Source organism: Streptomyces sp. NPDC033270 (assembly GCF_055576575.1).
The window spans coordinates 377,696-599,162 of sequence record NZ_JBVIRA010000002.1 but is presented as its reverse complement, the minus strand read 5'-3'; the positions used below and the strand labels follow the sequence as shown (position 1 = coordinate 599,162).

Genomic DNA, 221,467 nt, shown 5'->3' with positions numbered 1-221,467 from the left:
CCCCCCCCCCCCCCCCCCCCCCCCCCCCCCCCCCCCCCCCCCCCCCCCCCCCCCCCCCCCCCCCCCCCCCCCCCCCCCCCCCCCCCCCCCCCACGCCCGTTTGCCCGCCCCAAGGGGTCGATCGGCACGCCGTCGAGGCGGACGCGCGTAGCTGGAGGTACGGAGTGAAGAAGATGTGCGGGGCCAATGGCGGCCGGGTGATGCGGCTGTCCGGTGCGCTCCCTGTGCCGTACGGTTTCTGCAGATGAGAGAAACACCCCGCTCGCAGGGGACTGCGGGCGACGCCCGGTCGGCGCTTCCCCGGCTCCGATCAGGCCGTGCCCTCGCGCACGACACCGGAACCCCTGGAATGGGGGGCTCTGGGAATCCTCACCGATCGGATGTCCGCTCGCCCCATACCCCCCGGGGCGCGCGGGACACCGGTCAGCGCGGCCGCCTCGGAACCACCCCCCTGTTCCGGGGCGGCCGATCCTCTCTCCCGGCTCGCCGGACCGCTCGGTCCGCGGCCCACACCACTTCTCGCCGCTGCTGGTCGCGCTCCTCAGCGCGGCTCTCTTCGCCGCGCTCACCTGGCAGGTGGCCGGCCACGGCCCGCTGCGCGCCCTCGACGAGCGTCTGGGCCGCGCCGTCGCCGCCGGTGCGATTCCCCCCTCCGCCGCCGAACTCTTCGCCGACCTCGGCAATGCGACCGTCGCGCTGCCCGTGCTGCTGACGGTGGTGGTGTGGGCCGCGTGGCGGGGGTGGCGAAGGACGAGCCGCGCCGCGCCGCACGAGGGCCCCGCCGCCCGCTGGTGGCTGCCGCCGCTCGCCGCCGCGCTCGCGTTGGCCGCGGTGCCGGCACTCGTCGCCCCGCTCAAGCTCTGGCTCGCCCGGCCGGGCCCGCCCGCGATGGCCGGCGCCGCGCACGACGGCTTCTACCCCTCGGGCCACGGCGCCACGGCGGCGGTCGCCTACGGCGTGGCCGCGCTGCTGCTGGCCCGGGGTCAGCGGTGGTGGGCGGGAAGCCGGGCCACCCGCGCCCGCACCCTGGCACTCGCCGCCGGGGCGGCCCTGCTGAATCTCGGCGTCGGCGTCGGGCTGGTGCGCCGCGGCTACCACTGGCCCCTGGACGTACTCGGCAGCTGGTGCCTGGCCGGCGTGCTGCTCGCGGCGTGGTGCGCGGTGTGCGGCCGGTGGGGCCGGGCGGCGGACGACGGACGGTGAAGGCGCGCAGCTCCGGCTGCGCGCCCCCGGCGAGCGTCAACGCACCGCGTCCGCCCGCCCCCTGCGTCAGCTGTCGAAGCCCAGCCCCAGCTTGTCCATGGCCTTCAGCCACAGGTTGCGGCGACCGCCGTGGGTGTCGGCGCGGGTCATCGACCACTGGGTGATGCCGATGCCCGCCCAACGCAGCGGCTCGGGCGGGAAGGGCAGCGGCTTGCTGCGGACCATCTCCAGCTCGGTGCGCTCGGTGCGCTCCCCGGCGAGCAGATCGAGCATCACCTCGGCGCCGAAGCGGGTGGCGCCCACACCGAGCCCGGTATATCCGGCCGCGTAGGCGACCCGGCCGGCGTGCGCGGTGCCGAAGAAGGCGGAGAAGCGGGCGCAGGTGTCGATGGCGCCGCCCCAGGCGTGGCTGAAGCGCAGGCCCTCCAGCTGGGGGAAGCAGCGGAAGAAGTGCCGGGCGAGCTTCTCGTAGGTGGCCGGGTGGTGGTCGTACTCGGCCCGTACGCCGCCGCCGTAGCGGTAGACGATGTCGTAGCCGCCCCACAGGATGCGGTGGTCGGCGGTGATGCGGAAGTAGTGGAAGTGGTTGTTGCTGTCGGAGAGGCCCTGGCGGTTCTTCCAGCCGATGGCGGCGAGCTGCTCGTCGGAGAGCGGCTCGGTCATCAGGGCGTGGTCGTAGACCGGGACGATGTACGGGCGGACCCGCTTGACCAGGGACGGGAAGGCGTTGGTGCCGAGCGCGACATGACGGGCGAAGACCCGGCCGTAGGGGGTACGGACGGCCATGCCCAGGCCTTCGGAGGCCAGGGTGGTGGCGCGGGTGCGCTCGTAGATGCGCACGCCCAGGCCGAGGCAGGCCTGCTTCAGGCCCCAGGCGAGGCGGGCGGGGTTGAGCATGGCGACGCCGTCGCGGTCCCACAGCCCGGCGCGGAAGGTCGGTGAGTCGACCTCGGCGCGCAGTTCGTCCTGGTCGAGGAAGGTGTGCCGGTCGAGCCCGAGGTCGGCGGCGTCCTTGGCGGCCTCCTTGAGTTCGGCGATCTGATGGGGCTCGGTGGCGATGTCGATCTCGCCGGTGCGCTCGAAGGCGCAGTCGATGCCGTAGCGGGCGACCGCGTCCTCGATGGCGTCGAGGTTGTGGATGCCGAGCGCTTCGAGCGTGGCGAGCTCGCCGGGCCAGCGGGCCAGTCCGTTGCCGAGGCCGTGGGTGAGGGAGGCGGCGCAGAAGCCTCCGTTGCGCCCGGAGGCGGCCCAGCCGATCTCGGCGCCCTCGATGAGCACGACATCGCGCTGCGGGTCGCGCTCCTTGGCGATCAGCGCGGTCCACAGTCCCGAGTAGCCGCCGCCGACCACCAGCAGGTCGCAGGTCTCGTCGCCGACGAGGGCACCGAGCGCGTCGGGGCGGGCGGGATCGTCCAGCCAGAAGGGGGTGGGGGCGGCGTCCGCGAGTGCGTGGACGGCAGACGGTCCGGACGGATGCGGCATGGCAGCTCGTGCCATGGTTCTCAGCTCCTCTTGCGCCTGTTGCGGCGGTTCCCGGCCAGTTGGCCGACGACTACGCACAGCACGGCGACCAGGAACATCGCCGTACCGATGACATTGATCTGAACGGGCGTGCCCCGCTGCGCCGATCCCCAGACGAACATGGGGAAGGTCACGGTGGAGCCGGCATTGAAGTTGGTGATGATGAAGTCGTCGAAGGACAGGGCGAAGGACAGCAGGGCGCCGGAGGCGATGCCGGGCGCGGCGATCGGCAGCGTCACCCGCAGGAAGGTCTGCACCGGGGAGGCGTAGAGGTCCTGGGCGGCCTGCTCCAGCCGCGGGTCCATGCTCATCACGCGTGCCTTGACGGCGGTGACGACGAAGCTCAGGCAGAACATGATGTGCGCGATGAGGATCGTCCAGAAGCCGAACGGGATGCCCATGTTGAGGAAGAGGGTCGCCAGCGAGGCGGCCATGACGACCTCGGGCATGGCCATCGGCAGGAAGATCAGGGTGTTGACGGATGAGCGCGCGCGGAAGCGGTAGCGGGCCAGCGCGAAGGCGATCATGGTGCCCAGGGCGGTCGCGCCGAGGGTGGCCCACAGGGCGATCTGCAGGCTCAGCCCCAGCGAGCCGCACAGGTCGGCGACCCCGCACGGATCGGCCCAGGCGTCCGTGGAGAACCGCTGCCACTGGTAGTTGAAGCGGCCGTTGGGCTTGTTGAAGGAGAAGACCAGCACGACGACGTTGGGCAGGATCAGATAGCCCAGCGTGCACAGGCCCGCTATCACCACGATGTTGCGGCGCAGCCAGCGCAGGGCCCTGCCGGGCGGGCGGGCGGCCGTGGCCGCGGTCGGTTGGGTTGCCGTCGTTTCGGTGGCCGCCATCAGACCAGATCCTCCGTCCCGGACTTGCGGATGTAGATCGTGACCATGGCGAGGATGGCCGCCATGAGGATGAAGGAGAGGGCGGCGGCGGTCGGGTAGTCCAGGACCCGCAGGAACTGCGACTGGATGACGTTGCCGATCATCTTCTGGTCGGTGGAGCCCAGCAGTTCGGCGTTGATGTAGTCACCGGCCGCCGGGATGAAGGTGAGCAGGGTGCCGGCGACGACACCGGGCATGGACAGCGGGAAGGTGACCCGGCGGAAGGTGGTGGCCGGCCGGGCGTAGAGGTCGCCGGCGGCCTCGTGCAGGCGCGGGTCGATGCGCTCCAACGAGGTGTACAGCGGCAGGATCATGAACGGCAGGAAGTTGTAGGTCAGTCCGCAGACCACCGCGAGCGGGGTGGCCAGCACCCGGTGGCCTTCGGTGACGCCCAGCCAGCTCGTCACGTCCAGCACATGCAGGGAGTCAAGGACGCCGACGACCGGTCCGGCGTCGGCCAGGATCGTCTTCCAGGCCAGCGTGCGGATCAGGAAGCTGGTGAAGAACGGGGCGATGACCAGGATCATCACCAGGTTGCGCCAGCGGCCCGCCTTGAAGGCGATCAGGTAGGCCAGGGGGTAGCCCAGGAGCAGGCAGAGCGCGGTGGCGACCGCGGCGTAGCCCACGGAGCGGACGAACTGCGGCCAGTACTCGCCGAGCGCGTCCCAGTACGTGGCGAAGTGCCAGGTGACCTTGAAGCCCTCTTCGAGGGAGCCGGTCTGGATCGACGTCGACGCCTGGTAGACGAGCGGGGCGGCGAAGAAGACGAGCAGCCACAGGATGCCGGGCAGCAGCAGCCAGTAGGGCACCAGCCGCTTGCGGGCGGACGGCCGGTGCGCCTTGGGGGGCGCGGCCCCGGTCTGCCGGTCCGGTGGCACGGGGGTCTCGGTGAGGGTCACGCGGCCTCCTCGTCGAGGTCCGCGCCGGCCTGGATGTCCTGGGCGGCGTCCAGTCCGAAGGTGTGCGCCGGGTTCCAGTGCACGACGACCTGCGCGCCGGGCACGAGGCGGCCGTCGCGTTCGATGTTCTGCTCGTAGACGGCGAGTTCGCCCAGGCCCGGCACCTCGACGACGTACTGCGTGCACACGCCGATGAAGCTGGCGTCCTTGATGCGGCCGGGCAGCCGGTTGTGGCCTTCGGGGCAGGCCCCGGCGTCGTCGGTGTGCTTCAGCGCGACCTTCTCCGGCCGTACGCCGGCCAGCACCTTGCCGCCCGTGGGGGCGGCGGCGCTACATCGGGCGGCGGGCAGCCGGAGTTTGGCGCCGGCGGCCGTCAGGAGCAGTTCCTCGCCGCCGGTCTCGACGACCTCGGCCTCGATGAGGTTGGAGGTGCCCAGGAAGTTGGCGACGAAGGTGGTGGCGGGGTTCTCGTAGAGGTCGGCGGGGGCGCCGAGCTGTTCGACCCGGCCGCCGTTCATCACGGCCACGGTGTCGGCCATCGTCATGGCCTCCTCCTGGTCGTGGGTGACGTGCACGAAGGTGATCCCGACCTCGGTCTGGATGCGCTTGAGCTCCAGCTGCATCTGGCGGCGCAGCTTGAGGTCGAGGGCGCCGAGCGGCTCGTCGAGCAGCAGCACCTGGGGGTGGTTGATCAGCGCCCGCGCGACCGCGACGCGCTGCTGCTGGCCGCCGGAGAGCTGCTGCGGCTTGCGGCGCGCCATCGGGCCGAGCTGGACGAGGTCGAGCATCTCCTCGACCTGCTTCTTGACGGACTTGATGCCGCGGCGGCGCAGCCCGAAGGCGACGTTCTCGTAGATGTCCAGGTGCGGGAAGAGCGCGTAGTTCTGGAAGACGGTGTTGACCTGGCGCTTGTAGGGCGGCAGGGCCGTGACGTCCTGGCCCGACAGCTCGACGGTCCCGGTGGTGGGCTCCTCCAGTCCGGCGATCATCCGCAGGGTGGTGGTCTTGCCGCAGCCCGAGGCGCCCAGCAGCGCGAAGAAGGAGCCCGCGGGGACGGTCAGGTCGAGCGGATGGACGGCGGTGAAGGAGCCGTAGGTCTTGCTTATCCCGTGGAGGCGGACGTCGCCGCCGCTGCTCTGGGGGGTCGCGGTGTGGGTCATGTCGGTCGTCCCGTGGGTCGGAGGGCGAAACGGCTCGGGCGGGCCTGGTGGGATCGTGGGGGCCGGGCCCAGGGGCGGCTCAGGCGCCGGTGAGGTCGGAGAACTTCTGGGCGAACGCCTTGCTCTCCTTGGCGTTCAGCGCGCGGAAGGAGTGGGAGCGGGCGGCCATCTCCTTGTCCGGCAGGATCAGCGGGTTGTCCGCCGCCGCCTTGTCGATCTTGGCGAGCTCGTCGCGCACGCCGTCGACGGGGCAGACGTAGTTGATGTACGCCGCGAGCCGGGCCGCCACCTTCGGCTCGTAGAAGTAGTCGATGAGCCGTTCGGCGTTCTGCTTGTGGCGGGCCTTGTTCGGCACCATGAGGTTGTCGGTGGACGTCATGTAGCCGGACTTGGGGATGACGTACTCGATGTCCGGGTTGTCGCTCTGGAGCTGGACGATGTCGCCGGCCCAGGCGACACAGGCGGCGAGGTCGCCCTTGTCCAGGTCGGTGGTGTAGTCGTTGCCGGTGAAGCGGCGGATCTGCTTGGCATCGACGCCCTTTTGGAGCCGGGCTATCGCCGCGTCGAAGTCGTCCGCAGTGACGTCCTCGGGGCGCTTGCCCATGTCCAGCAGGGTCAGCCCGACGCTGTCGCGCATCTCGGAGAGGAAGCCGACCCGGCCCTTGAGCCGCGGGTCCTCCAGCAGCTGGCTCACCGAGTCGACCTTCCTGCCGCCGGTGGCCTTCTTGTTGTACGCGATGATCGCGGGGATGCCCTGCCAGACGTAGGAGTGCGCGCGGCCCGGGTCCCAGGCCGGGTCGCGGAACTCCGCCGCCAGGTTGGCGTAGGCGTGCGGCAGGTTGGCCGTGTCCAGCTTCTGGATCCAGCCGAGGGAGATCATCCGTGCGCACATCCAGTCGGTGAGCACGACCAGATCGCGGCCGGTGTCCTGGCCTGCCGCCAGCTGCGCCTGGACCTTTCCGAAGAACTCGTCGTTGTCGTTGATGTCCTCGGTGTACTTGACGGCGATGCCGGTGCGCCGGGTGAACGCATCCAGCGTCGGGTGGCGCTTGCCGTCGTCGCTGACGTCCATGTACTCGGTCCAGTTGGAGAAGTTCAGGCGCTTCTCCGCCCGGGAGTGGTCCGCGCTGTGGGCGGCGTCCGTACGGCCCGCGGGCGGGATGCCGCAGGCGCCGAGCGCACCCAGGCCGCCGGCCGCGACGGCCATGGCGCTGCTCGCCCGCAGCAGCGTGCGGCGGGTCATCGCCAGCCGGCCGTTGGCCGCGCTGCGGCGGACGGCGGCGATCTCGGCCGGGGACAGGGGTTCGGGCTGCTCGTGGTGCTCCATGCGCGGTGCCCTTTCGGGGGTGAGCCCGGCGCTCGGCCGGTGGTGACGGTGCGCGCGGCGCTGGCCGCAGGGGTGGGGCCCAGGTGGGGGCGGGGCCTGTGGGGGCTCGGTGGGGCCGGGGTCCCTCAGGGACGGTCCCCGAAGATCGTCCGGTGCCAGTCCTTCCTGGCGACCGCGGTGTTGTCGTACATCACGTGCTTGACCTGCGTGTACTCCTCGAAGGAGTAGGCCGACATGTCCTTGCCGAAGCCGGACGCCTTGGCGCCGCCGTGCGGCATCTCGCTGATGATCGGGATGTGGTCGTTGACCCAGACGCAGCCCGCGTTGATCTCGCGGGTGGCGCGGCCGGTGCGGTAGACGTCCCGGCTCCAGGCGGAGGCGGCCAGCCCGTAGGGGGTGTCGTTGGCCAGCGCGATGCCCTCGTCGTCGCTGTCGAAGGGCAGCACGACCAGCACCGGGCCGAAGATCTCGGCCTGCACGATCTCGCTGTCCTGCGCGGCCCCGGCGATCAGTGTGGGCCGGTAGTAGGCGCCCTTGGCCAGCCTGCTGTCGTCGCCGAACGCGGGTACCTCGCCGCCGGTGACGACGGTGGCGTAGCCGCGCGCCCGGTCGACGAAACCGGCCACCCGGTCGCGCTGGGCGTGCGAGATCAGCGGGCCCAGGTCGGTGGACGGGTCGAAGGGGTCGCCGAGCCGTACGGTGGCCATCAGGTCGGCGACGCCTTGGACGAACGCGTCGTAGAGCGGGCGCTGGACGTAGGCGCGGGTGGCGGCGGTGCAGTCCTGGCCGGTGTTGATCAGCGCGCCGGCGACCGCGCCGTGGACGGCGGCCTCCAGGTCGGCGTCGTCGAACACGACGAAGGGGGCCTTGCCGCCGAGCTCCAGATGCAGGCGCTTGACGGTGCCGGTGGCGATCTCCGCGACCCGCTTGCCGACGGCGGTGGAGCCGGTGAAGGAGGTCATCGCGACGGAGCGGTGGCCCACCAGGCGCTCGCCGGCGTCCCGGCCCGCCCCGGAGACGATGTTGAGCACGCCGTCCGGCAGCCCCGCGCGCTGCGCGGCCTGCGCGAACAGCAGCGAGGTCAGCGGGGTGATCTCGGCGGGCTTGAGGACGATGGTGTTGCCCGCGGCGATAGCCGGCAGCACCTTCCAGGCGGCCATCTGCAGCGGGTAGTTCCACGGCGCGATGGAGCCGACGACACCGATGGGCTCGCGGCGGATGACGGAGGTGTGGTCGGCGCTGTATTCGCCGGCCGCCTTGCCCTCCAGGTGGCGGGCGGCGCCGGCGAAGAACGCCGCGTTGTCGATCGAGCCCGGCACATCGAACTCGTTGCTGAGCTTGATCGGCTTTCCGCAGTTCAGCGATTCGGCGAAGGCGAGGTCGGCGGCGTCCTCGGCGAGCGCCGCGGCGAAGCGGTGCAGGGTGTCGGAGCGCTCACCGGGGGTGGCCCCGCCCCACTCGGCGAAGGCCCGCTCCGCGGCCGCCACGGCGGCGTCCACATCCGCGGTACCTGCGAGTTCGTAGGAGTACACCGTCTCGCCGGTCGCCGGGTCCACGACGTCCTGGATACGGCCGGAGCTGCCGGCGCGGAGGCTGCCCGCGATGAATTGCGCGCCCTCGGCGAACCGCTCGGTGACGTCGAATCGGTGGTCCATGGTGCTCTCCTCCGCCGGGCGCCGGGGCCGCTCAGCGGCACTGCCTGGCGTAGCTGCTTCCGGAATTGATGGCCGATCTTGACAGAGGAAAGCACCCTCAACAAGTGATTCCGTTGTTGCCTTTTGGTTACGCGACGGATTCTGCGATTTTCGCCGTACCCGCCCCGACACGTTGTCAGTGCCCGCTGACAGAATCCCGGCATGATGCACGACAACACGGGGGCCGGCGAGGGGATCATGGCCGGGCGAGCCGCGGACGGGCCGCGCTCGGTCGAGGAGCTGCGCCGGGAGACCGCCGCCGGGAAGCGCAGGAAATACGTCCATTTCTGGGGCCACAGCCCGCGGCGCGACGGCAGCCTCGGGGCGAGCTGCTTCAGCCAGTGGTGGCCCTCCCCCTTCACGGTCGACGGTGTCCGCTATGCCACCGCCGAACACTGGATGATGGCCGGAAAGGCCCGGCTGTTCGGCGACGCGGACGCGGAGCGCGGCGCGACAGCGGCGGGCCACCCCAAGCAGGCCAAGTCCTACGGGCGCAAGGTCCGCGGCTTCGACGAGGAGACCTGGCAGCGGCACCGCTACGACCTGGTCGTCGAGGGCAGCCTGCACAAGTTCGGGCAGGACGCCGACCTGCGGGAGTTCCTGCTGGGCACGAACTCCCGGGTGCTGGTCGAGGCCAGCCCGCTGGACCGGATATGGGGCATCGGCCTGGCCGCCGACGACGAGCGGGCCATGGACCCGGCGCGCTGGCGGGGGCTGAATCTGCTGGGCTTCGCGCTGATGGAGGCCCGCCAGCGGCTGCGGGAGGCGGACGGCCGGCAGCGGTAGGACGCTCGGCCGACGGGGGCGCGGGGGCCGGCGACCCCCGGCATGTGGGCAGAGGGCCGCACGCCGGCCGATTCCCGCCCCACGGCCCCCGGCCGACCTGGACGCGCATAGCATGACAGGCCGTTCCGCACACCCCTGAACACCCACCGACCAGGAGGAACCGTTGTCCGATCTCGATGCCTTCATCGCGGGCCTGCCCAAGGCGGAGCTGCACGTCCACCACGTCGGATCGGCCTCACCGCGCATCGTCTCCACCCTGGCCGCCCGGCACCCCGACTCCGCCGTCCCCACCGACCCCGAGGCGCTGGCCGACTACTTCACCTTCCGCGACTTCGCGCACTTCGTCGAGGTCTACCTCTCCGTCGTGGACCTGATCCGCGACGCCGAGGACGTCCGCCTGCTGACGTACGAGGTCGCCCGGGACATGGCGCGGCAGCAGATCCGCTACGCCGAGCTGACCGTCACGCCCTTCAGCTCCACCCGCCGCGGCATCCCCGACGCCGCGTTCGTCGAGGCCATCGAGGACGCCCGCAAGGCAGCGGAGTCCGAGCTGGGCGTGGTGCTGCGCTGGTGCTTCGACATCCCCGGCGAGGCGGGCCTGGAGGCCGCCGAGGAGACCGCCCGCATCGCCTGCGACCTGCGGCCCGAGGGTCTGGTGTCCTTCGGGCTCGGCGGCCCCGAGATCGGCGTTCCCCGCCCGCAGTTCAAGCCGTACTTCGACCGCGCGATCGCCGCCGGGCTGCACTCCGTACCGCACGCCGGTGAGACCACGGGCCCCGGCACGATCTGGGACGCGCTGCGCGACCTGCGCGCCGAGCGCATCGGCCACGGCACCAGCGCCACCCAGGACCCCGAGCTGCTGGCCCACCTCGCCGAGCACCGCATCCCGCTGGAGGTCTGCCCCACCTCCAACATCGCCACCCGCGCGGTGCGCACCCTGGAGGAGCACCCCCTCAAGGAGATGGTCGACGCCGGCGTCCTGGTCACGATCAACAGCGACGACCCCCCGATGTTCGGCACCGACCTCAACACCGAATACGGCGTCGCCGCCCGCCTCCTGGGGCTGGACACCACCGGCCTGGCCGCCCTGGCCAAGAACGCCGTCGAGGCCTCCTTCATGGACGCCCCCGCCAAGGCCCGACTGTCGTCCGAGATCGACGCGTACACGACCTCCTGGCACTGAACCTCCTGGCACCGACCATCACGCAACACCAGGGAACTGATCACTCTCCGTAATCGTTGCCGGAATACAAGGGAAGGAGGCGCCCCGGCAGCGGCCACCGCACGACGTAGACCACTGCACGGCACGACAGCGGCCACCACACGGCGCAGGCCACCAGACGGCAGAGGGCACCGCAGCGCAGGCCGAGGGCACAGCACGGCAGTTGGCCAGGGCGGCCAGACCGGTACCGCCCGGCCGGCACGCTCACAGCCCCACGATCCCGTTCCACTCCTTGGCGAACTCCGTCCGCTCCTTGGAGGTGATGTCACGGGCGATGGCCAGTCGCTTGCGCATCGCGTCGTCGGGGAAGATCAGCGAGTCCTCGGCCAGCTCGGCGCGGTCCTTGTCCTTGGAGGAGGCCAGCACGTCGCGCGCGGCCGGGACGGGGCAGACGTAGTTGACCCAGGCGGCGAGGTCGGCGGCGACCTCCGGCCGGTAGTAGTGGTCGATCAGCCGCTCGGCGTTGCGCTTGTGGTCCGCGAGGTTGGGGATCATCAGGCTCTCCGCCCAGAGCTCGGCCCCCTCCTCCGGCACCACGAACTCGATGTCGGGGTTGTCCGCCTGAAGCTGGATCACATCGCCGGAGTAGGCCTGTGCGGCGAGCACGTCCCCGGAGTCCAGGTCCTTGATGTAGTCATTGCCGGTGAAGCGCCTGATGTGGCCCTTGCGGACGAGGCCGCGGAGCTGGTCGGCCATGCGGTGGAAGTCGTCGCCGGTCCAGCGGGTGATGTCGACGCCGTTGCCCTGCATCAGCAGGGCGAACGCCTCGTCGAGTCCGGAGAGCAGGGTGACGCGGCCGCGCAGGTCGCCCTTCCACAGGTCGGCGGTGTGCCGGATCTCGCGGCCGAGCTTCCTGCGGTTGTAGGCGATGCCGGTGATCCCGGACTGCCAGGGCACGGAGTGCGTACGGCCCGGGTCGAAGTGCGGGGTGCGCAGCAGCGGATCGAGGTATCGGGCGACGTTCGGCTGGGCGGTGCGGTCCATCTCCTGGACCCAGCCCAGGCGGACGAAGCGGGCGCACATCCAGTCGCTGATGACGATCAGGTCGCGGCCGGTGCGCTGGTGGTTCATCAGCGCCGGGCTGATCTTGCCGAAGAACTCGTCGTTGTCGTTGATCTCCTCGCTGTACGCGACGGAGATCCCGGTGCGCCGCTCGAACGCGTCGAGGGTGGGCCGGCGCTGTTCGTCGTGGTCGTCGACGTCGATGTACAGCGGCCAGTTGGCGAAGACGATCCGGCGGTCGCCCGGCGAGCGGTCCGGGCCCGCGCGGTCGGCCGCCTCGACGTAGGCGGGCGGCACCCCGCATCCGGTCATGGCGGCCAGCGCCCCCGTCACACCCATTGCGCCCATGCCCCGGAGCAGCCCCCGCCGCGAAAGATCAGCCATGGCGAGCACTCTCACGTGCCGCGGGCGGAGGCGGCAAGAGACAGAGCGTCAACTGCCGGGCCTCCGCCCGCGACGGTGTGTCGAGCGTTCCGTGTCGCTCGACGGTGGGGATCCCCCGGGTCGGCCGGTCGGCCACGCGGGCCGGCCGGTCAACCGGTCGGTGCTGCGGCTCAGCCGTCCAGCGAGGTCATCACGTGCTTGATGCGGGTGTAGTCGTCGAAGCCGTAGGCCGAGAGGTCCTTGCCGTAGCCGGACTTCTTGAATCCGCCGTGCGGCATCTCGGCGACCAGCGGGATGTGGGTGTTGATCCACACGCAGCCGAAGTCGAGGCTCTTGGACATCCGCATGGCGCGGGCGTGGTCCTTGGTCCACACCGAGGACGCGAGCGCGTACTCGACGCCGTTGGCCCACTCCACCGCCTGCTTCTCGTCGCTGAAGGACTGGACGGTGATGACCGGGCCGAACACCTCGTGCTGGACGATCTCGTCGTCCTGCTTGAGGCCCGAGACGACGGTCGGGGCGAAGAAGTAGCCCTTCTCGCCGACCTGCTCGCCGCCCGCCTCGATCTTGGCGTGCGCGGGCAGCCGCTCGATGAAGCCCTTGACCTGCTTGAGCTGGTTGGCGTTGTTCAGCGGGCCGTACAGCACGTCCTCGTCGTCGACCGCGCCGGTCTTGGTCTCCGACGCGGCCTTGGCCAGCGCCGCGACGAACTCGTCGTGGATGGACTCCTGGACGAGCACGCGGGTCGCGGCCGTACAGTCCTGGCCGGCGTTGAAGTAGCCGGCCACCGAGATGTCCTCGACGGCCTTGGCGATGTCGGTGTCCTCGAAGACGACGACCGGCGCCTTGCCGCCCAGCTCCAGGTGGACCCGCTTGAGGTCCTTGGAGGCGGACTCGGCGACCTGCATACCGGCGCGCACGGAGCCGGTGATGGAGGCCATCGCCGGGACGGCGTGCTCGACCATCAGGCGGCCGGTCTCGCGGTCACCGCAGATGACGTTAAACACGCCCCGCGGGTGGCCCAGCTCGTCCAGCACGCTGCCGATGATGTCGGCGATCAGGACCGTCGAGGCGGGGGTGGTGTCGGACGGCTTGATGACGACGGTGTTGCCCGCGGCAAGCGCCGGGGCGAACTTCCAGACGGCCATCATCATCGGGTAGTTCCACGGCGCGACCTGGGCGCAGACGCCGACCGGCTCGCGGCGGATGATGGAGGTGAAGCCGTCCATGTACTCGCCGGCCGAGCGGCCCTCCAGCATCCGGGCGGCACCCGCGAAGAAGCGGATCTGGTCCACCATCGGGGGGATCTCCTCGGAGCGTACGAGGGCGATCGGCTTGCCGCAGTTCTCGGACTCGGCAGCGATCAGCTCCTCCGCCCGCTCCTCGAAGCGGTCGGCGACCTTGAGCAGGACCTTCTGGCGCTCGGCCGGGATCAGGTCGCGCCAGGCGGGGAAGGCGGCCTCGGCGGCGGCCATGGCCGCGTCCACGTCGGCGGCGGCCGAGAGCGGGGCGGTGGCGTACGCCTCACCCGTGGCGGGATTGACCACCTCCGTGGTCCGCCCGTCGGCGGCGTCCCGGAACTCCCCGTCGATGTAGTTGCGCAGACGACGCAGTGCGGTGGTCACTGTGCGCCCCCTTCAGTTCAGATGTCCGGTGGTTTGGGTCCACCCTAGCCATGAAACCCACGCTTTCAACACACCCGCCACCCCGGAACAACGGAATCAGTGAAATTTCGATCGCGACACGACTAATTTCATCGCTTTGGGGTTGCAAGACCGACGAGGCTCGTGCACAGTGAAGGACGTGGCCACTCGTGACAGAAACGGCACCCCGTCGATCGACTCCGTCTCCCTGGCGATCATCGAGCAGCTCCAGGAGGACGGGCGCCGTCCGTATGCCGCAATCGGCAAGGCCGTCGGCCTGTCCGAGGCGGCTGTGCGCCAGCGCGTACAGAAACTGCTCGACCAAGGCGTGATGCAGATCGTCGCGGTCACCGACCCCCTCACGGTCGGTTTCCGTCGGCAGGCAATGGTCGGCATCAACGTCGAGGGTGACCTCGACCCCGTGGCCGACGCCCTGACGACCATGGAAGAAGTCGAGTACGTCGTCATGACGGCAGGCTCCTTCGATCTCATCATCGAGATCGTCTGCGAGGACGACGACCACCTGCTGGAAATGATCAACAAGCGGATCCGCACGCTTCCCGGCGTCCGATCCACCGAGAGCTTCGTTTACCTCAAGCTCCGGAAGCAGACCTACACCTGGGGAACGAGATAGCAATGAGCGGCGACCTCTCCAAGACGGCCTACGACCACCTGTGGATGCACTTCACCCGCATGTCGTCGTACGAGAATGCCCCCGTGCCCACCATCGTCCGCGGTGAGGGCACCAACATCTACGACGACAAGGGCAAGCGCTACATCGACGGCCTCGCCGGCCTCTTTGTGGTCAACGCCGGCCACGGCCGGGTCGAGCTCGCCGAGACCGCCTACAAGCAGGCGCAGGAGCTGGCCTTCTTCCCCGTGTGGTCCTACGCCCACCCCAAGGCCGTGGAGCTCGCCGAGCGCCTGGCCAACGAGGCCCCCGGCGACCTCAACAAGGTCTTCTTCACCACCGGTGGTGGTGAGGCCGTGGAGACCGCCTGGAAGCTGGCCAAGCAGTACTTCAAGCTCGTCGGCAAGCCGATGAAGCACAAGGTGATATCCCGCGCGGTGGCCTACCACGGCACCCCGCAGGGCGCCCTGTCCATCACCGGCCTGCCCGGCCTGAAGGCCCCCTTCGAGCCGCTGGTCCCCGGCGCGCACAAGGTGCCGAACACCAACATCTACCGCGCCCCGATCCACGGCGACGACCCCGAGGCCTTCGGCCGGTGGGCCGCCGACCAGATCGAGCAGCAGATCCTCTTCGAGGGCCCCGAGACCGTCGCCGCGGTCTTCCTGGAGCCGGTGCAGAACGCCGGTGGCTGCTTCCCGCCGCCGCCCGGCTACTTCCAGCGGGTCCGCGAGATCTGTGACCAGTACGACGTGCTGCTCGTCTCCGACGAGGTCATCTGCGCCTTCGGCCGCCTGGGCACGACGTTCGCCTGCGACAAGTTCGGCTACATCCCGGACATGATCACCTGCGCCAAGGGCATGACCTCGGGCTACTCCCCGATCGGCGCCTGCATCATCTCCGACCGCCTGGCCGAGCCGTTCTACAAGGGCGACAACACCTTCCTGCACGGCTACACCTTCGGCGGCCACCCGGTCTCCGCGGCCGTCGGTGTCGCCAACCTCGACATCTTCGAGCGTGAGGGCCTCAACCAGCACGTCCTCGACAACGAGGGCAACTTCCTGAGCACGCTGCAGAAGCTGCACGACCTGCCGATCGTCGGCGACGTCCGCGGCAACGGCTTCTTCTACGGCATCGAGCTCGTCAAGGACAAGGCCACCAAGGAGTCCTTCAACGACGAGGAGACCGAGCGCGTCCTGTACGGCTTCCTGTCCAAGGCGCTGTACGACAACGGCCTCTACTGCCGCGCCGACGACCGTGGCGACCCGGTCATCCAGCTCGCCCCGCCGCTGATCGCCGACCAGCCGGTCTTCGACGAGATCGAGCAGATTCTGCGCACGGTCCTCACCGAGGCCTGGGCCAAGCTCTGACCGGCGCGCCTCCTCCAGATGCGCTGATACACAACTGAACACCCAGCGGTCCAGATTCACTCACTTCAAGCCATACGAGTGAATCTGGGCCGTTGTGCTGTCAAGCGACGAATACCGGGGGGCACCAGTCCTTACCGTGCTAGTGACCGATACCCTCCATGGTCGTTCACCCAGTTGGGGGAACGAGTCGACGCGAACAAGCAAGAGGTGCGCAGATGGTGGCCCCGCCTGACAACGACGTTCTCTGGGCACGCGGCCTGCACCACACGTACGGCGGCACCACCGCCCTCGCAGGGGTCTCCCTCGGCGTCCGCGAGGGCGAGATCCTCGCCGTCACCGGCCCGCGCGGCAGCGGCAAGACCACCCTGTTGAAATGCCTCTCCGGTCAACTCGTCCCGTCCGAGGGCGAGGTGTGGTTCAACAGCGCCCCTGTGCACACCCTCTCCTCTCCCAGCCGCGAACGGCTGCGCCTGGACCGGTTCGGCTGGATCGACACCGAACCGCACCTCGTCCCCGAACTCACCGCCTGGGAGAACGCCGCCCTCCCCCTGCTGCTGCGGGGCAGCGGCAGCCGCTCGGCCAAGCACACCGCCCTCGAATGGCTGGACCGTCTCGACGTCGGCATGTGCGCCCGCCGCCGCCCCGCGCAGCTCGACCAGTCCCAGCGCCAGCGCGTCGCGATCGCCCGCGCGCTGGCCACCACCCCCCAGGTGCTCTTCGCCGACGAGCCCACCGCGCCGTTGCACCACGCCGACGGCACTCAGGTGCTGCGCACCCTGACCACCGCGGCCCGCTCACACCAGATCACCGTGGTCCTGGCGACCCACGACTCCGGTGTCGCCACGCTCGCCGACCGCTCCCTCGCGCTCCTCGACGGCCACCACTCGGCAGAGGCACCCGCCACCACCGGCTCCTCCGATGAGGAAAGCAGGGCAGCGTGCTCGCTCTCCGTCTGACCCGCGGCTCGCACCCCCTCGTTCTGCTGCGTCGCCTCTTCGTCGCTGCCGCGGCGGCCGGCACCGGCTTTCTGCTGCTGTCCACCGTCGGCTACGCCGCCGGCCACCCGTCCACCGCCGACGAATCGCTGGTACGCCTGCTGTGGTGCGGGGCCCCGCTCGCCGCCACCGCCCAGTTCGCGGTCTCCACCGCCCGCACCGACCCCGCCGCCCGACTCCAGGGCGGGATGACCGCCGCCGGGATGGGCCCCCTGCGTCTGACGCTCCTCGCCACCGCCTCCACCGCACTGACCTGCTTCCTCGGCGTCCTCCTCGCGCTGTTCGCCTTCCTCCGCCTGCGTGGCGACCTCGGCGGCCCGGGCGCCGCCTCGGCCTTGGGCATCGACTCCGACCTGCTCGGCTCGGGCCACCGGCTGCCGCTCGCCGGCGCCCTGATGCTGCTGGCTCTCGTACCGCTGACCGCCGCCGTCGCGACCGCCGTCGTCCTGCGCCCCCGTGACGAGACCGGCGCCCCCGACTTCGAGGCCCGCCACCGGACCGCCCCGCCGTCCGGGCTCCCGTGGGGCATCGCCCTGGCCGCGGCGGGCCTGGCCATCGAGGCCTACACCAGCCCCGGCTCCCAAGGCCACGGCGGGCTGCTGCCCCTGCCCGGCCGGCTGGTCGGCAGTCCTCCGGGCGCTCTGGCCGGCTGGGCCCTGTCCGCCTTCGGTCTCGTCCTGGCCGGCCCCGGTCTGGTGCATCTGTGCGGCCGTCTGCTGTGCGCCGGCCGCCCCGGCGCGCTGCGCCTGCTGTCCGGACGCGTGCTCCAGGAGGAGTCGCACCGCCTGGGCCGTCCGCTCGGCGTGCTGTGCGCGGTGGCCTCCGCCGTCTATGCCGCCATCAGGGTCTACGAGTCCGCTCCCTCCCGTCCTTTCGGCCCGCTCACCGCCATCGGGGCGGCGGTCGTGCTGGCCTGTGTCACCGCCAGCGCCCTCACCGCCGCCTTCGAGTCCCGCTCCGCCCGTGCCCGTACCACCGCCGCCCTCCGTCGCCTGGGGGCCTCCGCCTCCGTCCTCTACCGCGCCGCGGCCCTGCGCCTGCTGGCCCTGGTGATCGTTCTTGCCCCGCTGACCTGGACCGTGGCGGAGATGGTGACGCTGCCGTTGGTGCGGTGAGGATCCAGGGCGTGCCCGGGGAGGTGCGCGGCTGCGGCCCGTCGCCTGGTGGTGGCGACACCAGGTTCAGCACACTCTCCCGTGCCGTTGTGCCCAACTGCCAGGCTGCTTCCCATGAATCAGCGCACTACCTTGATCACGGGGGCCACCCAGGGCCTGGGTCGCGGCCTGGCACTCGCCCTCGCCCCCCAGGGCGGCACCCTTCTGCTGCATGGCCGGGACCGCGCGCGGCTGGACACCGTGGCGGCCGAGGTACGGGCCGCCGCCCCCGGCACCACCGTCCGCACCTACCTCGCCGATCTGGCCGACCTTGACCAGGTCCATGCGATGGCCGCCCGGATCCGCGCGGCGGAACCCCGGCTTGACGGGCTGATCAACAACGCCGTCGCGGGTGGCGGCGCCGATCCGCTCCGGCGTGAGCTGAGCCGGCAGGGCCACGAGCTGCGCTTCGCCGTGAATCACCTCGCGCCCTACGCCCTGACCCGCGATCTGCTGCCCCTGCTCGTCTCCTCCGCCCCGTCCCGCGTGGTCAATGTCGCCTCGATAGGGCAGGAGGCCGTCGACTTCGACAACGTGATGCTGGAACGGGACTACGAGGGCCTGCGGGCCTACTGCCGGAGCAAGCTGGCGCTGATCATGGCGACGTTCCATCTGGCAGCCGAGCTGGAGGGCACCGGCGTCACGGTCAACACCCTGCATCCGGCCCATCTGATGGACACCGACGGGGTGCGCGAGTACGGCCTCACTCCGGTGACCACCGTCGACGAGGGGGTGCGGCCGACCCTCCGGCTGCTCACCGATCCCGCTCTGGCATCCACCACAGGCCGTTACTTCGACCAGTTCACCGACACCCGGGCACACGACCAGGCCTACGACGTCGAGGCCCGGGAACGCCTGATGCGGCTGACCGACGCCCTCATCGGGCGAGCAGCGTGAGCCGGCGCCGGACGACGGGTGAGCGGGTGCCGGGGACCCGGGCCGCCGGACCCCGCCCCGCTCAGCGGGCGAGCGCCGTGACCTCCACCTCTATCCGCCAGTCCGGCTGGGCCAGTGACGACACCTCCAGCAGGGTGTCCGCGGGGTAGGGCTCGGAGAGGAACTCCCCTCGCAGCGTGATGACATGGTCGAGGTCGGCGGCCATGTCCGTCACGAAGATGCCCACCTTCACCACGTCGGCCAGCGAGGCGCCGGCCGCGGCCAGGACCCGCTCGACGTTCGCGAACGCCTGCCGTCCTTGGGTCAGGAAGTCGTCCGAGACGGTCCGTCCCCGTTCGTCGATTCCCGCCTGCCCCGAGACATGGATCAGTCCGCCCGCCTTGACGGCCTGGGAGATCCTGTAGGGCTCGTACCAGTCCGGTGTGGTCGCGATCCGCTCGATCTCTCGCGCCGCCTCGGCCGCTTCGTCAACGCCCTCGGAATCCTGCGCCACCGTCACCACCGTCATCCCTCCCCCTCGATTTTCCTGCACCTGTTCCAGGTCCATGCACATACATTCCTTGCATGCACATACATAAGTTTCAGGCGCATGTACGCTGCTGTCAAGACCCATCGGAAAACAGCGGCGGGAAGCGGCGGAAGCGAGCGCATGGCGATGGACGCGGAGCACTGGGACCGGCTCGGAGCACTGCACACGCGCGTCGAGCAGGAGCTGGCACGAGCCCTGCAGCAGCACCACCGCATCGGACTCTCCGAGTACCGCGCGCTGACGCGGCTGGCCGAGGCCGACGACGGCGAGCTGCGCATGCAGGAACTCGCCGACCTCATCGGCCTCAATCAGAGCTCCGTGAGCCGGCTGGCCTCCCGTCTGGAGTCCTCCGGCCTGACCCGCCGCGACCTGTGCCCCGACGACCGGCGCGGCGTCTACAGCGTGATCACCGACGAGGGCCGGAACGTCCAGCGCAAGGCGCGCCCCACCTACGACGGCGCGCTGCGCGAAGCGCTGGACGCGGCGGCCTCGGACGGGCACCTCGGGCCCCTCGTGGAGTCCCTGCGGTCCTAACATGGCGTGCGTGCAGCCGAATCCACCGCTCCCAGCGCCCCGCCGTCACGACGACCACGACCGGGAAATCGAGTCCCTCGAGGAGTTCGACCGGGTCGCCGCCTCGGGCAGCCTCGCCGGATACCGCATCCAGTCCGTCGACCTGACGGACCGTACGTTCGCGCTGCTCGCCGCGGACACCACGGAGTCGGTGTTCCTCGGCTGCGTCATGGAACCGGACGCCGCCACGAAGGTGCGTGCCGGGGGCGCACTGGTCTTCCCGCCCATACCCGGCCTGCCGTTCGATCCGTACCGCGGCGCCCTCTACGGGCCGGACGAGCTCTTCGTCGGGCTGGTCGACGCCGGCTACGACTCCACCCCGGACGCCCGCACGTACCACTGGTACCAGGAGACCAGGTCGGACGGCGACATCTTCGCCTCGATGCTGCGCAGCATCCACGACGACGCCGTCTCCGACGCCCTGGACGAGCACCTCGCCGGCGCCCGGGTGGTGGGTGTCATGGGCGGGCACGCCCTGGAGCGCGGCTCCGCCGCCTATGCGGGCGCGGCCCGGCTCGGGCGCCGGCTCGCCCGCGACGGCCTGACCGTGGCCACGGGCGGCGGCCCCGGTGCGATGGAGGCGGCGAACCTCGGGGCGTACGCCGCGCCGTGGGAGGACGACATGCTCGACGCGGCGCTGGAACTCCTCACCAAGGCGCCGCACTTCGCCCCCTCGGTCACCGACTGGGCCCGGGCCGCCTTCGACGTGCGCCGGGGCCATCCCGGCGGCGGCGCCTCGGTCGGCATACCCACCTGGTTCTACGGGCACGAGCCGCCCAACGCCTTCGCCACCCATGTCGCCAAGTACTTCGTCAACGCGGTCCGCGAGGACGGCCTGCTGGCGCGCTGCAACGCGGGCGTCGTCTTCCTGCCGGGCGCGGCCGGGACCGTACAGGAGATCTTCGACAACGCGACCCCGAACTACTACCAGTCGCGGGGTGAGCCGACCCCGATGGTGCTGGTCGACCGTGCGCACTGGACCGAGCGGCTGCCCACCTGGCCGCTGCTCCAGGCGCTGGCGGCCGATCGCCCGATGGCGGCCCGCATCGCCCTGGTGGACTCGGTCGACGAGGTTCCCCGGGCGCTCGCCCGCCTCGGGGCGGGGGCGGCTTCCTGACCCGGCCGGGCCCCGCTCCCGGCGCCGTCGCCGCTCGGTCCCCGCTCGCCGCCGGCCGGCCGCGCGATTCTGTTTGCCCGGCTGAGGCAACTCCCGTCCCGAAATGAGCGTCTGCCAGGCCAGGTAATGAACAGGTAATGCCAAGTGCGTGTGAACGGAGCTCCTGGTGATCATCGGCCTTCTGACGGCCGTAGCGGCGTCGGCCTGCTACGGCACGGGTTCCGTCCTACAGGCGGTGGGGTCGCGCAAGTCCGCCCGTCGGGAGGCGGCCGAGTCCTCCGCCACCGGCGTCACCCAGCACGGCGGCCCCAGTCTCTCCTCCACCGCGAAAGCTGCCGTGACCTGGGAGTTCATGGTGGGCACGGTGCTGGACTTCATCGGCTTCGGGCTCGGCGCGCTGGCGGCCCGGCTGCTGCCGCTGTTCCTGTCCCAGACCGTGATCAGCGCCAACCTGGTGATCACCGCCGTACTGAGCATCAAGCTCCTCGGCATCCGGCTCAGTCGGGCCGAGTGGGGCTCGATCGCGGTGGTCTGTTCGGCGCTGGTGCTGCTCGCCACGGCCGCGGGCCCGGAGGGCAGCGGCCATACGCCGATCGCGACCCACTGGTGGCTGCTGGTGGCGTCCCTCGTACTGATCGGCGGCGGCACCCTGATCGTGCGCCTGCTGGGCGCGCGGGCCGCGATCCTCGCCGGTCTGCTCTCCGGCCTGGGCTTCGGCGCGCTCGGCGTCGGCGTACGGGTGCTGAACGGCGTGGACCCGTTCCATCTGCCCTCGCTGCTCGGCGACCCGGCCCTGTACGCGATTCTCGTCGCGGGCATCGGCGGGATGTACTTGCACACCATCGCCCTGCAGATCGGTTCGGTGAACGGCGCCACGGCCGCGCTGGTGGTGGGCGAGACCGTGGTCCCCGGCATCCTGGGGGTGCTGTGGCTCGGCGACTCCTCGCGTCCGGGCTTCGCCTGGGTCGCCGTCCTGGGCTTCGTGGTCGCCGTGGCGGGCGCCGTGGCGGTCGCCTGGTTCGGCGAGCCGGAGGGGGAAGACCTACCACCGGCGGCAGCCGCCCCTACAGGCGCGGAGGCGCCGGCCCAGGCCGCAGGCGGCGCGGCGCCGGCGGGTGGGAGCGCGCACGAGGAACGGGCCGCGCGCCCTGTGACGTCCGCGCCCGAGCGCTGACGCCGGCTACGCGCCGGGTCAGGCGGGACTTTGCGGGCACCCCTAGGGGGTGTCCAGCACCACGACGTCCTGTGCGGCGAAGGCGATGCCCACCCGCTCGCCCACGGCGGGTGCGTCCCGCAGCGCACAGGCCGCCTCCAGCTGTGGTCCGCCGGACGGCTGGAGCAGCAGGGTGACATGGGTGCCGCGGAACGTCCGGGCCGCGACGGTGGCGGGCAGGCCCTCGGCGGCGGGGGTCAGCCGCACCCCGGCGGGGCGTACGAGCAGCCGGCACGGCCCGTTCCGGGTGCCCTCCGGGACCGGTACCTTGCCCCAGGGCGTGCCGGCGGACTCGCCCTGCACCGTCGCCTCGACCACGTTGTCGAAGCCGAGGAAGCGGGCGACGAACTCCGTGGCCGGCCGCCGCCAGACCTCCAGCGGCGTCCCGGTCTGCGCGATCCGGCCGTCCTGCATCACCACGACCCGGTCGGCGAGCGCGAAGGCCTCCTGCTGGTCGTGGGTGACGGCCAGCACCGTGGTGCCCAGGTCGCGGAAGAGGCGGCGGAGTTCGACGACGAGCCGTTCCCGCAGTCCGCGGTCGAGTTGGCCGAGCGGCTCGTCCAGCATCAGCAGCCGGGGGCGCGGGGCGAGCGCACGGGCCAGGGCCACCCGCTGCTGTTCGCCGCCGGACAGGGAGGCCACGGCGCGCCGTTGGGCGCCCGGCAGCCCGACGAGGTCCAGCAGTTCGGCGACCGTGCGGTTCTGGTCGGCGCGCGAGGCGCGCCGCATCCGCAGCCCGAAGGAGACGTTGCCGGCGACATCGCGCTGCGGGAAGAGCTGGTGGTCCTGGAACATCAGCCCGACCCCGCGCCGGTGTGTGGGCACTCCCGACTGGCCTCCCCCCTCCAGCAACACCTTTCCCGCATCGGCCTGTTGGAGGCCGGCGACCACCCGCAGCAGGGTGGACTTGCCGCTGCCGCTCGGCCCCAGTACGCAGACGATCTCGTGCGCGGCGACCTCCAGGTCCACCGCGTCCAGTGCGGCGTGCCCGGATGTGCCGAAGCGGACGGTCACGCCGTCCAGCCGCAGCAGCTCGCGTGCCGTGCTCTCGTTGCGTGCCGTCATCTAGAACTCCCCGGAGTGGTCGGTTCGCGCGCGCTCCAGGACCAGCAGGGCGCCGGCGCACACCACCATCAAGATGGTCGACAGGGCCATCGCCTGCCCGTAGTTGAGCTCTCCCGCGCGCCCCAGCAGCCGTGCCACGGCCACCGGGAGCGTCGGCTGGTCGGGCCGTGCGATGAAGACCGTCGCGCCGAACTCACCGAGGGACACGGCGAAGGCGAAGCCCGCGGCGATCAGCAGTGCCCGCCGCACCATCGGCAGATCGACCTCGCGCCACACCCGCCACGGCGAGGCTCCGAGCACGGCCGCCGCCTCCCGCAGCCGCCCGTCGACGGCCCGCAGGACGGGCAGCATGGTGCGGACCACGAACGGCACCCCCACCAGTGCCTGGGCGAGCGGGACCAGCCACCACGAGGCGCGCAGGTCCAGTGGTGGTGTGTCGAGGGTGATCAGGAATCCGAAGCCGACGGTGACCGCGGAGACGCCGAGGGGCAGCATCAGCAGGGCGTCGAATCCGCGGACGAGCCTGCCGGCCATGGGGATCCGCCCGGACGGGCCCCGGTTCAATCCGGGGAGGGTCAGAGCGGCGGCCGCCAGCCCGCCCACCACCAGGGCGATGACGGTGGCGGCCGCCCCGTAGGCGAGGGAGTTCCACAGGGCCTCCAGGGGGGCGACGACGAAGGTGCCGTCACCGTCCCCGGCGGAGCGCAGCGACTCGTAGAAGACCGCTCCGTGGCCGTCCGGCCCGGCGAAGGACCGCTCCACGAGGACGACCAGCGGGGTGATCAGCAGGACGGCGATGATCAGGAGCGTCGCCCACAGCAGCGCCCACTGGCCGCGGCCGCGCGGCCGGTGCGCGGTCTGCGAGGCGGCGACGAGCCGGAGGGCGGACTCCCTGCGGCGCACGGTCCAGGCGTGCAGCGCCAGCACGCCGAGCACCGCCGCGAACTGGATCATGGTGAGGACGGCGGCCGTCGGCAGGTCCAGGAAGTCCGCGGTCTGCCGGTAGATCTCCACTTCCAGGGTCGAGAAGGTGGGGCCGCCGAGAATCTGCACCACCCCGAAGGAGGTGAAGGTGAAGAGGAAGACCATCAGGGCGGCGGCCGCGACGGCCGGCCCCAGCGCGGGCAACGTCACCCGCCGCCAGGCCGCGAACCGTCCGGCTCCCAGCACCCGCGCCGCCTCTTCCTGGCGCGGGTCGAGCTGCCCCCACAGGCCGCCGACGGTCCGTACGACCACGGCGTAGTTGAAGAAGACATGCGCCAGCAGAATCGCCCAGACCGAGGTGTCCAGGCGCAGCCCCCACAGGTCGTCCAGCAGCCCGCCGCGTCCGACCAGCGCCAGGAAGGCCGAGCCGACGACAACGGTCGGCAGCACGAACGGCACCGCCACCACCGCCCGCAGCAGCTGTTTGCCGGGGAAGTCGAAGCGCGCGAAGACATAGGCGCCGGGCAGCGCGATCAGCAGCGTCAGCCCGGTCGAGGCGGCCGCCTGCCAGAGGGTGAACCACAGCACGTGCACGACATCCGGGTCGCTCAGCACGGCGCCGAACCGGCTCAGTTGCCACTGCCCGCCGTCTTTGAGTCCGCGTCCGACGATCGCCGCGACCGGGTAGGCGAAGAACAGCGCGAAGAAGGCGAGCGGCACGGCCATCAGGCCGAGCCGCACCGCCGTTCCCCGGGCGGGCCGTCGGCTGCGGGCGCCGGCTACTTCAGAACGAGCGAGGACCACTGCTTGATCCACTGTTCGCGGTTCTCGGCGATGTCCTTCGGGGCCAGCGTCGCCGGCTTGTCGATCTTCGCGCCGTACGTGGTGAACAGCTCCGGCAGCTTGGCGTCCTTGCGCGCCGGGTTGACGAACATCTGCAGCGGCACGTCCTGCTGGAACTTCTTGCTCAGCAGGAAGTCCAGCAGCGCCTTGCCGCCCTTCTCGTTCTTCGCGCCCTTGAGGAGGCCGCCGAACTCGATCTGGCGGAAGCAGGTGCCGGTGGCGACGCCCGTCGGTGCCTGCTTGGGCGCCGGCTTCTTGCCGAGCACCTCGACGGGCGGGCTGGAGGCGTAGGAGACCACCAGCGGCTTGTCGCCCTTGCCCTTGCCCGCCCCGGAGCCCGAGAAGCGCTCGTTGTAGGCCTGCTCCCAGCCGTCGACGACCTCGACGCCGTTGGCCTTGAGCTTCTTCCAGTAGTCCTGCCAGCCTCCCCCATCGCCGTAGGTGGCGACGGTGGCGAGCTGGAAGGCGAGCCCCGGGGAGGAGGTCGCGGCGTTCTCCGTGACGAGCAGCCCCTTGTACCGGGGCTTGATCAGATCGTCGAAGGTCTTCGGCGGCGCGATCTTGTGCCGGTCGAAGTAGGCCCGGTCGTAGTTGACGCAGATGTCGCCGTAGTCGAGCGGGGTGACGCGGTGCTTGCCCTTGTCGAGCTGCAGCGCGGCCGGGACGCTGTCCAGCCCCTTGGCCTGGTACGGGCTGAAGAGGTCCTCGTTCAGGCCGCGGGAGAGCAGGGTGTTGTCGATGCCGAAGAACACATCGCCCTGGGGGTTGCCCTTGGAGAGGATCGCCTGGTTGACGGCCTTGCCGGCGTCCCCGCTCTTGAGGAGCGTGACCTTGTAGCCGCTCTCCTTCTCGAAGGCCTTGAGCAGCGGCTTGGGGAACGAGTCGTGACTGACGAGCGTGACGGTCTTGGCGTCCGCGTCGCCGCCCGAGGTGCCGCACGCGGCGAGCGCGGTCATGCCGAGCGCGGCGGCGAGCGCTGTCGCGGTGATCCTGCTGGTGGTTCTCACTGATTTCCTCCTGGCTGGCCAGGAAGAGACGCGGCCCCGCCCGGTGTCCGCGGCTCGCGGCGTCCGAAGACGTGCGCGAGAAGACATCCGGGCAGGGCGCAACAGCATGAGTGACGACCGAACTTCCTACCCGGAATGACCCGGGCGAGGTTCAAGGGTCTGCGGGCGCCGTAGGACTACGACGCTTCCGCACTCTCAGCGCTGTGGCGCTCCCCTGTCGGAATGTGCATTTGTTCGACGACACCGTACCAGCGGGTGCTCAGCGTTCCGAGGCGGCGAGCTGCCCGCAGGCCCCGTCGATCTCCTGACCGCGGGTGTCGCGGACGGTCACCGGCACGCCGTGCGCCGCGATGGCCTGGACGAACGCCCGCTCGTCCTCGGGGCGCGAGGCGGTCCACTTCGAGCCGGGTGTCGGGTTCAGCGGAATCAGGTTCACATGGACCCGCTTGCCCTTGAGCAGCCGTCCCAGCAGGTCACCGCGCCATGCCTGGTCGTTGATGTCCCGGATCAGGGCGTACTCGATCGAGATGCGCCGTCCGGACTTCTCCGCGTACTCCCAGGCCGCGTCCAGCACCTCACGCACCTTCCAGCGCGTGTTGACGGGGACGAGCGTGTCGCGCAGCTCGTCGTCCGGCGCGTGCAGCGACACCGCGAGCCGGCACTTGAAGCCCTCGTCGGCGAACCGCAGCATCGCCGGGACCAGGCCGACCGTGGAGACCGTGATCCCGCGCTGGGACAGGCCCAGGCCGTCCGGCTCGGGGTCGGTCAGCCGCCGGATGGCGCCGACCACCCGGTTGTAGTTGGCGAGCGGTTCGCCCATCCCCATGAAGACGATGTTGGACAGCCGCGCCGGCCCGCCCGGCACCTCGCCGTCGCGCAGCGCGCGCATCCCGTCCACGATCTGGTGCACGATCTCGGCGGTGGACAGGTTGCGGTCCAGCCCCGCCTGGCCCGTGGCGCAGAACGGGCAGTTCATTCCGCAGCCGGCCTGCGAGGAGATGCACATGGTGACCCGGTCCGGGTAGCGCATCAGCACCGACTCGACGAGCGTGCCGTCGTGCAGCTTCCACAGGGTCTTGCGGGTGGTGTCGTTGTCGCACGAGATGTGCCGTACGACGTTCATCAGGTCCGGCAGCAGCTCGCTCGCCAGCTTCTCGCGCGCCGCCGCCGGGATGTCGGTCCACTGCGCCGGGTCGTGCGCGTAACGGGCGAAGTAGTGCTGCGACAGCTGCTTGGCGCGGAACGGCTTCTCGCCGATCGCGGCCACCGCTTCACGGCGCTCGACGGGGCTGAGATCGGCAAGGTGCCGAGGGGGCTTCTTGGCCCCGCGCGGCGCGACGAAAGTGAGTTCTCCGGGTGCAGGCATGGTGCGTCCAGTGTCGCAGATCGTCCAGGTCGGCCAGGAACTAGCCGGTGCGGGAGAGTTCCTCCAGGTGAGCGGCCAGTACCTGGCGGCATCGCTGCCCGTCGAGGATGCCGGGGTGGTGTACGGCGCTGAGGGAGAGGCCGTCCAGGAGGGATGCCAGGCGCTCGGTCTCGATGTCGAGGTCGCATCCGGGGCGCAGGGTGCCGGACTCGTCGAGCCGGGCAAGGACGCGGTGCGTCAGCTTTCTGGTGCCGGCGGCGGCCTGGTGCGCGAGGTCCTGGAAGGCCGGGTGGGTGCGGGCCGCGGCGTTGAAGTCGAGGAAGACGGTGACCTCCGCGCGGCGGCGTTCGTCGAGCGGCAGCAGCTCGGCCAGGAGGTCGGTCACCAGGTGGAGCCGTTCGGCGCGTGGGTACCGGCTCAGCTCTCCGATGCGCTCGACGTGCTGGAGCAGCCGTTCGGAGAGGGCGTCGAGCATCGACTGCATCGCGAAGTCCATCAGCTCCTGCTGGCTGGCGAAGTAGTGGCGCAGCGAGCCGATGTTGAGTGCGGCCTCGTCGGCGACGGCGCGCAGCGAGGTGCGCTGCAGGCCGTCCCGTACGACGACGCGGTACAGGGCGGCGACGACCTCGCGGCGGCGGGCGTCCGGATCCACGACCTTCGGCATGGAGCCTTTGTATCACGGCCGTGATACATTGTTTTTTATCACACGCGTGATACAAAAACGGGAGGACTCGTGGAGCGGTATCTCGACCTCATACTCATCAGGTTCGGCGTCATCGCGGGCGGCCTGGTGGTGCTGGCCCTGGTGCTCTTCGCCGTGGCCGTGGCGCTGAAGCGCAAGGGCAGGCTCGATCAGGCCCGCCGGTACGCGGACCCCGCCCTGCGCGCGGCGCTGCGGGCCACCGTCCGCCGCCTGGAGGGCGGCCCCGCCCGTACCCGGCGGCGGGACGGCCGACGGTGAACGGCCTCGCCCTCGACGCGTCCGATCTCGCCCACCATCTGCTGCTGGACTACGCAGCCAAGGCCCTCATCGTCATCGTGGCGCTGGTCGTCCTGGCGGTCGGGATGACGGTGATCTGGCGGCGGGCGGGTCGTGGCGCGGACGACGCGGGACGGCGGGACACCGGCCACGGGGGACGGGTGACCGGGCGGGAGGAATCAAGCCAGGGTGGTGCGGGGCGCCGGGAGCCGTAGGTGAGGGACTGGCCGGCGGGGAGCCATGGAGGGACGGACTGGCCGGGCCGGGAGCCACGGAGGGACGGACTGGCCGCACCGGGAGCCACGGGCAACGGGGACGGCTGAACGGGCCAGGGGCCATGAGCGACGGACCGACGGGACCGACGGGACCGACGGGACCGAGGGCCATGCTGTGCGGCCTGACCGGGCCCGTCGCCCGAGGCGGCCGCCCACCGTCGCCCGGCGATCCCCGATCCGTACACCACCCCGCAGCCAAAAGCCCCCCACCAGCGGAAATCCGCTGGCAGGGGGCTTTGGCGTCACCTGTGGGGCCGGATTGCCCGGGGTGTCGGGCTCAGCCCGATCCCACGAAGACCACGTACAGCAGCCAGACGACCGGGGCGGTCGGCAGCAGCGAGTCGAGACGGTCCATGATGCCGCCGTGGCCGGGGAGCAGGGTGCCCATGTCCTTGATGCCCAGGTCCCGCTTGATCATGGATTCGCCGAGGTCGCCGAGGGTGGCGCTGGCCGCGACCGCGAGGCCGAGCAGCAGGCCCTGCCACCAGGCGCCGTGCTGGATGAGGAACTCCATGCACAGCGCGCCGGCCCCCATCGCGAAGAGCACCGCGCCGACGAGCCCCTCGCGGGTCTTGCCGGGGCTGATCCGGGGTGCGAGCTTGCGCTTGCCGAACCGCCAGCCGACCGCGTAGGCGCCGGTGTCGCTGACGACCGTCAGCAGCAGGAACGTCAGCACCCGCTGCGGTCCGTCGGCCTCGGCGGCGAGCATCAGCGCCACGAACGTCGCGAGGAAGGGCACATAGAACGCCGCGAACACGCCGGCGGTGACGTCCCGCAGGTAGTTCTCCGGCGCCTCGGTCATGCGCCACACCAGGACGGCCAGCGCGGTGAGCGCCATCGCCACCCACGCGCCCTCGGCACCGCGCACGTATCCGGCGACCACCATGGCGGTGCCGCCGACCGCGAGCGGCACCAGCGGCACCTTGATGTCCTTGCGCTCCGCCAGCCGCGAGGTCAGCTCCCACAGCCCCACGACGACGGCGATCGCGATCACACCGATGAAGACGGGCTTGTAGACGAAGAGCGAAGCGAGGATCACCGCGCCGAGACCGACGCCGACCCCTATCGCGGCACGCAGATTGCGCCCCGCGCTCTTCTTCTTCGGCCGCTCCGAGTCCGGCGAGCGGTCGGACCCGGAGGAGGAATCGGGGAAAGCAGTGGGCATGGGCTCCTGCGGCTTTTCGTCGCGGAACGGGGGGCCGCCCAGTCGAGCAGCCCCCCGGTCGTCCGGGTGGTCCCGGTTCTCCCGGATATCCCGTTGTTCCCGGTCGTCGTCCTGGTGGCCGCCTGGCTCGGGCACGATGGGCATGGGCCGAGTCTGCGCCGCGTCGCCCCAGTCGTGCACGGGACCCGCCGAGACGGGGGGCGCCACCCCGCGAAGCGAGGAGGCCGGTCCGTTGTCGGGCGGTCCCCATCGACCGGCACCGGGCGGGGCCCCCCAGGATGACTCGTTCATCAGACCTCGAGGAGCTCGGATTCCTTGTGCTTGAGCAGCTCGTCCACCTGCGCGACGTACTTCGCGGTGGTGTCGTCGAGCTCCTTTTCGGCGCGGCGTACCTCGTCCTCGCCGCTCTCCTTGTCCTTGACGAGCTTGTCGAGGGCTTCCTTGGACTTGCGGCGGACGCTGCGGATCGAGATCTTCGCGTCCTCGCCCTTGTTCTTGGCGACCTTGATGAACTCCTTGCGGCGCTCCTCGGTCAGCTCCGGGAAGGTCACCCGGATGATGCTGCCGTCGTTGCTCGGGTTGACACCGAGGTCGGAGTCGCGGATGGCCTGCTCGATGTTGCGCAGCGCGCTCTTGTCGAACGGGGTGACCACGGCCATCCGCGGTTCGGGAACCGAGAACGACGCCAGCTGGTTGATCGGCGTCATCGCACCGTAGTAGTCGGCCACGATCTTGTTGAACATCGCCGGGTGCGCACGCCCGGTGCGAATCGCGGCGAAGTCCTCCTTGGCGACCACGACGGCCTTCTCCATCTTCTCCTCGGCCTCGAGGAGGATCTCTTCGATCACCACTTGCTCCTGGTCTTTTCGGTAAGAAGCAGAGCCTCGCCCCTGCCGCGCGTCTTCTCCTGCACGGTGTCCGACCGGCAGGCGGTTGTCCATCCCCGTACCGAGGGTTGTGCCCCGGCCGGGAGTTGCCGCCCGTACAGGCCGATGCCCGTACGGAATCGCGGCAGTTGGGGCCGTCAGGCCCGGGTGTCCTGATCGCTGACGAGCGTGCCGATCTTCTCACCCTTCACCGCGCGCGCGATGTTGCCCTCGGCGAGCAGCTCGAACACGAGGATCGGGAGTTTGTTGTCCCGGCACAGCGTGATGGCCGTGGCATCGGCGACCTTCAGGTCGCGGGTGATGACCTCACCGTATTCGAGGGCGTCGAACTTGACCGCGTCCGGGTTCTTCTTGGGGTCGGAGTCGTAGACCCCGTCGACCCCGTTCTTGCCCATCAGCATGGCCTCGGCGTCGATCTCCAGGGCGCGCTGGGCGGCGGTGGTGTCGGTGGAGAAGTACGGCATGCCCATACCGGCGCCGAAGATGACGACCCGGCCCTTCTCCAGGTGGCGCACCGCGCGCAGCGGAATGTACGGCTCCGCAACCTGGCCCATGGTGATGGCCGTCTGGACGCGGGAGTCGATGCCCTCCTTCTCCAGGAAGTCCTGGAGGGCCAGGCAGTTCATGACCGTGCCGAGCATGCCCATGTAGTCGGAGCGGGCCCGGTCCATGCCGCGCTGCTGGAGTTCGGCGCCGCGGAAGAAGTTGCCGCCGCCGATCACGATGGCGATCTCGTAGCCGTCGCGTACCACGGCGGCGATCTCGCGGGCCATCGCGTGCACGATATCGGGGTCGACGCCCAGTCCGCCGCCGCCGGCGAACGCCTCGCCCGACAGCTTCAGCAGGAAGCGTCGCCTGCCACCGTTACCGGCATGGTCTGTGTGCGCGCCGTCGGCACCGTGATTCATTGAGCTCTCCTCGTGCACATACGAAGAAGGCCATTGCCGTGGGTCTGGTCCAGATCCCTCTGCGGCAATGGCCTCCTCGTCACATCTGCGGTCGGCCGTTGAGCGGCCGACTGCGTACGACCCTAGCGGGGTCGTAGGTCATTCGCTGCCTTCGCGGCAGGCTCAGATGCCGACCTTGATGCGCGAGAAGCGCTTCAGGGTGACACCGGCCTCCTGGAGGACCTTCTCGACGGACTTCTTGTTGTCGAGCGCGTACGGCTGGCCGAGCAGCGTCGCGTCCTTGAAGAAGCCGTTGATGCGGCCTTCGACGATCTTCGGCAGGGCAGCCTCGGGCTTGCCCTCCGCGCGGGTGGTCTCCTCGGCGACGCGGCGCTCGGCCTCGACGACCTCGGCCGGGACGTCGTCCTTGGCGAGGTACTTCGGGGCGAACGCGGCGATGTGCTGCGCAATACCCTTGGCGACCTCGGCGTTCTCCTTGTCGAGCTCGACGAGGACACCGATCTGCGGCGGCAGGTCGGGCATGGTGCGGTGCATGTACGCCGTCACGTAGCCGTCGGTGAACTGCGCGAAGCGGTCCAGGACGATCTTCTCGCCCAGGTTGGCGTTGGCCTCGTCGACGAACGCCTGGACGGTCTTGCCGGCCTCGATCTCGGAGGCGAGCAGGGCCTCGACGTCGGCCGGAGCGGTCTTGGCGACGTGCTCGGCGATCTGGTTGGCGACGGCCTGGAACTTCTCGCCCTTGGCGACGAAGTCCGTCTCGCACTTCAGCTCGACGATGACGCCGGAGGTGTTGTCGCCGGCGATCACGGAGACCACGGCGCCGTTCTCGGCGGAGCGGCCCTCGCGCTTGGCGACGCCCTTCTGGCCCTTGATGCGCAGCGCCTCGACGGCCTTGTCGACGTTGCCCTCGGCCTCGTCCAGGGCCTTCTTGCAGTCCATCATGCCTGCGCCGGTGAGCTCACGGAGCTTCTTGACGTCGGCGGCGGTGTAGTTCGCCATGGTCTGTGAATCTCTTCTCGAAGTCTCGAATCGAAAGATCTACGGGTGAACGGCGGGGGCGGCGCTTGTGGCGCCTTCCCCCGCCGTCATCATCCGGTCCGGAGTCAGGCCTGCTCGGCGTCCGCGGCCGGCTTCTCGGCCTCGGCCTCGGCGGCGGCCGGGGCCTCAGCGGCAGGCTCGGCGGCGGCCGGGGCCTCGGCGGCGGGCTCGGCGTCGGCCTTCTTCTCGCCCTCGAGCAGGTCGCGCTCCCACTCGGCCAGCGGCTCGGCGGCAGCGGCCTTCTCGCCGGGCTTCTGGTCGCCGGTGGCGGCACCGGAGCGGGCGATGAGGCCCTCGGCGACGGCGTCGGCGATCACGCGGGTGAGCAGGGTGACGGAGCGGATCGCGTCGTCGTTGCCCGGGATCTTGTAGTCGACCTCGTCCGGGTCGCAGTTGGTGTCGAGGATCGCGACGACCGGGATGTTGAGCTTGCGCGCCTCACCGACGGCAATGTGCTCCTTCTTGGTGTCCACGATCCAGACGGCGCTGGGCACCTTCTGCATCTCGCGGATACCGCCCAGGGTCTTCTCCAGCTTGGCCTTCTCGCGGGAGAGAACCAGGAGCTCCTTCTTGGTGAGGCCGGAGGCGGCCACATCCTCGAAGTCGATCTGCTCGAGCTCCTTCAGGCGCTGCAGGCGCTTGTAGACGGTCGAGAAGTTGGTCAGCATGCCGCCGAGCCAGCGCTGGTTCACGTAGGGCATGCCCACGCGGGTGGCCTGCTCGGCAATGGCCTCCTGGGCCTGCTTCTTCGTGCCGACGAACATGACGGAGCCGCCGTGGGCGACGGTCTCCTTGACGAACTCGTAGGCGCGGTCGATGTACGACAGCGACTGGAGCAGGTCGATGATGTAGATGCCGTTGCGCTCGGTGAAGATGAAGCGCTTCATCTTCGGGTTCCAACGACGGGTCTGGTGCCCGAAGTGGACGCCGCTCTCCAGCAGCTCCCGCATCGTGACGACGGCCATGGCCGTACTCCTTGTTGCTCTCGGTTCCACTGCGACCGGTCGGCCGCGGTGCCTGACGCCCCGACGCGCCTGCCGGGGAAGACACCTTGCGGAGCCGTCCGAGGACCGAGGAGCGCGGCCGTCGTGCTGCCCGAAAGGGACTGGTGCACTGACGGCGGGGCGTGCGAAGTCGACCCGGTGACCCGGATCGCCACCAGAAGTGTACGGGACTGCCGATGCACCGGGCGACACGCACCATTTCGAAGCCCGAGCGAGTGAGGCCAGCCCCCCGGACGAGTGACACCGTTGTCCACAACCGGCCCCTCATCCACAGATCCGAACCAAGATCCCCACGCCGCGACGGACTGCGTCACGGTCGACACATGCGACATGACAAGCGGCAAGACACGCGGCACGGCATCCGACAAGACACTCATCACGACATGCGGCGGAATGCAGGGGCGAGCGGCGGGTTCGGCAGGTTCGGCGACACCGGCGGGTTCGGCACCGCGACCGGGGCGGAAGGACGGCGACGGTGCGGGATCCGCAGCCGGCTACGAGGCCGACCCATCCCCCCTCACCCACCTCGGCCCGGCCTCCTGCCACCGGCGCCCTTGCCACCGACACCACCCGACAAGCGGTACGGATACGGGCCGAGCTGCTTCTTTCCCGCCCGCGCACTGGGCGTACTCCTGGCCCCGCCCACGGCCGCACTGCTCGCCTTCCCGTCGCTGCTCCTGGGCATCCCGCTCACGCATACCGCAGTTCCGGCCATGGCCGCGGCGGCGAAGCGCGGCGTGGAGCTGGTGGGCATAGGGCAAGGGACGGTGCAGGGGCATCAGCGGACGACGGACGGACATCGGACGGCGGGTGGGCTTCGGACGGCCGGGGCTGCTTGGACGAGGCCCTCGGCTCGGATCGCGGAACCGGCCGCTGGGCCCGAGAACCCGGGGCGCGCCAAGGCCGCTGTGCGGACCGAGAGCGCGGTGCAGGACGAGGGCGCGGGGCGCGACAACGGGACGGCGCACGCCGAGGGGAGGAGCGGCACCCAAAGGACAGAAAGCACCAAGGCTGCGGCACATGACGAGGCCAGCAAGCGGGATGAGGCCGGGGGCCCTGCGGAGCGGCCAGGCGCGGAACGGGCCTGGCCGGTGGAGGGACCGGCGGGCATACGGCCCACGGTGGTACGTGGATGGGAACCACCACCTTCACCATGGGTGGCTGGGCACCGTGGCGTGGACCTCGCCTCCCCCGCCGGCGCGACGGTACGGTCCGCCGCGCCCGGCAAGGTGGCGTACGCGGGAGCCGTCGCCGGCCGTGGCGTGCTGACCATCGAGGTGTCCCGCTCGGGCCGACCTCCCTTACGCACCACGTACGAGCCGGTACGCGCCACGGTCCGGAGGGGCCAGCGCGTCACAGCGGGCCAACCGGTCGCCGTCCTGCAGCGCGGCCCGTTCCACTGCCGCGCACCGTGCCTCCACTGGGGCCTGCGCCGCGGCAAGACCTACCTGGACCCGCTGTCGCTCCTCCCCACGAGCATGCGCAGCAGCGGCCCGTCGCGCCTGCTCCCGGTCTTCGGAGTTCCACTGCCACCGGGCGGCCGTACCGTGCCCCGCGGACAAGAGGCGCCGAAGCCAACAGCCCAGGAAGGGAGGCAGAACCCGCCGGTAGCCGGCCTCATGGGAGCGGCCATCCTCGCCGTCACAGCGCTCTGGGCGCTGGGCCGACTCGCACCTCGGCGTTCGACGGGGAGGGGGCGTACGAGGAGCGGAGCCGAGAGCGGGCTGCCACAGGCAATGCCCTCGTTGGCGAGTAATCGCGCCTGCCGGTGACGACGGGAGGTGAGCGCACCAGGCGGCAGGGTCCAGGGGTCCCCCGGAGCCAGAGCCGGAGGGCCACGCCCAGAGGCCGGGACCAGAAGGCCCACGCCCAGGAGCCAGGGCCAGAGGGCCGGGCACGAGCGCCTGGGCTTGCGAGACCAGGCACGAGGGGGCCTGGGAGCCGTGGGCAGGGGACGGGCGAGAGGGGGCGGGGAGGGGGACGGGGGGCGGGGAGGGCGGGGGGCGGGGACCCGAGGGGGAGCCCCAGACCGTGCCCGTCACATCAGGACGCCCCCCAGGCGCAAGATCAACTACCGAGGCCGCTCCTCGGCAGGAGCGGCCTCCGTGTTCGGTACGAAACGGCTCAACCGATAGGTGGTCGGGCGGGCCAGGCGTCCGCAGAGGGTGTCGATCCGGGTCATGGACCAGTCGATCTGCCCGTGCTCCGCCCGTAGGCGACGAACCTGGGCGCGCCACTGTGCCGGGTCCTGGGTCTCGACGACCACTTCCCAGCGTCCCGCTCAGCGCTGAAGCGGGCGGAATCCCGCTGTCCGGCTTCCAGCTGCCGCCGTTTTCTCTTCCTCTGTCCCGGCATGGGCTCAGCCTCGCGGCCCGCCGTCACCGCGGCAAGATCTTTCCTCGGGCCCCCCGCCGACACTGCACGGCAGTGAGGGTGAGGCCTGGGCCAGGACAGCCCCCGCCCCCCGGATCAGGTGTGGGCGACGCCGTGGAGGGCCATGGAGACCGCTGCCTCCGTGATCTCCTTCGGGTCTTCCGCGGCGCCCAGCTCGATGCGGCGGACCGCGGCGTCCACGACGCCCTGCAGGAGCATCGCCGCGAGTCGCGGTTGTTCGTGGCCGAGGTTGGCGAGCGCTTCGACGATCATGGCGATGAGTCCGCCGTGTGCGGCGCGGATCTTCTCGCGTGCGCCCGCGTCCAGCTCGCCCGCCGAGATGGCGACGACGGCTCGGTGGCGCCGGTCGCCGACCAGCGCCAGCTGCCGACGCACATACGCCTCGATCTTCTCCTCCGGCGTGTCGACCCGCTGCATCGCAGCTTCGACCTCGGCCGCCCACACGGGAAAGTCGACCGCACACAGCTCTTCGACGACGGCCGCGCGCGAGCGAAAGTACTCGTACACGGAGGAGCGCGCGAGTCCCGTGCGCTCGGCGAGGGCGGGGAAGGTCAGCGCTTCCGTTCCGCCTTCGGACAGCAGGGAGCGGGCGGCGTCCAAGAGGGCGCCGCGCTGCATGGTCCGGTGCTCGGCCACAGAGGCCGCTCGAATCCTGGGCACGTCACCACTCTACGGATGGCACGCCCGCCGCGGCACTCCGCCCGGCGACACGGCTCGGGAAGACGGCTCGGAACGGTGGCTCGGGAAGGTGTGGCCCCGCGAGCTGACTCAGCGTCCGACGTCGGCGAGCTTCGCCCTGAGCTGCAGCACGGACTTGGTGTGGATCTGGCTGACCCGGCTCTCCGTGACGCCGAGGACGTTGCCGATCTCGGCAAGCGTGAGTCCCTCGTAGTAGTAGAGCGTGACCACGGTCTTCTCACGTTCGGGGAGGGTGTTGATGGCCCGAGCGAGCAGCCGGCGCAGTTCGCGGTCCTCGGCGATCTCGACCGGGTTCTCGGCGGCCGTGTCCTCGAGGGTGTCCATCAGGCTGAGCCGTTCGCCGCCCTCGCCGCCGACGTGCAGCAGCTCTTCCAGCGCGACCACGTTCGCCAGGGACAGCTGGCTGAACACGCTGTGGAGTTCTTCCAGCGCGATGCCCATCTCGTCGGCGACCTCCGCCTCGGACGGGGTGCGGCGCAGCTGTGCTTCGAGGGTGGCGTATGCGCGTTCGACGGCGCGGGCCTTCTGGCGTACGGAGCGTGGGATCCAGTCCAGCGCGCGCAGCTCGTCGATCATCGCGCCGCGGATGCGGGTGATGGCGTAGGTCTCGAACTTGATGGAGCGTTCGGGGTCGAATTTCTCGATGGCGTCGATCAGTCCGAAGACTCCGGAGGAGACGAAGTCGGCCTGCTCGACGTTGGGTGGCAGTCCGACGCTGACGCGGCCGGCGACGTACTTGACCAGCGGGGAGTAGTGCAGGATCAGCTGCTCCCGCAGTCGCCCGTCGCCAGATGCCTTGTAGGAGCGCCACAGCTCGTCGAGCGAGCTGGGTGGGGCGGGGCGCACGCTGCCGCGTGCGGCGGGTGGTACTGCCGCACGATCAGACCCGGAGGTGTGCTGGGGCATTCGTCGCCTTGAGCCGTTCTGCCGAGACGGGGTGGATGGATGCATGAGGGTTGAATTTGCCTGTGAGCGTAGCGTGACCGGAGTGTCGCGGTACGCGAGGAAGCCAGGTTCGGGGGTGCGCAGATACGTTCCGCTGCCCGCACCTCAGGGTTACCTCGTACGGCGTGTCGACACCCGGATACGGTGCCGGGTGCACGCGTTCGGGGGGTCGTGCGGGCGGGCGCGGTGACGCGGCGCGCGGGAGCCCGGGGCCGCGTGGGGCCACATGGGGGTCACCCCACGGGTCGGACTCATACGCCGAAGCATGGCAAACCTGGATTCTGCGGTCATTCCCCTCACCCTTTCACCCGTTCGCCCCAGGTCAAGTACCGCCTCGCCGGGAACCGTCGGTCCTCTCGGCGCGTCGCGTCAACTCCCAGCGGTCGCCGCACCTTTGCACGAATCCCAGGGCCTGCAGCTCGAGGAGTTTGCCGTGGGCGACGTCGCGGGGAATGCCCGCTTCCCGGGCGAGGTGGGGGGCGTCCGCGCTGCCGCGAGCCGGCAGCGCTTCCCACAGGCGGGCCGCGACCGGGTCCAGGAGGTCGCGGACGAGTGTCGGCCCGCGCCTCTCGGGGGCGAGGTCGCCGATGGCGCCGACGAGTTCGATGACCTCGTCCGCGTCGGTGACCACCGTGGCCTCGCCGCGCAGGAGTTGGTGGACGCCGGCGGACAGGCCGCTGGTGACGGGCCCCGGCATGCCCATCGTGAACCGTCCGAGGCTGGTCGCCCGCCGGGCGGTGACCAGTGAGCCGCTGCGGAGTTCGGCCTCCACGACGACGGTGCCTCTGGTCAGCGCGGCGATCACCCTGTTGCGTTGGATGAAGCGGCTGCGGGTGGGGTGTTCGCCGGGCGGTAACTCGGCGACCACCAGGCCCTGTTCGATGATCCGTCCGATCAACTCGGTGTGGCCGCGCGGGTAGATGTAGTCGACGCCGGAGGCGAGTACGGCGACGGTGGCGCCGTCCGCGGCCAACGCACCACGGTGGGCTGCACCGTCGACGCCGTAGGCAGCCCCGGAGACCACGGTCCAGCCGCGGTCGGCGAGTCCGGCGCTGAGGGCGGTGGCCAGGTGGGCACCGTATTCGGTACAGGCTCGTGCGCCGACGACGGCCACGGAGCGCAGCGCCCACATCCGGAGGTTGGTTCTCCCGCGCACCCACAGGCCGATGGGGCGGGCGTCTCCGAGGTCGTCCAGCTGGCCGGGCCACTCCTCGTCGTTGGGGCAGATGAAGCGGCCGCCGAGTGCGGTGACCGCGGCGAGGTCCTCTTCGGGGCGTGCCCGGGAGGCCCGCAGCCTCAGGCCCGCGATCTTCGTCGGGCTTGCGCCTGGGGGCGGATGGGCGTCGTCGTCGGACAGCGCCTGCCACAGGGCTACGGGGCCCATCTGCCGCAGCCAGCGGCCGGCGGTCTCATCGCCTGGTTCGAGGATCCGGGTGAGGGCGGCGCGGGCCGTGCGCTGTGGATCGTGGTCCGCGGGGGGAGCGGGTGGCCGGGCGGGCGCCGGGCGCGGTGCGGAGCGTGGCGCGGCGGCCGCCGGCAGCGGGTGGTCCGGGGCGGTCGTCGGATCGGGCACGCGGCTCGTGTCGTCCGCCGCGCCTTGCGGTCCGTGGGTGGCGAAGCCCCATGCGTCGATTTTGTGGTTGCCGGGTCCGTTCATGGCTCACCCCTGCCCGTCCGGCGGCCGGACGGCCGCGGTCTCCGGTTCGCCGGCACCTGCGGCTCCGCCTGTGCCACTGCCACCGCCCACCGCCATCGGGGCCCCGCGGCGGACGCCGGTCCGCAGTTCCAGGGCCCAGTCGACGTCTTCCCGAGTCGGGCGGTCGCGGCCGGCGAGGTCGGCGGCGGTCCAGGCGACGCGGAGGACGCGGTCGAGTCCGCGGGCGGTGAGCAGGCCGCATTCGAGATCGCGTTCCGCCTGGGCCAGGGCGCCGGGGTGGACCTGCCAGCGGGTTCGGAGCTCATGTCCGGGGATCTCGCTGTTGGTCCGCCAGGGAGTGCCGATGAGGCGGGCCTCGGCGCGTTCGCGAGCCGCCCGTACGCGTTCGGCCACGGTGGCGGTGGATTCGGCGCGGCGGCCGAGCGCGATCAGTTCGGAGCGGGCGACCGGTTCCACGCAGATCCGCAGGTCCACCCGGTCCATCAGCGGCCCGGAGAGGCGGGCGCGGTAGCGGCGGACGGAGGACGGGCGGCATTCGCAGCCGCCGCCGACGGTGCCGTGCCGCCCGCAGGGGCAGGGGTTGGCTGCGAGGGCGAGGAGGAACCGGGCCGGCATGCGCATCATCCCGGCGGCCCGGGCGACGACGACGTGCCCGGATTCCAGGGGCTGGCGCAAGGCGTCCAGGACGCGGGGGCTGCACTCGGCGGCCTCGTCCACGAAGAGCACGCCGTGGTGGGCGAGGGATACGGCTCCGGGGCGGGGCAGGCCGCTGCCGCCACCCACGAGGGAGGCCATCGTCGCGGAGTGGTGCGGGGCGCAGTAGGGCGGCCGGTGGACCAGCGGCTGTCCCGGCGGGAGGGTGCCCGCTACCGAGTGGACGGCGGTGACCTCCAGGGATTCCTTGGGGCCCAGCGGTGGCAGCAGTCCTGGGAGGCGTTCGGCGAGCATGGTCTTGCCGGCGCCGGGTGGGCCTTTGAAGAAGATGTGGTGGCGTCCGGCGGCGGCCACCTCCAGTGCTCTGCGGGCACCGTGCTGGCCTGCGACATCCGCGAGGTCGGGGGTGTGGTCGCCGCGTGGCAGGCCCGCGCCGGCGCTGGTGCCTGGCACGGCCAGTCCGGCCAGTAGCGGGTCGGGCCGGCCTTCTTCCGGCCGGTCCTCCTCCTCGGGCACCGGCTCGTCGGCGAGGACGGCGATCAGCTGGCGCAGGCTGCGGACGCCGAGGACGGAGATGCCGGGCACGAGTGAGGCCTCGGCGACGGTCCGTTCCGGGACGACGACCTGGCGGTACCCGGCGTCGGCAGCAGCGAGGACGGCGGGCAGCACGCCGCGTACGGGGCGGACGCGGCCGTCCAGGCCCAGTTCGCCGATCATCATCAGGTCGGTGAGTTCGCGGGGGTCAAGGCGCTCGGCGGCGCCAAGGACTGCGCAGGCCACGGCCAGGTCGAATCCGCTGCCGCTCTTGGGTACCGATGCCGGGCTGAGGCCGACGGTGAGCTTCTTCTGCGGCCATTCGGCGCCGGAGTTCACGACGGCGGCGCGCACTCGGTCCCTGGACTCGACCAGGCTCTTGTCGGGGAGCCCTACGAGGGTGAAGGCCGCGACGCCGGGTTCCAGGTCGGCTTGGACCTCGACGACGACGCCTTCGACCCCGACCAAGGCGACGGAGCAGGTGCGGGCGAATCCCATTTACGCCACCCCCCGTGCGTGCTGGACGACGGGGGCGCCGCGCGGCGGCAGGAGGACACCGATGACGTCGATCCGGACGCCGCCGGGTGGTGGGCCGCCGTGCCGCTCCAGCCAGCGCTCGGCCAGCAGGCGCAGGCGGGCGGTCTTCTCGGGGCGTACGGCTGCCATGGGGTGTTCGTAGCGGCCGGCGCGACGGGTTTTGACCTCGCAGACCACCAGGGCGTCGCCGTCCGAGGCGACGATGTCGATCTCGCCTTCCCGGCAGCGCCAGTTGCGGTGCAGGATCCGCATCCCGGCCTCGACGAGCTGCCGGGCGGCCAGGTCCTCGCCGTAGCGGCCGAGTGCCCGTCTGCGGATGTCGGCGGGCTTGGCCGCCGGTGGCGTGGCGGCCGGTGGCCTGCCCGCCGCGGGCCGGCGGGCCGCACGAGACCTGGCGCGCCGCCTGCCCCGCGCCCCGTCCCGCGGGCCCCTGGCCGGCGCGTCGCACCTGGCCCGCGTGTCGCGCCTGGTCTGTGTGGCGTCCCTGGTCTGTAGGCCGTCCCCGGTCCGTACCCTTTGCCCGGCCCGTACGTGATCCCCGGTCTGTAGGTCGCCCCCAGCCCGTACGTCGTCCCCGGTCCGTACCTCATCCCCGGCCGTGCGGCCGGCCTGCATGGCGTTCATGCGGTACCACCTCCGGCACCGACTGTGACGCCCTCGCCACGATCTTTTGGATCTTGGTGGACAGTGAGCCGATTGTGGATAACTCGCTCACCCACACGTGTCACCCAGGGCGCACGGTCGACCGAGTCGACCGACGGAGGGCGCGCCAGATGCCCGGCTGCCCCCCCCCCCCGCAGGCCGCGGTCGGCTCAGCTCCCCGGCAGGTCCAGATCGCTCTTGTTGAGCTCCTCGATGTTCACGTCCTTGAACGTCAGGACGCGCACCTGCTTGACGAAGCGAGCCGGGCGATACATATCCCAGACCCAGGCGTCAGCCATCGAGACCTCGAAGAAGACCTCGCCCTGTACGGAGTGCACCTGCATCTCGTAGTCGTTGGTGAGGTAGAAGCGCCGCTCGGTCTCGATCACATATTTGAACAGACCGACGACGTCGCGGTACTCCCGGTAGAGCTTCAGCTCCATCTCGGTCTCGTACTTTTCGAGGTCCTCGGCGCTCATGGCAGATCCCCTTCAGCCGTGCGTCCCCCTATTGTGCGTCAGACCCTCTCGGTCTCCAGCTGCACTGGCGCACTGGGGGGCCCTTCGTCGAGCAGCGTGCGCAGCAGCTCGGCGAGTCTGGTCGGATACACCGTCTCATGGGACGCGGACAGTTCCTCCGAAGTCCACCACCTGAGCCCCGAGACGCTGCGCCGTTCCAGGTCCGTGTGCCCGCCGGTGTCGGTGGCGGTCCGGGCGGTCCTGCCCAGGTAATACCACTCGTCCTGCTCCCAGCGCCGCCCGTCGAAGGGAAAGGCGCAATGCCGCTTCCACAGGACCGGACCGAGGACGACGTCGGTGATCCCGGTCTCCTCGGCGAGTTCGCGCCGGGCGGCCTCCTCACGGCTCTCGTCGCCCTCCAGACCACCGCCCGGGGTGAACCACCAGGTCTCGGTGGGGCGGTCCGGTTCGAAGCCGTGGAGCAGCAGGATCCGGTCATCGGGGTCGAGCAGCACGACGCGGGAGACCTGCCGTACGCCGGCCGGGTCCGGCTTCTCGGGGACCGGGGGCCCGCTGCCCTCGGTCGGCCTCCCGTCGCCCCGCTCACCCACGTCGACGCGCCCTGCGCCGGGCGATCGGCCCGTAGGCCGCACCGCCGAGGATGAGGACCGCGCCGGCGACCACGGCGAGGGTGATGGGCTGCAGAGGTCCGGGTTGGGAGGTGCCACCGGGGAGGGCGGAGAAGCCGGCCGGGCGCTGCATCATCCCGATACTGCCCAGGGGCCAGGCGCGGGCGTCGACCCGGGCCTGGACGGCGCTGCGCGGCACCGAGCCGTGGTCGCCGTCGGTGAGGTGGACACGGGAGTCGAGGGAGTCGCTGCGGTGGTCGCCGAGGAGGAAGAGCTGGCCGGCGGGCACCGTGGCCTTGAAGCCGATAGGCGAGGCGGGGCCGCTGCCCTGCAGATACGGTTCTTCGACGGGGATCCCGTTGACGGTGAGCCGGCCCTGCTTGGTGCAGCAGGAGACCTTGTCACCGCCGGTGCCGACGACGCGCTTGACCATCGGCAGATCGCCCCACGCGGAGTCCTGGAAGACGACGATGTCGCCGCGGCGTATCTCGGAGCCGTCCACCCGCTCGGCCATGACCCTGGCCCCGGCCGCGATCGTCGGGGACATCGAATCGGTCGGCACCGTGTAGGGGCGGTAGGTCAGCGCGCCCCATACGAAGCCGCCCAGGAACAGCAGACAGCCGAGGGCCACGGCCAGACCGGACAGCACACTGCCCGTGGTCCGGCCGCGGCCGTCGGTCCTGCGTTCCGTACTGCTGCTCATCCCAGCTCCCACCCCGCGGACCGGTCCGCGTCGAAGATCCGGGACGGCACCTTACCTGGGGGTACGCTCTCCGGTCAGCCTCCGGCGGCGCCACATGACCAGCGGCACCGCGCCGGCGAGGCCCAGAGCGGCCGGGGCCGCCGCCATCGCCTTGTCGATCCCGGGCTGGTCGAAGGTGTCCGGCACCGGCAGGGTCGCCCAGCGGTTGATGGGCCAGGCGATGGTGAACGCCCGGCCGACGACCTCGTCCTCCGACACCGTGCCGTTGCCCTTGAGGTTCTGGTGGTAGCGGGAGTCGAGGGAGTCGTCACGGTGGTCGCCCATCACCCAGATCCGCCCCTCGGGGACGTGGATCGGGCCGAAGGCGCGGTCACCGCAGGGCGTGGCGCCGGGGAAGATGTAGGAGTCTTCCTTGAGTGCCTTGCCGTTGACCTTGACCGGGCCGCTGCCGTGGCACTCGACCGTGTCGCCGCCGACCGCGATGACCCGCTTGATCAGGTCCTTCTCCTCGGCCGAGGGCATCAGGCCGATGAAGCTCAGGACCTTCTGGACGGGGTTGGGCTCGGGCGTCGGGGTTTCGTTCAGCCAGCCGCCCGGGTCGTGGAAGACGACGACCTCGCCGCGCTGCGGCTTGGAGCCGAACCACGGCGTCAACTTGTCGACCAGGACCCGGTCCCCGCGCTGCAGGGTGTCCTGCATCGAGTCGGACGGGATGGAGAACGCCTGCACCAGGAACGTCTTGATCAGCAGCGCCAGGAGCAGGGCGATACCGATGAGGATCGGCAGCTCTTTCCAGAAGGCGCGCGGCTTCTTGGCCTTCTTCACGCTGCCGCCCGCCTCCTCGTCCGCTGCCTGGTCCGACGTATCGGGCCTCTCCGAAGTGTCCGGCTTGCTCAACGGCACCCCGCGCTGCGGCTCCGACTGTGACTGTGATCGTGACTGATGCACGGAACTCGCCGCCGGCTGCGGGGTCTCACCGCGTCTTGCCGGCTCTTCGGGCTCTTCGGTTCCGGACCGCGCGCCGACCGCCAAGTCCCCCACATCTGCTCCTTACTCCACGCACTCGCCCGCCCGTCAGCCGGTGCAGGCCCACCACTCCCATAACGAGCGGGAGTTCCGCAGGGGTCGGGAGTACGGTCAAACTCTCGGGTGACACCCTATGCGGCACATCCGCCGCGGACGCCCTGGCGCCCGGCGCGTCGCGCACGGTTGCGAAGGTGTCCGGCTCTTCGAGGCGCCGCCAGTGGCTGAACGGCCAGGCGATCACCACGGCCCGGCCCACGACATTGTCCTCCGAGACCGTGCCACGGTACGGCTCGCTCAGGTGGAAGCGCGAATCCGCGGAGTCCGAACGGTGGTCGCCCATCACGAAGATGCGTCCGGTGGGGACGTTCACGGTGAACTTGATCTGGGAGGGCGGGTTCCCCGGATGGACGTACGGCTCGGTCAGCGGGGTGCCGTTGACGGTGACCCGGCCCTGCTTGTCGCAGCATTTGACGGTGTCGCCGCCGACCGCCACCACCCGCTTGATCAGGTCCTGCTCATCGGCCGACGGCAGCAGTCCGATGAAGGTCATGGCGTCCTTGACCGGCTGGAAGGCGCCCCCGTCGTCGGCGGGCTTGACCTGCTCCCCCTTGAGCCAGTTGCCGGGGTCCTTGAAGACGACGACATCGCCGCGCTCCGGCTTGGAGCCGAACCAGGGGGTGAGCTTGTCGACCAGAACCCGGTCGCCGATCTTGATCGTCTGCTCCATGGAGCCCGACGGGATGACGAACGCCTGGACGAGGAAGGTCTTCAGGACGAGGGCGATGGCCAGCGCCACGCCGATGAGGATGGGGATTTCCTTGAGGTAGGAGCGCTGCCTGCGGCGCTTGATGCGCTTGGCCTGGCGCCGCCGCTCGGCCCGTCCGCCGGTGGCGGGCCGGCGTGGCTGCCGGCCGTCCTCGCCGGCTCCCTGGGGTTCGCCGGGCGCCGCGGAGTCGCCGTATCCGCCCGCGGAGTCGCCGTACCCGCCCACGGAGCCGCTGCTGGGGCCGTCGGCGCCGCGTCCGGGCCTGCCGGCGCTCTGCCGCCCGTGGCGGGGGCGTCCGCGGCTACCCATGGGGGCCTGCCGCGGCGGGTATCCGGTCGAAGGACCCTGGCGCGTCGATGGTGCGCCAGCGGCCGACCGGCCAGGTGATCAGCTCCGCGCGGCCGATGACCTTGTCGACGGGGACCGTGCCGCCGCCCGGTTGGCCGAGGTGGTCGCGGGAGTCGCTCGACTTGGCACGGTGGTCCCCCATGACCCACAGCTTGCCCTCGGGCACCACGATGTCGAACTCCACCGAGGACGGCGCGTCCCCCGGGTGGAGGTAGCCCTCGCTCACGGGCTCACCGTTCACTTCGATCCGCCCCCGTCTGTCGCAGCAGGTCACATGGTCACCGCCGATGCCGATCACGCGCTTGACGTAGTCGGTCTCGGCGGGCCGGGCCAGGCCCAGCGCCGCGCCGGCTCCGCGCAGCAGCCCCGTGACGGGATTCTCCCCCTGCTCCCTGTGAACGAAAGACCCGGTGCCGTCGAACACCACCACATCGCCCCGCGCGGGCTCGCTGCCGAAACGGTACGCCAGCTTGTTGACCAGCACCCGGTCCCCGATCTGCAGGGTGTTCTCCATGGAGGAGCTGGGGATCAGAAAGGGCTGTGCGACCACCGCGCTGAGCAGCAGGGCGAACGCCAGGCACAGCGCGAACAGGGTGACCGGCCGCTGGCGCAGGCGGGCGGCACGGGTGAGGAAACGCGCGAAGCGCGACCCCTGCTCCGACCCCTTGTCGGGGGTGGGAGAGGAGTCGCGCTCCGTCAGCTGTGCGTCGGTGTCCATCGGGGCCCGAGCCTATCCGGCCACGTCCGGACATCGGACGCGAGAGGCGCTTTGCGTTGCCCTGGCGCAAAAAATCGCGCTCCGGGCGGCGCGGCTCAGCTCTCGCGCTTCTCCTTGATCTTGGCAGCCTTGCCGCGCAGCTCACGCAGGTAGTACAGCTTGGCGCGACGGACGTCACCGCGGGTCACGACCTCGATCTTCTCGACGATCGGGGTGTGCACCGGGAAGGTGCGCTCGACGCCGACGGAGAAGCTGACCTTGCGGACCGTGAAGGTCTCGCGCACGCCGGAGCCCTGGCGGCGGATGACTACGCCCTTGAACTGCTGCACACGCGAGCGGTTGCCCTCGATGACGCGGACGTGGACGTTGACGGTGTCACCCGGGCGGAAGGCCGGGATGTCGCTGCGCAGCGACGAGGCGTCGACGGAGTCGAGAAGGTGCATGACCTACTGCTTTCTTCGTTGATGCCACAGGTCATCAACGGGATATCGGAGAGGATGTTTCGGTTGCCGTTCCGTCGGGCGGGCGTCGTTCCCCCTGTGGCAGGGGCGCGCGCCGGACGCACACAGCAGCGGCCTATTCTTCCACGGCCTCGCTCGTACGCCCAAATCGGCCGTCCTCGCCCGCCGACCAGCCCAGAGCGGCGAGGATCGCGCGGTCGTGTTTGTCGAACGCGGCGGGGTCGGCGCGCTCGATCAGATCGGGGCGGTTGCGGTCGGTGCGGCGGAAGGCCTCGTCGCGGCGCCAGCGGGCGATCTTGCCGTGGTGGCCGCTGAGCAGCACCTCGGGGATGGTGCGGCCGCGCCACTCGGGAGGCTTGGTGTAGACGGGGCCCTCCAGGAGGTCGGCCATCGCGCCGGGGGCGAAGGAGTCGTCCTGGTGGGAGGCGGCGTTGCCGAGGACGCCGGGCAGCAGCCGGGCGATGGCCTCGACCATGACCAGCACCGGGGCCTCGCCGCCGGCGAGTACGTAGTCGCCGATGGAGACCTCGCGCACGTCGAGGCGCTCGCCGTACTCCTCGATGACGCGGCGGTCGATGCCCTCGTAGCGGGCCGGGGTGAACACCAGCCAGGGCTTGGCAGACAGTTCGACGGCGAGCCGCTGGGTGAAGGGCTCACCGCTGGGGGTGGGGACGACGATGACCGGCGCGCCGTCGCCGGAGGCCAGGATCGTGTCGAGCGCCTCGCCCCACGGCTCGGGCTTCATGACCATGCCGGGGCCGCCCCCGTAGGGGGTGTCATCGACGGTGTTGTGCTTGTCGTGCGTCCATGCGCGCAGGTCGTGGACGCGCACATCGAGCTGTCCGCGGGCCCGGGCCTTGCCGACGAGGGAGACGTTCAGCGGCTCGAGGTACTCGGGGAAGATCGTGACGACGTCGAGCCGCATCAGCTGTCCTCGCGGCTGGAGGCGATCTCCGCCTGGCTGTCGTCGAGCAGGCCGGGCGGCGGATCGATCACCGCGCGCTGCGCCTCCAGGTCGATCTCGGGGACGATCTCGGAGACGAAGGGGACCATGACCTCGCTGCCGTCGGGACGCCCGACGATCAGCAGGTCCTGGTAGGGCAGGTGGGAGATCTCGGAGATCCGGCCGACGACGGTGCCGTCGCGGGTGACGACGTCGAGGTCGATCAGCTGGTGGTCGTAGAACTCCTCGGGGTCCTCAGGGACCTCCTCGGGGTCGATCTCCGCGATCAGCAGGGTGTTGCGCAGCGCCTCGGCGGCGGTGCGGTCCGCGACGCCCTCGAAGCGCAGCAGCAGCCGGCCGCTGTGCACCCGGCCGGTCGCGATGGTCAGCGGACCGACGGAGGACGGGTCGGTGGCCAGGACGGCGCCCGGGCCGAGCCGCAGTTCGGGCTCGTCGGTGCGTACCTCGACGGTGACCTCGCCCTTGATGCCGTGGGCGCGGCCGATCCGTGCCACTACCAACTGCACGCTTGTCTCTCCCTTACGTGTGCCTACGGCAGGGGCCCGTAGACGACTGCGGGCCGGGGAGGCCCGAAGCCCTCCCCGGCCCGAGCCGGTGTTCAACTTGTCAGCGGACCTGGTCCACGTCGACGAGGTCGACGCGGATGCCCCGGCCGCCGATGGCGCCCACGACGGTCCGCAGTGCACGGGCGGTACGGCCGTTGCGGCCGATCACCTTGCCGAGGTCGTCGGGGTGGACCCGGACCTCGAGCACGCGCCCGCGACGCAGGGTGCGCGAGGCTACCTGCACGTCGTCGGGGTTGTCGACGATGCCCTTGACGAGGTGCTCGAGGGCTTCCTCGAGCATGCTCAGGCCTCGGTCGACTCAGAGGTGGACTCGGCCGCAGCCTCGTCCGCCTTCTTGTCAGCCTTCTTCGCCTTCGGGGTGATGGCCTCACCCTTCGGCTCGTCACCGGAAGCCTTGGCGGCGGCCTCGAAGAGGGCGCGCTTGTCGGCCTTCGGCTCGGCGACCTTCATCGGCGCCGGGGCGGGCAGGCCCTTGAACTTCTGCCAGTCGCCGGTGACCTTGAGGATGGCCAGAACGGGCTCGGTCGGCTGCGCGCCGACGCTCAGCCAGTACTGGGCACGCTCGGAGTCGACCTCGATGCGGGAGGGGTTCTGCACCGGGTGGTACAGACCGATCTCCTCGATGGCCCGGCCGTCACGGCGGGTGCGGGAGTCGGCGACGACGATGCGGTAGTGAGGCGCACGGATCTTGCCCAGACGCTTCAGCTTGATCTTGACTGCCACGGAAGTGGTGTCTCCTGGTCTTGACGTGGTGGGGCACAACGAGATGCCACGTGGGGTTGCGGTACTCGGGTGCCCGATGGACGCGTCAGCCGGAGGAGAGAGGGGTCCTGTGCGACTGTCGAGTACAGCTAGCCATTGTGCCACACGCCTTCGGGTCAGCCGACCGCGGCCACCTCGGGGATCCGGAAGGGCTTGCCGCAGCCGCCGCAGACGATCGGTGCCTGGGCCAGCACGGACGGCACGACACGGACGTTGCGCCCGCAGTCGCAGACGGCCTTGACGCGTACGCCGCCTCCGGAGGAGCCGTGCCGGGCGGCCGGGCCGCGGAAGCTGCGGGCGGTGTCCGTCGCGGTCGCGGCCGTGTGCGCCTTGAGGGCTCTGGTGAGCCGTTCGATGGTGGGGCGGTAGCGCCTCCTGGCTTCGGGGTTGAGGGTGACCAGCGAGAAGCCACTGCTGGGGTGCGGCTCGTCGGCATGGTCCAGGCCCAGCTCCTCGGCGATCGCCAGGAATCGGCGGTTGTGGTAGCGGCCAGCCCGGGAGGTGTCGCGGACGCCGCGGGCGGCGGCGATGCCGTGGACGGCCTCATGGAGCAGCCGTTCGAAGGAGAGCTCGGCGCCACAGGCGGACGAGGACTCTCCGATCAGGGACTCGGGCGCGGCCAGGTCCGGCAGCTCGGGGTGGTGCCGTTGAATATCGGCCCAGGCGAGCGCCAGCTCGGCGGCGAGAACAGGCGGTGTCGTGCTCACGTCGTGACAACGAGCCGGGGTCGCCGAGTGTTCCGATTCCGGGCCATCCCAAATAATTTGCACGTACCAGTCAGTTTCCGGTCATGGGTCGTGGGGAGGGCCGGGTGCGTCGATCTGCGCAGAAGGCGCCCAGCAGCCCGCAAGCCGGTACGTACCACCATGTACGCCGCATGGCGTAGCCGGTCGTCTGCCACCTCGACGATCACCGCGGCGATGGTACGGGGCGAACCTGTGCCCGTCGGCACCGGGCCGTATCCCACCGTAGGGCCGTCGGGGGGTGCCCGGGCGGGGAAGTCGGGGGGCGCGCGGAGCATCCAGGTGGCGGGCGTTGCCGTGGCGGATCCGCCGGGGTCGGGGCACGCTGGAACGGCGCTCGGGGGTGCGGGCCCGGCGCATACAGGGGCGCGCGGGAGACAATCCCGGCGCACACCCTGGACGCCCGGACGGATGCGCAGTTGTCTGGATTGCGGGGGCGCACAACGCGCGAACACGGGGGCGATCGGTACGGAACAGCTTCGGTTCTCGGCGAATAGGGGCGCTATCGATGTCACCCACGCTCGTACGGCACCAGCTTCCGAACTCCGGGTCCGTGCACGGCGACGACCCGCCCTCGCCGGCCGGGGCGCGGGCGCGCACCCGTGACTGGGCCGAGATCCAGGAGCGGATGCTCGTGCCGCTCTACGAAGCCGCGTACGACCGTCTGGGGGTCGGCCCCGGCACCCGTCTGCTGGGGCTCGGCTGTGGCTCCGGGCTTGCGCTGCTGCTCGCGGCGGGGCGGGGGGCGCAGGTCAGCGGCGTGGATGCGGACGAGTCCCGGTTGGAGCTGGCGCGCGAGCGGCTCACGGCGGACGGCACACCGGAGCACACGCGGGTGGTCAGCGGTGGGCTGGAGGCGGCGGCGTCCGGGAGCGCCGCCTTCAATGTGGTCACCGCCTTCCATCCGGTGGGCTGCGTGAGCTCCGTCGAGGGGCTGACGGCGTCGCTGACCGCGGCGGCCGGGCTGGCGGAGCGCGGCAGCGCGGTGGTGCTGGGCGGCTGGGGCCCGGTGGAGCGCTGTGCGACGGCGGGGGTGCTGCGGGTGGCGCAGCGGCTGGCCGATCCGCTGCGTACGGCGGGTGGCTGGCGCCCGAGCGGCCGGGACGACCTGGAGGAGCTGGCGGAGCGGGCCGGGCTGCGGCCCGACGGTTCGGGGCGGGTGGCCTGCCCGTTCGGGTATGCGGACCTGTCCAGCGCGGTGCGCGGGCTGCTGTCCACGGGGCTGTTCGACGCGGCGCTGGAGGTGACCGAGCAGCGCCAGGTGGAGAAGGAGCTGGCGGAGGCGCTGCATCCGTATCAGCGGGAGGACGGGGCGGTCTGGATGCCGAACGTGTTCCGGTATCTGATCGCGCGGACCCGGTAGCGCGCGGAGCCGCGGAACGCGCGAGCCCCCGGCCGCACCGTGGTGGCCAGGGGCTCGTGAGCCGTAGTGAGGGGCCGGCTCAGCCCATGAACTTCTTGAACTCCTCGGGCAGTTCGAAGTTCTGCGGGTCCTGGCCGCCCTGCGGCAGGCCCAGGGGGTTGCCGGACTGGGCGGCCTCGCGGCGGGCGGCCGCGGCCTCCTCCTCGGCCTTGCGCTTCATCGGGTTGCCGCTCTTGCGCTTGCCCTTGGCCTGCTTGACCTGCTTCTTCTTCCGGCCGGCGCCACCGCCCATGCCCGGCATCCCCGGCATCCCGGGCATGCCGCCGCCCTGGGCCATCTTCGACATCATCTTGCGCGCCTCGAAGAACCGCTCGACGAGGTTCTTGACCGTGCTGACGTCGACACCGGAGCCCTTGGCGATACGGGCCCGGCGCGAGCCGTTGATGATCGTCGGCTCCTGGCGCTCGGCCGGGGTCATCGACTTGATGATGGCGGCGGTGCGGTCGACCTCGCGCTCGTCGAGGTTGTTGATCTGGTCCTTCATCTGGCCCATGCCGGGCAGCATGCCGAGCAGCTTGGAGATGGAGCCCATCTTGCGGACCTGCTCCATCTGGGCCAGGAAGTCGTCGAGGGTGAACTCCTTGGGGCCCTTCGCCAGCTTGGCCGCCATCTTCTCGGCCTCGGCCTGGCTGAAGGTCTGCTCGGCTTTCTCGATCAGGCTGAGCATGTCGCCCATGCCGAGGATGCGGGACGCCATGCGGTCCGGGTGGAACGCGTCGAAGTCGTCCAGCTTCTCGCCGTTGGAGGCGAACATGATCTGCTTGCCGGTGACGTGCGCGATGGAGAGCGCGGCGCCACCGCGGGCGTCACCGTCGAGCTTGGAGAGCACCACGCCGTCGAAGCCGACGCCGTCGCGGAAGGCCTCGGCGGTGTTGACCGCGTCCTGGCCGATCATCGCGTCGACGATGAAGAGGATCTCGTCGGGGCTGACCGCGTCCCGGATGTCCGCGGCCTGCTGCATCATCTCGGCGTCGATGCCGAGGCGGCCGGCGGTGTCGACGATGACGACGTCGTACTGCTTGGTCCGCGCGTGCTCGATCGAGTCCTTGGCCACCTGGACGGGGTCGCCGACGCCGTTGCCCGGCTGGGGGCCGTAGAAGGCGACGCCCGCGCGCTCGGAGACGACCTGGAGCTGGTTGACGGCGTTGGGGCGCTGGAGGTCGCAGGCGACCAGCAGCGGGGCGTGGCCCTGCCCCTTGAGCCAGCGGCCGAGCTTTCCGGCCAGGGTGGTCTTACCGGCACCCTGGAGACCCGCGAGCATGATCACGGTCGGCGGCTGCTTGGCGAAGCGCAGCCGGCGGGTCTCGCCGCCGAGGATGCCGATGAGCTCCTCGTTGACGATCTTGATGACCTGCTGGGCGGGGTTCAGCGCCTGGGAGACCTCGGAGCCGGTGGCCCGCTCCTTGACCTGCTTGATGAAGGCCCGGACGACGGGGAGGGCGACATCGGCCTCGAGCAGCGCGATGCGGATCTCGCGCGCGGTGGCGTCGATGTCCGCCTCGCTCAGGCGGCCCTTGCCCCGGAGGCTTTTGAAAGTACTCGCCAAGCGGTCGGAAAGCGTATCGAACACGGCGGTCGTCGATCCTCGGGGTCGGGGGCGGGGTCCAGTCGGGTTCTAGGGTATCCGGCCTGGCAAGCGAACCGTTCCGGCCCGGTTTCCCGCGGCGGCTGGGACGGCGCACCGGCCCGCCCCTCGCCCGTAGGGCCGACGCCCGTCCGTACGCCTACTGGAGCGCGGCCTCCACGGCCGCCGCGACCTTCTGGGCCTCCCCCTCCGCGAGCGGCGCCCCGTCCGTCCCCGTGACGTAGAACGCGTCGACCGCGTTCGCCCCCAGCGTGCTGATGTGCGCGCTGCGCACGGCGACGCCGGCGGTCTCCAGGGCGCGGCCGATGCGGTGCAGCAGGCCGTGGGCGTCCTGGGCGCGGACCTCGATGACGGTCGCGGTGCGGGAGCTGCCGGTGGCGACGGTGACCCGGGGCGGCGGGGCGAGCACGGCGCGCGAGCGGCGGGCGTAGGCGCGTTCGCGCTCGGCGAGGCGGGCGGGGATGTCGAGGGAGCCGTCCAGGGCGCGGACGAGGTCGGCGCGGAGCCGGTCGGCCTCCGGCAGCGACCCGTATTCGGCCGCCACCCGCCAGCTCAGCAGCAGGACCGGGCCCTGGCCGATGGGGTCGAGGAAGAGCAGGTCGGCGGCGCGCACGGTGAGGCGGTGCAGGGCCAGTACGCCGGCCGCGGCGGGCAGTACCCCCGGCTGGTCGGGTACCGCCATCAGCAGTTCGACGCCGACCGGCTCCTGTGCGGGCGCCTCGTCCGCGGCCCCGGTGGGCGGCTCGGCGCGGGTACGCAGGGACAGGACGGGGCCACCGGTGCGTCCGGCCTCTATGGCCAGCCGCTCCTGCTCCGCGGTCGGCTCGTCCGCGCCGCGTACCTCCGGCTCGGGCTCCCCCGCGAGCCGGGCGGCGACCCTCTTGACCAGGTCGGCGACGAGTCCGCCGCGCCAGGCGCTCCAGGCGGCGGGGCCGGTGGCCAGCGCGTCGGCCTCGGTCAGGGCGTGCAGCAGTTCGAGGGTCTGGGTGCCGCCGACCGCGTCGGCGACCGCCCCGACGGTCTCCGGGTCGTCCAGATCGCGCCGGGTGGCGGTCTCGACGAGCAGCAGGTGGTGCCGTACGAGGGTGGCGATCACCGAGGTGTCGCGGGCGTCGAAGCCGAGCCGGCCGGCCACGTCGCGGGCGATGGTCTCGCCGGCCACCGAGTGGTCGCCGGGCCAGCCCTTGCCGATGTCGTGCAGCAGCGCGGCGACCAGCAGCAGGTCGGGGCGGTGCACCCGGCGGGTCAGCGCGGAGGCCCGTACGGCGGTCTCGACCAGATGGCGGTCCACGGTCCAGGTGTGGACGGGGTTGCGCTGCGGGCGGCAGCGGACCCGCTCCCAGTCCGGCAGCAGGCGGGTGACGATGCCCTCGGCCTCCAGGGCCTCCCATACGGGCACGGTGGGGGCGCCGGCCCCCAGGAGGGTGACCAGTTGCTCGCGGGCCTCGGCGGGCCACGGTACGGGCAGCGGGTGGGCGGCGGTCGCCGTGGCGCAGCGGCGGATGGCGTGGGTGGCCAGCGGCAGCCCGGCCTGGGCGGCCGCGGCGGCGGCGCGCAGCACCAGCACCGGGTCCCGCTCGGGGCGGGCGGTGCGGGCCAGCACCGCTTCGCCGTCGAGCTCGACCACGCCCTCGGCGAGCGGCGTGCGCTCCCCCTTGCCGGCGCCGCGGCCCGGCAGCAGGCCGCGCAGCACGGGTTTGACGGAGCGGGCGCGCAGCACCCGGCCGACCTCGCGCCAGGTCACATCGGCCGCGTAGGAGATCGTGCGGGCCGATTCGTAGGTCTGCCGCAGCAGGGCGTCGGAGTCCAGCATGCCGAGGGCCTCGGCGACCTGGTCGTGCTCCTGAAGCGAGAGCCGGTCGGTGGCCCGCCCGGTGGTCAGGTGCAGCGCGTCGCGGGTGTCGAGCAGGCGGGTGCGGGCGGCCTCCAGGCCACCGCGCGGGGCGTCGGCGAGCCAGGAGGCGGCCACCGCCCGGAGCGCGGTGGCGTCCCGCAGCCCGCCCCTGGCCTCCTTGAGGTCCGGTTCGAGGAGGTACTGCAGTTCGCCCTGCCGCTCGGCGCGCTCCTGGCACAGGGCGTGCAGCTCCGGCAGCCGCTTGGGGGCGCTCTCGCGCCAGTCGGCGTACGCCGCGGTGCGCAGTGCGGCGCTCAGTTCGGGGTCGCCGGCCAGGTGGCGGGCGTCGAGCAGGCCCAGCTGCACCTTGAGGTCCTCGCGGGCGGCCTTGCGGGCCTCGGCGGGGGTGCGTACGGAGTGGTCGAGGGCGAGGCCGAGGTCCCAGACGGGGTACCAGAGGTGGTCGGCGAGCGCGGCGAGGGCGCCGGGGTCGGCGCGGCCGTCGTGCAGCAGGAGCAGGTCCAGGTCGCTGCGCGGGGAGAGTTCGCCGCGCCCGTAGCCGCCGACGGCGACCAGGGCGGTACCGGAGAGGCCGGCGGCGGTGGCGTGCCGGGTCAGCAGGCCGGCGAGCCATTCGTCGGTCAGCCGGGCGAGGGCGGCGCGGCGCTCGGGGCCGGTGGGCTCCTTGTCCTGGAGGAGGCGCAGTCTGGCCGCGGGGTAGCCGCCTTCGGGGGCGGGCCCGCCCCCCGTGGGCGCTCCGGCCGGTCCTGCCGTTTCCTCGACGCTCTCCGTCAACTCCCGCGCTCCTTGGTCGTGTTGTCCCCTGCGGTCAGTGGTGGCCCCTGAGTCCCTCCGGTGAGTCCCCCCGGGGCTGGAGCTGCCTCGCGGCGCCTCCTTGCTTGCCTTGCGATGCCTCCTTACTGTTCCGGCAACGATTACGGAGAGTAATTAGTTCCGGGCGGTCTGCTACCGACCGTCGTCGTGCGGCCTGCCCGTCACGCATGGCCAGTCTGGTCCGGTACCCGGCCGCGCGGCCATCCGCCGCACGGGCGTCGCCGGTCCGGCTCCGGCCCGGGCGGCGGATGCCACCGCGGGGGCCGGAGCCGGGCCGTGAGCCGGTTACAGGGCGTCCGGCCCTCGTTCGCCGGTGCGCACCCGCACCGCGTCGTCGACGGGGACGGTCCACACCTTCCCGTCGCCGATCTTGCCGGTGCGGGCCGCCTTGACGACGATGTCCACCAGTTCCTCGGCGTCCGCGTCCTCGACCAGCACCTCGATGCGGATCTTCGGCACCAGGTCGACGGTGTACTCGGCGCCGCGGTACACCTCCGTGTGACCGCGCTGTCTGCCGTAGCCGCTGGCCTCGGTGACGGTCAGGCCGTGCACACCGAAGGCGTGCAGGGCGTTCTTCACCTCGTCCAGCCGGTGCGGCTTGATTACTGCCGTGATGAGCTTCACGCGTCCACCTTCTTGTTCAGTGCCTGGCCCAGTGCGGGTCCGGTGCGGGGCGCGGAGCCACCGCCGGCGCCGGCGAAGTCGTACGCCGTCTCGGCGTGCTCGGCCTGGTCGACACCGGCGATCTCCTCGTCCTCGCCGACCCGGAAGCCCATCACCAGGTCGATGACCTTGGCAAGGACGTAGGAGACGACCAGGGAGTACAGCAGCACGCAGACCACACCGATCGTCTGCTTGCCCAGCTGCTCGAAGCCGCCGCCGTAGAACAGGCCCTTGGCCTTGCTCTGCACCCCGCCGGTGGCGAACAGGCCGATCAGCAGCGATCCGGCGATGCCGCCGACCAGGTGGACACCGATCACGTCGAGGGAGTCGTCGTAGCCGAGCTTGTACTTGAGGTTGACGGCCATGGCACACAGCACACCGGCGATCACGCCGATGGCGATGGCGCCCAGCGGGCTGACCGAGCCGCAGGCCGGGGTGATCGCGACGAGTCCGGCGACCGCGCCGGAGGCTGCGCCGAGCGTGGTGAACGAGCCGTGCCGGAGCTTTTCGTACGCCAGCCAGCCGAGCATCGCGGCGGCGGTGGCGACCTGGGTGTTGACGAAGGCGACCGCGCCGATGCCGTCGTCGTTGCCGAGCCAGGAGCCGGCGTTGAAGCCGAACCAGCCGAACCACAGCAGGCCGGCGCCGAGCATCACCAGGGGCAGGCTGTGCGGCCGCATCGGGTCCTTCTTGAAGCCGATGCGCTTGCCGACGACCAGGATCGCGCCGAGCGCCGCGGCACCGGCGTTGATGTGCACGGCCGTGCCGCCGGCGAAGTCGATGACGCCCAGGTCGAACAGCCAGCCGCCCTCGGCCCACACCCAGTGGGCGACGGGGAAGTAGACGAGGGTGACCCACAGGGCGATGAACAGGGCCCAGGCGGTGAACTTGACCCGGTCCGCGAGGGCACCGCTGATCAGGGCGGGCGTGATGATCGCGAACATCAGCTGGAACACCGCGAAGACATAGACCGGGATGGTGGTCGCGCCCCACAGTTCGGTCAGTCCGATGCCGCTCAGGCCTGCGAAGTTGCCGTTCCAGCCGATGAGGCTGCCCTTGTCGGTGCCGAAGGCGAGTCCGAAGCCGTACAGGACCCAAAGGATGGTGACGATGCCCAGGCTGATGAAGCTCATCATCAGCATGTTGAGCACGCTCTTGACCCGGACCATGCCTCCGTAGAAGAAGGCGAGTCCGGGGGTCATGACCATCACCAGTGCGGAGCAGATCAGCATGAAGCCGGTGTTCGCCGGGCTGAGCGTCACCTTGTCTGCTGCGAGCGTCAGGATGCCTGGGGGCATCGGCGTCTCCTCGTCGTCGATGCGGCCCGTGCGGGCGTGTTTCTGGTGGGCCGACTTCGCGATGAGGTTGTCGCAGGGTGGTTTCGGCCAAACCTTGCGGGTGTTTCACCACCGTGACGAAGGCGGCGTCTGTGTTACGCCCCGATGAACTCCGCGATCAGCGCCGGTAGGTCCCGATTCACCCGTTCGCCCGCAGAACTGTTCGCCCGGGTCATCCCCTTCCCCGCCCAAGCCATCACTTGCGCCACCCCAACGGCGAGCGACCCCCTGCGCGAAAGCGGCGCCGGCTTAGGCGCAAAAAACAGAAACCGGCCGCGGACGCCGCCCGCATGACTGGCAGGGGGGAGCCGAGTCGGGCTGTACGGGGCGGCGGCCGCGGCCGGAGTGGTGGGGGATGCCGTCAGCCGACGGCCTCCGCGGTTTCCGGGAGCTGGCGGGCGAGCTCGTCGGTGAGCTGGATGACCTCGGCGACGCCGCCGAATTCCCGGGCGGCGGTGTCCACGGTCTTGCGCAGCCGGGTGTTGACCCGCTCCGAGCGGACCTGCCGGGCGAACGGGATGGCCCGCTGCGCCATCTCCGCGCAGGCCTCCGGCTCCTTCTGCAGCAGCCGGACGGTGGCCATGCCGATCAGGTTGAGCGCGTACGAACGCTGATGCTCGGCGTCCTTGCCGAAGAGTTCGACGGCCCGCTCCATGACGGGCTCGGCGAGCGAGGCGTAGGTGGGGCTGCGGCCGGCCACATAGGCCAGATCGCGGTAGGAGTGGGCGTTCTCGGCGTTCAGCTCGGCCTCGGAGAAGAAGCGGATCCAGTCCGGCTCGGGCTCGCCGGGCGCGACGTCGCAGAAGGTGTCCTCGGCCATCCGGACGGCCCGCTTGACCTTGCTGGGCTGGCCCATTCCGGCGTAGGCGCGGGCCTCCATCGCATACAACATCGCCTGGGTGCGCGGGGTCGCCGTCTCCCGGCTGCCGTACTGGGCGAGGTGGATCAGCTCCAGCGCGTCGTCGGGCCGGCCGAGGTGGATCATCTGCCGGCTCATGCTGGAGAGGATGTACGAGCCCAGGGGGCGGTCGCCGGCCTCCTTGGAGGCGTGCAGCGCCAGCACGAAGTACTTCTGCGCGGTCGGCTGGAGCCCGATGTCGTAGCTCATCCATCCGGCCAGTTCGGCGAGCTCGGCGGCGACCTTGAAGAGCCGCTTGGCGACCGGTGCCGGCTGTGGCTCCTGGAGGAGGTCGGTGACCTCGTGGAGCTGACCGACGACCGCCTTGCGCCGCAGCCCGCCGCCGCACTGCGCGTCCCATTGGCGGAACATCGCGGTGGTCGACTCCAGGAGGTCGAGCTCCGGCTTGGACAGCCGCGCGGGCCGCTTGGTCCGGTCGGGCTCCTCCGGGCCGGCCTGGCTCGCGGGGACGGGGACCAGCCAGCGCTGCATGGGCTCGATGAGGCTGGGGCCGGCGGCGAGCACCAGGGACGTGCCGAGGAAGCCGCGGCGCGCCAGCATCAGGTCGCTTCGGGAGAACTCGCTGATGAGGCCGACCGTTTGGGCGCCGGCCCACGGCAGGTCCACGCCGGAGACGGACGGGGACTGGTGCGCGGAGCGCAGACCCAGCTCCTCGACGCCGACCACGCAGCCGAAGCGTTCGGAGAACAGCTCGGACAGGATCCGGGGAATGGGTTCGCGCGGCTGCTCGCCGTCGAGCCAGCGGCGCACCCGCGAGGTGTCGGTGCTGATGTGATGGGCGCCCATCTGGCGCGCCCGGCGGTTGACCTGTCGCGCCAGCTCGCCCTTGGACCAGCCGCTGCGCATGAACCACGAACCCAACTGCGCGTTGGGCTGTTTGACGGCGTCGGTGCCGCCCGTGCCGCCGTTGCCGCCCACTGGAAGCCCCTCCCGATAGCTGCCTTGGTGCCTGGTGCCCCGGCACCTGGTGCATGTCTGGTGCCTGGTGCTCACTGCGAACCACCCGCAGGCTGCCGCCTGTTGCGACGCCTGTCCGGGGTACATCTACCCGATCACGGATTCCGGCCACACCTTTTGGCCTGCGCTCTACCTGTGCGTTGCCACCGGCATACCCGTGCGAATGATGCCTCTCGGGGGTTCGTGCACTGAAAGTAATCCTACGATCACGCCCCCCGCGAGGGCGATTGGGGAAACGCCACCATTCGCCACCCCTTCGAATGAACTCCCCGCCCGGCTCTCACGATTGACTTGACACAGGTCGCGTACGGCCGGGCGGAACGAAGCGCGCAAGGGCTCGCGGCTCACCCCGCACCACCCGGCGCGCCACGTCGCGCCACCGCCACTTCGGGCCGTCGACGGAGCGTGCACGGCGCCCCGACGTCAACCCGCCGACTCGTAACCACTGACACGCACCACCCGTTGGAGGAGGCATGGGCTTCACGATCGGCGGCATCCGGGAGATTCGTTCCGCCTCCCGACGCCGCGTCCGCTCGACCGAGATCACGGCGGTGGCGGAGTACACCGGGCTGTGGGGCTGGGACGTCGCCCCCGGTGCCCGTGCGGTCCGCGCCGGAGGCGGCCGCATGGACTGTTCGTGCGGCGATGCCGGGTGCCCCTCCCCCGGCGCCCATCCGCTGGCCCTGGGCGAGGAGCTGGCGGCGGGCGCCACCCTGGAGAAGGCCGCCGCGGTGTGGGCGGAGACGCCGGGCGCCGCCATCCTGCTCCCGGTGGGCCGCTCGTTCGACATCCTCGACGTGCCGGAGGTCGCGGGCCGGGTCACGCTGGCGCGCCTGGAGCGGATGGGCCTGCCGCTCGGCCCGGTGGCCGCGACCCCGACGGGCCGTGCGCTGTTCTTCGTCGCGCCGGGCGCGGCCGCCGCACTCCCCGATCTGCTCTACCGGACGGGCTGGGACGACGCGGCCCTCGACCTGCGCCCGCTGGGCCCCGGCGACCACATCACCGCTCCCCCGTCCGACCACGGCGGGCACGGCCCGATGCGCTGGCTGCGCCCGCCGGCCCTGGACACCGCCGACCGGCCGCCGCAGGCGCGCCTGCTCCTGGGCACGCTGGCGTACGTCTGCGCCCGTCTGTGCGCGTGAGCCGGCGCTGCTCCCGCGCACCGCGGGGGGAGCAGCGGGATGGCGCGGGCCCCGGCGGCGCCTCACCGCACGCCGCGCGCCGCCGTCCGCCGGGTGCGGTCGAGGAGCGTACGCAGGACGGCCTCGGCGTGGGTCCACAGCACCGCGCCCCCGATGCCCGGCACGAGGTGCCGGACGGCTACGGGGATCCGCAGCGCGAGTCCGGCTCCCTGGTCCGGTGAGTGGCCGGTGTCCTCGGCGCCGTACCACAGGTCCACCGGGATCGTGATCGCGCTGTAGGCGAGGCCCCACCGGCCCATGGCCAGCACGGTGTCCCGGGCGTACCCCTGCGGGCCGGGCGCGAAGGCCTCCCGCAGCGCTTCCTGGTAGGCGGCGGCGAAGGCGGGCTCCTCGTAGACCGCGCGATCGCAGTCCGGGCTGCCGGCCCGCACCATGTTCCACATGTCCTGGGGGGTGAACTTCGCCAACAGCCGCTCCGCGGTGTCCGGGTCGTGTACCGCGAGGCGGACGAGCCGGGCCAGTTCGTCCGGGAGCCGGCCGGCGAACCGCGGGTCGGCGACCTCGTCCGCCCCGGAGACCACCGCCAGCGCGCCGATGACGTCGTGTGCGGCGCAGGCCAGGGCGAACGGCGCGCCCTGTGAGTTGCCGACCATGGCGGGCCGGTGCAGGCCGCGCCGGGCGGCGAATTCCCGGATGTCGGCGGCGAAGCCGGCGAAGGTGCGGCGGGGTTCGGGTGAGGAGGCTCCCAGGCCGGGCCGGTCCAGGCCGATGAGCCGGACCCCGAGCGCCTCGACGGCTTCGGCGCCGAATCCCAGCCGCCGGCTGGTGGCCGCGCCCGGTGAGAGCAGCACCGGTGTGCCGTCCACCGGGCCCCACTCCGCCCAGCCCAGCAGCCGTCCGTCGGGGAGTCGTTCGGTGCCGGTGCGTGCCGGGGCGGCGATGCGTAACGTCATGATCCAAGAGTGCCGCACGGCCCGGAGACGGCATCGGCCTCCGTACCCGACAGGTGCGGGTACGAAGGCCGATGGCAGCCGGGGCGTGGCGCCCTGGCGGCGGGATCAGTCGATAAGGGCGTCAACGAACGCCTTCGGCTCGAACGGCGCCAGGTCGTCCGCGCCCTCGCCCAGTCCGACGAGCTTGACCGGGACTCCCAGTTCACGCTGGACGGCGACGATGATGCCGCCCTTGGCGGTGCCGTCGAGCTTGGTGAGCACCACGCCGGTGATGTCCACGACCTCGGCGAACACCCGCGCCTGCACCAGGCCGTTCTGGCCGGTGGTGGCGTCCAGGACGAGGAGTACCTCGCCGACCGGGCCGTGCTTCTCGACGACCCGCTTGACCTTGCCGAGCTCGTCCATCAGGCCGGTCTTGGTGTGCAGCCGGCCGGCGGTGTCGATCAGGACGACGTCGGCGGACTCGGCGATGCCTTCCTTCACGGCGTCGAAGGCGATGGAGGCCGGGTCGCCGCCCTCGGGTCCACGGACCGTGCGGGCGCCGACCCGCTCGCCCCAGGTCTGCAGCTGGTCGGCGGCCGCGGCGCGGAAGGTGTCGGCGGCGCCGAGGACGACGGACTTGCCGTCGGCGACCAGGACGCGGGCGAGCTTGCCGGTGGTGGTGGTCTTGCCGGTGCCGTTGACGCCGACGACCAGGACGACGCCGGGGATCTCGTCGCCGCCGTTGCCGATGCCGTTGGCGGTGTGCACGGTGCGGTCGAAGTCCGGACCGATCAGGGTGAGCAGCTCCTCGCGGAGCAGTTCGCGCAGGTCCTCGGGGGTGCGGGTGCCCAGGACCTTGACCCGCTCGCGCAGCCGGTCGACCAGCTCCTGGGTGGGGGCGACGCCGACGTCGGCGGTGAGCAGGGTGTCCTCGATCTCCTCCCAGGTCTCCTCGTCGAGGTGCTCGCGGGACAGCAGGGTCAGCAGGCCCTTGCCCAGGGTGTTCTGGGAGCGGGAGAGCCGGGCCCGCAGCCGGACCAGCCGGCCGGCGGTGGGCTCGGGCACCTCGATCGCGGGCGCGACGGGCGCCTCGGGCTCGGCGACCGGCGCCTCGGCCTCGGCCTCGGGGGCCTCGGCGGGGGGCAGGGTGACTTCTTCGATGGTGCGACGGTCTTCGTCGCGGGGGGTCTCGGCCTCCTCGCCGACATGCGGTTCGGCAGGGGGCGCGGTGACGGAGGGCTTGGGGGCAGCCGGCGGGGACGGCGGCAGCTGCTTCTTCTTGCGGCCGCTGACGACGAGCCCGCTGATCGCGCCGAGCACGACCACGGCGATGACTACAGCAAGGATGACGAATTCCATAACCCTTCCAGTATCAGTCACGCCTCGCCGAGGGGGACCGCACGCGCCGAACCTGGATCCTCGACATCCGGAATGAATCTGGATGTGTAGCATCCTGATTCACTCCCCGGGGACCGCCCCGCGGAGCAATGGGAGGGGAATCCGGATGTTTGATGTCCTGGTTTTGGGCGGCGGTTTCGCCGGCCTGTGGAGCGCCGCCGCGGCGACCAGACTGCTGCGCGCGCACGCCACCGGGCCCGCGGCGCACACCGTGGCGCTGCTCACCCCGGACCCGGATCTGGTGCTGCGGCCGCGCCTCTACCAGGCCGATCCGGCCCGGATGCGGGTGCCGCTGGACCGGGTGCTGGGCCCGGTCGGGGTGCGGCGGATCGCCGCCCGGGCCGTCGCGGTCGACACCGACCGGCGCCGGGTCACCGCCACGACGGCCGACGGCGGCCGCACCGAGGCGACCTACCGGCGCCTCGTCCTCGCCACCGGGAGCGCACTCGTCCGGCCCGAGCTGCCCGGCGCCGCGCTGCTGCACGACATCGACACCCTCCCGGCGGCCGTACGGCTGGCGGAGCATCTGCGGGCGCTGCCCGAGGCGCCGGTCGGGCCGGGCCGCTGGACCGCGGTGGTGGCCGGCGCCGGCTTCACCGGGCTGGAGCTCGCCACCGAGCTCGTCGGCCGGCTGCGCGCCCTGGCGGCGCCGCACGGCGCGGCGCACGAGGTGCGGATGGTACTGGTCGAGCGCGCCGCGGTGGTCGGCGAGCGACTGGGCGCCGCGGCCCGGCCGGTGATCACCCGGGCGCTGGACGAGCTGGGTGTCGAGCGCCGCCTCGGCACGACGGTCACCGGCCTGGACGAGCGCTCGGTGCGCCTGTCGGACGGCAGCACCCTGCCGGCCCGTACGGCCGTGTGGACCGCGGGCATGCGGGCGAGCGCGCTGACCGCGCAGATCCCCGCGCCCCGGGACGCCCTGGGACGGCTGGCCGTGGACAGCGCCCTGCGGGTGCGCGGTGTCGCGGGCGTCTACGCGGCCGGGGACACCGCGGCGGCCACCGACCAGGGCGGCCACCCGCTGCCGCAGAGCTGCCAGCACGCCACCCCGCTCGGCAAGGTGGCCGGCCACAACGCCGCGGCCGATCTGCTCGGCCTGCCGCCGGCGGACTTCGCCCCCGACCCGTACGCGACCTGCCTGGATCTCGGCGAGGCCGGCGCGGTGGCCACCAGCGGCTGGGACCGGACGCTGCGCGAGGGGCCCGAGGGCTTCGCCAAGGACCTCAAGCGCGCCATCAACGAGTCATGGATCTCACCGCCGGTCGGCGACGCGGGGGAACTGCTGCGGCGGGCGGACCACAGGATCAGTCAGCGGCGGGCCGTCCCGGTTTCCGGCTGATCAAACCTGGTCAAAGGGGTCGGACTGGACCCTTTGACGAGCATGGGTCACACTCGTCCTCGTCAAGGGGTCCAACAGTGCACAGTGGCAGAAGTTGGATCAAAGTACGATGGTGGACGGCCGCGCAACGCGCGTAGAGTCCTGGCAATTGAATTCTGGCCGGGCATCACAGCCGCTGCCTGCACCTCCTGATTCGGGGGTGCCCCCCAGATCCCCGCACGGAGATACCTGCACCCATGGACACCAGCACCATGTCCGCGTCCACTCCCGAGACCGAGGGCGCCGTCGAGACCCGTGGCATCGAGCCCGTTCCCGACCACGAGCGCCGGGGCCGGGTCCGCGAACTCTTCCCCACCTGGGTCGCCGCCAACATCAGCGTGCTGTTGCTCACCATGGGCGCCTCCCTGGTGATCAACAACGGGCTGAACTTCTGGCAGGTCCTGATCGTGGCCGCCATCGCCTCCGCCGTCTCCTTCGGCATGGTCGGCCTGCTGTCGGTCTCCGGTAAGTGGGGCGGCGCCCCGGGCGCGATGCTCTCGCGTGCCGCCTTCGGCGTGCGGGGCAACTACTTCCCGGGCGCGATCCTGTGGGTCGCCCGCTTCGGCTGGGAGACGATCAACGCGGTCACCGGCGCGTACGCCATCCTGACCGTGCTGAACCTGGTGTTCGGCATCAAGCCGAACAACGTCCTGATCGTCGTCACGCTGCTCGGCTTCGTCGCCTGCACCTTCCTGGTGAGCGGTCTGGGCCGCAAGGCGCTGAACCTGTGCAACAAGTACTCGACGTACCTCTTCAGCGCGATCAGCGTGGTCGTCCTGGTCCACCTGATCGTCAAGATGCCGTGGAGCGACATCCTCTCCAAGTCGCCGGGCAGCGCCACCCTGATGATCGCGGGCATCGGCACCATCGCCGCCGGCGGCATCAGCTGGGTCCCCACCGGCCCGGACTTCGCGCGCTACCTGCCGCACTCCGCCTCCGGCAAGAAGATCGTCGGCACCACCATCTCCGGCGCGGCCCTGGTGCTGATCCCGATGGTGATCATGGGTGGCGTGATGGCCGTCGGCAACCCGTCGCTGGCCAACCAGAACACCGACCCGATGTCGTTCCTCGGCCAGGTCCTGCCGACCTGGATCGCGATCCCGTACCTGATCACCGCGCTGATCGGCATGATGCTGATCAACAGCCTGTCGATGTACTCCGCGGGCTTCACCGCCCAGACCATGGGCGTGAAGCTGCCGCGCGCCATGGCGGTCAGCATCAACGCCCTCATCAGCCTGGTCGGCGGCCTGTTCATGATGCTGGTGGCCAAGGACTTCATCGGCCAGTTCATCGCCTTCCTGACGCTGCTCGCGGTCTCCTTCTCCGCCTGGATCGGCGTCTACGGCATCGACATGGCGCGGCGCCGCAAGCTGGCCGTGCGCTATGACGCCGAGAGCCTGATGAACACCGGCCGCACCAGCCGCTACTGGTACGTCGGCGGCTTCTGCTGGCAGGCCATGACCGCCTGGTCGGTCGCGCTCGTCGCGGGCCTGTGCTTCACCAAGGTCCAGTGGTTCACCGGCCCGCTGGCCACCACCTGGATCGGTGAGAACGGCCTGGGCTGGGCGGCCACGATCGCCATCGCCGCGCTGGTCTTCGCCGTACTGCCGGCGCCCAGGGAGACCGTCCCGGCGGCCGCCGACGCACAGCAGTCCAAGGCCCGGCAGCGGATCGAGGTGGGCTGACCCCCGGCCGCCACCGGGCCCCGGCCGACGCGGCGGCCGGATCACACCCCTAGTGAACTGACGCCACGTCAGCTAACGTCCCCTTCGCCAACCGTTCTTGGCGAAGGGGACGTTTGCCATGTCCGCTGTACCCGTCACGGTCGTCCGCTTCAACCTCGTCGACCCCTCCCCCACACCCGCCGCGCTCTCCGCCCGCTACCGCGCCGCCGTCGAGATGGCCGCCTTCGCCGACGACCGCGGTCTGACGATGGTCCAGACCGAGGAGCACCACGCCACCACCAACGGCTGGATGCCCTCGCCGCTCACCTTCGCGGGCGCCGTCTTCGGCGCCACCCGCCGCATCGGCGTCACCGTCTCCGCGCTGATCACCCCGCTGCACGACCCGCTGCGGCTGGCCGAGGACCTCGCCTCGCTCGACCTGCTCAGCGGCGGCCGGCTGACCACCGTCGCCGGCCTCGGCTACCGGCCCGAGGAGTACGCGGCGCACGGCAAGGACTGGCGGCGCCGGGGCGCGCTCCAGGACGAGGTGCTGGCGACGCTGCTGTCCGCCTGGACCGGCGAACCGTTCACCTATCAGGGGCGTACGGTCCAGGTGACCCCGCGCCCGTACACCCGCCCGCACCCGACGCTGCTGATCGGCGGCAGCTCCCGCGCCGCGGCCCGGCGCGCCGCCCGCCTGGGGCTGCCGCTCTTTCCCAGCGCCCACCTCCCGGAGCTGGCGGCCTACTACCACGAGCAGCGCGCGGCCTTCGGCACCGACGGCTGGGTGCTGCAGCCGCCGGAGCAGACCTCGCTGCTGCACCTGTCCGAGGACCCGGACCGTACGTGGGCCGAGTACGGCGGCCATCTGCTGCACGAGGCGCGGACGTACGCCTCCTGGCAGTCGGCCGGCACCCGCTCCGCGGTGCGCTCGACCGCGCGGGACGCCGAAGCGCTGCGCCGGGAGGGCGTCTACCGCGTCCTCACCCCCGACGAGTGCGTGAAACTGGCCCAGGAGACGGGCGCCCGGGGCTCGTTGATCCTGCACCCGCTGTGCGGCGGGATGCCCGTCGACGAGGGCTGGCGCTCACTGCACCTGTTCGCCGAGCAGGTGCTGCCCCGCCTCGGCTGAGGCGGGGCGGGCACGCCTCAGCCCTCGGGGTAGAAGACGAAGATCGTGCAGCCGGTCTCCGAGCGCGGAATGTGCCAGGAGCCCGCGGGCGCATGGAGGAACGACCCCGCCTCATGGTCGCCGAAGCCGTCGTTGAAGGTGCCCGAGACGACGAAGACCTCCTCCGGCCCTGGCTCGTGCACATCGATCCGCTCCCAGGCGGCCCCCGGATCGATCTCCAGTACCTGGGCCCTGGCCCCGTTGTCCCCCGTCCACAGGGGACGGATCCGGACCCCCGGGAACAACTCCTCCACCGGTGCGTCGGCCACCGCCGACCACACGTAACCGGCCATCTCCCGACCGCTGATCGCCTTTTCGTGCCGCGTGCTGTGCTGTGTCATGCCGTCAGCCTCGCGTGCCGGGACCCTGGTCCCCCAGTGTCAGAAAAGACGTCCTCGGGTACTTTCCTGCCATGCCCCATGATCGCCCCGTCGATGCCCCCGAGGACGACCGCAGCGGCACGGCGCCGCACCGTGTGGTGGTCCTGGTCCATGCGCCCCAGGGCCCCTTCGAACTCGGCTGCGCCGCCGAGGTCTTCGGCACCCGCCGCGCCGGCCTGCCCGTCCACTACGACTTCACGGTGTGCACCGAGGTACCCGGTCCGGTGCGGACGACGGCCGGCTACGACATGCTCGTCACCGAGGGGCTCGGCGCCCTGGAGACGGCCGACACGGTCGTCATCCCGGGCTGGATACCGCAGGACGAGCCGCTGACGCCCGCCGTGCACGAGGCCCTGCTCGGCGCGCGGCGCAACGGGGCCCGTCTGGTCACCATCTGCTCCGGCGTCTTCGCCCTGGCCCAGACCGGTCTGCTCGACGGCCGCCGGGCGACCACGCACTGGGCGCGCGCGGCCGAGCTGGCGGCCCGTTTCCCCCGGGTGCGGGTCGATCCGGGGGTGCTCTACATCGACCACGGCGACGTGGCCACCAGCGCCGGAGCCGCGGCCGGCGTCGACCTGTGTCTGCATATCGTACGCAGCGACCACGGCGCCGCCCATGCCGCGCGGATCGCCCGGCACATGGTCATGCCGCCGCACCGCGAGGGCGGCCAGGCCCAGTACGCGGCCCCCTCCCCGGGCGACCGGATCGATCCGGCGCTCGCCATGGACCGGTCGCTGGCCCCGCTGCTGGAGTGGGTGGCCGGCCGGCTGCCCGAGCCGCTCTCGGTCGAGGACATGGCCGGCCGCCTGCGGGTGTCCTCGCGCACCCTGGCCCGCCGGTTCACCGAGCAGCTCGGCACCAGCCCCGGGCAGTGGCTGCTGGGCCGACGGATCAACGCGGCCCGCACCCTGCTGGAGGAGACCGATCTGCCCGTCGAGGCGATCGCCGTGCGGGTCGGGCTGTCCTCGGCGACCAACCTCCGCCGCCGCTTCCAGCAGGCCCTGCACACCACGCCGGCGGCGTACCGCAGGGCGTTCCGTACGACCGGCGCCGGCCCGGGCCAGGGCCCCGGTCCCGGTCCCGATACAAAGACTGCTGCCCCGGGTCGCCTTGGGACCCGGGGCAGCAGCCAGTACTGAGGAGAAGGACTGGCGGGGGGTTAGCCCATCTCCTCCAACGCCTTGCCCTTCGTCTCCTTCACGAACTTGAGCACGAAGGGGATCGAGAGCAGGGCGAAGAATGTGTAGATCACGTACGTACCCGAGAGGTTCCAGTCGGCCAGGCTCGGGAAGCTGGCGGTGATGGCCCAGTTGGCGATCCACTGCGCGGAGGCGGCGACGCCCAGCGCGGCGGCGCGGATCTTGTTCGGGAACATCTCGCCGAGGAAGACCCAGACCACGACGCCCCAGGAGAGCGCGAAGAAGAGCACGAAGACGTGGGCGGCGATCAGGGCCACGGTGCCTTCGGCGGCCGGCAGCGTACCGGCGGCGGTCTTGGCGGAGAAGGCCCAGGCCTCCAGCGCGAGCGCGATCGCCATACCGGCCGAGCCGATCAGTGCCAGCGGGCGGCGGCCGATCTTGTCGACGAAGATCATCGCGATGACGGTGCCGATGATGTTGATGATCGACGTGGTGAAGCTGTAGAAGAACGAGCTCTCGGGGTTGATGCCGACGGACTGCCACAGCGTCGAGGAGTAGTAGAACGCGACGTTGATGCCGACCAGCTGCTGGAAGACCGAGAGGCCGATGCCGACCCAGACGATCGGCAGGAAGCCCATCTTGCTGCCGAGCAGGTCCTTGAACGTGGACTTGTGCTCGCTGCGCATCGCCTGGTCGATCTCGGCGACCCGGGTGTCGAGGTTGACCGTGTGGCCCTCGACCTCGGCGAGCACCTCCTTGGCGCGCTCGAGCTTGCCGACGGAGATCAGGTAGCGCGGCGACTCGGGGATCGCGAAGGAGAGCAGACCGTAGAGAACCGCCGGGACGACCATCACGCCGAGCATCCACTGCCAGGCCTCGAGGCCGGCGATCGTGCCGCGCTGCTTGCCGTCGGCGAGGTTGAGGATGCCCCAGTTGACGAGCTGGGAGACGGCGATGCCGATGACGATCGCGGCCTGCTGGAACGAGCCGAGCCGGCCACGGTAGGCGGACGGCGAGACCTCGGCGATGTAGGCCGGGCCGATGACCGAGGCCATACCGATCGCGAAGCCGCCGATGATCCGCCAGAAGGCGAGGTCCCAGAGGGAGAAGGGCAGGGCCGACCCGACGGCGCTGATGGTGAACAGCACCGAGGCGATCTGCATCACACGGATGCGGCCTATCCGGTCCGCGATCCGGCCGGCGGTGGCGGCGCCGATGGCGCAGCCGATCAGCGCGACGGCGATCACCTGGGCGAGTACGGCGGACCCGACGTCGTAGCGGCTGCGGATCGCCTCGACGGCACCGTTGATGACGGAACTGTCGTAGCCGAAGAGAAAGCCGCCCATCGCGGCAGCCGCGGTGATGAAGATGACATGGCCGAGGTGCTCGGGGTGGGCCTTACGGCCTTCCGGGACCGTCGGCTGCGCGGTGCTGGTCAACGTGAACTCCAGTGGCCCGGCTGCGCTGCCGGGCGTAGGGGGCTGGCCCTTCTAGTGGTGCATAGGTTGGGGGTACCCACCACTTGAAGGTAAAAGCAACGTTGCAGAGACTATGCCTTCAAGTTTCGAAGTCAATACCGCGTAATGATTTTGTTTCTCGGTAACCCGAGGCGACATTCGTTCAAGTTGTGAACTGATGGAGTGTCGGACACTCCGTGCGATCATCGACGGGGACAGCCGGGAACAAAAGGGGGCATACCGGAGGGCCGTCTCCGTGGTCAGTGCAGCCGCTGGCTGATCACCTTCGAGACGCCGTCCCCTTGCATCGATACCCCGTAGAGCGCGTCCGCGACCTCCATCGTCCGCTTCTGGTGCGTGATCACGATCAGCTGGGAACTCTCCTGCAGCTCCTCCATGATCCGGATCAGCCGCTGCAGATTGGTGTCGTCCAGCGCCGCCTCGACCTCGTCCATCACATAGAACGGGCTGGGCCGGGCCTTGAAGATCGACACCAGCAGCGCCACCGCGGTCAGCGACCGCTCCCCACCCGACAGCAGCGACAGCCGCTTGACCTTCTTGCCCGGAGGGCGCGCCTCGACCTCCACCCCGGTCGCCAGCATGTCGTCAGGGTCGGTCAGCACCAGCCGCCCCTCGCCGCCCGGGAAGAGCCGGGAGAAGACGCCCTCGAACTCCCGCGCGGTGTCGTGGTACGCCTCGGTGAAGACCTGCTCCACCCGCTCGTCGACCTCCTTGATCACCTGCAGCAGGTCGGCCCGGGTCTTCTTCAAGTCTTCAAGCTGTTCGCTCAGGAACTGGTGGCGCTCCTCCAGCGCCGCGAACTCCTCCAGTGCCAGCGGGTTCACCTTCCCGAGCTGCTGGTACGCCCGCTCGGCCGCCTTGAGCCGCTTCTCCTGCTCGGCCCGTACGAAGGCCACTGGCTGGTTGCGGGGATGGCCGGGGTCCTCCGGCAGCACCTCGCCCTCGGCCGGCGGCGACGGCGGCACGGGCTGGTCGGGGCCGTACTCCGACACCAGCGCGGCCGGCTCCACGCCCAGCTCCTCCAGCGACCTGGTCTCCAGCTGCTCGATCCGCAGCCGCTTCTCCGCGCCCAGCACCTCGCCCCGGTGCACCGAGTCCGTCAGCTTGTCCAGCTCGCCCTTCAGCTCCCGGGCGGTGTTGCGCTCGGCCACCAGCGCCTGCTCCCGCTCGGCCTTGGCCCGCTCCGCGGCGCCCCGCTCGGCATCGGCCCGCACGACCGAGACCTCGACGTGCGCCAGCAGCTGCCGGGCCCCGGAGGCGACCGCCCCGGCCACCGCCGCCTCGTGGCGCAGCCGGGCGCGCCGCTGTTCGGCCCGCGCCCGCGCCTCGCGCTCGGCGCGCGCCCCCCGGTCCAGCGCATCCGCCCGTCCGGCCAGCGCCTTCACCCGCTCCTCGTGCGTACGCGCCTGCAGCCGGGCCTCCATCTCGGTCTGCCGCGCATTGGCCCCGTCGGCCGCCAGCCGGTCCCGTACGGAGGTGTCGGGCTCCTCGTCGCCGGCGCCCGGCTCCTCCTCGGCCACCGCCAGCCGCTCGGCCAGCTCCTCGGCCTCCTCGGTGGCCCGCGTCAGCGCCTCCTGCGCCCTGGCGGCCGCCGCGGCGGAGCGCTCGGCCTCGCCCGCGGCGGCCCGCGCCTGCCCGCCGAGCCGCCCCAGGTCCCCGGCGACCTTCGACTTCTCCCGGTCCGCCGCCCGCCGCCGCTCGGCCCACTCCTCGACCAGCGCGGCACACTCCGTACGGCGCTCGGCCGCCGCCCGCTGCGCCTCGGCCAGCTCCTCGCAGCGCGCCGCCAGCTCCTCCAGCTCGGCCGCCGCCTCGTCGACGGACGCCTGCACCTCCAGCAGACTCGGCGCGCCGGCGGAGCCGCCCTGCGCGAAGTGCGCCCCGAGCAGATCGCCCTCACCGGTCACGGCGACCAGTTCCGGCCGCGCGGCCACCAGGTCCTCGGCGTCCTCCAGCGTCCCGACGACCACGACATCCCGCAGCAGCCGGGCCACCGCAAAAGCCAACTCCGGCGGCCCCTGGATCAGTTCACCGGCCGGTACGGGCGCGGAGCGGGGTCCGGGAACACGGTGTACGGCGGCCTCGGAGGCACCACTGTCACCACCGACGCCATGCGCCCCACCGGCCCCATCGCTCCCGGCCCTCGCCGACACCGCCACGGCCTCTACGGCCTCCGTGGGAACCCTCTCCTCCACGGCCCGCGCGGGCCCTGGCACCAGCCCGGTGGCGCTCCCGCCGCGGCTCCTGCCGTCCCCCAGCAGCAGCGCCGCGCGCCCCGCGTCCTGCTTGCGCAGCAGCCGGATGGCGTCGGCGGCGGTGGCCGGTCCGTCGACGGCGACGGCGTCCGCGGCCGCTCCGAGCGCGGCCGCGACCGGGATCTCGAAGCCGGGGGTGACGGTCAGCAGCTCCGCGGCCGGGCCGAGCAGCCCGCCGAGGTGGTCGGCCGCGGCCAGCAGGGCCCCCGTGCCGTCCTTGCGGCGCAGCCCGAGAGCCAGTGCGTCGTGCCGGGCGGCGGTCGCGGCGCGCCTGCGCTCGGCCGCGGTCAGCGCCTCCCGCGCGGCGGTCAGCGCGGCCTCCGCCTCCGCCAGCTCCCGACGGGCCGCGTCATGCCCCGCCGCGCTCTCCTCGTCGTCCGCGTCCAGCCCCTCGACCTCGGCCCTGAGCTGCTCGTACTCCTCCTGGGCGGCGGCCGCCCGCGCACGGGCACCGTCCCGGGCCTCGGCGAGCCGCCCGATCTCCGCCTGCGCGGAGGCGGCCCGGCCGCGGGCGGCGGTGACCTGTCCGCTCAGCCGGGCCAGGCCCTCGCGCCGGTCGGCGAGGGCCCGCGCCGCGTCCCGCAGCCGCCGCTCCTCGTCCGCCAACTGCCGCTCCAGCCCGGCGCGGTGTTCGACGGTGTCCTCCAGCGCCCGGCTCGCGGCCTCCAGCGCGGCCGCCAACTCCGCCTCCTGCTCGCGGATCCGGGCCGCCTCGCGCTCCATGTCCTCCGGGTCGCGCCCGCGCCGCTCCTCCGGCGGGGCCGCCGTGGCGCTCTTGACCCGCGCCTCGGCCAGCGAGATCGTGCCGCGCACCCGCTCCGCGAGCTGTGACAGCTCGTACCAGGTCTGCTGCGCGCGCTGCACCCGCGGGCTGAGCCTGCGGACCTCCTCCTCCAGCGCGGCCTCCCGCTGCTGGGCGGTGCGCAACCGCTCCTCGGCGGCCTGCTTGCGCTCCTTCAGGGCCGCCTCGTCCGCGATCTCGGCGCGCAGCGCCCTGCGCAGGGCGACGAGATCGTCCGCGAGCAGCCGCAGCCGGGCGTCGCGCAGATCGGCCTGGATGACGGCGGCGCGCCGGGCCACCGCGGCCTGTCGCCCCAGCGGTTTGAGCTGGCGGCGCAGCTCGTCGGTCAGGTCCTGGACGCGGGCGAGGTTGGCCTTCATCGCGTCCAGCTTCCGCAGCGCCTTCTCCTTGCGCTTGCGGTGCTTGAGGACGCCGGCCGCCTCCTCGATGAAGGCGCGCCGGCCCATCGGATCGGCGTGCAGCACCGAGTCCAGCTGCCCCTGTCCGACGATGACGTGCATCTCCCGGCCGATACCGGAATCGGAGAGCAGTTCCTGGATGTCGAGCAGCCGGCAGGTGTCCCCGTTGATCTGGTACTCGCTGCCGCCGTTGCGGAACATGATCCGGGTGATGGTGACTTCGGCGTACTCGATCGGCAGTGCACCGTCGGAGTTGTCGATGGTCAGCGAGACCTCGGCGCGGCCGAGCGGCGGCCGCCCGGTCGTCCCGGCGAAGATGACGTCCTCCATCTTCCCGCCGCGCAGCGACTTGGCGCCCTGCTCGCCCATGACCCACGACAGCGCGTCCACGACGTTGGACTTGCCGGAACCGTTGGGGCCCACGACGCAGGTGATGCCCGGCTCGAACCGGAGCGTCGTGGCGGAGGCGAAGGACTTGAAGCCTCGCAGGGTCAGACTCTTGAGATGCACGCCGTTGGACTCTACCGGCCCCCTCTCGGCGGGCGGCCCCAACATTCCGGGGCCGGTCGCCGGCGCCGTACGGCCCCCGGGTATCCGCGCCGTTCATTTTCGGTTTCACCAAGGAAAGCGCAGGGCACATCATGCGGTAAGGGAGGGGCGGCACGGCCGAAATGGCCTCTGGTCACGCGATCGACGTGCCGGAAGGACGAGCCGGGAAACGACGAAGGGACGCCGAAGCGTCCCTTGCAGATCTTGAAGAGAGCGGTGCCTCAAGCGGCTGGCGAGCAGCCCTACCGGCCCTGGGGTTGGGGTCAGGTGAGCGCGGGCTCCGCCTGGGGTACGTCGATGTCGAGCATCGAGTCGTCGCGACGTGCGGCAGCGGACAGCATGTCGTTTTCGGCCTGCATCCGGATAAGCTCGGATTCGAGGTCTTGAACGCGCTGCTGAAGCCGTCGCATCTCGGAGAGGACTCGGGGGTCGGAGCCGCCGACGTAACCGAGAAGCGCCTTTGCCATGATGGATGGTCCTCCACAATGAGTGACCGACCGAAGCGGTGTGGGTCGTGAGGGATTCGCACCCGCGGTGCTTGTCATTCTCTGGTGTACTCAATGCCAAACAGCTAAGGTGCGCGGGGATTCCAGAGTCTCACCAAACGGTTTGACGGTCAACACGATCACGCCCCGTATCCTCGGGCACCTGAGAGTGCGCGGCCGCGAGGGCTCTGCGCCGACTCCCCAGAAAGGTCCCGCGGGGGCGTGGAGATCATCCGTACAGCGGCAGCCTTGCACGGGTCGGCCGAGTTGGCAACCACCAGGCCTTATCTCCCGTAAGCAGCTGACAAAGACACACCGGCAAGATCGCCTGTGAGGGCCCCGCGGAGGGCCCCGGCGGGCCCTGTCAGCGGATCTCGAAGCCGTCGTAGCCGCCCCGGGGCGTGTCCCAGATCTCAGTGACTCCGTCGACCCGCCCGGGCGTGTCTCCGGTGCGCAGCCACTCCAGCAGCTGATCGCAGTGGTCCTTCGGCCCCTCGGCGACCACCTGGACGCGGCCGTCACCGAGATTGACCGCGAATCCGGCGAGTTCGCCGATGCGAAGAGCGTTGGCGCGGGTGAACCAGCGGAACCCGACGCCCTGGACCTGACCACGCACCCACGCGGTCACACGGACAGCTTCGTTCATGTGTGCACGTTAACCGGCCAATTGCTCAGCGGGCACGTCGCCCCCATACGCCATGGCGTACAGTCCCCCGACAACGCGACTCACCCATTCGGGTGAGTCATCTTGACGTCTAGCGAAGGCTCTGCGGCAGTAGCCGCCCCAGTGGAGCCGGTGCTTGCACCGGGGGAAAGGAAGACCGCGGATGGGCCGCCATCGACGCTCTGCTCCCCAGACGCCCGAAGCCCCGGCCGCGGGGCTTGTTGACGCACCGACAGCTGTACGGCACGACGCACCGGCCCCGGCCACGCGGCACCGCTCGCACCGCGCCGCGCGCGGCCGCGGCCTGGCGCCCGTACGCACCGGACTGCTCGGCGCCTCCGCCGCGGTGGCGATGGGAGCCGTGGCGGTCGCCTCCGGACTGATCCCCGGCGGCGGCCAGTTCGACGCCGAGAGCGGTGACGGCCGGGGCGACCGGGTCCGTGCCGGCACCCTGCCGGAGACCACCGCGCCGATGGGCGGCCTCTCCCAGACCCCGACCGACCGCGCCACCGACACCGCGAGCCGCGGCGGCGCCCGGCCCACCGCCCCGCGCAGTGACCGCCCCTCCTCCCCCATGACGCCGTCCACGTCCCCCTCGCCGCAGCGGCCGACCAAATCCCCCGCCCGGGAGACGGGTTCGCGGCCCTCCGCCGAGCCCACCGAGCGCCCGTCCTCCACCGCGCCCCCGCGCACCGCGGCCCCGTCGAAGACCCCCGACACTCAGAGCTCCGCCGAGGCCCAGGTCCTGGCGCTGGTCAACCAGGAACGCGCCCAGGCCGGCTGCTCGCCGGTGACCGCGGACAAGGAATTGGCGGGTCTCGCACAGCGGTTCAGTGAGGACATGGCCGAGCGCGGGTTCTTCGACCACACCGACCCCGACGGCCACACTCCCTGGGACCGCGCCCGTGCGCAGGGCATCACCGACCTCGGCGGCGAGAACATAGCCCGCGGCCAGGCCAACGCCCAGTCCGTCATGGACTCCTGGATGAACAGCCCCGGCCACCGCGCCAACATCCTCAACTGCGAGTACCAGACCCTCGGCGTCGGCGTCCACTTCGGCCCGGGCGGCCCGTGGTGGACCCAGGACTTCGGCTTCTGAGATTCCCGCAGGTCAGAGACCTATCAGACACCGGGGGCCGGCTCAGGGCCGGCATTCGTAGCCCCGCCCGCGGGTACGCCGGCAGACTGCCCGACGCGTCGGAAGCTCACGGGGCCATGATCACTCGCGCCGAAGCAGCTCCAGCCCAAAGCCGCTACGCCAACCGCGTAGGCAACAAGCCGCCCGGGTATCCACCACTGGACGACTGACAGACGCCGGGGGGCTCGATGGCTGATGACGTTGAAGTGCTGCTTCAGATGTATCTGGAGCAACATGATCAGGCTCGTCAGCTGGAAACTCAGCGAGCCACGCTCAGCAACCTGCTCATCGTCATTGCCTCCGCCGCACTGGGATTCACTGCCCAACACGGCCTCGAAATGATCATGCTGGTCGTATCGCTGCCCCTGGTCGGCCTGGGAGTCTATGGAGTGCTCGCCTGCCTCAAGTACCACGAACGCGCTGTCCTGCATCACAGGGCAGCTCGTCTGTTCAGCCGGAGTATCGAGGAACGCCAGCCGTCACTCCTCATCAACGACGGATGGGTACAGCTGCACGCACAACAGCGCCTTCGCTTCCCGAAGATGTTCAAGGTGCGTCTGTACTCTCTGTGGATCGCGCTGCACGCCGGCGTCGCAGCAAGTGGCGCTGCCCTTTCGGTGGTCATCCTCGTTCAAGGGCAGTGACTACGACCGCGCCTCTTCCCGGGCCGTGCCGGGGCCGTCGGAACGCACTCAACGCCGACCAACGCTGACCACCACCGACAGCCAAGTCGCAGGTCGCAGCACGCGTCGCGGGCTTCCTCACCGCTGTCGCCGCATCTCCCGCGCGCTCGGCCGGGGTGTCCCTCGAACGGCCGTGCCGGCGGGTAAGGGCGCGAGCGGCAGCTTGATCATCGGGTGCTTCCCCGGCTCAGGGCTGCGGCTGGTCGATCGGCCAGCCGCGCTTCGCGGACAGCTGCGCGACCCTTTCGGCCAGTCCGTCCGGTATGGCCACGCCCATCCGGCGAGCGGCGCCGAGGCGGTGTCTGACGAGCCCGAGGATCCAGTCCAGCTGGTCATCGTTGCGTGATGCGTACTCCTCAAGCGCCTCCTGCATGAGCTGCTGCCGGTCGATGCTCGCGGCGTCCTGTGTCATGGGCGCTGAACTTACCCGGCCCCCTCCGCCGCGGTACATCCGCGGCGGGCAGGAGTTATCCGACTGCTACGTTCGGCCGGCCCGCGGCGGGCGCTGGCAGCGGGGGCAGAAGTAGCTGGAGCGGTTCATCCAGGCGCGGCGGCGGATGGGGGTGCCGCAGCGGCGGCAGGGTTCGTCCTCGCGGCCGTAGGCGTCCAGGGAGCGGTCGAAGTACCCGGACTCGCCGTTGACGTTCACATAGAGGCTGTCGAAGCTGGTGCCGCCGACGGCGAGCGCGGCGTTCATCACGTCCCGTACGTGGCTAAGCAGCTCGGCGGTGCGCGGGCGGGTGAAGGTGGCGGTCGGCCGGTCGTAGTGGAGGCGGCTGCGCCACAGCGCCTCGTCGGCGTAGATGTTGCCGACGCCGCTGATCAGGGTCTGGTCCAGCAGGGCCCGCTTGATGGTGGTCCGGCGGCGGCGCAGCGCGTCGTGGAAGGCGGCGAAGTCGAAGGCCGGGTCGAGCGGGTCGCGGGCGATGTGGGCGATGGCGTCGGGGAGCTGCTCGGCGTCGCCGGGGACGGTGTCGTGCAGCGAGAGGCCGCCGAAGGTGCGCTGGTCGACGAAGCGGAGCTCGGTGCCGAGGTCGTCGGCGAAGCGGACGCGGATGCGCAGGTGCTTCTCGTCGGGGGCGTCGTGCGGCTGGACCAGCAGCTGGCCGCTCATGCCGAGGTGGGCGAGGATCGCCAGGCCGTGGGTGACCGACGGTGTGACGACGGGCGCGAGGCCTTCGGCGGCGGTCTGTGCGGCCGGGCCGCCGCCGGTCACCGGGAGCCAGAGGTACTTGCCGCGCCGGCGGGCCGTGCCTGTCCGCAGCCCCTTGAGCCGGGCCGCGAAGTCGGCCGCACCGGCCGTGTGCCGGCGGATCGCGCGGGGGTGGCGCACCTCGACGGCGTCGATCGTGCGCCCGCTGACCCAGCGCTCCAGTCCGCGGCGTACGACCTCGACCTCGGGCAGCTCGGGCACGGTGGCTCCTTGGGAAAGACTTCTGACCCCGTCCGGGGCGACGCTCGGCCGCCCCGGACGGGGTCAGAAACGGTGGTTCAGTGTGCCGACGACGGGCTGTCGCCGGCGGCCGGAGCCGCAGGAGACTGCGCGGCGGTAGCCGCTCCAGTGGAGCCGGTGCTTGCACCGGGTGCTTCCTCCGACGCGTCGTCACCGGAAGCCGCCGCCTTGGCCGCCTCGTCCGCCGCGGCGCGGATCGCGCGCCATGCGGACTCGGCCGCCTGCTGCTCGGCTTCCTTCTTGCTGCGGCCGGTGCCGGTGCCGTACGAGACACCACCGACGCGGGCGGCAGCAGTAAAGGTCTTCTCGTGGTCCGGGCCGGTCTCGGTGACCAGGTACTCCGGGACACCGAGGCCTTCGGTCGCGGTGAGTTCCTGGAGGCTGGTCTTCCAGTCCAGGCCCGCGCCCAGGCTGGAGGACTTCTCGATGAGCGGGTCGAAGAGCCGGTGTACCAGCTCGCCGGCCGCGTCGAGGCCCTGGTCGAGATAGACCGCGCCGATCACCGCTTCGAGGGTGTCGGCGAGGATGGACGCCTTGTCCCTGCCGCCCGTGCCCTCTTCGCCCCGGCCGAGGCGGATGAAGGCGCCGAGGTCGAGGCCGCGGCCCACCTCGGCGAGCGCACGCGAGTTGACCACCGCGGCCCGGAGCTTGGCCAGCTGGCCCTCCGGCAGGTCGGGGTGGATGCGGTACAGCGTGTCGGTGACCACCAGGCCGAGCACCGAATCCCCGAGGAATTCGAGCCGCTCGTTGGTGGGCAGACCGCCGTTCTCGTATGCGTACGAGCGGTGCGTCAGCGCACGCACCAGAAGGGCGGACTCGAGCTTGTACCCGAGCCGCCCTTCCAGAAGCGTGTGGGACGAGGCCGTGTCCGCCGGAGTCGGTTCATCCCCGCGTGAGCGGGATGTCGATGTGGCGTCTGACATAGAGCCTGTCACCAGCCGCTCAGACCTCGAGGACCTGGCGCTTGTTGTAGGTGCCACAAGCGGGGCACGCGATGTGCTGCTGCTTGGGCTCGTGGCAGCGCTCGCACGCCACCAGGGTGGGGACCGCAGCCTTCCACTGCGACCGGCGGTGGCGCGTGTTGCTGCGCGACATCTTCCGCTTCGGAACAGCCACGGCTACTTCTCCTGCTTCTCGTCGACGCCCGCTTCGGCGCCGCCCATGTTGTCCTTCTCGCCGTCCTTGACGGTCCCGGCGAGTCCCTGCAGTGCCGCCCAACGGATGTCGACGGCGTCGTGGTGGTGGTCCGGGTCGTCCGCCAGCCGCGCTCCGCAATCGGAGCACAGGCCCGGGCAGTCGTCCTGGCACACCGGCTGCATCGGCAGTGCAAGCACCACCGCGTCCCGCAGCACGAGTTCGAGGTCGAACAGGTCGTCCTCGAGGAAGAGGGTGTCCTCCTCGTCCTCGGCGTCGTCGCCGGCGTCCTTGTCGTGGACCCTGGCGTCGGCGTCGGGGTAGGCGAACAACTCCTGGAAGTCGCTGTCGAGCTCTCGCTCCAGCGGCTCCAGACACCTTACGCACTCCCCCTTGACGGTTGCACGGGCGGTGCCTGTGACAAGCACCCCGTCCATGACCGACTCCAGGCGGAGGTCGAGCTCGACCGGTGCGCCCTGGGGCACGCCGATCACCTCGTTGCCGAGGTCCCGGGGGGCCTCGACGGAGCGGGAGACCCTCTTGAGCGCACCGGGCCGCCGGCCCAGCTCACGTGTGTCGAACACGAGAGGGGAGCGATGGTCGAGGCGGGCGTTGATGGGCTTCCTGCTTTCTCCGGGGTTTTCGCACCGCCCGTATTCCGTCGTGGAAATTCGGGCAGCCGAGATCGCGGACATAGGCGCGACCGAAGAGCCAGGATACTGGACGGGCCCCGATAGGCCCAATCCGCTCCCGACCGGACCGGTCCGGCCGCCGGGTCGCCTACTGGCGCCCCTCCTCGTACTGCCGCAGCTGATCGAGGTTGATCATGCTGGTGTCGAAGAGGCTGGTCTCGTCCAGGGCGCCGGGCTGCGCGGCCTGGTCGTGCGGGGCGTGCTGGGGCTGCGGGGGCATCTGCTGCTGGAGGTAGGCGTTCGGGTCGTAGCCCTGCTGCTGCCAGTCGTAGCCGTACGCGCCGGGGTGCTGGGCGTCCTGGGAGTAGGCGACGTCATGGGGCTGCTGGTAGCCGTAGACGTCCTGCTGCTGGTAGGCCGCCGGGTCCTGGTAGTAGCCCTGCTGCTGGGGCTGGAGTGGCTGCTGGTGCTCCTGGGGCTGCTGCTGGGGCAGCTGGGGCACCTGCGGGTCCTGGTCGGCGCCGATGCCCGCCAGCCCGGCCAGGTACTCGGCGTCGGCCTGCGGCCGGCCGGAGTGCGGGTCGTCGCCCTGCGCCGCCAGATGTGCGCCCAGCTCGTCGATCGCCCGGGCCCCCTGGAGCTTGTCGCGGCCCCGACCCACCGCCTCCAGCGTCTTGCTCAGCACGGCCTGGAACGCCCCGAACTTGGCGTCCACGTACACATCGGCGCGCTGCCTGAGGGTCTCGGGGTCGGCGCTGCGCTCGGGGGCCTCGGTGCCGTCCTCGTCCGGGTACCCCTGGTCGTCCAGGCCGGTGCCGAGGCCGAGCAGCTTCTCGCGACCGCGGTCGACCGAACCGATGGTCTTGGTGAGCACGACCTCGAAGTTGGCGAGCTTGCTGTCGACGTAGTCGTCGGCCTCGGCGCGGATCTCCTCCGCTTCCCGGCGGGCCTCCGCGAGGATCCGGTCCGCCTCGTCCTGGGACTGCCGGGCCACCTCGGTGTCGGAGATCAGCGAACCGCGCTGGGCGTGTGCGGACTCGATGATCCGCTCCGCCTCGGCGCGCGCCTGCTCGACCATCTGCTCGCGCCCGCCGAGCAGCTCCTGCGCCTGCGCGAGGGAACCGGGCAGCGCCGCGCGCACCTCCTCCAGCATGGCGAGCAGCTCGGCACGGTTGACCACGCACGATGCCGACATGGGCATGGACCGGGCGCCGGCGACGGTCGCGACGATGTCGTCGAGCTTCTTCTGCACGTCCACCTTGGACTCGCCACTCTCTGGGGGTTGGAACGACGGAACGGGTCGACTGTACGTCCACGGGGCCTGCACCCGACACCAACTGACGGTCCATCAGCCAAGCATCGCGGGCGTGCGCCGGGGGCGGGGTCAGTCCCTCTCGCGCAGCCGCTCGGTGAGGGCTTCGAGGACGAACGACGGGACCAGGTGGGAGACGTCACCGCCCCAGGCGGCGACCTCCTTGACGAGGCTGGAGGACAGGAAGCTGTAGGTGGGGTTGGTGGGCACGAAGAGGGTCTCCACCCCCGACAGCCCGTTGTTCATCTGGGCCATCTGCAGCTCGTAGTCGAAGTCGCTGACGGCGCGCAGTCCCTTGACGATCGCGGGGATGTCGCGCTGCTTGCAGAAGTCGACGAGCAGGCCGTGGAAGGACTCGACCTCGACGTTGCCGTACTCGGCGGTGGCCCGGCGGATCAGGTCGATCCGCTCGTCGACCGTGAACAGCCCCTTCTTGGACTGGTTGATCATCACGGCGACGTGGACGACGTCGTACAGCTTGGAGGCACGGGCGATGATGTCCAGGTGCCCGTTGGTGATGGGGTCGAACGACCCCGGACAGACGGCGCGGCGCAACTCGGGTTCCTCGCTCTCCGATCCGGTCATGACACGCTTGTTGACGTCGATTCGGCGGACGTCGAAGCGGCGCGACCGTACCAAAGCGTCCCCTCGCCGTAGCGACGGGCCTTGATCGCTTCGAATCCGTCCGGCCATGGGAACGTGCCGCCTCGGGTGCTGCGTTCCACGGTGACGAGTGCCTGCTCGGTCAGCCACCCCTGACCACGGAGTGTGAGCAGGATCTCGCGCAGTTCCTGGTCGGTCACCGCGTAGGGCGGGTCCAGGAAGACGATGTCGTACGGGTCGCCGGGGGCCGGTGCGGCGGCGGTCTGCTCGGCCTTGCCGGCCCGGACCTCGGCGCCCGGGAGGCCCACCGTGCGGACGTTGTCGCGGATGGTGCGGACGGCGCGGGCGTCGGCCTCGACCAGCAGGACGTGGGCGGCGCCGCGGGAGAGCGCCTCCAGCCCGACCGCCCCGGAACCGCCGTAGAGATCGAGCACCCGGGCGCCGGCCAGCGGCCCGTCGAGCGACTCCCAGGTGGAGAACATGCCCTCGCGCGCCCGGTCGGAGGTCGGGCGGGTGCCGTTGCCGGGGGGTACGGCCAGGCGGCGGCCGCCGGCCGTACCGGCGATCACGCGGGTCATGGGCCCGTCCTTACGTTGCGCGTGGTCGGTGTGGAGTGCTGGTGGGAGCCGGTCGGGCTCCGCTCCTCCACGATATTCCGTCGACCGGCGGCGAACGGCCGTCCAAGGCGCCGCTCGGGCGCCCGGGCCAGTGATCGATCTCACGGCCGGACGGCGCGGGAGGTCCCCGCCGCGCCCGGCTCCGGGCCGGCCGGCACTCCCCCGCTCGTCGCGCAACCCCTCAGCCCTTGTCCAGATACTGCTCCCGCTCCTCGTCCAGCAGGGCGGACAGCGCGATCCTCAGCTCCGGATAGCCGGTCAGCTCCGGATCCGCGGTGACCAGCGCCGTGGCCTCCTCGCGGGCGGACGCGATGATCTCCTCGTCGTCGATGACCGTGAGCATCCGCAGCGAGGAGCGGACGCCGGACTGCGCCTGTCCGAGGACGTCGCCCTCGCGTCGCTGTTCGAGGTCGATACGGGAGAGTTCGAAGCCGTCGAGGGTGGCGGCCACGGCGGCCAGCCGGGCCCGGGCGGGGCTGGCCTCGGGCATCTCGCTGACCAGCAGGCACAGTCCGGGCGCCGAGCCGCGGCCGACCCGGCCGCGCAGCTGGTGCAGCTGGGAGACGCCGAAGCGGTCCGCGTCCATGATCACCATGGCGGTGGCGTTCGGGACGTTCACCCCGACCTCGATGACCGTCGTCGCGACCAGCACGTCCAGCTCTCCGGCGGCGAAGGACCGCATCACCTCGTCCTTGTCGTCCGGCGCCATCCTGCCGTGCAGCACCGCCACCCGCAGGCCGTCGAGCGGTCCCCTGGCGAGCTGTTCGGCGATGTCGAGCACCGCGAGCGGCGGGCGCTTCTCCTGCGCGTCCTCCGGTGAACTCGCCTCGGCGGCGGCCCCCTTGGAGCCGGAGCCGCCCTTCTTGCCCTTGGGCGCCTCCTCCTCGTCGTCGCCGATCCGCGGGCACACCACATAGCCCTGGTGCCCGGCGGCCACCTCTTCGCGGACCCGCTCCCAGGCGCGGGCGAGGAAGTGCGGCTTGTCCTTGGCGGGCACCACATGGCTGGCGATCGGCGAGCGTCCGGCGGGGAGTTGGTCCAGGACGGAGGTCTCCAGATCGCCGAAGACGGTCATGGCGACCGTGCGCGGAATGGGTGTGGCCGTCATGACGAGCAGGTGCGGCGGCTGCTTGCCCTTGCCGCGCAGCGCGTCGCGCTGTTCGACGCCGAAGCGGTGCTGTTCGTCGACGACCACCAGCCCCAGGTCGTGGAACTGCACCTTGTCCTCGATCAGGGCATGGGTGCCGACGACGATCCCGGCCTCGCCGGTGACCAGATCGAGCAGCGCCTGGCGGCGGGCCGCGGCCCCCATGGAGCCGGTCAGCAGCACCACCTTCGTCCCCTGTTCGGCCCCGCCCAGCATGCCGCCCTCGGCCAGTTCGCCCATCATCTCGGTGATGGAGCGGTGGTGCTGCTGGGCCAGCACCTCGGTCGGCGCGAGCATCGCGGCCTGGCCGCCGCTGTCGACCACCCCGAGCATGGCGCGCAGCGCGACCATGGTGTTGTGCGTGACGGTGAAGTGGTCGGTCACATAGGCGTGGTCGGGGTGCGCGACGCTGATGCACTGGGCGGGCTTGCGGCCGACGTGCTCGATGGCCTGGATGGTGCGGCGGAAGCGGACATCGCCCGGGGGCCGCCGGGGCGTCGGGTCCGCCCCCCGGGAGAGCGGGTACGTGTCGGGAAGCGCCACGGCGACGTCGTACACACCGCGCACGCCGGGTGCGGGGATCAGGCGGGCGCTGCCGCCCAAAGAGCGCACCAGCCAGGCGAGGCCCTCGGCCGTCGCGGTGGGGGCCCCGCGGAAGGCCGCGCCGTTTCCGAAGAACTCGCCCCCCGCGTCCATCAGGCCCTGCACCACGGCCAGCCGGTCCTTGAGCGGCGCGTTCCGACAGGCGTCCGGGACCCGGCCCCCGTTGTCGGCCAGCGCCCGGCCCAGCTCGTACGGATCGCGCGGGCGGAGCTCCCCGCCGTCGAGGTCCACCGGCACGGCCGGCGCGATGGACCACTTGGGCCGGCCGTCGGCGCCCAGCAGATCGCCGCGCAGCTCGCGCGTCGTCAGCACCCGCTCCTCCGTGCCTTGGGCCCCGACGATCCACAGGTGCTCGTCGTCGCACTCGACGGCGCTGCCGTCCGACAGCACCAGCCGCCACACCTCCCGCTCCCCCTGGGGAAAGACACCGTCCACCACGGCGATCTCGCCGCTCGGCACGACCACCTCCGTGCCGACGGCCATCTCCCCCATGGGCCGAAAGCCGCGCGGCGTCAGCACCAGGGCGTCCAGCGGCTGCGCCTTGCCGGAGCCCACCTCGCCCTGGAGGAGGCGGTGCATGGGGTGTTCGGTCGCCAGGTCGTCGAAGATCTCCCGGCTGACCTTCTGCTGGCCGTCGGTGAGGGTGAAGGGCAGCTTGGCGTCGAAGGCGTCGAGGATGCCGCCCTTGACCATCTTGCGTGCCACGGCGGGGAGTTGGGTGTCGGCGAGCCGGCGGCGGGCGAGGGCGACCTGCATCACGAACGCCTCGTCCCACTTCAGCCGGGCCCGCGCGTCGGCGATGTCGGCCTTGCTCCCCGGCCGGTGGATCTTGAGCAGTGCCTCGGGCAGCGGGACCAGCGCGCGCCCCTCGCGCAGCGCCTCGGGCAGCGGATCGACGGCGTCCGGCGCGCTGGGCAGCACCGCGTCGACCGCCTTGGCGATCTTCCAGGACGCCATCTGCTGGCAGGCCGGGTAGATCGGCATCAGCTGATGGGCGAACGCGCTGGCCGCGTCGGCTCCGTCGCCGGCGTCGCGGTCGAGGAGCTCGTACTCGGGGTGGGCGAGCTGCAGTTTGCGGTTGAAGACCGACACCTTGCCGGCGAACATCGCGCGCCGCCCCGGCACCAGCTCCTTGTGCGGCTTGTGGATGCCCTTGCCGAAGAAGACCAGCTGGAGCCGGCCGCTGCCGTCCGTGAGCGTCACTTCGAGGCGCTGCCCCCGGCCGGCGTTGAATTTCAGCACCCGGGAATCCGCGACCTGCGCGACGACCGTGACGTGTTCGTCCAGCGGGAGATCCGCGAGGCGGGTCAGCTCACCACGCTCGGCGTAGCGGCGCGGGTAGTGGTGCAACAGGTCGCCGACCGTATGCAGGTCGAGCTGCTCGGCCAGCACCTTCGCGGTGGTACCGCCGAGGATTTTCTTCAGGGATTCGTCGAGCGCAGCCACGCGTCTATTGCACACCACGCCTGTGACAATTGCGGCTCACCCACCGGCACGGGCGCTCACTCCACGCCGATGAGCAGCGGCGCGGCGTGCTGGCCGCCCTCGTAGACGACCGTGTCCACGGCCAGATGCCGCTCGCGCACATGCCGCTCCAGCCGCTCGGCGAGGGAGTCGGGCGCGTCGGCGCCCAGGACCAGGGTCACCAGTTCCCCGCCGGCCGACAGCATCCGGTCCAGGACGGTCATCGCGGTGCGGGTGAGGTCCGAGCCGATCACCGCGACATCGCCGTCGATCAGGCCCAGGACGTCCCCGGCCTGGCAGACCCCGGCCATCGTCCACGACTGCCGCTCGGCGAGGGCCAGCTCCGCGTAGCGGGTGGCGCCCGCGGCCGAGGTCATCGCGACCACGTCCTCGTCGAAGCTGCGGCCCGGCTCGTGCACGGCCAGCGCGGCGAGGCCCTGGACGGCGGCGCGGGTGGGGATCAGCGCGACCCGTACGCCTTCGGTGCGGGCCTGTTCGGCGGCGGCCGCCGCGGTGTGCCGCAGTTCGGGGTCGTTGGGCAGCAGCATCACCTCGCGGGCGTGCGCCTGCCGGATCGCCTGCACCAGTTCACCGCTGGCGGGCGGCTCCCCGGGACGTACGGAGACCGGCGTGGCGCCGGCTTGCGCGCACAGTCCGGCCAGTCCGTCGCCCGGCACCACCGACACCACGGCCCGGGCCGCCATCGCCGGCTCCCTGGCGCGGCCGGCACCGCCGAAGTGGGTGATGCGGATCCGGTACGGCCGGCCCGCCTCGATGCCGGCCTCCACGGCCGCGCCCGCGTCGTCGACGTGGACATGGACGTTCCACAGGCCGTCCCCGCCGACCACCACCAGGGAGTCGCCGAGACCGTCGAGGCGGGTGCGCAGCCGCGCCACGGCCGCGTCGTCGGCCTCCAGCAGGTAGATCACCTCGAAGGCCGGCCCGTCCGGGTCCCCGCGGTCCTCCGCGGCCGTCCGGGCGGCGACCTCGCAGCCGGCCGCCTCGGGCAGCGGGGCGTCGGCCCGTACCGCGACCGGGGTCGCCGAGACCTTCCCGCCGAGCGCGTCGGCGAGCGCGCCCAGCAGGGCGACGAGCCCGCAGCCGCCGGCGTCCACGACGCCGGCCCGGCCCAGGACCGCGAGCTGCCCGGGGGTCGCCCGCAGGGCGCTGCGGGCGCCCTCGTGGGCGGCGTGGGCGATCTCGGCCGCGCCGCCCGCCCCGCCGGCGGCCCGCTCCGCGGCGTCGGCGGCCGCGGTCGCGACGGTCAGGACGGTGCCTTCCACGGGGTGCGCGACGGCCTCGTAGGTCGCCGTGGCGGCCCGGCGCAGCGACCTGCGCAGCGCGTCCGCTCCGCCGTCGGTGCCGCCGTCCGCGGCCGCCAGCACCTCGGTCATCCCGCGCAGCAGCTGCGCCACGATCGTGCCGGAGTTCCCGCGCGCCCCTATGAGGGCGCCGTGCGCCATGGCGCCGATGGCGTCGGCCAGGCCCGGGGCGGTACCGGCCGAGGCGTGCCCGTCGAAGGCGGCCTCGACCGCGCGGGCGGCCGATTCGAGCGTCAGATACAGGTTGGTGCCGGTGTCGCCGTCGGCCACCGGGTAGACGTTGATCGCGTCGATCCGCTCGCGTTCCCGGCCGAGCGCCTCCAGGGCCAGCCCGCACCAGGAGCGGACCGCGGCGGCGTCGAGCGGGTACGGCACGTCGTCCTCCTGGGTCACGGGATGCACCGCACAGTAGCCGCGGCCGGGCGGGGAGGCCGGAGCGGGGGCCCTGGGGTGCGTGATAGTTTCGTTCTACGGGAGCGGTCGTTGTATGCTGCTCCGGTTGCCCGATGCGAATCGGGCCATTTCCTCTCCTGACGACGCCGGCCGGGCAATGCACTCGGCTCGTCGGGATCTCACCGTAAGTGCATCTGAAGTCTTTGGAGTGACCCGTGGCTGCCAACTGCGACGTCTGCGGCAAGGGGCCGGGCTTCGGCAAGAGTGTCTCGCACTCGCATCGCCGCACCAACCGTCGTTGGAACCCCAACATCCAGACGGTTCGTGCAGTGATCGGGCGCACGCCGAAGAAGCTGAACGCCTGCACCTCGTGCATCAAGGCCGGCAAGGTCTCGCGCTGACGCCTTAGCCGTAGCGCAGCCCGACCGGTTGCTTGGGAAGCCGGTCCACCCTCGTGGTGGACCGGCTTCTGCCGTTCCCGGGGCAGGGCAGGGCAGGGCGTGACAACGGCAGAGGAGCGCTCCGCGAGCGCCGCTGCCCGGCCGAGCGTCGCCGGGGCCGTGCTCAGCGCCCGTCGCGCAGGCGCCAGCCGTGGTCCACGGGGCCGATGCCCGCGCCCAGCCGGAAGCCGGCCGCGATGGCGCCGGTGACGTACTCCTTGGCGGCCGCGGCGGCCTGCGGGACGGTGTCCCCCTTGGCCAGCCGTGCGGCGAGCGCGCTGGCGAGCGTGCAGCCGGTGCCGTGGGTGTGCCGGTTGTCGTGGCGGGGGGCGCGCAGCCAGTGCTCCTCGGTGCCGTCGGTGAGCAGATCGACGGCCGTGTCCCCGGCGCCTCCGGGCCCGCCGCCCTCCGCGACCGGCAGATGGCCGCCCTTGATGAGCGCCCAGCGCGGCCCGAACTCCAGGACGGCGGCGGCCGCCCGCCGCATGTCGGCCTCCTCCTGGACGCGTACGCCGGTGAGCTGGGCGACCTCGTCCAAGTTGGGGGTGGCGACGGTGGCCGTCGCCAGCAGCTTGCCGCGCACCGCGTCCAGCGCGGAGGCGGCCAGCAGCGCATCGCCGTGTTTGGACACCCCGACGGGGTCGACGACGACCGGGACCGTGAGTTCGGCGAGCAGCTCCGCGACGGTTTCGACGAGTTCCGCGGAGGAGAGCATCCCGGTCTTGACCGCCTGGACGCCGATGTCGTCGACGACGCTGCGGAACTGGGCCCGGACGGCCTCGGCGGGCAGCTCCCACGCGCCCTGGACGCCCAGGGAGTTCTGGGCGGTGACGGCGGTCAGCACGCTCATGCCGTGGGTGCCGAGCGCCAGCATCGTCTTCAGGTCGGCCTGGATGCCCGCGCCGCCGCCGGAGTCGGACCCGGCGACGGTCAGGACGCGTGGAGGTATGCCCATGCCGCCGAATCTACTAGGGCCTGCCCGGGCGATCAGGGCCTAGGGCCTGTCCGATGGGTCAGGGTCGGAGAGGCCGCGGCGTCTGGTGCGGTGCATCGCAAGGCGCCGGAGCGTCTCGATAGCGGAGCTATCGGGACGTTTCGGCAACGCCGCGAGGTGCCGTGCCAGACGCCGCGGCCTCGGCCATGACCCATCGGGCAGGCCCTAGGCGTCCCCGTTGTCCCCGAAGTGGTCCCAGCCGGCCTTTGCCCAGGGGGCGCCGTCCACCGTCACCTGCGGCAGCGCGGAGGGGTTGAGCACCTCGCCGATGACCTTCCACCGGGCGGGCAGCTTCACATCGGGCGGGAAGGTGGCCACGATGGCGTGGTCCTCGCCACCGTTGAGCACCCACTGCATCGGGTCCACGCCGACCGCCGTACCGATGTCGGACATCTGCGAGGGGATGTCGATCGCGGCGGACCGCAGATCGATCCGGACCTTGCTGGCCTCGGCGATGTGCCCCAGGTCGGCGACGAGTCCGTCGCTGACGTCGGTCATGGCGGTGGCGCCGAGTCCGGCGGCCGCCGGGCCCGCGTGGTACGGGGGCTCGGGACGGCGGTGCGCCTCCACGAAGGCCCGCGGTGAGCGGAAGCCGCGGGTCAGGACGGCGTGCCCGGCGGCGGACCAGCCCAGCCAGCCGGTCACCGCGACCACGTCGCCGGGCTGGGCGCCGGCCCGGGTGACCGGCTCCTGGTTGCGCAGGTCGCCGAGCGCGGTGATGGCGACGGTGATGGTGTCGCCGCGTACGACGTCGCCGCCGACGACCGCGGCACCGGCCACCTGGCACTCGTCCCGCAGGCCGTCCATCAGCTCGGTCGGCCAGGTCGCGGGGAGCTCGGCGGGGACGACCAGGCCGAGCAGGATCGCGGTGGGCACCGCGCCCATCGCCGCGATGTCGGCGAGGTTCTGCGCCGCGGCCTTGCGGCCGACGTCGTAGGCGGTGGACCAGTCGCGCCTAAAGTGCCGGCCCTCCAGCAGGATGTCGGTGCTGGCGACCACCCTGCGGTCCGGCGCGGTGACCACCGCGGCGTCGTCGCCCGGCCCGATCCGTACCGCCGGAGTGGAGGTGAGCCGGGAGGTGAGCTCCCTGATCAGCCCGAACTCGCCCAGCTCCCCCACGGTGCCCTTCATGCTGTTGCCCTTCCCATGTGTACGGACGGTCCGTACGTGGCTGACGGCTGCGCCCCACTTCCCCTGTTCACCGCGCGGGTCTCCCCGCTCCGCGCGGTGACGCGGTACCGTGGCGTCCCTTCTTCCCACATGATCCTCGAAGCCGCCCTGGAGGTTCCGTGGTACAGGCCTACATCCTGATCCAGACCGAGGTCGGCAAGGCCTCGGCGGTAGCGGAGGTGATCTCGAAGATCTCCGGTGTACTGCAGGCCGAGGACGTGACCGGCCCCTATGACGTCATCGTGCGCGCTCAGGCCGACACTGTCGACGAACTGGGGCGGATGGTGGTCGCGAAGGTCCAGCAGGTGGAGGGCATCACCCGCACCCTTACCTGTCCGGTCGTTCATCTGTAGCTCCCCCGTATGCTCGGCCGGGTGATCTGTGCGCGTCGCCGGTACCTGGCCCTGCCGTTGCTCACCGTGCTGGTCGGCGCGGTGAGCTGTTCGTCTTCCGTGGACGTGGCCGCCCCCTCACCCCCCGGTGAGGCGGCACGGCACTGCCGGGCGCTCCACCGGGAGCTGCCGCAGACCGTGGACGGGCTCGCGCGACGTGCCGCCGAGCCCGTTTCCGACTTCACTGCCATATGGGGCGATCCTGCCGTGAAACTGCGCTGCGGGGTGCCGAAGCCCGACGTCCTGACGTACGGGAGTGAACATTACAACCCCAAGGCCGACGCGGCGGAAGTCAACGGCGTCGAATGGCTCTTCGAGAAGCAGGAGGACGGGTACCGCTTCACGACCGTGCTGCGCAAGGCCTATGTCGAGGTGACCGTTCCCGGGAAGTACGCCCCCGAGGTCGATGTGCTCACCGACCTCGCGGGCGCCGTGCGCAGGGCAGTGCCGAAGGGCGTCTAGCGCAGCCCCGTCGAGCGCTGGAGCGCGGCCTGGAGGAGCCGGTCGATCAGCTCCGGGTAGCTCACACCGCTCTCCTGCCACATCCGCGGGTACATGGAGATGGGCGTGAACCCGGGGAGTGTGTTGATCTCGTTGATCACGAACTCGCCGTCCTCCTGCAGGAAGAAGTCCGCCCGCACCAGGCCCTCGCAGGAGGCCGCCTCGAAGGCCGCGACGGCCAGCTCCTGGACCTTGGCGGTCTGCTCGGCGGTCAGCGGCGCGGGCACGATCCCGGTGGCCGAGTCGATGTACTTGGCCTCGAAGTCGTAGAAGTCGTGCGCGGTCACCGGCGGGATCTCGGCCGGGACGCTGGCCCGCGGGCCGTCCTCGAACTCCAGCACCCCGCACTCGATCTCGCGGCCGCGCAGCAGCGACTCCACGAGGATCTTGGGGTCGTGCCGGCGGGCCTCCTCGATGGCCTCGTCCAGGCCGCCGAGGTCGTCGACCTTGCTGATGCCCATGGACGAGCCGGCCCGGGCGGGCTTGACGAAGAGCGGCCAGCCGTGTTCCGCGGCGAAGTCCACGATCTTCTTGCGGGCGGCAGCGGGGTCCTGGTCCCACTCCCGCGGGCGGATGACCTCGTACGGGCCGACCGGCAGCCCGAAGGAGGTGAACACCCGCTTCATGTAGTCCTTGTCCTGGCCGACGGCGGAGGCGAGCACGCCCGAGCCGACGTAGGGCACGCCGGAGAGCTCCAGCAGGCCCTGCAGGGTGCCGTCCTCGCCGTAGGGGCCGTGCAGGACGGGGAAGACCACGTCGACCTCGCCGAGCGCCTTGGGCACCGAGCCCGGCTCGCTGTAGACGACCTCACGGCTGGTCGGGTCGACGGGGAGCACCACGGAGCCGTCGGCGGACTCGGCGAGCGCGGCCACGCTGGGCAGCTGCCGGTCGGTGATGGCCATCCGGTCGGGGTCGTCGGCGGTCAGTGCCCAGCGGCCGTCGGTGGTGATGCCGATGGGCAGCACGTCGTACTTCTCGCGGTCGATGGCGCGCAGCACGGCTCCGGCGGTGAGTACGGAGATGGCGTGCTCGGAGCTGCGGCCGCCGAACACGACGGCGACGCGGGGCTTGTGGGAGGAGGTCTGGCTGCTCATATCGCGTCGAGGGTACCTGCTGGTAGAGCCTGCGTCAGCGTTGCGGCGCCGGGTAGTACGCCCGCAAACCGGCAACGGCCCCCGCCCCGGCCCTAGTGCCGCTCGGACTTCGCGGTGCGCGACATCAGCTCCTTGAGAGCCACCATCGGCGGCTTGCCCTCGTGGACGATGTCCACGACCGTCTCGGTGAGCGGCATGTCGACGCCGTGCCGACGGGCCAGATCCAGTACGGACTCGCAGGACTTGACGCCCTCGGCGGTCTGCTTGGTGACCGCGATGGTCTCCTGAAGCGTCATCCCGCGGCCGAGGTTGGTGCCGAAGGTGTTGTTGCGCGACAGCGGCGAGGAGCAGGTGGCGACGAGGTCGCCCATGCCGGCCAGGCCCGCGAAGGTGTGCGCGTCGGCGCCCATGGCCAGGCCGAGCCGGGTGGTCTCGGCCAGACCCCGGGTGATCAGGGACGCCTTGGCGTTGTCGCCCAGGCCCATGCCGGTGGCGATGCCGACGGCGAGCGCGATGACGTTCTTGACGGCGCCGCCCAGCTCGCAGCCCACCACGTCGGTGTTGGTGTACGGGCGGAAGTACGAGGTGTGGCAGGCGCCCTGCAGCCGGCGGGCGACCGACTCGTCGGTGCAGGCGATGACCGCGGCGGCGGGCTGCCGGGCCGCGACCTCCTTGGCGAGGTTGGGGCCGGTCAGCACGGCGACGCGCTCCGCGGGGGCCTTGGCGACCTCCTCGATGACCTCGCTCATGCGCTTGGCCGTACCCAGTTCGACGCCCTTCATCAGGGAGACCAGGATCGTGTCGGAGGGCAGCAGGGGCGCCCATTCGGCGAGGTTGCCGCGCAGCGTCTGGGAGGGGACGGCCAGGACGGTGAACTCCGCGTCCCGTGCCGCCTGTGCGGGGTCGGTGGTGGCCCGTACGGACGCGGGGAGCTCGACCCCCGGCAGGTAGTCGGGGTTGGTGCGGCCGCTGTTGATGGCGTCGACGAGGCCGGCGCGGCGCCCCCACAGGGTCACCTCGCATCCCGCGTCGGCCAGCACCATCGCGAATGCGGTGCCCCAGGACCCCGTGCCGTAGACGGCGCAGCGCGTCACTTGCCTTCATCCTCCTGTGCCTGCTGGGTGCTTCGGACCTGCTGCGGGGCGGCGGCGCCTTCGGTGGCGGCGGCCGGCTCGGCGGCCCGGTTCGCCACCGCGGCCCGGCCGGCCTTGGCGGCCTCTCGGGCGGCGCGGCGCTCCTGGGCGATCGCCTTGCGCCAGTCGTACGGTTCGGCCGGCGCCGGCTCGCCGCGGAGCTCGGCGAGCTGCTCGGTGATCGCGGCCATGATGCGGTCGGTGACGGCGCGCAGCACCTCGGCGGTCGGCTCCTGGTCGTAGTACGCGCTCAGGTCGACCGGCGGTCCCGCCTTGACCCGCAGGGTCTTGCGCGGGAGCAGCTGGAGCTTGTTCTCCTTGGCGTACGGCGGCATCGCGTCGTTGGCGCCCCACTGCGCGACGGGGATGACCGGCGCCTTCGTCAGCAGGGCCACCCGCGCCGCACCGGTCTTGCCCTGCATGGGCCACAGCTCCGGGTCGCGGGTGAGGGTGCCCTCGGGGTAGAAGGCGACGCATTCGCCCTTGTGGATGGCGGTGACGGCGGCGCGGAACGCGGTGGCGGCGTCGGTGGTTTCCCGGTAGACGGGGATCTGCCCGGTGCCGCGCATCATCAGACCGACAAAGCCGCTCTTGAAGAGTCCGGCCTTGGCGAGGAATCGGGGGACCCGCCCGGTGTTGTACTGATAGTGCGCATACGAGAGCGGGTCGAGATACGAGTTGTGGTTGACCGCGGTGATAAAACCGCCGTCGGCCGGAATGTGCTCCATTCCCCGCCAGTCCCGCTTGAACAGAACCAAGAGCGGCGGTTTGCAGATGACCGCGGCCAAGCGGTACCAGAAGCCGATTCTGCGGCGGGACACTGGGACACCCTCCTTGTGGGACCTGTGATGCTGCTGCGAGCCGGCAGCCGCACAAGTGTCGCCCCAGGTACCCGCTCTGTCGAGGACACCGTAACCCCGGCGCTCCCGGAGAGCGGCGGCGGCGGGTGAGAATGGCGCCGATGCGAAGAGACGGAGCGGATGTGGGCTGGAGCCTGGTCGTGCCGCTGAAGCCGCTGGTGCGGGCCAAGAGCAGGCTCTCCGGGGCGGCCGGTGAGGAGTTTCGGCCCCGCTTGGCCCTCGCCTTCGCCCTGGACACCGTGACAGCGGCGCTGGCCTGCGAAGACGTGCGGGATGTGGTGGTTGTCACGGATGATCCGCTCGCCGGGGAGCGTCTGGCGGCCCTGGGGGCGCGGATCGTGCCCGACACACCGGCGCGGGGGCTCAACGCGGCACTGGCCCATGGGGCGGGCGCGGTGCGGGCGCACCGCCCGGGCGCGCCGGTCGCCGCGTTGAACGCCGACCTTCCGGCACTGCGCCCGACCGAACTGGAACTGGTGCTCCATTCCGCTTCGCTATTTCCCCGTGCATTTCTCGCGGATGCGGCGGATATCGGGACAACACTTCTGACCGCGAGTTCCGGAGTGGAATTGGCACCGGCATTCGGCGGTGCCTCGCGGGCCCGTCACCTGGCGTCCGGAGCGCGGGAGATCACCACACCGGACGTGGTGTCGGTACGCCGGGACGTGGACACCGGCGAGGACCTGCTGGCCGCGCTGGCACTGGGCGTGGGCCCGCACACGGCGCGCCAGGCGCCGCGTCTGCCGCCGCCGGTCAGAGCGTCTGGAGCGTGATCAGGTCGATGTGCCGGGCGTCGCCCTCCCCGGTGACCTCGATGCGGACCCGCTGACCGGGCCGCAGCAGCAGCAGGCCGCCGGCGTCGAAGGCCGCCGCGTCGAAGGGCAGTGGGGTCCCGTCGTCCAGCAGCACGCTGCCGGAACGGGTGTCGGAGTCGTACGTGTACGCGGTGGCCTGCATGGCACAGAGCCTAGACGGCGCCCGAACGCACCGCGGGCCGGGCTCCCCGGAGGGAGACCGGCCCGACGCATGGCGTCGCCGCTGCTGGTTACCGCTTGCGGGCGGTGGCCTTCTTCGCGGTGGTCTTGCGGGCGGTGGCCTTCTTGGCGGGGGCCTTCTTCGCGGTGGCCTTCTTGGCGGGGGCGGTCTTCTTCGCCGTCGCCTTCTTGGCCGTGGTGGCCTTCTTGGCCGTGGTGGCCTTCTTGGCGGTGGTCGCCTTCTTGGCGGTGGTCTTCTTCGCCGTCGTCTTCTTGGCGGTGACCTTCTTCGCCGTGGTGGTCTTCTTCGCCGCCGCCTTCTTGGCGGTGGTGGCCTTCTTCGCGGCGGCCTTCTTGGCGGTGGCCTTCTTCGCGGCGGCCTTCTTGATGGCCGCGCCGCCGGTCAGGCTGCCCTTGGGGGCCTTCTTGACGGCGACCTCGCCACCCTTGGGGAGCTTCTTCGAGCCGCTCACCAGGTCCTTGAAGCCCTGACCGGCGCGGAAACGCGGCACCGAGGTCTTCTTGACCCGCACGCGCTCACCCGTCTGCGGGTTACGGGCGTAACGGGCCGGACGGTCGACCTTCTCGAACGAGCCGAATCCGGTGACCGAAACACGGTCGCCGGTGACAACTGCGCGGACGATTGCGTCCAGTACCGCGTCGACCGCGTCCGCGGCGTTCTGACGGCCGCCGAGCTTGTCGGCAATGGCTTCTACGAGCTGCGCCTTGTTCACGTCTTCCCCTTCGGAGACATTGCTGGAACGAAAGTTTCCAAGCTTTTTCGCACGTTAGGCAGATATATACCGCAAATCAAACACGAAACGGGCTAATCACCCTTGTGCCGCAACGAACTCGACCTTCACGGACTTCCGTCGGCGTGCACATCTTCGGGATAACGACCTTCGTCGAGGTCTTCCATGAACCACTCCAGACGCCTTGCCGCGTCCGCAAGATCGTGTTTAGCCGCGGCCGTGATGACGAGCAGCTTCCGGTTCAGCGCCATCCGTACGCCCTCCGGGACTTGCAGTGTCCGCACTCTTGCGTGTGCGTCCTTGAGACGGTCGGCGACGAGACCGTAGAGCTTGAGTTGGTCGTCGCGTTCCATGCGCTAATTGTGCCATCTGCGGCGAGTTGTCGCTTCACGGGGCCTCAACAGCGGCCTGGACAAGCAGATGCGCCCCCTGCCAACTGCACAGGGGGCGCATCGTACGCAATATGGCTTTGAGCCATAAAACCCGAGGTCAGACCTCCATCGTACGCGGCTTGAACGACGGCCGGTTCGCCTCGTACGCCACGATGGACGGCTCCTCCCGAAGGGTGAGGCTGATGTCGTCCAGCCCCTCCAGCAGACGCCAACGCGCGTTCTCGTCCAGCTCGAAGTCGGCGGTGACGCCCTGCGCGCGGACCTGCCGGTCGACCAGGTCGACGGTCACCTCGGTGGTCGGGTCGGCCTCCACCAGCTGCTGCAGCCGGTCCACGGTCTCCTGCGGCAGGACCACCGTCAGCAGGCCGTTCTTGAGGGAGTTGCCGCGGAAGATGTCCGCGAACCGCGAGGAGATGACGGCCTTGAAGCCGTAGTTCTGCAGCGCCCAGACAGCGTGCTCGCGCGAGGAGCCGGTGCCGAAGTCGGGGCCGGCGACCAGCACCGTGGCGCCCTTGTACGCCTCCTGGTTGAGGACGAACTCCGGGTCCTTGCGCCAGGCCTCGAACAGCCCGTCCTCGAAGCCGTCGCGGGTGACCTTCTTCAGCCAGTGGGCCGGGATGATCTGGTCGGTGTCGACGTTGCTGCGGCGCAGCGGGACGGCCCGGCCGGTGTGGGTGGTGAAAGCTTCCATGGTTCAGACTCCCGCGGGCGTGGCGACGTGGGACTGGCCGGCCGTTGCGGCCAGGTCGGCCGGTGAGGCCAGATGGCCGAGAACCGCCGTCGCGGCGGCGACCTGCGGAGAGACCAGGTGGGTACGGCCGCCCTTGCCCTGACGGCCCTCGAAGTTGCGGTTGGAGGTGGACGCGGAGCGCTCACCGGGCGCCAGCTGGTCGGGGTTCATGCCCAGGCACATCGAGCAGCCCGCGTGCCGCCATTCGGCGCCCGCCGCGGTGAACACCTTGTCCAGGCCCTCGGCGACGGCCTCCAGGGAGACCCGGACCGACCCGGGCACGATCAGCATCCGTACACCCTCGGCGACCTTGCGGCCCTCCAGGATGGACGCCGCCGAGCGCAGGTCCTCGATACGGCCGTTGGTGCACGAACCTACGAAGACGGTGTCGACGGTGATCTCGCGCAGCGGCTGTCCCGCCGTCAACCCCATGTACTCCAGGGCCTTTTCGGCGGCCAGCCGCTCCGAGGCGTCCTCGTACGAAGCCGGGTCGGGGACGCTCGCCGAAAGCGGCGCGCCCTGGCCGGGGTTGGTGCCCCAGGTGACGAACGGCGACAGCGAAGCGGCGTCGATGTGCACCTCGGCGTCGAAGACCGCGTCGTCGTCGGTGCGCAGCGTCTTCCAGTATGCGACCGCGGCGTCCCAGTCCTCGCCCTGGGGGGCGTGGTCACGGCCCTGCAGGTAGTCGAAGGTGGTCCGGTCGGGGGCGATCATGCCGGCCCGCGCACCCGCCTCGATCGACATGTTGCAGATGGTCATCCGGGCTTCCATCGACAGCTTCTCGATGGCCGAGCCGCGGTATTCCAGGACGTAGCCCTGGCCGCCGCCGGTGCCGATCTTGGCGATGATCGCCAGGATCAGGTCCTTGGCGGTGACGCCCTCGGGCAGCTCGCCGTCGACGGTGATCGCCATGGTCTTGAAGGGGGCCAGCGGCAGCGTCTGGGTGGCCAGGACGTGCTCGACCTGGCTGGTGCCGATGCCGAACGCCAGGGCGCCGAAGGCTCCGTGGGTGGAGGTGTGGCTGTCACCGCAGACCACCGTGGTGCCAGGCTGGGTCAGGCCCAACTGCGGTCCCACGACGTGGACGACGCCCTGCTCGACGTCGCCCAGCGGGTGCAGCCGGACGCCGAACTCCGCGCAGTTCTTGCGCAGCGTCTCCAGCTGGGTGCGCGAGACCGGGTCGGCGATCGGCTTGTCGATGTCGAGGGTCGGGGTGTTGTGATCCTCGGTGGCGATGGTCAGGTCCGTCCGGCGCACCTGGCGCCCGGCCTTGCGGAGGCCGTCGAACGCCTGCGGGCTGGTGACCTCGTGCAGCAGGTGCAGATCGATGAAGAGGAGGTCGGGCTCGCCTTCCGCGCGCCGGACGACATGGTCGTCCCAGACCTTCTCCGCGAGTGTCCGTCCCATCGCTTTCCCTCCGGCCGGCCGCTTTGCCGGCCTTGCTCGTCCATGCGCGGGTGCCCGCAGAAGTCCCCCTGCCGGGCCTTACGCCGGGCCCTGGTCGAGGGCCACACATACAGACTGACGACTTCCCTGGAAAATTGAACTTGCGTTTCACACTGTGAGACGTGAGTATCGTTGCATGGACAACTCTAGCGGCGTCGGCGTTCTCGACAAGGCAGCTCTGGTTTTGAGCGCCCTGGAGTCCGGTCCGGCCACCCTCGCCGGGCTGGTCGCGGCGACAGGGCTTGCACGACCCACGGCCCACAGGCTGGCCGTGGCTCTGGAACACCACCGGATGGTGGCGAGGGACATGCAGGGCCGGTTCATCCTGGGCCCGCGGCTCTCCGAGCTGGCCGCGGCGGCCGGCGAGGACCGCCTGCTGGCCACGGCCGGACCGGTGCTCACCCACCTGCGCGATGTGACGGGCGAAAGCGCCCAGCTCTATCGACGACAGGGCGATATGCGGATCTGCGTGGCGGCGGCGGAACGGCTGTCCGGACTGCGGGACACCGTCCCGGTCGGCTCCACGCTCCCCATGAAGGCGGGCTCGGCCGCCCAGATCCTGATGGCCTGGGAGGAGCCGGAGCGGCTGCACCGCGGCCTGCAGGGCGCGCGCTTCACGGCCACCGCCCTGTCCGGCGTACGGCGCCGCGGCTGGGCCCAGTCGATCGGTGAGCGCGAGCCGGGCGTGGCCTCCGTCTCCGCGCCCGTGCGCGGCCCCTCCAACCGCGTGGTGGCCGCCGTCTCGGTCTCCGGACCGATCGAGCGGCTGACCCGCCACCCGGGCCGGATGCACGCCCAGGCGGTCATCGACGCGGCGGCCCGCCTCTCCGAGGGCCTGCGGCGAAGCGGCTGACCTCCCCGTCGGGGCGGAGCGGGGCGTAAAGCCGTTGTCGGTTGCCGTCACGACGCCGAAAGGGGGCGGCCCTGTACGGATGATCCGTACGGGGCCGCCCCCTTTCGGTGCTGCCGCGCGCCTCAGCCCGCCAGCCGCTCCGCCGCCCGCTCCCCTCGGCGGCCCACCGGCACCACGCCGCGGGCCTGCCCCAGCCCATGCGGCGGCATATCGGCGTAGATGGTCTCGTAGGAGCCCGCCGGCACGACATAGGTCTCGTGCCAGATGCCGACCTCGCCCCGGCCCGCCCGCGCCCGCCGGTTGAAGGCGGCCCAGGCCGGCCGGTGCTCACCGCTCTGGTCGCTCGCGTACGCCAGCAGCTTCTCCTTCGACTCCCAGTACTGCAGGACCGAGAAGTTCCGCAGCCCCGGCAGGACGCGGAAGCCGAGCAGCCCGCGCGCCGGATCCTTCGCCAGCTCCTTGATCATGCGCGGCATCGCCCGGAACACCGGCAGCCAACTGCGCACCGCCCGCCAGTTGTTGACCCGCATCCCGATGAGGAAGACCACCACCTCGTCGGTGCCGTCCGCCGTCATCCGCCCCTGCACCGGCTCGCCACTCATGACAACCCCCTTCGTCACGCCGCTCGACGTTGGATAGCGTCGCTATCCATGGTTGGATAGTGCCACTCTCTAATGAAGGGCGCAAGGGTCATGCGACTGGCAGAGCTCAGCGAGCGCAGCGGGGTGTCCACCGCCACGATCAAGTACTACCTGCGCGAAGGGCTGCTGCCTCCGGGCCGCCGGATCACCGCCACCCAGTCCGCGTACGACGAGGAGCATCTGCGGCGACTGCGGCTCGTCCGGGCCCTGATCCAGATCGGCCGGGTACCGGTCAGCACCGCCCGCGAGGTGGTGGCCGCCGTCGAGGACGACTCCCGCGACCAGCTCTCCCGCCTGGGAACGGCCGTCGAGGCGCTCCCGCACGGACCGGAGCCCGACGACCGCGATCCCGCGGCGGACCTCGCCCGGCGCACCGCCACCGAACTGCTGGAACGCGTCGGCTGGCACTTCGGACTGGCGATCGCCGGCCACGCCCGGGCCTTCCAGACGCTGGTCGCCGCCATCGCCGCGCTGCACCGCCTCGGCTACCCGTGCGACATCGCGGATCTGCTGCCCTACGCCCACTCGGCGGCCGGGCTCGCGGTGAGCGACCTGGACCTGGTCGAGGAGTATCGAACCCCGGCGGAGCAGGTGGAGGCGGCGGTGGCCCTGACCGTGCTCTACGAACCGGTGCTGCTCAGCCTGCGCCGGCTGGCGGAGGCCGAGGAGTCCAACAAGCGCTTCGGTGACGGCTCTTGACGCGGAAAGGCCCCCCGCATGACGCGGAGGGCCTTTCTCTTCTGTACCCCCGACCGGATTCGAACCGGCGCTACCGCCTTGAGAGGGCGGCGTGCTAGGCCGCTACACAACGGGGGCAAGTTTTCCTGCAGTTGAGCCTGTCCGAAGACACGCTGCGCTGGGCTACCAGGACTCGAACCTAGACTAAATGAACCAGAATCACTCGTGCTGCCAATTACACCATAGCCCATGGTGGTTTAGACCAGTACCCCCGACCGGATTCGAACCGGCGCTACCGCCTTGAGAGGGCGGCGTGCTAGGCCGCTACACAACGGGGGCCCTAGCGATCCTGCATGAGTGACAGTGGGTGCGACCCGGACTGTCCCCCTGGGAAGGATCTGTACCCCCGACCGGATTCGAACCGGCGCTACTGCCTTGAGAGGGCAGCGTGCTAGGCCGCTACACAACGGGGGCTTTGCAGATGAGCTCTGCGAGCTGGCCTACCAGGACTCGAACCTAGACTAACTGAACCAGAATCAGTCGTGCTGCCAATTACACCATAGGCCATCAAAGCGCAACCCCCCTCGGGGGGCTGATTTGATCTGCGCCTCCCGGCCGGACCTTTCGGCCCTCTCGGGCGGCGCAGGAAGAACATTACCTGATCGTGGACGGGGCTCCAAAACCGATAACTCCGCGCAACAGCTCGGGGAGCTCCGCCAGGCTCGCGATGCGCCGGATGCCGGGTGGCAGCTCCTCGCCGGTGTCCGTACGGTCCAGCCATACGGCGGTCAGCCCGGCGTCCCGGGCGCCGAGCGCGTCGATGTCGAGCCGGTCGCCGACGTAGACGACCTCCTCGGGTGCTGCCAGACCGAGCGCCTCGCAGGCGCCCGTGAAGGCCTCGGGGGCGGGCTTGGCGTGCCCCAGCTCGTCGGCGCACAGCACGGCCTCGAAGCGGGCGCGGATGCCCAGGGCGGCCAGCTTGCGCTCCTGGTTGGCGGAGGAGGAATTGGACAGCACCGCCTGGCGGACCAGCGGTGCCAGCGCCTCCAGGGCGGGCACGGAGTCCGGGAAGAGCACCCAGGACGCTTCGTAGTGCGCGACGTACCGGGCGAACCAGGCGTCCGCCTCGTCGTCGGTCAGCTCGGTGCCCAAAAACGTCCGGGCGCGCCCTCGGCGGTGGTCGAGGAACCCCACCTCACCTGCGAGGAAGCGGGCGAACTCGGTCTCCATGGCGGCGCGCCAGCGCGCCAGCGCCGCCTCCTCGCCGCCGTACGCGGCCAGCAGCCCCTCCGCCCGGAGGTGGCGCAGCGCACCGGCGCGGTCCGACCCGGTGTAGTCGAAGAGGGTGTCGTCGATGTCCCACAGGACGGCGCGAAGGGGCATACCGGCAATCTAGCGGAGCGGTCCGGGTACGCCTCGGGCCCGGAAGCCGTGCGGCGTCCGGGCCCGAGGGGTGCCTGAGAGGTCAGCCGGCCAGCTTGGCCAGGGCCGCGTCGATGCGCTGGAGGGTGCGCTCCTTGCCCAGGACCTCCAGGGACTCGAAGAGGGGCAGGCCGACCGTGCGGCCGGTGACGGCCACCCGGACGGGGGCCTGCGCCTTGCCGAGCTTGAGTCCGTGCTCCTCGCCGGCGGCCAGTACGGCCTCCTTGAGGGGCTCGGGGCCGGCGGCCCAGTCGGCGGCGGTGAGCTTGGCGCGGGCGGTGGTCAGCAGGGCGACCGGGTCGCCCTTCATCGCCTTCGTCCAGGACGCCTCGTCCTCGACCGGCTCCTTGCGGAAGAGGAAGTCGACGTTGGCGGTGATGTCGGAGAGCACCGTCAGGCGGGTCTGGGCGTGCGGGGCGATGGCCTGCCAGGCCGCCTCGTCGAAGTCCTCCGGGGCCCAGTTGGCAAACGGGGCCTTCAGCCAGGGCTCACAGGCCTTGATGAAGTCCTTGACGTCCAGCCGCCGGATGTGGTCGGCGTTGATCGCCTCGGCCTTCTTCAGGTCGAAGCGGGCCGGATTGGCGTTGACGTCCGCGATGTCGAACTTCTCGATCAGCTCCCGCACCGAGAAGATGTCCTGGTCGGCGGAGAAGGACCAGCCGAGCAGCGCAAGGTAGTTCAGCAGGCCCTCGGGGAGGAAGCCGCGCTCGCGGTAGAGGTTGAGGGAAGCCTGCGGGTCGCGCTTGGAGAGCTTCTTGTTGCCCTCGCCCATGACGTAGGGCAGGTGGCCGAAGGCCGGGATCTCCTTCGCCACACCCAGTTCGATCAGGGCCCGGTAGAGGGCGATCTGGCGGGGGGTGGAGGAGAGCAGGTCCTCGCCGCGCAGGACGTGGGTGATCCCCATCAGGGCGTCGTCGAGGGGGTTGACCAGGGTGTACAGCGGGGCGCCGTTGGCGCGCACGATGCCGTAGTCCGGGACGTTCTCCGGGGTGAAGGTCAGCTCGCCGCGCACCAGGTCGGTGAAGGTGATCGGCTCGTCGGGCATCCGGAAGCGGATGATCGAGGTGCGTCCCTCGGCGTCGTAAGCGGCCTTCTGCTCGGCGCTCAGCTCGCGGCACGTGCCGTCGTAGCCGGAGGGCCGGCCGGCCTTGCGGGCGGCGTCGCGGCGCTCGTCGAGCTCCTCGGTGGTGCAGTAGCAGTGGTAGGCGTGGCCGGCGGCCAGGAGCCGGTCGACGATGTCCCGGTAGATGTCCATCCGCTGGGACTGGCGGTACGGCGCGTGCGGGCCGCCGACCTCGGGGCCCTCGTCCCAGTCGAAGCCGAGCCAGTGGAAGGAGTCCAGCAGCTGCTGGTAGGACTCCTCGGAGTCGCGGGACGCGTCGGTGTCCTCGATGCGGAAGACCAGGGTGCCCTTGTTGTGCCGTGCGTAGGCCCAGTTGAACAGGGCCGTACGGATCAGGCCGACATGGGGGTTGCCGGTCGGGGAGGGACTGAAACGGACGCGGACGGGGGTCGCGTTAGCCACGCTTGATCACCTTGTTGGTGAGAGTGCCGATGCCTTCGATGGTGACGGCGACCTCGTCGCCGACGTTGAGGGGGCCGACCCCGGCCGGGGTGCCCGTGAGGATGACGTCGCCGGGAAGCAGGGTCATCGCCTCGGTGATGTGGACGATGAGGTCCTCGATCGGGCGGACCATGTCGCTGGTGCGGCCGAGCTGGCGCTGTTCGCCGTTGACCGTGCACTGGACCGCGAGGCCCGCGGCGACGTCCTCGGGGGTGAGCCCGGTCTCGACCCAGGGGCCGAGCGGGCAGGAGCTGTCGAAGCCCTTGGCCCGGGCCCACTGCTTCTCGCGCCGCTGGACGTCGCGCGCGGTGACGTCGTTGGCGCAGGTGTAGCCGAGGATCACGTCCTTGGCGCGCTCGCGGGGCACCTCGCGGCACATCCGGCCGATGACGACGGCGAGCTCCGCTTCGTGGTGCACCTCCTCGGAGAAGGAGGGGTACGCGATGGGGTCGCCGGGGCCGATCACCGAGGTGGACGGCTTGAAGAAGGTGACCGGCACGTCCGGGACGTCGTTGTCCAGCTCGGCGGCGTGTTCGGCGTAGTTGCGGGCGAGGGCCACGACCTTGTTGGGCAGGACGGGCGGCAGCAGCCGGACCTTCTCGAGGGGGACCTTCTGCCCCGAGCGCTCGAATTCCGCGAAGGGGTGCCCCTTGATGACGTCGAGTTCGTCGCCCTCGACGACGCCGAAGCCGACGTTGCCGTCGATGGAGAATCTGGCGATGCGCACGGGTTGCCGCTGCCCCTCATTGATCACTGGCCGGAGTTGACACTCCAGGCTATCGCGGGGCCGCGGCCCGTCCGCTGCGCGATTACGCCGGGGCGCCCTGCTCGGGCGCGACCATCAGGACCGTGCGGCGGGGGTTGGCGGTCTGCTGGGGCAGCTCGACGGTGTGCTCCGGGACCTCGGGGGCGGTGGCGCCGAGCTCGTCGGCGTCCGTGAGGTGGGCCAGGGTGGTGCGCCGCGGGTTGGCTATGTTGCGGAACATCATCGTCGTCTTCACTGCTGCACGCCTCGCGATGGTCAAAGGGTCGGAAAGGGGTTGCGGAAAGCCGTCTTGTCGTTTCCGGCAACCGTGTAAAGCGTCAGGCTATGCGCGCTATTCCCTGCGAAGTGATGGAGAACTCGACGATCTTCCTGTGAGTTTGCTCACGAACCGTGTGACAAATGCCTCATTTCCCTTGATCAACATCCTTGGGCGAATCGGACAATGGCGGATTGAAGCGCACGTTCCGCTCCCGATCACCGCACCTGGGACAGCGGGTGGGGGCGATCGACTCGCGGGCAAAAGTCCGTTATCTACCGCAGAAACCTCTACAAGTCGTGACGTGATCCGTACATTGCGTCACCCATGTCACAGCGACCGCCTCCGCTCTTGTTGGAGATCCTGCACTGTGCTGGAATTCCACGGACCGCCGCACGTTTCAGCCGGCGCGCAGGGCGCAATGTGGCGCCGCGCGGTGGTGCCGCTCTCTCGGCCAGAGGGGGCAGCCCGCCGGTCACTCACGACCGCCATGGGGGACTTAAGCGGTCCCCTATTACGACTCGACACCGTCCCGCCGAGGTGGGACGCCTGGTCCAGAGGTTGCGACGCTAGTGCAGGGACGTTTCAAGAGGGATGGCAGCGCTGCGGCGGACCCGGAGCTCCGCGGCGGGACCGACCGCGGCTCCTCGCCCCAGCGCGCCCAGAGCAACGGTTCCGCCGGGGGCACACTGCCCGTCGACGGAGGCAGCCAGGCGCCGGGCGGCGACGCCGCGGACGGCGGCAAGCCCACCGCCTCGAAGGGCGGCCCCAGCGGGCCCGGCTCGCGAATAGCGCTGCGCAACTGGCGCATCAGTACCCGCCTGGTCTCCCTGCTCGCGCTTCCCGTCGTCGCCGCGACCACGCTGGGCGGCATGCGTATCGGCGCCCAGCTGGAGAGCATCGACCAGCTGGACAAGATGCAGCTGCTCACCGAGATGACCCGTCAGGCGACCGAGCTCGCCGACGCGTTGCAGGTGGAGCGGGACAAGTCGGCCGGTCCGCTGGCCGGCAGCGGCAACGTCAAGGACGACGCGAACGTCGTCGCGCCCCGCGAGGCGACCGACCGCGCCAAGCTGTCGTTCAACCAGGCCACCGACGACATCCGGGGCCAGGACGCCACGATGGCCGGTGTCCGGGCGACCGTCCTGGAGATCACCCGCCAGCTCAACACCCTCAACGAGATCCGCGCCAACGCCTACAAGTCCGAGGGCAACGCGGCACGGACCGTCACCAGCTACAACCAGCTGATCAACTCGCTGCTGTCGCTCTCCCAGGACATGGCGCAGGCGACCAGCAACCCGGAGATGATCCGCTCCACCCGTGCGCTGGCGGCGTTCTCCTCCGCCAAGGAGTACGCCTCGATCCAGCGCGCCCTGGTCAGTGCCGGCCTCGCCCACGACGGCGGCCCGGAGCTCTCCTCCAACGACCGGCTGGCCGGCCGTAACGCCGAGGACAGCGAGAAGGCGGCGCGCGACCGCTTCCAGCAGATCTACTCCAACAACGCCGGCGCGCTCACCCGCGGTCTCGACGGCAACAACGACGAGATCAAGGCCGCGGTCGCCTTCGCGCACCGCGCCTTCGCCAGCGGCTCCGGCATCCGCAGCCAGGACTACCGCTACCTCGACTGGTACGACTCCGACACCGTCAAGATCGACGAGATGTCGCGGATCGAGACCACGCTGCTGTCCGAGATGGAGCAGAAGTCCCGCGAGCTGCGCAACGAGGCCACGCAGGACGCGATCATCAACGGTGCGGTGATCCTGCTCGTCCTCGGCGTCTCGCTGGTCGGCGCGTTCGTCGTGGCGCGGTCCATGGTCCGCTCGCTGCGCCGGCTCCAGGACACCGCGCAGAAGGTCGCCCAGGACCGGCTGCCCGAGCTGGTCAAGCAGCTGTCGGAGTCCGACCCGCAGGACGTGGACACCTCCGTCGAGTCGGTCGGTGTGCACAGCCGGGACGAGATCGGCCGGGTGGCCGCGGCCTTCGACGACGTGCACCGCGAGGCGGTCCGCCTCGCCTCCGAGCAGGCGCTGCTGCGAGGCAACGTCAACGCGATGTTCACCAACCTCTCGCGCCGCAGCCAGGGCCTGATCCAGCGCCAGCTCTCGCTGATCTCCGAGCTGGAGTCCCGCGAGGCCGACCCGGACCAGCTGTCCTCGCTCTTCAAGCTCGACCACCTCGCCACGCGTATGCGCCGTAACGGTGAGAACCTCCTGGTCCTCGCGGGTGAGGAGCCGGGGCGCCGGTGGACGCGGCCGGTTCCGCTGGTCGACGTGCTGCGCGCCGCGGCCTCCGAGGTGGAGCAGTACGAGCGGATCGAGCTCAACGCCGTTCCGCAGACCGAGGTCGCCGGCCGGGTCGTCAACGACCTCGTGCACCTGCTCGCCGAGCTGCTGGAGAACGCCACCTCGTTCTCCTCCCCGCAGACCAAGGTCAAGGTCACCGGTCACGCGCTGCCCGACGGCCGGGTGCTGGTCGAGATCCACGACACCGGTATCGGCCTGTCCCCCGAGGACCTGTCGGCGATCAACGAGCGGCTGGCCAGTCCGCCGACCGTGGACGTCTCGGTCTCCCGGCGGATGGGTCTGTTCGTGGTCGGCCGCCTGTCCCTGCGGCACGGCATTCGCATCCAGCTGCGGCCCTCCGACTCCGGCGGCACCACCGCCCTGGTCATGCTGCCGGTCGACGTCGCCCAGGGCGGCAAGAAGCCGGCGCCCAGCAACGCCAAGAGCGGTTCCGGCGACGGCGGCGGCACGCCCTCCAGCCGGCTCGCGGGGCTCCAGCCGCGCGGTCAGGTCGGTGCGGGTCCGGCGCCCGGCCAGCGCCCCGCGCTGCCCGCTCGCGGGGGCCCCGGCGGCGCGCCCGGTGCGTTCGGTTCGCCGGCGCCCGGCGGCCGCACCGGTGCTCCCGGTGCGGGCGCCCCGAACGCCTCCGCGCCGACCGGCGCCCGCCCCGGTGGCGCGCGCCCGCTGCCCACCCGTGGTGCCGACGGCGGCCCGGCGGCCACCGTGGCGCCGCCGACCGGCGCGCCGCGCCGCGAGGAGCGTCCGCAGCTGCCGCCGCGCAGCGCCGCGGCCGAGCTGCCGGGCGCCGCGCCGGCCGGCGGCCAGGACGGCCGCGGCGGTCAGCAGCCGGGCGGTACGAGCTGGGGTGCGCGCCGTGAGCGCGGCAGCTCCGACGACTGGCCGCTGGCGCCCCGCCAGCCGCAGGACCAGCCGCGCGGCCACGAGGAGCCGGAGAGCACCGGCAGCTTCGAGCGACCCGCACCGAGCGGCGGCCCCGGCGACACCGCCGCGTTCGCCCGGCCCGACTTCTCCGCCCCGCCGTCGGCCGCGGACGCCCCGCAGGGCGGCCGCCCGGCCGGCCGTGGCCCGGCCGCGGACGGTTCCGGTTCGACCGGCCAGTTCGCGCGCCCGGACAGCGACACCGGCCAGTACGCGACCGGTGAGTTCCCCCAGCCCGCCGAGCCCGACCCGTACGAGACCGGACAGCTCGACGCCCGCCAGTTCCAGCGGCCGGACGCCGAGCCCGCCCCGTACGCCGACGAGCGGCAGCACACCGGCCAGTTCCCACAGCCGCAGCAGCCGCAGGACCGCGGTGCGCTGGACGGCGATGTGCTCGGCGGCGCGGACGCCGGTCCCGGGGACGGCCGTACGCCGATCTTCGACACCATCGAGTCCAACTGGTTCAGCCACCCGGCGGCCGCCGCCGCGGGTGTGCCGCAGCAGGGCGCCGACCCCGCCGACGCGGCGCCGCTGCCGCGCCGCGGGGCCGCGCAGGACGCCGGTGCCCGGCGTGCGGCACCGGTCGACGCCGGGCGCGACGAAGCGCCGGCCGACCCCGCCGCGCAGTGGCGCTCCTCGCCGAACGACGACACCTGGCGGCAGGCGGAGCAGATCCGCCAGCCGGCCTCGGGCGGTGTCACCACCTCCGGGCTGCCCCGGCGGGTCCCGCGTGCGAACCTCGTCGCGGGCACCGCGCAGCAGCAGCAGTCCCACCAGAGCGGTCCTCAGGTCTCGCGCGCGCCCAGCGATGTGCGCGGCCGGCTGACCAATCTGCGTCGGGGTATCCAGCAGGGCCGGCAGGCCGGGACGTCGACCACCGGCACCCACGGCACCGTCGATCCCACTCACCAGCAGGAGCGTTAGTTGAGTCCGATGAGCCAGGCGGCGCAGAATCTGAACTGGTTGATCACCAACTTCGTGGACAACACCCCTGGGGTGTCGCACACGGTGGTGGTCTCCGCGGACGGGCTGCTCCTCGCGATGTCCGAGGGCTTCCCGCGCGACCGTGCCGATCAACTCGCGGCGGTGGCCTCCGGGCTGACCTCGCTGACCTCCGGCGCCTCCCGCATCTTCGAGGGCGGCACGGTGAACCAGACCGTGGTGGAGATGGAGCGGGGGTTCCTCTTCATCATGTCCGTCTCGGACGGATCGTCGCTGGCCGTGCTCGCGCACCCCGAGTGCGACATCGGCCTGGTCGGCTACGAGATGGCCCTGCTGGTCGACCGCGCGGGAACGGTGCTGACGCCGGACCTGCGCGCCGAACTGCAAGGCAGCCTGCTGCACTGAGGCGCCCGCAGCGCCGTACGTCCAGCACCCCACCATCCATTCGTGCCGCCACCCCCCACCGGCCCAACCCGACGACAGACACCCTGTCCCGTCCGGAGGACCCATGACCCCGCCACCTGCCACTTCCGGCCCGTACGGCGCCTACAGCCAGGCGCCGTACGGGAGCGAAGGTGATCAGCCGCTGGTGCGCCCGTACGCCATGACCGGAGGCCGGACCCGGCCGCGCTACCAGCTCGCCATCGAGGCGCTGGTCAGCACGACCGCCGACCCCTCCCAGCTGCCCGGGCTGCTGCCCGAGCACCAGCGCATCTGCCACCTGTGCCGCGAGGTGAAGTCGGTCGCCGAGGTCTCGGCGCTGCTGCACATCCCGCTGGGCGTGGCGCGGATTCTGGTCGCGGACCTGGCGGAGGCCGGGATGGTGGCGATCCACCAGCCCGGCGGCAGCGGTGAGGCCGGCGGCACGCCGGATGTGACCTTGCTGGAGAGGGTGCTCAGTGGACTTCGCAAGCTCTGACAGCGGCTTCTCCGGGGGCGCGGCGCGCGCCACCACCTCCGCGAAGATCGTGGTGGCGGGCGGCTTCGGCGTGGGCAAGACCACGTTCGTCGGCGCGGTCTCGGAGATCAATCCGCTGCGTACCGAAGCGGTGATGACGTCCGCTTCGGCGGGGATCGACGATCTCAGCCACGTCCAGGACAAGACCACGACGACCGTGGCGATGGACTTCGGCCGGATCACGCTGGACCAGGACCTGATCCTGTACCTCTTCGGTACGCCCGGTCAGGACCGCTTCTGGTTCATGTGGGACGACCTGGTGCGCGGCGCCATCGGCGCGGTGGTCCTGGTGGACACCCGCCGCCTGGCCGACTGCTTCCCGGCGGTCGACTACTTCGAGAACAGCGGCCTGCCGTTCGTCATCGCGCTCAACGGCTTCGAGGGGCACCAGCCCTACACGCCCGACGAGGTCCGTGAGGCGCTGCAGATCGGCCCCGGGACGCCCATCATCACCACCGACGCCCGGCACCGCGGCGAGGCCAAGAGCGCGCTCATCACGCTGGTCGAGCACGCGCTGATGGCCCGCCTGCAGTAGGGCCGCCGCAGGGCCCGCGCCGCATCCGGCGCGGGGCCTGCGGAAGTCGGCTTCCGTTGGCCCGGTGCGGCGCGCCGGGCCGGTTCCCGGCGTGCGCGAATGGATCTGTGTCCTTCGACACGCCGACAGATTTGCTTCATAACGTTTCGACAGTGAATCGTCGACGTTTCGACACCCCATGCGCATGCCTGGCTTCGCTGCGCGCACGGAGCGCCTGCATTTTGGCGCGGCTCGCCCTTAACGCCCCTTTTATCTAAGGCTCTTCCGGCCCTCCCCCGGCTTTGTCCAGTGTTTGGAACGCACCGCCCTGACGTGCTGAAATTCGCTGAACTCCGGAGTAGGAACGCCCAGAAGAAACGGCACAGCAGGTAGTGCCGGCGCCGAGAGGTTGTTGGTCGAGTGAGGCGAAGCAAGTCGAGCCCCGAGCCGCAGGAGCCGCGGCGGGGCAACTTCACCCCGCCACCCAGAGGTGGCGTACCGGCTGCCGACGCGTCCGAGAACACGGTCGCCAAGCCTCCGGTGAGCGGCGGTAGGTACTCCCCGCGCAACTGGCGCGTGGCGACCCGCCTGAACGCCATTCTGCTGATCCCGGTGCTGGTCGCCCTGGTCCTGGGTGGCCTGCGGGTGGACAGCTCGCTCACCACCTGGCGGGAGGCGCAGGACGCGGAGAACACCGCGAAGCTCGTTCGCGCCGCGCTTTCCTACAGCAACGCCCTGATCGACGAGCGGGACCGCACCGCGGCGCCGCTGCTCCAGGGCAAGAAGGACGACCCGGTCGTGCAGCAGGCGCGGGACGCCACCGACGCCGCCGCCGACGCGTTCCACCAGGCCGCCAAGGCCATGCCGGACAAGCCCGGCCTCAACCGCCGGCTCGCCTCGTTCGAGAAGACCGAGCCCAAGCTCCAACAGCTGCGCGCGGCCGCCTTCACCTCCAAGCTGCGCGGTGCGCAGACCGAAGAGGGCTATGTCGAGGTCCAGCACCCGCTGATGGAGTTCGCCAACGAACTCGGCCTGGGCACCGGCAACATCACCTCCTACGGCCGTACCGTCTACGCCGTCTCGCTGGCCAAGGCCGCCGTGTCGCTGCAGCGGTCCATCGGCACCCACCTCCTGGTCGACCCGGCGTCCCCGCAGGGCGGCAAGGAGCACAAGCTGCAGCTGACCGCCTTCGCGTCGTACCGCTACCTGGAGGGCATCGCCATCGGCGAGTACACCTCCGGCGGCACGCCCGAGGACGTCGCGCGGCTGAAGAACGACGCGGCGGCGCTCAAGCAGGCCGCCCAGCAGAAGATCGCACGTGCAAAGGAGCAGGCGCAGGCCGCCAACCAGCCTTTCCGCACCCCGCCGTCGATCGACCAGATGGGCACCTGGATCGGCACCGGCGCGGCGCCGGAGGCGCTCAGCCCGAAGGGCGTCACCTCCGACGCCTACTTCACGGCCGCAACCGGCAAGTTCAACATGTACCGGTCCATCGAGAAGGACCTGGCGAACAAGGCCGTGGACGAGGCGGCGCAGATCTCCGCCGACGCCCGCCAGGCCACCTTCGTCGACTCCGCGATCGTGCTGGCCGCCCTGATCATCGCGTTCGTCGTGGCCGGGCTGATGGCCCGCCGGATGAGCCGCAACATGCGCCAGCTGCGCAACGCCGCCTTCGGCGTCGCCGAGCAGCGGCTGCCGATGCTGGTCGACCAGCTCTCGCGGACCGACCCGGGCCGGGTCGACACCCGCGTGACGCCCATCCCGATCGCCACCACCGACGAGATCGGCGAGGTCGCCCGCGCCTTCGACCAGGTGCACCGCGAGGCCGTCCGGCTGGCCGCCGAGCAGGCGCTGCTGCGGGGCAACGTCAACGCGATCTTCACCAACCTCTCCAGTCGCAACCAGGGCCTAATCGAGCGCCAGCTGGAGCTGATCACCGACCTGGAGAACAACGAGGCGGACCCGGACCAGCTGGAGAGTCTCTTCCGGCTCGACCACCTCGCCACGCGCATGCGCCGCAACGGCGAGAACCTCCTGATCCTCGCGGGCGAGGAGCCCGGCCGCCGCTGGAACCAGCCGGTGCCGCTGGTGGACGTGCTGCGCGCGGCGATCAGTGAGGTCGAGTCGTACGAGCGAATAGACCTCACCGGCGTCCCCGAGAGCGAGATCCACGGCACCGCCGTGACCGACCTCATCCACCTGCTGTCCGAGCTGCTGGAGAACGCCACCACGTTCTCCTCCCCGCAGACCAAGGTGCGGGTGGCCGCGACGCGTCTGCCCGACGGCCGGGTGATGATCGAGATCCACGACAAGGGCATCGGGCTGACCCCCGAGGACTTCGCGGACATCAACCACAAGCTGGCCAACCCGCCGAGCGTGGACGCCGCGATCTCACAGCGCATGGGCCTGTTCGTGGTCGGCCGGCTGGCCGACCGGCACGGGATCCGGGTGCAGCTGCGCCCCTCCGGCGAGCAGGCGGGCACCACGTCCCTGGTCATGCTGCCCGAGGCGATCACCCACGGTGGTGGCGGCGAGGAGCAGTTCGAGGACGACTTCACGGTCTCCCGGATCGTGCCCGAGCACCAGCACCCGACGTACGACAGCCAGCAGCGCACCGCCGCCGAGCTGGGCTTCGACGACAGCCGCTACAGCCTGCCGGACGGCGGCGACCTGGACATGGTGGGCCGCTCGCTGATGCGCGAGGAGCGCCGGGCGGCCCTGGAGGCCCAGGCGGGCGGCGAGCAGCCGGCCGACGGCCAGGGCGTGAGCAACCCGCTCTTCCGCGACCAGGCGCCCGCCACCGGCTACCAGGATTTCCCGTCGCAGGGTTTCCCGTCCCAGGATTTCCCGTCCCAGGACTTTTCGTCCCAGGATTTCGCCCCCCAGGCGTATGCGGAAGCCGATCAACCGCTCTACGACGACCGGTCGCACGGCAACCAGGCATTCGGCGATCCGCGCTCCGCGGAGACCACCGGCCAGCAGCCATACGTCTCCCACGAACCGGCACAGCCGGACGAATGGGCCGAACGCCCCGCATTCGAGGGCTACTTCGGGACCGAAGCGGAATCTGACCGGAATACAACTGCCGCTCCCGCTGAAGCCCCTGAGCGCGTACCATTCGAGCGTCCGGGCCCCACACCGAGCGACGCCCCCTCGCTGACGGACGTCGGCCTTCCGCGCCGCGGAGGCCGCGACCAGCAGGCACCGCAGGTTCAGCAGCAACGGGGCACGCCGGAGACCGGCCAGGACGGCTCGGACTGGCGCAGCTCCAACGACGAGCGCTGGGAGCGGGCGGAGCGGCTGCGCGAGCCGAAGGCGGGCGGGGTCACGGCCTCCGGCCTCCCCCGGCGAGTGCCCAAGGCCAACCTGGTCGAAGGCGCCGCGGAGCAGACCCCACAGGGTGGCCCCCAGGTCTCCCGCGCCCCGGAGGACGTCCGCGGCAGGCTGAGCAACCTGCGCCGCGGTGTCCAGCAGGGACGCAGCGTCGGCACGGACCCCTCCGGGGTCCCCCAGAATGACCAACAGGGCTTCGGCCCCGGCAGCACCTACGATCAGGAGCGTTAGTGTGAGCCCGATGAGCCAGGCGGCGCAGAATCTGAACTGGTTGATCACCAACTTCGTGGAGAACACCCCTGGGGTGTCGCACACGGTCGTGGTCTCCGCGGACGGTCTCCTCCTTGCCATGTCCGAGGGCTTCCCTCGGGACAGAGCCGATCAGTTGGCGGCGGTGGCCTCCGGGCTGACCTCGCTGACCTCCGGCGCCTCCCGCATCTTCGAGGGCGGGAGTGTCAACCAGACCGTGGTGGAGATGGAGCGCGGCTTCCTCTTCCTCATGTCCGTCTCTGACGGATCGTCGCTGGCCGTGCTCGCGCACCCCGAGTGCGACATCGGTCTGGTCGGCTACGAAATGGCCCTGCTGGTCGACCGTGCGGGTAGCGTCCTGACGCCGGACCTGCGCGCCGAACTGCAGGGAAGTCTTCTCAACTAACAGACAGGCAGTGCGTTTCCCGCCCCCGCGCCTTATGGTTCGGTGGCGCGACCGGCGTCAGACAGGCAAGTTGGAGGAGGAGACGTGGCAACGCCCCCTAGCGGATACCCGTACGGTTCCGGGCAGGAGTCCGGACCTGTGGGCGAGACCCATCACAACCGCTTCAACTTCCCGTCTGCGCCGAGCCGCCGGCCGCAGCGGCCCCAGCCGCCGCAGCCACAGCAGCAGCAGCCACGGCCGTACGGCTCCCAGCCGTACGAGCCGTCGGTGTACGACCAGCCGCAGGCGCCGCGCATCCAGCCGGTGCAGCCGCAGCGGCGTGCACCCGAGCCCTCCCCCACCGGCGCGAACAACCCGCTCGTTCGCCCGTACGCCATGACCGGAGGCCGGACCAGGCCGCGCTACCAGCTCGCCATCGAGGCGCTGGTCAGCACGACCGCCGACCCCGCCAAGCTGCAGGGCCAGCTGCCGGAGCACCAGCGCATCTGCCACCTCTGCCGCGAGATCAAGTCAGTTGCCGAGATCTCCGCACTTCTCTCCATCCCCCTCGGCGTCGCCCGGATCCTCGTCGCCGACCTGGCGGAGGCCGGACTCGTCGCCATCCATCAGCCCGGCGGGGACGAGACCGCCGGCGGACAGCCAGATGTGACACTGCTCGAAAGGGTGCTCAGTGGACTTCGCAAGCTCTAGCGGTGCAGCCCGCTCCACCACCTCCGCGAAGATCGTGGTGGCGGGCGGCTTCGGCGTGGGCAAGACCACGTTCGTCGGGGCCGTCTCAGAGATCAATCCGCTGCGTACCGAAGCCGTGATGACCTCCGCCTCCGCGGGGATCGACGACCTCACGCACGCGCCGGACAAGACGACCACGACCGTGGCGATGGACTTCGGCCGGATCACGCTGGACCAGGACCTGATCCTGTACCTCTTCGGTACGCCCGGTCAGGACCGCTTCTGGTTCATGTGGGACGACCTGGTACGCGGCGCCATCGGCGCGGTGGTCCTGGTGGACACCCGCCGCCTGGCCGACTGCTTCCCGGCGGTCGACTACTTCGAGAACAGCGGCCTGCCGTTCGTCATCGCCCTCAACGGCTTCGACGGGCACCAGCCCTACACGCCCGACGAGGTCCGTGAGGCGCTGCAGATCGGCCCCGACGCGCCGATCATCACCACCGACGCCCGGCACCGCAGCGAGGCCAAGAGCGCGCTCATCACGCTGGTCGAGCACGCGCTGATGGCCCGCCTGCGCTAGTCGAGGCCGTTCCTGGGCCCCAGGGCACCGCAGCGCCGCGTACGGGCTCCCCGTGCCCGCTCGCGCCGTACGAAAGGCCCCCACACCTCTTGGGTGCGGGGGCCTTCGTCGTACCCGGCCGCGGGCCCGTACCCGGCCGGGTGCGGGCCCGCGGCCGGCGCGGCGGCGTCACCGGCGCGCGGGGCACTCCTTCCAGGCGAAGTGGTACACGGTGTTGATGCTGCCGTCGGTGGAGTCCATGGCCATGAAGCTGGTGGCCCTGGGGTCCGCGGACTTGCCGTCCACCCGGAGCTCGGTGTTGATGTTGAAGTAGCGCTCCTCGCCGCAGGGCGCGTACACCAGGGCGTCGATGTCGGTCTCGTCCGCCGTCTGCCAGTTGTTGTCGTAGGGACCGGTGAAGGAGTGGCTCTTGCGGGCCGTCTCCTGCTGGCCCTGGAAGTAGTAGTTCGCCTGCTCCAGCCCCTTGGCGCCGGGGGCCAGGGAGGCGTAACCGCGGTAGTCGGCCCGGGCGATGGCGTAGGTGAAGCCCTGCGGGACATGGACGTTCAGGGCGATCTGGCAGTTCTTGCGGGCGTCGGTGGGCTTGCTGGAGCCGCCCGCCTGGGCGAGGTACTCGCTGTAGGTGACGGTGAAGGCGGTGTTGTCGGGGGCGATGGCCACCGCGGCGCTGCCGGGTCTGCAGCCCGATCCGTTGACCGTGGCGACGGTTATGGTGATCTTTCCGGTGGGCGGTTCATCGCCGACGCGTGCCGGCGAGGTGGGGGATGCCGATCCGGCGAGGAGCAGGGATGCCACTGCGGCACCAGCACCGAGCGTGCTGAGCATGGGCACTTCCTTCCGGTCGTCCTAGGGCCCGCGGCGCGGGAACACCAGGAGTGGATGACGAGCGCATGCCAGCACGGGGATCTCGGCTTGAACAGCTCTGCTCCCGATGATTGGGGCGAACCTACGCCTTGATTCGGACGCCGACTGCCGAACCGGAACACCGCGGCCGATAAGCGACGGAGCCGCACATCACGGCGGTCCGGGTCGGCCGGGTCCGAAAACGCCGAGGGGCCCCGCGCTCGTGCGGGGCCCCTCGGTCACTCCTCGGTCGTTCAGCGCTGCCAGCTGGTGGCGCCGTGGAAGCCGCTCTGGCGCTCCAGGCGGCGCCAGCGGGCGGCGGTGGCGCGCGGGCCGGCCGGGGCGGCCGGCCGGTGGGCGGCGCGGGCCAGGAGGACGGCGGTCAGGGCGGCCAGCTCTTCCTCGCTGGCCTGGCCCTTCTCCACACGGATGGAGTCGGTGCGATGGGCAGGGTTCACGGTGTCTTCTCCGTCGTCGCGGTGGGCGTGGTGCCGGATGCGGTGCGGGATGTGGCTACTGGGGCGGGTTGCCGTGCTTACGGGCCGGCAGGTCCGCGTGCTTGGTGCGCAGCATGTCCAGGGCGCGGATGAGGGTGTGGCGGGTGTCGGCGGGGTCGATGACGTCGTCGACCAGTCCGCGCTCGGCCGCGTAGTACGGGTGCATCAGCTCGGACTTGTACTCCTTGACCATGCGGGTGCGCATGGCCTCGGAGTCGTCCGCCTCGGCGATCTGCTTGCGGAAGATGACGTTGGCGGCGCCCTCGGCGCCCATCACCGCGATCTCGTTGGTCGGCCAGGCGTAGGTCAGGTCGGCGCCGATGGACTGCGAGTCCATGACGATGTACGCACCGCCGTAGGCCTTGCGCAGCACGATCGAGATCCGCGGGACGGTGGCGTTGCAGTAGGCGTAGAGCAGCTTGGCGCCGTGCCGGATGATGCCGCCGTGCTCCTGGTCGACGCCGGGCAGGAAGCCCGGGACGTCCAGGAGGGTGATGATCGGGATGTTGAAGGCGTCGCACATCTGGACGAAGCGGGCGGCCTTCTCGGACGCCTCGATGTCCAGCACACCGGCCAGCGACTGCGGCTGGTTGGCGATGATGCCCACCACCTTGCCGTCGAGCCGGCTCAGCGCGCAGATGATGTTGGTCGCCCAGCGCTCGTGGACCTCCAGGTACTCGCCGTCGTCGACGATCTCCTCGATGACCTTGCGCATGTCGTACGGGCGGTTGCCGTCGGCCGGGACCAGGTCCAGCAGCGCGTCACCGGAGCGGTCGGCGGGGTCCTCGCAGGCGACCGTCGGCGGGTTCTCGCGGTTGTTGGCCGGCAGCAGGGACAGGAGGTAGCGGACCTCCTCCAGGCAGGTCGCCTCGTCGTCGTACGCGAAGTGCGCCACGCCGGAGGTCTCGGCGTGCACATCGGCGCCGCCCAGGCCGTTCTGGGTGATCTCCTCACCGGTCACCGCGCGCACCACGTCGGGGCCGGTGATGAACATCTGCGAGGTCTCGCGGACCATGAAGACGAAGTCGGTCAGGGCGGGGCTGTAGGCCGCGCCGCCCGCGCACGGGCCGAGCATGACCGAGATCTGCGGGATGACCCCGCTCGCCTTGGTGTTGCGCTGGAAGATGCCGCCGTAGCCGGCCAGGGCGGAGACGCCCTCCTGGATGCGGGCGCCGGCGCCGTCGTTGAGGGAGACCAGCGGGGCACCGGCCTGGATGGCCATGTCCATGATCTTGTGGATCTTGGTGGCGTGCGCCTCGCCGAGCGCACCGCCGAAGATCCGGAAGTCGTGTGCGTAGGTGAACACGGTCCGGCCGTGGACGGTGCCCCAGCCGGTGATCACGCCATCGGTGTAGGGCTTCTTGGCCTCCAGGCCGAAGCCCGTCGCCCGGTGCCGCCGCAGCGGCTCGACCTCGTTGAACGAACCCTCGTCCAGCAGCAGCTCGATCCGCTCGCGTGCCGTCAGCTTGCCCTTGGCACGCTGCGCTTCGGTCGCCCGCTCGCTGGGTCCTCGCCGGACCTGCTCACGGATGGCGTGCAGCTCGGCGACACGCCCGCGGGCGTCGGTGGCGCCGGCGGGCAGATCTTCGACAGTGGTCATGTATCGACGGTACGTGTGCGAGGGGCCGCACACCGATGTCGGTTTCGTACAACGTCCCATGCGTTTTGGTGGGCAGGCAGTACAGAACCGTCCTGTACCCGGCCCGCGTCCCGCGTCCGTTCGGGTGGTGGGAGCGCTCCTGTGCTGTATGGGCCCGACAAACGACAGCGCAGGGATGTTGTCGTGACCGGCGGTGGGCGGGAGCGGGACGGGCCGGGGTCAGCGCAACCGCACCGTGCAGGCGTGGGTGGTGCAACTCCTGCCGGGGGCCAGCCGCAGCCGCAGCGACCGCCCCGTGGCCAGCACCTCGATCGCCGGATCGTGGGCCGGCACCGCGCGCACCGGCCGCGACCAGGTGATCTCCAGCGTATCGCCGGAGCGGTCCGGGGCGGCCACGCACAGCCGGGCCGTCCGCCCCCACGCCCCGTCCCGCCGCTCGCGCACCAGCACGCTCGCCGGACCGCTGCTTTCGAGCGGCCCCGCCCGGCCGGCCCGCCAGAAGTTCGCCGCCGTTACGCCGAGCGGGTGGACCGCGATCGCCTGCCGGCCGGCGTCGTTGGCGAGCACGGTCAGCCAGCGCCGGTCGGCGGCCCGCCGCGCGACGGCGGCGGGGGTGGCACCCGGCATCAGGAGGTAGGCGTAGTGGGCGTCGGCCGGATCGGTGCCGTGGTCGTGCCAGAGGGTGAGGTAGCGGCGGGTGAAGGGCTGCCGGGAGGAGGTGGCGTTGATGTCGTGCCAGGAGCCGGTACGGGCCTCGCGCAGCGCGTTCAGGGCGGCGCCGCCGGGGAAGACGTAGCCGCCGTGCCCGGCGAGGTGGGCCCAGTGGGCGGACGGGAAGGAGTCCTGGTGGCCGAGCACGGCGGGCCGGGCCACGCCGTCGACGGTGAGCGTCTCGGTGCCGTACTCGCCCAGGCAGCGGTTGTCGACGACGGTCTCGGCGGGCACGCCGTCGCCGGAGCTGATGCCGGCGCCCAGGCAGACGACGCAGTCCGCCAGCGCGAACCAGGACTTCCGGGCGGTGAGGGTCGAGGACAGGCCGCGCAGGTCCTGGCCGATCGCGGCGAACTCGCCGTCGGTGGTGCCGCCGACCCAGCGCGCGGTGGGCTTGGGTTCGCCCCAGCCGCCGCCCTCGTTGTCGGCGAGCCGCTTGGTGGACACGGTGGTTCCGGGGAGCCGGTAGGGGTCGACGGTGGGCCAGAAGGCGTCCGTGTACTGCTCGCCCCCGAAGTCCGCGCCCCACCAATAGAGCATGCCGGCGCCGGTGTGCCAGCCCCTGGGGTTCTCGCCGTTGCCGTTCTCGTAGTACGTGATGCGGTCGGAGGCCATGGCCAGGCCCGCAGCCCAGCCGGGGCGGCGGTGCACGGCGCGGTCCATGGCCGGGAAGAGGCGGTGCCCCACGGGCTCGGGGGCGGCGGCCGCCGGACCGTCGGCGATCTTGTGCAGGCGGGCGAGGTCGGCGACGCCGTACTGCCGGTCGGTGCGGACCGGCAGCGTGGTGTCGCGGGCGATCCAGCCCTTGATCATGCCGTGCCAGCGCGCCCGCTCGGCGCTGCTCGCGGCCTCGGCGAGCAGCCCGACGGCGGCGATCAGCGCGTGCCCGTGGTAGTGGTCGCTGCGCATCACCCGCCGTTCGTCGCCCTGCAGATAACCGCGGCTGACGGCACGCCCGTTGACGCTGTCCATCATCAGGCCGTTGTGGAGCAGCGGGGCGTATGCGCGCTCGACGCTGTCGAAGATGATCTGCCGGGCCGGGTCGGTGATCTGCCAGGGCGAGTCACGCAGCAGGGTGAACAGCCGGCCCAGGCCGTCGAGCAGGACGTAGCCGTAGGTGCCGGAGTAGGCGACCCAGGAGTGCTGGACGAAGGAGCCGTCGGCGTAGAGGCCGTCGCCCTCGGTGACGTAGGGGAAGACCGGTGAGAGGGCGTCCCGGGCCAGTGCGATCTTGGCGGGGGCGCGGCCGAGGACGCCGCGCAGCGCGACCACCCGGCACAGGTCGACGCGGTTGGCGCCGGTGCTGGTGCCGGTGTAGTCGCCGAGCATGGTGTCGGGCACGAAGTGGTCGACGGCGGCGAGGCAGCGGTCGCGCAGTGCGCCGGGCAGCCCGTCGCCGGGCAGGCGGTCACCGAGGATCGCGAGGGTGTCGAGGAGGAGTCTGGGGCTGCCGATCTGCCACTCCCACCAGTTGCCGTAGCGGGTGGTGCCGGCGTGGTAGACGGTGGCTTCGAGGTGGTCGAGGCCGGTGACCAGGCAGTCGGCGAGAGCTGTGTCGCCGGTGCGGCCGGTGCCGGGCTGGGCGTAGGCGTGGGCCATGGTGCACAGCCGGTGGTAGCTCCGGGTGATGCCGGACGGCGGATCGTAGGGGCAGTCGTCCCAGAGCGAGCGGGCCGCCGGCCGCATCGCCGACTGGTAGGCGGCCGCGAGGTCGCCGGTCTCCTTGAGCACGGCGGCGTACGGCGGCGCGGCGGGGTCGAAGCCGGTGCCGAGGGCGAGCTCGCACCAGCGGGCCCGGAGGGCGGCGTAGGCATCGACGGGGGCGTCGCTCCCGGTGTCGGCGTTCGCGGGCCGGGCGGCGGCGAGGCCGAGCGCGCCCGCGGCGGAAGCGGTGAGAAATCCTCGGCGTGACCAGGCGGACGGGACGGGATCGAGCGGCACGGTCGGTCCTCTCCATGGCGTCAACTGGGGTGTGGCGCTGCGCACTTGGGAGTTCCCGATGGTCTAGCACGGGCTCCCGCGCAGCGGCAACGGCCGTGCCGCAACGCCGACCACCACCCGCCCGGGGGAACCCGGCCCGCGCACCCCGGCCGAACGAACCCACCACCACAGAGGTTGAAAGTTGAACTAGATGCGGCTACGGTGAATCTCGTTGAAGGTTAAACAACATTGTTGATCCGTCCCGGAGGAGGAGCCATGGCTCTGTTCACCCGCAAGCGCACCGCCGACACCGCCGCCCCTGCCGCCCTCGTCGAGGCGGACCCCGCGCTCGCCGCACTGACCGGCGACTACACCATCGACCCGGCGCACAGCAGCATCGGCTTCACCGTCCGGCACGCCATGGTCACCAACGTCCGCGGTGCGTTCGGCGCGTACGAGGGCACCCTCACGCTCGACGGCGCCGACCCCGCCCGCTCCACCGCCTCCCTCGACGTCGAGATCGCCAGCATCGACACCGGCATCTCGGACCGCGACGGCCATCTGCGCAGCGCCGACTTCTTCGACGCCGAGACCTTCCCGCTGATGACCTTCCGCAGCACCGCCGCCGAGCGGGTGGCCGGCGACCGCTACCGCATCACCGGGGACCTCACCCTCCGGGACGTCACCAAGCCGCTCACCATCGACCTGGAGTTCAACGGCTCGGCCACCGACGTCTACGGCGCCGAGCGGGTCGGCTTCGAGGGCAGCGCCGAGATCCTGCGCTCCGAGTGGGGCCTGACCTGGAACGCCGCGCTGGAGACCGGCGGTGTGATGGTCAGCGACAAGGTCAAGCTCACCTTCGACATCTCCGCGGTCAAGGCGGCCCCGCAGGCCTGACCGCACGCCCCCGCACAGCACCGCGGCCCCGCGCCGGCCCCTCCCCCGAGGGCCGTGCGGGGCCGCGGTCGCCTGCGGCGGTACCGCCTACTCCTGCGGCTCGACCCCGGCGCGCAGCAGCCCGTACGCGTAGGCGTCGTCCAGCGCCTGCCAGGACGCGGCGATGACGTTCTCCGCGACGCCGACCGTGGACCACTCGCCGCGGCCGTCGCTGGTGGAGACCAGGACCCGGGTGATCGAGCCGGTGCCCAGGGCGCCTTCGAGGATGCGGACCTTGTAGTCGACCAGCTCCATGTGCGCCAGCTGCGGGTAGATCCGCTCCAGGCCCACCCGCAGCGCCCGGTCCAGCGCGTTGACCGGGCCGTTGCCCTCGGCGGTGGCGACGATCCGCTCGCCCTTGGCCCACAGCTTCACGGTCGCCTCGTTGGCGTGTGTGCCGTCGGGGCGGTCCTCGACGATCGCGCGCCAGGACTCCACCTCGAAGTAGCGCAGCGCCTTGCCGCGGACCTCCTGACGCAGCAGCAGCTCGAAGGAGGCGTCGGCGGCCTCGTAGGTGTAGCCCGCCAGCTCGCGCTCCTTGACCCGTGCGACGACCCGGCCGACCAGCTCGCGGTCGTCGCTCAGGTCGAAGCCCAGCTCCTTGCCCTTGAGTTCGATGGAGGCCCGGCCCGCCATGTCGGAGACCAGCATCCGCATGGTGTTGCCGACCAGCGCCGGGTCGATGTGCTGGTAGAGGTCCGGGTCGACCTTGATGGCCGAGGCGTGCAGCCCGGCCTTGTGGGCGAAGGCGGAGACGCCGACGTAGGGCTGGTGGGTGGAAGGAGTGAGGTTGACGACCTCGGCGATGGCGTGCGAGATCCGGGTGGTCTCGGCGAGCTTGCCCTCCGGCAGCACCCGGCGCCCGTACTTCAGCTCCAGGGCCGCGACGACCGGGAAGAGGTTGGAGTTGCCGACCCGCTCGCCGTAGCCGTTGGCGGTGCACTGGACGTGGGTGGCGCCGGCGTCCACCGCCGCCAGGGTGTTGGCCACCGCACAGCCGGTGTCGTCCTGGGCGTGGATCCCCAGCCGCGCGCCGGTGTCGGCCAGGACGGTCCGTACGACGGCGGTGATCTGCGCGGGGAGCATGCCGCCGTTGGTGTCACAGAGCACCACGACGTCGGCGCCGGCCTCGCTCGCGGCACGGACGACCTGCTTGGCGTAGACCGCGTCCAGCGCATAGCCGTCGAAGAAGTGCTCACAGTCGAGGAAGACCCGGCGGCCTTGGGCGCGCAGGTGGGCGACGGTGTCCCGCACCATCGCGAGGTTCTCCTCCGGCGTGGTGCGCAGGGCCAGCTCCACGTGCCCGACATGGGACTTGGCGACCAGCGTGACGATCGGGGCTCCGGACGCGAGGAGCGCGGCGACCTGCGGATCGTCCTCGACGCGGACGCCGGCCTTGCGGGTCGCGCCGAACGCCACCAGCTGGGCGTGGCGGAAGTCGATCTCCTCGCGGGCGCGCTGGAAGAACTCGGTGTCCCGGGGGTTGGCGCCGGGCCAGCCGCCTTCGATGAAGCCGACGCCGAAGTCGTCGAGGTGCCGGGCGATGGTCAGCTTGTCGGCGACGGTGAGGTTGATGCCCTCGCGCTGCGCGCCGTCGCGGAGCGTGGTGTCGAAGACATGGAAGTCGTCGGACACCGCGCCGGCGGGCCGGGGGGCGGGCGCCGGGGAGGCTGCGTGTGCGTCCGTCATGCTGGTCTGGCTCCTGTCGGGGGTCTCGGTCTACCGGAATAACCGGTTCCACCGTCCCTCCATGCTCCCTCGCGCTCCGCCTCCGGTGAGTGGTGGGCCGGAAACGAAAAAACCCCTCGCGGGTGCGAGAGGTCTGCGCGCGGGTCTGGGACGACGGTGGCCGCGCCGTACTCGGGTCGTACGGGGCGGTCACTGCGGACCGGCGCGCCTGCTGCCAATAATCATGGCGAACGAGAGCACGGTCCGCAGTGTGCCATATCGGACGCACGGTGCACCTCGCGGTCTCACTATGCGGTCGGTCCGTCCACGCCGGCCCAGCGGCGGAGCGTGGCGGTGGCCCGCTCCCGGTCCCCCGGCGTCAGCTTGTCGAGGCTCATGTGGTGGCCCGCGTGCGGGGCCACGTAGACGTGGCTGTCGCGGCTGCCGGGGCCGGTACGGAACGGCTGGGCCCGGACGGGGTCGTTCCCGCCGTAGACGAACATCAGCTCACTGCCGTGATGGCGCACCCAGCGGTCGATGTCGGGCATGGCCGCCGGCTGGAAGCGCATCGGGATGTGCCGCGGCACGAGGGTGCGGATCCGCTGGATTCCGGGGTGGCGCAGCATTCCGGCCAGCTGCGGGGCGGCCCGCTCGCTCATGCCGAGCTGGGTGCCCAGCTGGTAGAAGGACGCGGTGACCAGGGAGAGGGAGAGGTCGCGGTAGCCCTGGAGGCTCATCACCCCGTCGAACCAGGCGTAGAGCGCCGCGCCGGTCGCCGAGCGCCCGGGGATGCGGTCGCAGCCCTCCTCGCCCCGCGCCATCCAGAAGCGCTCCGGCAGCATCAGCGTGGTGAACTCCAGCAGCCGGTCGGCGCTGCCGACGATGTGCAGGGTGTCGCCGTGGGCGGCGGCCGCGCGGGCGATACGGCCCGCCGTCTCCGCCCTGCGGGCTCCCAGCAGCTCGCGCTGGACGGCGGTGAGCGCCTGGCGGCAGGCGGGGCTGCCGACCCGCTCCAGGAAGCGGTCCTCGGCGGTGCCGTCCCGGTTGCCGGTGTGGTTGGGCGCCGAGTACGCCACGGAACCGGCCACGTCGTGCGGGTAGAAGCGCCGGTGGTAGACCGTCGCCATCCCGCCCTTGCTGCCGCCCGTGGAGATCCAGGGGGCGCGGTAGATCGTCCGCAGCGCCCGCACGATCCGGTGGTGGTCGGTGGCGGCCTGCCAGATGTCGAGCTTGGTCCAGTCGGTGGGATGGGGGGTGGAGCTGTCGAAGTACCGCTGCTCGACGCTGATCTGATTGCCGTTCAGGATCCGGGTCGGCTCGGCGCGCAGGGCGGGGTCCTGGTAGTCGAGGCCGTAGCCGTTGGTGTTCAGCACCATCGGCCGGTCGGTGGCGCGGTGCAGCAGGAACAGCCGCTGCTCGAAGGTGCCCCGGTCGGGGTGCCGGTGGTCGACCGGCTGGCGGTAGCGCAGCTCGATCGAGCGGTAGCCGGCCGGGGCGTGGTTCTCCTTGACCACCCGCATGCCGGGGACGGCCGCGAGCCGCGTGAAGATGTCGCCGGCGGCCGGGCGGGCGGCAGCGGCATGGGACGCCGCTCCCCGGCCCTCGGCGGGCCGGGCCGTCGCTGCGGACGGGGCCGCGACGCCCGAGGCCAGCAGCCCCGTCAGCAGCAGCGGCATGAGTACGTACCTGGGGTTCTTCATGCCACCCAGCCAAGCCGCCCGGGGCCGGGGCGCGGATCCCCCGGGAACGGGAACGGCCTCCCCCGGGCAGGGGAGGCCGTTTTCGGCCGGGAGGCCACCTCAGTCGGCGGCGGGCGCCGCCACCGGCGAGCGGTCGGCGCCCACGGCCGGCTTGCCGACGCGGTGCAGATCGATGGTGCGGGTCTCGCGCATCGTGATGTAGACGATCAGCGAGACGGCGGCGCAGCCGGCGACGTACCAGTAGTAGCCGGACTCGATGCCGCCGTCCTTGAACCACAGGGCGACGTACTCCGCGGTGCCGCCGAACAGCGCGTTGGCGATGGCGTACGGCAGCGCCACGCCCAGCGCCCGCACACCGGTCGGGAACAGCTCGGCCTTCACACAGGCGTTGATCGACGTGTAGCCGGTGACCACCACCAACGCCAACAGCGAGAGCCCGAGGGCCGGCCAGAAGCTGCCGGCGTGCTGCAGCAACGTCATGATCGGCACGGTCAGGAACGTCGAGCCGACCGCGAAGGTGATCAGCAGCGGCCGCCGCCCGATCCGGTCGGAGAGCTTGCCCGCCAGCGGCTGCAGGCACATGAACAGGAACAGCGCGCAGAAGCTGACCAGCGAGGCCGTCGGCTTGTCCAGGCCCACGCTGCCCGAGAGGTACTTGGTGAGGTACGTCGTGTACGTGTAGTAGGCGACCGTGCCGCCCATGGTGAGCGCGATGACCAAGAACGCCTCCCGCTTGTGGGCCAGCAGCGCCTTGATGGTGCCGCGCGCGGGGTCGGCGTGGGCGCTGTCGTCCGCGGCGTAGACCTCGGTCTCCAGCATGTTGCGCCGCAGGTAGAAGACGATCCCGGCGCCCAGGGCACCGACGATGAACGGGATCCGCCAGGCCCAGCTGTGCAGCGCGTCCTCGGACATCGTGCGCTGCAGCACGATCTGCAGGCCGAGGCCGAGCAGTTGGCCCGCGGTCATCGACACGTACTGGAAGCTGGAGGCGAAGCCGCGCTGGCCGGGAGCGGACGCCTCGGTGAGATAGGTGGCGCTGGCCGCGTACTCCCCGCCGACCGAGAGCCCCTGCAGCATCCGGGCGATGAGCAGTACGGCCACTCCGCCATAGCCGGCGACGGCGTATGTCGGGGCGATGGCGATCAGTACCGCGGAGGCGGACATCAGCGTGACGGTCAGCGTGAGTGCGGCCTTACGCCCCTTGCGGTCGCCGACCCGGCCCAGCAGCCAGCCGCCGACCGGTCGCATGAAGAAGCCGACGGCGAAAATCCCCATGGTGTTCATGAGGTTCGCGGTGTCATTCCCCTTGGGGAAGAACGAATCCGCGAAGTAGACCGCGAAACTGGCGTAGACGAACCAGTCGAACCACTCGACCATGTTGCCGGCCGAGCCGACCCAGATCTTCTTCCATTGCTCTCGTCCCATAGCCGATCACGGTCGCGGACGGGCGGTCCGTCGGCAAGAGCCGGGGCGGCAACGATCGCGCGTACTTGAGTGCGTTGTGTTCACGGGTGCGGTGCCTGGCGGTGGGGGCGACGGGGCTTCCCCGGGAAGCAACGACTGCAGGGGGAACGACCGGAAAAGGCGGCACTATCGGGCCGTTCCCCACACCGCCCCGCCCCACCGTCACGGCGTGAGCGACTCGTCCAGGAACTCGTGTATGTGCTCGCGGACCTGGGCGCGGTCCGTGCCGGGGAGGCCGACGACGAGGTGGGTGCCGAAGCCGTCGAGGAGGGCGCGGACGCGGGTGGCGAGGCGTTCGGCGTCGACGGGGCGGAACTCGCCCTTCGAGGCGCCCTCGACGAGCAGGGCGACCAGGTCGCGGTGCCAGGCGAGTTCCAGTTCGAGCTGGCGCTCGCGGGTCTCGTCGTCGGCGTTCTGGGAGCGGTTCCAGACCTCCAGCCACAGCGTCCAGCGCGGGTCGCGGTGGCCTTCGGGCAGGTAGAGGTCGATCAGCGCGTCCAGGCGTTCGCGGGCGGGGACGCGGCGGGAGAGGGCGGCCCGGCGCTCGGCGCCGAGCTGCTCCTCGCTCCACTGGAGGGTCTGCAGCAGCAGCTCGTCCTTCGTACCGAAGTAGTAGAGGATGTGGCCGCTGCTCATGCCGACCTCGCGGCCCAGTCCGGCCATGGTCAGCCGGTCCAGGCCCTCCGCGGCGATGGTGGCCATCGCCGCGGCCAGGACCTGCTCGCGGGGCTGGTTGAGCCGGCGCCGGGGACGGCGCACGGGACCGGGCACGGGGACCTCCGGGTCGGCTGGGCGGGCCTGTGGGTCAGGCCTCGGGCTGCTGCTGGGTGATGCAGTGGATACCGCCACCCGCTGCGAAGATCGTACGGGCGTCGACGAGGGTGACCGTCCGGTCGGGGAAGAGCCGGCGGAAGATGGCGGCCGCCTCCTCGTCGCGCGGGTCGTCGAAGGCGCACAGCACCACGCCATCGTTGCAGAGGTAGTGGTTGATGTAGGAGTAGTCGACCAGCTCGCCGTTCTCCTCGATGACGGTCGGCGCGGGCACCTCGACGACCTCCAGCCGGCGGCCCCTGGCGTCGGTGGCCGAGCTCAGCAGCTTGACGATCTCGTTGCAGATCGCGTGGTCGGGGTGGTCGGGGTCGGGCTGGGTGTGCACGAGCACGGTGCCGGGGCGGGCGAAGGCGGCGACGATGTCGACATGGCCGCGGGTGCCGAACTGTCCGTAGTCCGCGGCCAGGCCGCGCGGCAGCCAGATCGCCTTGGTGGTGCCGAGGTGGGCGTGGATCTCGGCCTCGACCTCCTGGGCGGTGCGGCCGGGGTTGCGGCCCGGGTCGAGCTGGACGGTCTCGGTGAGCAGGACGGTGCCCTCGCCGTCGATGTGGATGCCGCCGCCCTCGTTGACCAGGGGGGTGGCGTAGCGGCGGGCACCGGCCAGCGCCGAGACCTGCTCGGCGATCTTCTCGTCGAGGTCCCAGCGGGCCCACTCCTGGGCGCCCCAGCCGTTGAACACCCAGTCGGTGGCGGCCAGCGAGCCCTTGCCGTCGGTGAGGAAGGTGGGGCCGATGTCGCGCATCCAGGCGTCGTTCAGCGGGCGCTCGACGATCTCGATGTCCGCTCCGAGGAGGGCCCGGGCGCCCTCGGCCTGGCCGGGACCGGCGACGACGGTGACCGGCTCGAAGCGGCGGACCGCTCGGGCGACGCCGGCCCAGGCGCGGCGGGCCTCGTCCAGGCCCTCGCCGCCCTCCTCGCCGAAGGTGAAGTTGGGGCCGGGCCAGGCCATCCAGGTGCGCTCGTGGCGGGCCCACTCCGGGGGCATGCGGAAGCCGTCGGCGACAGGGGTGCTCATGCGGGGGTCCTCAGGGTCTGTGGCGGTGGTGCCGGTGGATGGCCGCCGGCGGTGGGGTGCGCCGGCGGTGCGGTTCACAGGAAGTACAGCCGGGACAGCGAGACGGTGTCGGCCGGCTCGGAGCGCATCGGGTCGCCGTCGAGGGTGACCAGTCCGCTGCGCCCGTCGACCTGGACCTGTCCGACCCGGGAGTTGTGGACGAGGTCGCCGGGGCCGATGCCTCGGGTGCCGCGGACGGCGACCCGGCGGCGGCGGGTGGGCAGGTGGTCGCCGCCCTGCTCGGCCGCGGCACCCGCGACGAAGGCGACCGAGATCTCGGCGGGTGTCGCGCCGTGCGCCCCGAACTGCGGCCCGAGCACCAGGGGTTCGCAGGTGTCGGTGGCGGCGTTCGGGTCGCCGGTGACGCCGTAGGCGGGGAAGCCGGACTTCAGCACCAGCTGCGGTTTGGCGCCGAAGAACTGCGGCTTCCACAGCACGATGTCGGCCATCTTGCCGACCTCGATCGACCCGATCTCGTGCGAGAGGCCGTGGGCGATGGCGGGGTTGATGGTGAGCTTGGCGACGTAGCGCAGCACGCGGGCGTTGTCGTCGTGGGGGCCGTCGCCCTCCATGGGGCCGAGTTCGGCCTTCATCTTCCCGGCCATCGCGAAGGTCCGGCGTACGGTCTCGCCGGCCCGGCCCATGCCCTGGGCGTCGGAGGAGGTGATGCCGATCGCCCCGAGGTCGTGCAGCACGTCCTCGGCGCCCATCGTCCCGGCCCGGATGCGGTCGCGGGCCATCGCGGCGTCGCCCGGCAGGTCGGTCTTCAGGTCGTGGACCGAGACGATCATGCCGTAGTGCTCGGCGACCGCGTCCCGCCCGAAGGGGAGGGTGGGGTTGGTGGAGGAGCCGATGACGTTGGGGACGCCGGCCATCTTCAGGACGTTGGGGACGTGTCCGCCGCCGCAGCCCTCGATGTGGAAGGCGTGGATGGTACGGCCGTCCAGGACGCGCAGGGTGTCCTCGACGGTGAGGCACTCGTTGAGGCCGTCGCTGTGCAGGGCGACCTGGACGTCGTGGTCCTCGGCGACGCGCAGCGCGGTGTCCAGGGCCCGGGCGTGCGCGCCCATGTCCTCGTGGACCTTGAAGCCGCAGGCGCCACCCTCGGCGAGCGCCTCGACCAGCGGGGCGTCGCCCGAGGAGGAGCCGCGGCCGAGGAAGCCGATGTTGACCGGCCAGGCGTCGAAGGCGCCGAAGGCGTGGCCCAGCGCCCAGGGGGAGTTGACGCCCACGCCCCAGACCGGGCCGAACTCCTGGCCGATGATCGTGGTCACGCCGGAGGCCAGCGAGGCCTCCATGACGCGCGGCGAGAGCAGATGGACATGGGTGTCGACCGCGCCGGCGGTGGCGATCATGCCTTCACCGGAGACGATCGAGGTGCCGGTGCCGACGACCACGTCGACACCGTCGAGGGTGTCGGGGTTGCCGGCCCGTCCGATGGCGTGGATCCGGCCCCGGCGGATGCCGATGGACACCTTGCGGATGCCCTGTACCGCGTCGATGACCAGGACGTTGCTGATCACGACGTCACAGGTCTCGCGGACCGCGGCCGCCTTGAGCAGCAGCCCGTCGCGGGCGGTCTTGCCGAACCCGGCCAGGAACTCGTCGCCGGGCTTCTGGGCGTCGGACTCCACCCGGACGACCAGGCCCGAGTCGCCGAGGACGACCCGGTCGCCGGCCCGCGGGCCGTGTACCGACGCGTACTCGTGGGGGTCGATGGTCATGCCTGCTCCTCCGCTCCCAGGTAGCCGCAGGCGGCGGCCCGCCGCAGCGCTTCCGTCTTCGCCCCCGGTGCGTCCAGCGGGCCGTCCACGAGACCGGCGAAGCCGATCGCGATCCGGGCCCCGCCGATCGGGACCAGGCCGACCTCCGAGGCGCCGCCCGGGTCGAACCGCACGGACGAGCCGGCCGGGACGCACAGCCGCATGCCGTACGCGGCACCGCGGTCGAAGTCCAGCCGGGGGTTGGCCTCGAAGAAGTGGAAGTGCGAGGTGACGCTGATGGGCACCGTCGCGGTGTTGCGCACGGTGAGCACCACCGCGGGCTCGGGCTCCGGGTCGGCCGGGCCGGGGAGCACGGCGCCGGGCGCGGTCGCCGCGCCGCTCCTCGCGGCCGGCGCGCCGGCGCCGATCGGGTCGCTGACCACCGCGAGCCGGGAGCCGTCGTCGAAGACGGCCTCCACATGCACCTCGGTGACCACGTCGGCCACGCCCGGCAGCACATCGTCCGGACCGAGCACGCTGCGTGCCGCCTCGATGGCTTGAGCGAGGCGGCGCCCGTCCCGCGCCGCCTCGCAGACTGTGTCCGCGATCAACGCGGTCGCCTCGGGCACATTCAGCTTCAGTCCGCGGGCCCGGCGCGTCCGCGCCAGCTCGGCCGCGCCGAACAGCAGCAGCCGGTCGCGTTCCGTCGGGGTCAGCCGCATCCCGTCACACCTCCAGCTCGATTAGAGCACCACTCTAACCATGAAACTAGTCAACACGAAAAGCATTGACCTGTGCCGCAGCGATGAGTCACATTGAGCGCTGTTCTAAACGAGCGATGAATAGAGCACCGCTCAAAATGATCTCGTACCGCTGATCCGGCGCTGCGAGACCCGCTCATATCGAGCACTTCCACATAACGGAGCACTGCACGCAGAGCACTGCTCAGACACTGTTGTCCGGCCTCTCAGGGGAGCCCTCATGCCGATCGAACAACGCGGAGTCGACACCATCCCGGACGAGGAGCGCACCAGCGGTCCGCGCGACCTCATCTCGATCCTGCTCGGATCGAACCTCGCCCTCGGCGTGGTGATCTTCGGGTGGCTACCGGTCTCCTTCGGGCTCGGCTTCTGGCCCTCGGTGACCTCACTGGTGGCGGGCACGCTCGTCGGCACCCTGCTGACCGCCCCGCTCGCGCTGGTCTCGCTGCGCAGCGCCACCAACCTCTCCACCAGCAGCGGCGCCCACTTCGGCGTACGCGGCCGGCTCATCGGTTCGGTGATCGGGCTGCTGCTCTCGCTCGGCTACACCGCACTGACCCTGTGGGTCGGCGGCGACGCGGTCGTCGGCTGTCTGCACCGCCTGACCGGGCTGCCGACCGGCGGCGGGACCTACGCCCTGGTCTACGCCCTGCTCGCCGGCGCCACCGCCGTCGGCGCGGTCTACGGCTACCGGGTGCTGCTGCGGCTGAGCAAGGTGCTCGCCGTCGGTATGACCCTGCTGCTGGCCGTCGGCATCGTGGCGTACGCCGGCACCTTCACCACCGCCGCGCCGCACGGCAGCTCGTATCTGCTGGGCGGCTTCTGGCAGACCTGGCTGCTGGCCGCCGTCTCCGCGGGCCTGAGCGGCCCGATCGCGTTCATCACGCTGCTCGGCGACTACAGCCGCTACATCTCCCCGCGCCGGCACAGCTCGAAGAAGGTCTTCGGCGCCACCTGCCTGGGCCTGGTCGTCGGTCTGCTGGTGCCGCAGCTGTTCGGCACCTTCACCGCCCTCGCGGTCGGTGCGGGCGAGGACTACGCGGGCCCGCTGGTGGCCGGCGCCCCGTTCTGGTACCTGGCGCTGCTGCTGCTCAACGCCTCGGCCGGCTCGGTCGGCAACTCCGGCCTGATGCTCTACAGCATGGGCCTGGACCTGGACGCCATCCTGCCGCGCGCCACCCGCACCCAGGCCACCTACGTCGTCGCCGCGCTCGCGACCGCGCTGGTCTACGCCGGCCACTTCCTGTGGGCCGCGCAGGACGCGATGACCTCCTTCGTCCTGCTGATGACCGCGGTCGGCACGCCCTGGGCGGTGATCACCGTGATCGGCTTCACCCGCTGCCGCGGCGCCTACGACGCGGAGTCCCTGCAGGTCTACAACCGCGGCACACGCGGCGGCGTGTACTGGTTCACCGGCGGCTGGAGCGTCCAGGCGGCCGTCGCCTGGGCGCTGGGCTCGGTGATCGGCCTGATGGCGGTGGCCACGCCCCTGTACGAGGGCCCGCTGCTGGCGTACACGGGCGGCATCGACGTCAGCTTCCTGCTCGCGGCCGCGGTGGCCGGTGTGGTCTACCTCGCCCTCACCGCCCGCGATCCGCGCCCGGTCCCGACGCTGCGCCCCCTTCCCCCCACCTCCCCCGCCGCCCCCACGGAAGCGTCCGCGGAGGTCGGCTGAGCCGATGTGACCATGACCGAGGCCGCCCCCGACCCGATGTCGGCGGCGGCCTCGGTCCTGTCCGGGGAAGCGCCCCGGAGCGGTGGCTCAGCCCAGCTGGTGCATCCAGCCGTGCTTGTCGTCGGCGACGCCCCGCTGGATGTCCAGCAGCGCCTCGCGCAGCTTCAGCGTGACCTTGCCCGGCTCGCCGTCGGACTGCCTCCACTCGCCGCCCGCGCTCTTGACCGTGCCGACCGGGGTGATCACGGCGGCGGTACCGCAGGCGAAGACCTCGGTGAGGGTGCCGTTCTCGGTGTCGGCCCGCCACTGGTCGATGGAGACCCGGGCCTCCTCGGACGCGAAGCCCAGGTCGCCGGCGACGGACAGCAGCGAGTCACGGGTGACGCCGGCCAGCAGGGAGCCGGTCAGCGTGGGGGTGACGATCTTGTCGCCGTACACGAAGTACAGGTTCATGCCGCCGAGCTCCTCGACCCACTTGTGCTCCACGGCGTCGAGGTAGGCGACCTGGTCGCAGCCGTGCACCGCGGCCTCGGCCTGCGCGAGCAGCGACGCGGCGTAGTTGCCGCCGGTCTTGGCGTCGCCCATGCCGCCGGGGACGGCGCGCACCCGGTTCTCGGACAGCCAGATGGAGACCGGCTTGACGCCGCCGGCGAAGTACGCGCCGGCGGGCGAGGCGATCACGACGAAGAGGTACTCGTTGGCGGGCTTCACGCCCAGCCCCACCTCAGTGGCGATCATGAAGGGCCGCAGGTAGAGCGACTCCTCGCCGCCGTGCGCGGGCACCCACTTCTTGTCCTGCTGGACCAGCAGGTCGCAGGCCTCGATGAAGGTCTCGACGGGCAGCTCGGGCATGGCCAGACGGCGCGCCGAGGCCTGGAAGCGCCGGGCGTTGGCGTCGGGGCGGAACATGGCGACGGAGCCGTCGGGCTGGCGGTAGGCCTTGAGGCCCTCGAAGATCTCCTGCGCGTAGTGCAGGACGTTGGTCGCCGGGTCGAGGGAGAGCGGCCCGTACGGCACGAGCTGCCCGTCGTGCCAGCCGCGGCCCTCGGTCCACCTGATCGTCACCATGTGGTCGGTGAAGTGGCGGCCGAATCCGGGGGCGGCCAGGATCTGCTCCCGCTCCGCGTCGGACAGCGGGTGCGAGGAGGGCTTGAGCTCGATCGTGGGCGTCGTCATGAATCCATGTCCTTCACTGCGTGATCCGATACCGCGGGTTGTCCGGCCCAGCCCTCCGGCGGGGGGTGGGTGGGGTCGGCCCCCACCGTGCGGCACCGGTGCGGTTTGTGGCGGCCGCACGCACCGGGAACCTGAACGTACCGGTCGTTACTTGGACGTCCGAGTTTCCCGCGGGCGGCGACACCACGTCCGATTATCGCTCGTGGGTCTCCGCCGCCGGAACCGGTGTGCGCGGTCCGCGTCCGATGGTCGCACCCAACCGGGCGGTAGCCCAGAGCGGGTCAACGCGGACAGCGCCGGTGCCTGGACGCTGTGTCCCGGCCCGGCGCTGTTCGTGGGTGGTGATGTCGCGCTGCGGGCCTCAGCCCGCTACGCGCGCGGCGAGGGCGTCGCCGATCTCGTCCGTGGTGCGGGCCGCGCCGTCGCGCGCCTCCAGGTCGGCCGCGACGGCCTCCTCGATGCGGGCGGCCTGCGGCTCGAAGCCGAGGTGGCGCAGGAGCAGGGCGACCGACAGGATCGTCGCCGTCGGGTCGGCCTTGCCGGTGCCCGCGATGTCCGGCGCGGAGCCGTGCACCGGCTCGAACATCGAGGGGAACTGGCCGGTCGGGTTGATGTTCCCGGAGGCGGCCAGGCCGATACCGCCGGTGACGGCCGCCGCGAGGTCGGTGAGGATGTCGCCGAAGAGGTTGTCGGTGACGATCACGTCGAACCGCTCGGGCTGGGTGACGAAGAAGATCGTCGCCGCGTCGACGTGCAGATAGTCGGTGGTGACCTCGGGGTACTCCTGGCCGACCCGGTCGAAGATGTTCTTCCACATGTGGCCCGCGTAGACCAGGACGTTGTTCTTGTGAACCAGCGTCAGCTTCTTGCGGGGGCGGGCGTTGGCGCGCTCGTAGGCGTCGCGGACCACACGCTCGACACCGTAGGCGGTGTTGACGCTGACCTCGGTGGCGACCTCGGCCGGCGTGCCGGTGCGCAGCGAGCCGCCGTTGCCCGTGTACGGGCCCTCGGTGCCCTCACGCACCACGACGAAGTCGATGTCGGGGCGGCCGGCCAGCGGGGTGGCCGTGTTCGGGAAGAGCTTCGACGGGCGCAGGTTGACGAAGTGGTCGAAGGCGAAGCGGAGCTTGAGCAGCAGCCCGCGCTCCAGCACACCGGACGGGACGGACGGGTCCCCGATGGCGCCGAGCAGGATCGCGTCGTGCTGCTTGAGCGACTCCAGCTCCGCGTCCGGCAGGGTCTCGCCGGTCGCGTGCCATCGCTTGGCACCAAGGTCGTACTCCTTGGTTTCCAGCTTGACGTCCTGCGGGAGGACCGCGGTCAGGACCTTCAGGCCCTGGGCCACGACTTCCTGGCCGATACCGTCACCGGGGATCACTGCGAGGCGAATGCTGCGAGACATGTCTGGACCCTACGCCCCGTCCCATCGGTTGACACGTAACGTCCGCCATACGGACACATGGGGAGCCGGTCAACCTCCGTTCACCGCAACGCCCCGTCACGGTCGGATGATGCTGCGACATTCGCTGCCATGACTGGAAATCCCCGGGGGGACGCTCCCCTGCCCTCGCACACCCCGCGCGTCGGTGTACCGGAGCGGCTCGCGGCCCGGATGAGCATGCCCGAGCAGCATGACTACCTCCGCACGAAGCTGACCCGCCGGGGCCTGCTGCGCACCTCGGCCGCCGCCGCGGGAGTGGTCGCGGGATCCGGTCTGCTGACCGGTTCGGCCACGGCCGCCTCCCCCACCCTGTCGGCCTCGCCCGCCACCGTCGCCGTCGACGGGTCCCTCGTCGCCCCCTTCGGCCGCCACCTCGCCTTCGGCGCCGACCCCAGGAGCCAGATGCGGGTGAGCTGGCAGGTGCCGCTCGCGGTCCGGCGGCCGTTCATCCGGGTGGGTCTGCGCCCCTGGGACCTCGGGCTCAAGATCGAGGCCGAGGTGCGCGCACTGCACACCCCCTCGCTCTCCTCGAAGCTGCCCGCCGTCGAGCAGTACTACCTGCACGCGGCCCTCGACGGCCTGCGGCCGGGCACCACGTACTACTACGGCGTCGGGCACGACGGCTTCGACCCGGCCGACGCGCGCCACTTCTCCACGGTCGGCACCTTCCGCACCGCCCCGGCCCGCGCCGAGACGTTCGTCTTCACCGCCTTCGGCGACCAGGGCGTCAGCTACCACGCGCTCGCCAACGACCAGCTGATCCTGGGCCAGAACCCGTCCTTCCACCTGCACGCGGGCGACATCTGCTACGCGGACACCGACGGGCAGGGCTCCGACCACGACGCCTACGACGCGCGGGTGTGGGACCAGTTCCTGGCCCAGACCGAGTCGGTGGCCAAGTCCGTGCCGTGGATGGTGACCACCGGCAACCACGACATGGAGGCCTGGTACTCGCCCGACGGCTACGGCGGCCAGCGCGCCCGCTGGTCGCTGCCCGGCAACGGCCCGGACGCCGACCGCGCCCCCGGCGTGTACTCCTTCGCCTACGGCAATGTCGCGGTCGTCGCCCTGGACGCCAACGACGTCTCGTACGAGATCCCCGCCAACCAGGGCTACACCGGCGGCGAGCAGACCCGCTGGCTCGACCGCCGCCTGGCACAGCTGCGCGCCGCCGAGGACATCGACTTCATCGTGGTCTTCTTCCACCACTGCGCCTTCTCCACCACCAACGCGCACGCCTCCGAGGGTGGCGTGCGCGACGCCTGGCTGCCGCTGTTCGACAAGCACCGGGTGGACCTGGTCATCAACGGGCACAACCACGTCTACGAGCGGACCGACGCCCTCAGGGGCGGCCGGGTCGCCAAGAAGATGCCGATCGGCGAGCGCGTCGACAGCGCACACGAGGGCATCGTCTACGTCACCGCCGGCGGCGCGGGCAAGGCCCTCTACGACTTCCCCGTGCCCGACAGCTACGAGGGCCACGTCAAGGACCTCGACCACGTCGAGACGTTCCACTGGTCCAAGGGCCAGGTGAAGACCAAGGACACCGTGGAGTGGTCCCGGGTCCGCTACACCGGCTACTCGTTCATCGCCGTCGAGGTCTCCCCGGGCCACCGCCCGCGGATGAAGGTCACCGCGCTGGCCGAATCCGGCGAGCGCATCGACCACTTCGAGGTGACCCGCTCACGCTGAGGCGGTTCACCCGCGCCGCGGGGCGCCCGGGACCCGGGCGCCCCCGGCACTCAGGAGAGGAAGAGCCACCGGGCCACGGACAGCCGGATCCGCCAGCAGCAGCGGCAAGGCACCGAAGCCGGCCTCGACAGCACCCGTCCGGATCGCGCGCGCATCGTCTCAGTGCCCGGTCGAGCCGCCGTTGTCCCGGCGGTCGAGGGCGCGCTGGAGGGCGGCCGCGGCGTTCCTGCGGTCGGCTTCGTTGGTCGTACGGGCGGAGTGACGGGTCCTGCGGACGGCGGTCTCGGCCATGATTCACGTCTCCTATGCCAAAGCCCCGAGAACAAAAGGGATGCGTCGATCCAGAAGCGGCCGGAAGGGGCGGGGGCCACGGCACGGCAGGGGTCACCTGCGCTCACGCACCGGGCCGCATCCGCCTTCGCTCGATCGAGCGAGACGTTCGGCTTCTACAAACGTAGGGCAGCTCGGCCGTGATGTCTGCACAATTACTTGGGCTTCCTACTATCTGAGACGGCGGCGTGTGCTCGAACGAGTGATCTCTTGGCATATGCCGGCCGGAGAGCTTGAAGCGTGGCTAGCGTCGCGGCGTTCGCTTGTGCCACGAGGCCAGGCCCGCCCACACTGAGGAGGAGGTGCTGCACCATGACCGCGCTCGCACAGGAGGCGCCCGTGACAACCCCGGAGACCACGACACCGGAGGCGACGGCGCCCGAACGGGATCTGGACGAGGTCCTGTGGCAGGCATGGAACGCCATGGAACTCCCCGAGGGCCTTCACGCCGAGATCATCGAGGGGTCCATCGAGGTGTCGCCCACCGGACGCTTTGCACACGGTCTGATCACCAACAGGCTTCGCCGCGCCATCGACAAGCACCTGGAGGAAGGGGAGTGCGCTGCGTACCAGGACGTGAACGTGGTCCAAGATCGCAAGGTGTGGATCCCTGATTGCTTCGTCGCGCCCGACGACCCCGAGGAGCACATCACCGACGACGGCATCGGCGTCAAGGCGTCCGCCGTCCAACTGATCGTCGAGGTGGTCTCCCCCGGCCACGACGGCATCGAGCGTGACCGCGAACGCAAGCGCCGCGCCTACGCCCGCGCGGGCATCCCCGTCTACGTCCTCATCGACGACTACGACGGTCACGGCACGGTCACCGTGCTCACCGCGCCCAGCCCCGACGAGGCCGTCTACACGGACGTCCACTCCGTGGCGTACGGCATCGACGCGATCATCCCCGAGGGCCCAGCCAAAGGCTTCGTCATCGGCGAGGCGATCACCGGACCTCCCCGCAACGCCTGACGCCGCAACGCCGACGGCCCGGCGCCGCTGGAGGCGAACTCCAGGGGTGCCGGGCCGTCGGCGTACGCGCGGGCGTCAGCCCATGTGCGGGTAGCGGTAGTCCGTCGGCGGGACCAGCGTCTCCTTGATGGAGCGGGTGGAGGTCCAGCGCATCAGGTTCTGCTTGGCGCCGGCCTTGTCGTTGGTGCCGGACGCCCGGCCGCCACCGAAGGGCTGCTGGCCGACGACGGCGCCGGTGGGCTTGTCGTTGATGTAGAAGTTGCCGGCCGCGAAGCGCAGCTTCTCGCAGGTGACGGCGGCCGCCGCACGGTCCTGGGCGATGACGCAACCGGTCAGGCCGTAGGCCGAGGCGGACTCCATCTGGGCGAGCATGGCGTCGTAGTCGGCGTCGTCGTAGACATAGACACCGAGGATCGGGCCGAAGTACTCGTCCTTGAAGATCTCGTTCTCCGGGTCGGTGGAGACCAGGACCGTCGGGCGGACGAAGTAGCCCTCGCTGTCGTCGTACGTGCCGCCGGCCACGACCTCGACGGTCGGGTCGGCCTTGGCGCGGTCGATCGCCGCCTTGTTCTTGGCGAAGGAGCGCTCGTCGATCACGGCGCCCATGAAGTTCGCCAGTTCCGAGACATCGCCCATGGTCAGCGACTCGACCTCGGCGGCGAACTCCTCCTTGAAGCCGGCGTTCCACAGGGAGGCCGGGACGTACGCGCGGGAGGCCGCGGAGCACTTCTGGCCCTGGAACTCGAAGGCGCCGCGGGTCATGGCGGTCTTCAGCACGGCGCGGTCGGCCGTGGGGTGGGCGACGATGAAGTCCTTGCCGCCGGTCTCGCCGACCAGTCGCGGGTAGGTCTTGTAGTTCTCGATGTTGTTGCCGACCGTCTTCCACAGGTACTGGAAGGTCTTGGTCGAGCCGGTGAAGTGGATGCCCGCCAGGTCGGGGTGGGTCAGCGCCACCTCGGAGACGTCCTTGCCGTCACCGGTGACGAGGTTGATCACGCCCTTGGGCAGACCGGCCTCCTCCAGCAGCTGCATCAGCAGCACGGCGGCGAAGGTCTGGGTCGGGGACGGCTTCCAGACGACCACGTTGCCCATGAGGGCGGGGGCGGTCGGGAGGTTGCCGGCGATCGCCGTGAAGTTGAACGGCGTGATCGCGTAGACGAAGCCTTCGAGGGGACGGTGGTCCGAGCGGTTCCACACACCCGGGGAGTTCGCCGGGGGCTGCTCGGCGAGGATCTGGCGCGCGAAGTGCACATTGAAGCGCCAGAAGTCGATCAGCTCGCAGGGGGTGTCGATCTCGGCCTGCTGCGCCGTCTTGGACTGGCCGAGCATGGTGGCGGCGGCCATCGTCTCGCGCCACGGGCCGGAGAGCAGCTCCGCGGCCCGCAGGATGATCGCGGCGCGGTCGTCGAAGGCCATCGCCCGCCAGGCCGGGGCGGCGGCCAGCGCGGCGTCCACCGCGTCCTGGGCGTCCTGGACCGTGGCGTTGGCGTACGTGCCGAGCCGGGCCGAGTGGTTGTGCGGCTGTACGACGTCGAAGCGCTCGCCGCCACCCATCCGCCGCTGGCCACCGATGGTCATCGGCAGCTCGATCGGGTTGCCGGCGAGCTCCTTGAGCTTGGCCTCCAGACGGGAGCGCTCGGGGCTGCCGGGGGCGTAGGTGTGGACCGGCTCGTTCACCGGCACGGGGACCTGGGTCACAGCGTCCATGGCCGTTCTCCTTCGATCGTCGGTTCGTACGTACTGCGGTCTTTTGGGGCGTTGGTCATCCTCGTGTCGCGAGCGACCTCAGGAAGAAGCCGAGGTTCGCGGGGCGCTCGGCGAGCCGACGCATGAAGTATCCGTACCAATCAGTGCCATAGGGGATGTACACCCGCATGCGGTTCCCCTCGGCGACCAGCCGCTGCTGCTCCGCCTCGCGGATGCCGAACAGCATCTGGAACTCGTAGTCGGTCGGCTTGCGCCCGTTGCGGTGCGCCAGCTCCTGGGCAATGGCGACCATCCGCGGGTCGTGCGACCCGATCATGGGGTAGCCCTGCCCGGCCATCAGGATCTTCAAGCAGCGCACATAGGCCTTGTCGACCTCCCGCTTGTCCTGGAAGGCGACCGTCGCGGGCTCCTTGTACGCGCCCTTGACCAGTCGCACCCGGGAGCCTTCCCCGGCCAGCGCATGGCAGTCGTCCTCGGTGCGGAAGAGGTAGGACTGCACCACCGCACCCGTCTGGGGGAAGCGCTTGCGCAGCTCGGCGAGGATGGCGAGGGTGGAGTCGACCGTGGTGTGGTCCTCCATGTCGAGGGTCACCGTCGTGTCGGCCGCGGCGGCCGCCTCGACCACCGGAGTGACGTTCTTCAGCGCCAGCTCGTGCCCGCCGGCCAGCGCCTGGCCGAAGGCGGACAGCTTGACCGACATCTCGGCCTTGACGCCGAGCCCGTGCTCCTTGAGGGCCTCGGCCAGCTGGAGGTAGGCGTCGCGGTTGCGCAGCGCCTCGGCCGGGTCGGTGATGTCCTCGCCCAGGTGGTCGAGGGTGACCTCCATGCCGCGCGCTGCCAGGGACCGTACGGCCGCCATGGACTCGTCCAGATGCTCGCCGGCGACGAAGCGGTCCACCACCGGACGGGTGACCGGAGCGGCCGCGACGATACGGCGGATGCTGTCGCTGCGCGCTGCGGCGAGGAGCACGGGACCCAGCATGGGGCACCTCCACGATTCAGGATGACAAATGCCATGCGAACGCCGGACGAGGCGGATGCCCCGGCACGAATGAGCCACCTGAAATTTAAGGATCGCGCCACTTCCCGGCCATCGACAGCTGTCACGCCTTCGTGGTCGGGATCTCAGACAGATGTATGAGAATGGTGGGGGGTGACCACTGCGACAGGAGAGGGCCGACGAGGGATGCGGGGCGACTACCAGCAGCTCGTGGACGAGATCTCGGCGGCGCTCGGCGCGCCGGCGACGCTGGAGGACCGGGATTTCGGGCTGATCGCGTTCGGCGCGCACGAGGGCGAGGACGACGAGGTCATGGACCCGGTCCGGACCCGTTCGATCCTGCAGCGGCGCTCGTCGGCGGCGGTACGGGCCTGGTTCGAGGCGTTCGGGATCGCCCGGGCCACGACGGCGCTGCGCATTCCGCCGGACCCGGCGGCCGGGGTCTTCCGCGGCCGGATCTGTCTGCCCGTACGCCATCAGGGCATCGCGCACGGCTACGTCTGGCTGCTGGACGACGGGCATCTGAGCGACCTCGCCCTGGGCGGCCACGGCACCCCGCCCGACCCGCGGATCGCCCAGGCCATGGAGACCGCCGCCCGGATCGGCGCGCTGCTGGCCGCCGAGTCCCGCGCCGGCACCGAACTCGGCGATCTGCTGCGGGAGTTGCTGCTCGCCGAGCCCGCCGGGCGGCCGGCCGCCGCAGCCGCGCTGCGCGACGCCCTGCGGGACACCCTGCGCTTCACCACCGGGGTGCCGCTCACCGTGGTCGCGGTGGCCCCCTGGGATGCCGCGGACACCGGCGCGGCGCCGCTGCCGAGCCTGCCGGGGCTGCTCGCGGCGTGTGCGCTGCGCGCCGGCGACCTTCCGGGGTCCGCGGCGGCCGGGCCCGCCCTGGCCGCCCTGGTGCGGCTGCGCTCGACCGGTGCGCTCACCCCCGCCCACACGGTGGCCGAACATCTGCTGCGCTCGCCGCGCGCGGGCGCCGCGGCGGCCGCCGGGCCCCACCCCGCGCGGCCCGGGCCGGGCGCCGCCGGGATCGGCATCGGCGTCCGGGAGCTGACCGACCTCCCGGCCGCCTGGCGCGAGGCCCTGCACGCCGCCCGCGCGGCCCGCGCCGAGCCCCGGCTGGGGCCGATCGTCCAGTGGGACGCCATCGGCTCGTACCGCATGCTGACCGCGCTGCCGGCCACCGACCCCGACCCCGCGATCGGCCCGCTGCTCGCCCCCGCACACGCCGAACTCGCCCGCACCGCCGAGGTGTTCCTCGACTGCGCGGGCCAGGCCGGGCGCACCGCACAGGCCCTGGGCATCCACCGCCAGACGCTCTACTACCGGCTCGGCCGGGTGGAGAAGCTGACCGGCCTCGACCTGGACGACGGCGAGCACCGGCTGCTGCTGCACATGGCCCTCAAGGCGGCGCGCCTGTAGGGGCGTTCAGGAATCCGACGGCTGCGGGCGCTGTGTTACGGTGCGAGTCGACTTCTCACCGTTGGGCCTTCCGCCTCGCCAACCAGCTTCCCCCGGGTCCCGATGACACGGGGAAGGTGGAAGTCACTCATCACATCCTGACAAGGGTGTTCTGTGATGGTGACGACGTGCGTCTGCCCTTCCGGTCCTTTCCGAGGCCCCCGGGAACTGCCGGGGACCGTGTTCCGGCGTGAGCAGCGTTCCGGCGCCGGCGGCCTGGTCGGCGTCAGCGGCCCGGTCCGCGTCATCGCCAGCAGAGCCGGTTCCCTCAGGGAGGTTTCCGGAGTGCCGGAAGTCATTTCCACCCCGCGCCCGTCCACACGACGTCCGTGGCGGGTACTCGCGATCATGTGCATCGGCTTCTTCATGTCGTTGCTCGACGGATCCATCGTCAACGTCGCCGTTCCCACGTTGATCCACAGCCTGGACGCCTCCTACGACCAGGTGCTGTGGGTCGTCGACGGCTATCTGCTGGTCTTCTCGGTGCTGCTGATCAGCACCGGGCGGCTGGGGGACCTCTTCGGCTACCGCCGGCTGTACGTGATCGGCATCGTCACCTTCACCCTCGCCTCGGCGCTGTGCGGGCTGGCCGGTTCGCCGGCCCAGTTGCTGACCGCGCGGGCGCTGCAGGGGCTGGGCGGGGCCCTGCTGTTTCCGCAGGTCATCTCGTCGATCCTGACGGTCTTCCCGCCGCGGCTGCGGGGCCGGGCGTTCGGCCTGTTCGGCGCGATCGCCGGTGTCGCCCCGATCCTCGGCCCGGTCGTCGGCGGTTTCCTGCTCGCCCACCTCAGCTGGCGCTGGATCTTCTTCCTCAACGTCCCGATCGGCATCGCCACCGCCGTGCTGGCACTGACCTGCGTGCCGCCCATGCGCTCGGGCCGCACCCACCGGCTCGACCTGGTCGGCGTCGCGCTGGCCACCGCCGGGCTGAGCGGCATCGTGTTCGGCCTGATCGAGGGCGAGCGCTACGACTGGGGCACCCTCACCGAGCCGATCAGCATCACCTCGGTCATCGTCGCGGGCGTCGTGCTGCTGGCGGTGTTCGTCGTCTGGCAGCACCGGCAGCGGGGTGAGCCCCTGATGCCCCCTGCCCTGTTCGGCACGCGCAACTTCGCGGTCGGCAACGGGGTCGGGTTCGTCTTCCAACTCGGCATGATCGGCATCATGTTCGTCCTGGTGCTGTACCTGCAGACGGCCCGCGGGTACTCGGCGCTGGAGACCGGCCTGGCGGTGCTGCCGAACGCCGTGCTCACCGCGGTCGGCTCGGCGTACGCCGGGCGGCTGGCGGACAGGTTCGGCGGCAAGTACGTCCTGATGGCCGGGATGACGCTGCTGGCCGTCGGCCTGCTCGTACTGCTCTGCCTGGCCGGCCCCACCAGCAGTGCGTGGAGCCTGCTGCCGGGTCTGCTCGTCATCGGGGTCGCCAGCGGCGCCACGTTCGCCCCACTGCAGCAGGCCACCACGGACGGCGTGGACCCGCAGCTGGCCGGGGCGGCCTCCGGCGTCTCCGGCACCACCCGGCAGATCGGCGGTGTCCTCGGCACCGCCGTACTGGGCGCCCTGCTGTCGGCCCGTCTCTCCTCGGCCCTGCGCGGCGAGGCCGAGAGGCACGCCGGCCGGCTGCCGGAGGAGTTGCGCGCCCGGTTCATCGGCGACAGCGCCGCCGCCGCGCAGAACTACGGTCCGCCCGCGCCGCCCAGCGGCCTGAACCCGGCCACGGCCGGCCTGTACGAACGCGTCACCGCCGAGACCTTCGCCAGCGGCTTCGTCGAGGCCATGCAGACCGTCCTCGTGGCGTGCGCCGGGGCCCTGATGGCCGCCGCGGCGCTCTGTCTCCTGTTCAGCCCGCACAAGAAACCGACGGCCGAGCCGGCTCGGCAGCGGCGGGCCGAAATCGCACCGCGGGAGTGACCCGGCACTGACATGGCCGCGGCCTGGTGGCCGCGGCCATCGTCGCGCCTCCTGACGGGAGGGTCACCGCTTGCGCAGCACCTCGCCGGCGGTGACCCGCCGCAGCGCGGCCGCCAGGTCGTCCCCGGAGGGCAGCGCGTCGGGGGTGACCAGCGACTGCACCATGAGGCCGGTGAGCAGGGCCTGGTAGAAGGAGCCGACGACGCGGGCCGCCTCCGCGTCGACCTCGGTGTCCGGCACCCCCTCGAAGATCGCGACGAGGCCCTCGTTGCCCTCCGGCAGCACCTCGCCGATCGCCTCGCGCAGCCCCTCGTCGCGCGGCAGCAGCCCCAGCACCTCGACCTGCGCGGCGATGAACTCCCGTTCCGTGGCGATCCGCCGCAGGACGTTGTCCCAGACCGCGGCGAACCGCTCCAGCGGGTCCGCGTCCGTCGCCCGCGCGTCGCCGGCGGACGGCGCCTCGGCCACGCTCGCGCCCCACTCCTCGCTGGACGCGATGACCGCCTGGCGCATCAGGGCGTCCTTGGAGCCGTAGTGGTATCCGATGGAGGCGAGGTTGGCGCCGGAGGCGGCCACGATGTCGCGTGCGGTGGTGCGCGCGTACCCCTTCTCCAGCAGGCAGCGCTTGGCGCCTTCCAGCAGATCTTCACGGTGTCCCATGCCGGCAGCCTAGCTCTGCGCATACGCTCGTACCAGACGGCTGTCTTAAACGTACGTATACGTTCTCGCGGTCACCCCCAAGTCACCGGGGGCGGTCCTCCGACCCAGGGCCCTTGCGCGGACCCGTGCCGTCGTCGATCTCGACCTCTTCCCGGTGGATCTCGGTGGTGATCTCCTTCTGCTCGGTCACCCGCTCGGTCTCCAGCCACACCCGCTCGACCGGCACCATCTTCTTGCTGATCGTGGGCTGCTCCTCGTGCAGGACGACCTCGGACCGGCCGTGACCGGCCCGCGGCGCCGCCCGGCCCGCCCGCCGGTCCTCCTCGGTGATCTTCTCGCGGACCACCCGCACCTCCTCATGCGTGACCGGGACGGTGCGGTGCACCTCCTCGGTGACCAGGTGCTTGCTCAGGTGGACCCGGCCGGTCACCCGCTCCTCGGTGCCGATCTCCAGCCGCTCCTCGGAGAGCACCATCTCGGCGGCGGGCTCCCCGCCGGGCCGGGTGTCCGCCCCGTCGCGGCCGCGCGTGGCCGCGCCCGCTCCGGCCGGCGGCCGGTCGAAGAGCTTGTTGCGCTCGCCGCGCGCCGGGGTGGGGGCCGTGGTGTCCGCCATGGATCGGGTCCTGGCCCCGGCCGCACCCGCGGCGGGCCGCGGGCCGAGGCCGGACGCCACGACGGTGTCGGCGCGGGCGCGGTCGTCGGCGACGCCTTCGAGCCCGCCGGCGTCGGAGGGATCATCCGGCCGTATCAGCCCGTAGTGGCGGTAGAGCCGGGCCTCTTCGGACGGGTCGAGATGGCCGTCGGCGTCGATCCGCGGCGCCTCCTTGATGGTGTCCTTGGTGTGCGGAACGCGCAGCTCACCATCGGTCCGGCGGGCCCCGGCGAGCGGGATGAAGGTCTCCTTCATCCCGAACAGGCCGGTACGCACGGTGATCCACTCGGGGTCGTTGGTCGCGTCGTCCCGGTAGACCTGCTGGACCGTGCCCACCTTCACGCCGTCCACATCGACCACCCGCAGACCGGTCAGGCTCTGCGGGGAGTCACCCACAGGTGCATTCATGGCGTGTCCTCCTTCCGGCACGCGCCGGCGGGGGCGTGCACGCTTCGCCGTGCACTCCTCCCATTGCGCGCCGCCGGGCGGAGCCACGCAAGCGCGGACGCCAACGGGCCCGGACTCCGCGAGAGCGGGGTCCGGGCCCGTTGACCTGCGAGATCGTACGATCAGTCGCCGAGGTTCACCGCGCGCACCGAGGTCGCGCCGATCTCCTCGGAGATCTCGCTCAGCACGCCCGGCGGAATCGTGTCGTCGACGGTCAGCGCGACCAGCGCCTCGCCACCGACATCGGCCCGGGAGACCTGCATCCCGCCGATGTTGATGCCCGCCTCGCCCAGGATCCGGCCGACGGTGCCGACGACGCCGGGGCGGTCGCTGTAGCGCATGAACGCCATGTGGTCCGCGAGCGACAGATCGATCGAGTGGTCGCCGACCGCCACGATCTTCTGGATGTTCTTGTGACCGGCGAGCGTGCCGGAGATCGACACCTCGTCGCCGCCCGCGAGGGTGCCGCGCACGGTCACCACGTTGCGGTGCTCCGGCGACTCGCTGCTGGTCGTCAGCCGCACCTCCACACCGCGCTCCTGCGCGAACAGGGGGGCGTTGACGTACGACACGGTCTCGTCCACGACATCCTCGAACACGCCCTTGAGCGCGGAGAGTTCGAGCACCTTGACGTCGTGCTGGGTGATCTCGCCGTACACCTCCACGTCGAGGCGCATGGCCACCTCGCCGGCCAGCGCGGTGAAGATCCGGCCCAGCCGCTCGGCCAGCGGCAGCCCCGGCTTGACGTCCTCGGCGATCACACCGCCCTGGACGTTGACCGCGTCCGGCACCAGCTCGCCGGCGAGCGCCAGGCGCACCGACTTGGCGACCGCGATACCGGCCTTCTCCTGCGCCTCACCCGTCGAAGCGCCCAGGTGCGGGGTGGCGACGACCTGGTCGAACTCGAAGAGCGGGGAGTCGGTGCACGGCTCGACGGCGTAGACGTCCAGTCCCGCGCCGGCCACCCGGCCCTCCTTCAGCGCGCTGGCCAGCGCCACCTCGTCGACGATCCCGCCACGCGCGGCGTTGACGATCCGGACCGACGGCTTGACCTTGCGCAGCGCCTCGTCGCCGATGAGACCGACGGTCTCGGGAGTCTTGGGGAGGTGGACGGTGATGAAGTCCGAGACCTCCAGCAGCTCGTCCAGCGTCAGCAGCTTGACACCCATCTGGGCGGCACGGGCCGGCTGGACGTAGGGGTCGTAGGCGACGACCTTCATGCCGAACGCCGACATCCGCTGGGCGACCAGCACGCCGATCCGGCCGAGGCCGACCACGCCGAGGGTCTTCTCGCTGAGCTCGACACCGGTGTACTTGCTGCGCTTCCACTCGCCGTTCTTCAGGGCGGTGTTGGCCTGCGGGATGTTCCGGGCCGTGGCGACCAGCAGACCGCAGGCGAGCTCGGCGGCGGTGACGATGTTGGAGGTCGGTGCGTTGACGACCATCACGCCGGCCTTGGTGGCGGCGGAGACGTCGACGTTGTCCAGGCCCACGCCCGCACGGGCGACGACCTTCAGCTTCTTGGCGGCGGAGATGGCCTCGGCGTCGATCTTCGTCGCGCTGCGCACGAGGACGGCGTCGACATCGACGATCGCGGGGAGCAGCTCGGCGCGGTCCGCGCCGTTGCAGTGCCGGATCTCGAAGTCCGGGCCGAGGGCGTCGACGGTGGCGGGCGACAGCTCTTCGGCGATCAGTACGACAGGTTTCGAGCTCACGTGGTCTTCAGTCCTCACTAGTCCTTCGCGGACGGCCGTCCCGACGGCCGAAGGCGGTGAAGGGGGAAAGCCGCGTGGAAGACGCACGACGTTGTGGGCCTGAACGCGCTTGTGATGGGCAGTGTAGTGGCGGTGGAGGGCGCGTCCTGCGCCGTTGCGGAAGGATCACCCGTGCGTGGTTCTACGCGGTGGACAAGGCACCTGGTCGGCGCCCGGCCGGGCACATGGACGAGGGGGCCGCGAGATGCTTCGCGGCCCCCTGTCCGTCGGGCTTACGCCTCGTCGTCCACCCAGCTCATGAGCTTGCGCAGCTGCTTGCCGGTGGTCTCCAGGAGGTGGCCCTCGTCGGCCTTCTTGTACTCGTTGTACTTCGGCAGACCGGCCTTGTACTCCGCCATCCAGTTGTTGGCGAAGGTGCCGTCCTGGATCTCGGCGAGGACCTTCTTCATCTCCGCCTTGGTGGCGTCGGTGACGACGCGCGGGCCGGTGACGTAGTCGCCCCACTCGGCGGTCTCGGAGACCGACCAGCGCATCTTCTCCAGGCCGCCCTCGTACATCAGGTCCACGATCAGCTTCAGCTCGTGGAGGCACTCGAAGTACGCGATCTCCGGCTGGTAACCCGCCTCGACCAGCGTCTCGAAGCCGGCCTTGACCAGCGCCGAGGCGCCACCGCAGAGCACCGCCTGCTCACCGAACAGGTCGGTCTCGGTCTCCTCGGTGAAGGTGGTCTTGATGACGCCGGCGCGGGTGCCGCCGATGCCCTTGGCGTAGGAGAGCGCCAGCTCGAAGGCCTTGCCGGAGGCGTCCTGCTCGACGGCCGCGATGCACGGCACGCCGCGGCCCTCCTCGTACTGGCGACGCACCAGGTGACCCGGGCCCTTGGGGGCGACCATGCACACGTCCACGCCGGCCGGAGCCTTGATGAAGCCGAAGCGGATGTTGAAGCCGTGGCCGAAGAACAGCGCGTCGCCGTCCTTCAGGTGGTCCTTGATGGACTCCTCGTAGACCTCGGCCTGGATCGGGTCCGGGACCAGGATCATGATGACGTCGGCCTCGGCCGCGGCCTCGGCCGGCGTCACCACGCGCAGGCCCTGCTCCTCGGCCTTGGCCTTGGACTTGGAGCCCTCGTGCAGACCGACGCGCACGTCGACGCCCGAGTCGCGCAGGGACAGCGCGTGGGCGTGGCCCTGGCTTCCGTAGCCGATCACCGCGACCTTGCGGTTCTGGATGATGGACAGGTCGGCGTCGTCGTCGTAGAACAGCTCGGCCACTTCGGGTATCTCCTTGGATCTAGCGGGGTGCCCACACAGTACGTCGGGCGGGGTCGGGAAGGTCGGTGGGTCTCGCCATACGGTCGCAACGGGCCGCGGGCGGATCGGGCGTCAGGCCGAGCGGTCCAGGGCGCGCAGCGAACGGTCCGTGATGGAGCGGGCGCCACGGCCTATGGCGATCGTGCCGGACTGCACCAGCTCCTTGATGCCGAACGGCTCCAGCATCTTCAGCATCGCCTCCAGCTTCTCGCTGGACCCGGTGGCCTCGATGGTGACCGCCTCCGGGGAGACGTCCACGGTCTTGGCGCGGAAGAGCTGGACGATCTCGACGATCTGCGAGCGGGTCTCGTTGTCCGCGCGGACCTTGACCAGGACCAGTTCGCGCTGGATCGCGGCGGCCGGCTCCAGCTCGACGATCTTCAGGACGTTGACGAGCTTGTTGAGCTGCTTGGTGACCTGCTCCAGCGGCAGCGACTCGACGCTGACCACGATGGTGATGCGGGAGATGTCGGGGTGCTCGGTGACCCCGACCGCGAGCGAGTCGATGTTGAAGCCGCGGCGGGAGAACAGCGCGGCGATCCGGGCGAGGATGCCGGGGGTGTTCTCCACCAGGACGGAGAGCGTGTGCTTGGACATGGTCTTCTCTCTTCTTCCGTGCGTCCGTGTCGTCCTGGGCTCTAGTCGTCTTCGCTGTCGCCGAAGTCGGGACGCACGCCCCGGGCGGCCATGACCTCGTCGTTGGAGGTGCCGGCGGCGACCATCGGCCACACCTGGGCGTCCTCGTGGACGATGAAGTCCACCACGACCGGGCGGTCGTTGATGGCATTGGCCTCCGCGATGACCTTGTCCAGTTCGTCCGGGGACTCACAGCGCATCGCCACACAGCCCATCGCCTCGGACAGCTTCACGAAGTCCGGGATGCGGGTACCGGCGCTCGGCTGCTTGCCGTCCGCCTCCGGGCCGCTGTGCAGCACGGTGTTGGAGTAGCGCTGGTTGTAGAACAGGGTCTGCCACTGGCGGACCATGCCCAGCGCGCCGTTGTTGATGATCGCGACCTTGATCGGGATGTTGTTCAGCGCGCAGGTGACCAGCTCCTGATTGGTCATCTGGAAGCAGCCGTCGCCGTCGATCGCCCAGACCGTGCGGCCGGGCTGCCCCGCCTTGGCGCCCATGGCGGCGGGCACGGCGTAGCCCATCGTGCCGGCGCCGCCGGAGTTCAGCCAGGTGGCGGGCTGCTCGTAGTCGATGAAGTGGGCGGCCCACATCTGGTGCTGGCCGACGCCCGCGGCGTAGATGGTGTCGGCGGGGGCGAGCTGGCCGATCCGCTGGATGACCTGCTGCGGGGACAGGCTGCCGTCGTCCGGCAGGTCGTAGCCCAGCGGGTAGGTCTCGCGCCAGCGGTTGAGGTCCTTCCACCAGGCGCTGTAGTCGCCCTTGTGGCCGGCGTCGTGCTCGGCCTGGACGGCGACGATCAGGTCGGCGATGACCTCGCGGGCGTCGCCGACGATCGGCACGTCCGCGGCGCGGTTCTTGCCGATCTCCGCCGGGTCGATGTCCGCGTGCACGACCTTGGCGTACGGCGCGAAGGAGTCCAGCTTGCCGGTGACCCGGTCGTCGAAGCGGGCGCCGAGGGTGATCAGCAGGTCCGACTTCTGCAGCGCGGTGACCGCGGTGACCGCGCCGTGCATGCCGGGCATGCCGACGTGCTGGGGGTGGCTGTCGGGGAACGCGCCCAGCGCCATCAGCGTGGTGGTGACCGGCGCCCCGGTCAGCTCGGCGAGCACCTTCAGCTCGGCGGTGGCGCCGGCCTTGAGCACCCCGCCGCCGACGTAGAGCACCGGGCGCTTGGACTCGGCGATCAGCCGGGCCGCCTCGCGGATCTGCTTGGCGTGCGGCTTGGTGACCGGGCGGTAGCCGGGCAGCTCGGTGTGCGGCGGCCAGACGAAGGTGGTCTGCGCCTGGAGGGCGTCCTTGGCGATGTCGACCAGGACCGGGCCGGGGCGGCCGGTGGAGGCGATGTGGAACGCCTCGGCGATCGTCCGGGGGATCTCGGCGGGGTCGGTGACCAGGAAGTTGTGCTTGGTGATCGGCATCGTGATGCCGCAGATGTCCGCCTCCTGGAAGGCGTCCGTGCCGATCGCCTTGGACGCGACCTGGCCGGTGATCGCGACCAGCGGGACGGAGTCCATGTGCGCGTCGGCGATCGGGGTGACGAGGTTGGTGGCACCGGGACCGGAGGTCGCCATGCACACCCCGACCTTGCCGGTGGCCTGGGCGTACCCCGTGGCGGCGTGCCCGGCGCCCTGCTCGTGGCGGACCAGGATGTGCCGGACCTTCGAGGAGTCCATCATCGGGTCGTACGCAGGCAGGATCGCACCGCCGGGAATGCCGAACACGGTGTCGGCCCCGACCTCCTCCAGCGAACGGATGAGGGACTGCGCGCCCGTGACGTGCTCGACGGTGGCGGGCTGCTGCGGTCCGCCGGAGTTACGGGCCCGCGGCTGCGGATGGTGGGCCCCGGAGGCCTGCTCGGTCATCTGCGTCTCTTCTCGAAGCTGAGGGTTTTGGCGGGATTTGTGAGGTTGCTATGCAACAAAAAACCCCTCGTGCCGTGAGGCAAGCGAGGGGAGCGCGTCGGTGCGGTCAGCCGGGTTTCTTCGGGCCCAGCTTCAGCCGACGCGCTTTCCAAGTACGAGAATTCGGGTGCGCATGGCACTGACCCTCCCCCCGCCGTGCACCGAGTGTCAAGTGGGTGGGACGGAGGTCTCACTATTTGAGCGCAATGGCGGATGCACGAGCGAATCCGGGCCCGCCAGCCCGCCGCGCCGGACGGGCAGTCCGCTACCGCTGAGCACCACCGCACGGCCCTGCCCGGCCAGGTCCGGAACGGGGAAGCCGGAGTGCGTCAGCGTGCGCCGCAGCCGGTGCTCGTCGAGCGGTCCGGAGAACGCCACGCCCATGCCGTGCGTGCAGCCCATGGAGCGCAGGGCGAGGACCTGCTCGGGCAGGTCGACGCCGTCCGCGACGGACTGCATGCCCAGGTCGCCGGCGATCCGCAGCAGCCCGGCGGTGATCTTGTGCAGCCGGGAGGACTCCACCACGCCGTCGACCAGCCCCCGGTCCAGCCGCAGCACGTCGATGGGGAGCCGGCGCAGTGCGCTGATCGCGGCGTATCCGCTGCCGAAGCCGTCCAGGGCGATCCGCACGCCGATGCGGCGCAGCGCGACCAGCCGGCGCTCCAGATCGTCCAGCGGGAGCCGGGGATCACTTTCGGACAATTCCAGGACGAGCGCGCGCGAGGGCAGGCCATGCCGGGTGAGCAGCGATTCGACGCCCTTGGGGGACAGCGAGCGGTCCAGCAGCCGCCGGGCCGAGAGCCGGACCGCGACCGGGATCTGATGGCCGGCGCGGTGGCGCGCCGCGGCCTGCTCGACCGCCTCCTGCAGCTGCCAGCGGTCCAGCTCGGCGGCGCGGTCGCCGTCTTCGGAGTACCGGCCGCGGTCGCCGACCCGCAGGAATTCGGCCGGGGTGAACAGGATGCCCTGGGCGGAGCGCCAGCGGGCGTGTGCCGCGACCGCGGTGACCCGTCCGCTGGCCAGCTCGACCACCGGCTGGTGCAGCAGCGCGAATTCGCCGTCCTGGAGGGCCGTACGCAGTTTGGTGGCGAGTTCGGCGCGGTGCGCCACCTCGTCCTGCAGCTGTGGGGCGTACAGCTCCACCCGGCCCTTGCCGGCCTGCTTGGCGCGGTACATCGCCAGGTCGGCGTTGCGCAGCAGACCCGCGGGGGTGACGCCGGGCTCGGCGAAGGCGACGCCGATGCTGGCGGCGACGCGTACGTCCCGGCCGTCGATGCGGTACGGCTCGGAGAGCTTGATGCGCAGGCGGTCGGCGATCTCGTGGATCCGGAACTCACGGGCGGCGCGGTCGCGGGTGCCGTCGCCCGTGATCAGCGCGGCGAACTCGTCGCCGCCCAGCCGCGCCGCTATGTCCCCGGAGCGCACCGAGTCGCCGAGCCTGCGGGCGGCCTGTACCAGCAGCTCGTCGCCCGCCTGATGCCCGATGGTGTCGTTGACCTGTTTGAAGCCGTCGAGGTCGATGTAGAGCACGGCGGTGTCGTGATCGCTGGCCCGGCGGCCGGTGACCGCCTTCGTGACGCGTTCGGTGAACAGCGCGCGGTTGGGCAGGTCGGTGAGCGCGTCGTGCGAGGCGTTGTGCTGGAGCTGGGCCTGCAGCCGGACCCGCTCCGTGACGTCGCGGGAGTTGAAGATCAGGCCGCCGTGATGGCGGTTGACCGTGGACTCGACGTTCAGCCAGCCTCCCCCACTCTCGACTGCGCTCGAGCGGGAGGTGCCCCCACGGCCCGAGCGCCGCTCGCCGGCGCGGAAGCGGCATTCGATCCGGGTGGTCGGCTCGTCCTCGGGGTCGGCGGCGAGGAACCTGCGGACCTCGTGGACGACCCGGCCCAGGTCCTCGGGGTGGATCAGCGACGCCAGTTCGGAGCCGACCAGTTCCTCCGCGTCCCGCCCGTAGACGCCGGCCGCGGCCGGGCTCACATAGCGCAGCACACCGGACGGGGCGGCGATCATGATGACGTCGCTGGAGCCCTGCACCAGGGAGCGGAAGTGGTTCTCCTTCTGGGCCAGCTCCTGGGTGAGGGTGATGTTGTCGAGAAGCATGATGCCCTGGCGGACGACCAGCGCGAGGACGACCGTGCAGCCGGTGAAGAGCACCACGCGGTCGATCCGCCGGCCGCCCAGGACGTTGGTGAGGATGCCCAGCGTGCACACCGCGGCGGCGAGGTACGGGGTGAGCGCGGCGAGCGAGCCGGCGATGGGGCGGCTGCCGTGCGGCTGCGGGCGGCGGGCGGGCTCGGCCTCTTCGGGCTCCTCCTCGCCCGCACGGCGGGCCACCCAGGGCGCGTACGCGAGCAGTATCGAGCCGGCGAACCACCCGGCGTCCAGGATCTGGCCGGAGCGGTAGTGCTCACGCAGCAGCGGCGAGCTGAACAGGGCGTCGCACAGCACCGTCAACGCCAGCGCCGCGACGGCGGTGTTGATGGCGGAGCGGTGTACGGACGAGCGCCTGAAGTGCAGCGCGAGCACCATGCTCACCAGCACGATGTCCAGCAGCGGATAGGCCAGCGACAGTGCGCTCTGCGCCACGCTGCGGCCCTGGAAGTGGGCGGTGTGCGCGAGCGCGAGGCTCCAGGAGAGCGTGAGCAGCGACCCGGCGATCAGCCAGGAGTCCAGCCCCAGGCAGACCCAGCCGGCCCTGGTGACCGGCCGCTTGGCGAGCACCAGCAGACCGACGATGGCCGGCGGCGCGAACAGCAGGAAGCAGAAGTCGGCCAGCGAGGGGCTGGGCACCGTGGTCCCCTCGATGACCTCGTACCATCCCCATACGCCGTTGCCGATGCCCGCCATCCCCGAGGAGGCGGCGAACAGCATCCAGGCCGGGCGGAACCGGCTGCGGTGCCGGCGCGCGTACAGACCGCAGGAGACCGCCGCCACCAGGGCCGCGAAGCTGAGGCCGAAGTCGCCCATGAACATGGCGACTTGGCGGGAGCCCCAGCCGAAGGCGGCACCGACGGCGTAGCCGCCGCAGACCACGGCCAGGACGATCTGCGGCACCGCGCTCGCCGGACCGCCGGCCGGCGCGGACGGCCTGGAGAGCATCGCCCCGGGGGCACTCACCGTGCTCTCCCGGTGTCCCGTGCGGGGCTTCGTCGCGGACGGTGCGCCCGGGGGCCTCGCCGCGTTCCCGCGGGCGCTCGTGGATCACGCATCTCGCGGATCATCCATCGGCTGTACATCGCCCGTCGCCCCCCTCGCGTTCCGGATCTCTCCCATCGCGCCGCTTTCGTCCGGCGCCGTCCCCGATCGGGACGATACACCAGTTCCGTCACTCAGCGACATAGCACCTCTACGGAGCGTGACAGGTAGCGCGATTTGAATACCCCCTGCAGTCGTACGGCCTCGTAGCGCTACGCGCAACCGCTTTCGCCGGCGGTGGCGACCACGTTGCGCAGGGGCTCGCCGGCCGCGAAAAGCGTCAACTGCTCCCGCAGCAGCCGCTTCGCACGGGGCAGGAAGGCAGAGCTGGGGCCACCGACGTGTGGAGTGATGAGCACGCCGGGAGCGTGCCACAGCGGGTGTCCGGCGGGCAGGGGTTCGGGATCGGTGACGTCGAGCGCCGCACGAAGCCGCCCGGACTCCAGTTCGCCGAGCAGCGCCTGGGTGTCGACGATCGGACCGCGCGCGATGTTCACCAGCAGTGCGCCGTCCTTCATCCGCGCCAGGAAATCGCTTCCGACCAGGCCACGGGTGCCGTCGGTGAGCGGAGCGGCGAGCACGACGACGTCCGCAGCGGGCAGGAGGGCGGACAGGTCGGAGAGTGGATGCACAGGGCCGCGCACAGTGTCACGCGCGGTGCGTGCGACGCGCACCACCCGCGCACATTCAAAAGGCGTGAGCCGGTCTTCGATGGCACTGCCGATCGAACCATAGCCCACAATGAGGATCGACTTGTCGGCGAGCGCGGGACGGAAGCCCGGCCGCCACTCCCCCGCGTCCTGACTCCGCACAAAGCCGGGGATGTCGCGCAGCGACGCCAGGATCAGGGTGAGCGCCAGCTCCGCGGTGCTGGCGTCGTGCAGCCCGCGGGCGTTGCACAGTTGGGCACCGGGCGGCATCTGCGCCAGCCCGGGCAGCATGTGCTCGACACCGGCGGTGAGGGTCTGCACGACCCGTACCCGGCTCATCCGGGACAGCGGGCGCAGGCTCGCCTCCGCGCCCTTCATGTAGGGGACGACGTAGCACACGCACCGGGCCGGATCGGCCGGGAAGTCGGGTCCGGCGTCCCAGTGGAGGTAGCGGAATCCGTCGGGCAGGCCCTCGATCTCGCCGGGCGGGATCGGGAGCCAGACGTCGTTCGCGTCGGTGCGCTGCGCTGCGGTTGCCATGGCCAGAGGCTATGCGAAGAGATGTTCTGCTCAGACGTTAGTTTGGTCTGGCCCTTGATCGGGGGCGAGGGGACGGAGGCACAACCAGGTGGAGCGCAGGACAATCGGCGCGGCGGCCCTCGAAGTGGGTGCCATCGGGCTCGGCTGCATGCCGATGAGCTGGGGGTACACCGAGTCGCAGCGCAACAAGGAGGGGTCGCTGCGGGCCGTGCACACCGCGCTGGACCGGGGCTCCAGCCTGCTGGACACCGCCGATATGTACGGGCCGTTCACCAACGAACTGCTGGTGGGCCGGGTGCTCAAGGAGCGGCGGGCGGAGGCGTTCGTGTCGACCAAGTGCGGGCTGCTGGTCGGCGAGCAGCACATCGTCGCCAACGGGCGGCCCGGGTACGTCAAGCGGGCCTGCGACGCCTCGCTGCGCCGGCTGCAGACCGACCGTATCGACCTCTACCAGCTGCACCGGGCCGACCCGGAGGTGCCCATCGAGGAGACCTGGGGGGCGATGGCGGAGCTGGTGGCGGCCGGGAAGGTGCGGTCGCTGGGGCTGTGCGCGGTGGGCGCGCGGGCGGTACGGCAGACACGACCGCCGCTCACCGCCCGTACGCAGCGGCGGCCGGGACCTCCGGCGGCGCGCCCCCGCTCCCGGATGCACGACTGCACGCTGGCCCAACTGGAGCGCATCCAGCAGGTGTTCCCGGTCAGCAGCGTGCAGGCCGAGCTGTCGGTGTGGTCGCCGGAGGCGCTGGAGGAGTTGCTGCCGTGGTGCGCGTCGCGGGGCATCGGGTTCCTGGCGGCGATGCCGCTGGGCAACGGCTATCTGACCGGCACGCTCACCCCGGGGCAGGGCTTCGAACCGGCGGACATACGGGCCCGCCACCCGCGCTTCACCGCCGAGATGATGGCCTCGAACCAGCCGGTGGTGGCCGGGCTGCGGCGGGTCGGCGACCGGTACGGCGCGACGCCGGGGCAGGTGGCGCTGGCCTGGGTGCTGGCCCAGGGCCGTCATGTCGTCCCCGTACCGGGCACGAAGAAGGAGCGGTGGGCCGCGCAGAACGCCGCGGCGGCGGATCTGGCGCTCACCCGCGAGGACCTGGCAGAGATCGCGGCGCTGCCGCGGGCGCTTCAGTCCTGGTAGCCATGACGGTGCCGGCCCCGCGGTTGCCGACGGGGCGCGGACGGGCCGAGTGAGCACGTTCGGCGGCCCGATGTGGTGTTCTTGTGCACGCCCCGCCGACGAGAGGACCACTTCCGTGCAACGCCGTTCCCAGACCGCCGTGTTGGCTGCCGCTTCGCTGCTCCTGGCAGCGGGCTGCTCGTCCGGTGGCGGCAAGCCCCAGGACGGCGGGCGTGCCACCCATCCTGCGAAGAGCCCCGGTGCCTCGGCGGGCGCCGGCTCGCCGACCGCCACGCCGTCCTCGACCGCGCCGCCCGCCAAGGGCTCGGTGAAGGTGACCGCCACGCTGACCACCGGTCTGACGTCCCCGTGGGGCGTCGCGGTGCTGCCGGGCGGGGACCTGCTGGTCGCCTCCCGCGACACCGGCAAGATCGTCCGGGTGGCCGCGGACGGCGGGAAGACCACCGAGCTGGGCTCGGTGCCGGGCGTGGACCCGGGGGGCGAGGGCGGGCTGCTGGGGATCGCGGTGTCCTCGACGTTCGGCACGGACCACCAGGTGTACGCGTACTTCACCACCGCCTCCGACAACCGCATCGCCCGGATGATCTACGACGAGAAGCGCCCCCCGGGCGATCAGCTCGGCGCTCCCGACACGATCCTGAGGGGGATTCCCAAGGGGCAGATCCACAACGGCGGGCGGATCGCGTTCGGCCCGGACAAGATGCTCTACGCCGGCACCGGCGAGACCGGCGACGACCAACTGGCCCAGGACAAGAAGTCGCTCGGCGGCAAGATCCTGCGGATGACCCCGGACGGCGAGCCGGCACACGGCAACCCCTCGGCCGACTCCGTCGTCTACGACTACGGCCACCGCAATGTGCAGGGCCTGGCCTGGGACGGCGACCACCGGCTGTGGGCCTCGGAGTTCGGGCAGGACACCTGGGACGAGCTCAATCTGATCGAGCCGGGCAGGAACTACGGCTGGCCGGAGGTCGAGGGCAAGGCCAAGGGCGGGCAGACCGGCGCCGGTTTCGTCGACCCGGTCGAGGTGTGGAAGACCGCGGACGCCTCGCCCAGCGGCATCGCCTACGCCAAGGGCTCGATCTGGATGGCCTCGCTGCGCGGCGAACGGCTGTGGCGGATCGCGCTGGACGGGACGAAGCCGGTGGCGGCTCCGCAGGCCTTTCTGAAGGGCACCTACGGGCGGCTGCGGACCGTCGTGGCGACCGGCGACGGCGGGTTGTGGCTGGTCACCAGCAACACGGACGGACGGGGCACACCGCACAAGGGCGATGACCGGATTCTCCGGCTCAAGGTGAGCTGACCTCTTCTGCCCCCTCTTTCGCCGCTGCTGCCTACACTCGGGGCCAGGGGACGGGTGCGCGTCACGCCGAAGAGGGGGCAGGCACCATGTTCAACATCGCCGAGGAACTGTTCGCACCGGGCCGTCAGCACACCGAGGAAGAGCGGCAGAAGATGTCGCTGGTCGTCGACGACGTGGGCGACGGCGATCCCGGGACGGGCCCGATAGACCTCTCCTCCGGAGTCGTCGTCATCCGGGCGGGACGGGGTACTGCCCCGGACGCCCGAGATGCGTGCCCATCGGCCCGATCCGCGCGGCCGCGAGGTGCCCGCTGCGGACCGCGGTGACCACGCCGACCACCGGCATGGCGAGCAGTGCCAGGAGGATCGGCCCGTAGCCGCCCTCGCTGGACACCGCCATCACCGCCACCTCGCCGAAGGCCAGGGCTGCGGCGAGCACGAAGCAGACCAGTACCCGCGACGGCTCGGAGGAGACCAGTCGGAGCGGGGCGTAGGCCAGCACCAGGCCCACGACCGCGCCGATCGACACGCCGACGGCCAGCGACCCCAGCACCGCGACCGCGGCCAGCACCGGGTCCTCCAGCCTGCTGCCGGTCGGGCCGTTGAGACCCCGCGTCACCATGACGAACACCCACAGCAGGGCGCAGGCGGCCGCCGGGATCGCCCCGGCCCGCAGACCGAACACCAGCCCCCGCCGCAGCACGGCGCGCGACTTGCCCATCTCGTCCCCGCATCCCCGAACGCGCCGCCGACCGCCGGCGTCCGCGTCCGCAGTATCCCAGCAGCTCACCGACCGGCTGCGGCGGGCCCGGGCGCGGTGTACCGGTCGGGTCAGGAGGCCGCCGGTTCGCCGAACAGGCGCAGCCGGTGAGCCACCGCCCCCGCCTCGCCGCGGCCGGAGACACCGAGCTTGGCGAGGATGTTGGAGACATGGACGCTGGCGGTCTTCGGGGAGATGAACAGTCTGTCGGCTATCTGGCGGTTGCTGCGGCCCTCGGCGACCAGGCGGAGCACGTCCCGTTCGCGCGGCGTCAGACCGAGCGCCGCGGCGGGGGCGGGGTCGGCGGAGGGACCGTCCCCGGTGGCGCGGCGGGCGGAACCGGCGGTCATGGTCGCCGCGGGGTCCGGTATCAGCCCGGGCAGGGGGATCCGGGCCCGCTGGGCGAGGAGGGTGAGTTCCTCGGCGAGCGGGCGGGCGCCCATCGTCGTGGCGGCGGTGTGCGCCTGGGTGAGCAGGAGTGCGGCGGCCTCGCGCGGGGTGCGGCCGTCCAGCCCCGCGGTGGCCCGCTCGCTGCCGTGCAGCAGGGATTCGGCCCAGCGGTAGCAGGCCCGGGCGAGCTCGTGCGGCCGCTCCAGGGGCTTGAAGGCGGCGACCACCTCGGCCCAGGCGTCGGGGGTCTCGCGGCCCTCGGCGCGGCGGAGTTCGGCGTCGACGGCGAGGGCGTGCGCCTCCCAGACGGGGGCGAGCTGGGGCAGCTTCTTGGCGGTGTCCCGCACGCGGGCCAGGACCGCGGCCCGGCCGGGCTCGGCGGCGGGCAGTCCGCGGGCGTCCGCCTCGGCGGCGGCGGCCGACCACAGCAGCGGCCAGGCGTAGCGCTGGGTACCGGGCGGGCAGCCGGCGTCCAGGGCCTGTACGAGGATGGCGCGGGCGTCGAGGATCCGGCTCTGGTGCACGGCGATGCGCAGGGCGTGCCGCGCGAGCGGCAGGGCGTGCTGCGGCTGGGGGTCGTGGGTGCCGTAGTGCTCACGGGCGACGGCCAGTTCGCGCTCGGCGACGGCGAGGTCGCCCTGGTCCAGGGCCAGGTCGGTGAGGCGGTTCGCCGCCAGGGCGATCGAGCGGGCGCTCTGGGCGAGCCGGCGGCAGTCGGCGGCGGCCCGGCTCGCCTCCTCCCAGCGGCCCAGCGACTGGAGCGATTCGGCGCGGTTGGCCATCACCCAGCAGGTCTTGTCCTTGAGGCCGTAGCGGGTGGTGAGTTCGATGCCCTGCTCGGTGACCTCGGCGGCCTCCCGGGAGCGGCCCACGCCCTCCAGGAAGGACGGGAGGTTGACATGGCCGCGCCCGATGGCGGAGAAGTAGCCGCGCTCGACGGCGCGGTCGACGGCCCCGCGGAGATCGGCCAGGCCCTCGTCGACCGCGCCGGAGTCGATCCGCAGCCCCGCCAGCGTCAGCCGGGAGTTCAGCTCGGCCTCCTCGTCGCCCACCAACTGGGCCAGCTCCACCGCGCGTTCGGACGTGGCGAAGGTCTCCGGGCCCGGCTCGTGCAGCACCGCCCAGCTGGCGACGGCGGCCAGCACCTCGGCGTGCACGGAGGACGGCGGCAGACCGCGCACCAGCTCCTGCGCCCTGCCGAGGTCCTCCCAGCCGTTGCCGCGGCCGGTGCCCTGGCAGAGCCGGGAGCGCTGCACCAGGAACCAGGCCGTGCGCAGGGGGTCGTTCTCCTCGCGCAGGGACCGCAGGGCGCGCTTGGTGATCGTGAAGGCCCGCTCGCCGTCGCCGGACAGCCGGGCGGCCACCGCGATCTCGGCGAGCAGATCGAGGAAGCGCAGCGCCTCGTTGTCACAGCCGCGGGCCGGATAGGCCTCGGTGTAGTCCACCGGGCGGACCCCTTGGCGTACCTCCGGGGGCGCGTCGTCCCACAGCTCCAGGGCGCGGTCCAGCAGCCGCAGCTGCTCGGCGTAGGCATGGCGGCGGCGGGCCTGGACGGAGGCGGCGAGGACGGCGGGGAGCGCCTTGGCGGCGTCATGGGCCTTGTACCAGTAGCTGGCCAGCCGGGCGGCGCAGGCGTCGGCGCGCACCAGGGAGGGGTCGGCCTCCAGGGCCTCGGCGTAGCGGCGGTTGAGGCGGGTGCGCTCGCCGGGCAGCAGGTCGTCGACGACGGCCTCGCGCACGAGGGCGTGCCGGAAGCGATAGCCCGTGCCGTCGTCGGTGGGCACGAGGGTGTTGCTGCCGACGGCGGAGCGCAGCGCCTCGATGAGGTCGTCCTCGGGCATCCGGCAGACGGCGGAGAGGAGTTCGTGTTCGATGGTGGAGCCGCCCTCCGAGGCGATCCGCACCACCCGCTGGGCGTCCTCGGGGAGCGCCTCGACCCGCACCAGCAGCAGATCGCGCAACGGGTCGCTCAGCCCGTGCAGACACCCCTCGGCGAGGCTGCGGGCCAGCTCCTCGACGAAGAAGGCGTTGCCCTCGGAGCGCTTGAAGACCCGGTCGACGGTGGCCTCTTCGGGGTCGCTGCCGTTGATCCCCGCTATCTGGGAGCGGACCTCGTCCCTGTTGAAGCGGGCCAGCTCGACCCGTCGGACCGTCCGCATGCGGTCGATCTCGGCGAGGAAGGGGCGCAGCGGATGGCGGCGGTGGATGTCGTCGGAGCGGTACGTCGCCACCAGCAGGACGCCGGCGTCGTGCAGGGCTCTCAGGAGGTAGGCCAGCAGCTCGCGGGTGGAGCGGTCGGCCCAGTGGAGGTCCTCGATGACGATGACCAGGGTGCGGTCGGAGGCGAGTCGCTCCAGGAGCCGGGCGGTCAGCTCGAAGAGGCGGGCGCGGCCGATCTCCTCGTCGTGCGCCTCGCCCGGCGTCTCCCCCAATTCGGGCAGGATGCGGGCCAGTTCGCCCTCCTGGCCGGCGACGGCGGCGGCGAGCTCGTCCCGTAGATGCCAGTTGAGGGTGTGCAGGATCGCGGAGAACGGTGCGAAGGGCAGGCCCTCGGAGCCGATCTCGATGCAGCCGCCGAGCGCGACCAGCGCGCCCCGGGCGCGCGCGGCCTCGCTGAACTCCTCAATGAGGCGGGTCTTGCCGACCCCGGCCTCGCCCCCGATCAGCAGGGCCTGCGGCTCACCGGAGGCCGCGATACGGGCAAGCGCGTCGCCCAGCGCGGCGAGTTCGGCCGCGCGGCCGACGAACACGGGACTGACGGACCTGTTCTCCACGCTGCCGAGCATCGCACAGGAGTCTGACATTCCGGCAGGGGGCTTCGGCACGGCGGGGTTCGGCGATCCTCAGGACCTGCAGGAGGTCAGGCGGCGGCGCGGCGTACCCGCCACCGCCGGCCCCGCCTGGTGCTCACCCGCCCTTCGGGTTCGTTCTCCCCGGAGCGGGCGGCGGCGCCGCGCCCGGCGCGCAGGGCGTCGGTCGCCTCGCGGACCAGGCGCTGCCGGTCGGCCTCGCGGCGCAGCTCTTCGTAACGGACCCGCATTTCCAGCTCGGAGGTGTACACGGTGGCTCCCTTGACGGCGTGGGCTTGTTGACGTGCTCAAGCCTCGTCGCCAAGGGGGGTAAGCCACATCGGGAGGGTTCCCGATCTTTCCCTGCGGGCGGTGCTTAGAAACCCGCCCGCGCGTGCCTCAAGGCGCCGGTACCTGCCTTAGGCGCCCGGTCCGGCGCCCTTAGGGATGCTGGGCAGACTCCCGAACAGGTCGAGGTACATACCGGCGGAGATCAGGATCCCCAGCACGGCGAGCGCCAGTCCGGCCCAGGCGACGGCGCGTACCCAGGGTGCGCGGGGGCGGGTCAGCACCACTGCGGCCACGATCGCGGCGAGCACCGCGAAGACGCCGTTGACCAGGGCTGTGGTGTGCCACGGAGTGCCGTACATGGTGGCGATCTGGTCGGTGGCCTTGCCCGTCTGGAGCTTGATCTGGCCCAGTAGGGTCTGCCGCTCGGCCATCAGCGTGCCGAGCCAGGTGCCGGTGACGGACGCCAGGCCGAGCCCGGCGGCGACGACGGCACCGGCACCGGCGGCGACCCCGGTGGCGGGCGGTGCGGCGGCGGTGTTCTCGCCGGCCTCGCCGGAGCCGTCCTCGCCGTTGTCGTCATCCTGCCCGGCGGCGACCGCCTCGTCGGCGGCCTCGGGCTCCGCGCTCCCGGCCTCGGCGCTCCCGGTCTCCGGGCTCGCCGCCTTCTCCTCCTCCGTGGCGGCGGCCTGCGCCGGCACGGTCTCGTCGTCGGTTCGCTTCTCGGTCGTCCTGGTCGTTCCCATGGGCGCGACCGTAGGTGCCGTGTCTGAGAGGGAGATGAGAGAGCGCGGTGAGAGCCGGGGCTCCGGTGGCCGGGAGGCAGGTGCCGAGCCGGACGGCAGCCCTGCGGCAGGTCCTACACGCCCACCAGCGGCCGTTCGCCGCCCGGCTCCGGCGCGCCGTCGCCCGGCCCCGGCGCGGCCTCGTCCGGCTCCGGCGGCGGCTCGATGCTGATCCGGGGCAGTACGCGGCCGAGCCAGGACGGCAGCCACCAGTTGGCACCGCCCAGCATGTGCATCAGCGCCGGGACCAGCAGCGTACGGAGGACGAAGGCGTCCAGCGCGACGGCGGAGGCCAGGCCGATGCCGAACATCGCGATGGTCCGGTCGCCGCTGAGGACGAAGGCCGCGAACACCGCGATCATGATGACCGCCGCCGAATTGATCACCCGGCTGGTCTCGGCGAGGCCGACCCGTACCGCGCGGCGGTTGTCGCGCGTGAGCTGCCACTCCTCGTACATCCGCGACACCAGGAACACCTGGTAGTCCATGGACAGCCCGAACAGCACCGACACCATGATCACCGGCAGGAACGGCTCGATCGGCCCGGCGCTGCCCAGGCCCAGCAGCTCGCTGCCCCACCCCCACTGGAAGATCGCGACGACGATGCCGAAGGACGAGGCGACGGCCGCGACGTTCATCAGCGCGGCCTTGAGGGGTATGCCGATGCTGCGGAAGGCGAGCAGCAGCAAAAGCGAGCCGAGCGCCACGACCACGCCGATGAACAGCGGCAGCTTGCCGACGATGACGGACGCGAAGTCGTCATAGCTCGCGGTGATGCCGCCGACCTGCACCCGCATGGTGGTCCCGTCGGCGGCCTTGGGAAGCACGTCCGTACGCAGCCGCTCCACCAGGTCGGAGGTCTGCCGGGACTGCGGTGAGCTGTCCGGTACGACGGTGATCAGCCCGGTGCTCCGGCTCCCGTCGAACTGCGGGCGGCTGACCTCGGCGACGCCGGGCGTGCTGCGCAGCTGACGCGGCAGCTTGTCGAAGGCGATCCGGTCCTTGGGGCTGTCGAGCGCGCCGACGAGGGTCAGCGGCCCGTTGAACCCGGGCCCGAAGCCGCTGCCGTGGCCGTCCCCCGGCCCGCCTCGCGCCAGCAGGTCGTACGCCTTGCGGGTCGTGGACGTGGCCGGGTTGTTGCCCTGGTCGGAGGTGCCCAGGTGGAGCCCGAAGGCGGGCAGTGCGAGGGTGAGCATCACGCCGGCCGCGGTCACGCCCAGCAGCTTGGGGTGCCGCTCGACGAAGCCGGCCCAGCGGGCGGCGATACCGGCGCGCCGCTCGGGCCGCGGCCCCTCCTCGGCCAGCCGCCGCCGCTCCCGCCGGCCGAGCACCCGCATCCCGATCAGCCCGAGCAGCGCCGGCAGCAGCGTCACGGACGCGGCCACGGTCAGGACGACGGTGAGCGAGGCGGCCAGTGCGACGCCGTTGAGGAAGTTCAGCCGCAGCATCAGCATGCCGAGCAGCGCGATACAGACCGTGGCCCCGGCGAAGACGACCGCGCGCCCGGATACACAGACGGCGCGCTCGGCGGCTTGCTGGACCGACATCCCCGCCCGTAGGCCCTTGCGGTGCCGGGTGACGATGAACAGCGCATAGTCGATGCCGACGCCGAGGCCGATCAGGCTGCCGAGCATCGGGGCGAAGTCGGCGACGGTCATGGCGTGGCTGAGCAACGTGGTGCCGGCCGAGGCGGTGCCGACGGCGGCCACCGCGGTGACGATCGGCAGGAACGTCGCGGCGAGCGAGCCGAAGGCGAGGAAGAGCACCACGGCCGCGGCGCCGATCCCGATGATCTCCGGGAGCTGGGCCCGCGGCGCCTCGGTGAGCGCGATGCCGGCGCCGCCCAGCTCGACCTGGAGGCCGTCGCCGGCCGCGGCCTGCGCGGTGTCGACGATCCGCTGGACCTCGGCCGCCTCCAGTTCGTCGGCGGGCCGGTCGAAGACGAGCCAGGCGTAGGCGGTGTGCCCGTCCTCGCTGATCTGGCGCGCGCCGTGCGCACCGTCGCCGCGGCCGCCGGAGGGGCCGCGCACCTCGGAGACACCGGGCAGCTCGGCGACCTTCTCCATGGTCTGCCGCATGGTCTTCTCGACCGCGCCGGAGCGCACCGTTCCGCGGTCGGTGTGCCACACGATGGTGTCGCTGTCCCCGGACCGGTCCGGGAACGCCTTCGCCATCAGGGCGCCGGCCCGCCCGGATTCGGTCCCGGGGACCTCGTAGTCGTTCGAGTACGCGGACCCGGTGACGCCCGCGGCGACGGCGACACCCGCGAAGGCGGCGAGCCAGAGAACGATCACCACGATGCGGCGCCTGAGACACCACCGAGCAAGAGCGGTCACGGACCTCGACTGCTTCCCGGGTTGTGCGTCGATAACTCCCGGGTGCGGGTGGTGCCGAGCGCGGATGTACGGGGACGGGCGGATGCGCCGCCAACCGGTCGGGCGAGCGGCGGCCCCCTGACAGAGCAGGTTGACACCCCGAAGAGATCCTTTGCGTTCTTTGTGGAATTCCCCACAAAGAACCGGGATGCGGGGACTCGTCCCGCGCCGCTCCCGCGCCGTGCGCGCCCCGTCCCGTCCGCCCCCTTGACCGGCACATTGGTCTGAACCATTCTGTGCCACAGGGCCGGATCGGCCCTGGCGGCGGTGGCCACCGTCTCGCACAGTTCCCGGGTTTCCCCTTCGGCACTGGAGACAGCCATGCCTGGCACCGCGCGCATCAGACCGTCCCGCCACAGATGCCTGCTCACCACGCTCCTCGCGGTCGTGGCCGCCGCCGCGGCGAGCACGACCGCCTGGGCCGCCCCCGCCCCCTCCCCCACCGGGTCCGCCACCGCGTCCGCCGCCGCCGACGTCAACGTCGCCAGGAACGCCGGCTACGAATCCGGCCTCAGCGGCTGGACCTGCTCGGCGGGCAGCGGCAGCACCGTGACCTCCCCCGTCCACAGCGGCGCCGCCGCCCTCAAGGGCGCCCCCACCGCCTCGGACAACGCCGCCTGCTCCCAGACCGTCGCCGTCAAGCCCAACGCGACGTACAAGCTCAGCGCGTACGTCCAGGGTTCCTACGTCTACCTGGGCGCCTCGGGCACCGGTACCACGGACGTCTCCACCTGGACGCCGTCCGCCACGGGGTGGCAGGAACTCGCGACCACCTTCACCACCGGCCCCAGCACCACCTCCGTCACCGTCTACACCCACGGCTGGTACGGACAACCCGCCTACCTCGCCGATGACTTCAGCGTCCTGGGACCTGACGGCGGAGGCGGCACCGACCCCGGCCCCGAGGTCCCCGCCGCCCCCGGCGGCCTGACCGCCGGCGCCGTGACCGCGTCCTCCGTCGCCCTGTCCTGGAACCCGGTACCCGGCGCGACCGGCTACACGGTCTACCGCGACGGCGCCAAGGATCGTACGGCGAGCGGGACTTCGGCGACGGTCAGCGGCCTGAGCCCCTCGACCGCCTACCGCTTCCGACTCTCCGCCACCAACGCCGCCGGAGAGTCGGCCCGCTCCGCGGAGGTCACGGCCACCACCGCGCCCTCCGGTGGCGGCACCGACCCCACCGTCCCCAAGCACGCGGTCACCGGCTACTGGCAGAACTTCAACAACGGCGCCACGGTCCAGAAGATCAGCGACGTCCCCGGCCAGTACGACATCATCGCGGTCGCCTTCGCCGACGCCACCACCACGCCCGGCGCCGTCACCTTCCACCTCGACTCGGCGGGCCTGGGCGGCTACACCGTCGAGCAGTTCAAGGCCGACATCAAGGCCAAGCAGGCCGCCGGCAAGTCGGTGATCATCTCCGTCGGCGGCGAGAAGGGCACGGTGTCCGTCAACGACGCGGCCTCGGCGGCCAACTTCGCCAACAGCGTCCACGCCCTGATGCAGCAATACGGCTTCGACGGCGTCGACATCGACCTCGAAAACGGCCTCAACCCCACCTACATGACGCAGGCGCTGCGCTCGCTCTCCCAGCAGGCGGGCGGCAGGCTCGTGCTCACCATGGCGCCGCAGACCATCGACATGCAGTCCACGTCGGGCGGCTACTTCCAGACCGCGCTGAACGTCAAGGACATCCTCACGGTCGTCAACATGCAGTACTACAACAGCGGTTCCATGCTCGGCTGCGACGGCAAGGTCTACTCCCAGGGCAGCGTCGACTTCCTCACCGCGCTCGCCTGCATCCAGCTCGAAGGCGGGCTGGACCCCTCGCAGGTCGGCCTGGGCCTGCCCGCGTCCACCCGCGGCGCGGGCAGCGGCTACGTCGCCCCGAGCGTCGTGAACGCCGCCCTGGACTGCCTCACCAAGGGCACCGGCTGCAGCTCGTTCAAGCCGGCGAAGACCTACCCCGGCCTACGGGGCGCCATGACCTGGTCCACCAACTGGGACGCGGCGAACGGCAACGCGTGGTCGTCGACGGTGGGGCCGCACGTGCACGGACTGCCGTAACCCGCGCCGTCCACGCGGAACTCACACCAGACGATTTTCCCGGGTACACGCTCGCCGACGCCCCACGCGTCGGCGAGCGCGGCCACCAGCAGCAGCCCACGCCCGGATTCGGCCTCCGTGTCGCCGGGACCCGTACGCGGCACCCTGGGCTCGCCATCCCCGCTGTCGTGCACCTCGACGCGCAGCAGCCCGTCCGTTGCCCCCCTCGCCAGCCACAGCCGGTAACCACGCCCCGGCGGGACACCGTGCAGCAGGGCGTTCGTGGCCAGTTCGCTCACGCAGAGCACGATGTCGTCCGCCCGCCGCCTCAGGCCCCAGTCCGCCAGTGCGGTACGGGCGAACTCCCTGGCCAGCGGCACGGAACGGCGCTCGCGAAGGAAGAGGACCGAGCGGGTACAGAGAGCCTGGATCTCCTTGTGCATGACGCCACTGTCACACCCCGTGATTACGCTGAGCCACAGCGTGAACTCGTACAGATTCGGTGTACGACTTCACGCCGCATCAGACAGTCACGACGGGGGGAAGGCAAGCCGCATGCACCCGGTGAACAAACCGAAGAGGATCACGTCCTGGCATGTGATCGGAGCCCAGCTGAGCCACTTCCGGCGGGCCGCCCGCATGACGCAACCAGCGCTGGCCGAGGCAGTGGGTCTGCATGAGGACACCATCGGCTCGATCGAGCAGGGTCGCAGGGCACTGAAGATCGACCTGGCCGAGACGTTCGACGAAATCCTCGACACCAAGGGCGCGTTGGCGGTCGCGGTGAGGAAGGTGCCGGCGCGGGAGAAGCTGCCGGCGTTCGTGCAGAACCTGGTCGAGCACGAGGAGGAGGCACTGACGTTGCTCTCGTACCAGAACCAGGTGGTGCCTGGCCTGCTGCAGACCGAGCCGTACGCACGAGCGGTCTTCGACTGCCTCTATCCGCCCCTCGACGAGGACCAGGCCGACGACTGGGTCTCCGCGCGCCTCGACCGGCAGAAGCTACTGGAGCGCAAGAAGCCGAGGCCCATGCTCAACTTCATCCTGGAGGAGGTGGTGCTCCACCGACCGATCGGCGGGCCGGACACCCTGCGCGAGCAGATCCGCCATCTCCGACGCTGTACTGAACTGCCGTTCCTGGGGCTACAGGTGATGCCGACCGACCGAGCTGCTCATGCCGCGCTGGATGGTCCGCTCGTGCTGCTGGAGACCCCCGGTCACGATCACCTCGCCTACATCGAGGCGCAACGAATCAGCTTCCTGGTCGACGATCCGGGCGAGGTCAGTGTGTATCAGCAGGTGTATGGGATGCTGCGGTCGCAGGCCCTCACCCCTGAGGAGAGCAAGGGCCTGCTGGACGACTTGCTAGGAGAGTCATGACCAGCACAGCAGCCCAGTCCTTCTCCAGCGGCCTTACCTGGTTCAAGTCCAGCTACAGCGGCAGCGCAGGTGGCGACTGCATCGAAGTCGCCACCTGCTCCTCCCCCCGCCCCACCATCCACATCCGAGACTCCAAAAACCCCCAGGGGCCGATGCTCACGCTCAGCACCGGCGCTTGGGCCGCGTTCCTCGCGGAGGTCGTGACGGACGTCGCCTGTTAGGCGGAGGGCAGCAGCACCGGGGCCAGTTCCCGGAGTTGGTCCAAGAAGAGCTCGTGGCCTGCCTGGGTGTGGTGGCTGTCGCCTTCGCCGGGAGTTGGCTCTTCGCCTCGTAAGCCGACGAAAAGCGGCCGCCCTTCCGCAGAAGGACGGCCGCTCGGCGATGCCGGTATCAGTGGTGCGTCAGCCCTCGACGCCCAGCTTCTCCAGGATCAGTTCGCGCACCCGGGCCGCGTCCGCCTGGCCGCGCGTGGCCTTCATGACCGCGCCGACCAGAGCGCCGGCCGCGGCCACCTTGCCGCCGCGGATCTTGTCGGCGATGGCGGCGTTGGCGGCGATCGCCTCCTCGACGGCGGTGCCCAGGGCGCCCTCGTCGGAGACGACCTTCAGGCCGCGCTTGTCGACGACCTCGTCCGGGGTGCCCTCGCCCGCGAGGACGCCCTCGATGACCTGACGGGCCAGCTTGTCGTTCAGGTCTCCCTTGGCGACCAGCTCGGCGACCCGGGCGACCTGCTCGGGAGTGATCGCCAGGGCGGCCGGCTCGACGCCGTCCTCGTTGGCGCGGCGGGCCAGCTCGCCCATCCACCACTTGCGGGCCGCGGCGGCGTCCGCGCCGGCCTCGACGGTGGCGACGATCAGATCGACCGCGCCCGCGTTGAGGATCGACTGCATGTCGTGCTCGCTGATGCCCCACTCCTCGCGGAGGCGGTTGCGGCGCACCCGCGGCAGCTCGGGCAGCTGACCGCGCAGCTCCTCGACCCACTCGCGGGAGGGGGCCACCGGCACCAGGTCCGGCTCGGGGAAGTAGCGGTAGTCCTCGGCCTCTTCCTTGATCCGGCCGGAGGTCGTGGAGCCGTCCTCCTCGTGGAAGTGCCGGGTCTCCTGGACGATCGTGCCGCCGGACGACAGCACCGCGGCGTGACGCTGGATCTCGAAGCGAGCGGCGCGCTCCACGGAGCGCAGGGAGTTGACGTTCTTGGTCTCCGAGCGGGTACCGAACTTCTGCGTGCCGTGGGGGCGCAGCGAGAGGTTCACGTCGCAGCGCATCTGGCCCTGCTCCATACGGGCTTCGGAGACGCCCAGCGCCTTGATGAGCTCGCGCAGCTCGGCGACGTACGCCTTGGCGACCTCGGGGGCCCGCTCGCCCGCGCCCTCGATGGGCTTGGTGACGATCTCGATGAGCGGGATGCCGGCGCGGTTGTAGTCCAGGAGGGAGTGCCGGGCGCCGTGGATGCGGCCGGTCGCCCCGCCGATGTGAGTGGACTTGCCGGTGTCCTCCTCCATGTGGGCGCGCTCGATGTGCACCCGGAAGATCTCGCCGTCCTCCAGCTGTACGTCGAGGTAGCCGTCGAAGGCGATCGGCTCGTCGTACTGGGAGGTCTGGAAGTTCTTCGGCATGTCCGGATAGAAGTAGTTCTTCCGGGCGAAACGGCACCATTCGGCGATGGTGCAGTTCAGGGCCAGGCCGATCTTGACGGCGGACTCGACGCCGGTCGCGTTGACGACGGGCAGCGAGCCGGGCAGGCCCAGGCAGGTGGGGCAGGTCTGCGAGTTGGGCTCCGCGCCCAGGGTGGTGGAGCACCCGCAGAACATCTTGGTCTTGGTGCCGAGTTCGACGTGTACCTCAAGCCCCATGACGGGGTCGTAGGCGGCCAGCGCGTCCTCGTACGACACCAGGTCGGTGACAGTCACGGTGAAACTAACCTCTCAGGTCCGGCGCCGGGTCAGTCCGCGAGGACGTCGTCGTCGCCAAGACGGCGCAGTTCGCGGATGAGCAGGGCGACGCCGGTGACGATGGCGGCGGCGGAGACGACGGCGTCGATCATCTGGAGCGTGTCCTGCTCCGTCTTGGCCTTCTTCGCCTGCTTGACGACGCTCACCGCGCCGAACAGCGTGGTGCCGATGGACAGATACGTACCGGGCTTGGACTTCTTGAAGCCCTTGGCCTTGGCCAGCTTTCCACTCACAGTGCGGGTGCCTCCTCGAGCAGCGGGTGGCCCCAGCGCCCGGTGAACGCGGCCTCGACCGCGGCACCGACCTTGTAGAGCCGGTCGTCCTTCATGGCAGGGGCAATGATCTGGAGACCCACCGGCAGCCCGTCCTCGGGGGCCAGGCCGCAGGGCAGCGACATGGCCGCGTTGCCCGCGAGGTTGGTGGGGATCGTGCACAGGTCGGCGAGGTACATCGCCATCGGGTCGTCGGCCCGCTCGCCGATCGGGAAGGCGGTGGTCGGCGTCGTCGGCGAGACGATCACGTCGACCTGCTCGAAGGCCTTCTCGAAGTCGCGGGTGATCAGCGTCCGCACCTTCTGGGCGGAGCCGTAGTACGCGTCGTAGTAGCCGGAGCTGAGCGCGTACGTACCGAGCATGATCCGGCGCTTGACCTCGGGGCCGAAACCGGCCTCACGGGTCAGCGCGGTGACCTCCTCGGCCGACTTCGTGCCGTCGTCGCCGACCCGCAGGCCGTAGCGCATGGCGTCGAAGCGGGCCAGGTTGGAGGAGCACTCGGACGGCGCGATCAGGTAGTACGCCGACAGCGCGAGGTCGAAGGACGGGCAGTCCAGCTCGACGATCTCGGCGCCCAGCTCCTTCAGCAGCTCGACCGACTCGTCGAACCGCTGGATGACGCCGGCCTGGTAGCCCTCGCCGCGGAACTGCTTGACGACGCCGACCCGCATGCCCTCGACGCTGCCGTTGCGCGCGGCCTCGACGACCGGCGGTACGGGCGCGTCGATGGACGTGGAGTCGAGCGGGTCGTGGCCCGCGATGGCCTCGTGGAGCAGCGCGGCGTCCAGGACCGTACGGGCGCACGGGCCGCCCTGGTCCAGGGAGGAGGAGAAGGCGACCATGCCGTAGCGGGAGACGCCGCCGTAGGTGGGCTTGACGCCGACCGTGCCGGTGACGGCGGCGGGCTGGCGGATGGAGCCGCCGGTGTCCGTGCCGATGGCCAGCGGGGCCTGGAAGGCGGCGAGCGCGGCGGCGGAGCCGCCACCCGAACCGCCGGGGATCTTGGTCAGGTCCCAGGGGTTGCCGGTCGGCCCGTAGGCGCTGTTCTCGGTCGAGGACCCCATGGCGAACTCGTCCATGTTGGTCTTGCCGAGGATGACGACGTCGGCGGCCTTGAGCTTCTTGGTGAGCGTCGCGTCGTACGGCGGGAGCCAGCCTTCAAGGATCTTGGAGCCGACGGTGGTGGGAATGCCCTCCGTCGTGAAGATGTCCTTGAGCGCGAGCGGGACGCCGGCCAGCGGGCCGAGCTTCTCGCCACGGGCGCGCTTGTCGTCCACGGCGCGGGCCTGGGCGAGCGCGCCCTCGCGGTCGACGTGCAGGAAGGCGTTCACCTTCTCGTCGACGGCCTCGATGCGCGCCAGGTGGGCCTCGGTCACCTCGACGGCGGTGAGCTCGCCGGCGGCGATCTTCGCCGCGATCTCGGCGGCGGTGAGCTTGATCAGGTCTGCCATGTCGGTCACTCCTCCCCCAGGATCTGCGGCACCTTGAAACGCTGCTGCTCCTGGGCCGGGGCGCCGGAGAGCGCCTGCTCGGGAGCGAGCGACGGACGGACCTCGTCCGGCCGCATGACATTGGTCAGGGGCAGCGGGTGGGAGGTCGGCGGTACGTCTTGGTCGGCGACCTCGGAGACGCGGGCGACCGCGCCGATGATGTCGTCGAGCTGTCCGGCGAAGTGGTCGAGCTCTTCGTCCTGCAGCTCCAGACGTGCCAGCCGGGCGAGGTGAGCGACCTCCTCGCGCGTGATGCCAGGCATGCAGCGATCCTCTGGTGTTCTTGGCGGAGTGTTCCGGGCGGAGTGTCCGGCGGAGTCTTCTGGGCGAATGCTCCGGTGAACTTTTCCGGCCCAATCCTATGGCGTACGGCAGAGCTGCCGCGAAACCCTTTCGCCGGGGCGCCGCCCATGAGGCGGGCGCGCCCCGGTGTCGCACCGGTTACGGGGCCTCGGAGGCCGGGGGGCGGGGGCCTCCGGACGTGTCGTCTTCGTTGCCTTCGTCGCCCTGTTCGGGCTCTGCGGGCTCTGCGGGCTCTGCGGGCTCTGCGGGCTCTGCGGGCTCTGCGGGCTGGTCACGTTCGGCGGTGGCTTCGCCGGCGTCATGATCGTCGGCGTCGTGATCGTCGGCGCCGTCGCCTGTGTCGGTCTGGTCGTTCTCGTCGCTGGGGTCGCTGTCGGAGCGGGGACACGGGACGGCCGGTGGCCGGGTCAGTTCAAGACCTGTCCCGAAGGGCGCTCGGCTGCCTTCTCCGCCGCCAGGGCGGCCGTCTCCGACTCGCGATGCCAGCCGTGCTCGCCGCGGGCCCTCAGCCAGGCCGTGGTCTCGTCCGGTGGCATCGCCGCCGCCACCAGCCAGCCCTGTACGGCGTCGCAGCCGAGGTCGCGCAGGCGCTCCCAGGTCTCGTCGTCCTCGACGCCCTCGGCGACGACCAGGAGGCCGAGGGAGTGGGCGAGGTCCAGGGTGCAGCGGACGATCTCGGCGTCCTCCGTGTCGACGGCGAGCCGGGCGACGAAGGAGCGGTCGATCTTCAGCTCGCTGACCGGGAGGCGCCGCAGGTGGACCAGCGAGGAGTAGCCGGTGCCGAAGTCGTCGAGGGACATCTTCACCCCGTGGGCGGTGAGCCCGGCGAGGGTGTCGGCGGCCCGCTGCGGGTCCTCCAGGAGGACATGCTCGGTTATCTCCAGTTGGAGGGCGCCTGGTGGGACCCGATGTCGGGCGAGCCGGGCGGCGACCGCGCCGGCGAAGCCCGGGGAGTGCACATCGCGGGGGGAGACGTTGACCGCGACCGGCACCTCCAGGCCCATCGCGCGCCAGCGCGCCACCTGGGCGAGCGCGGTCTCCAGGACGTACTCCGTCAGTCTGGGCATCAGCCCGGAGGACTCGGCGATGGCGATGAACTCGTCCGGTGGGACCCGGCCGCGGTCCGGGTGCACCCAGCGGACCAGCGCCTCCAGCCCGGCGACGTGCCCGTCGAAGCCCACCTTGGGCTGGTAGTGCAGCTCGACGTCGCCGGCGTCCAGGGCACGGCGCAGATCGCCCAGCAGGCCGAGCCGGTCGGGGGTGTTTCCGTCCCGCTTGGCCTCGTAGAGCTCGACGCCGCTGCGGTCGCGCTTGGCCTGGTACATCGCCACGTCGGCGCGGCGCAGCAGCCCCTCGGCGTCGAGGGCGTGGTCGGGGAAGACGGCGACCCCCGCGCTGGCTTCGAGCACGAGGGTCAGTCCGTCGAGGTCCAGCGGGGACCCGAGGGCGGCGACGAGGTTGCGGGCCACCCGCTGGGAGCTGGTGAGGGAGTCGGTGGTGGGCAGCAGGACGGCGAACTCGTCGCCACCGAGCCGGGCCGCCTCGGCGCCGCGCGGGAGGGCGTGCCGCAGCCGGTCGGCGATCTGCAGCAGCAGGCGGTCGCCGGCGAGGTGGCCGAGGGTGTCGTTGACCGACCGGAAGCGGTCCAGGTCGATCAGGACCAGGGCCGAGCGGACGCCCACCCGCTCGGCCTCGTCCAGCGCGGTCCAGGTGCGCTCCAGCAGCCACTGGCGGTTGGGCAGGCCCGTGAGCGGATCGCGCAGCTGCTCCTCGGCGCGGGCGCGGGCTATCCAGAGGGTGGAGTCCAGCGCGATGAGCGGGACCGCGAACAGCGGCAGCAGCAGGGGGGCGTGGACGGCGCAGACGGCGATCAGCGGGGAGATGCCGAGGAGCGCGATGCCGACCAGTGCCTGGCGCACGACGGCCGTGCGGGGGATCGCCGGCAGCGTTCCGCTGCGGGGGGCGAGGCTGATCCACAACAGGGCGCGGCTGACGAGCAGATAGCCGGCGGCGGTGACGAGGACTTCGGGGAGTACGGCCAGGTCCCAGGCCTTGGGGCTCCAGGGCTGGCGGACGCTGGAGACCACGCCGAAGGCGGCCAGGCCGAGGGCCGCGGCGCCGATGCCGAGGATGTCCACGGCGCCGTGCACCACGGCCTGTCGCCAGCGGTGCCGCCGGGCGGCGCCGACGAGGACGACGACGGAGAGGCTGACGAGGGTGGCCGGCACCCAGCCGTACAGCAGCAGGACGGCGAGGGCGAGCGCGGCGCCGGAGCCCGTGCCGCCCCACCAGCGGTCCCGGCCGAGCGCGACCAGATGGCCGACGATGATGCCCGTGAGGATCGCCAGCGACCAGCCCACCGAGCCGGCGGGGAACAGCGCGTCACCTTTGCCGAGAGTCCAGATCACGCCCGTGCCGAGCGCGAGGCCCGCCACGATGACGATGGTCGCGGGCAGCGCGGGCACGACGAGCCGCCGGAGCCGCGACGCCGGAGCGGCGCTGTCGGTCGGTTTCATTCCGATCCCTCTCACAGCCGGCTGAGCCCGCGCCACGGCAGGCGCACCCCACCAGGTTAGGCCGCGGAAGGCCGCCGCGGGCAGCGATCGGCGACGGTTGCCCGAATGCGACCCGGCGTCCGGGATCAATCTGGTATGCGCTGATGGGGTGACACCTCACTCCTCCTCAGGCGGAGTGACGGCTACCGCTCGTGCCGCGTCGGGACCCTGTTCCAGCAGCACCGCAAAGCCGTCATCGTCCAGTACCGGGACCTTCAACTGCATGGCCTTGTCGTACTTCGAGCCGGGGTTGTCGCCCACTACTACGAAACCGGTCTTCTTCGAAACGGAACCGGTCACCTTCGCTCCGAGGTTCTGGAGGGCCTCTTTCGCGCCATCTCTGGTGTGTGACTGAAGTGTGCCCGTTACGACGACGGTGACGCCTTCCAGCGGGCGCGGGCCCTCCTCACCCGTCTGTTCCTCCTCCATCCGGACACCGGCGGCCCGCCACTTCTCGATGATCTGCTGATGCCATTCCTCGGCGAACCACTGCTTCAGCGAGGCGGCGATCGTGGCCCCGACGCCGTCGACCGCGGCCAGTTCCGTCTCGTCCGCCTCCCGGATGCGGTCGATGGAGCGGAACTCCCGCGCCAGCGCCTCGGCCGCCACCGGACCCACATGCCGGATCGACAGGCCGGTCAGGATGCGTGCCAGCGGGCGCTGCTTGGCGGCCTGGATGTTCTCCAGCATGGCCAGGGCGTTCTTCTTCGGCTCGCCCTTTTGGTTGGCGAAGAACGTGACGACCTTCTCCTCGCCGGTCTTCGGATCGCGCTTGGGCAGACCGGAGTCGGGGTCGAGGACATAGGACTTGATGGGCAGCAACTGCTCGATAGAAAGGCCGAAAAGATCGCCTTCGTCCTTCAGCGGCGGCTCCGCGGGCTCCAGCGGCTGGCTGAGCGCCGTGGCCGCGACATAGCCGAAGTTCTCGATGTCCAGGCACTTGCGGCCGGCGAGATAGAACAGCCGCTCGCGGATCTGCGCAGGGCAGGAACGGGCGTTGGGGCAGCGCAGGTCGATATCGCCTTCCTTGGCCGGCTGCAGCGCCGTCCCGCACTCGGGGCACTCGGCCGGCATCACGAACTCCCGCTCGCTGCCGTCCCGCAGATCGACGACCGGCCCCAGGATCTCGGGGATGACGTCGCCTGCCTTGCGGATCACGACGGTGTCCCCGATGAGCACGCCCTTGGCCTTGACCACGTCCTGGTTGTGCAGGGTCGCGAACTCCACCTCGGAACCGGCCACGGTCACCGGCGCGACCACGGCGTACGGCGTGACCCGGCCCGTACGGCCGACGCCGACGCGGATGTCGACCAGCTTGGTGTTGACCTCCTCCGGCGGGTACTTCCAGGCGATCGCCCAGCGCGGCGCCCGGGAGGTGGAGCCCAGCCTGCCCTGCAGCCGGATCTCGTCCAGCTTGACGACCACACCGTCGATCTCGTGCTCGACGGCCGTACGGCGGGTCTCGGGGTCGCCGTAGTGGGTGATGAACTCGCGGACCTCCGCCAGGGAGTCCACGACCCTGTTGTGGGTGGCCGTCGGCAGGCCCCACTCCTTGAGCAGGTCGTACGCCTGCGACAGGCGGTCGATCTCCAGGCCGTCGCGGGCGCCGAGGCCGTGGACGACCATGTGCAGCGGCCGGGTGGCGGTGACCTTGGGGTCCTTCTGGCGCAGCGAACCGGCCGCGGCGTTACGGGGGTTGGCGAACGGGGGCTTGCCGTCGGCCACCAGCCGCTCGTTGAGTTCGAGGAACTTCTCCATCGGGAAGTAGACCTCGCCGCGCACCTCGACCAGATCGGGGATCCGGTCGCCCTTGAGGCGGTGCGGGATCTCGGCGATCGTCCGGACGTTGGGGGTGATGTCCTCGCCCGTACGGCCGTCGCCCCGGGTGGCCGCCCGGGTCAGCCGGCCGTGCTCGTAGGTGAGGTTGACGGCGAGACCGTCGACCTTCAGCTCGCACAGGAAGTGGTACCCGGCGCTCTTGGGGTCACCGCCCAGCTCGCCGGCGAGGCGCTCGGCCCAGGCCGCCAACTCCTCGTCGTCGAAGGCGTTGTCAAGCGAGAGCATCCGCTCGCGGTGCTCGACCTCGGTGAACTCCGTGGCATAGGCGCCGGCGACCTTCTGGGTCGGGGAATCCGGGGTGCGCAGCTCCGGGTGCTCGTCCTCCAGGGCCTGGAGGGAGCGCAGCAGCGTGTCGAACTCCGCATCGCTGACGATGGGGGCGTCCTTCACGTAGTACCGGAAGCGGTGCTCCTCGATCTGCTCAGCGAGCTGCGCGTGCTTCTCCCGCGCCGCTGCGGGCACCTTGGACTCCGCTGCGTGCTGTTCGCCAGCCACTGTCTTGTCCTCCCGTGGTCCTTGAGTGCGGTCACTCAGGGTTGTCTGCGAGTGATCTCGCCGCCCGGACGCAGTGGGCGAGGGCGGAGCGGGCATATGCGGGCGAAGCACCCGCGAGTCCGCACGACGGGGTGACGACCACGGACTCGCCGAGAATCCCTGGTGCCAGCCCCAGCCTGCGCCACAGCGTCCTGACACCCATGACGCTACCGGCAGGGTCTGACAATCGGCCGTCCACGCCCGGCACCACGCCCGCGAACAGCGTCGTCCCGCCCTCGACGGCCTCGCCGATCGTCTCTTCCTCACGCTCGGTGAGCAGTGCGAAATCGAACGAGATGCCCGTGACACCCGCCCGCCGCAGCAGCCCGAACGGCACCTCGGGCGCGCAGGAGTGGACGACCACGGGCCCGCCGTCCGCGACCGCGACAAGATCGCGCAGCGCGTCCTCGACGACCGCCCGGTCCACGGCCCGGTGGGTGCGGTAGCCGCTCGCGGACTTCACCCTCCCCTGGAGCACGGCCGTCAGCGACGGCTCGTCGAGCTGCAGCACCAGGTCCGCACCCGGCACCCGTCGCCGTACGTCCGCGAGATGGCCGCGCAGCCCCTCGGCCAGCGACGCCGCGAGATCACGGCAGGCGCCGGGGTCGCTCAGGGCCGCCTCGCCGTTGCGCAGTTCCAGGGCGGTGGCCAGCGTCCAGGGCCCGACCGCCGAGACCTTCAGCGGCCCCTGGTACCCCTGGGTGAACTCCTCCAGGGCGTCGAGGTCCTCACCGAGCCAGGAGCGGGCGCGCCGGGTGTCGCGGCCCGGCCGGTCGCTGATCCGCCAGCCGCTGGGCTCCACATGGCCGTAGACCTCGACGAGCAGCCCGAGGGTCCGCCCGATCATGTCGGCGCCGGGCCCCCGCGCCGGGAGCTCCGGCAAATACGGGAAGGCCTCCAGCGAACCGGTGACCGTCTTCGCCGCCTCCCGCGCGTCCCCGCCCGGCATCGACCCGATCCCGGTCGCCGCGCCCGCGGCCCACTTCTGCGTGCTGTTCTCGCTCACCCAGGAAGGGTATGCGGCGGCGGGGAGGACGGCGGCACGGGTAGCGGTGCGGCCCGGTGGCCACCGGGCCGCGTCCGGGACGATCCGGACCCGCCCTCTCACCCCCGGCCGCGGACCCCCAGCCGGCCGGCCACCGCGGCGACCGCCAGCGCGAGGGCCGCCAGGGCGAAGGCGTACGTCGCGCCCTGATAGCCGGCGCCCGCCCCGGTCAGCACCGCGCCCATCCCGGCGATGCCGACCAGGGAGCCGATCTGGCGGTTGGCGTTGAGGGTGGCGCTGCCGATGTCGGCGTGTTCGCGGCCCGCGGCGGCCATCAGGACGCCGGTCATCGCCGGGGAGCTGACCCCGCTGCCGATGTTGGCGACGGCGAGGACCAGTGCGATCGCCCAGTACGGCAGGCCGGGCGCGAGGAGCAGGAAGAGCAGGAGATAGCCCGCGGCGGAGAGCGCCAGGGAAGCGGTGAGCGCGGTCCGGTTGCCGATGCGCGGCCCGATCCGGGCGTAGAGCATGTTGCCGAACGGGATGACCAGCACGGCCGGCAGCATCTGCAGCCCCGCCGCCACCGAGCTCGCGCCGCGCGCCGTCTGGAGGAAGAGGCCGAGGACGAACAGCGCCCCGTAGAAGGCGAAGTTGAACAGGAAGCCGATCAGGTTGGCCGTGGAGAAGCTGCTGTCCGCGAAGAGCGAGACCGGCAGGATCGGCGTACGGGCGGTCCGTTCACGGACGAGGAAGCCGGCCGCCGCCAGCACCGTCACCGCGAACGCCCCCAGGACGAAGGGGGCGGACCAGCCGATGTCGGGCCCCTCGATGAGCGCGTAGCTCAGCGATCCGAGGGCGAGCAGGCCCAGGACGTGGCCGCTGCCGCCGAGCGCCGAGCCACGGCCCGGGACCGCGGCGACGACCCGTCGGGTGAGCAGCAGCCCGACGATGCCGATGGGGAGGTTGACCAGGAAGATCGAGCGCCAGCCGAGGGTTCCCACCAGGAGGCCGCCGATGGTCGGCGCGAGCCCTACGGACGTGGAGACGATGGCGGACCAGAGGCCGAGGATCCTGGCCCGGCGCGCCGGCTCGGGGAAGGCGTTCATCAGCAGCGACAGCGAGCTGGGCATGAACAGGGCCGCACCCACCCCCTGTGCGAAGCGGGCCGCCACCAGGACGGCGCCGTTCGGTGCGACCGCGCCCAGGAGGGACGCGGCGGTGAACACGGCGAGCCCGACGAGGTAGATCCGGCGGGCGCCGAACCGCTTGGCCAGCGAGCCCGCGAGCAGCAGCAGTGAGGCGAAGGCCAGGACGTAGCCGTCGACGACCCAGGTGAGGCCCGACATGCTCAGTCCGAGCCGGGCCCGCAGGTCGCTCGCCGCGACGTTCATGATGCCGGTGTCCAGGCTGGCCATCACGAACCCGAGTGCCAGGACGAGGAGTTGGAGCCCTCCGCCGGGCCGCCGCCGGGCCCGGTCGGGGGTCGGTGCGGCCGGTACCTCCTGCGCGGCGCGGCGTGCAGCCGCCTTCTGAACGATCATGCATTTAGTTAAAGCTGTAGCTATCGCCGCGAGCAATGATTACAGCTATAACTTTACTGAAAGCATACGGAACCGCGGGCAGCGCACCACGGACGGCCGGCCCGCCGGGCTCAGGACGTACGCAGGACTCAGGACGTACGCAGGGCTCAGGACGTACGCAGGAATCTGCCGCCCCGCCCGAGGGCCCTCAGCCCCGTCCCAGGCCGCTCAGCCCCTCCCCAGGGCCTTCAACAGGTCGTCGCGCAGCGCGGCCCGCTCCTCGTGCGAGAGATGGTCCAACGGCGACGCGGTCCCCATCCTGCGCAGCAGATCGAGCCGCAACTCCCGCCCCGCCTCGGTCAGTACGAGCTGCTTGGCCCGCCCGTCCAACGGGTGCGGCTGCCGGACGACCATGCCCTGCTTCTCCAGTTTGGAGATGACATAGGTGACGTTCGGCGGCTCGCAGCACAGCACCCCGGCGAGCTCGCGCGCGGTCTTCGGCTCGCCGAGCTCCTCCAGCGCCTTGGCCTGCGTCGGCGTCAGGTCCAGCTCGGCGATCCGGCTGCGCTGATGGGCGTCCAGGCGGCGGCCCAGCTCCGTGACGAGCCCCCGGATCTCCCGGAACCCGCACCCCGCCGCCGCGGTCGACTTCGCTTCAGTGGTCACTCATGCAGCGTACGTCGCCGCGGCCGGGAACCACGGGGCGCCCGCGGCGGCCCGTCAGCGCGCGGTACGGGCCGCCCCCGGTGGTCGGCACGGCGTACGGGCGGCCCCGTGGTCGGTAGGGCGAACGGGCCGCCCCGAGGGGTCAGCGCCCTGGTCGCACCGACACATCGTTGATCTCCGCGTCCCGCGGCAGATCGATGGCGGTGAGGATCGCCGTGGCGACCGACTCCGGGTCGATCCAGCGCGACGGGTCGTAATCCTTGCCCTCCTGCCGGTGGGTGCTCTCCTGCATCGGCGTGGCCGTACGCCCCGGGTAGACCGAGGTCACCCGTACGCCGTTGCCGTGCTCCTCGGCCCGCAACGAGTCGGCCAGCGCCTTCAGGCCGTGCTTGCTCGCGGCGTACGCGCTCCAGTTGGCGTGCGCGTTCAGCCCCGCGCCGGAGTTGACGAAGACCACATGCCCCTGGGCGACCCGCACCAGCGGCAGCAGCAGCCGGGTCAGCTCGGCGGGCGCGACGAGGTTGGCGGAGAGCTGCCGCTGCCAGGCCTTGGCCGGCAGATCGCCGACCGCGCCCAGCTCGATGACGCCCGCGATGTGCTGAAGGGAGTCGATGCGGTCCGGCAGCGGCTGCTGCCCGAAGGCCCAGGACAGCTTCTCGGGGTTGGCGAGGTCACCCACGATCGTGCGGGCGCCGGGGAACTGCGCGGCCAGCTCCTTCGCCCGGACCGCGTTGCGTGCCAGCAGCCACAGGTCCTCCCCGCGCTCGGCGAGCCGCCGTGCGACCGCCGCTCCGATGCCCGACCCTGCGCCCGTGATCAAGTGCGTACCCATGGCGCCGATCCTAACGAGCGGCCGGCCGGAGAGCGGGTGCGCGGGGCGGCGGGCCCGGCCGGCGGCCTGCCGAGCCGGGGCGAGGACTCAGCCCTGGATGCCCGCCCGCTCCTCCAGATACGCCAGCGCGCCGACGCCGTCCGACGCGAAGAAGACCAGGTCGGTCAGCGGCAGCGGCAGGAACCCCTCCGACTCCATCCGCTGGAACTGCTCCTTCAACCCGTCGTAGAAACCGGCGGTGTTCAGCAGCACCACCGGCTTGGTGTGCATCCCGTGCTTGCGCAGCTCCAGGATCTCGGTCGCCTCGTCCAGCGTGCCCGTACCGCCGACCATGATCACGATGGCGTCGGCGCGCACCAGCATCTGCGCCTTGCGCTCGGCGAGGTCCTTGGTGACGACCATCTCATCGGCGTTCGCGCGCGCCTTGTGCGCCAGGAACTCCACGGAGACGCCGATCAGCTTCCCGCCGGCCTCCTGCACCCCGTCGGCCATGACCTTCATCAGCCCGGTGTCCGAACCGCCCCAGACCAGCGCATGCCCGCCCTTGCCGATCAGCTCGGCGAACTGTCGGGCCGGGATGACATAGCGGTCGTCGAGGTCGTTGGCGGAGCAGAAGACACAGATATTCATGCGCCTCACCTTACGAGCCGGAGCCGGAGCGCGGAGGGGGCACCGCCATCCGCCCCGAGGCGACGTCGACGTGCACGCTCCGCACCCCGGCCTGACCCGGGCCCCCTACCCCCTACGCGCCGCCCCGGTCAGATCAGCCCCTGGTCCAGCATCGCGTCCGCCACCCGCTCGAAGCCGGCGATGTTGGCGCCCGCGACGTAGTCGCCCGGCAGGCCGAAGCGCTCGGCGGTCTCGTAGCAGGTGCGGTGGATGCCGCGCATGATCGCCGCCAGTTCGCCCTCCGTACGGTCGAAGGACCACGCCTCGCGCGAGGAGTTCTGCCGCATCTCCAGCGCGCTGGTGGCGACCCCGCCCGCGTTGGCCGCCTTGCCGGGGCCGAAGGCCACACCGGCCTCCTTGAGGAGCGTCACCGCCTCCGGCGTGGTCGGCATGTTCGCGCCCTCGGAGACCGCCTTGACGCCGTTGCGGACCAGGACCCGGGCGGCGTCCGCGTCCAGCTCGTTCTGGGTGGCCGACGGCAGCGCCACATCGCAGGCGACATCCCACACCCGGCCACCGGGGACGTACGTCGCCGACACCCCGCGCCGCTCGGCGTAGGCGCTGATCCGGCCGCGCTCGACCTCCTTGATCTGCCGCAGCAGCGCCAGGTCGATGCCCTTCTCGTCGACGACATAGCCGCCCGAGTCCGAACAGGTCAGTACGTGCGCGCCCAGCGCCTGGGCCTTCTCGATGGTGTAGATCGCGACATTGCCGGATCCGGAGACCACGACCTGCTGCCCGTCCAGCTCCTCCCCGCGCTGCTTGAGCATCTCCTGGGTGAAGAGCACATTGCCGTAGCCGGTGGCCTCCGTACGGGCCTTGGAGCCGCCCCAGGCCAGGCCCTTGCCGGTGAGCACGCCGGCCTCCCAGCGGTTGGTGATCCGCCGGTACTGGCCGAAGAGATAGCCGATCTCGCGGCCACCGACGCCGATGTCGCCCGCCGGCACGTCCGTGTGCTCGCCGAGATGGCGGTGCAGCTCCGTCATGAACGACTGGCAGAACCGCATCACTTCGGCGTCCGACCTGCCGTGCGGATCGAAGTCGCTGCCGCCCTTGCCGCCACCGATGTTCAGCCCGGTCAGGGAGTTCTTGAAGATCTGCTCGAAGCCGAGGAACTTCACGATCCCCAGGTTCACGGACGCGTGGAAGCGCAGACCGCCCTTGTACGGGCCGAGCGCGCTGTTGAACTCCACCCGGAAGCCGCGGTTGACGTGAACCGCCCCGGAGTCGTCCTGCCAGGGCACCCGGAACATGATCTGCCGCTCGGGTTCACAGATCCGCTCCAGGACCTTCGCCTCGGCGAACTCGGGACGGGCGGCCAGCACCGGGGCCAGCGTCTCCAGCACCTCAAGAGCCGCCTGGTGGAACTCGGGCTCCCCGGGGTTGCGCCGGACCAGCTCGGCGTACAGGGATGCCGGTCCGGCCCGATGATCGCCGGGCTTGACCTCAGTGTGCACAGTCGACATGACTTCCGTTCCCTTCGTGGCCGAGGAAAGGCTGCCCGCAGTCCGGACCGAGACGCCCCCTCACAGGGCGTTCAACTCCTCGCGAGCCCTTGGCGTCACCGATCCACGGCTCAGCGGTCTCTGACGTCCATCGCTGCGCCGACACTATGTGTCGGCCCGGCCCGGCGGCTGTGGGATGGATGACACCTCACTGCCGTATGCCGTTTCGCCACCTCCACCGGCTCCCGCCCCTGCCCCCTCCCCTCGCCGCATGTCCGCAGGTCAGCGCACCGCCACCGCCGCACGGGCGGGAACCCGCCGGGCACACCCTGTGCGCCACCTCACAACCGCCCCCGCGCCGGCCCCGTACGCCGTCGCCCTACACCACTACGGCGCAACCCTCACAACTGCCCCGGTTTCGGCAGCAACTGCCCCTGTTTCGGCATCAGCTGTCGCCGCGCCGCCGTCGATCTCGGCCTTGACCATCTTCTCCATCGGATCGGCGCAGCTGCCCCCGGCGATGAGCATCGCCAGCAGGATGGCCGCCACGGTCAGCACCGTGCCCAGCCAGACCATCGTCTCCACCGGCACGGTGTACGCGCCGACGACCTTCAGCACGCACTCGGCCAGCAGCGCGGTCCCCCATATCGCGGAGAACCTCCGCTCCGCCCGCCGGAACCGCTCCGAGCCCGCCATCAGCCGCTCCCAGGCGGCGTTGCCCGCCTCGCTCCCCTTGGTGACCCACGGCCTGAGCCCCGCGGTCATCAGCGGCCGCTTCGTCCGCACCGAGAGCAGGACCGCGATGCCGACGACGCTGCTGACGGCGCTGTCCTTGGCCAGCATCAGGCGGGCGTCGCCGGCCACCGCGCTCATCGCCAACCCGACCACGTTGACGATCAGTATCAGCAGGGCGAGGCCGTTGACCCCGCGTCCGCCGACCAGCCCCCACGCCGTGCGCAGCGCGGGCACCACACTGCTCCAGCCCAGCGCGGCCACCGTGCTCAGCCCGAAGCCGGCACTGAGGATGTAGTACGAGGCGATCGGGATCCCCGCGTCCACGACGAGTGGCGTAAGGCTCGCCACGAGCGGGTTGACCGGCTTGACCGGCTTGCCTCCGGTGGCGGACTGATTCTGACTCACGGTGTACTCCCCCGAGTTGGACTGCGGACGGCGGCTCGCTGGTGTCTCCGTCCTCGCGACACCTACAGCTTCGTGCACGGCCCGAGGCTCCGGCAGTCCCGTCTGTCCTGCGTTCGGCATGACATTTGTCAGGTGTCGGTGCCGTCGAGGAGCGCGCCGGGGCCCGGAGTGCCGAGGTCAGCTCCGGGCGACGCGCAGCGCATCGTCGAGCGCCTCGCTGAGCCGCCGCGAGAGAAAGCGGAACTCGCGGTCCGGCACTTTCGGATCGGCGTGCATCGCTCGCGCGTGGGACAGCAATTCCTCGCCGATGGCGAGCTGCATCTCCTCGATGCTGTCGGCGAGGTCGGACACCGGGCCGCCCGCACTGTCAGTGACGAGAAAGCAGGGCCGGTCGTCCGGAGTGCTCCACGGCAGCAGCCTCATCCGCGGCGGCGCGGAGCGTTCGGTAGGCGCGGAAAGTTCGGATCCTGGCGGTTCGTTCATCATGCGGACAAGCGTCTCCGCCCGCCTCTAGCCTGACCACACGAACGACGCGACTGTGCGTCACCACGCCGCAACTGTGCGAGGTGTGCGATGCCCCACAACGACGAACCACCCGTCAGCCTGAGGATCTTCGGGAAGCAGTCCCGGTTCCTGCGCGAACAACGAGGGATGACGCGCCGCGAACTGGCCGCGCTCGTCCCGTACTCCGAGTCCCTGATCGCGATGGTCGAACGGGGAGAACGGCCACCCAAGCCGGGTTACGTCGACGCGGTGGACGCCGCCCTCGACGCGGGCGGCGTGCTGCGCGTACTGATCCCCGATGTCGCGGAGAAGCACCATCCGGTGTGGGCCGAGGAGTACGTGAAACTGCAGGCGGAGGCGTTGGCTCTGCACGCCTACTCCACGCACTTCCTGCATGGGCTGTTGCAGACGGAGGAGTATGCGCGGGCGGTGTTCCGGTGCGTGCGGCCCAGCATGGAGGACGACGAGATCGAGCGATCCGTCCAGGCGCGACTGGCGACGCAGGCGCTGCTAACCCGCAAGCCCGCCTGCCGCATGACATTCGTCCTGGAGGAGTCCGTACTTCTACGCAAGATGGGCGGACGGACCGTCTGGGAGGGTGAGCTGAGGAATCTCCTCAAGCTGTCCGAGCTGCACAACCTCCAGCTCCAGGTCATGCCGCTCACCCGCGAGACCCATGCGGGGATGGATGGCCCGATGACGCTGCTGGAGACGCCGGACCACCACACGATCGGATACGTCGCAGGCCAGCAGGGAAGCTACTTCCTCACAGAGCCGGATGACATCAGCATCATGAGCCACAGGTACGGGACAATCCGCTCTCAGGCCCTCGACGCCGAGGCGTCGCGAGCCCTCATTCAGCGTCTGCTGGCAGGAGAGGCATGAATACCGAACTGGCTTGGTTCAAGAGCAGCTACAGCGGTGGGCAGGACGAAGCCTGCATCGAAGTCGCCGTCGCTTGGCGGAAGTCCAGCTACAGCGGCAGCGAGGGCGAAGCCTGCGTCGAGGTGGCTGCCTGCCCCGGCACCGTCCACATCCGCGACTCCAAGGACACCTCGCTCCCGTCCATAGCGGTCGCCCCCGCCTCCTGGGCGTCCTTCATCGCGTATGCGCAGGTCGCACCGGAAGCCGCCTGAGCGGATACCGGCGGGGTGGTACCAGGTGCCGCCCCGCCGTCCGGCGGTGAGACGGCCGACTACCTAAAGAACCGGGGGAGAGAACCCACCTACCTACCGGCGCCCCAACTCCTCACCCCATCGGGTGACTTGGGCGCGGCAGCGTCCGAAATGCGGTTACGCTCGCCGCAGTCAGACCACCACAACAACCGCACATGGAACGGCCCTCGGCGGGACGGCAATCCCAACCCGAGGGCCTGATCACCAGGAAGAGATAGGCCTTCCCGATGACTTCAGCGCAGTCTAACGCGCCCTCGTCCGCGCCCTCGTCCGCCTCCAGCGGCGTCATTCACATCCGTAGGCGCCAGACCTCCCACTTCACCGTCCTCGCCAACCGCCTTGCGCAGCGCGCAGGTAGCGCGGTCACGGTCGGCGTCGCCGCGTACATCCTGTCCCTCCCCGATGGCGCGCCCATCACCATCACCGCCCTGTGTGCGCACTTCGCCGAGGGCAAGAAGGCCATCGCCGAGGCATTACGCGAGCTGGAGGACGAGGGCTGGCTGGAGCGCCGTATCGAGCGTGGCCCTCGCGGCCGGATCATCACGCGGACCTTTGCGTACGACCTGCCGGGAGCGGTACCGGAGGCGGAGCAAGCAGTGGCGGAGGAGGAGCAAGCGGTACCGCGTCGGGAGCCGGCCGGTATCCAGGAGGCCGAACCGGAGCCCGCGCAGGCCCCCGCCGCTCCCCCGACCCCGTCGCCGTCGCCGTCCCCGGAAGCCGCCCCCGAGGCCACCGGCCTCCTGGCCCGTCTCCGCCACCGCGACCGCCGCCTGCTCCTCTCCGAGCGGGAGATCACGGCCCTCGCCCCGGCCGTCACGGAGTGGCTCGACCGTGGCGCACCGGCGCAGGAGATCACCGCCGCCCTGACCGACGGCCTTCCGACCCGGTTCAACCGCCGCCCGGCCCGGCTCCTCGCCCACCGGCTCGCCGCCCTGCGGCCACCGGCCCGTACGGACCATCCCCCACAGCCCGACCGGCCGCCCGTCACCCCCCTCCAGAACTGCGACGGCTGCGACCGCGCCTTCCGCGCCGACCGCCCCGGGCGCTGCCGTGACTGCCGCGCCGCCTCACAGGAGGTGCGGTGTGCCGCGTGACACGCACCGCGCCACGGGAGCCGTCAGGATTCCCGGCCCTCTCCCCGCCCTGCGCTCAGCAGTCGCCGCACTCGCTCCCGCCAAGCTGCCGGAACTGGTCGAGGAGATGCAGCAGGCGTTCGACCGGGCAGACCAGGACGACAGCACAGGACCGATCCGCATGTTCTGGCGCCGCTGGGCCACCTTTGTCGCCATCGAGCGTGACCCGGCCAGAGCAGCGCGCTTCCATGCGGCGGAACGCCCGTTGCAGTCCAGCGATGTCGGAGCGGAGAGACAGGCCGCCATCCGGGACATCGGGACCATCGTGCGTACCGCACAGCGTGAGGTCGAGGTCATAGAGGCCCAGTGAGCGCATGCGTCTCGGCAGGACGGCTGTGACCGGCGCCGTACGGGCCGACGGACCAGGCCGCTGCCGCGCCTGCCGTGCCCCGGCCGAGGCGCGATGAGCCGGCTGAACGGGCCGCACACCGACCAACACCAAACCCCATCAGCGGCCGAGGCCGTAGCCTGAAAGGACCGGAGGCGCCCATGACGCGTGCACCTCGCGATGACTCGCGCTCCCCTGCCACCGATGAGAGCCCGCAGCCTCTCCGCACCATTCGTGACATCCGTGAGGCGTTGCCGGAGCACCAGCGACGCCACTTTGATACCGAGCTGGCAGAGACGGACATCGACGCTCTTCCCGAAATGATCCACCGATGGATCACCTTGGGCTTTGACGGGTTCACGGAATTCCTCCTGTCGACGCCGTTCGAAGGCCTGGAGTTCGGTGCCCGGTCCTACGACGACCAGGAGGCGAGCGAGTGAACGTCCTCTTCGACGCGAACGTCATCGCAGAACTCACGACCCGGCGGTACCCCAACTGTGTGCGGGCGTGTTCACGCAGAGCTACGCTGGCACGAGCCAGGACACGAGGGGAGGGCACACCATGACCGCTCAGATGGAGAGCCCAGTGCAGACCGAAGAGATGCGGCGCTTCGAGGATCTGGATGCGGCGTTCCCGGACTATCACGCCGAAATGATCGATGGAGAGGTCTACCTCAGCACCGTGGTAACCAGCGCTCACGGAAACATGGTTCTCACCATTGCTTCCCAGCTCTTGGCCAAGTGGTTCGTCATGACCGAGGTCGACACCGTCTACGACGGGTGGCACGGCAAGACACTCCTGCGGCCCGATGTCTCCGTTGCGGACCCTTCTTACCGCGGCACCCAGCTGAAGCAGTTCCCCGCCGACGAAGTCGTCCTCACCGTCGAGGTCGTCTCCGAATCCAACCCCGAGAACGACACCGACAAGAAGGTGAAGAAGTACGCCCGGGCAGGAATCCCGTACTACCTCATCGTCAACCCGATAGAGGGCAAGTGCCTGCTCTACTCGGTACCCGAAGGGGGGCACTACCGCGCGTCGCTGGAGACCGACTTCGGCAAACCGGTGCCGATCGGCGAGCCGTTTAACCTCAACCTCGACACCACGGCGCTCTACACCTACTGAGCGGCCGTCTGCGCCCCCGCCGTCGCCCGCCGCTCCGTCGTCGCGATCGTCGCCGAGCCGACCACCCGGGTGCCGTCGTAGAGAACGATCGCCTGGCCGGGGGCCACTCCGCGGACCGGCTCGGTGAACGTGACCTGGAGCTCCGTGCCGTCGATCAGCTCGGCCGTGACCTCGGTCTCGCCGCCGTGGGCGCGCAGCTGCGCCGTGTACGTGGCGGGGCCGGCGGCCGGGGGGCGGCCGCACCAGCGGGGGCGGATGGCGGTGAGGGCCGTGACGTCGAGGGCCTCGGCGGGGCCGACGGTGACGGTGTTGTCCACCGGGGAGATGTCGAGGACGTAGCGCGGCTTGCCGTCGGGGGCGGGGTGGCCGATGCGCAGGCCCTTGCGCTGGCCGATGGTGAAGCCGTACGCGCCCTCGTGGGTGCCGAGGCGGTTGCCGGACTCGTCGACGATGTCACCCGTCGCCGCGCCGAGCCGCTTGGCGAGGAAGCCCTGGGTGTCGCCGTCGGCGATGAAGCAGATGTCGTGGCTGTCGGGCTTCTTCGCCACGAACAGGCCGCGGCGGGCCGCCTCCTCGCGGATCTCGGCCTTGGTGGTGAGGGTGTCGCCCAGCGGGAACATCGCGTGCGCCAGCTGGCGGTCGTCGAGGACGCCGAGGACGTAGGACTGGTCCTTGGCCATGTCCGAGGCGCGGTGCAGCTCGCGGCTGCCGTCCTCGTTCAGCACCACCGTCGCGTAGTGGCCGGTGCACACCGCGTCGAAGCCGAGGGCGAGGGCCTTGTCCAGGAGGGCGGCGAACTTGATCTTCTCGTTGCAGCGCAGACACGGGTTCGGGGTGCGCCCGGCCTCGTACTCGGCGATGAAGTCGTCGACGACGTCCGCGCGGAAGCGCTCGGCGAGGTCCCAGACGTAGAAGGGGATACCGATGACGTCGGCGGCGCGGCGGGCGTCGTGCGAGTCCTCGATCGTGCAGCAGCCGCGGGCACCCGTACGGAACGACTTCGGGTTCTCGGAGAGCGCGAGATGCACGCCGGTCACATCATGGCCGGCCTCGGCGGCGCGGGCCGCGGCGACGGCGGAGTCGACACCGCCGGACATGGCGGCGAGTACGCGGAGGCGGCGGGGGGCGTCATCAGTCATAGCCCGTCCAGGGTAGACGGAACCGCCGACAGTGCGGAAAGCGTTATGCAGCGCATGGGGCACAGGGCTGGGGACACGGGCGGCGAGAGCAGCGGCGAAGGCAGAGGTGAGGGCAGCGGGGAGAGCGGCCCGCCCGGGGTCACACGGCGGCGGGCGCTGTGGATCGGGGGCGGCGGGGCGCTGGCCGCCGGGGCGGTGGCGTTCGCGGCGCGGGACGAGCTGCGGCACTGGTGGTGGCAGCTGCCGGGCAACGACAAGCCGCGCACGCCGGGCGCGGTCGACCACCGGGGCGCGCGGTGGGTGGCGGCGTCCGACGAGAACTACCGGCGGGCGGACCGGCCGGCGGACTACGACATCGACCGCGTGGTCGTCCATGTCGTCCAGGGCAGCTTCGCGACCGCGCTGAAGGTGTTCCGGGACCCGGATCACGAGGCCGCCGCGCACTACGTCGTGGGCCGGGACGGACGGCTCGCCCAGATGGTGCGGGAGCTCGATGTGGCCTTCCACGCCGGTGACCGCGGGTACAACGAGCGGAGCATCGGCATCGAGCACGAGGGGTTCGTGGACCGGCCGGAGTCGTTCACCGCCGCCATGTACGCGTCGTCGGCGCGGCTGACCGCGGGGATCTGCCGCCGCTACGGGTTCCCGGCCGACCGGGAGCACATCGTGGGCCATGTGGAGGTGCCGGGCACGGATCACACCGACCCGGGGCCGCACTGGGACTGGGCCCGGTATCTGGAGCTCGTCCGCACGGAGCTGCGCAAGGGCCGGGCGGAGGCCCGCAAGGACGACAAGGACTAGAAGGACTAGCTAGTCGCGCTTGAGGGTCTTGCGGATCCAGTCCGCGTAGGCGGGCACGTGGCTGTAGAGGCCCGGTCCGGCGGAGCACGCGACCCCAGGGGCCCCGGGGCCCGAGGTGGCTCCGATCAGCTCCCACCGCCCGTGCAAGCCCTTCTGGAGCTGCGGTCCGCCGGAGTCCCCGGAACACGCCATGGCCTTGGGCACGCGGCTGATCGTGCACAAACGGGTCCGGTCCGCGTAGCCGGGTGCGCACTCGGCGTCGGCGCCCCTGCGCGTGTTGAGCTCCTGCAACCGCTCCGCGAACCTCAGCTCGGTGTCGACGGTGGTGCCGAAACCCAGGATCAGGGTCGGGGTGCCCGGCCGCCCGCCCCGCTCCGCGATACGGACGGGCTTCTCGGCGACCGGGCGGTCGAGGCGGACCAGCGCGATGTCGGCCTTGTTCGCGGACTTCCCGTCGCCGTTCACATAGCCGGGGTGGACGACGGTCCGCTCGATGGCCCGGACGGTGCCCCCGGACTTCCGGTGCCGGCTGCCGATCCGGACGATGCCGTCCAGCTCGAGGCCGTCGCCCTGCACGCAGTGGGCCGCCGTCAGCACCCACTGCGGATCGATCAGCGACGCCCCGCAGGTACCGTCGTACAGCCCCTGATCCGGAGCCGACTCCGGGATCGTTGCCATCAACGGGTAACGCTCGGCGGAATCGGTCCCGTTGACGATCGCTCCGGCGCTGCCGGTCATCAGAGTGGCGCACGCCGCAACGGCGAGAGCGCCGGCGGCCGTGGTGCGCGCCGCGCGGCGACGCGCCGACTTCACGCTGGACACGGAGAGTTCCTTCCCTCGGAAATCCGGACGTGTTCAGCCTGTACGTTCAAGATCCACCGGGCCATCCGGCCAGCAGGCCCGAACACGGTCCAGGTAGCCGGCCCCAGCACGGTGGTGGTAGCCCCCTCTTCGGCCCTTAGCTCAGGCCCGCGCTGCGGGCGCGTTCCACCACCGGGCCGATGGCCTGGGCCAGTGCTGCCACGTCCTCCGCGGTCGAGGTGTGCCCCAGGGAGAAGCGCAGGGTGCCGCGGGCGAGGTCCGGTGACATGCCCGTCGCCAGCAGGACATGGCTGGGCTGGGCCACACCGGCGGTGCAGGCCGAGCCCGTGGAGCAGGCGATGCCCTGGGCGTCCAGGAGGAGCAGCAGGGAGTCGCCCTCGCAGCCGGGGAAGGAGAAGTGGGCGTTGGCGGGGAGGCGGCCCGCGGGGTCCGGGTCGCCGCCGAGGACGGCGTCCGGGGCGGCGGCGCGGACGGCCTTGACCAGGTCGTCGCGCAGTGCGCCGATGTCGCGGGCGAAGTCCGCGCGGTGCGCGGCGGCGTACCGGCCGGCGGCGGCGAAGGCGGCGATGGCGGGGGTGTCGAGGGTGCCGGAGCGTACCTGCCGCTCCTGGCCGCCGCCGTGGAGCACCGGCACCGGGGCGTACGCACGGCCCAGCAGCAGGGCGCCGATGCCGTACGGGCCGCCGATCTTGTGGCCGGAAACCGTCATCGCGGCGAGCCCGGAGGCGGCGAAGTCGACCTCCAGCTGACCGAACGCCTGCACCGCGTCGGCGTGCAGCGGGACCTCGAACTCCCTGGCCACCGCGGCGAGTTCGGCGACCGGCTGGATGGTGCCGATCTCGTTGTTGGCCCACATGACGGTGGCCAGCGCGACATCGGCGGGGTTGCGGGCGATGGCCTCGCGCAGCGCGTCGGCGTGCACCCGCCCGTAGGTGTCGACCGGCAGCCACTCGACGCGGGCGCCCTCGTGCTCGGCGAGCCACTCCACGGCGTCCAGGACGGCGTGGTGCTCGACGGGGCTGGCGAGCACGCGGGTACGGGCCGGATCGGCCGCCCTGCGCGACCAGTAAAGGCCCTTGACCGCGAGGTTGTCGGCCTCGGTGCCGCCCGCGGTGAAGACGATCTCGCTGGGACGCGCGCCGAGCGAGTCGGCGAGGGATTCCCGCGCCTCCTCGACGGTGCGCCGGGCCCGCCGGCCGTCGGCGTGCAGCGAGGACGCGTTGCCGGTGACGGTCAGCTGGGCGGTCATCGCCTGCACCGCCTCCGGGAGCATCGGGGTGGTGGCGGCGTGGTCGAGGTAAACCATGGTGCGCACGATTCTACGAGCTGGCGCGGCGGGCTCCGGGGGCGCATACGCGGCGCGCGGAAGCGCCGCACGCCGGGGCACTTCCCGCGGGCCCGTTCACCCCTGGCACCCCTGAGGACCTGGACACCGCATGTAAGGAGTCACTACGCTTACGGTCATGACAGATTGGCTGCTGGATCGCACGTTCCGCGCGGCGAGCGGCGACGAGGTGCGGTGGGCCGCCCTCGGGGAGGACGGCGCGCCGCCGGTCGTCCTGCTGCACGGGACGCCGTTCTCGTCGTACGTCTGGCGGGGAGTCGCCCGCGCCCTCGCCGCCCGGCACCGGGTGTTCGTCTGGGACATGCCGGGCTACGGCGCCTCCGGGATGCGGGACGGGCAGGACGTCTCGCTCGGCGCGCAGGCCGGGGTGTTCGTGGAGCTGCTGGAGCACTGGGGCCTGGCCGAGGGGCGGTCGCAGCCGGCCGTGGTCGCGCACGACTTCGGCGGCTGCGTCGCCCTGCGGGCGCATCTGCTGCACGGCGCGCGGTACGCGCGGCTGGCACTGGTCGACCCGGTGGCGCTGGCCCCCTGGGGCTCGCCCGCATACCGGTTGCTGGGCGGTCACCACGAGGTCTTCGGGCAGCTGCCGACCGCGCTCCACCGGGCGCTGGTGCGCGAGTACGTCTCCTCCGCGAGCCGTCCGGGCCTGCCGCCCGCCGTCCTCGACCGACTGGTCGAGCCCTGGTGCACCGACGAGGGACAGCCGGCGTTCTACCGGCAGATCCGGCAGAACGACCAGCGCTTCACCGACGAGATCCAGGGGCGCTACGGAGAGATCGAGCTGCCGACGCTGGTCTGCTGGGGTGCGCAGGACGACTGGATCCCGGTGGCGAAGGGCCACGAGCTGGCGTCCCGTATACCCGGCGCGCAGCTTCGGGTCATCGAGGGCGCGGGGCATCTGGTGCAGGAGGACGCGCCCGCGGAACTCGCCGCGGCGCTGACGGAGTTCCTGCGGCCGTAGGGGCCGTCCTGCGGATCGGGGTCGGATCCGGGTCGGATCGGGGTCGGATCGGGGTCGAATCCGGGTCGGACGCCGTACCGATCGGACAGGTCGCCGGACACAGCCGACGGGGGCACCCGGACGTCTGCGTCCGGGTGCCCCCGTCAGGGATGCGACGGCTTCAAGGGCCGTCCAGCGGGAGCCTGGGAGCCCGCTCCGTTCAGCCGCGCGGCTGTCCGGAGGTCTCCAGCTGCTTCTCCTGGGTCGTGCCCTTCACCGCGATCTGCGGGTTGCGGGCCTTCAGGACGAACCAGCCGACCGCCAGGCACACGGCCCAGCCCGCACCCACGTACAGCGACACGCGGCTGTCGGGGTCGAGGGCGATCAGGCCGGTCACCAGGAGCAGGAACGCCACCGCTATCCAGCTGCAGACCGTGCCGCCCGGCGCCGGGAAGGGCGAGGCGGGCAGCCGGCCGGCGACGACCGCGCGGCGGTAGAGGATGTGGCTGACGAGGATCATCAGCCAGGTCCAGATGCCGGCCGCGGTGGCCACCGAGGTGACGTAGCCGAACGCCTTCTCCGGAACGACGTAGTTGAGCACCACGCCGATGCCCATGAGGACGGCGGAGAGGGTGATGCCGATGGCCGGGGTCTTGGTGGAGCTCAGCTTGCCGAGCACCTTCGGGGCCTCGGCGTTGGCGGCGAGGTCGCGGAGCATCCGCCCGGTGGAGTACATGCCGGAGTTGCAGGACGACAGGGCGGCGGTCAGGACGACGAAGTTGACGATCGCCGCACCGGCCGGGATGCCTATCTTCGCGAAGGCGGCCACGAACGGGCTGACGCCCGGCTGGAACTCCGTCCACTTGACGACCATCAGGATCACGCTCAGCGCACCGACGTAGAAGACGATGATGCGCCACGGCAGCGTGTTGATGGCCTTGGGCAGGGTCTTCTCCGGGTTCTCCGACTCACCCGCGGTGACACCGACCAGCTCGACGGCCAGGTAGGCGAACATGACGCCCTGGAGGGTCATGAGGCTGGAGCCGACGCCCATGGGGAAGATCCCGTCGTGGGCCCAGATGTTGGAGACCGCCGCGGCGTCTCCCGCCTGGCTGAAGCCGAAGGTGACGACGCCGAGACCGATCACGATCATGCCGATGAGCGCGGTGACCTTGACCATCGAGAACCAGAACTCGATCTCACCGAAGATCTTCACCGAGATCAGGTTCGCCACGTACAGCACGACCAGGAAGACCAGTGCGGTGACCCATTGCGGGATCTGTGGGAACCAGAAATGCACGTAGATCGCGGCGGCCGTCAGTTCGGCCATGCCCGTGACGACCCACATGAGCCAGTACGTCCAGCCCGTGACGAATCCGAAGAACGGGCCGAGGAACTCGCGGGCGTACTCCGCGAAGGAACCCGAAACCGGGCGGTACAGGAGCAGCTCACCGAGCGCCCGCATGATGAAGAAGACAATCACGCCGGCGAGGGCGTACATCAGGATGAGGCTGGGCCCGGCCTTCGCGATGTTCGCGCCCGCGCCCAGGAAGAGGCCGACGCCGATGGCGCCGCCGATGGCGATCATCTGGACTTGACGGCTGCCGAGACCCCGCTCGTAGCCCTCTTCCGGTGTGCTGCCCGAGGCCTCGTTGCCTTCGCCGAGGTTCGTGCCGACCTGCGTTGAGGTCATGTGTGGTGCGCCTTCCGCTCCATGCCGACCCGCGCCCTTGCTTGGCGTCGGATCGGGTCTCGATCCCCCCGGATACTGATGGAGTTGCATGCCGGCGATCGGCCGACTCAAGCGCCCCCTACGCGGACATGGGTGACGCCCGGCAGGTGGTCGTGAAGATTTACCACGGTCGAATTCCAGCCAGCGTGACGCCCGTCACAGAGCAAATGCGACAAACCGTAAACTCCCAGGTGAATCGCCAGCCGGTGTGACCGAATCGATATCCGGTGCGAGCAACCCGTTCAGCGAACAGTGATCCACAACTGATACCCCGCACCCGTTAGCGATGGGGTTTTGCGGTCATACCGAGGCGCAGAATCGACTATTGCGCACAAAAGGCGACACAGTGCGAGGGGTGGAGCGGGGCTGCGGCCTCCGGCTGGGAGGAGAGCGCGCGGCCCCGGTGGCTGAATCTGTACTTCTGGAAGTCGGCGGCGGGCGGGGCCGCGCCGGCGGCCGTGGCCTATGCGGGGAGGCGGCCGCTGAGCGTGTGGACGGTGTGGGCCGCTTCGAGGGTGTCGGGGTCGCGGGTCGACTCCGACAGGGCCTCGGGGGAGGCCGCCTCCGCCAGGGACGTGCGCAGGCGGGCGAAGTCGACCCGCGGGGGGCGGCCCGTACGCACGAACTCGTCCGTGTGGCGGGTGAGTTCGGACTCCAGGGACGCGAGGGTGGCAAGGATCGGGCCCTGGGCGGCGGCCTTGGCCCGTAGCCGGTCGCCAAGGACGCCGACGGCCGCCGTCAGGTCGCGCAGGACCGTGCCGAGGGTCGCGAGGTCCGTGGTGCGCGACGCCCCGGGTCTGCGCGTGCCGCCCGCCGACGGAGCCGGCTTGTCCCGTAGCAGCGCTCGTACGCCGTCGGCCTCCGGGGCGCCGAAGGCCTCGTAGACGCCGAGCGCGTCGCGCCAGTGCGCCTGGGCGCCCTGTTTGCGGCCGAGGGCGGTCTCGGCATGCCCCAGCGCGGTCAGCGCATCGGCCCGCCACCGCTCGCCGCCGGGCACCAGCAGCCGCTTCGCGGCGTCCTGACCTGCGGCTGCCGCCTCGTTGGGCCGGATCAGCGCGGCCGTCTCCTCGGCCATCCGGCAGCGGGTGCGGCCCGCCCAGATGCGCTGGTGGTCCTCCTCGAAGAGTGGCAGCGCCTGGAACAGCGTGCGCAGCGCCTCGGTGTGCCGGCCGGCCGACGACAGCGCCTCGGACAGCGCGTACAGGCCGTGTGCCAGGCGTGGGGAGCCGTCGCCGCCGCGGCGGTGGATCTCCACGCTGCGCTCGGCGAACAGCAGCGCGTCCTGGCTGTTGCCCACCGCGGCCCACAGCCGCGCCAGGGCGGCGAGCGCGACGGCCTCGCCCGCCTCGTCCTTGCGGTCGCGGCACTGCACACAGGCCGTGGTGAGATACCGCCCCGCTTCGTCGTGCCGCCCCTGGTGGAGGGCGATGACACCGCGGAGGTACGGGGCACGGGCGCGGGTGAGGGCATCGCCGGAGCGGTCCGCCAGGCTTTCCGCGCGCCGCGCCTGGGGCTCGGCCTCGGCGACCTTGCCCAGGACGAGGTAGGCCTCGGCGAGCGCGGCCCGCGCCCGGGCCTCCGCCTGCCCGTCGCCCGTGGCGGCCGCCCGCGCGGCCACCGTCCGCCCGGCCGTCTCGAACGCGGCGGAGCGCGCCCCGCAGTCCGCCGTCACCTGCGCCAGCAGGAGAAGGTCGGCGGCGGGCCGCAGGAGGGCCGGGGCGATCGTCGCCACCTGGCGGACGAGCGCGAGGAGGTGCGGCGTCTCGTCGGCCCAGGCGGCCAGCTCCCCGGCGGCGTCCCGCGCCTTCGGGAGGGACGGCGAGGCGGCGCGGGTGAGGCGGCTCAGCCACCGCTCGCCCGGATACCGGGCCTCGTGCAGCCGGCGGCCGAGGGCCAGATACAGGTCCAGCAGCCGGGACAGCGCCTTGTCGCGCTGCTCTCTGGGCAGCTCGCGGTGGGCGATCCCCTCGGCGAAGGCCCGGAGCCGGCCGACGTGACGGTAGCGGCCGCCGGAGGTCTTCTCCAGCGCGCCGATCGCCGTCAGCTCGGACAGCTGCGCCCGGGTCCGCTCCGGTGTCGTGGCCAGCAGCGCGGCGACGGCCGGCAGCGTCAGCCCGTCGCCGGACGGTACGGCCAGCAGCACCAGGGCGCGCCGCGCGGGCGGGCTGAGCTGGGCGTCGAGCCACTGGAGCAGCAGATGCTCGGGCAGCGCGGCGTGGGCCTCGGTCGCCGGCAGCCCGGCCAGCGCGAGGTCGCCGGTGAGCCCGTCGAGCCGCGGGCGGTGCCGGCCGGTGATCAGGACGGCGCCGGCCCAAGGGGACGGCTCCCGCAGGAGGGCGGCGAGCGCCTCGTCGTCGTCGCAGACGTCGTCCAGGACGAGCAGCACCCGTCGCTGGGCCAGCAGCGCGCGGCAGTGCGCCCAGCGCTCCGGGCCGGCCTCCCCCATGTCGATGAAGAGCGGCCCGTCGGGGAAGTGCCCGGCGACCTCGTGCGCGACCCGCAGCGCCAGCGCCGTCTTGCCCGCACCGGGCGGGCCGTGGACGGCCCAGCAGGGCTTGTCGGCGTCGGGGCGCCGCAGCGCCGCCGCCAGCTCGGCGATCTCCTGCGTACGGCCGAAGAAGTGCTCGGGGACGGGCGGCAGGGCGGCGGGGCCGTCCTCGGCCAGGGGGTGGTAGCGCCCGGCCAGGAGGTCGGCGCGCCAGCGTGCCAGGCGCTCGCGGGGCGCCTGGGCGAAGGGTTCCGGGAGGCCGGCGAGCGGCTCGCCCTCCCACAGGGCCAGTGCGGCATCGCACAGGCGGCGCGCCTCGGCCGGATCCGTGGCCTCGCGGGCGTGGGCCACCAGCCGCTCGGCCAGATGCAGATCGAGGTCGAGGACGGCTGCCCGGCCGTCGGGGCGGCGCAGCCCGTATCCCTCGTCCGCGTCGCCGGCCACGAGGTCCCAGTCGAGCTGCCGGCCCAGCCGGGTGGCGTAGACGTCCAGCAGCTCACGGGCCTCCCGTGGCGGCGCGGCGCCCCAGATGTCGCCGACCAGTTCGTCCGCCGTGGCCGCGTGGCCCGGCCGGAGCAGCAGGCAGGCCAGCAGCGCCCGGACCTCCGGGCCGGCCAGGGAGACCTCCGTCTCGCCCCGCCAGGCCCGCACCGGGCCGAGCACCCCGAAGCGCAGCGGCGGGCCGGCCACCGGGCGGCGCGGCCGGGGCGGCGGTAGCTCCGCGGTGACCGCCGGGTGCTCCGGCACCGCCCCGCCCATCCGCTCCAGTACCGGACTGGCGAGTACGGCGAAGGCCCGGGCCGACGCCTGCAGCCGCAGCTCGCCGTCCTCGTCGCCCATCAGGACCGGGAAGTCCGGCAGCCGCCCCAGATACGGCTCCAGGGACCGGCCGACCGCCTCGACGACCTCCACGGCCTGTTCGGTGCCGAGCCCGCTGAACAGCAGCTCCCGCACTCCGGGGCGGAAGTCGTAGACGGGCTGGACGAGTTGGCCCGGTGGGGCGCCCAGGGCGCGGTCCAGGGTCTGCGCGGCGGCGGTCTCCCGCACCTCGTCGGTGCGCTCCAGCAGGCCGCCGAGCAGGATCTCCGCGACATGGGTGGGGCCCGCGTCGCGCATCGTGGCGGCGCGGACCAGTTGCATCAGCGGGGTGGTCAGCGGGCGGACCGCGGAGAGGCGGACGGCGAGGCGGTAGGCCTCGGGGGAGAACGCGCCGCGGAAGCGGGCGAGCAACTCCTCGGCGGTGCCGTGCGGTTCGAGCGGTGCGGCCGGCGAGGGCGCCTCGGCGAGCAGCGCCGTTTCGATCAGATGCGGCACCCCGGGGCGGGTGAGCAGCCCGGCCCACTGCTCCAGCGCGGAGGCGGTCGGATGCAGGACGGGCAGCGCGAGGAAGCCCTCGGCTTCCGGGTCGGGCTCGCCGCTCAGCGCGTCGCAGACGGTCAGCCGCCCTACGGGCTCGAACTCGCCCGGCGCGGTGAGGAGTCGGGGCCGGGCGTCCAGGGCGGTGCCGCGCCACAGCCGGCGGGGCAGCGGGTTGAGGACGGCCACCGGGCCGCCGCGGCTCCATGCGGCCAGGGCGCGGACGGCCCGCGGGCCGCGCCATCCGGGGTTCGTCCCGTCGGTGAGCAGGAAGGTCACCGACGCGCCCGCGGCCTGCCGGCGCGGCAGGGGGCCGCCGGGGTCCCGGGGGTCGACCGGGTGGACCTGGACGGAGCGGAAGGCGGTACTCCGGGCGAGCAGCGCACGCAGTTCGGTGGCGAGCGAGCCCCATACCTGCATGGACGGCGAGCAGTCCACCAGCAGCACCGCCGACCAGCGCCGCTCCTGTTCCGGCCGGGCGACGACATCCAGGAAGCCGGTCTCGGCGGCGAGGCGGACGGTGGCCTCGATGTCGGTGACGGTGCGGTGCGGGTGGTCCCGGAAGCGGCGCAGCGGGCGCAGTGCCCGGCCCAGTTGCTGGGCGTCGGGCAGGGCGCGCTGGCCGGGGACCCGGGCGGGGCGCGCGCGGTCCGCGCCCTGGGAGCCGCCCTGGCTCCCCATGGCGTACAGGGCGCGGCGGGGCGGGCCGGCGGGGGCCGAAGGCCCGGCGGGCTCGGGGGCGTCGGCGGGCGCGGCGGGATCGTCGGGGTGAGCGGGGTCGGCGGGGTGGAGCGGGTCGGCGTGCTCCGGGTGGGTGGCGGTCCCGGCGCGCTCCTCAGGGGCGACGGGCTGGGCGGCGGCCTCACCGGGGTGTGCCGGCTCGGCGCGCTCCCCCTCGCCCGGCGTCGCCGCCTCCCCCGGCGCCCCCGGCTCCTCCGCCGGACGGGGCGCCGCTCCGCTCTCCATCACCCGTGCCAGCCACAGCACATCGAGGAGTTCGGTGGCCCCCAGGTCGTAGCCGGCGGCCGACATCGCCTGTCGCAAGGGGTCGATCATGGCGACATGGGCTCGTCGAGGCGGTGCAGGACGGCGGCGAGGAGCTCCTCCTTGGTGAGGTCGGCGCCGCTGATCCGCAGATGGACGGCGGCCAGCAGCTGGTCGGTGGCCAGGGTCTGGGTCTTGGCGCGCTGGTGGAAGACCTCGATGAGGTCCTCGGCGGCGGCCACCGCCTCCTCGCCCAGATTGTGCTCGATGATCTTCCGCAGCCGGTCGCCGGTCGGCTCCGGCAGGTCCAGGCGTACGCAGCGGCGCATGAACGCGGGCGGGAAGTCGCGTTCGCCGTTGCTGGTCATGATGACGATCGGGAAGTGGCCGCAGCGCACCACTCCGCGGTGGACCGTGACCCGCTCGCGGCTTCCGCTCAGCAGGACCTGCACCTCCTGCTGGTGCTCGGGCAGCCGGGCCAGCTCCGGGATCTCGAACTCGCCCTCCTCCAGGACGACGAGCAGGTCGTTGGGCAGGTCGATGTCGGCCTTGTCGAGCTCGTCGACGAGCAGCACCCGGGGACGGTCGGCGGCCAGTGCGCTGCCCAGCGGGCCCAGGCGCAGGTACTGGCCGATGTCGCCGGCCGCGGTGGCGTGCCGGGCCCTGGGGCGGCGGCCGGAGCCGCGGGGCGCCTCGCGCTCGCGGCGCAGCGAGGCCTCGCGCAGCCGGCCCACGGCGTCGTAGCGGTAGAGGGCGTCCTGGAGCGTGGAGCGGCTGTTGACCGACCAGCGCAGTACGTCGCCGAGGCCCAGCTCGTCGGCGACGGCGCGGGCCAGCGAGCTCTTGCCGGCGCCGGGCCGGCCGGTGACCAGCAGCGGGCGGTGCAGATGCAGGGCGGCGTTGACGACGGAGATCTCGTTGCGCTCCAGGAGGTAGGGCGCCTGGGCCGCCGTGCCCCGGGTGGCCGGAAAGCGACGCCACGGTGGCGGGGCGGGCAGCTGGGAGGGGCCGCGGAAGACCCACCAGTCCTCCGGCTCCGGCACCAGGCCGTCGGGGGCGCCAGCTGCGCTCTGTCCGGTCACCGCGCGTTCTCCTCGTTCATGGCGTGCGTCCACGCACAGGCGTTCATGGTTGCGTCAACACCCAGGCGTCGGGGGCGAGTTGCGGGGGACGGTGGTCCGGGGCGTCGTACAGCAGGGACAGCCGCCGGCCGTGCAGGGCGGCGCTCTCGGGCTCGGCCACGGCCTTGGCCCGCTCCAGGCGCACCGCTTCGGGGACCTCGGTGTGGTCCGTGCCGTCGACCAGGGCCAGCAGGTCCTGGGCGATGTGCTCGCCGTGTTCGGCACGATGCCACAGCACGGTGTGCACACCCGCCTGGACGCACTGGCGCAGCAGCGTGCCGTGGTGGTGGGGTTCGCAGCACACGATCACCGTCCCGGCGTCGCGGTGCACCTCCAGCTGGGCGCGGGCCACTTTGCGGTCGGTGTGCCGGTGGTCGAGGACCAGGCGCTTGGCGTGCGGCAGGGCCGCGGTGCGCTGTTTCCAGCCCGCGTAGCTCTCCCGGGAGCGCTCGGTGGTGCGCACCACCACCCGGCGGGTGATGCCCGGCGCGAACGGCCCGTCCTCGTCGCTGTCGGGCGACTCCCAGGAGTCGACGTCGAGGCCGAGCCAGGCGGACGGCAGGAAGTACTCCACCAGGGCGGTCTCGGGGTCCTCCCTGACCTCGGTGCGCAGTACCCGGCGGATGTCGTCGACGACCTGCTCGCTGCCCGCCTCCGCGTCCCGGACCAGCGCGAGGCGGTGCGCCTGGCCGTCGGCGAAGGTCCAGATCTGGTACGTGAAACGGCGTCCCGTGGCGGTGGGCAGCAGCTCCACCTGGACGCGCGGCGGGGCGGCAATGGGGCGTGCGCCGGGGGGCGAGGGAGCGGCATCGGGGGTGCGCACCGGTGACCGGGTGGCCTCGACGTCGGCGCGGAACTGGCTGACCGCCGCCTCGTCCACCCCCGAGCGGGCGGCCACCCGCTCGACCCAGGCGTCCAGGTCCTCGGCCGGATAGACCTCGCCGGCCGCGCGTTCCTCGACGCTGATCCGCACCACCGCCTGCAGCAGCGGCGGCACCGGCGCGCCGGTCGTGGAGCTGAAGCCCTCCAGCGCGTCCATGGTGTCGGCGAGGCCCGCGACGGCGGGGAGTTCCGGGGCGTGCGGGAGTACCCGTTCCAGCAGGGCTCGGGGGTCCGTGCGCGTGCAGTGGGCCAGCAGGCCGGAGAGGTCGCGGCGCTGGCGGGTGGTCAGGTACTCGCCGGGGCGGACCGTATGGGCGGCGCGGCGCAGCCGTTCCCAGTCCTCGCGGGCGCCGTAGAGGCCGGGACGGGCATGGGGGTCGTACGGGGCGGCGAGGGCGGGGGGTTCGTAGTCCCGTACCAGGTCGAGGAGTTCGGGGATGCCGCGGCGGACGCCCACGGCGAGGCCGACGAGGCGTTCGAGGTCGGCCGCCGGGCCCGCGGAGGGCCTGCCGAGTCGGGCGGCGAGCCGCTGCTCGCAGGCCAGCACCGCCTCGCGGCCCTTGAGGACCCGCTCCAGGGCGGTGAGCAGCTGCTGGACGCCGCGGCGGGCGGTGGGCACCGCCGAGGGCGGCAATTCGGGGAGTTCGGCCTCGATGGCGGGGACGCTGATGGCGTACATCGTCGCCGGCGGCGACCCGGGGGCGGCGGACTCCGGGGCACGGTGCACGGCCGCGACAAGGCCGACGACGGCCTGCCGCTCACGGTCCCACAGCGGCCCGCCGCTGAACCCCTCGGTGACCTGGGCGCCGCCGAGCACGTCCAGCGCGATCCACGGCGGCGCCGAGACCCGGGGCACCGCGCGGACCGTGGGCAGCGGATTGCCGCTGGCCCATAACGCGATGGTCTCGCCCGCGTAGTTGTGCTGCAGGAACGGTGCCGGCTCGGCGCCCGGGGGCGGGGCGCCCGTCAGCTCCAGTACGGCGAGGTCGCCGTGGTAGGGCAACCGCCCGGGCCGGACGGGGTCGTTGCCGGCCGCCCTGGCCCTCGGCGGCACCCACATCTCCGGTACGACCCGGGCCGACAGGTCCGTGCCGGCCGCGACATGCGGCAGCCTGAGCGTGACCGTCTCGCTCCGGTCGGGGAGGTCCTGGGTGAAACGCTCCCTGCCCAGCGCGCTGTTGACGACATGGGCGCAGGTCAGGACGAGTTGCTCGGCGACCAGTACGCCCGCGCCGACGGCCTGCTCGCCGTGACGTACGGAGGCGAAGGACAGCTGGAGCGGGGTGTCCGGACCCACGCCCGCGATCACGGTGTCGCCCCGCCCGGTTCGCCCGGGTCCCGGCCGAGGTTCCAGGTGGCGGAGACCGTGAAGCTCGCCTCGCCGTTGCCGGAGAACACGCCCAGGCGCAGATCGGATCCGAGGGTGACGCCGAACTCCACCGTGACCTCGTCCGGGCGGTGTTCGCCACTGGCGATCGAGCGGTGGATCTGGCCGAGGACGCCGCCGAGCGGACGCAGGGCCTCCTCCAGGACCTCCCCGCCACGGGTCAGCGCGCGGCCCATCCTGCTGTCCACGCTGACCGGCTGGGCGGAGCCGAACGCGTCGGGCAGCTCCAGCTCGCCGTCGTCGTCGGCGGGGTGCACGGACCGGCCCGCGTCCGAAGGGCTCTTGGCGGCCGGCTCTTCGGCCCGCAGCCACACGACGGTCCCGTCATCCAACTTCAGTGCCACGTCCCCCATGGCGATCAGTCTGACATGGGGCGCAGGGCCACCGCGCGCACTTTTGCGTCACACTCCACCCTTCGGCACCGGGGGCCACCTGCGAAAAGGGGGTTCCATAGGGGTCGGCACGGTACATCGCGGGCAGGCGCGTCGTGCCTACTCCGCGAGCAGGACCCTGGCCAACTGGCGCGACTGCGCCACCAGTCGGTCCTCGCTGTCCCAGACCTCCGCGTCCTCCTCCAGGAAGCCGCCCGCCATGTTGCGGGTGGTGATGGCGACCCGCAGCGGGCCGGGGGCCGGGCGCCGCCGGACGTGGGTGGTCAGTTCGACGGTGGGGACCCAGCCGGAGATGCCCAGGTCGAAGGCGGTGGGCGGCAGCGCGTCGACGGTCAGCAGGAGGGAGAGCGGGTCGGGGTCGCGGCCGTCGGCGAGGCCGAACCAGGCGCGCATCTCGCCCCTGCCGGAGGGGGCGCCGACGGCCCAGCCGGCGGTCGCCGGGTCCAGGCGGATGGCGAGCCGGTCGGCGATCGCGGTGCTCCCCGGGATGGCGGGGCGTCCGCCCGGGGCACTGTCGGTGCCCAGGCAGTGCTCGTAGGGCGGAATGGCGGGCGGCTTGGCGGTCGTGCGGACGTCGTCGGGCAGCGTTCCGAGATCGCCGTAGGAGGCCAGCACCCGCAGCCGCTCGACCTCGCTGCCGTCGTCGGCGAACTGCACGAGGGTGGCGGTGCCGGTCGACATCGTGCGGCCGGTGCGGACCACCTCGGTGCGGATGACGGCGGGGCCCGGGACGGAGGCGGTCAGGTAGTGCGCGGTGACCGAGAGCGGGTCGGGGTGCGGGAGGGCGTCGCCCAGGGCGCGGCCCATGAGGGCGAGGAGGTAGCCGCCGTTGACCGCCTGGATGATCGTCCAGCCGGCGGAGAGGTGGGCGTCATAGACGCCCGGGGCGCGGCGGGCGACCGCCGTGTCGCGGTCGAACTCACTGTTGCCAAGCGTCACCAGAGCCATGGGTTGCACGCTACACCGGATAGTTACCGACCGGTAGTGTCAGTTTTGACGACCGCGCACGGAAGCGGTCCGGCCGGCCCTGCGATGATGACGCCATGCTTCACGTGCTCTACCTGGTCGGCGTCGCGGCCTTCGCGGCGAGTGGTGTGCTGGCCGCCTACCGCGCCAACATGGACCCCTTCGGCGGCCTGGTGCTCGCCTTCGCCGCGTCCATCTCCGGCGGGACGCTGCGCGACCTCATCCTCAACCGGCAGCCGCTGTACTGGACGCACGACTGGGTACTGCTGACGGTGATCATCTGTGTCGGCGTCGGCACCATGGTCTATCTGCGCTTCTGGACCCTGCCGCGCAAATCGCTGCTGGTCGTCGATGCGATCGGACTCTCCGTCGTCACGGTGATCGGCGCCCGCGCCGCCATCGAGGCGGGCGCCACCCCGCTCGCCGTGATCATCCTGGCCGTGCTGACCGGCGTCGCCGGCGAGGTCATCCGCGATGTGCTGTGCGGGGAGTTCCCCCCGCTGCTGCTGCGCGAGGACGTGTACGCGATCGCCGCGATGGCGGGCGCCTGCTGCCTCCTGCTGCTGCACCACCTCGGCGTCGGCGCCACCCCCGCCGCGGCGGTCTCGGCGGGGGTGGTCTTCGCACTCCGGATGGGCGCGGTCTACCTGGGGCTGCATCTGCCTCGGCCGCAGCAGCTGCGGCCGAGGCCGGGCCAGAAGCACACCGACTGACCCGGCCCGCAGCGCCTACTTGCCGGCCAGCGCCGGCTTCTTGCCCGTGTACAGCCAGCTGTCGAACAGATCGTCCAGCTGCTGCCCCGAGATCCGCTCGGCCAGCGTGATGAACTGCGAGATCTCCGCGTTGCCGTAGCGGTGCTGACGCGTCCAAGTGGGCAGCAGCTCGAAGAACGCCTTGTCGCCGATGCGCTCGCGCAGCATCTGCAGCGTCATCGCGCCGCGCTGGTAGACGGCGTTGTCGAACATCGTGTCCCGCTGCGGATCGCCGACCTTGATCTTCCAGAAGGGGTCGTCGGCGGGCCGGGAGCCATAGGCCTTCAGGAAGGAGTCATGGGCGCTGGTGCGGCCCTTGTGCTCCTCCCACAGCCACTGCGCGTACGTGGCGAAGCCCTCGTTCAGCCAGATGTCGGGCCAGTTCTTCACCGACACCGAGTCGCCGAACCACTGGTGGGCCAGCTCGTGGACGATGGTCGACTCGCTGCGGACCGCCGAGTAGACGGGCTTGGACTGCACCTCCAGGGAGAAGGCGGCGTCGGGCATGTCGTCGACGATGGCGCCGGTCTCCTCGAAGGGGTACGGGCCGAAGACCTTCGACCAGTAGTCGGTCGCCTCGGCCGTGACGCCGTAGACATCGACCTTGCCGGTGGGCAGGGTCGGGTCGGTGGCGACGTAGACGGGGATGCCGCCGGGGGTGGTGCCGGTGCGCACGTCGAACTTCCCGATGGTGGCGGTGGCCAGGTACGTCGCCATGGGCTTGGTCTCGCGCCAGTGGAAGTACGAGCGGTCCCCCTTGTCCCGCGAGGAGACCAGACGGCCGTTGGAGATGCCGGTCAGCCCCTTGGGGGCGTCGATACGGATGTCGTAGGTGGCCTTGTCGCCGGGGTGGTCGCTGGAGGGGAACCACGTCGAGGCGGCGTTCGGCTCGCAGGCGACGAAGACCCCGTCCTTGGTCTTCATCCAGCCGTAGTCGGAGCCGAACAGGATGGGGCCGTTGAGCGGCTTGGGTATGCCGCCGTAGGTCACCGTCACGGTGAACCGTTCGCCCTTGCGCAGGCGGGTGGCGGGGGTGACGGTGATCTCGTCCCCGGATCTGGTGAAGGCGGCCTTGCGCCCGTTCACCTTGATCTCGTCGACGGTGAGCTTCTGCAGGTCGAGATCGAAGGAGCGAAGGCTCTCGGTGGCCTTGGCCTTGAGGGTGGTGCGGCCGTCCAGGAGGCCGCTCTCGGGGTCGTAGCTGACGCCGAGGTCGTAGTGCAGGGCGTCGTAGCCGCCGTTGCCCAGCTTGGGGAAGTACGGGTCGCCGACGCCGGGCGCACCGGCCGAGGCACCCGGCGCGGCGGCCGACACCCCGGGCGCGGCGGCGAGGGTGGCGGCCGAGGCGACCGCGATGGCGAGGGCGAGCAGGCGGGGAGTGCGACGCACGGAACGGGAGAGTGCCATGAGCCGTCCTTTCGAACACGCGAATGAGGGAACGATCGCGCCAACTCTGCACTCTCCCGGCCGGTTTCGCCCGGGATTTTCCCAAGCCGTCAGGTGTTACTGATCACTTGACGCGCTACCGGCCGCGGCGGGCTCCGCCGCGTTCTCCGGGTGGTGGCACGCGACCTGGTGCCCCGTCCGCAGCGCGACCAGCGGCGGCTCGGTGGTGGTGCACACCTCGGTCGCCTTCCAGCAGCGGGTACGGAACCGGCAGCCGGAGGGCGGGTTGATCGGCGAGGGCACATCGCCCTTGAGCAGGATCCGGTCGCGCTGGGTGCGCCGCTTGGGGTCGGGCACCGGCACGGCGGACAGCAGCGCCTTGGTGTACGGGTGCATCGGCGTCTCGTAGAGCGCCTTGCGGTCGGCCAGCTCCACGATCTTGCCGAGGTACATCACCGCGATCCGGTCCGAGACGTGCCGGATGACCGAGAGGTCGTGGGCGATGATGACGTAGGTCAGGCCCAGTTCCTCCTGGAGGTCGTCCATGAGGTTGACGACCTGCGCCTGGATCGACACGTCCAGCGCGGAGACCGGCTCGTCGGCGACGACCAGCTTGGGCTTGAGCGCGAGCGCGCGGGCGATGCCGATGCGCTGGCGCTGACCGCCGGAGAACTCGTGCGGATAGCGGTTGTAGTGCTCCGGGCTCAGGCCCACCAGCTCCAGCAGCCGCTGCACCTCCTTCTTCACGCCGCCCTCGGGCTCGACGCCCTGGAGGCGGAAGGGGGTGGAGACGATCCCGCCGATGGTGTGGCGGGGGTTCAGCGATCCGTACGGGTCCTGGAAGATCATCTGCACGTCGCGGCGCATCGGGCGCAGCCTGCCCGATGACAGATGGGTGATGTCCGTGCCCTGGAACTCGATCGAGCCGCCGGTCGGCTCGTCGAGCCGGGTGATCAGCCGGCCCATCGTCGACTTGCCGCAGCCGGACTCGCCGACGACGCCGAGCGTCTCGCCCGGCCGTACGTCGAAGTCGATGCCGTCGACCGCCTGCACCGCCCCGACCTGTCGCTTGAGCAGGCCCTTGGTGATCGGGAAGTGCCGCACCAGACCGCGGACCCGCAGCAGCGGCTCGGGGTCGGCGGAGCGCTGCTCGGCCGCGGCCGAGGCCTTCGGGCCCTTCTGGAGCGGGATCTTGTTGTTCTGGTCGTCAGTCGTCTCGGTCACAGCTTCGGCGCAATCTCTTCGGTCCAGATACGCTCCCGCTCCTCCGGCGCCATGTGGCAGGCGGAGAAGTGCCCGCCGCCGGCCTCGCGCAGTTCGGGGCGGACCGTACGGGTGAGGTTGTCCTTGGGCACATCCGCGTACGGGCAGCGGGGGTGGAAGGCACAGCCGGACGGGACGTTGATCAGGCTGGGCGGGGAGCCCTTGACCGGGATCAGCCGCTCGGTCTGGTCGCGGTCGATGCGCGGCATGGAGCCGAGCAGGCCCCAGGTGTAGGGGTGCTGCGGCGCGTAGAAGACCTTCTCGGCCGGGCCGCGCTCGATGCACCGGCCGCCGTACATCACCAGCAGATCGTCGGCGAGCTCGGCGACCACCCCGAGGTCGTGGGTGATGATGATGACCGCCGAGCCGAACTCCTTCTGCAGATCGCGGATCAGGTCCAGGATCTGCGCCTGGACGGTGACGTCCAGGGCGGTGGTCGGCTCGTCCGCGATCAGCAGCTCGGGGTTGTTGACCAGCGCCATCGCGATCATGGCGCGCTGGCGCATACCGCCGGAGAACTGGTGCGGATGATCGTCCACGCGCTTGTCGGGCTGCGGGATGCCGACCCGGTCGAGCATCTCGATCGCCCGCTTGCGCGCGGTCTTCTTGTCGACGTCGTTGTGGACCCGGTAGGCCTCCATGATCTGCTTGCCGACCGAGTAGAAGGGGTGCAGCGCGGACAGCGGATCCTGGAAGATCATCGCCATCTCGCGGCCGCGCAGCCGGCGCACCTCGTCGGGGTCGGCGGAGACCAGCTCCTTGCCGTCCAGCCAGATCTCGCCGGACATCCGCACCCGGCTGCGCTGCTGGCGCGAGGCCCGGTGCAGGCCCATCACGGCGAGCGAGGTCACCGACTTGCCGGAGCCGGACTCGCCGACGATGCCGAGCGTCCTGCCCTTCTCCAGGCTGAAGGTCAGCCCGTCGACGGACTTCACCAGGCCGTCGTCGGTGGGGAAGTGGACCTTGAGGTCCCGCACCTGGAGGAAGGCCGCCGGCCGCTCTCCCGGCTCGGTGGCGGCCGCGGCCGGCTCGGCCGCGGCGCTCTGGGACTTCTCTACGGTCTTGTCCTCGGAGGAGTCGGTCACGAGAGCCTCACCCGCGGGTCGACGGCGGCGTACAGAACGTCCACCACCAGATTGCATATGACGATGAAGAACGCGGCGAGCAGGGTGACGCCGAGGATGTTCGGCAGGTCGTTGGCGTTGATCGCCTCGACCGCGAAGGCGCCGACGCCCTTGAGCGAGAAGACCTGTTCGGTGATGAGCGCACCACCGAGCAGCAGGCCCAGGTCCATGCCGAAGACCGTGATGATCGGGGTGAGCGCGGCCCGCAGACCGTGCCGCACCACCACCTTGCGCTCGCGCAGGCCCTTGGCGCGGGCCGTACGGATGTAGTCCTCGCTCAGCGTCTCCAGCATGCCGGCCCGGGTGAGCCGGGCGTAGAGCGCGGAGTAGAGGAAGGCCAGGGTGACCCAGGGCAGGACCAGGGTCCGGGCCCACAGGAACGGGTCCTCCAGCAGCGGTACGTAGTCGCTGCGTTCGAAGATCGGCCACTGGTAGGTGAACAGGGCCAGCGCCAGCGCGCCGGTGAAGAACATCGGGAGGGAGACGCCGGCCAGCGCGACGCCCATCGCCATCCGGTCGAAGATCGAGCCGGGGCGCAGCGCGGAGAGCACGCCGGTGGCGACACCGGAGACGACCCACAGCACGGCCGCGCCGGCGGCCAGCGAGAGGGTCACCGGGAGCCGGGACTGGATCTCCGGCCACACCTCGATGTGGGTCTTGAAGGAGTAGCCGAAGCACGGCACATGGCACTTGGCCGCTTCCGGACCGAACTTGTAGTCGACGCCGACGAAGATGCCCTTGAGGAAGTCCCAGTACTGCTCGTACACGGGCTTGTCCAGGCCGAGGTTCTTCTTGACCGCGGCGATGTCCGCGGGCGTGGGGGCCTTTCCGATGTACTGCTGGGCAAGCTGGTCGGTGCTCTGCCCGGCCAGCTTCGGCAGCAGGAAGAAGATGCCGAAAGTGACCGCGCTGACGATCAGCAGCAGGATCACTGCGCTGATCAACCTGCGGATGATGTACGAGAACACGGGGATGCGGCGTCGGCGTCGCGGGCCGGCCCAAACCGGCCCGCGGACACCAATGCCTTCACCTGCCTTCCAGGGCTGCTACTTCTTGACGCCGATGTTGAGGTAGTCGTACTGACCGCTGAAGGCCGAGGTGGACACCAGGTTGGTGGCCTTGGGCGAGCGGTACATCAGGACCTTGAAGTAGGTGAGCGGGACCAGCGCCGCCTGCTCCATCGTCTTCTTGTCGATCTCGGCGTACGCCTTCTCGCGAGCCGCCTTGTCGGTGTTGGCGATGGCGGTTTCGAGCAGCTTGTTGATCTCCGGGTCGTCCAGCTCGGACAGGTTGGTGTTACCGGACTTGCTGATCGCCTTGCCGTTGAGGATCTGCTGCAGGTAGCCGTAGCCGGTCGGGAAGTCCGAGCCCCACTGCATCATGATCAGGCCGACGTTGTTCTTCTTGTTGAACTCCGGCACACCGGCGTAGTCCGAGAAGTACTTGCTGGTCGGGTACGACTGAATCTTGGCCGTGACGCCGATCTTCTTCAGCGACTCGATGACCGAGGTGGCCGCGTCGACCTCGTCCTGGCGGTCGTTGCGGGCCAGGATCGTGGTGGTGGTCTTGCCGGCGCCGCACTTGTCCCAGTGCTTCTTGGCCTCGGTCAGGTCCAGCTTGTCGCCGTTGTACTTCTGCGGGTACAGGTCGTACTTCTGGTAGCCGTCGATGTCGGTCGGCAGGACCGTGGAGGCCAGCTCACCGCGGATCGGGCCGCCGAGCGAGGTCTGCACGGCCTTCTTGTCGATCGCGTACTCGACGGCCTTGCGGCACTCCAGGTTGTCGAACGGCTTCGCCTTGGTGTTGATCGCCGTGTAGATCAGGCGCTGACCGAGCGCGTTGTCGGTGTTGGCCTTCTCTTTGGAGTCCGTCAGGAGCTGGGCCTGCGTCTGGCCGTCCACACCGCGGCCGGCCAGGTCGACCAGGGTGTTGCCGGACTGGAGGTCCTTGTCGATGGTCGACTGGGCGACCTTCAGCTTCAGGACGATCTTGTCGGGCAGCTGCTTGCGCAGCGGGTCGTTCTTCGCGGACCACTGCGGGTTGCGCACGAGGGTGAGCTGCTTGCCCTCCTCGTAGCTCTCGAACTTGTACGAGCCGGTGGACAGCACGGACTTGGTGTAGTCCGCGCCCTTGTCCTTGGCCTTCGGGACCGGAGCGGTCTGCGGGGCGCTGACCAGGTAGTCGAACTCCGCGAACGGCTTCTTGAGGTGGAAGACGATCGTGTGGTCGTCCGGGGTCTCGATGGACTTGAGCCCTTCCTTGCTCTTGTCCTTGTAGGGCCCCTTGTAGCCGCCCTCGTTGTCCTTGAGGAACTGCTGGAAGTAGTTCGGGCCCAGCGAGAGGGTGTCGCGCGCGAAGTTGGAGCGCTCGACCGCGTACTTGACGTCCTGCGCGGTGACCGCGGAGCCGTCCTCGTACTTCACGCCCTTGCGGATCTTGTACGTCCAGGTCCGGCCGCCGTCGCTGGGCTTGCCCATCTCCTCGGCGAGGTCCGGGGCCAGCTCGTTGCCCTTCGTGCCGGGGCCCGGCTTGAAGGTGGTCAGCGGGCGCGCGTAGAGCCGGCTGAAGTTGTAGATGAAGGCGTAGTACGTGTTGCCCGGGTCGAACGACTCGGGGGCGTCGCTCATCGCGTAGTTGACCGTGCCGCCCTTCGCGTCCGAGGCGTTGACGACGCCCTTGGTGGCGGCGTTCGCCTCGGCCGAGCCGTCCGAGGAGCCCTTGCCCCCGCTGCAGCCGGCCAGCAAAAGGCCCGCACTGGTGATGGCCGCTATCGCCGCGACCGGAACTGACCTTCGCATGATGGTCCGTGTCCCCTTCGTTCGTCGAGAAACTTCACACGTCAAAACTTCACTGGCGGTGGAGATTTGTGGGCGCCGGCGCCCGGCGGGCCGTCAGCGGCTGCGCGGGTCCAGCGCGTCCCTCAGGCCGTCACCGAGCAGGTTGAACGCGAGCACGGTGACGAAGATCGCGAGGCCGGGGACGAGCATGTACTGGGGGTCGACCTCGTAGTACTTGACGGCCTGGTTGAGCATGCCGCCCCAGGACGCCTGGGGCGGCTGGATGCCGACGCCCAGGAAGCTCAGGGCCGCCTCGAAGAGGATGTTGGAGGGGATCAGCAGCGTCGAGTAGACGATGACCGGACCCACCAGGTTGGGCAGCAGCTCCCGGAAGAGGATGAACGGCCCGCGCGCACCCATGCCGCGGGCGGCGTCCACGAATTCCCGCTCGCGCAGCGACAGCGTCTGCGCGCGCACGATGCGGCCCATGTACGGCCAGTTGAAGAAGCCGATCACGAAGATCAGCACCGAGATGTGCAGCGGCAGGCCCTCCAGGCCGAAGGCGCCGCCCTGCAGCGAGGCGGAGATCGCGATGGCGAACAGCAGCAGCGGGAAGGCCAGGAAGACGTCCATCATCCGGCTGATGAAGGCGTCCACCCGTCCGCGGTAGAAGCCGGCGACCACACCCAGCACGGTGCCGATGGCGACCGACAGCAGCGTCGCGCCGAACGCCACGATCAGCGACACCCAGGAGCCCTCCAGGATCCGGGCGAGCAGATCGCGGCCGAACTTCGGGTCCACGCCGAGCGGGTGGTCCCCGCTCATCCCGCCGAAGTCCCCCTTGGGGAGCGTGGTGTTGGGGTCGATCAGCGACTGGTTGGGGGTGTTGGGGTCCAGGCCGAGCAGGGCCTGGAGGGGGCGGGAGAGCGCGGCGAGGACGACGAGCAGGATGACAACGATGGCGCCCGCCACCGCGACCTTGTCCCGCCGGAAGCGCAGCCATGCGATCTGGCCGAGCGAGCGCCCTTCGATGCGCTTGCCCTCCACGCCTTTCAGCACCGCTTCCGGCTGCGCTTCGGCAGCCGCCCCGGTGGTCTCGATCGGTGCGGTCACGGTGCCCTTGACCCCTCTCGGCCGACGGTGGCCGGCCCCTGCCCGCCGCAAAAGCGGCCTGATTCCATCACTGGTGCAATTCGGTGCAAGTGCTGCGGGCATCACGGAACTTCACTCAGCGGAAGTCGGAGATTCACGCGACGCCGTACGGGATGACGCTCGATGACGCTCGCACAAAGGGCCGAAGCCCTCGGTGTTTCCGGAGTCTTCATCCCCTTCGCGATCAGTCACCAGCCCTGACCGGGAAAGGATGCGTAACTGTGATGTGCTCCGCGGCTTTCCGTTATACGGACGCACGTTCGGGCTGAGCGGAGCGAATGTCCACGGGAGAGGACCTCAACCGTGGGGAATACGGGGCGAATTCACCCCGGAACCGACACCTCGACGACACTCTCCGTCACCAGAGGGCATCGCCGAGGGACCCCGGCCGGGCGGCCGGCGGGCGGATCAGTAAGGGCGCGGGTAGCCGTAGCCGTACGAGGGCGCGGGGGCCGGCTGACCCTGCGGCTGGACGTAGCCGTCACGGTCGAAGAAGGGCCGCGCACAGGCCCGCATCCACATCGCGACCGGGTCGTAGTCGTCGTTCATCGCGACCGTGGAGACCGGCAATCCGTCCGGAACCGCACCGATCGACTGCTGGATCATCAACCGGGCCGAATCCACCGCTTGTTGGCCGGTGTCGTACAGATCCAGCCCGACCGCCAGATACGGGGCGCCGAGCGCGGGCTGCACCCAGGCCCGGCGCAACGACCGCACGGCGGGGGTGCGGTGGGCGTTCTGGGCCAGCAGGGCGTAGAACTGCGGGATGTCGATGACCGGCTCGGAGATCCGCAGCGGGCCGGCCGGCAGCCGGTCGAGGCCGCCGGCGATACGGCGCAGATCCAGCCACGGGATGCCGACACCGCCACCGGGGGCGTGCGGGTTCAGCCACAGGCCCCAGCGGTCCGGGAAGAGCGCGCCGGCGATCTCCAGGCCGCTGACGACCTCGTGGTCGCGGTTCCAGCCGGAGGCGGCGAGTTCGGGCGCGGAGGTCACGCACGGCGCGTAGCCGAGGCCGTCGACCTCCATGTTTCCGTACTGCGCGTCGGGAGAGCCGGCCCGGCCGTGCCAGAGCAGCATCCAGACCTGGCCCGCGGCGAGCGCCTGCAGCAGCGCCTCATAGGCGTCGTAACGGCCGGGCGAGACCTGCTGGAGCAGCTGCTCCAGCGCTCCGGCCGCCGCCGGCCCCTGATGCGCACCCGCGCTCACGTGGTCCGTCCCTTCATCTCGGCAGGGCACGTGTGGGTGCGCCCGCGCGTCATCCAACCAGCTTACGAGTGGTCGCGAGAGTAGAAGGGCCGCACGCGCTCCAGCATCCAGTCGGCGACCGGGTCGCCGTGGGCGAGATCGAGCATCACCAACTGCACCGGCCAGGGCACCGGGACCGCGCCGAGCGCACGTCCCAGGGCCGCGAGGACCGCCTCGCGGGCGGTGCCGTCGTGCAGCGCGGCAGGGTCCACCGCGAGTTGAACACCGACGAACAGTGTGGGCGTGTCGCCCTCGACACTAGCCAGGGCACGCCGGGCAGTCAGGACAATTCCGGCACCGGAGAACTCCAGCCCGGCGCCGGCCAGGAAGTCCACCGGCTCCTCCTGCCAGTCCGGCTCGAAGAGCCGCACCCGCCCGCCGCTGGGCAGCCCCTCGGCCCCGTGGCGGCCCTGCCGGCACAGCTCGGCCACCGCGGGCGGCGGCAGCGGAACACCGACCATGCCGTCCGGGTTGACCGCGATCCCGATCCTCGGCGGCAGCCCGCGGGCGAACTCCCCGGCCGGGGCGACGGTGAAGGACATGTGCGAGCCGACCACCCGCAGGAACTCCTGCTCGGAGCTGTAGACCGGGACATGGGGCACCCCGCCGATCTCGACGGTGGGCAGGTCCAGTCCGCGGGCGCCCGGGCCGGCGCTCTCCGGGCCACCGCCGTTGGGCAGCGGCACCCACACCCGGCTGCGGCGCAGGACCTCGACGATCCGGCCGCCGGCGCCCGGATGCCCGACCGACGCGGCAAGCACCTCTTCGAGCTCGTTCGCCGGCCACGCCAGCTGCGGTATCCCCTGCTCCGGAAGACTCATCTGTACCCACCCGTTCGGACCATGCCCATCGCCCAACGACCCTAGACGAGAAAACCCGCAGGCGGTTCATACGGGGGCGGGGTAGGGCACGCCCGGAAGCCGCGGTCCGCTCAGCGGAAGGCGAGCGTCTTCAGTGCGCTCGCCGCCCGGCGGTCCAGCAGGACCACCGAGCTGAACCCCTTCGGCGGCCCGGCCGTCTCCGCCGCGGCGACCAGCCGGCCCACCGCCCTGCGGTGCCGCGCGAAGGCGTACCCCGACACCCCGCGCCCGCGCGCCTCCTGGCCGGACCGCGCCACCTCCGGCGGCACGTCGAGCAGCACCAGATGCAGCCCGCGCCCGCCGCGTGCCGCCGACCGGGCGACCCAACGGCGCACCCAGGCCAGCGTTCCGCAGTCGTGCACCACCACGCTGTCCCCCGACGCCAGCGCACGGCCCAGCGCGAGATAGTGCGCGGCCCGCACCAGCGGGCGGTACAGCCCGTACGGCAGCCGGCGCAGCCTGCCGCGCCCCCAGCGCTCGCGGACGTCCTGCGAATCGATGCGGTGCACCACGGGGCCGGGGCCGTCCGACGACGGCACCACCCGGTGCATCAGGGTGCTCTTGCCGCTGCCCGGCAGCCCGGAGACCACCACCAGGTCACCGGCGGCGAACCGCAGCTCGGCGGTGCCGCGGGCACGCTTCCGGCCGCGCAGGTCCCGCACCCCCGTACCGCGCCCCGGCCGGACGGCGGACCGCGCCGCGCGCCGGGCCGGGGGCGCGGCGGCAGGTGCCGCCACCGGCGCGCCCGGGGGCACGACCCCTGAAGTGGCCGCGAATGCCGCTTCCCTCTGCACCGTGATCGCCCTCCCCGTCCAGTTCCGGTCCGAGTCCGTCCCTTACCCGCAGAGTGTCAAGAAAAGGTAATGCCCATCAAGGCGATTGTCCGATCTGTCGGCGTGGCGGGCCCGCTCCTGGACGGGGCGGCGACCGGGGCTCCTCGATCCGGCGTTCCCGTGTAATGATGTGGCCGCCACGTGCACGTCTGAAGCTCATCCGTGCACCGCCAACTCCATACCGGCCGCTTGAATCCGCGCGGGAGAGTCCCCGGCCGCCACGGCGGGGCGCCGAAGGAGCAAGTCCTCCCTTGAATCTCTCAGGCCCCTATACCGCGCGGGCGAGGCAGATCTGAAAAGCGAGCCACTGCCCGGTTGCATGGGGCGGCTCCACCCAAGGTGCAAACCGGGTCCGTTCGCGGGATCCCGGTGAACCTCTCAGGTTCCGATGACAGATGGGGAGAACGTCTTGTCACCCATGCCTGGGAGCCCAGAACCATGACAGATGCCCCCCGTCGCACCGCGCTGGACGCCACCCACCGCGCGCTCGGCGCGACCATGACCGACTTCGCCGGCTGGGACATGCCGCTGCGCTACGGCAGCGAGCGCGACGAACACGTCGCCGTCCGCACCCGCGCCGGTCTCTTCGACCTCTCCCACATGGGTGAGATCACCGTCACCGGCCCGCAGGCCGCCGACCTCCTGGACTACGCGCTGGTCGGCAACATCGGCGGCGTCAAGACCGGCCGCGCCCGCTACACCATGATCTGCGAGGACGGCGGCGGCATCCTGGACGACCTGATCGTCTACCGGCTCGCCGACCAGGAGTACATGGTCGTCGCCAACGCCTCCAACGCCCAGGTGGTGCTGGATGCGCTGACCGCGCGGGCGGGCGGCTTCGACGCCGCGATCCGCGACGACCGGGACGCCTACGCACTGCTCGCGGTGCAGGGTCCGGAGTCACCGGGGATCCTCAAGGCGCTGACCGACGCCGATCTGGACGGCCTGAAGTACTACGCCGGTCTGCCCGGCACGGTCGCCGGCGTCGACGCGCTGATCGCCCGTACGGGATACACCGGTGAGGACGGCTTCGAGCTGTTCGTGCGGCCGGCGGACGCGGTGGCCCTGTGGGAGGCGCTGGCCGCGGCCGGCAAGGACGCCGGCCTGGTGCCCTGCGGTCTGTCCTGCCGCGACACGCTGCGCCTGGAGGCGGGCATGCCGCTGTACGGGCACGAGCTGACCACCGCCACCACGCCGTTCGACGCGGGCCTGGGCCGGGTCGTGAAGTTCGAGAAGACCACCAACAACGGCGACTTCGTGGGCCGCGCCGCGCTGGCGGCGGCCGCCGAGCGCGCCGAGACCGACCCGCCGCGCAAGCTGGTCGGCCTGATCGCCGAGGGCCGCCGGGTTCCGCGCGCCGGATACCCGGTCGTCGCGGCCGACGGCACGGTCATCGGCGAGGTCACCTCCGGGGCCCCCTCCCCCACCCTCGGCAAGCCGATCGCCATCGCCTACGTCGACGCGGCCTACGCCACACCGGGCACCGAGGGTGTCCGCGTGGACATCCGTGGAAGCCATGAGCCGTACGAGGTCACCGCGCTGCCCTTCTACAAGCGGCAGAAGTAGCGGTTCGCCCGCGGCATCCCCGGCAGTGGCGCGCGCCCGCGTGTCTCACTGTGCAAGACGCTCCCCCGGACTTCGCCCGGGGAGGCGCCCCCATGCACGATCACACCCTCGCGTACAGGAGAATCGAGCCATGAGCAACCCCCAGCAGCTGCGCTACAGCAAGGAGCACGAGTGGCTGACGGACGCCGTGGAGGGCGTCTCGACGGTCGGTATCACCGAGCACGCGGCCAACGCGCTCGGCGATGTGGTCTTCGTGGAGCTTCCCGCGGTCGGCTCGACGGTCACGGCGGGCGAGTCCTGCGGTGAGCTGGAGTCGACCAAGTCCGTCAGCGATCTGTACTCGCCCGTGGACGGCGAGATCGTCGAGATCAACGAGGATGTCGTCGGCGACCCCTCGCTGGTGAACTCCGCCCCGTTCGAGGGCGGTTGGCTGTTCAAGGTGAAGGTCGGCGGCGAGCCCGAGGACCTGCTCTCGGCCGACGAGTACACCGCCTTCGCCGCCGGCTGATCCCGGACCCCTCTCCCCAGGAAGACTCATGTCGCTTCTCAACAGCTCCCTGCACGAGCTCGACCCCGACGTCGCCGCCGCCGTCGACGCCGAGCTGCACCGCCAGCAGTCCACCCTCGAAATGATCGCCTCGGAGAACTTCGCCCCCGTCGCCGTCATGGAGGCCCAGGGCTCCGTCCTCACCAACAAGTACGCCGAGGGCTACCCCGGCCGCCGCTACTACGGCGGCTGCGAGCACGTCGACGTGGTCGAGCAGATCGCGATCGACCGCATCAAGGCCCTCTTCGGCGCCGAGGCCGCCAACGTCCAGCCGCACTCCGGCGCACAGGCCAACGCCGCCGCCATGTTCGCCCTCATCAAGCCGGGCGACACCATCCTGGGCCTCAACCTCGCCCACGGCGGCCACCTCACCCACGGCATGAAGATCAACTTCAGCGGCAAGCTGTACAACGTCGTGCCGTACCACGTCGACGAGAAGACCAACCTGGTCGACATGGAGGAGGTCGAGCGCCTCGCCAAGGAGCACCGCCCCAAGCTGATCGTGGCCGGCTGGTCCGCCTACCCCCGCCAGCTCGACTTCGCCGCCTTCCGCCGGATCGCCGACGAGGTCGGCGCGTACCTCATGGTCGACATGGCGCACTTCGCCGGTCTGGTGGCCGCGGGCCTGCACCCCAACCCGGTGCCGCACGCCCACGTCGTGACCACCACCACCCACAAGACCCTCGGCGGCCCCCGCGGCGGCGTCATCCTGTCCACCCAGGAGCTCGCCAAGAAGATCAACTCCGCGGTCTTCCCCGGTCAGCAGGGCGGTCCGCTGGAGCACGTCATCGCGGCGAAGGCGGTCTCCTTCAAGGTCGCCGCCTCCGAGGAGTTCAAGGAGCGCCAGCAGCGCACCCTCGAAGGCGCCAGGATCCTCGCCGAGCGCCTCGTCCAGGACGACGTCAAGCAGCACGGTGTCTCCGTCCTGTCCGGCGGCACCGACGTCCACCTCGTCCTGGTCGACCTGCGCGACTCCGAGCTCGACGGACAGCAGGCCGAGGACCGCCTCCACGAGGTCGGTATCACCGTCAACCGCAACGCGATCCCCAACGACCCCCGCCCGCCGATGGTCACCTCCGGCCTGCGCATCGGCACCCCGGCCCTGGCCACCCGCGGCTTCACGGCCGAGGACTTCCGCGAGGTCGCCGACATCATCGCCGAGGCACTCAAGCCCGCCTACGACGCCGAGGCCCTCAAGGCCCGGGTCACGGCGCTCGCGGACAAGTACCCGCTGTACCCGTCGCTGTGACGCGTCTCATGCGGTGATCCTCCGCGCCGCCGGTCACCGGCGGCGCGGAGGCCGAACGGGCCGTGGGGGGGGGGGGGGGGGGGGGGGGGGGGGGGTGTGTCTGTGCTTGTTTGTTTCTTCTTCTTTTCGGGCAAGGGGGAAAAGAGGGGGGGGTGGGGGGAGAGAGGGGTGAGAGAGGAGGGGGGAGACG

Annotated in this window: 194 protein-coding genes, 5 tRNA genes, 1 pseudogene and 2 riboswitches; of the genes and pseudogenes, 60 read left to right on the top strand and 140 right to left on the bottom strand. The window is 71.4% G+C overall.

Going from position 1 to position 221,467, the window contains the following annotated elements:
• Positions 1-576: 576 nt before the first annotated feature.
• The gene (locus ACZ5XZ_RS06190; protein WP_468974891.1) at positions 577-1,203 is read left to right on the top strand and encodes a phosphatase PAP2 family protein; all 627 of its coding nucleotides are present in this window, start codon (positions 577-579) and stop codon (positions 1,201-1,203) included.
• 66 nt (positions 1,204-1,269) lie between these two features.
• Here ACZ5XZ_RS06190 and ACZ5XZ_RS06185 read toward each other — a convergent pair whose 3' ends face one another.
• From ACZ5XZ_RS06185 to ACZ5XZ_RS06160, 6 genes are all read right to left on the bottom strand, one after another.
• Positions 1,270-2,685, bottom strand: coding sequence for an NAD(P)/FAD-dependent oxidoreductase (locus ACZ5XZ_RS06185; RefSeq protein WP_468974915.1), 1,416 nt, complete (start codon positions 2,683-2,685; stop codon positions 1,270-1,272).
• Positions 2,686-2,705: 20 nt separating this feature from the next.
• The gene (locus ACZ5XZ_RS06180) at positions 2,706-3,569 is read right to left on the bottom strand and encodes an ABC transporter permease (RefSeq protein WP_468974890.1); all 864 of its coding nucleotides are present in this window, start codon (positions 3,567-3,569) and stop codon (positions 2,706-2,708) included.
• Positions 3,569-4,507 (bottom strand): ABC transporter permease, encoded by a 939-nt coding sequence (locus ACZ5XZ_RS06175; RefSeq protein WP_468974889.1) that lies wholly within the window; start codon positions 4,505-4,507, stop codon positions 3,569-3,571. The genes ACZ5XZ_RS06180 and ACZ5XZ_RS06175 overlap by 1 nt, the downstream gene beginning before the upstream one ends.
• Positions 4,504-5,667, bottom strand: a complete 1,164-nt coding sequence (locus ACZ5XZ_RS06170) for an ABC transporter ATP-binding protein (RefSeq protein WP_468974888.1) — start codon at positions 5,665-5,667, stop codon at positions 4,504-4,506. Before ACZ5XZ_RS06170 ends, ACZ5XZ_RS06175 begins: the two co-directional genes overlap by 4 nt.
• Before the next feature lie 79 nt (positions 5,668-5,746).
• On the bottom strand, positions 5,747-6,994 hold the full coding sequence (locus tag ACZ5XZ_RS06165) for a polyamine ABC transporter substrate-binding protein (protein WP_468974887.1): 1,248 nt from the start codon (positions 6,992-6,994) through the stop codon (positions 5,747-5,749).
• Between the two features lie 125 nt (positions 6,995-7,119).
• Positions 7,120-8,649 carry a gamma-aminobutyraldehyde dehydrogenase gene (locus tag ACZ5XZ_RS06160; protein ID WP_468974886.1) on the bottom strand — a complete coding sequence of 510 codons (1,530 nt, stop codon included), beginning with the start codon at positions 8,647-8,649 and terminating at the stop codon, positions 7,120-7,122.
• Between the two features lie 201 nt (positions 8,650-8,850).
• Between ACZ5XZ_RS06160 and ACZ5XZ_RS06155 the strand changes: the two genes are divergently transcribed.
• A complete protein-coding gene (locus ACZ5XZ_RS06155) occupies positions 8,851-9,474 on the top strand; it encodes an NADAR family protein (protein WP_468974885.1) in 624 nt (207 codons plus the stop codon).
• A gap of 163 nt (positions 9,475-9,637) precedes the next feature.
• A complete protein-coding gene (locus ACZ5XZ_RS06150) occupies positions 9,638-10,657 on the top strand; it encodes an adenosine deaminase (RefSeq protein WP_468974884.1) in 1,020 nt (339 codons plus the stop codon).
• A gap of 243 nt (positions 10,658-10,900) precedes the next feature.
• Here ACZ5XZ_RS06150 and ACZ5XZ_RS06145 read toward each other — a convergent pair whose 3' ends face one another.
• The gene (locus ACZ5XZ_RS06145) at positions 10,901-12,082 is read right to left on the bottom strand and encodes an ABC transporter substrate-binding protein (RefSeq protein WP_468974883.1); all 1,182 of its coding nucleotides are present in this window, start codon (positions 12,080-12,082) and stop codon (positions 10,901-10,903) included.
• A gap of 170 nt (positions 12,083-12,252) precedes the next feature.
• Positions 12,253-13,707, bottom strand: a complete 1,455-nt coding sequence (locus ACZ5XZ_RS06140; RefSeq protein WP_468974882.1) for a gamma-aminobutyraldehyde dehydrogenase — start codon at positions 13,705-13,707, stop codon at positions 12,253-12,255.
• A gap of 178 nt (positions 13,708-13,885) precedes the next feature.
• Here ACZ5XZ_RS06140 and ACZ5XZ_RS06135 point away from each other — a divergent pair, with 178 nt between their 5' ends.
• From ACZ5XZ_RS06135 to ACZ5XZ_RS06115, 5 genes are all read left to right on the top strand, one after another.
• On the top strand, positions 13,886-14,359 hold the full coding sequence (locus ACZ5XZ_RS06135) for an Lrp/AsnC family transcriptional regulator (RefSeq protein WP_018087114.1): 474 nt from the start codon (positions 13,886-13,888) through the stop codon (positions 14,357-14,359).
• 2 nt (positions 14,360-14,361) lie between these two features.
• Positions 14,362-15,723 (top strand): aspartate aminotransferase family protein, encoded by a 1,362-nt coding sequence (locus ACZ5XZ_RS06130; RefSeq protein ID WP_468974881.1) that lies wholly within the window; start codon positions 14,362-14,364, stop codon positions 15,721-15,723.
• 215 nt (positions 15,724-15,938) lie between these two features.
• Positions 15,939-16,679 carry an ABC transporter ATP-binding protein gene (locus ACZ5XZ_RS06125; protein WP_468974880.1) on the top strand — a complete coding sequence of 247 codons (741 nt, stop codon included), beginning with the start codon at positions 15,939-15,941 and terminating at the stop codon, positions 16,677-16,679.
• Complete coding sequence (locus ACZ5XZ_RS06120) at positions 16,661-17,833, top strand: hypothetical protein (protein ID WP_468974879.1); 1,173 nt, start codon at positions 16,661-16,663, stop codon at positions 17,831-17,833. The genes ACZ5XZ_RS06125 and ACZ5XZ_RS06120 overlap by 19 nt, the downstream gene beginning before the upstream one ends.
• 114 nt (positions 17,834-17,947) lie before the next feature.
• Positions 17,948-18,769, top strand: coding sequence for an SDR family NAD(P)-dependent oxidoreductase (locus ACZ5XZ_RS06115; RefSeq protein WP_468974878.1), 822 nt, complete (start codon positions 17,948-17,950; stop codon positions 18,767-18,769).
• A 61-nt stretch (positions 18,770-18,830) separates the two neighbouring features.
• On the opposite strand, the gene ACZ5XZ_RS06110 is transcribed toward ACZ5XZ_RS06115, so the two are convergent.
• Complete coding sequence (locus tag ACZ5XZ_RS06110; protein ID WP_468974877.1) at positions 18,831-19,316, bottom strand: RidA family protein; 486 nt, start codon at positions 19,314-19,316, stop codon at positions 18,831-18,833.
• Between the two features lie 108 nt (positions 19,317-19,424).
• Between ACZ5XZ_RS06110 and ACZ5XZ_RS06105 the strand changes: the two genes are divergently transcribed.
• The 3 genes from ACZ5XZ_RS06105 to ACZ5XZ_RS06095 all read left to right on the top strand — a co-directional run bounded on the left by ACZ5XZ_RS06105 (position 19,425) and on the right by ACZ5XZ_RS06095 (position 22,162).
• A complete protein-coding gene (locus tag ACZ5XZ_RS06105) occupies positions 19,425-19,832 on the top strand; it encodes a MarR family winged helix-turn-helix transcriptional regulator (protein ID WP_468974914.1) in 408 nt (135 codons plus the stop codon).
• Position 19,833: 1 nt separating this feature from the next.
• Complete coding sequence (locus ACZ5XZ_RS06100) at positions 19,834-20,988, top strand: LOG family protein (RefSeq protein WP_468974876.1); 1,155 nt, start codon at positions 19,834-19,836, stop codon at positions 20,986-20,988.
• A gap of 166 nt (positions 20,989-21,154) precedes the next feature.
• Positions 21,155-22,162 carry a DMT family protein gene (locus ACZ5XZ_RS06095; protein WP_468974875.1) on the top strand — a complete coding sequence of 336 codons (1,008 nt, stop codon included), beginning with the start codon at positions 21,155-21,157 and terminating at the stop codon, positions 22,160-22,162.
• A gap of 42 nt (positions 22,163-22,204) precedes the next feature.
• On the opposite strand, the gene ACZ5XZ_RS06090 is transcribed toward ACZ5XZ_RS06095, so the two are convergent.
• From ACZ5XZ_RS06090 to ACZ5XZ_RS06070, 5 genes are all read right to left on the bottom strand, one after another.
• Entirely contained in the window at positions 22,205-23,266 is a 1,062-nt protein-coding gene (locus ACZ5XZ_RS06090) for an ABC transporter ATP-binding protein (RefSeq protein WP_468974874.1), read from the bottom strand.
• The gene (locus ACZ5XZ_RS06085; RefSeq protein ID WP_468974913.1) at positions 23,267-24,994 is read right to left on the bottom strand and encodes an ABC transporter permease; all 1,728 of its coding nucleotides are present in this window, start codon (positions 24,992-24,994) and stop codon (positions 23,267-23,269) included. It lies immediately after the preceding gene.
• Positions 24,970-26,040: a thiamine ABC transporter substrate-binding protein gene (locus ACZ5XZ_RS06080; RefSeq protein WP_468974873.1), complete on the bottom strand. Its 1,071-nt coding sequence runs from the start codon at positions 26,038-26,040 to the stop codon at positions 24,970-24,972. Before ACZ5XZ_RS06080 ends, ACZ5XZ_RS06085 begins: the two co-directional genes overlap by 25 nt.
• A gap of 259 nt (positions 26,041-26,299) precedes the next feature.
• Positions 26,300-27,406, bottom strand: coding sequence for a dual-specificity RNA methyltransferase RlmN (gene rlmN, locus ACZ5XZ_RS06075; RefSeq protein WP_468974872.1), 1,107 nt, complete (start codon positions 27,404-27,406; stop codon positions 26,300-26,302).
• A 40-nt stretch (positions 27,407-27,446) separates the two neighbouring features.
• Positions 27,447-28,070, bottom strand: coding sequence for a TetR/AcrR family transcriptional regulator (locus ACZ5XZ_RS06070; protein ID WP_468974871.1), 624 nt, complete (start codon positions 28,068-28,070; stop codon positions 27,447-27,449).
• A gap of 69 nt (positions 28,071-28,139) precedes the next feature.
• On the opposite strand from ACZ5XZ_RS06070, the gene ACZ5XZ_RS06065 reads away from it, so the two are divergent.
• Positions 28,140-28,367: a hypothetical protein gene (locus tag ACZ5XZ_RS06065; RefSeq protein ID WP_468974870.1), complete on the top strand. Its 228-nt coding sequence runs from the start codon at positions 28,140-28,142 to the stop codon at positions 28,365-28,367.
• Positions 28,364-28,600 carry a hypothetical protein gene (locus ACZ5XZ_RS06060; protein WP_468974869.1) on the top strand — a complete coding sequence of 79 codons (237 nt, stop codon included), beginning with the start codon at positions 28,364-28,366 and terminating at the stop codon, positions 28,598-28,600. The genes ACZ5XZ_RS06065 and ACZ5XZ_RS06060 overlap by 4 nt, the downstream gene beginning before the upstream one ends.
• Before the next feature lie 337 nt (positions 28,601-28,937).
• Here the strand turns inward: ACZ5XZ_RS06060 and ACZ5XZ_RS06055 are convergent, their stop codons facing one another.
• The 5 genes from ACZ5XZ_RS06055 to rpsB form a co-directional block, all read right to left on the bottom strand.
• The gene (locus ACZ5XZ_RS06055; protein WP_468974868.1) at positions 28,938-30,116 is read right to left on the bottom strand and encodes a phosphatidate cytidylyltransferase; all 1,179 of its coding nucleotides are present in this window, start codon (positions 30,114-30,116) and stop codon (positions 28,938-28,940) included.
• Positions 30,116-30,673, bottom strand: coding sequence for a ribosome recycling factor (gene frr / locus ACZ5XZ_RS06050; RefSeq protein ID WP_384433580.1), 558 nt, complete (start codon positions 30,671-30,673; stop codon positions 30,116-30,118). Before frr ends, ACZ5XZ_RS06055 begins: the two co-directional genes overlap by 1 nt.
• 176 nt (positions 30,674-30,849) lie before the next feature.
• Positions 30,850-31,620 carry a UMP kinase gene (gene pyrH, locus ACZ5XZ_RS06045; RefSeq protein ID WP_384433583.1) on the bottom strand — a complete coding sequence of 257 codons (771 nt, stop codon included), beginning with the start codon at positions 31,618-31,620 and terminating at the stop codon, positions 30,850-30,852.
• A 162-nt stretch (positions 31,621-31,782) separates the two neighbouring features.
• Complete coding sequence (gene tsf, locus ACZ5XZ_RS06040; RefSeq protein WP_468974867.1) at positions 31,783-32,619, bottom strand: translation elongation factor Ts; 837 nt, start codon at positions 32,617-32,619, stop codon at positions 31,783-31,785.
• A gap of 104 nt (positions 32,620-32,723) precedes the next feature.
• The gene (gene rpsB / locus ACZ5XZ_RS06035; RefSeq protein WP_468974866.1) at positions 32,724-33,623 is read right to left on the bottom strand and encodes a 30S ribosomal protein S2; all 900 of its coding nucleotides are present in this window, start codon (positions 33,621-33,623) and stop codon (positions 32,724-32,726) included.
• 215 nt (positions 33,624-33,838) lie between these two features.
• Here rpsB and ACZ5XZ_RS06030 point away from each other — a divergent pair, with 215 nt between their 5' ends.
• Positions 33,839-35,434 carry a murein hydrolase activator EnvC family protein gene (locus tag ACZ5XZ_RS06030; RefSeq protein WP_468974865.1) on the top strand — a complete coding sequence of 532 codons (1,596 nt, stop codon included), beginning with the start codon at positions 33,839-33,841 and terminating at the stop codon, positions 35,432-35,434.
• 697 nt (positions 35,435-36,131) lie between these two features.
• On the opposite strand, the gene ACZ5XZ_RS06025 is transcribed toward ACZ5XZ_RS06030, so the two are convergent.
• The 17 genes from ACZ5XZ_RS06025 to ACZ5XZ_RS05945 all read right to left on the bottom strand — a co-directional run bounded on the left by ACZ5XZ_RS06025 (position 36,132) and on the right by ACZ5XZ_RS05945 (position 49,832).
• Entirely contained in the window at positions 36,132-36,692 is a 561-nt protein-coding gene (locus ACZ5XZ_RS06025; RefSeq protein ID WP_468974912.1) for a TetR/AcrR family transcriptional regulator, read from the bottom strand.
• Between the two features lie 132 nt (positions 36,693-36,824).
• Positions 36,825-37,661 (bottom strand): RNA polymerase sigma factor WhiG, encoded by an 837-nt coding sequence (gene whiG / locus ACZ5XZ_RS06020; RefSeq protein ID WP_384433594.1) that lies wholly within the window; start codon positions 37,659-37,661, stop codon positions 36,825-36,827.
• 361 nt (positions 37,662-38,022) lie between these two features.
• Positions 38,023-39,357 carry a DNA-processing protein DprA gene (gene dprA, locus ACZ5XZ_RS06015; RefSeq protein WP_468974864.1) on the bottom strand — a complete coding sequence of 445 codons (1,335 nt, stop codon included), beginning with the start codon at positions 39,355-39,357 and terminating at the stop codon, positions 38,023-38,025.
• 3 nt (positions 39,358-39,360) lie between these two features.
• Positions 39,361-41,043, bottom strand: a complete 1,683-nt coding sequence (locus tag ACZ5XZ_RS06010) for a YifB family Mg chelatase-like AAA ATPase (RefSeq protein WP_468974863.1) — start codon at positions 41,041-41,043, stop codon at positions 39,361-39,363.
• Positions 41,044-41,400: a YraN family protein gene (locus ACZ5XZ_RS06005; RefSeq protein WP_384488695.1), complete on the bottom strand. Its 357-nt coding sequence runs from the start codon at positions 41,398-41,400 to the stop codon at positions 41,044-41,046.
• A 494-nt stretch (positions 41,401-41,894) separates the two neighbouring features.
• Positions 41,895-42,203, bottom strand: a complete 309-nt coding sequence (locus ACZ5XZ_RS06000; protein ID WP_003980220.1) for a DUF2469 domain-containing protein — start codon at positions 42,201-42,203, stop codon at positions 41,895-41,897.
• Positions 42,204-42,241: 38 nt separating this feature from the next.
• Entirely contained in the window at positions 42,242-42,697 is a 456-nt protein-coding gene (locus tag ACZ5XZ_RS05995) for an NUDIX hydrolase (RefSeq protein WP_468974911.1), read from the bottom strand.
• 88 nt (positions 42,698-42,785) lie between these two features.
• Positions 42,786-43,514: a signal peptidase I gene (gene lepB, locus ACZ5XZ_RS05990; protein ID WP_468974862.1), complete on the bottom strand. Its 729-nt coding sequence runs from the start codon at positions 43,512-43,514 to the stop codon at positions 42,786-42,788.
• A gap of 51 nt (positions 43,515-43,565) precedes the next feature.
• A complete protein-coding gene (gene lepB, locus ACZ5XZ_RS05985; protein WP_468974861.1) occupies positions 43,566-44,555 on the bottom strand; it encodes a signal peptidase I in 990 nt (329 codons plus the stop codon).
• A complete protein-coding gene (lepB, locus tag ACZ5XZ_RS05980) occupies positions 44,488-45,615 on the bottom strand; it encodes a signal peptidase I (protein ID WP_468974860.1) in 1,128 nt (375 codons plus the stop codon). The genes lepB (ACZ5XZ_RS05985) and lepB (ACZ5XZ_RS05980) overlap by 68 nt, the downstream gene beginning before the upstream one ends.
• Positions 45,608-46,372 carry a signal peptidase I gene (gene lepB, locus ACZ5XZ_RS05975; RefSeq protein ID WP_468974859.1) on the bottom strand — a complete coding sequence of 255 codons (765 nt, stop codon included), beginning with the start codon at positions 46,370-46,372 and terminating at the stop codon, positions 45,608-45,610. The genes lepB (ACZ5XZ_RS05980) and lepB (ACZ5XZ_RS05975) overlap by 8 nt, the downstream gene beginning before the upstream one ends.
• 95 nt (positions 46,373-46,467) lie before the next feature.
• Positions 46,468-46,815 carry a 50S ribosomal protein L19 gene (gene rplS / locus ACZ5XZ_RS05970; RefSeq protein WP_384433622.1) on the bottom strand — a complete coding sequence of 116 codons (348 nt, stop codon included), beginning with the start codon at positions 46,813-46,815 and terminating at the stop codon, positions 46,468-46,470.
• A gap of 133 nt (positions 46,816-46,948) precedes the next feature.
• On the bottom strand, positions 46,949-47,758 hold the full coding sequence (gene trmD, locus ACZ5XZ_RS05965) for a tRNA (guanosine(37)-N1)-methyltransferase TrmD (RefSeq protein WP_468974858.1): 810 nt from the start codon (positions 47,756-47,758) through the stop codon (positions 46,949-46,951).
• Positions 47,758-48,303 (bottom strand): ribosome maturation factor RimM, encoded by a 546-nt coding sequence (gene rimM / locus ACZ5XZ_RS05960; protein WP_468974857.1) that lies wholly within the window; start codon positions 48,301-48,303, stop codon positions 47,758-47,760. Before rimM ends, trmD begins: the two co-directional genes overlap by 1 nt.
• A gap of 100 nt (positions 48,304-48,403) precedes the next feature.
• Positions 48,404-48,643, bottom strand: a complete 240-nt coding sequence (locus ACZ5XZ_RS05955; RefSeq protein WP_003980229.1) for an RNA-binding protein — start codon at positions 48,641-48,643, stop codon at positions 48,404-48,406.
• A 2-nt stretch (positions 48,644-48,645) separates the two neighbouring features.
• Complete coding sequence (rpsP, locus tag ACZ5XZ_RS05950) at positions 48,646-49,086, bottom strand: 30S ribosomal protein S16 (RefSeq protein WP_468974856.1); 441 nt, start codon at positions 49,084-49,086, stop codon at positions 48,646-48,648.
• 155 nt (positions 49,087-49,241) lie between these two features.
• Complete coding sequence (locus ACZ5XZ_RS05945) at positions 49,242-49,832, bottom strand: hypothetical protein (RefSeq protein WP_468974855.1); 591 nt, start codon at positions 49,830-49,832, stop codon at positions 49,242-49,244.
• A 544-nt stretch (positions 49,833-50,376) separates the two neighbouring features.
• Here ACZ5XZ_RS05945 and ACZ5XZ_RS05940 point away from each other — a divergent pair.
• Positions 50,377-51,231 (top strand): methyltransferase domain-containing protein, encoded by an 855-nt coding sequence (locus ACZ5XZ_RS05940; protein ID WP_468974854.1) that lies wholly within the window; start codon positions 50,377-50,379, stop codon positions 51,229-51,231.
• A gap of 79 nt (positions 51,232-51,310) precedes the next feature.
• On the opposite strand, the gene ffh is transcribed toward ACZ5XZ_RS05940, so the two are convergent.
• The 5 genes from ffh to nsdA all read right to left on the bottom strand — a co-directional run bounded on the left by ffh (position 51,311) and on the right by nsdA (position 59,381).
• Positions 51,311-52,861, bottom strand: a complete 1,551-nt coding sequence (ffh, locus tag ACZ5XZ_RS05935; RefSeq protein ID WP_468974853.1) for a signal recognition particle protein — start codon at positions 52,859-52,861, stop codon at positions 51,311-51,313.
• A gap of 154 nt (positions 52,862-53,015) precedes the next feature.
• Positions 53,016-55,505 carry a [protein-PII] uridylyltransferase gene (locus tag ACZ5XZ_RS05930; RefSeq protein WP_468974852.1) on the bottom strand — a complete coding sequence of 830 codons (2,490 nt, stop codon included), beginning with the start codon at positions 55,503-55,505 and terminating at the stop codon, positions 53,016-53,018.
• 324 nt (positions 55,506-55,829) lie between these two features.
• Entirely contained in the window at positions 55,830-56,168 is a 339-nt protein-coding gene (locus tag ACZ5XZ_RS05925; protein WP_384433646.1) for a P-II family nitrogen regulator, read from the bottom strand.
• The gene (locus ACZ5XZ_RS05920) at positions 56,165-57,505 is read right to left on the bottom strand and encodes an ammonium transporter (protein ID WP_468974851.1); all 1,341 of its coding nucleotides are present in this window, start codon (positions 57,503-57,505) and stop codon (positions 56,165-56,167) included. The genes ACZ5XZ_RS05925 and ACZ5XZ_RS05920 overlap by 4 nt, the downstream gene beginning before the upstream one ends.
• Positions 57,506-57,905: 400 nt before the next feature.
• Positions 57,906-59,381 (bottom strand): transcriptional repressor NsdA, encoded by a 1,476-nt coding sequence (gene nsdA, locus ACZ5XZ_RS05915; RefSeq protein WP_468974850.1) that lies wholly within the window; start codon positions 59,379-59,381, stop codon positions 57,906-57,908.
• Between the two features lie 512 nt (positions 59,382-59,893).
• Between nsdA and ACZ5XZ_RS05910 the strand changes: the two genes are divergently transcribed.
• A complete protein-coding gene (locus tag ACZ5XZ_RS05910; RefSeq protein ID WP_468974849.1) occupies positions 59,894-60,562 on the top strand; it encodes a bifunctional DNA primase/polymerase in 669 nt (222 codons plus the stop codon).
• Between the two features lie 62 nt (positions 60,563-60,624).
• Here the strand turns inward: ACZ5XZ_RS05910 and ACZ5XZ_RS05905 are convergent, their stop codons facing one another.
• On the bottom strand, positions 60,625-61,515 hold the full coding sequence (locus ACZ5XZ_RS05905; protein WP_468974848.1) for an alpha/beta fold hydrolase: 891 nt from the start codon (positions 61,513-61,515) through the stop codon (positions 60,625-60,627).
• Positions 61,516-61,620: 105 nt separating this feature from the next.
• Positions 61,621-62,856, bottom strand: coding sequence for a signal recognition particle-docking protein FtsY (gene ftsY, locus ACZ5XZ_RS05900; protein WP_468974847.1), 1,236 nt, complete (start codon positions 62,854-62,856; stop codon positions 61,621-61,623).
• 145 nt (positions 62,857-63,001) lie between these two features.
• Here ftsY and ACZ5XZ_RS05895 point away from each other — a divergent pair, with 145 nt between their 5' ends.
• From ACZ5XZ_RS05895 to ACZ5XZ_RS05885, 3 genes are all read left to right on the top strand, one after another.
• Positions 63,002-64,234, top strand: coding sequence for an NAD(P)/FAD-dependent oxidoreductase (locus ACZ5XZ_RS05895; RefSeq protein WP_468974846.1), 1,233 nt, complete (start codon positions 63,002-63,004; stop codon positions 64,232-64,234).
• 236 nt (positions 64,235-64,470) lie between these two features.
• Positions 64,471-65,958, top strand: a complete 1,488-nt coding sequence (locus ACZ5XZ_RS05890; RefSeq protein ID WP_468974845.1) for a purine-cytosine permease family protein — start codon at positions 64,471-64,473, stop codon at positions 65,956-65,958.
• 118 nt (positions 65,959-66,076) lie between these two features.
• Complete coding sequence (locus ACZ5XZ_RS05885) at positions 66,077-67,069, top strand: LLM class flavin-dependent oxidoreductase (protein ID WP_468974844.1); 993 nt, start codon at positions 66,077-66,079, stop codon at positions 67,067-67,069.
• Between the two features lie 17 nt (positions 67,070-67,086).
• Here ACZ5XZ_RS05885 and ACZ5XZ_RS05880 read toward each other — a convergent pair whose 3' ends face one another.
• On the bottom strand, positions 67,087-67,449 hold the full coding sequence (locus ACZ5XZ_RS05880) for a cupin domain-containing protein (protein WP_468974843.1): 363 nt from the start codon (positions 67,447-67,449) through the stop codon (positions 67,087-67,089).
• A 71-nt stretch (positions 67,450-67,520) separates the two neighbouring features.
• Between ACZ5XZ_RS05880 and ACZ5XZ_RS05875 the strand changes: the two genes are divergently transcribed.
• A complete protein-coding gene (locus ACZ5XZ_RS05875) occupies positions 67,521-68,627 on the top strand; it encodes a GlxA family transcriptional regulator (protein WP_468974842.1) in 1,107 nt (368 codons plus the stop codon).
• 20 nt (positions 68,628-68,647) lie between these two features.
• Here the strand turns inward: ACZ5XZ_RS05875 and ACZ5XZ_RS05870 are convergent, their stop codons facing one another.
• The 4 genes from ACZ5XZ_RS05870 to ACZ5XZ_RS05855 all read right to left on the bottom strand — a co-directional run bounded on the left by ACZ5XZ_RS05870 (position 68,648) and on the right by ACZ5XZ_RS05855 (position 75,240).
• On the bottom strand, positions 68,648-70,066 hold the full coding sequence (locus ACZ5XZ_RS05870) for a sugar porter family MFS transporter (RefSeq protein WP_468974841.1): 1,419 nt from the start codon (positions 70,064-70,066) through the stop codon (positions 68,648-68,650).
• 278 nt (positions 70,067-70,344) lie between these two features.
• The gene (locus tag ACZ5XZ_RS05865; protein WP_468974840.1) at positions 70,345-74,070 is read right to left on the bottom strand and encodes a chromosome segregation SMC family protein; all 3,726 of its coding nucleotides are present in this window, start codon (positions 74,068-74,070) and stop codon (positions 70,345-70,347) included.
• Between the two features lie 302 nt (positions 74,071-74,372).
• Complete coding sequence (locus ACZ5XZ_RS05860; protein ID WP_006602857.1) at positions 74,373-74,576, bottom strand: hypothetical protein; 204 nt, start codon at positions 74,574-74,576, stop codon at positions 74,373-74,375.
• A gap of 382 nt (positions 74,577-74,958) precedes the next feature.
• The gene (locus ACZ5XZ_RS05855; protein ID WP_384433684.1) at positions 74,959-75,240 is read right to left on the bottom strand and encodes an acylphosphatase; all 282 of its coding nucleotides are present in this window, start codon (positions 75,238-75,240) and stop codon (positions 74,959-74,961) included.
• 181 nt (positions 75,241-75,421) lie between these two features.
• Here ACZ5XZ_RS05855 and ACZ5XZ_RS05850 point away from each other — a divergent pair, with 181 nt between their 5' ends.
• Complete coding sequence (locus ACZ5XZ_RS05850; protein ID WP_468974839.1) at positions 75,422-76,357, top strand: CAP domain-containing protein; 936 nt, start codon at positions 75,422-75,424, stop codon at positions 76,355-76,357.
• A 227-nt stretch (positions 76,358-76,584) separates the two neighbouring features.
• Positions 76,585-77,040 carry a hypothetical protein gene (locus ACZ5XZ_RS05845; protein ID WP_468974838.1) on the top strand — a complete coding sequence of 152 codons (456 nt, stop codon included), beginning with the start codon at positions 76,585-76,587 and terminating at the stop codon, positions 77,038-77,040.
• A gap of 226 nt (positions 77,041-77,266) precedes the next feature.
• Here ACZ5XZ_RS05845 and ACZ5XZ_RS05840 read toward each other — a convergent pair whose 3' ends face one another.
• From ACZ5XZ_RS05840 to ACZ5XZ_RS05795, 10 genes are all read right to left on the bottom strand, one after another.
• Positions 77,267-77,491, bottom strand: coding sequence for a hypothetical protein (locus ACZ5XZ_RS05840; RefSeq protein WP_468974837.1), 225 nt, complete (start codon positions 77,489-77,491; stop codon positions 77,267-77,269).
• 66 nt (positions 77,492-77,557) lie between these two features.
• Entirely contained in the window at positions 77,558-78,493 is a 936-nt protein-coding gene (mutM, locus tag ACZ5XZ_RS05835) for a bifunctional DNA-formamidopyrimidine glycosylase/DNA-(apurinic or apyrimidinic site) lyase (protein WP_468974836.1), read from the bottom strand.
• A gap of 77 nt (positions 78,494-78,570) precedes the next feature.
• A complete protein-coding gene (gene rnc, locus ACZ5XZ_RS05830) occupies positions 78,571-79,455 on the bottom strand; it encodes a ribonuclease III (protein WP_468974835.1) in 885 nt (294 codons plus the stop codon).
• Between the two features lie 19 nt (positions 79,456-79,474).
• Entirely contained in the window at positions 79,475-79,648 is a 174-nt protein-coding gene (rpmF, locus tag ACZ5XZ_RS05825; protein WP_028802425.1) for a 50S ribosomal protein L32, read from the bottom strand.
• Positions 79,649-79,650: 2 nt separating this feature from the next.
• A complete protein-coding gene (locus tag ACZ5XZ_RS05820) occupies positions 79,651-80,250 on the bottom strand; it encodes a YceD family protein (protein WP_468974834.1) in 600 nt (199 codons plus the stop codon).
• Positions 80,251-80,446: 196 nt separating this feature from the next.
• Positions 80,447-81,556 (bottom strand): ATP synthase F0 subunit B, encoded by a 1,110-nt coding sequence (locus ACZ5XZ_RS05815; RefSeq protein ID WP_468974833.1) that lies wholly within the window; start codon positions 81,554-81,556, stop codon positions 80,447-80,449.
• Positions 81,557-81,682: 126 nt separating this feature from the next.
• The gene (coaD, locus tag ACZ5XZ_RS05810) at positions 81,683-82,165 is read right to left on the bottom strand and encodes a pantetheine-phosphate adenylyltransferase (protein WP_468974910.1); all 483 of its coding nucleotides are present in this window, start codon (positions 82,163-82,165) and stop codon (positions 81,683-81,685) included.
• A gap of 26 nt (positions 82,166-82,191) precedes the next feature.
• Positions 82,192-82,791: a 16S rRNA (guanine(966)-N(2))-methyltransferase RsmD gene (gene rsmD, locus ACZ5XZ_RS05805; protein WP_384433704.1), complete on the bottom strand. Its 600-nt coding sequence runs from the start codon at positions 82,789-82,791 to the stop codon at positions 82,192-82,194.
• A 220-nt stretch (positions 82,792-83,011) separates the two neighbouring features.
• On the bottom strand, positions 83,012-86,026 hold the full coding sequence (locus tag ACZ5XZ_RS05800; protein WP_468974832.1) for a helicase-related protein: 3,015 nt from the start codon (positions 86,024-86,026) through the stop codon (positions 83,012-83,014).
• Between the two features lie 56 nt (positions 86,027-86,082).
• The gene (locus ACZ5XZ_RS05795; protein ID WP_468974831.1) at positions 86,083-87,759 is read right to left on the bottom strand and encodes a DAK2 domain-containing protein; all 1,677 of its coding nucleotides are present in this window, start codon (positions 87,757-87,759) and stop codon (positions 86,083-86,085) included.
• Positions 87,760-87,974: 215 nt separating this feature from the next.
• Between ACZ5XZ_RS05795 and rpmB the strand changes: the two genes are divergently transcribed.
• Positions 87,975-88,160, top strand: coding sequence for a 50S ribosomal protein L28 (rpmB, locus tag ACZ5XZ_RS05790; protein WP_006602870.1), 186 nt, complete (start codon positions 87,975-87,977; stop codon positions 88,158-88,160).
• A gap of 163 nt (positions 88,161-88,323) precedes the next feature.
• On the opposite strand, the gene thiD is transcribed toward rpmB, so the two are convergent.
• Together thiD and ACZ5XZ_RS05780 are read right to left on the bottom strand one after the other, a co-directional pair.
• Positions 88,324-89,154 (bottom strand): bifunctional hydroxymethylpyrimidine kinase/phosphomethylpyrimidine kinase, encoded by an 831-nt coding sequence (gene thiD / locus ACZ5XZ_RS05785; protein ID WP_468974830.1) that lies wholly within the window; start codon positions 89,152-89,154, stop codon positions 88,324-88,326.
• A gap of 204 nt (positions 89,155-89,358) precedes the next feature.
• Entirely contained in the window at positions 89,359-90,324 is a 966-nt protein-coding gene (locus tag ACZ5XZ_RS05780) for a thiamine-phosphate kinase (RefSeq protein ID WP_468974829.1), read from the bottom strand.
• 158 nt (positions 90,325-90,482) lie between these two features.
• On the opposite strand from ACZ5XZ_RS05780, the gene ACZ5XZ_RS05775 reads away from it, so the two are divergent.
• Both ACZ5XZ_RS05775 and ACZ5XZ_RS05770 read left to right on the top strand, forming a co-directional pair.
• On the top strand, positions 90,483-90,716 hold the full coding sequence (locus ACZ5XZ_RS05775; protein ID WP_384433720.1) for an Lrp/AsnC ligand binding domain-containing protein: 234 nt from the start codon (positions 90,483-90,485) through the stop codon (positions 90,714-90,716).
• A gap of 9 nt (positions 90,717-90,725) precedes the next feature.
• A complete protein-coding gene (locus tag ACZ5XZ_RS05770; protein ID WP_468974828.1) occupies positions 90,726-91,217 on the top strand; it encodes a DUF3515 domain-containing protein in 492 nt (163 codons plus the stop codon).
• On the opposite strand, the gene ACZ5XZ_RS05765 is transcribed toward ACZ5XZ_RS05770, so the two are convergent.
• From ACZ5XZ_RS05765 to ACZ5XZ_RS05755, 3 genes are all read right to left on the bottom strand, one after another.
• Positions 91,214-92,350 (bottom strand): D-alanine--D-alanine ligase family protein, encoded by a 1,137-nt coding sequence (locus ACZ5XZ_RS05765; RefSeq protein WP_468974827.1) that lies wholly within the window; start codon positions 92,348-92,350, stop codon positions 91,214-91,216. The two genes, ACZ5XZ_RS05770 and ACZ5XZ_RS05765, sit on opposite strands and share 4 nt — an antisense overlap.
• A gap of 92 nt (positions 92,351-92,442) precedes the next feature.
• Entirely contained in the window at positions 92,443-93,444 is a 1,002-nt protein-coding gene (locus tag ACZ5XZ_RS05760; protein WP_468974826.1) for an NAD(P)H-dependent glycerol-3-phosphate dehydrogenase, read from the bottom strand.
• Complete coding sequence (locus ACZ5XZ_RS05755; RefSeq protein WP_468974825.1) at positions 93,441-94,304, bottom strand: lysophospholipid acyltransferase family protein; 864 nt, start codon at positions 94,302-94,304, stop codon at positions 93,441-93,443. Before ACZ5XZ_RS05755 ends, ACZ5XZ_RS05760 begins: the two co-directional genes overlap by 4 nt.
• 161 nt (positions 94,305-94,465) lie before the next feature.
• On the opposite strand from ACZ5XZ_RS05755, the gene cofC reads away from it, so the two are divergent.
• A complete protein-coding gene (gene cofC / locus ACZ5XZ_RS05750; protein WP_468974824.1) occupies positions 94,466-95,116 on the top strand; it encodes a 2-phospho-L-lactate guanylyltransferase in 651 nt (216 codons plus the stop codon).
• Here the strand turns inward: cofC and ACZ5XZ_RS05745 are convergent.
• From ACZ5XZ_RS05745 to leuC, 5 genes are all read right to left on the bottom strand, one after another.
• Positions 95,097-95,300 carry a hypothetical protein gene (locus tag ACZ5XZ_RS05745; RefSeq protein WP_399147158.1) on the bottom strand — a complete coding sequence of 68 codons (204 nt, stop codon included), beginning with the start codon at positions 95,298-95,300 and terminating at the stop codon, positions 95,097-95,099. The two genes, cofC and ACZ5XZ_RS05745, sit on opposite strands and share 20 nt — an antisense overlap.
• Before the next feature lie 88 nt (positions 95,301-95,388).
• Complete coding sequence (locus tag ACZ5XZ_RS05740; protein ID WP_468974823.1) at positions 95,389-96,051, bottom strand: HU family DNA-binding protein; 663 nt, start codon at positions 96,049-96,051, stop codon at positions 95,389-95,391.
• A 125-nt stretch (positions 96,052-96,176) separates the two neighbouring features.
• Complete coding sequence (locus ACZ5XZ_RS05735) at positions 96,177-96,422, bottom strand: SCO5555 family protein (RefSeq protein ID WP_384433744.1); 246 nt, start codon at positions 96,420-96,422, stop codon at positions 96,177-96,179.
• Between the two features lie 136 nt (positions 96,423-96,558).
• A complete protein-coding gene (leuD, locus tag ACZ5XZ_RS05730; protein ID WP_468974822.1) occupies positions 96,559-97,152 on the bottom strand; it encodes a 3-isopropylmalate dehydratase small subunit in 594 nt (197 codons plus the stop codon).
• Positions 97,153-97,155: 3 nt separating this feature from the next.
• Positions 97,156-98,598, bottom strand: a complete 1,443-nt coding sequence (leuC, locus tag ACZ5XZ_RS05725; protein ID WP_468974821.1) for a 3-isopropylmalate dehydratase large subunit — start codon at positions 98,596-98,598, stop codon at positions 97,156-97,158.
• Positions 98,599-98,773: 175 nt separating this feature from the next.
• Here leuC and ndgR point away from each other — a divergent pair, with 175 nt between their 5' ends.
• Complete coding sequence (ndgR, locus tag ACZ5XZ_RS05720; RefSeq protein WP_006602884.1) at positions 98,774-99,490, top strand: IclR family transcriptional regulator NdgR; 717 nt, start codon at positions 98,774-98,776, stop codon at positions 99,488-99,490.
• Between the two features lie 122 nt (positions 99,491-99,612).
• Here the strand turns inward: ndgR and ACZ5XZ_RS05715 are convergent, their stop codons facing one another.
• On the bottom strand, positions 99,613-100,092 hold the full coding sequence (locus ACZ5XZ_RS05715) for a DUF4188 domain-containing protein (RefSeq protein WP_468974820.1): 480 nt from the start codon (positions 100,090-100,092) through the stop codon (positions 99,613-99,615).
• 90 nt (positions 100,093-100,182) lie between these two features.
• On the opposite strand from ACZ5XZ_RS05715, the gene ACZ5XZ_RS05710 reads away from it, so the two are divergent.
• On the top strand, positions 100,183-100,830 hold the full coding sequence (locus ACZ5XZ_RS05710; protein WP_468974819.1) for a MerR family transcriptional regulator: 648 nt from the start codon (positions 100,183-100,185) through the stop codon (positions 100,828-100,830).
• Between the two features lie 44 nt (positions 100,831-100,874).
• On the opposite strand, the gene ACZ5XZ_RS05705 is transcribed toward ACZ5XZ_RS05710, so the two are convergent.
• From ACZ5XZ_RS05705 to ACZ5XZ_RS05665, 9 genes are all read right to left on the bottom strand, one after another.
• Positions 100,875-100,947 (bottom strand) — tRNA-Glu (locus tag ACZ5XZ_RS05705).
• Between the two features lie 40 nt (positions 100,948-100,987).
• A tRNA-Gln gene (locus tag ACZ5XZ_RS05700) sits at positions 100,988-101,059 on the bottom strand.
• A 16-nt stretch (positions 101,060-101,075) separates the two neighbouring features.
• Positions 101,076-101,148, bottom strand: a tRNA-Glu gene (locus tag ACZ5XZ_RS05695).
• Between the two features lie 62 nt (positions 101,149-101,210).
• Positions 101,211-101,283: transfer RNA gene (locus ACZ5XZ_RS05690), tRNA-Glu, on the bottom strand.
• A 21-nt stretch (positions 101,284-101,304) separates the two neighbouring features.
• Positions 101,305-101,376, bottom strand: a tRNA-Gln gene (locus ACZ5XZ_RS05685).
• Between the two features lie 87 nt (positions 101,377-101,463).
• The gene (locus tag ACZ5XZ_RS05680) at positions 101,464-102,192 is read right to left on the bottom strand and encodes an HAD family hydrolase (RefSeq protein WP_468974818.1); all 729 of its coding nucleotides are present in this window, start codon (positions 102,190-102,192) and stop codon (positions 101,464-101,466) included.
• 82 nt (positions 102,193-102,274) lie between these two features.
• Positions 102,275-103,756, bottom strand: a complete 1,482-nt coding sequence (gene gltX / locus ACZ5XZ_RS05675) for a glutamate--tRNA ligase (RefSeq protein WP_468974817.1) — start codon at positions 103,754-103,756, stop codon at positions 102,275-102,277.
• On the bottom strand, positions 103,749-104,522 hold the full coding sequence (locus ACZ5XZ_RS05670) for a fumarylacetoacetate hydrolase family protein (RefSeq protein ID WP_468974816.1): 774 nt from the start codon (positions 104,520-104,522) through the stop codon (positions 103,749-103,751). Before ACZ5XZ_RS05670 ends, gltX begins: the two co-directional genes overlap by 8 nt.
• Positions 104,523-104,604: 82 nt before the next feature.
• Positions 104,605-104,796, bottom strand: a complete 192-nt coding sequence (locus ACZ5XZ_RS05665; RefSeq protein WP_468974815.1) for a hypothetical protein — start codon at positions 104,794-104,796, stop codon at positions 104,605-104,607.
• Between the two features lie 593 nt (positions 104,797-105,389).
• Here ACZ5XZ_RS05665 and ACZ5XZ_RS05660 point away from each other — a divergent pair.
• The 8 genes from ACZ5XZ_RS05660 (at position 105,390) to ACZ5XZ_RS05625 (ending at position 115,689) form a co-directional block, all read left to right on the top strand.
• Positions 105,390-108,962 carry a sensor histidine kinase gene (locus ACZ5XZ_RS05660; protein WP_468974814.1) on the top strand — a complete coding sequence of 1,191 codons (3,573 nt, stop codon included), beginning with the start codon at positions 105,390-105,392 and terminating at the stop codon, positions 108,960-108,962.
• A gap of 9 nt (positions 108,963-108,971) precedes the next feature.
• Positions 108,972-109,385 carry a roadblock/LC7 domain-containing protein gene (locus tag ACZ5XZ_RS05655; protein ID WP_018087200.1) on the top strand — a complete coding sequence of 138 codons (414 nt, stop codon included), beginning with the start codon at positions 108,972-108,974 and terminating at the stop codon, positions 109,383-109,385.
• A 103-nt stretch (positions 109,386-109,488) separates the two neighbouring features.
• Positions 109,489-109,899 carry a DUF742 domain-containing protein gene (locus tag ACZ5XZ_RS05650; protein ID WP_030087818.1) on the top strand — a complete coding sequence of 137 codons (411 nt, stop codon included), beginning with the start codon at positions 109,489-109,491 and terminating at the stop codon, positions 109,897-109,899.
• Complete coding sequence (locus ACZ5XZ_RS05645; RefSeq protein WP_468974813.1) at positions 109,880-110,473, top strand: GTP-binding protein; 594 nt, start codon at positions 109,880-109,882, stop codon at positions 110,471-110,473. The genes ACZ5XZ_RS05650 and ACZ5XZ_RS05645 overlap by 20 nt, the downstream gene beginning before the upstream one ends.
• Positions 110,474-110,872: 399 nt before the next feature.
• The gene (locus ACZ5XZ_RS05640; RefSeq protein WP_468974812.1) at positions 110,873-114,016 is read left to right on the top strand and encodes a sensor histidine kinase; all 3,144 of its coding nucleotides are present in this window, start codon (positions 110,873-110,875) and stop codon (positions 114,014-114,016) included.
• Between the two features lie 10 nt (positions 114,017-114,026).
• Positions 114,027-114,440: a roadblock/LC7 domain-containing protein gene (locus ACZ5XZ_RS05635; RefSeq protein ID WP_468974909.1), complete on the top strand. Its 414-nt coding sequence runs from the start codon at positions 114,027-114,029 to the stop codon at positions 114,438-114,440.
• An 84-nt stretch (positions 114,441-114,524) separates the two neighbouring features.
• Positions 114,525-115,130 carry a DUF742 domain-containing protein gene (locus ACZ5XZ_RS05630; RefSeq protein WP_468974811.1) on the top strand — a complete coding sequence of 202 codons (606 nt, stop codon included), beginning with the start codon at positions 114,525-114,527 and terminating at the stop codon, positions 115,128-115,130.
• Complete coding sequence (locus ACZ5XZ_RS05625; RefSeq protein WP_073447656.1) at positions 115,111-115,689, top strand: GTP-binding protein; 579 nt, start codon at positions 115,111-115,113, stop codon at positions 115,687-115,689. Before ACZ5XZ_RS05630 ends, ACZ5XZ_RS05625 begins: the two co-directional genes overlap by 20 nt.
• Before the next feature lie 168 nt (positions 115,690-115,857).
• Here ACZ5XZ_RS05625 and ACZ5XZ_RS05620 read toward each other — a convergent pair whose 3' ends face one another.
• From ACZ5XZ_RS05620 to ACZ5XZ_RS05605, 4 genes are all read right to left on the bottom strand, one after another.
• Positions 115,858-116,514 (bottom strand): DUF4360 domain-containing protein, encoded by a 657-nt coding sequence (locus ACZ5XZ_RS05620; protein WP_468974810.1) that lies wholly within the window; start codon positions 116,512-116,514, stop codon positions 115,858-115,860.
• A gap of 272 nt (positions 116,515-116,786) precedes the next feature.
• Positions 116,787-116,990 (bottom strand): acyl-CoA carboxylase epsilon subunit, encoded by a 204-nt coding sequence (locus tag ACZ5XZ_RS05615; protein WP_384433788.1) that lies wholly within the window; start codon positions 116,988-116,990, stop codon positions 116,787-116,789.
• Between the two features lie 55 nt (positions 116,991-117,045).
• On the bottom strand, positions 117,046-118,629 hold the full coding sequence (locus tag ACZ5XZ_RS05610; protein WP_384433791.1) for an acyl-CoA carboxylase subunit beta: 1,584 nt from the start codon (positions 118,627-118,629) through the stop codon (positions 117,046-117,048).
• Positions 118,630-118,848: 219 nt separating this feature from the next.
• A complete protein-coding gene (locus ACZ5XZ_RS05605; protein ID WP_468974809.1) occupies positions 118,849-121,281 on the bottom strand; it encodes a polysaccharide lyase 8 family protein in 2,433 nt (810 codons plus the stop codon).
• Positions 121,282-121,536: 255 nt separating this feature from the next.
• Between ACZ5XZ_RS05605 and ACZ5XZ_RS05600 the strand changes: the two genes are divergently transcribed.
• The gene (locus ACZ5XZ_RS05600; RefSeq protein WP_468974808.1) at positions 121,537-122,157 is read left to right on the top strand and encodes a YceI family protein; all 621 of its coding nucleotides are present in this window, start codon (positions 121,537-121,539) and stop codon (positions 122,155-122,157) included.
• 87 nt (positions 122,158-122,244) lie between these two features.
• Here ACZ5XZ_RS05600 and cimA read toward each other — a convergent pair whose 3' ends face one another.
• The 7 genes from cimA to ureA form a co-directional block, all read right to left on the bottom strand.
• On the bottom strand, positions 122,245-123,885 hold the full coding sequence (cimA, locus tag ACZ5XZ_RS05595; RefSeq protein WP_468974807.1) for a citramalate synthase: 1,641 nt from the start codon (positions 123,883-123,885) through the stop codon (positions 122,245-122,247).
• A 287-nt stretch (positions 123,886-124,172) separates the two neighbouring features.
• Positions 124,173-125,564 (bottom strand): S28 family serine protease, encoded by a 1,392-nt coding sequence (locus ACZ5XZ_RS05590; protein ID WP_468974806.1) that lies wholly within the window; start codon positions 125,562-125,564, stop codon positions 124,173-124,175.
• 99 nt (positions 125,565-125,663) lie between these two features.
• Positions 125,664-126,989 (bottom strand): MFS transporter, encoded by a 1,326-nt coding sequence (locus ACZ5XZ_RS05585; protein WP_468974805.1) that lies wholly within the window; start codon positions 126,987-126,989, stop codon positions 125,664-125,666.
• Between the two features lie 201 nt (positions 126,990-127,190).
• Entirely contained in the window at positions 127,191-127,799 is a 609-nt protein-coding gene (locus tag ACZ5XZ_RS05580; RefSeq protein WP_468974804.1) for a TetR/AcrR family transcriptional regulator, read from the bottom strand.
• Between the two features lie 34 nt (positions 127,800-127,833).
• Positions 127,834-128,874, bottom strand: coding sequence for an agmatine deiminase family protein (locus ACZ5XZ_RS05575; RefSeq protein ID WP_468974803.1), 1,041 nt, complete (start codon positions 128,872-128,874; stop codon positions 127,834-127,836).
• 74 nt (positions 128,875-128,948) lie between these two features.
• Positions 128,949-130,637: an urease subunit alpha gene (locus tag ACZ5XZ_RS05570; protein ID WP_468974802.1), complete on the bottom strand. Its 1,689-nt coding sequence runs from the start codon at positions 130,635-130,637 to the stop codon at positions 128,949-128,951.
• Positions 130,634-131,338, bottom strand: coding sequence for an urease subunit gamma (ureA, locus tag ACZ5XZ_RS05565; protein ID WP_468974801.1), 705 nt, complete (start codon positions 131,336-131,338; stop codon positions 130,634-130,636). Before ureA ends, ACZ5XZ_RS05570 begins: the two co-directional genes overlap by 4 nt.
• Positions 131,339-131,597: 259 nt before the next feature.
• Between ureA and ACZ5XZ_RS05560 the strand changes: the two genes are divergently transcribed.
• Positions 131,598-133,052: a cytosine permease gene (locus ACZ5XZ_RS05560; RefSeq protein ID WP_468974800.1), complete on the top strand. Its 1,455-nt coding sequence runs from the start codon at positions 131,598-131,600 to the stop codon at positions 133,050-133,052.
• Between the two features lie 87 nt (positions 133,053-133,139).
• On the opposite strand, the gene ACZ5XZ_RS05555 is transcribed toward ACZ5XZ_RS05560, so the two are convergent.
• On the bottom strand, positions 133,140-134,228 hold the full coding sequence (locus ACZ5XZ_RS05555) for a branched-chain amino acid aminotransferase (RefSeq protein WP_468974799.1): 1,089 nt from the start codon (positions 134,226-134,228) through the stop codon (positions 133,140-133,142).
• Positions 134,229-134,589: 361 nt separating this feature from the next.
• Positions 134,590-135,630, bottom strand: a complete 1,041-nt coding sequence (locus tag ACZ5XZ_RS05550; protein ID WP_468974798.1) for a 3-isopropylmalate dehydrogenase — start codon at positions 135,628-135,630, stop codon at positions 134,590-134,592.
• Between the two features lie 129 nt (positions 135,631-135,759).
• Between ACZ5XZ_RS05550 and ACZ5XZ_RS05545 the strand changes: the two genes are divergently transcribed.
• The gene (locus ACZ5XZ_RS05545) at positions 135,760-137,361 is read left to right on the top strand and encodes a purple acid phosphatase family protein (RefSeq protein ID WP_468974797.1); all 1,602 of its coding nucleotides are present in this window, start codon (positions 135,760-135,762) and stop codon (positions 137,359-137,361) included.
• A gap of 159 nt (positions 137,362-137,520) precedes the next feature.
• On the opposite strand, the gene ACZ5XZ_RS05540 is transcribed toward ACZ5XZ_RS05545, so the two are convergent.
• Complete coding sequence (locus tag ACZ5XZ_RS05540; protein ID WP_099055466.1) at positions 137,521-137,652, bottom strand: hypothetical protein; 132 nt, start codon at positions 137,650-137,652, stop codon at positions 137,521-137,523.
• A 351-nt stretch (positions 137,653-138,003) separates the two neighbouring features.
• On the opposite strand from ACZ5XZ_RS05540, the gene ACZ5XZ_RS05535 reads away from it, so the two are divergent.
• Positions 138,004-138,660: a Uma2 family endonuclease gene (locus ACZ5XZ_RS05535; protein WP_468974796.1), complete on the top strand. Its 657-nt coding sequence runs from the start codon at positions 138,004-138,006 to the stop codon at positions 138,658-138,660.
• Positions 138,661-138,735: 75 nt separating this feature from the next.
• On the opposite strand, the gene pruA is transcribed toward ACZ5XZ_RS05535, so the two are convergent.
• Positions 138,736-140,367: an L-glutamate gamma-semialdehyde dehydrogenase gene (gene pruA / locus ACZ5XZ_RS05530; RefSeq protein ID WP_468974795.1), complete on the bottom strand. Its 1,632-nt coding sequence runs from the start codon at positions 140,365-140,367 to the stop codon at positions 138,736-138,738.
• Positions 140,368-140,422: 55 nt separating this feature from the next.
• Complete coding sequence (locus ACZ5XZ_RS05525) at positions 140,423-141,349, bottom strand: proline dehydrogenase family protein (protein WP_468974794.1); 927 nt, start codon at positions 141,347-141,349, stop codon at positions 140,423-140,425.
• Between the two features lie 204 nt (positions 141,350-141,553).
• Between ACZ5XZ_RS05525 and ACZ5XZ_RS05520 the strand changes: the two genes are divergently transcribed.
• Both ACZ5XZ_RS05520 and ACZ5XZ_RS05515 read left to right on the top strand, forming a co-directional pair.
• The gene (locus ACZ5XZ_RS05520; protein ID WP_468974908.1) at positions 141,554-142,795 is read left to right on the top strand and encodes a helix-turn-helix domain-containing protein; all 1,242 of its coding nucleotides are present in this window, start codon (positions 141,554-141,556) and stop codon (positions 142,793-142,795) included.
• Between the two features lie 324 nt (positions 142,796-143,119).
• The gene (locus ACZ5XZ_RS05515; RefSeq protein WP_468974793.1) at positions 143,120-144,745 is read left to right on the top strand and encodes an MFS transporter; all 1,626 of its coding nucleotides are present in this window, start codon (positions 143,120-143,122) and stop codon (positions 144,743-144,745) included.
• Positions 144,746-144,808: 63 nt separating this feature from the next.
• On the opposite strand, the gene ACZ5XZ_RS05510 is transcribed toward ACZ5XZ_RS05515, so the two are convergent.
• The 8 genes from ACZ5XZ_RS05510 to ACZ5XZ_RS05475 form a co-directional block, all read right to left on the bottom strand.
• Positions 144,809-145,405: a TetR/AcrR family transcriptional regulator gene (locus ACZ5XZ_RS05510; protein ID WP_468974792.1), complete on the bottom strand. Its 597-nt coding sequence runs from the start codon at positions 145,403-145,405 to the stop codon at positions 144,809-144,811.
• An 82-nt stretch (positions 145,406-145,487) separates the two neighbouring features.
• Positions 145,488-146,465: a YsnF/AvaK domain-containing protein gene (locus tag ACZ5XZ_RS05505; protein WP_468974791.1), complete on the bottom strand. Its 978-nt coding sequence runs from the start codon at positions 146,463-146,465 to the stop codon at positions 145,488-145,490.
• 161 nt (positions 146,466-146,626) lie between these two features.
• Positions 146,627-148,219, bottom strand: a complete 1,593-nt coding sequence (gene serA / locus ACZ5XZ_RS05500) for a phosphoglycerate dehydrogenase (protein WP_468974790.1) — start codon at positions 148,217-148,219, stop codon at positions 146,627-146,629.
• A 272-nt stretch (positions 148,220-148,491) separates the two neighbouring features.
• Positions 148,492-149,490: a ketol-acid reductoisomerase gene (gene ilvC, locus ACZ5XZ_RS05495; RefSeq protein ID WP_468974789.1), complete on the bottom strand. Its 999-nt coding sequence runs from the start codon at positions 149,488-149,490 to the stop codon at positions 148,492-148,494.
• Positions 149,491-149,601: 111 nt separating this feature from the next.
• Complete coding sequence (gene ilvN, locus ACZ5XZ_RS05490) at positions 149,602-150,126, bottom strand: acetolactate synthase small subunit (protein ID WP_384431750.1); 525 nt, start codon at positions 150,124-150,126, stop codon at positions 149,602-149,604.
• 41 nt (positions 150,127-150,167) lie between these two features.
• The gene (locus ACZ5XZ_RS05485) at positions 150,168-152,027 is read right to left on the bottom strand and encodes an acetolactate synthase large subunit (protein ID WP_384431753.1); all 1,860 of its coding nucleotides are present in this window, start codon (positions 152,025-152,027) and stop codon (positions 150,168-150,170) included.
• Between the two features lie 207 nt (positions 152,028-152,234).
• On the bottom strand, positions 152,235-155,183 hold the full coding sequence (locus ACZ5XZ_RS05480; protein ID WP_468974788.1) for a putative bifunctional diguanylate cyclase/phosphodiesterase: 2,949 nt from the start codon (positions 155,181-155,183) through the stop codon (positions 152,235-152,237).
• A gap of 290 nt (positions 155,184-155,473) precedes the next feature.
• Positions 155,474-156,451: a 2-hydroxyacid dehydrogenase gene (locus tag ACZ5XZ_RS05475; RefSeq protein ID WP_468974787.1), complete on the bottom strand. Its 978-nt coding sequence runs from the start codon at positions 156,449-156,451 to the stop codon at positions 155,474-155,476.
• Positions 156,452-156,539: 88 nt separating this feature from the next.
• Between ACZ5XZ_RS05475 and ACZ5XZ_RS05470 the strand changes: the two genes are divergently transcribed.
• From ACZ5XZ_RS05470 to ACZ5XZ_RS05460, 3 genes are all read left to right on the top strand, one after another.
• Positions 156,540-157,586: an aldo/keto reductase gene (locus ACZ5XZ_RS05470; RefSeq protein WP_468974786.1), complete on the top strand. Its 1,047-nt coding sequence runs from the start codon at positions 156,540-156,542 to the stop codon at positions 157,584-157,586.
• A gap of 115 nt (positions 157,587-157,701) precedes the next feature.
• On the top strand, positions 157,702-158,889 hold the full coding sequence (locus ACZ5XZ_RS05465) for a PQQ-dependent sugar dehydrogenase (RefSeq protein ID WP_468974785.1): 1,188 nt from the start codon (positions 157,702-157,704) through the stop codon (positions 158,887-158,889).
• Positions 158,890-158,975: 86 nt separating this feature from the next.
• Positions 158,976-159,215, top strand: coding sequence for a DUF6191 domain-containing protein (locus ACZ5XZ_RS05460; RefSeq protein WP_468974784.1), 240 nt, complete (start codon positions 158,976-158,978; stop codon positions 159,213-159,215).
• Here ACZ5XZ_RS05460 and ACZ5XZ_RS05455 read toward each other — a convergent pair.
• From ACZ5XZ_RS05455 to ACZ5XZ_RS05435, 5 genes are all read right to left on the bottom strand, one after another.
• On the bottom strand, positions 159,118-159,609 hold the full coding sequence (locus ACZ5XZ_RS05455) for a hypothetical protein (protein WP_468974783.1): 492 nt from the start codon (positions 159,607-159,609) through the stop codon (positions 159,118-159,120). The two genes, ACZ5XZ_RS05460 and ACZ5XZ_RS05455, sit on opposite strands and share 98 nt — an antisense overlap.
• Before the next feature lie 110 nt (positions 159,610-159,719).
• Positions 159,720-162,824 (bottom strand): helix-turn-helix transcriptional regulator, encoded by a 3,105-nt coding sequence (locus ACZ5XZ_RS05450; protein ID WP_468974907.1) that lies wholly within the window; start codon positions 162,822-162,824, stop codon positions 159,720-159,722.
• Positions 162,825-162,898: 74 nt separating this feature from the next.
• Entirely contained in the window at positions 162,899-163,099 is a 201-nt protein-coding gene (locus ACZ5XZ_RS05445; RefSeq protein WP_468974782.1) for a hypothetical protein, read from the bottom strand.
• A gap of 147 nt (positions 163,100-163,246) precedes the next feature.
• The gene (locus ACZ5XZ_RS05440; RefSeq protein ID WP_468974781.1) at positions 163,247-163,861 is read right to left on the bottom strand and encodes a hypothetical protein; all 615 of its coding nucleotides are present in this window, start codon (positions 163,859-163,861) and stop codon (positions 163,247-163,249) included.
• Between the two features lie 113 nt (positions 163,862-163,974).
• A complete protein-coding gene (locus tag ACZ5XZ_RS05435) occupies positions 163,975-166,236 on the bottom strand; it encodes an MMPL family transporter (RefSeq protein WP_468974780.1) in 2,262 nt (753 codons plus the stop codon).
• Between the two features lie 360 nt (positions 166,237-166,596).
• Between ACZ5XZ_RS05435 and ACZ5XZ_RS05430 the strand changes: the two genes are divergently transcribed.
• Positions 166,597-168,342, top strand: a complete 1,746-nt coding sequence (locus ACZ5XZ_RS05430) for a chitinase (RefSeq protein WP_468974779.1) — start codon at positions 166,597-166,599, stop codon at positions 168,340-168,342.
• A gap of 5 nt (positions 168,343-168,347) precedes the next feature.
• On the opposite strand, the pseudogene ACZ5XZ_RS05425 reads toward ACZ5XZ_RS05430, so the two are convergent.
• A pseudogene (locus tag ACZ5XZ_RS05425) lies at positions 168,348-168,764 on the bottom strand (ATP-binding protein); the annotation flags it as partial.
• A gap of 112 nt (positions 168,765-168,876) precedes the next feature.
• Between ACZ5XZ_RS05425 and ACZ5XZ_RS05420 the strand changes: the two are divergent.
• Positions 168,877-169,701 carry a helix-turn-helix domain-containing protein gene (locus ACZ5XZ_RS05420; protein WP_468974778.1) on the top strand — a complete coding sequence of 275 codons (825 nt, stop codon included), beginning with the start codon at positions 168,877-168,879 and terminating at the stop codon, positions 169,699-169,701.
• Positions 169,698-169,922 (top strand): DUF397 domain-containing protein, encoded by a 225-nt coding sequence (locus ACZ5XZ_RS05415; protein WP_468974777.1) that lies wholly within the window; start codon positions 169,698-169,700, stop codon positions 169,920-169,922. The genes ACZ5XZ_RS05420 and ACZ5XZ_RS05415 overlap by 4 nt, the downstream gene beginning before the upstream one ends.
• A 180-nt stretch (positions 169,923-170,102) precedes the next feature.
• Here the strand turns inward: ACZ5XZ_RS05415 and gatB are convergent, their stop codons facing one another.
• The 14 genes from gatB to ACZ5XZ_RS05345 form a co-directional block, all read right to left on the bottom strand.
• A complete protein-coding gene (gene gatB / locus ACZ5XZ_RS05410) occupies positions 170,103-171,611 on the bottom strand; it encodes an Asp-tRNA(Asn)/Glu-tRNA(Gln) amidotransferase subunit GatB (protein WP_468974776.1) in 1,509 nt (502 codons plus the stop codon).
• Between the two features lie 32 nt (positions 171,612-171,643).
• Positions 171,644-171,886, bottom strand: a complete 243-nt coding sequence (locus ACZ5XZ_RS05405) for a hypothetical protein (protein WP_384431787.1) — start codon at positions 171,884-171,886, stop codon at positions 171,644-171,646.
• Positions 171,883-173,376 (bottom strand): Asp-tRNA(Asn)/Glu-tRNA(Gln) amidotransferase subunit GatA, encoded by a 1,494-nt coding sequence (gene gatA, locus ACZ5XZ_RS05400; protein ID WP_468974775.1) that lies wholly within the window; start codon positions 173,374-173,376, stop codon positions 171,883-171,885. Before gatA ends, ACZ5XZ_RS05405 begins: the two co-directional genes overlap by 4 nt.
• A 5-nt stretch (positions 173,377-173,381) precedes the next feature.
• Positions 173,382-173,678 (bottom strand): Asp-tRNA(Asn)/Glu-tRNA(Gln) amidotransferase subunit GatC, encoded by a 297-nt coding sequence (gatC, locus tag ACZ5XZ_RS05395; RefSeq protein ID WP_384431793.1) that lies wholly within the window; start codon positions 173,676-173,678, stop codon positions 173,382-173,384.
• Positions 173,679-174,125: 447 nt separating this feature from the next.
• A complete protein-coding gene (locus tag ACZ5XZ_RS05390) occupies positions 174,126-176,234 on the bottom strand; it encodes a putative bifunctional diguanylate cyclase/phosphodiesterase (RefSeq protein WP_468974774.1) in 2,109 nt (702 codons plus the stop codon).
• 156 nt (positions 176,235-176,390) lie between these two features.
• The gene (gene ligA / locus ACZ5XZ_RS05385; protein WP_468974773.1) at positions 176,391-178,607 is read right to left on the bottom strand and encodes an NAD-dependent DNA ligase LigA; all 2,217 of its coding nucleotides are present in this window, start codon (positions 178,605-178,607) and stop codon (positions 176,391-176,393) included.
• Between the two features lie 31 nt (positions 178,608-178,638).
• Positions 178,639-179,652: a methionine synthase gene (locus tag ACZ5XZ_RS05380; RefSeq protein WP_468974772.1), complete on the bottom strand. Its 1,014-nt coding sequence runs from the start codon at positions 179,650-179,652 to the stop codon at positions 178,639-178,641.
• Between the two features lie 98 nt (positions 179,653-179,750).
• Positions 179,751-181,172 (bottom strand): DHA2 family efflux MFS transporter permease subunit, encoded by a 1,422-nt coding sequence (locus ACZ5XZ_RS05375; protein ID WP_468974771.1) that lies wholly within the window; start codon positions 181,170-181,172, stop codon positions 179,751-179,753.
• 207 nt (positions 181,173-181,379) lie between these two features.
• The gene (locus tag ACZ5XZ_RS05370; protein ID WP_393497998.1) at positions 181,380-181,766 is read right to left on the bottom strand and encodes a MarR family winged helix-turn-helix transcriptional regulator; all 387 of its coding nucleotides are present in this window, start codon (positions 181,764-181,766) and stop codon (positions 181,380-181,382) included.
• A gap of 193 nt (positions 181,767-181,959) precedes the next feature.
• Positions 181,960-182,649, bottom strand: a complete 690-nt coding sequence (locus ACZ5XZ_RS05365) for an SDR family oxidoreductase (RefSeq protein ID WP_384431808.1) — start codon at positions 182,647-182,649, stop codon at positions 181,960-181,962.
• 87 nt (positions 182,650-182,736) lie between these two features.
• Positions 182,737-183,279 carry an LOG family protein gene (locus ACZ5XZ_RS05360; RefSeq protein ID WP_468974770.1) on the bottom strand — a complete coding sequence of 181 codons (543 nt, stop codon included), beginning with the start codon at positions 183,277-183,279 and terminating at the stop codon, positions 182,737-182,739.
• A 128-nt stretch (positions 183,280-183,407) separates the two neighbouring features.
• Positions 183,408-184,784, bottom strand: a complete 1,377-nt coding sequence (gdhA, locus tag ACZ5XZ_RS05355) for an NADP-specific glutamate dehydrogenase (RefSeq protein WP_468974769.1) — start codon at positions 184,782-184,784, stop codon at positions 183,408-183,410.
• 366 nt (positions 184,785-185,150) lie between these two features.
• Positions 185,151-185,903, bottom strand: a complete 753-nt coding sequence (locus ACZ5XZ_RS05350; protein WP_468974768.1) for a VC0807 family protein — start codon at positions 185,901-185,903, stop codon at positions 185,151-185,153.
• Between the two features lie 177 nt (positions 185,904-186,080).
• The gene (locus tag ACZ5XZ_RS05345; RefSeq protein WP_468974767.1) at positions 186,081-186,389 is read right to left on the bottom strand and encodes a hypothetical protein; all 309 of its coding nucleotides are present in this window, start codon (positions 186,387-186,389) and stop codon (positions 186,081-186,083) included.
• Between the two features lie 87 nt (positions 186,390-186,476).
• Here ACZ5XZ_RS05345 and ACZ5XZ_RS05340 point away from each other — a divergent pair, with 87 nt between their 5' ends.
• The 6 genes from ACZ5XZ_RS05340 to ACZ5XZ_RS05315 all read left to right on the top strand — a co-directional run bounded on the left by ACZ5XZ_RS05340 (position 186,477) and on the right by ACZ5XZ_RS05315 (position 190,165).
• Positions 186,477-187,292 carry a helix-turn-helix domain-containing protein gene (locus ACZ5XZ_RS05340; protein ID WP_468974766.1) on the top strand — a complete coding sequence of 272 codons (816 nt, stop codon included), beginning with the start codon at positions 186,477-186,479 and terminating at the stop codon, positions 187,290-187,292.
• The gene (locus tag ACZ5XZ_RS05335; RefSeq protein ID WP_468974765.1) at positions 187,289-187,543 is read left to right on the top strand and encodes a DUF397 domain-containing protein; all 255 of its coding nucleotides are present in this window, start codon (positions 187,289-187,291) and stop codon (positions 187,541-187,543) included. Before ACZ5XZ_RS05340 ends, ACZ5XZ_RS05335 begins: the two co-directional genes overlap by 4 nt.
• A 266-nt stretch (positions 187,544-187,809) precedes the next feature.
• Positions 187,810-188,676, top strand: coding sequence for a hypothetical protein (locus ACZ5XZ_RS05330; protein ID WP_468974764.1), 867 nt, complete (start codon positions 187,810-187,812; stop codon positions 188,674-188,676).
• On the top strand, positions 188,666-189,025 hold the full coding sequence (locus ACZ5XZ_RS05325; protein WP_468974763.1) for a hypothetical protein: 360 nt from the start codon (positions 188,666-188,668) through the stop codon (positions 189,023-189,025). The genes ACZ5XZ_RS05330 and ACZ5XZ_RS05325 overlap by 11 nt, the downstream gene beginning before the upstream one ends.
• Positions 189,026-189,204: 179 nt before the next feature.
• The gene (locus ACZ5XZ_RS05320) at positions 189,205-189,483 is read left to right on the top strand and encodes a hypothetical protein (protein ID WP_468974762.1); all 279 of its coding nucleotides are present in this window, start codon (positions 189,205-189,207) and stop codon (positions 189,481-189,483) included.
• Positions 189,484-189,616: 133 nt separating this feature from the next.
• On the top strand, positions 189,617-190,165 hold the full coding sequence (locus tag ACZ5XZ_RS05315; protein WP_468974761.1) for a Uma2 family endonuclease: 549 nt from the start codon (positions 189,617-189,619) through the stop codon (positions 190,163-190,165).
• Here ACZ5XZ_RS05315 and mnmA read toward each other — a convergent pair.
• Entirely contained in the window at positions 190,159-191,304 is a 1,146-nt protein-coding gene (gene mnmA / locus ACZ5XZ_RS05310) for a tRNA 2-thiouridine(34) synthase MnmA (RefSeq protein WP_468974760.1), read from the bottom strand. The two genes, ACZ5XZ_RS05315 and mnmA, sit on opposite strands and share 7 nt — an antisense overlap.
• 45 nt (positions 191,305-191,349) lie before the next feature.
• Between mnmA and ACZ5XZ_RS05305 the strand changes: the two genes are divergently transcribed.
• Entirely contained in the window at positions 191,350-192,105 is a 756-nt protein-coding gene (locus ACZ5XZ_RS05305) for an N-acetylmuramoyl-L-alanine amidase (protein WP_468974759.1), read from the top strand.
• Between the two features lie 9 nt (positions 192,106-192,114).
• On the opposite strand, the gene ACZ5XZ_RS05300 is transcribed toward ACZ5XZ_RS05305, so the two are convergent.
• Positions 192,115-192,927 carry a S1 family peptidase gene (locus ACZ5XZ_RS05300; RefSeq protein WP_468974758.1) on the bottom strand — a complete coding sequence of 271 codons (813 nt, stop codon included), beginning with the start codon at positions 192,925-192,927 and terminating at the stop codon, positions 192,115-192,117.
• Between the two features lie 136 nt (positions 192,928-193,063).
• Positions 193,064-194,233, bottom strand: a complete 1,170-nt coding sequence (locus tag ACZ5XZ_RS05295) for a cysteine desulfurase family protein (protein WP_468974757.1) — start codon at positions 194,231-194,233, stop codon at positions 193,064-193,066.
• A gap of 157 nt (positions 194,234-194,390) precedes the next feature.
• On the opposite strand from ACZ5XZ_RS05295, the gene ACZ5XZ_RS05290 reads away from it, so the two are divergent.
• Complete coding sequence (locus ACZ5XZ_RS05290) at positions 194,391-195,233, top strand: alpha/beta fold hydrolase (protein ID WP_468974756.1); 843 nt, start codon at positions 194,391-194,393, stop codon at positions 195,231-195,233.
• Positions 195,234-195,432: 199 nt separating this feature from the next.
• Here the strand turns inward: ACZ5XZ_RS05290 and ACZ5XZ_RS05285 are convergent, their stop codons facing one another.
• From ACZ5XZ_RS05285 to ACZ5XZ_RS05260, 6 genes are all read right to left on the bottom strand, one after another.
• Positions 195,433-196,905: an amino acid permease gene (locus ACZ5XZ_RS05285; protein WP_468974755.1), complete on the bottom strand. Its 1,473-nt coding sequence runs from the start codon at positions 196,903-196,905 to the stop codon at positions 195,433-195,435.
• Between the two features lie 502 nt (positions 196,906-197,407).
• Positions 197,408-201,844, bottom strand: coding sequence for an SAV_2336 N-terminal domain-related protein (locus ACZ5XZ_RS05280; protein WP_468974754.1), 4,437 nt, complete (start codon positions 201,842-201,844; stop codon positions 197,408-197,410).
• Positions 201,841-202,854: an AAA family ATPase gene (locus tag ACZ5XZ_RS05275; protein WP_468974753.1), complete on the bottom strand. Its 1,014-nt coding sequence runs from the start codon at positions 202,852-202,854 to the stop codon at positions 201,841-201,843. Before ACZ5XZ_RS05275 ends, ACZ5XZ_RS05280 begins: the two co-directional genes overlap by 4 nt.
• Before the next feature lie 43 nt (positions 202,855-202,897).
• Positions 202,898-205,072 carry a VMAP-C domain-containing protein gene (locus tag ACZ5XZ_RS05270; protein WP_468974752.1) on the bottom strand — a complete coding sequence of 725 codons (2,175 nt, stop codon included), beginning with the start codon at positions 205,070-205,072 and terminating at the stop codon, positions 202,898-202,900.
• A gap of 8 nt (positions 205,073-205,080) precedes the next feature.
• Positions 205,081-205,515: a CU044_2847 family protein gene (locus tag ACZ5XZ_RS05265; protein ID WP_468974751.1), complete on the bottom strand. Its 435-nt coding sequence runs from the start codon at positions 205,513-205,515 to the stop codon at positions 205,081-205,083.
• Positions 205,516-205,653: 138 nt separating this feature from the next.
• On the bottom strand, positions 205,654-206,502 hold the full coding sequence (locus ACZ5XZ_RS05260; protein ID WP_468974750.1) for a thioesterase family protein: 849 nt from the start codon (positions 206,500-206,502) through the stop codon (positions 205,654-205,656).
• Positions 206,503-206,597: 95 nt separating this feature from the next.
• Between ACZ5XZ_RS05260 and ACZ5XZ_RS05255 the strand changes: the two genes are divergently transcribed.
• The gene (locus tag ACZ5XZ_RS05255) at positions 206,598-207,233 is read left to right on the top strand and encodes a trimeric intracellular cation channel family protein (protein WP_468974749.1); all 636 of its coding nucleotides are present in this window, start codon (positions 206,598-206,600) and stop codon (positions 207,231-207,233) included.
• Between the two features lie 15 nt (positions 207,234-207,248).
• Here the strand turns inward: ACZ5XZ_RS05255 and ACZ5XZ_RS05250 are convergent, their stop codons facing one another.
• The 9 genes from ACZ5XZ_RS05250 to ACZ5XZ_RS05210 form a co-directional block, all read right to left on the bottom strand.
• On the bottom strand, positions 207,249-208,679 hold the full coding sequence (locus ACZ5XZ_RS05250; RefSeq protein ID WP_468974748.1) for a M1 family metallopeptidase: 1,431 nt from the start codon (positions 208,677-208,679) through the stop codon (positions 207,249-207,251).
• 96 nt (positions 208,680-208,775) lie between these two features.
• Positions 208,776-209,882: an ABC transporter ATP-binding protein gene (locus ACZ5XZ_RS05245; RefSeq protein ID WP_468974747.1), complete on the bottom strand. Its 1,107-nt coding sequence runs from the start codon at positions 209,880-209,882 to the stop codon at positions 208,776-208,778.
• Positions 209,879-211,006, bottom strand: coding sequence for an ABC transporter ATP-binding protein (locus tag ACZ5XZ_RS05240; protein WP_468974746.1), 1,128 nt, complete (start codon positions 211,004-211,006; stop codon positions 209,879-209,881). Before ACZ5XZ_RS05240 ends, ACZ5XZ_RS05245 begins: the two co-directional genes overlap by 4 nt.
• Positions 211,003-212,013: an ABC transporter permease gene (locus tag ACZ5XZ_RS05235; RefSeq protein ID WP_468974745.1), complete on the bottom strand. Its 1,011-nt coding sequence runs from the start codon at positions 212,011-212,013 to the stop codon at positions 211,003-211,005. Before ACZ5XZ_RS05235 ends, ACZ5XZ_RS05240 begins: the two co-directional genes overlap by 4 nt.
• A 78-nt stretch (positions 212,014-212,091) precedes the next feature.
• On the bottom strand, positions 212,092-213,843 hold the full coding sequence (locus ACZ5XZ_RS05230; RefSeq protein WP_468974744.1) for an ABC transporter substrate-binding protein: 1,752 nt from the start codon (positions 213,841-213,843) through the stop codon (positions 212,092-212,094).
• 93 nt (positions 213,844-213,936) lie between these two features.
• On the bottom strand, positions 213,937-214,935 hold the full coding sequence (locus ACZ5XZ_RS05225) for an ABC transporter permease (RefSeq protein ID WP_468974743.1): 999 nt from the start codon (positions 214,933-214,935) through the stop codon (positions 213,937-213,939).
• Positions 214,936-215,382: 447 nt separating this feature from the next.
• Complete coding sequence (locus ACZ5XZ_RS05220; protein ID WP_384431887.1) at positions 215,383-216,183, bottom strand: enhanced serine sensitivity protein SseB C-terminal domain-containing protein; 801 nt, start codon at positions 216,181-216,183, stop codon at positions 215,383-215,385.
• Between the two features lie 62 nt (positions 216,184-216,245).
• The gene (locus tag ACZ5XZ_RS05215) at positions 216,246-217,043 is read right to left on the bottom strand and encodes an enhanced serine sensitivity protein SseB (protein ID WP_468974742.1); all 798 of its coding nucleotides are present in this window, start codon (positions 217,041-217,043) and stop codon (positions 216,246-216,248) included.
• A 110-nt stretch (positions 217,044-217,153) separates the two neighbouring features.
• A complete protein-coding gene (locus ACZ5XZ_RS05210) occupies positions 217,154-217,882 on the bottom strand; it encodes an AAA family ATPase (RefSeq protein WP_468974906.1) in 729 nt (242 codons plus the stop codon).
• Positions 217,883-218,105: 223 nt separating this feature from the next.
• Positions 218,106-218,201, top strand: a riboswitch (glycine riboswitch).
• Positions 218,202-218,320, top strand: a riboswitch (glycine riboswitch). It begins immediately after the preceding riboswitch.
• A 33-nt stretch (positions 218,321-218,353) separates the two neighbouring features.
• On the opposite strand from ACZ5XZ_RS05210, the gene gcvT reads away from it, so the two are divergent.
• From gcvT to glyA, 3 genes are all read left to right on the top strand, one after another.
• Positions 218,354-219,481, top strand: coding sequence for a glycine cleavage system aminomethyltransferase GcvT (gene gcvT / locus ACZ5XZ_RS05205; protein ID WP_468974741.1), 1,128 nt, complete (start codon positions 218,354-218,356; stop codon positions 219,479-219,481).
• Positions 219,482-219,611: 130 nt separating this feature from the next.
• Positions 219,612-219,989 carry a glycine cleavage system protein GcvH gene (gene gcvH, locus ACZ5XZ_RS05200; protein ID WP_468974740.1) on the top strand — a complete coding sequence of 126 codons (378 nt, stop codon included), beginning with the start codon at positions 219,612-219,614 and terminating at the stop codon, positions 219,987-219,989.
• Positions 219,990-220,017: 28 nt separating this feature from the next.
• Positions 220,018-221,277, top strand: a complete 1,260-nt coding sequence (gene glyA, locus ACZ5XZ_RS05195; RefSeq protein ID WP_468974739.1) for a serine hydroxymethyltransferase — start codon at positions 220,018-220,020, stop codon at positions 221,275-221,277.
• The last annotated feature ends 190 nt before the right edge of the window (positions 221,278-221,467 follow it).

Coding starts and splice junctions, on each gene's coding strand:
- ACZ5XZ_RS05600 (WP_468974808.1), top strand. CDS start 121,537: ATGGCTCTGTTCACCCGCAAGCGCACCGCCGACACCGCCGCCCCTGCC.
- ACZ5XZ_RS05955 (WP_003980229.1), bottom strand. CDS start 48,643: ATGCTCGAGGAAGCCCTCGAGCACCTCGTCAAGGGCATCGTCGACAAC.
- ACZ5XZ_RS05230 (WP_468974744.1), bottom strand. CDS start 213,843: ATGCGAAGGTCAGTTCCGGTCGCGGCGATAGCGGCCATCACCAGTGCG.
- lepB (WP_468974860.1), bottom strand. CDS start 45,615: ATGGGTAGCCGCGGACGCCCCCGCCACGGGCGGCAGAGCGCCGGCAGG.
- rsmD (WP_384433704.1), bottom strand. CDS start 82,791: ATGACCCGCGTGATCGCCGGTACGGCCGGCGGCCGCCGCCTGGCCGTA.
- ACZ5XZ_RS05550 (WP_468974798.1), bottom strand. CDS start 135,630: ATGTCTCGCAGCATTCGCCTCGCAGTGATCCCCGGTGACGGTATCGGC.
- rplS (WP_384433622.1), bottom strand. CDS start 46,815: ATGCACCTTCTCGACTCCGTCGACGCCTCGTCGCTGCGCAGCGACATC.
- ACZ5XZ_RS05215 (WP_468974742.1), bottom strand. CDS start 217,043: ATGAGTCTTCCGGAGCAGGGGATACCGCAGCTGGCGTGGCCGGCGAAC.
- ACZ5XZ_RS05420 (WP_468974778.1), top strand. CDS start 168,877: ATGCACCCGGTGAACAAACCGAAGAGGATCACGTCCTGGCATGTGATC.
- ndgR (WP_006602884.1), top strand. CDS start 98,774: ATGGACAACTCTAGCGGCGTCGGCGTTCTCGACAAGGCAGCTCTGGTT.
- ACZ5XZ_RS06170 (WP_468974888.1), bottom strand. CDS start 5,667: ATGACCCACACCGCGACCCCCCAGAGCAGCGGCGGCGACGTCCGCCTC.
- ACZ5XZ_RS05440 (WP_468974781.1), bottom strand. CDS start 163,861: ATGGGAACGACCAGGACGACCGAGAAGCGAACCGACGACGAGACCGTG.
- ACZ5XZ_RS05715 (WP_468974820.1), bottom strand. CDS start 100,092: ATGAGTGGCGAGCCGGTGCAGGGGCGGATGACGGCGGACGGCACCGAC.
- whiG (WP_384433594.1), bottom strand. CDS start 37,661: ATGCCCCAGCACACCTCCGGGTCTGATCGTGCGGCAGTACCACCCGCC.
- ACZ5XZ_RS05320 (WP_468974762.1), top strand. CDS start 189,205: ATGACGCGTGCACCTCGCGATGACTCGCGCTCCCCTGCCACCGATGAG.
- ACZ5XZ_RS05585 (WP_468974805.1), bottom strand. CDS start 126,989: ATGGGACGAGAGCAATGGAAGAAGATCTGGGTCGGCTCGGCCGGCAAC.
- ACZ5XZ_RS05575 (WP_468974803.1), bottom strand. CDS start 128,874: ATGAGCACCCCTGTCGCCGACGGCTTCCGCATGCCCCCGGAGTGGGCC.
- ACZ5XZ_RS05525 (WP_468974794.1), bottom strand. CDS start 141,349: ATGCTGGGTCCCGTGCTCCTCGCCGCAGCGCGCAGCGACAGCATCCGC.
- ACZ5XZ_RS05430 (WP_468974779.1), top strand. CDS start 166,597: ATGCCTGGCACCGCGCGCATCAGACCGTCCCGCCACAGATGCCTGCTC.
- ACZ5XZ_RS05880 (WP_468974843.1), bottom strand. CDS start 67,449: ATGACACAGCACAGCACGCGGCACGAAAAGGCGATCAGCGGTCGGGAG.
- ACZ5XZ_RS05365 (WP_384431808.1), bottom strand. CDS start 182,649: ATGGGTACGCACTTGATCACGGGCGCAGGGTCGGGCATCGGAGCGGCG.
- ACZ5XZ_RS05460 (WP_468974784.1), top strand. CDS start 158,976: ATGTTCAACATCGCCGAGGAACTGTTCGCACCGGGCCGTCAGCACACC.
- ACZ5XZ_RS06185 (WP_468974915.1), bottom strand. CDS start 2,685: ATGCCGCATCCGTCCGGACCGTCTGCCGTCCACGCACTCGCGGACGCC.
- ACZ5XZ_RS05905 (WP_468974848.1), bottom strand. CDS start 61,515: ATGACGTTACGCATCGCCGCCCCGGCACGCACCGGCACCGAACGACTC.
- ACZ5XZ_RS05570 (WP_468974802.1), bottom strand. CDS start 130,637: ATGACCATCGACCCCCACGAGTACGCGTCGGTACACGGCCCGCGGGCC.
- ACZ5XZ_RS06010 (WP_468974863.1), bottom strand. CDS start 41,043: ATGGGATTCGCCCGCACCTGCTCCGTCGCCTTGGTCGGGGTCGAAGGC.
- rpsB (WP_468974866.1), bottom strand. CDS start 33,623: ATGGCCGTCGTCACGATGCGGGAGCTGCTGGAGAGCGGCGTCCACTTC.
- ACZ5XZ_RS05305 (WP_468974759.1), top strand. CDS start 191,350: ATGCAGCGCATGGGGCACAGGGCTGGGGACACGGGCGGCGAGAGCAGC.
- ACZ5XZ_RS05415 (WP_468974777.1), top strand. CDS start 169,698: ATGACCAGCACAGCAGCCCAGTCCTTCTCCAGCGGCCTTACCTGGTTC.
- ACZ5XZ_RS05345 (WP_468974767.1), bottom strand. CDS start 186,389: ATGATGAACGAACCGCCAGGATCCGAACTTTCCGCGCCTACCGAACGC.
- ACZ5XZ_RS06090 (WP_468974874.1), bottom strand. CDS start 23,266: ATGACGGCACGCAACGAGAGCACGGCACGCGAGCTGCTGCGGCTGGAC.
- ACZ5XZ_RS05875 (WP_468974842.1), top strand. CDS start 67,521: ATGCCCCATGATCGCCCCGTCGATGCCCCCGAGGACGACCGCAGCGGC.
- ACZ5XZ_RS05910 (WP_468974849.1), top strand. CDS start 59,894: ATGGGCTTCACGATCGGCGGCATCCGGGAGATTCGTTCCGCCTCCCGA.
- gatA (WP_468974775.1), bottom strand. CDS start 173,376: ATGGCAGACCTGATCAAGCTCACCGCCGCCGAGATCGCGGCGAAGATC.
- ACZ5XZ_RS06160 (WP_468974886.1), bottom strand. CDS start 8,649: ATGGACCACCGATTCGACGTCACCGAGCGGTTCGCCGAGGGCGCGCAA.
- ACZ5XZ_RS06145 (WP_468974883.1), bottom strand. CDS start 12,082: ATGGCTGATCTTTCGCGGCGGGGGCTGCTCCGGGGCATGGGCGCAATG.
- ACZ5XZ_RS05895 (WP_468974846.1), top strand. CDS start 63,002: ATGTTTGATGTCCTGGTTTTGGGCGGCGGTTTCGCCGGCCTGTGGAGC.
- ACZ5XZ_RS06105 (WP_468974914.1), top strand. CDS start 19,425: ATGGACGCGGAGCACTGGGACCGGCTCGGAGCACTGCACACGCGCGTC.
- thiD (WP_468974830.1), bottom strand. CDS start 89,154: ATGGGCATACCTCCACGCGTCCTGACCGTCGCCGGGTCCGACTCCGGC.
- ACZ5XZ_RS06000 (WP_003980220.1), bottom strand. CDS start 42,203: ATGAGCGCCGAGGACCTCGAAAAGTACGAGACCGAGATGGAGCTGAAG.
- ACZ5XZ_RS05735 (WP_384433744.1), bottom strand. CDS start 96,422: ATGGAACGCGACGACCAACTCAAGCTCTACGGTCTCGTCGCCGACCGT.
- pruA (WP_468974795.1), bottom strand. CDS start 140,367: ATGGACGCTGTGACCCAGGTCCCCGTGCCGGTGAACGAGCCGGTCCAC.
- pyrH (WP_384433583.1), bottom strand. CDS start 31,620: ATGAATCACGGTGCCGACGGCGCGCACACAGACCATGCCGGTAACGGT.
- ACZ5XZ_RS05360 (WP_468974770.1), bottom strand. CDS start 183,279: ATGAATATCTGTGTCTTCTGCTCCGCCAACGACCTCGACGACCGCTAT.
- ACZ5XZ_RS05710 (WP_468974819.1), top strand. CDS start 100,183: ATGCGACTGGCAGAGCTCAGCGAGCGCAGCGGGGTGTCCACCGCCACG.
- ACZ5XZ_RS05330 (WP_468974764.1), top strand. CDS start 187,810: ATGACTTCAGCGCAGTCTAACGCGCCCTCGTCCGCGCCCTCGTCCGCC.
- ACZ5XZ_RS05510 (WP_468974792.1), bottom strand. CDS start 145,405: ATGGGACACCGTGAAGATCTGCTGGAAGGCGCCAAGCGCTGCCTGCTG.
- ACZ5XZ_RS05340 (WP_468974766.1), top strand. CDS start 186,477: ATGCCCCACAACGACGAACCACCCGTCAGCCTGAGGATCTTCGGGAAG.
- ACZ5XZ_RS05780 (WP_468974829.1), bottom strand. CDS start 90,324: ATGAAGGGCACCGTGGGGGAGCTGGGCGAGTTCGGGCTGATCAGGGAG.
- ACZ5XZ_RS05540 (WP_099055466.1), bottom strand. CDS start 137,652: ATGGCCGAGACCGCCGTCCGCAGGACCCGTCACTCCGCCCGTACGACC.
- ACZ5XZ_RS05290 (WP_468974756.1), top strand. CDS start 194,391: ATGACAGATTGGCTGCTGGATCGCACGTTCCGCGCGGCGAGCGGCGAC.
- ACZ5XZ_RS05855 (WP_384433684.1), bottom strand. CDS start 75,240: ATGAACGAAGCTGTCCGTGTGACCGCGTGGGTGCGTGGTCAGGTCCAG.
- trmD (WP_468974858.1), bottom strand. CDS start 47,758: ATGCGGCTCGACGTCGTCACGATCTTCCCCGAGTACCTCGAGCCGCTG.
- rlmN (WP_468974872.1), bottom strand. CDS start 27,406: ATGCCTGCACCCGGAGAACTCACTTTCGTCGCGCCGCGCGGGGCCAAG.
- ACZ5XZ_RS05390 (WP_468974774.1), bottom strand. CDS start 176,234: ATGAAACCGACCGACAGCGCCGCTCCGGCGTCGCGGCTCCGGCGGCTC.
- ACZ5XZ_RS05295 (WP_468974757.1), bottom strand. CDS start 194,233: ATGGTTTACCTCGACCACGCCGCCACCACCCCGATGCTCCCGGAGGCG.
- ACZ5XZ_RS05940 (WP_468974854.1), top strand. CDS start 50,377: ATGTCACCCACGCTCGTACGGCACCAGCTTCCGAACTCCGGGTCCGTG.
- ACZ5XZ_RS05635 (WP_468974909.1), top strand. CDS start 114,027: ATGAGCCAGGCGGCGCAGAATCTGAACTGGTTGATCACCAACTTCGTG.
- ACZ5XZ_RS05545 (WP_468974797.1), top strand. CDS start 135,760: ATGACTGGAAATCCCCGGGGGGACGCTCCCCTGCCCTCGCACACCCCG.
- ACZ5XZ_RS05505 (WP_468974791.1), bottom strand. CDS start 146,465: ATGAATGCACCTGTGGGTGACTCCCCGCAGAGCCTGACCGGTCTGCGG.
- dprA (WP_468974864.1), bottom strand. CDS start 39,357: ATGAACGGACCCGGCAACCACAAAATCGACGCATGGGGCTTCGCCACC.
- ACZ5XZ_RS05680 (WP_468974818.1), bottom strand. CDS start 102,192: ATGCCCCTTCGCGCCGTCCTGTGGGACATCGACGACACCCTCTTCGAC.
- ACZ5XZ_RS06155 (WP_468974885.1), top strand. CDS start 8,851: ATGATGCACGACAACACGGGGGCCGGCGAGGGGATCATGGCCGGGCGA.
- ACZ5XZ_RS05535 (WP_468974796.1), top strand. CDS start 138,004: ATGACCGCGCTCGCACAGGAGGCGCCCGTGACAACCCCGGAGACCACG.
- ACZ5XZ_RS05850 (WP_468974839.1), top strand. CDS start 75,422: ATGGGCCGCCATCGACGCTCTGCTCCCCAGACGCCCGAAGCCCCGGCC.
- ACZ5XZ_RS05555 (WP_468974799.1), bottom strand. CDS start 134,228: ATGACGACGCCCACGATCGAGCTCAAGCCCTCCTCGCACCCGCTGTCC.
- ureA (WP_468974801.1), bottom strand. CDS start 131,338: ATGCGGCTGACCCCGACGGAACGCGACCGGCTGCTGCTGTTCGGCGCG.
- gcvT (WP_468974741.1), top strand. CDS start 218,354: ATGACAGATGCCCCCCGTCGCACCGCGCTGGACGCCACCCACCGCGCG.
- ACZ5XZ_RS06070 (WP_468974871.1), bottom strand. CDS start 28,070: ATGCCGAAGGTCGTGGATCCGGACGCCCGCCGCCGCGAGGTCGTCGCC.
- ACZ5XZ_RS06165 (WP_468974887.1), bottom strand. CDS start 6,994: ATGGAGCACCACGAGCAGCCCGAACCCCTGTCCCCGGCCGAGATCGCC.
- ACZ5XZ_RS05250 (WP_468974748.1), bottom strand. CDS start 208,679: ATGGCACTCTCCCGTTCCGTGCGTCGCACTCCCCGCCTGCTCGCCCTC.
- ACZ5XZ_RS06100 (WP_468974876.1), top strand. CDS start 19,834: ATGGCGTGCGTGCAGCCGAATCCACCGCTCCCAGCGCCCCGCCGTCAC.
- ACZ5XZ_RS05860 (WP_006602857.1), bottom strand. CDS start 74,576: ATGGCAAAGGCGCTTCTCGGTTACGTCGGCGGCTCCGACCCCCGAGTC.
- ACZ5XZ_RS05280 (WP_468974754.1), bottom strand. CDS start 201,844: ATGATCGACCCCTTGCGACAGGCGATGTCGGCCGCCGGCTACGACCTG.
- ACZ5XZ_RS05770 (WP_468974828.1), top strand. CDS start 90,726: ATGCTCGGCCGGGTGATCTGTGCGCGTCGCCGGTACCTGGCCCTGCCG.
- ACZ5XZ_RS05650 (WP_030087818.1), top strand. CDS start 109,489: ATGACCCCGCCACCTGCCACTTCCGGCCCGTACGGCGCCTACAGCCAG.
- gdhA (WP_468974769.1), bottom strand. CDS start 184,784: ATGTCGACTGTGCACACTGAGGTCAAGCCCGGCGATCATCGGGCCGGA.
- ACZ5XZ_RS05890 (WP_468974845.1), top strand. CDS start 64,471: ATGGACACCAGCACCATGTCCGCGTCCACTCCCGAGACCGAGGGCGCC.
- ACZ5XZ_RS05745 (WP_399147158.1), bottom strand. CDS start 95,300: ATGCAGGCCACCGCGTACACGTACGACTCCGACACCCGTTCCGGCAGC.
- ACZ5XZ_RS05260 (WP_468974750.1), bottom strand. CDS start 206,502: ATGGCTCTGGTGACGCTTGGCAACAGTGAGTTCGACCGCGACACGGCG.
- ACZ5XZ_RS05285 (WP_468974755.1), bottom strand. CDS start 196,905: ATGACCTCAACGCAGGTCGGCACGAACCTCGGCGAAGGCAACGAGGCC.
- ACZ5XZ_RS06125 (WP_468974880.1), top strand. CDS start 15,939: ATGGTGGCCCCGCCTGACAACGACGTTCTCTGGGCACGCGGCCTGCAC.
- ACZ5XZ_RS05560 (WP_468974800.1), top strand. CDS start 131,598: ATGCCGATCGAACAACGCGGAGTCGACACCATCCCGGACGAGGAGCGC.
- lepB (WP_468974859.1), bottom strand. CDS start 46,372: ATGGACACCGACGCACAGCTGACGGAGCGCGACTCCTCTCCCACCCCC.
- glyA (WP_468974739.1), top strand. CDS start 220,018: ATGTCGCTTCTCAACAGCTCCCTGCACGAGCTCGACCCCGACGTCGCC.
- ACZ5XZ_RS05485 (WP_384431753.1), bottom strand. CDS start 152,027: ATGACCGAGCAGGCCTCCGGGGCCCACCATCCGCAGCCGCGGGCCCGT.
- ACZ5XZ_RS05840 (WP_468974837.1), bottom strand. CDS start 77,491: ATGACACAGGACGCCGCGAGCATCGACCGGCAGCAGCTCATGCAGGAG.
- ACZ5XZ_RS06055 (WP_468974868.1), bottom strand. CDS start 30,116: ATGAACGAGTCATCCTGGGGGGCCCCGCCCGGTGCCGGTCGATGGGGA.
- ACZ5XZ_RS06180 (WP_468974890.1), bottom strand. CDS start 3,569: ATGGCGGCCACCGAAACGACGGCAACCCAACCGACCGCGGCCACGGCC.
- gatC (WP_384431793.1), bottom strand. CDS start 173,678: ATGCCTGGCATCACGCGCGAGGAGGTCGCTCACCTCGCCCGGCTGGCA.
- ACZ5XZ_RS06115 (WP_468974878.1), top strand. CDS start 17,948: ATGAATCAGCGCACTACCTTGATCACGGGGGCCACCCAGGGCCTGGGT.
- ACZ5XZ_RS05255 (WP_468974749.1), top strand. CDS start 206,598: ATGCTTCACGTGCTCTACCTGGTCGGCGTCGCGGCCTTCGCGGCGAGT.
- ACZ5XZ_RS05450 (WP_468974907.1), bottom strand. CDS start 162,824: ATGCTCGGCAGCGTGGAGAACAGGTCCGTCAGTCCCGTGTTCGTCGGC.
- ACZ5XZ_RS05920 (WP_468974851.1), bottom strand. CDS start 57,505: ATGCCCCCAGGCATCCTGACGCTCGCAGCAGACAAGGTGACGCTCAGC.
- ilvN (WP_384431750.1), bottom strand. CDS start 150,126: ATGTCCAAGCACACGCTCTCCGTCCTGGTGGAGAACACCCCCGGCATC.
- leuC (WP_468974821.1), bottom strand. CDS start 98,598: ATGGGACGGACACTCGCGGAGAAGGTCTGGGACGACCATGTCGTCCGG.
- rnc (WP_468974835.1), bottom strand. CDS start 79,455: ATGTCAGACGCCACATCGACATCCCGCTCACGCGGGGATGAACCGACT.
- lepB (WP_468974862.1), bottom strand. CDS start 43,514: ATGAGCAGCAGTACGGAACGCAGGACCGACGGCCGCGGCCGGACCACG.
- cimA (WP_468974807.1), bottom strand. CDS start 123,885: ATGACGGACGCACACGCAGCCTCCCCGGCGCCCGCCCCCCGGCCCGCC.
- ACZ5XZ_RS05335 (WP_468974765.1), top strand. CDS start 187,289: ATGAATACCGAACTGGCTTGGTTCAAGAGCAGCTACAGCGGTGGGCAG.
- ACZ5XZ_RS05885 (WP_468974844.1), top strand. CDS start 66,077: ATGTCCGCTGTACCCGTCACGGTCGTCCGCTTCAACCTCGTCGACCCC.
- ACZ5XZ_RS05610 (WP_384433791.1), bottom strand. CDS start 118,629: ATGACCACTGTCGAAGATCTGCCCGCCGGCGCCACCGACGCCCGCGGG.
- ACZ5XZ_RS05655 (WP_018087200.1), top strand. CDS start 108,972: ATGAGCCAGGCGGCGCAGAATCTGAACTGGTTGATCACCAACTTCGTG.
- ACZ5XZ_RS05315 (WP_468974761.1), top strand. CDS start 189,617: ATGGAGAGCCCAGTGCAGACCGAAGAGATGCGGCGCTTCGAGGATCTG.
- ACZ5XZ_RS05375 (WP_468974771.1), bottom strand. CDS start 181,172: ATGATCGTTCAGAAGGCGGCTGCACGCCGCGCCGCGCAGGAGGTACCG.
- ftsY (WP_468974847.1), bottom strand. CDS start 62,856: ATGGAATTCGTCATCCTTGCTGTAGTCATCGCCGTGGTCGTGCTCGGC.
- tsf (WP_468974867.1), bottom strand. CDS start 32,619: ATGGCGAACTACACCGCCGCCGACGTCAAGAAGCTCCGTGAGCTCACC.
- ACZ5XZ_RS05520 (WP_468974908.1), top strand. CDS start 141,554: ATGCGGGGCGACTACCAGCAGCTCGTGGACGAGATCTCGGCGGCGCTC.
- ACZ5XZ_RS06130 (WP_468974881.1), top strand. CDS start 14,362: ATGAGCGGCGACCTCTCCAAGACGGCCTACGACCACCTGTGGATGCAC.
- gcvH (WP_468974740.1), top strand. CDS start 219,612: ATGAGCAACCCCCAGCAGCTGCGCTACAGCAAGGAGCACGAGTGGCTG.
- leuD (WP_468974822.1), bottom strand. CDS start 97,152: ATGGAAGCTTTCACCACCCACACCGGCCGGGCCGTCCCGCTGCGCCGC.
- ACZ5XZ_RS05590 (WP_468974806.1), bottom strand. CDS start 125,564: ATGAAGAACCCCAGGTACGTACTCATGCCGCTGCTGCTGACGGGGCTG.
- ACZ5XZ_RS06110 (WP_468974877.1), bottom strand. CDS start 19,316: ATGGACCTGGAACAGGTGCAGGAAAATCGAGGGGGAGGGATGACGGTG.
- mnmA (WP_468974760.1), bottom strand. CDS start 191,304: ATGACTGATGACGCCCCCCGCCGCCTCCGCGTACTCGCCGCCATGTCC.
- ACZ5XZ_RS06030 (WP_468974865.1), top strand. CDS start 33,839: ATGCACCGGGCGACACGCACCATTTCGAAGCCCGAGCGAGTGAGGCCA.
- ACZ5XZ_RS05765 (WP_468974827.1), bottom strand. CDS start 92,350: ATGAGCAGCCAGACCTCCTCCCACAAGCCCCGCGTCGCCGTCGTGTTC.
- ACZ5XZ_RS05620 (WP_468974810.1), bottom strand. CDS start 116,514: ATGCTCAGCACGCTCGGTGCTGGTGCCGCAGTGGCATCCCTGCTCCTC.
- ACZ5XZ_RS05845 (WP_468974838.1), top strand. CDS start 76,585: ATGGCTGATGACGTTGAAGTGCTGCTTCAGATGTATCTGGAGCAACAT.
- ACZ5XZ_RS05455 (WP_468974783.1), bottom strand. CDS start 159,609: ATGGGCAAGTCGCGCGCCGTGCTGCGGCGGGGGCTGGTGTTCGGTCTG.
- ACZ5XZ_RS05475 (WP_468974787.1), bottom strand. CDS start 156,451: ATGGCAACCGCAGCGCAGCGCACCGACGCGAACGACGTCTGGCTCCCG.
- ACZ5XZ_RS05265 (WP_468974751.1), bottom strand. CDS start 205,515: ATGGGGGACGTGGCACTGAAGTTGGATGACGGGACCGTCGTGTGGCTG.